Annotated in this window: 187 protein-coding genes, 8 tRNA genes and 10 pseudogenes (1 of these 205 cut by a window edge); 115 read left to right on the top strand and 90 right to left on the bottom strand. The window is 49.1% G+C overall.

Going from position 1 to position 196,224, the window contains the following annotated elements; all coding sequences use genetic code 11:
- On the top strand, positions 1-205 hold a 205-nt coding region (locus ACJHWR_RS02430), incomplete at its 5' end, for an IS3 family transposase (protein WP_016244222.1).
- A 392-nt stretch (positions 206-597) separates the two neighbouring features.
- Entirely contained in the window at positions 598-1,644 is a 1,047-nt protein-coding gene (gene ansB, locus ACJHWR_RS02425; protein WP_001012364.1) for an L-asparaginase 2, read from the top strand.
- 593 nt (positions 1,645-2,237) lie between these two features.
- Here ansB and dcuR read toward each other — a convergent pair.
- Both dcuR and ACJHWR_RS02415 read right to left on the bottom strand, forming a co-directional pair.
- Complete coding sequence (gene dcuR / locus ACJHWR_RS02420) at positions 2,238-2,963, bottom strand: two-component system response regulator DcuR (RefSeq protein WP_001067029.1); 726 nt, start codon at positions 2,961-2,963, stop codon at positions 2,238-2,240.
- A gap of 978 nt (positions 2,964-3,941) precedes the next feature.
- Positions 3,942-4,598, bottom strand: coding sequence for a FadR/GntR family transcriptional regulator (locus ACJHWR_RS02415; RefSeq protein ID WP_000361270.1), 657 nt, complete (start codon positions 4,596-4,598; stop codon positions 3,942-3,944).
- A gap of 154 nt (positions 4,599-4,752) precedes the next feature.
- Between ACJHWR_RS02415 and ACJHWR_RS02410 the strand changes: the two genes are divergently transcribed.
- Positions 4,753-6,069: an anaerobic C4-dicarboxylate transporter family protein gene (locus ACJHWR_RS02410; RefSeq protein WP_000979091.1), complete on the top strand. Its 1,317-nt coding sequence runs from the start codon at positions 4,753-4,755 to the stop codon at positions 6,067-6,069.
- Between the two features lie 115 nt (positions 6,070-6,184).
- Here ACJHWR_RS02410 and ACJHWR_RS02405 read toward each other — a convergent pair whose 3' ends face one another.
- Together ACJHWR_RS02405 and argH are read right to left on the bottom strand one after the other, a co-directional pair.
- Positions 6,185-7,501, bottom strand: coding sequence for an anaerobic C4-dicarboxylate transporter family protein (locus ACJHWR_RS02405; RefSeq protein ID WP_000339325.1), 1,317 nt, complete (start codon positions 7,499-7,501; stop codon positions 6,185-6,187).
- A 64-nt stretch (positions 7,502-7,565) separates the two neighbouring features.
- A complete protein-coding gene (gene argH, locus ACJHWR_RS02400; RefSeq protein ID WP_000105004.1) occupies positions 7,566-8,942 on the bottom strand; it encodes an argininosuccinate lyase in 1,377 nt (458 codons plus the stop codon).
- Positions 8,943-9,411: 469 nt separating this feature from the next.
- On the opposite strand from argH, the pseudogene ACJHWR_RS02395 reads away from it, so the two are divergent.
- The 6 genes and pseudogenes from ACJHWR_RS02395 to ACJHWR_RS02370 form a co-directional block, all read left to right on the top strand.
- Positions 9,412-9,669 (top strand): annotated as a pseudogene (locus tag ACJHWR_RS02395) (D-galactonate dehydratase); the annotation flags it as partial.
- Between the two features lie 111 nt (positions 9,670-9,780).
- Positions 9,781-10,030, top strand: a pseudogene (locus ACJHWR_RS02390) (hypothetical protein); the annotation flags it as partial.
- A 4-nt stretch (positions 10,031-10,034) separates the two neighbouring features.
- Positions 10,035-10,205, top strand: a pseudogene (locus ACJHWR_RS02385) (serine hydrolase); the annotation flags it as partial.
- 46 nt (positions 10,206-10,251) lie between these two features.
- Positions 10,252-10,374, top strand: a pseudogene (locus tag ACJHWR_RS02380) (thioesterase); the annotation flags it as partial.
- 1 nt (position 10,375) lies between these two features.
- The gene (locus ACJHWR_RS02375; RefSeq protein ID WP_001058035.1) at positions 10,376-11,608 is read left to right on the top strand and encodes a phosphoadenosine phosphosulfate reductase; all 1,233 of its coding nucleotides are present in this window, start codon (positions 10,376-10,378) and stop codon (positions 11,606-11,608) included.
- Positions 11,593-12,237 (top strand): annotated as a pseudogene (locus tag ACJHWR_RS02370) (IbrB-like domain-containing protein). The gene ACJHWR_RS02375 and the pseudogene ACJHWR_RS02370 overlap by 16 nt, the downstream one beginning before the upstream one ends.
- A gap of 370 nt (positions 12,238-12,607) precedes the next feature.
- Here the strand turns inward: ACJHWR_RS02370 and ACJHWR_RS02365 are convergent.
- A pseudogene (locus ACJHWR_RS02365) lies at positions 12,608-14,754 on the bottom strand (TonB-dependent receptor plug domain-containing protein).
- Between the two features lie 1,179 nt (positions 14,755-15,933).
- Between ACJHWR_RS02365 and ACJHWR_RS02360 the strand changes: the two are divergent.
- The 6 genes and pseudogenes from ACJHWR_RS02360 to ldtA form a co-directional block, all read left to right on the top strand.
- Positions 15,934-16,122: pseudogene (locus ACJHWR_RS02360) on the top strand (IS4 family transposase); the annotation flags it as partial.
- 8 nt (positions 16,123-16,130) lie between these two features.
- A pseudogene (locus ACJHWR_RS02355) lies at positions 16,131-16,274 on the top strand (cobalamin biosynthesis protein); the annotation flags it as partial.
- A 151-nt stretch (positions 16,275-16,425) separates the two neighbouring features.
- Positions 16,426-16,971, top strand: coding sequence for a bifunctional adenosylcobinamide kinase/adenosylcobinamide-phosphate guanylyltransferase (gene cobU, locus ACJHWR_RS02350; RefSeq protein ID WP_000973159.1), 546 nt, complete (start codon positions 16,426-16,428; stop codon positions 16,969-16,971).
- On the top strand, positions 16,968-17,711 hold the full coding sequence (gene cobS / locus ACJHWR_RS02345) for an adenosylcobinamide-GDP ribazoletransferase (RefSeq protein WP_001297350.1): 744 nt from the start codon (positions 16,968-16,970) through the stop codon (positions 17,709-17,711). The genes cobU and cobS overlap by 4 nt, the downstream gene beginning before the upstream one ends.
- 11 nt (positions 17,712-17,722) lie before the next feature.
- Positions 17,723-18,802 carry a nicotinate-nucleotide--dimethylbenzimidazole phosphoribosyltransferase gene (gene cobT, locus ACJHWR_RS02340; protein ID WP_001193797.1) on the top strand — a complete coding sequence of 360 codons (1,080 nt, stop codon included), beginning with the start codon at positions 17,723-17,725 and terminating at the stop codon, positions 18,800-18,802.
- 61 nt (positions 18,803-18,863) lie between these two features.
- On the top strand, positions 18,864-19,799 hold the full coding sequence (ldtA, locus tag ACJHWR_RS02335) for a L,D-transpeptidase (RefSeq protein ID WP_000986308.1): 936 nt from the start codon (positions 18,864-18,866) through the stop codon (positions 19,797-19,799).
- 55 nt (positions 19,800-19,854) lie between these two features.
- Here ldtA and ACJHWR_RS02330 read toward each other — a convergent pair.
- Positions 19,855-19,930: transfer RNA gene (locus ACJHWR_RS02330), tRNA-Asn, on the bottom strand.
- 326 nt (positions 19,931-20,256) lie between these two features.
- Here ACJHWR_RS02330 and nac point away from each other — a divergent pair.
- Both nac and cbl read left to right on the top strand, forming a co-directional pair.
- Entirely contained in the window at positions 20,257-21,174 is a 918-nt protein-coding gene (gene nac / locus ACJHWR_RS02325) for a nitrogen assimilation transcriptional regulator NAC (RefSeq protein WP_001011461.1), read from the top strand.
- A gap of 101 nt (positions 21,175-21,275) precedes the next feature.
- Complete coding sequence (gene cbl / locus ACJHWR_RS02320; RefSeq protein ID WP_001011036.1) at positions 21,276-22,226, top strand: HTH-type transcriptional regulator Cbl; 951 nt, start codon at positions 21,276-21,278, stop codon at positions 22,224-22,226.
- A gap of 37 nt (positions 22,227-22,263) precedes the next feature.
- Here the strand turns inward: cbl and ACJHWR_RS02315 are convergent.
- Positions 22,264-22,339: transfer RNA gene (locus tag ACJHWR_RS02315), tRNA-Asn, on the bottom strand.
- A gap of 160 nt (positions 22,340-22,499) precedes the next feature.
- Between ACJHWR_RS02315 and yeeO the strand changes: the two genes are divergently transcribed.
- Both yeeO and ACJHWR_RS02305 read left to right on the top strand, forming a co-directional pair.
- Positions 22,500-23,987 carry a toxic metabolite efflux MATE transporter YeeO gene (gene yeeO / locus ACJHWR_RS02310; RefSeq protein ID WP_023142104.1) on the top strand — a complete coding sequence of 496 codons (1,488 nt, stop codon included), beginning with the start codon at positions 22,500-22,502 and terminating at the stop codon, positions 23,985-23,987.
- Between the two features lie 100 nt (positions 23,988-24,087).
- Positions 24,088-24,163 (top strand) — tRNA-Asn (locus ACJHWR_RS02305).
- Positions 24,164-24,614: 451 nt separating this feature from the next.
- Here ACJHWR_RS02305 and ACJHWR_RS02300 read toward each other — a convergent pair.
- The 3 genes from ACJHWR_RS02300 to shiA form a co-directional block, all read right to left on the bottom strand.
- The gene (locus ACJHWR_RS02300) at positions 24,615-25,331 is read right to left on the bottom strand and encodes a YebC/PmpR family DNA-binding transcriptional regulator (protein ID WP_000532923.1); all 717 of its coding nucleotides are present in this window, start codon (positions 25,329-25,331) and stop codon (positions 24,615-24,617) included.
- Between the two features lie 342 nt (positions 25,332-25,673).
- Positions 25,674-27,128 (bottom strand): AMP nucleosidase, encoded by a 1,455-nt coding sequence (gene amn, locus ACJHWR_RS02295; protein WP_001060244.1) that lies wholly within the window; start codon positions 27,126-27,128, stop codon positions 25,674-25,676.
- Between the two features lie 101 nt (positions 27,129-27,229).
- A complete protein-coding gene (shiA, locus tag ACJHWR_RS02290; RefSeq protein ID WP_000378571.1) occupies positions 27,230-28,546 on the bottom strand; it encodes a shikimate transporter in 1,317 nt (438 codons plus the stop codon).
- A 314-nt stretch (positions 28,547-28,860) separates the two neighbouring features.
- On the opposite strand from shiA, the gene ACJHWR_RS02285 reads away from it, so the two are divergent.
- Entirely contained in the window at positions 28,861-29,913 is a 1,053-nt protein-coding gene (locus tag ACJHWR_RS02285; RefSeq protein ID WP_000477878.1) for a glycosyltransferase family 9 protein, read from the top strand.
- A 261-nt stretch (positions 29,914-30,174) separates the two neighbouring features.
- Here the strand turns inward: ACJHWR_RS02285 and yeeJ are convergent, their stop codons facing one another.
- From yeeJ to mtfA, 3 genes are all read right to left on the bottom strand, one after another.
- Positions 30,175-37,251 carry an inverse autotransporter adhesin YeeJ gene (gene yeeJ / locus ACJHWR_RS02280; RefSeq protein ID WP_012311680.1) on the bottom strand — a complete coding sequence of 2,359 codons (7,077 nt, stop codon included), beginning with the start codon at positions 37,249-37,251 and terminating at the stop codon, positions 30,175-30,177.
- Positions 37,252-37,564: 313 nt separating this feature from the next.
- Positions 37,565-37,640, bottom strand: a tRNA-Asn gene (locus ACJHWR_RS02275).
- A 100-nt stretch (positions 37,641-37,740) separates the two neighbouring features.
- Positions 37,741-38,538, bottom strand: a complete 798-nt coding sequence (gene mtfA, locus ACJHWR_RS02270; protein WP_012311782.1) for a DgsA anti-repressor MtfA — start codon at positions 38,536-38,538, stop codon at positions 37,741-37,743.
- A gap of 93 nt (positions 38,539-38,631) precedes the next feature.
- On the opposite strand from mtfA, the gene ACJHWR_RS02265 reads away from it, so the two are divergent.
- Positions 38,632-38,721, top strand: a tRNA-Ser gene (locus tag ACJHWR_RS02265).
- A gap of 569 nt (positions 38,722-39,290) precedes the next feature.
- On the opposite strand, the gene ACJHWR_RS02260 is transcribed toward ACJHWR_RS02265, so the two are convergent.
- The 5 genes from ACJHWR_RS02260 to hiuH form a co-directional block, all read right to left on the bottom strand.
- Positions 39,291-39,821 carry a cytochrome b gene (locus tag ACJHWR_RS02260; RefSeq protein WP_001079074.1) on the bottom strand — a complete coding sequence of 177 codons (531 nt, stop codon included), beginning with the start codon at positions 39,819-39,821 and terminating at the stop codon, positions 39,291-39,293.
- Between the two features lie 342 nt (positions 39,822-40,163).
- A complete protein-coding gene (zinT, locus tag ACJHWR_RS02255; RefSeq protein ID WP_001007763.1) occupies positions 40,164-40,814 on the bottom strand; it encodes a metal-binding protein ZinT in 651 nt (216 codons plus the stop codon).
- 256 nt (positions 40,815-41,070) lie between these two features.
- Positions 41,071-41,706: a protein-methionine-sulfoxide reductase heme-binding subunit MsrQ gene (gene msrQ, locus ACJHWR_RS02250; protein WP_001241112.1), complete on the bottom strand. Its 636-nt coding sequence runs from the start codon at positions 41,704-41,706 to the stop codon at positions 41,071-41,073.
- Entirely contained in the window at positions 41,707-42,711 is a 1,005-nt protein-coding gene (msrP, locus tag ACJHWR_RS02245; protein ID WP_000740100.1) for a protein-methionine-sulfoxide reductase catalytic subunit MsrP, read from the bottom strand.
- Positions 42,712-42,819: 108 nt separating this feature from the next.
- On the bottom strand, positions 42,820-43,233 hold the full coding sequence (gene hiuH, locus ACJHWR_RS02240; RefSeq protein ID WP_000920132.1) for a hydroxyisourate hydrolase: 414 nt from the start codon (positions 43,231-43,233) through the stop codon (positions 42,820-42,822).
- Between the two features lie 132 nt (positions 43,234-43,365).
- Between hiuH and hprR the strand changes: the two genes are divergently transcribed.
- Entirely contained in the window at positions 43,366-44,037 is a 672-nt protein-coding gene (gene hprR, locus ACJHWR_RS02235; RefSeq protein WP_001339045.1) for a response regulator transcription factor HprR, read from the top strand.
- Positions 44,037-45,395, top strand: a complete 1,359-nt coding sequence (hprS, locus tag ACJHWR_RS02230) for a two-component system sensor histidine kinase HprS (protein ID WP_000826742.1) — start codon at positions 44,037-44,039, stop codon at positions 45,393-45,395. The genes hprR and hprS overlap by 1 nt, the downstream gene beginning before the upstream one ends.
- A gap of 106 nt (positions 45,396-45,501) precedes the next feature.
- On the opposite strand, the gene hchA is transcribed toward hprS, so the two are convergent.
- Both hchA and ompC read right to left on the bottom strand, forming a co-directional pair.
- Positions 45,502-46,353 carry a glyoxalase III HchA gene (hchA, locus tag ACJHWR_RS02225; RefSeq protein ID WP_000218214.1) on the bottom strand — a complete coding sequence of 284 codons (852 nt, stop codon included), beginning with the start codon at positions 46,351-46,353 and terminating at the stop codon, positions 45,502-45,504.
- Between the two features lie 591 nt (positions 46,354-46,944).
- Positions 46,945-48,108 (bottom strand): porin OmpC, encoded by a 1,164-nt coding sequence (ompC, locus tag ACJHWR_RS02220; RefSeq protein ID WP_000824375.1) that lies wholly within the window; start codon positions 48,106-48,108, stop codon positions 46,945-46,947.
- 651 nt (positions 48,109-48,759) lie between these two features.
- Between ompC and drpB the strand changes: the two genes are divergently transcribed.
- The 4 genes from drpB to vsr all read left to right on the top strand — a co-directional run bounded on the left by drpB (position 48,760) and on the right by vsr (position 51,712).
- On the top strand, positions 48,760-49,041 hold the full coding sequence (gene drpB / locus ACJHWR_RS02215) for a cell division protein DrpB (RefSeq protein ID WP_001297704.1): 282 nt from the start codon (positions 48,760-48,762) through the stop codon (positions 49,039-49,041).
- A gap of 39 nt (positions 49,042-49,080) precedes the next feature.
- The gene (locus ACJHWR_RS02210; RefSeq protein WP_000365561.1) at positions 49,081-49,776 is read left to right on the top strand and encodes a phosphohydrolase; all 696 of its coding nucleotides are present in this window, start codon (positions 49,081-49,083) and stop codon (positions 49,774-49,776) included.
- A gap of 66 nt (positions 49,777-49,842) precedes the next feature.
- The gene (dcm, locus tag ACJHWR_RS02205; protein WP_001157241.1) at positions 49,843-51,261 is read left to right on the top strand and encodes a DNA-cytosine methyltransferase; all 1,419 of its coding nucleotides are present in this window, start codon (positions 49,843-49,845) and stop codon (positions 51,259-51,261) included.
- The gene (gene vsr, locus ACJHWR_RS02200; protein ID WP_000786004.1) at positions 51,242-51,712 is read left to right on the top strand and encodes a VSPR family DNA mismatch endonuclease; all 471 of its coding nucleotides are present in this window, start codon (positions 51,242-51,244) and stop codon (positions 51,710-51,712) included. The genes dcm and vsr overlap by 20 nt, the downstream gene beginning before the upstream one ends.
- Here vsr and yedA read toward each other — a convergent pair.
- Positions 51,701-52,621, bottom strand: coding sequence for a drug/metabolite exporter YedA (yedA, locus tag ACJHWR_RS02195; RefSeq protein ID WP_001212248.1), 921 nt, complete (start codon positions 52,619-52,621; stop codon positions 51,701-51,703). The genes vsr and yedA overlap by 12 nt on opposite strands.
- A 172-nt stretch (positions 52,622-52,793) precedes the next feature.
- Here yedA and ACJHWR_RS02190 point away from each other — a divergent pair, with 172 nt between their 5' ends.
- From ACJHWR_RS02190 to dgcQ, 3 genes are all read left to right on the top strand, one after another.
- Complete coding sequence (locus ACJHWR_RS02190; protein WP_000922682.1) at positions 52,794-53,711, top strand: DUF808 domain-containing protein; 918 nt, start codon at positions 52,794-52,796, stop codon at positions 53,709-53,711.
- 78 nt (positions 53,712-53,789) lie between these two features.
- Positions 53,790-53,972 (top strand): YodC family protein, encoded by a 183-nt coding sequence (locus ACJHWR_RS02185; RefSeq protein WP_000009307.1) that lies wholly within the window; start codon positions 53,790-53,792, stop codon positions 53,970-53,972.
- Positions 53,973-54,142: 170 nt separating this feature from the next.
- Positions 54,143-55,837, top strand: a complete 1,695-nt coding sequence (gene dgcQ, locus ACJHWR_RS02180; protein ID WP_077250923.1) for a cellulose biosynthesis regulator diguanylate cyclase DgcQ — start codon at positions 54,143-54,145, stop codon at positions 55,835-55,837.
- Here dgcQ and ACJHWR_RS02175 read toward each other — a convergent pair.
- Both ACJHWR_RS02175 and yodD read right to left on the bottom strand, forming a co-directional pair.
- Complete coding sequence (locus ACJHWR_RS02175) at positions 55,834-56,649, bottom strand: mannosyl-3-phosphoglycerate phosphatase-related protein (protein ID WP_000491515.1); 816 nt, start codon at positions 56,647-56,649, stop codon at positions 55,834-55,836. The genes dgcQ and ACJHWR_RS02175 overlap by 4 nt on opposite strands.
- Before the next feature lie 296 nt (positions 56,650-56,945).
- The gene (yodD, locus tag ACJHWR_RS02170; RefSeq protein ID WP_000844800.1) at positions 56,946-57,173 is read right to left on the bottom strand and encodes a peroxide/acid resistance protein YodD; all 228 of its coding nucleotides are present in this window, start codon (positions 57,171-57,173) and stop codon (positions 56,946-56,948) included.
- 162 nt (positions 57,174-57,335) lie between these two features.
- Between yodD and dsrB the strand changes: the two genes are divergently transcribed.
- On the top strand, positions 57,336-57,524 hold the full coding sequence (gene dsrB, locus ACJHWR_RS02165) for a protein DsrB (RefSeq protein ID WP_000867217.1): 189 nt from the start codon (positions 57,336-57,338) through the stop codon (positions 57,522-57,524).
- 43 nt (positions 57,525-57,567) lie between these two features.
- Here dsrB and rcsA read toward each other — a convergent pair whose 3' ends face one another.
- The 14 genes from rcsA to fliF all read right to left on the bottom strand — a co-directional run bounded on the left by rcsA (position 57,568) and on the right by fliF (position 68,931).
- Complete coding sequence (gene rcsA / locus ACJHWR_RS02160) at positions 57,568-58,191, bottom strand: transcriptional regulator RcsA (RefSeq protein WP_000103987.1); 624 nt, start codon at positions 58,189-58,191, stop codon at positions 57,568-57,570.
- A 289-nt stretch (positions 58,192-58,480) separates the two neighbouring features.
- On the bottom strand, positions 58,481-59,266 hold the full coding sequence (fliR, locus tag ACJHWR_RS02155; protein WP_000983977.1) for a flagellar biosynthetic protein FliR: 786 nt from the start codon (positions 59,264-59,266) through the stop codon (positions 58,481-58,483).
- Positions 59,267-59,274: 8 nt separating this feature from the next.
- Entirely contained in the window at positions 59,275-59,544 is a 270-nt protein-coding gene (gene fliQ, locus ACJHWR_RS02150) for a flagellar biosynthesis protein FliQ (protein ID WP_000187358.1), read from the bottom strand.
- Positions 59,545-59,553: 9 nt separating this feature from the next.
- On the bottom strand, positions 59,554-60,291 hold the full coding sequence (gene fliP / locus ACJHWR_RS02145; protein WP_001253441.1) for a flagellar type III secretion system pore protein FliP: 738 nt from the start codon (positions 60,289-60,291) through the stop codon (positions 59,554-59,556).
- Positions 60,291-60,656, bottom strand: a complete 366-nt coding sequence (gene fliO / locus ACJHWR_RS02140) for a flagellar biosynthetic protein FliO (protein ID WP_001537198.1) — start codon at positions 60,654-60,656, stop codon at positions 60,291-60,293. Before fliO ends, fliP begins: the two co-directional genes overlap by 1 nt.
- Before the next feature lie 2 nt (positions 60,657-60,658).
- Positions 60,659-61,072 (bottom strand): flagellar motor switch protein FliN, encoded by a 414-nt coding sequence (gene fliN, locus ACJHWR_RS02135; protein ID WP_001282085.1) that lies wholly within the window; start codon positions 61,070-61,072, stop codon positions 60,659-60,661.
- Positions 61,069-62,073 carry a flagellar motor switch protein FliM gene (gene fliM, locus ACJHWR_RS02130; protein WP_001295641.1) on the bottom strand — a complete coding sequence of 335 codons (1,005 nt, stop codon included), beginning with the start codon at positions 62,071-62,073 and terminating at the stop codon, positions 61,069-61,071. The genes fliN and fliM overlap by 4 nt, the downstream gene beginning before the upstream one ends.
- Before the next feature lie 4 nt (positions 62,074-62,077).
- Positions 62,078-62,542 carry a flagellar basal body-associated protein FliL gene (gene fliL, locus ACJHWR_RS02125; RefSeq protein WP_000133106.1) on the bottom strand — a complete coding sequence of 155 codons (465 nt, stop codon included), beginning with the start codon at positions 62,540-62,542 and terminating at the stop codon, positions 62,078-62,080.
- Between the two features lie 104 nt (positions 62,543-62,646).
- Positions 62,647-63,774 carry a flagellar hook-length control protein FliK gene (locus ACJHWR_RS02120; RefSeq protein ID WP_000620093.1) on the bottom strand — a complete coding sequence of 376 codons (1,128 nt, stop codon included), beginning with the start codon at positions 63,772-63,774 and terminating at the stop codon, positions 62,647-62,649.
- Positions 63,771-64,214 (bottom strand): flagellar export protein FliJ, encoded by a 444-nt coding sequence (gene fliJ, locus ACJHWR_RS02115; protein WP_000807584.1) that lies wholly within the window; start codon positions 64,212-64,214, stop codon positions 63,771-63,773. The genes ACJHWR_RS02120 and fliJ overlap by 4 nt, the downstream gene beginning before the upstream one ends.
- Positions 64,215-64,232: 18 nt before the next feature.
- Positions 64,233-65,606: a flagellar protein export ATPase FliI gene (fliI, locus tag ACJHWR_RS02110; RefSeq protein WP_000213288.1), complete on the bottom strand. Its 1,374-nt coding sequence runs from the start codon at positions 65,604-65,606 to the stop codon at positions 64,233-64,235.
- Positions 65,606-66,292: a flagellar assembly protein FliH gene (gene fliH, locus ACJHWR_RS02105; RefSeq protein WP_001282706.1), complete on the bottom strand. Its 687-nt coding sequence runs from the start codon at positions 66,290-66,292 to the stop codon at positions 65,606-65,608. The genes fliI and fliH overlap by 1 nt, the downstream gene beginning before the upstream one ends.
- Positions 66,285-67,280, bottom strand: coding sequence for a flagellar motor switch protein FliG (gene fliG, locus ACJHWR_RS02100; RefSeq protein WP_000067950.1), 996 nt, complete (start codon positions 67,278-67,280; stop codon positions 66,285-66,287). The genes fliH and fliG overlap by 8 nt, the downstream gene beginning before the upstream one ends.
- Positions 67,273-68,931, bottom strand: a complete 1,659-nt coding sequence (fliF, locus tag ACJHWR_RS02095; protein ID WP_000994427.1) for a flagellar basal-body MS-ring/collar protein FliF — start codon at positions 68,929-68,931, stop codon at positions 67,273-67,275. Before fliF ends, fliG begins: the two co-directional genes overlap by 8 nt.
- Positions 68,932-69,145: 214 nt before the next feature.
- Here fliF and fliE point away from each other — a divergent pair, with 214 nt between their 5' ends.
- Positions 69,146-69,460, top strand: a complete 315-nt coding sequence (fliE, locus tag ACJHWR_RS02090; RefSeq protein ID WP_001274299.1) for a flagellar hook-basal body complex protein FliE — start codon at positions 69,146-69,148, stop codon at positions 69,458-69,460.
- Positions 69,461-69,484: 24 nt separating this feature from the next.
- Here the strand turns inward: fliE and ACJHWR_RS02085 are convergent.
- Positions 69,485-69,625: pseudogene (locus ACJHWR_RS02085) on the bottom strand (integrase); the annotation flags it as partial.
- Positions 69,626-69,810: 185 nt separating this feature from the next.
- Here ACJHWR_RS02085 and espR3 point away from each other — a divergent pair.
- Complete coding sequence (espR3, locus tag ACJHWR_RS02080) at positions 69,811-70,950, top strand: T3SS effector leucine-rich repeat protein EspR3 (RefSeq protein ID WP_000484286.1); 1,140 nt, start codon at positions 69,811-69,813, stop codon at positions 70,948-70,950.
- Between the two features lie 137 nt (positions 70,951-71,087).
- Here espR3 and ACJHWR_RS02075 read toward each other — a convergent pair whose 3' ends face one another.
- From ACJHWR_RS02075 to yedE, 4 genes are all read right to left on the bottom strand, one after another.
- Positions 71,088-71,567, bottom strand: a complete 480-nt coding sequence (locus ACJHWR_RS02075) for a GNAT family N-acetyltransferase (RefSeq protein WP_000494168.1) — start codon at positions 71,565-71,567, stop codon at positions 71,088-71,090.
- 110 nt (positions 71,568-71,677) lie between these two features.
- Positions 71,678-72,346: an SOS response-associated peptidase gene (locus ACJHWR_RS02070; protein ID WP_000334619.1), complete on the bottom strand. Its 669-nt coding sequence runs from the start codon at positions 72,344-72,346 to the stop codon at positions 71,678-71,680.
- 108 nt (positions 72,347-72,454) lie between these two features.
- Positions 72,455-72,688 carry a sulfurtransferase-like selenium metabolism protein YedF gene (gene yedF, locus ACJHWR_RS02065; RefSeq protein WP_000790504.1) on the bottom strand — a complete coding sequence of 78 codons (234 nt, stop codon included), beginning with the start codon at positions 72,686-72,688 and terminating at the stop codon, positions 72,455-72,457.
- On the bottom strand, positions 72,685-73,890 hold the full coding sequence (gene yedE, locus ACJHWR_RS02060) for a selenium metabolism membrane protein YedE/FdhT (protein WP_000118897.1): 1,206 nt from the start codon (positions 73,888-73,890) through the stop codon (positions 72,685-72,687). Before yedE ends, yedF begins: the two co-directional genes overlap by 4 nt.
- Before the next feature lie 186 nt (positions 73,891-74,076).
- On the opposite strand from yedE, the gene yedD reads away from it, so the two are divergent.
- Positions 74,077-74,490: a lipoprotein YedD gene (gene yedD / locus ACJHWR_RS02055; protein WP_012311934.1), complete on the top strand. Its 414-nt coding sequence runs from the start codon at positions 74,077-74,079 to the stop codon at positions 74,488-74,490.
- Between the two features lie 33 nt (positions 74,491-74,523).
- Here the strand turns inward: yedD and amyA are convergent, their stop codons facing one another.
- From amyA to fliD, 4 genes are all read right to left on the bottom strand, one after another.
- Positions 74,524-76,011 (bottom strand): alpha-amylase, encoded by a 1,488-nt coding sequence (gene amyA / locus ACJHWR_RS02050; RefSeq protein ID WP_001245699.1) that lies wholly within the window; start codon positions 76,009-76,011, stop codon positions 74,524-74,526.
- A gap of 77 nt (positions 76,012-76,088) precedes the next feature.
- Positions 76,089-76,454 (bottom strand): flagella biosynthesis regulatory protein FliT, encoded by a 366-nt coding sequence (gene fliT, locus ACJHWR_RS02045; RefSeq protein WP_001015024.1) that lies wholly within the window; start codon positions 76,452-76,454, stop codon positions 76,089-76,091.
- Positions 76,454-76,864, bottom strand: coding sequence for a flagellar export chaperone FliS (gene fliS, locus ACJHWR_RS02040; RefSeq protein WP_000270665.1), 411 nt, complete (start codon positions 76,862-76,864; stop codon positions 76,454-76,456). The genes fliT and fliS overlap by 1 nt, the downstream gene beginning before the upstream one ends.
- 24 nt (positions 76,865-76,888) lie before the next feature.
- Positions 76,889-78,295, bottom strand: a complete 1,407-nt coding sequence (gene fliD / locus ACJHWR_RS02035; RefSeq protein WP_000146781.1) for a flagellar filament capping protein FliD — start codon at positions 78,293-78,295, stop codon at positions 76,889-76,891.
- Positions 78,296-78,560: 265 nt separating this feature from the next.
- Between fliD and ACJHWR_RS02030 the strand changes: the two genes are divergently transcribed.
- The 8 genes from ACJHWR_RS02030 to sdiA all read left to right on the top strand — a co-directional run bounded on the left by ACJHWR_RS02030 (position 78,561) and on the right by sdiA (position 86,197).
- The gene (locus tag ACJHWR_RS02030) at positions 78,561-80,198 is read left to right on the top strand and encodes a FliC/FljB family flagellin (RefSeq protein WP_000079711.1); all 1,638 of its coding nucleotides are present in this window, start codon (positions 78,561-78,563) and stop codon (positions 80,196-80,198) included.
- A gap of 319 nt (positions 80,199-80,517) precedes the next feature.
- Positions 80,518-81,237, top strand: a complete 720-nt coding sequence (gene fliA, locus ACJHWR_RS02025) for an RNA polymerase sigma factor FliA (protein WP_001087467.1) — start codon at positions 80,518-80,520, stop codon at positions 81,235-81,237.
- 45 nt (positions 81,238-81,282) lie between these two features.
- Positions 81,283-81,834: a flagella biosynthesis regulatory protein FliZ gene (fliZ, locus tag ACJHWR_RS02020; protein ID WP_001301374.1), complete on the top strand. Its 552-nt coding sequence runs from the start codon at positions 81,283-81,285 to the stop codon at positions 81,832-81,834.
- 87 nt (positions 81,835-81,921) lie between these two features.
- The gene (gene tcyJ, locus ACJHWR_RS02015) at positions 81,922-82,722 is read left to right on the top strand and encodes a cystine ABC transporter substrate-binding protein (RefSeq protein WP_012311600.1); all 801 of its coding nucleotides are present in this window, start codon (positions 81,922-81,924) and stop codon (positions 82,720-82,722) included.
- 104 nt (positions 82,723-82,826) lie between these two features.
- Positions 82,827-83,813, top strand: coding sequence for a D-cysteine desulfhydrase (gene dcyD, locus ACJHWR_RS02010; RefSeq protein WP_001128215.1), 987 nt, complete (start codon positions 82,827-82,829; stop codon positions 83,811-83,813).
- A 14-nt stretch (positions 83,814-83,827) separates the two neighbouring features.
- Positions 83,828-84,496: a cystine ABC transporter permease gene (gene tcyL, locus ACJHWR_RS02005; protein ID WP_001158220.1), complete on the top strand. Its 669-nt coding sequence runs from the start codon at positions 83,828-83,830 to the stop codon at positions 84,494-84,496.
- Entirely contained in the window at positions 84,493-85,245 is a 753-nt protein-coding gene (gene tcyN, locus ACJHWR_RS02000) for an L-cystine ABC transporter ATP-binding protein TcyN (protein ID WP_001273007.1), read from the top strand. Before tcyL ends, tcyN begins: the two co-directional genes overlap by 4 nt.
- Positions 85,246-85,474: 229 nt before the next feature.
- Positions 85,475-86,197 (top strand): transcriptional regulator SdiA, encoded by a 723-nt coding sequence (sdiA, locus tag ACJHWR_RS01995; protein ID WP_001154279.1) that lies wholly within the window; start codon positions 85,475-85,477, stop codon positions 86,195-86,197.
- 66 nt (positions 86,198-86,263) lie between these two features.
- On the opposite strand, the gene yecF is transcribed toward sdiA, so the two are convergent.
- The 3 genes and pseudogenes from yecF to ACJHWR_RS01980 form a co-directional block, all read right to left on the bottom strand.
- Complete coding sequence (gene yecF, locus ACJHWR_RS01990) at positions 86,264-86,488, bottom strand: DUF2594 family protein YecF (protein ID WP_000106474.1); 225 nt, start codon at positions 86,486-86,488, stop codon at positions 86,264-86,266.
- On the bottom strand, positions 86,475-86,651 hold the full coding sequence (gene yecU, locus ACJHWR_RS01985) for a protein YecU (RefSeq protein WP_000590347.1): 177 nt from the start codon (positions 86,649-86,651) through the stop codon (positions 86,475-86,477). The genes yecF and yecU overlap by 14 nt, the downstream gene beginning before the upstream one ends.
- An 82-nt stretch (positions 86,652-86,733) precedes the next feature.
- Positions 86,734-86,805: pseudogene (locus ACJHWR_RS01980) on the bottom strand (transcriptional regulator); the annotation flags it as partial.
- A 141-nt stretch (positions 86,806-86,946) separates the two neighbouring features.
- Here ACJHWR_RS01980 and uvrY point away from each other — a divergent pair.
- The 7 genes from uvrY (at position 86,947) to yecA (ending at position 91,352) form a co-directional block, all read left to right on the top strand.
- A complete protein-coding gene (gene uvrY, locus ACJHWR_RS01975; RefSeq protein ID WP_000611335.1) occupies positions 86,947-87,603 on the top strand; it encodes a UvrY/SirA/GacA family response regulator transcription factor in 657 nt (218 codons plus the stop codon).
- On the top strand, positions 87,600-89,432 hold the full coding sequence (uvrC, locus tag ACJHWR_RS01970) for an excinuclease ABC subunit UvrC (RefSeq protein WP_001283415.1): 1,833 nt from the start codon (positions 87,600-87,602) through the stop codon (positions 89,430-89,432). The genes uvrY and uvrC overlap by 4 nt, the downstream gene beginning before the upstream one ends.
- Before the next feature lie 56 nt (positions 89,433-89,488).
- Entirely contained in the window at positions 89,489-90,037 is a 549-nt protein-coding gene (pgsA, locus tag ACJHWR_RS01965) for a CDP-diacylglycerol--glycerol-3-phosphate 3-phosphatidyltransferase (RefSeq protein WP_001160187.1), read from the top strand.
- 151 nt (positions 90,038-90,188) lie between these two features.
- Positions 90,189-90,264, top strand: a tRNA-Gly gene (locus ACJHWR_RS01960).
- Positions 90,265-90,318: 54 nt separating this feature from the next.
- Positions 90,319-90,392: transfer RNA gene (locus ACJHWR_RS01955), tRNA-Cys, on the top strand.
- 12 nt (positions 90,393-90,404) lie between these two features.
- Positions 90,405-90,491: transfer RNA gene (locus tag ACJHWR_RS01950), tRNA-Leu, on the top strand.
- 195 nt (positions 90,492-90,686) lie between these two features.
- Positions 90,687-91,352 (top strand): UPF0149 family protein YecA, encoded by a 666-nt coding sequence (gene yecA / locus ACJHWR_RS01945; RefSeq protein WP_000847902.1) that lies wholly within the window; start codon positions 90,687-90,689, stop codon positions 91,350-91,352.
- Positions 91,353-91,413: 61 nt separating this feature from the next.
- Here the strand turns inward: yecA and tyrP are convergent, their stop codons facing one another.
- Positions 91,414-92,625 (bottom strand): tyrosine transporter TyrP, encoded by a 1,212-nt coding sequence (tyrP, locus tag ACJHWR_RS01940; protein WP_000797560.1) that lies wholly within the window; start codon positions 92,623-92,625, stop codon positions 91,414-91,416.
- Positions 92,626-92,815: 190 nt separating this feature from the next.
- Between tyrP and ACJHWR_RS01935 the strand changes: the two genes are divergently transcribed.
- Positions 92,816-93,055 carry a YecH family metal-binding protein gene (locus ACJHWR_RS01935; RefSeq protein WP_000377223.1) on the top strand — a complete coding sequence of 80 codons (240 nt, stop codon included), beginning with the start codon at positions 92,816-92,818 and terminating at the stop codon, positions 93,053-93,055.
- Positions 93,056-93,092: 37 nt separating this feature from the next.
- Here ACJHWR_RS01935 and ftnA read toward each other — a convergent pair whose 3' ends face one another.
- Complete coding sequence (ftnA, locus tag ACJHWR_RS01930) at positions 93,093-93,590, bottom strand: non-heme ferritin (protein WP_012311886.1); 498 nt, start codon at positions 93,588-93,590, stop codon at positions 93,093-93,095.
- A 171-nt stretch (positions 93,591-93,761) separates the two neighbouring features.
- On the bottom strand, positions 93,762-94,085 hold the full coding sequence (locus ACJHWR_RS01925) for a YecR-like lipofamily protein (protein WP_001237860.1): 324 nt from the start codon (positions 94,083-94,085) through the stop codon (positions 93,762-93,764).
- Between the two features lie 262 nt (positions 94,086-94,347).
- On the opposite strand from ACJHWR_RS01925, the gene azuC reads away from it, so the two are divergent.
- Positions 94,348-94,434: a stress response protein AzuC gene (azuC, locus tag ACJHWR_RS01920; protein WP_010723106.1), complete on the top strand. Its 87-nt coding sequence runs from the start codon at positions 94,348-94,350 to the stop codon at positions 94,432-94,434.
- 114 nt (positions 94,435-94,548) lie between these two features.
- A complete protein-coding gene (gene yecJ, locus ACJHWR_RS01915; protein ID WP_000082133.1) occupies positions 94,549-94,800 on the top strand; it encodes a DUF2766 family protein YecJ in 252 nt (83 codons plus the stop codon).
- A gap of 78 nt (positions 94,801-94,878) precedes the next feature.
- On the opposite strand, the gene ACJHWR_RS01910 is transcribed toward yecJ, so the two are convergent.
- Positions 94,879-95,382 carry a non-heme ferritin-like protein gene (locus ACJHWR_RS01910; protein ID WP_000179469.1) on the bottom strand — a complete coding sequence of 168 codons (504 nt, stop codon included), beginning with the start codon at positions 95,380-95,382 and terminating at the stop codon, positions 94,879-94,881.
- Positions 95,383-96,177: 795 nt separating this feature from the next.
- On the opposite strand from ACJHWR_RS01910, the gene araF reads away from it, so the two are divergent.
- From araF to otsA, 5 genes are all read left to right on the top strand, one after another.
- Positions 96,178-97,167, top strand: coding sequence for an arabinose ABC transporter substrate-binding protein AraF (gene araF / locus ACJHWR_RS01905; protein WP_000548675.1), 990 nt, complete (start codon positions 96,178-96,180; stop codon positions 97,165-97,167).
- Positions 97,168-97,236: 69 nt separating this feature from the next.
- Positions 97,237-98,751, top strand: coding sequence for an arabinose ABC transporter ATP-binding protein AraG (gene araG / locus ACJHWR_RS01900; RefSeq protein WP_001187810.1), 1,515 nt, complete (start codon positions 97,237-97,239; stop codon positions 98,749-98,751).
- Between the two features lie 14 nt (positions 98,752-98,765).
- On the top strand, positions 98,766-99,752 hold the full coding sequence (gene araH, locus ACJHWR_RS01895; protein ID WP_000100203.1) for an arabinose ABC transporter permease AraH: 987 nt from the start codon (positions 98,766-98,768) through the stop codon (positions 99,750-99,752).
- 166 nt (positions 99,753-99,918) lie between these two features.
- Positions 99,919-100,719 carry a trehalose-phosphatase gene (gene otsB / locus ACJHWR_RS01890; protein WP_001295645.1) on the top strand — a complete coding sequence of 267 codons (801 nt, stop codon included), beginning with the start codon at positions 99,919-99,921 and terminating at the stop codon, positions 100,717-100,719.
- Positions 100,694-102,118: an alpha,alpha-trehalose-phosphate synthase gene (gene otsA / locus ACJHWR_RS01885; RefSeq protein ID WP_001295646.1), complete on the top strand. Its 1,425-nt coding sequence runs from the start codon at positions 100,694-100,696 to the stop codon at positions 102,116-102,118. Before otsB ends, otsA begins: the two co-directional genes overlap by 26 nt.
- Before the next feature lie 6 nt (positions 102,119-102,124).
- Here the strand turns inward: otsA and uspC are convergent, their stop codons facing one another.
- Positions 102,125-102,553, bottom strand: coding sequence for a universal stress protein UspC (gene uspC / locus ACJHWR_RS01880; RefSeq protein WP_000122426.1), 429 nt, complete (start codon positions 102,551-102,553; stop codon positions 102,125-102,127).
- 779 nt (positions 102,554-103,332) lie between these two features.
- Between uspC and flhD the strand changes: the two genes are divergently transcribed.
- The 12 genes from flhD (at position 103,333) to cheZ (ending at position 115,137) form a co-directional block, all read left to right on the top strand.
- Complete coding sequence (gene flhD, locus ACJHWR_RS01875) at positions 103,333-103,683, top strand: flagellar transcriptional regulator FlhD (protein ID WP_001295647.1); 351 nt, start codon at positions 103,333-103,335, stop codon at positions 103,681-103,683.
- Between the two features lie 2 nt (positions 103,684-103,685).
- Entirely contained in the window at positions 103,686-104,264 is a 579-nt protein-coding gene (flhC, locus tag ACJHWR_RS01870; RefSeq protein ID WP_001291603.1) for a flagellar transcriptional regulator FlhC, read from the top strand.
- 126 nt (positions 104,265-104,390) lie between these two features.
- Positions 104,391-105,278, top strand: coding sequence for a flagellar motor stator protein MotA (gene motA, locus ACJHWR_RS01865; protein WP_000906336.1), 888 nt, complete (start codon positions 104,391-104,393; stop codon positions 105,276-105,278).
- A complete protein-coding gene (gene motB / locus ACJHWR_RS01860) occupies positions 105,275-106,201 on the top strand; it encodes a flagellar motor protein MotB (protein WP_000795630.1) in 927 nt (308 codons plus the stop codon). The genes motA and motB overlap by 4 nt, the downstream gene beginning before the upstream one ends.
- Before the next feature lie 4 nt (positions 106,202-106,205).
- A complete protein-coding gene (gene cheA, locus ACJHWR_RS01855; RefSeq protein ID WP_001300654.1) occupies positions 106,206-108,170 on the top strand; it encodes a chemotaxis protein CheA in 1,965 nt (654 codons plus the stop codon).
- Between the two features lie 20 nt (positions 108,171-108,190).
- Entirely contained in the window at positions 108,191-108,694 is a 504-nt protein-coding gene (gene cheW / locus ACJHWR_RS01850) for a chemotaxis protein CheW (protein WP_000147302.1), read from the top strand.
- 144 nt (positions 108,695-108,838) lie between these two features.
- Entirely contained in the window at positions 108,839-110,500 is a 1,662-nt protein-coding gene (gene tar / locus ACJHWR_RS01845) for a methyl-accepting chemotaxis protein II (RefSeq protein WP_012311651.1), read from the top strand.
- Between the two features lie 45 nt (positions 110,501-110,545).
- A complete protein-coding gene (tap, locus tag ACJHWR_RS01840) occupies positions 110,546-112,147 on the top strand; it encodes a methyl-accepting chemotaxis protein IV (protein WP_000483254.1) in 1,602 nt (533 codons plus the stop codon).
- An 18-nt stretch (positions 112,148-112,165) separates the two neighbouring features.
- The gene (gene cheR, locus ACJHWR_RS01835; protein ID WP_000204329.1) at positions 112,166-113,026 is read left to right on the top strand and encodes a protein-glutamate O-methyltransferase CheR; all 861 of its coding nucleotides are present in this window, start codon (positions 112,166-112,168) and stop codon (positions 113,024-113,026) included.
- A gap of 2 nt (positions 113,027-113,028) precedes the next feature.
- Positions 113,029-114,078: a protein-glutamate methylesterase/protein glutamine deamidase gene (gene cheB, locus ACJHWR_RS01830; protein ID WP_000036368.1), complete on the top strand. Its 1,050-nt coding sequence runs from the start codon at positions 113,029-113,031 to the stop codon at positions 114,076-114,078.
- 14 nt (positions 114,079-114,092) lie between these two features.
- Positions 114,093-114,482 carry a chemotaxis response regulator CheY gene (gene cheY, locus ACJHWR_RS01825; protein ID WP_000763860.1) on the top strand — a complete coding sequence of 130 codons (390 nt, stop codon included), beginning with the start codon at positions 114,093-114,095 and terminating at the stop codon, positions 114,480-114,482.
- 10 nt (positions 114,483-114,492) lie between these two features.
- On the top strand, positions 114,493-115,137 hold the full coding sequence (gene cheZ / locus ACJHWR_RS01820) for a protein phosphatase CheZ (RefSeq protein ID WP_000983609.1): 645 nt from the start codon (positions 114,493-114,495) through the stop codon (positions 115,135-115,137).
- A gap of 87 nt (positions 115,138-115,224) precedes the next feature.
- Here cheZ and ACJHWR_RS01815 read toward each other — a convergent pair whose 3' ends face one another.
- A complete protein-coding gene (locus tag ACJHWR_RS01815) occupies positions 115,225-115,977 on the bottom strand; it encodes a hypothetical protein (RefSeq protein WP_001103661.1) in 753 nt (250 codons plus the stop codon).
- Positions 115,946-117,454, bottom strand: coding sequence for a dGTP triphosphohydrolase (dgt, locus tag ACJHWR_RS01810; protein WP_012311981.1), 1,509 nt, complete (start codon positions 117,452-117,454; stop codon positions 115,946-115,948). The genes ACJHWR_RS01815 and dgt overlap by 32 nt, the downstream gene beginning before the upstream one ends.
- A gap of 236 nt (positions 117,455-117,690) precedes the next feature.
- On the opposite strand from dgt, the gene flhB reads away from it, so the two are divergent.
- The 3 genes from flhB to flhe are packed head-to-tail and all read left to right on the top strand — an operon-like array spanning position 117,691 to position 121,302.
- Complete coding sequence (gene flhB, locus ACJHWR_RS01805) at positions 117,691-118,839, top strand: flagellar biosynthesis protein FlhB (protein ID WP_001278918.1); 1,149 nt, start codon at positions 117,691-117,693, stop codon at positions 118,837-118,839.
- Complete coding sequence (flhA, locus tag ACJHWR_RS01800) at positions 118,832-120,910, top strand: flagellar biosynthesis protein FlhA (protein ID WP_000066983.1); 2,079 nt, start codon at positions 118,832-118,834, stop codon at positions 120,908-120,910. The genes flhB and flhA overlap by 8 nt, the downstream gene beginning before the upstream one ends.
- Positions 120,910-121,302 carry a flagellar protein FlhE gene (gene flhe, locus ACJHWR_RS01795; RefSeq protein ID WP_001259593.1) on the top strand — a complete coding sequence of 131 codons (393 nt, stop codon included), beginning with the start codon at positions 120,910-120,912 and terminating at the stop codon, positions 121,300-121,302. Before flhA ends, flhe begins: the two co-directional genes overlap by 1 nt.
- A 52-nt stretch (positions 121,303-121,354) precedes the next feature.
- On the opposite strand, the gene argS is transcribed toward flhe, so the two are convergent.
- A complete protein-coding gene (argS, locus tag ACJHWR_RS01790) occupies positions 121,355-123,088 on the bottom strand; it encodes an arginine--tRNA ligase (protein ID WP_001025308.1) in 1,734 nt (577 codons plus the stop codon).
- Between the two features lie 215 nt (positions 123,089-123,303).
- Here argS and ACJHWR_RS01785 point away from each other — a divergent pair, with 215 nt between their 5' ends.
- The 4 genes from ACJHWR_RS01785 (at position 123,304) to torZ (ending at position 128,572) form a co-directional block, all read left to right on the top strand.
- A complete protein-coding gene (locus ACJHWR_RS01785) occupies positions 123,304-123,870 on the top strand; it encodes a VOC family protein (protein WP_001307851.1) in 567 nt (188 codons plus the stop codon).
- Positions 123,871-123,883: 13 nt separating this feature from the next.
- Positions 123,884-124,630: a copper homeostasis protein CutC gene (gene cutC / locus ACJHWR_RS01780; RefSeq protein ID WP_001185729.1), complete on the top strand. Its 747-nt coding sequence runs from the start codon at positions 123,884-123,886 to the stop codon at positions 124,628-124,630.
- 387 nt (positions 124,631-125,017) lie between these two features.
- The gene (locus ACJHWR_RS01775) at positions 125,018-126,118 is read left to right on the top strand and encodes a NapC/NirT family cytochrome c (RefSeq protein WP_001214279.1); all 1,101 of its coding nucleotides are present in this window, start codon (positions 125,018-125,020) and stop codon (positions 126,116-126,118) included.
- 24 nt (positions 126,119-126,142) lie between these two features.
- The gene (gene torZ, locus ACJHWR_RS01770) at positions 126,143-128,572 is read left to right on the top strand and encodes a trimethylamine N-oxide reductase TorZ (protein WP_000176761.1); all 2,430 of its coding nucleotides are present in this window, start codon (positions 126,143-126,145) and stop codon (positions 128,570-128,572) included.
- 34 nt (positions 128,573-128,606) lie between these two features.
- On the opposite strand, the gene cmoB is transcribed toward torZ, so the two are convergent.
- The 5 genes from cmoB to ACJHWR_RS01745 are packed head-to-tail and all read right to left on the bottom strand — an operon-like array spanning position 128,607 to position 132,188.
- A complete protein-coding gene (gene cmoB / locus ACJHWR_RS01765) occupies positions 128,607-129,578 on the bottom strand; it encodes a tRNA 5-methoxyuridine(34)/uridine 5-oxyacetic acid(34) synthase CmoB (RefSeq protein ID WP_000564726.1) in 972 nt (323 codons plus the stop codon).
- Positions 129,575-130,318: a carboxy-S-adenosyl-L-methionine synthase CmoA gene (gene cmoA / locus ACJHWR_RS01760; RefSeq protein ID WP_000019588.1), complete on the bottom strand. Its 744-nt coding sequence runs from the start codon at positions 130,316-130,318 to the stop codon at positions 129,575-129,577. Before cmoA ends, cmoB begins: the two co-directional genes overlap by 4 nt.
- 40 nt (positions 130,319-130,358) lie before the next feature.
- Positions 130,359-130,754: an MAPEG family protein gene (locus ACJHWR_RS01755; protein ID WP_000252980.1), complete on the bottom strand. Its 396-nt coding sequence runs from the start codon at positions 130,752-130,754 to the stop codon at positions 130,359-130,361.
- 52 nt (positions 130,755-130,806) lie between these two features.
- On the bottom strand, positions 130,807-131,625 hold the full coding sequence (locus ACJHWR_RS01750) for a DUF72 domain-containing protein (RefSeq protein WP_000639286.1): 819 nt from the start codon (positions 131,623-131,625) through the stop codon (positions 130,807-130,809).
- On the bottom strand, positions 131,622-132,188 hold the full coding sequence (locus ACJHWR_RS01745; protein WP_000891624.1) for a hydrolase: 567 nt from the start codon (positions 132,186-132,188) through the stop codon (positions 131,622-131,624). Before ACJHWR_RS01745 ends, ACJHWR_RS01750 begins: the two co-directional genes overlap by 4 nt.
- A 309-nt stretch (positions 132,189-132,497) precedes the next feature.
- On the opposite strand from ACJHWR_RS01745, the gene aspS reads away from it, so the two are divergent.
- Genes aspS through ruvC form a run of 4 tightly spaced genes read left to right on the top strand, consistent with a single transcriptional unit; the run spans position 132,498 to position 136,040 of the window.
- Positions 132,498-134,270 (top strand): aspartate--tRNA ligase, encoded by a 1,773-nt coding sequence (aspS, locus tag ACJHWR_RS01740; RefSeq protein WP_001258662.1) that lies wholly within the window; start codon positions 132,498-132,500, stop codon positions 134,268-134,270.
- Positions 134,263-134,715 (top strand): dihydroneopterin triphosphate diphosphatase, encoded by a 453-nt coding sequence (nudB, locus tag ACJHWR_RS01735; RefSeq protein WP_077248299.1) that lies wholly within the window; start codon positions 134,263-134,265, stop codon positions 134,713-134,715. Before aspS ends, nudB begins: the two co-directional genes overlap by 8 nt.
- Positions 134,716-134,743: 28 nt before the next feature.
- Entirely contained in the window at positions 134,744-135,484 is a 741-nt protein-coding gene (locus ACJHWR_RS01730) for a YebC/PmpR family DNA-binding transcriptional regulator (RefSeq protein WP_000907234.1), read from the top strand.
- A gap of 34 nt (positions 135,485-135,518) precedes the next feature.
- Positions 135,519-136,040 carry a crossover junction endodeoxyribonuclease RuvC gene (gene ruvC, locus ACJHWR_RS01725; RefSeq protein ID WP_001295503.1) on the top strand — a complete coding sequence of 174 codons (522 nt, stop codon included), beginning with the start codon at positions 135,519-135,521 and terminating at the stop codon, positions 136,038-136,040.
- Position 136,041: 1 nt separating this feature from the next.
- On the opposite strand, the gene ACJHWR_RS01720 is transcribed toward ruvC, so the two are convergent.
- Complete coding sequence (locus ACJHWR_RS01720) at positions 136,042-136,644, bottom strand: YebB family permuted papain-like enzyme (RefSeq protein WP_001024944.1); 603 nt, start codon at positions 136,642-136,644, stop codon at positions 136,042-136,044.
- 70 nt (positions 136,645-136,714) lie between these two features.
- On the opposite strand from ACJHWR_RS01720, the gene yobI reads away from it, so the two are divergent.
- From yobI to ruvB, 3 genes are all read left to right on the top strand, one after another.
- The gene (gene yobI / locus ACJHWR_RS01715; protein ID WP_001386853.1) at positions 136,715-136,780 is read left to right on the top strand and encodes a stress response small protein YobI; all 66 of its coding nucleotides are present in this window, start codon (positions 136,715-136,717) and stop codon (positions 136,778-136,780) included.
- Positions 136,781-136,918: 138 nt separating this feature from the next.
- On the top strand, positions 136,919-137,530 hold the full coding sequence (gene ruvA, locus ACJHWR_RS01710; RefSeq protein ID WP_000580323.1) for a Holliday junction branch migration protein RuvA: 612 nt from the start codon (positions 136,919-136,921) through the stop codon (positions 137,528-137,530).
- An 8-nt stretch (positions 137,531-137,538) separates the two neighbouring features.
- Entirely contained in the window at positions 137,539-138,549 is a 1,011-nt protein-coding gene (gene ruvB / locus ACJHWR_RS01705; RefSeq protein ID WP_000568522.1) for a Holliday junction branch migration DNA helicase RuvB, read from the top strand.
- 146 nt (positions 138,550-138,695) lie between these two features.
- Here the strand turns inward: ruvB and znuB are convergent, their stop codons facing one another.
- Complete coding sequence (znuB, locus tag ACJHWR_RS01700; protein ID WP_000571478.1) at positions 138,696-139,481, bottom strand: zinc ABC transporter permease subunit ZnuB; 786 nt, start codon at positions 139,479-139,481, stop codon at positions 138,696-138,698.
- Positions 139,478-140,233 carry a zinc ABC transporter ATP-binding protein ZnuC gene (znuC, locus tag ACJHWR_RS01695; RefSeq protein WP_000202996.1) on the bottom strand — a complete coding sequence of 252 codons (756 nt, stop codon included), beginning with the start codon at positions 140,231-140,233 and terminating at the stop codon, positions 139,478-139,480. The genes znuB and znuC overlap by 4 nt, the downstream gene beginning before the upstream one ends.
- Before the next feature lie 78 nt (positions 140,234-140,311).
- Here znuC and znuA point away from each other — a divergent pair, with 78 nt between their 5' ends.
- The 3 genes from znuA (at position 140,312) to lpxM (ending at position 143,672) form a co-directional block, all read left to right on the top strand.
- Positions 140,312-141,244 (top strand): zinc ABC transporter substrate-binding protein ZnuA, encoded by a 933-nt coding sequence (znuA, locus tag ACJHWR_RS01690; RefSeq protein WP_024175798.1) that lies wholly within the window; start codon positions 140,312-140,314, stop codon positions 141,242-141,244.
- A 15-nt stretch (positions 141,245-141,259) separates the two neighbouring features.
- Entirely contained in the window at positions 141,260-142,582 is a 1,323-nt protein-coding gene (gene mepM, locus ACJHWR_RS01685) for a murein DD-endopeptidase MepM (protein ID WP_001184045.1), read from the top strand.
- Positions 142,583-142,700: 118 nt separating this feature from the next.
- Positions 142,701-143,672: a lauroyl-Kdo(2)-lipid IV(A) myristoyltransferase gene (gene lpxM, locus ACJHWR_RS01680; RefSeq protein ID WP_012311667.1), complete on the top strand. Its 972-nt coding sequence runs from the start codon at positions 142,701-142,703 to the stop codon at positions 143,670-143,672.
- A gap of 131 nt (positions 143,673-143,803) precedes the next feature.
- Here lpxM and pyk read toward each other — a convergent pair whose 3' ends face one another.
- Together pyk and hexR are read right to left on the bottom strand one after the other, a co-directional pair.
- The gene (pyk, locus tag ACJHWR_RS01675) at positions 143,804-145,246 is read right to left on the bottom strand and encodes a pyruvate kinase (protein WP_000091148.1); all 1,443 of its coding nucleotides are present in this window, start codon (positions 145,244-145,246) and stop codon (positions 143,804-143,806) included.
- A 127-nt stretch (positions 145,247-145,373) separates the two neighbouring features.
- The gene (gene hexR, locus ACJHWR_RS01670) at positions 145,374-146,243 is read right to left on the bottom strand and encodes a DNA-binding transcriptional regulator HexR (protein WP_001056694.1); all 870 of its coding nucleotides are present in this window, start codon (positions 146,241-146,243) and stop codon (positions 145,374-145,376) included.
- 337 nt (positions 146,244-146,580) lie between these two features.
- Between hexR and zwf the strand changes: the two genes are divergently transcribed.
- The 3 genes from zwf to kdgA all read left to right on the top strand — a co-directional run bounded on the left by zwf (position 146,581) and on the right by kdgA (position 150,780).
- Entirely contained in the window at positions 146,581-148,056 is a 1,476-nt protein-coding gene (gene zwf, locus ACJHWR_RS01665; protein WP_000301727.1) for a glucose-6-phosphate dehydrogenase, read from the top strand.
- A gap of 234 nt (positions 148,057-148,290) precedes the next feature.
- Positions 148,291-150,102, top strand: coding sequence for a phosphogluconate dehydratase (gene edd / locus ACJHWR_RS01660; protein WP_001069467.1), 1,812 nt, complete (start codon positions 148,291-148,293; stop codon positions 150,100-150,102).
- Positions 150,103-150,138: 36 nt separating this feature from the next.
- Positions 150,139-150,780: a bifunctional 4-hydroxy-2-oxoglutarate aldolase/2-dehydro-3-deoxy-phosphogluconate aldolase gene (gene kdgA / locus ACJHWR_RS01655; RefSeq protein ID WP_000800512.1), complete on the top strand. Its 642-nt coding sequence runs from the start codon at positions 150,139-150,141 to the stop codon at positions 150,778-150,780.
- Between the two features lie 55 nt (positions 150,781-150,835).
- Here kdgA and purT read toward each other — a convergent pair whose 3' ends face one another.
- Positions 150,836-152,014 (bottom strand): formate-dependent phosphoribosylglycinamide formyltransferase, encoded by a 1,179-nt coding sequence (gene purT, locus ACJHWR_RS01650; RefSeq protein WP_000173467.1) that lies wholly within the window; start codon positions 152,012-152,014, stop codon positions 150,836-150,838.
- A gap of 133 nt (positions 152,015-152,147) precedes the next feature.
- Here purT and yebG point away from each other — a divergent pair, with 133 nt between their 5' ends.
- From yebG to ptrB, 4 genes are all read left to right on the top strand, one after another.
- Positions 152,148-152,438 (top strand): DNA damage-inducible protein YebG, encoded by a 291-nt coding sequence (gene yebG, locus ACJHWR_RS01645; RefSeq protein WP_000257738.1) that lies wholly within the window; start codon positions 152,148-152,150, stop codon positions 152,436-152,438.
- Between the two features lie 66 nt (positions 152,439-152,504).
- Complete coding sequence (gene yebF / locus ACJHWR_RS01640; RefSeq protein ID WP_001295500.1) at positions 152,505-152,861, top strand: protein YebF; 357 nt, start codon at positions 152,505-152,507, stop codon at positions 152,859-152,861.
- Between the two features lie 316 nt (positions 152,862-153,177).
- Positions 153,178-153,837: a tellurite resistance TerB family protein gene (locus ACJHWR_RS01635; protein ID WP_000024729.1), complete on the top strand. Its 660-nt coding sequence runs from the start codon at positions 153,178-153,180 to the stop codon at positions 153,835-153,837.
- 206 nt (positions 153,838-154,043) lie between these two features.
- On the top strand, positions 154,044-156,104 hold the full coding sequence (ptrB, locus tag ACJHWR_RS01630; protein WP_000936982.1) for an oligopeptidase B: 2,061 nt from the start codon (positions 154,044-154,046) through the stop codon (positions 156,102-156,104).
- Here the strand turns inward: ptrB and exoX are convergent.
- From exoX to holE, 3 genes are all read right to left on the bottom strand, one after another.
- Positions 156,101-156,763: an exodeoxyribonuclease X gene (gene exoX, locus ACJHWR_RS01625; RefSeq protein ID WP_000944256.1), complete on the bottom strand. Its 663-nt coding sequence runs from the start codon at positions 156,761-156,763 to the stop codon at positions 156,101-156,103. The two genes, ptrB and exoX, sit on opposite strands and share 4 nt — an antisense overlap.
- 23 nt (positions 156,764-156,786) lie before the next feature.
- Entirely contained in the window at positions 156,787-157,443 is a 657-nt protein-coding gene (gene yobB, locus ACJHWR_RS01620) for a carbon-nitrogen hydrolase family protein YobB (protein ID WP_000011663.1), read from the bottom strand.
- A 101-nt stretch (positions 157,444-157,544) separates the two neighbouring features.
- A complete protein-coding gene (gene holE, locus ACJHWR_RS01615) occupies positions 157,545-157,775 on the bottom strand; it encodes a DNA polymerase III subunit theta (protein WP_000916763.1) in 231 nt (76 codons plus the stop codon).
- A 138-nt stretch (positions 157,776-157,913) separates the two neighbouring features.
- Between holE and yobA the strand changes: the two genes are divergently transcribed.
- The 4 genes from yobA (at position 157,914) to pphA (ending at position 160,570) form a co-directional block, all read left to right on the top strand.
- Positions 157,914-158,288, top strand: a complete 375-nt coding sequence (gene yobA, locus ACJHWR_RS01610) for a CopC domain-containing protein YobA (RefSeq protein ID WP_000168737.1) — start codon at positions 157,914-157,916, stop codon at positions 158,286-158,288.
- Positions 158,289-158,291: 3 nt separating this feature from the next.
- Positions 158,292-159,164, top strand: a complete 873-nt coding sequence (gene copD, locus ACJHWR_RS01605; protein ID WP_000879322.1) for a copper homeostasis membrane protein CopD — start codon at positions 158,292-158,294, stop codon at positions 159,162-159,164.
- Positions 159,165-159,176: 12 nt separating this feature from the next.
- Positions 159,177-159,518: a YebY family protein gene (locus tag ACJHWR_RS01600; RefSeq protein ID WP_000976474.1), complete on the top strand. Its 342-nt coding sequence runs from the start codon at positions 159,177-159,179 to the stop codon at positions 159,516-159,518.
- A gap of 395 nt (positions 159,519-159,913) precedes the next feature.
- Positions 159,914-160,570, top strand: coding sequence for a protein-serine/threonine phosphatase (gene pphA, locus ACJHWR_RS01595; protein WP_000812749.1), 657 nt, complete (start codon positions 159,914-159,916; stop codon positions 160,568-160,570).
- On the opposite strand, the gene ACJHWR_RS01590 is transcribed toward pphA, so the two are convergent.
- From ACJHWR_RS01590 to yebS, 5 genes are all read right to left on the bottom strand, one after another.
- A complete protein-coding gene (locus tag ACJHWR_RS01590) occupies positions 160,571-160,762 on the bottom strand; it encodes a YebW family protein (protein WP_001296140.1) in 192 nt (63 codons plus the stop codon). It abuts the gene before it with no gap.
- Positions 160,763-160,866: 104 nt separating this feature from the next.
- Entirely contained in the window at positions 160,867-161,103 is a 237-nt protein-coding gene (locus tag ACJHWR_RS01585) for a YebV family protein (protein WP_280069530.1), read from the bottom strand.
- A 117-nt stretch (positions 161,104-161,220) separates the two neighbouring features.
- On the bottom strand, positions 161,221-162,660 hold the full coding sequence (rsmF, locus tag ACJHWR_RS01580) for a 16S rRNA (cytosine(1407)-C(5))-methyltransferase RsmF (protein ID WP_024175799.1): 1,440 nt from the start codon (positions 162,658-162,660) through the stop codon (positions 161,221-161,223).
- 79 nt (positions 162,661-162,739) lie between these two features.
- The gene (gene yebT, locus ACJHWR_RS01575; RefSeq protein ID WP_023142114.1) at positions 162,740-165,373 is read right to left on the bottom strand and encodes a lipid-binding membrane homeostasis protein YebT; all 2,634 of its coding nucleotides are present in this window, start codon (positions 165,371-165,373) and stop codon (positions 162,740-162,742) included.
- The gene (yebS, locus tag ACJHWR_RS01570) at positions 165,342-166,625 is read right to left on the bottom strand and encodes a membrane integrity lipid transport subunit YebS (protein WP_023142115.1); all 1,284 of its coding nucleotides are present in this window, start codon (positions 166,623-166,625) and stop codon (positions 165,342-165,344) included. Before yebS ends, yebT begins: the two co-directional genes overlap by 32 nt.
- 129 nt (positions 166,626-166,754) lie before the next feature.
- Between yebS and msrC the strand changes: the two genes are divergently transcribed.
- From msrC to htpX, 4 genes are all read left to right on the top strand, one after another.
- Complete coding sequence (msrC, locus tag ACJHWR_RS01565) at positions 166,755-167,252, top strand: L-methionine (R)-S-oxide reductase (protein WP_001029105.1); 498 nt, start codon at positions 166,755-166,757, stop codon at positions 167,250-167,252.
- 96 nt (positions 167,253-167,348) lie between these two features.
- Positions 167,349-168,047, top strand: a complete 699-nt coding sequence (gene proQ / locus ACJHWR_RS01560) for an RNA chaperone ProQ (RefSeq protein WP_000431370.1) — start codon at positions 167,349-167,351, stop codon at positions 168,045-168,047.
- Positions 168,048-168,066: 19 nt separating this feature from the next.
- Positions 168,067-170,115 (top strand): carboxy terminal-processing peptidase, encoded by a 2,049-nt coding sequence (gene prc / locus ACJHWR_RS01555; protein ID WP_001055782.1) that lies wholly within the window; start codon positions 168,067-168,069, stop codon positions 170,113-170,115.
- A 191-nt stretch (positions 170,116-170,306) separates the two neighbouring features.
- Positions 170,307-171,188 carry a protease HtpX gene (gene htpX / locus ACJHWR_RS01550; protein ID WP_000984517.1) on the top strand — a complete coding sequence of 294 codons (882 nt, stop codon included), beginning with the start codon at positions 170,307-170,309 and terminating at the stop codon, positions 171,186-171,188.
- A 45-nt stretch (positions 171,189-171,233) separates the two neighbouring features.
- On the opposite strand, the gene ACJHWR_RS01545 is transcribed toward htpX, so the two are convergent.
- Entirely contained in the window at positions 171,234-172,607 is a 1,374-nt protein-coding gene (locus ACJHWR_RS01545) for an MFS transporter (protein ID WP_012311681.1), read from the bottom strand.
- Positions 172,608-172,783: 176 nt separating this feature from the next.
- Here ACJHWR_RS01545 and kdgR point away from each other — a divergent pair, with 176 nt between their 5' ends.
- Positions 172,784-173,575 carry a DNA-binding transcriptional regulator KdgR gene (kdgR, locus tag ACJHWR_RS01540; RefSeq protein ID WP_001262182.1) on the top strand — a complete coding sequence of 264 codons (792 nt, stop codon included), beginning with the start codon at positions 172,784-172,786 and terminating at the stop codon, positions 173,573-173,575.
- A gap of 143 nt (positions 173,576-173,718) precedes the next feature.
- On the opposite strand, the gene ACJHWR_RS01535 is transcribed toward kdgR, so the two are convergent.
- Positions 173,719-173,958, bottom strand: coding sequence for a YobH family protein (locus tag ACJHWR_RS01535; protein WP_001211011.1), 240 nt, complete (start codon positions 173,956-173,958; stop codon positions 173,719-173,721).
- A 158-nt stretch (positions 173,959-174,116) separates the two neighbouring features.
- On the opposite strand from ACJHWR_RS01535, the gene mgrB reads away from it, so the two are divergent.
- The 5 genes from mgrB (at position 174,117) to rlmA (ending at position 176,632) form a co-directional block, all read left to right on the top strand.
- Positions 174,117-174,260: a PhoP/PhoQ regulator MgrB gene (gene mgrB, locus ACJHWR_RS01530; protein ID WP_000714550.1), complete on the top strand. Its 144-nt coding sequence runs from the start codon at positions 174,117-174,119 to the stop codon at positions 174,258-174,260.
- 74 nt (positions 174,261-174,334) lie between these two features.
- A complete protein-coding gene (locus tag ACJHWR_RS01525; protein ID WP_001006855.1) occupies positions 174,335-174,622 on the top strand; it encodes a YebO family protein in 288 nt (95 codons plus the stop codon).
- Between the two features lie 669 nt (positions 174,623-175,291).
- Positions 175,292-175,435, top strand: a complete 144-nt coding sequence (locus tag ACJHWR_RS01520) for a DUF2627 domain-containing protein (RefSeq protein ID WP_001295496.1) — start codon at positions 175,292-175,294, stop codon at positions 175,433-175,435.
- A gap of 12 nt (positions 175,436-175,447) precedes the next feature.
- Complete coding sequence (gene cspE, locus ACJHWR_RS01515) at positions 175,448-175,657, top strand: transcription antiterminator/RNA stability regulator CspE (RefSeq protein WP_001062678.1); 210 nt, start codon at positions 175,448-175,450, stop codon at positions 175,655-175,657.
- Between the two features lie 165 nt (positions 175,658-175,822).
- Complete coding sequence (rlmA, locus tag ACJHWR_RS01510; RefSeq protein WP_000010123.1) at positions 175,823-176,632, top strand: 23S rRNA (guanine(745)-N(1))-methyltransferase; 810 nt, start codon at positions 175,823-175,825, stop codon at positions 176,630-176,632.
- Here the strand turns inward: rlmA and mntP are convergent.
- The 5 genes from mntP to manX form a co-directional block, all read right to left on the bottom strand.
- The gene (mntP, locus tag ACJHWR_RS01505) at positions 176,629-177,195 is read right to left on the bottom strand and encodes a manganese efflux pump MntP (protein ID WP_001296134.1); all 567 of its coding nucleotides are present in this window, start codon (positions 177,193-177,195) and stop codon (positions 176,629-176,631) included. The two genes, rlmA and mntP, sit on opposite strands and share 4 nt — an antisense overlap.
- 428 nt (positions 177,196-177,623) lie before the next feature.
- Complete coding sequence (locus tag ACJHWR_RS01500; RefSeq protein ID WP_000156255.1) at positions 177,624-178,082, bottom strand: DUF986 family protein; 459 nt, start codon at positions 178,080-178,082, stop codon at positions 177,624-177,626.
- 54 nt (positions 178,083-178,136) lie between these two features.
- Positions 178,137-178,988, bottom strand: coding sequence for a PTS mannose transporter subunit IID (gene manZ / locus ACJHWR_RS01495; protein ID WP_000228655.1), 852 nt, complete (start codon positions 178,986-178,988; stop codon positions 178,137-178,139).
- A gap of 12 nt (positions 178,989-179,000) precedes the next feature.
- Positions 179,001-179,801, bottom strand: coding sequence for a PTS mannose transporter subunit IIC (gene manY / locus ACJHWR_RS01490; protein WP_000406926.1), 801 nt, complete (start codon positions 179,799-179,801; stop codon positions 179,001-179,003).
- A gap of 62 nt (positions 179,802-179,863) precedes the next feature.
- The gene (gene manX, locus ACJHWR_RS01485; RefSeq protein ID WP_000150543.1) at positions 179,864-180,835 is read right to left on the bottom strand and encodes a PTS mannose transporter subunit IIAB; all 972 of its coding nucleotides are present in this window, start codon (positions 180,833-180,835) and stop codon (positions 179,864-179,866) included.
- 316 nt (positions 180,836-181,151) lie between these two features.
- Between manX and ACJHWR_RS01480 the strand changes: the two genes are divergently transcribed.
- Positions 181,152-181,310 carry a protein YoaL gene (locus tag ACJHWR_RS01480; RefSeq protein WP_001327808.1) on the top strand — a complete coding sequence of 53 codons (159 nt, stop codon included), beginning with the start codon at positions 181,152-181,154 and terminating at the stop codon, positions 181,308-181,310.
- The gene (yoaE, locus tag ACJHWR_RS01475) at positions 181,298-182,854 is read left to right on the top strand and encodes a CNNM family cation transport protein YoaE (protein WP_000394983.1); all 1,557 of its coding nucleotides are present in this window, start codon (positions 181,298-181,300) and stop codon (positions 182,852-182,854) included. Before ACJHWR_RS01480 ends, yoaE begins: the two co-directional genes overlap by 13 nt.
- A 3-nt stretch (positions 182,855-182,857) precedes the next feature.
- Here the strand turns inward: yoaE and ACJHWR_RS01470 are convergent, their stop codons facing one another.
- From ACJHWR_RS01470 to pabB, 4 genes are all read right to left on the bottom strand, one after another.
- The gene (locus tag ACJHWR_RS01470) at positions 182,858-184,456 is read right to left on the bottom strand and encodes an EAL domain-containing protein (RefSeq protein WP_012311746.1); all 1,599 of its coding nucleotides are present in this window, start codon (positions 184,454-184,456) and stop codon (positions 182,858-182,860) included.
- 130 nt (positions 184,457-184,586) lie between these two features.
- The gene (gene sdaA / locus ACJHWR_RS01465; protein WP_000624298.1) at positions 184,587-185,951 is read right to left on the bottom strand and encodes an L-serine ammonia-lyase; all 1,365 of its coding nucleotides are present in this window, start codon (positions 185,949-185,951) and stop codon (positions 184,587-184,589) included.
- A 183-nt stretch (positions 185,952-186,134) separates the two neighbouring features.
- Positions 186,135-186,713, bottom strand: coding sequence for a CoA pyrophosphatase (locus ACJHWR_RS01460; RefSeq protein WP_000456731.1), 579 nt, complete (start codon positions 186,711-186,713; stop codon positions 186,135-186,137).
- A gap of 3 nt (positions 186,714-186,716) precedes the next feature.
- A complete protein-coding gene (pabB, locus tag ACJHWR_RS01455) occupies positions 186,717-188,078 on the bottom strand; it encodes an aminodeoxychorismate synthase component 1 (RefSeq protein ID WP_000854992.1) in 1,362 nt (453 codons plus the stop codon).
- 73 nt (positions 188,079-188,151) lie between these two features.
- Here pabB and ACJHWR_RS01450 point away from each other — a divergent pair, with 73 nt between their 5' ends.
- Positions 188,152-188,331, top strand: coding sequence for a YoaH family protein (locus ACJHWR_RS01450; protein WP_000457330.1), 180 nt, complete (start codon positions 188,152-188,154; stop codon positions 188,329-188,331).
- A 119-nt stretch (positions 188,332-188,450) separates the two neighbouring features.
- Here the strand turns inward: ACJHWR_RS01450 and ACJHWR_RS01445 are convergent, their stop codons facing one another.
- A complete protein-coding gene (locus ACJHWR_RS01445; protein WP_001111989.1) occupies positions 188,451-188,750 on the bottom strand; it encodes a DUF1889 family protein in 300 nt (99 codons plus the stop codon).
- 421 nt (positions 188,751-189,171) lie between these two features.
- Positions 189,172-189,516, bottom strand: a complete 345-nt coding sequence (locus tag ACJHWR_RS01440; protein WP_001295493.1) for a RidA family protein — start codon at positions 189,514-189,516, stop codon at positions 189,172-189,174.
- Positions 189,517-189,647: 131 nt separating this feature from the next.
- Between ACJHWR_RS01440 and ACJHWR_RS01435 the strand changes: the two genes are divergently transcribed.
- The 5 genes from ACJHWR_RS01435 (at position 189,648) to rnd (ending at position 196,018) form a co-directional block, all read left to right on the top strand.
- Complete coding sequence (locus ACJHWR_RS01435; protein ID WP_000128832.1) at positions 189,648-191,558, top strand: ATP-dependent DNA helicase; 1,911 nt, start codon at positions 189,648-189,650, stop codon at positions 191,556-191,558.
- Between the two features lie 57 nt (positions 191,559-191,615).
- Complete coding sequence (gene tsaB / locus ACJHWR_RS01430) at positions 191,616-192,311, top strand: tRNA (adenosine(37)-N6)-threonylcarbamoyltransferase complex dimerization subunit type 1 TsaB (RefSeq protein WP_001220959.1); 696 nt, start codon at positions 191,616-191,618, stop codon at positions 192,309-192,311.
- Between the two features lie 38 nt (positions 192,312-192,349).
- On the top strand, positions 192,350-192,931 hold the full coding sequence (yeaY, locus tag ACJHWR_RS01425; RefSeq protein WP_000290555.1) for a Slp family lipoprotein YeaY: 582 nt from the start codon (positions 192,350-192,352) through the stop codon (positions 192,929-192,931).
- A 204-nt stretch (positions 192,932-193,135) separates the two neighbouring features.
- Positions 193,136-194,821 carry a long-chain-fatty-acid--CoA ligase FadD gene (fadD, locus tag ACJHWR_RS01420; RefSeq protein ID WP_000758422.1) on the top strand — a complete coding sequence of 562 codons (1,686 nt, stop codon included), beginning with the start codon at positions 193,136-193,138 and terminating at the stop codon, positions 194,819-194,821.
- 81 nt (positions 194,822-194,902) lie between these two features.
- A complete protein-coding gene (rnd, locus tag ACJHWR_RS01415) occupies positions 194,903-196,018 on the top strand; it encodes a ribonuclease D (protein WP_001306170.1) in 1,116 nt (371 codons plus the stop codon).
- Positions 196,019-196,064: 46 nt separating this feature from the next.
- Here rnd and yeaX read toward each other — a convergent pair whose 3' ends face one another.
- A protein-coding gene (gene yeaX, locus ACJHWR_RS01410; RefSeq protein ID WP_001286987.1) for a carnitine monooxygenase reductase subunit YeaX crosses the window boundary here: on the bottom strand, positions 196,065-196,224 show its 3' portion. 806 nt of this gene lie beyond the right edge of the window; only the last 160 of its 966 coding nucleotides appear in the window; the start codon falls outside the window, past its right edge — the gene reads right to left on this strand; its stop codon occupies positions 196,065-196,067.

The following is a 196,224-nucleotide window of genomic DNA, read 5'->3' as shown; positions in this document are numbered from 1 at the left end:
GAGCTTCGTGAAAACGATAAAGCGTGACTACATCAGTATCATGCCTAAACCAGACGGGTTAACGGCAGCAAAGAACCTTGCAGAGGCGTTCGAGCATTATAACGAATGGCATCCGCATAGTGCACTGGGTTATCGCTCGCCACGGGAATATCTGCGGCAGCAGGCCAGTAATGGGTTAAGTGATAACAGGTGTCTGGAAATATAGGGGCAAATCCAGTTATAAATATTTTAGTGCAACATTTATTATACGATTCTAATCAAAAAACATGATGGACGCTCATTGCTATTCTGAATGGGAGGTAATTAAACATTCTATTTACATTGATGTTTTCTACATCGATAAGAATATTTTTGATGAATGATGTTATCACGGAATGCGGTGTTTTTTTATCGATAGTTAATGTTGTTCGCCCACCTGTCAAGGAGGGATATTATATCCTGAAATATAACAGTTTATCATCTTATTCTGGATGAGTTAATGACAAGTTAAAGAGAATGAATTTATTAAAACATATCATTATTAAGCAAATTTATAAGGCATTAACTGTTCTATAGAAAAATACATGGTAAATATATTTCACAGTCCAGGAGGTAGATATGAATTTCTATAAAAGAACGGCACTTGCCGCACTGGTTATGGGTTTTAGTGGTGCAGCACTGGCATTACCCAATATCACCATTTTAGCAACCGGCGGGACCATTGCCGGTGGTGGTGACTCCGCAACCAAATCTAACTACACAGCGGGTAAAGTTGGCGTAGAAAATCTGGTTAATGCGGTGCCGCAACTGAAGGACATTGCGAACGTTAAAGGCGAGCAGGTAGTGAATATCGGCTCCCAGGACATGAACGATAATGTCTGGCTGACACTGGCGAAAAAAATTAACACCGACTGCGATAAAACCGACGGCTTCGTCATTACCCACGGTACCGACACGATGGAAGAAACCGCTTACTTCCTTGACCTGACGGTGAAATGTGACAAACCGGTGGTGATGGTCGGTGCAATGCGCCCGTCCACGTCCATGAGCGCAGACGGTCCCTTCAATCTGTATAACGCGGTAGTTACCGCAGCTGATAAAGCCTCCGCTAATCGTGGCGTACTGGTAGTAATGAACGACACTGTTCTGGATGGCCGTGACGTCACTAAAACCAACACCACCAACGTAGCGACCTTCAAGTCTGTTAACTACGGCCCTCTGGGTTACATTCACAACGGTAAGATTGACTACCAGCGCACCCCGGCACGTAAGCACACCAGTGATACGCCGTTCGATGTCTCTAAGCTGAATGAACTGCCGAAAGTCGGCATTGTTTATAACTACGCTAACGCATCCGATCTTCCGGCTAAAGCACTGGTAGATGCGGGCTATGATGGCATCGTTAGCGCTGGTGTGGGTAACGGTAACCTGTATAAATCCGTGTTTGACACCCTGGCGACCGCCGCGAAAAACGGCACTGCGGTAGTGCGTTCTTCCCGCGTACCGACGGGAGCAACCACTCAGGATGCCGAAGTGGATGATGCGAAATATGGCTTCGTCGCCTCTGGCACGTTGAACCCGCAAAAAGCACGTGTTCTGCTGCAACTGGCTCTGACGCAAACCAAAGATCCGCAGCAGATCCAGCAGATATTCAATCAGTACTAATAACCTCGCCCCGGTAACGTGCCGGGGCTTTTATAGTATTGGTTTTAGGCAGTTTAATGAATAAAGTGACAGACATGAATAATGGGGACCATTTCAATACATAATGGTTTTCTTGTACCCATGAAATGTGGTTAATTCCGGATTTATCGGGAGGGGCTTGTTAATGATATCCTGATGCTCATCGTGATGATGAGTAACATTCATAAAATGTGCTTATCAAAAACCGTGGAGTATTACTTGGCAGATAGATGAGCGAATTCACAGTTGAATCCAGAGAAATAATATCCTCTGTTCACTGGTAGACCAATGTTGTTCCAGGACAAATTCATTCACGATAAAATTGCGGAAAAAACGGGCAGGATTGGTAACGAAGCATCCGGGAGAATATACTCTTTCTGAACAATGGGGGAGTGCCATGCATCAGTGTAAATGTCAAAAAATCTGAAATCTTCCATATTTACCGCACATAACTATTCCCTGACCATACGTTTATCCTCTTAATATCCGGAACACACTCTCCAGAAATTATCGCACGATGAGTTTATTGTGATTAAGTAGATGTCATAATTATGGTAGATAAATGATTAAAAGGCTTACGGTTTTTCACTATATTTTTTAATATATGGGTAATATTGATGTCTTATCCAGTAACGATAAGCAGGGCGACCAGTGACACCACAGGAAAAATCAAATGCCAATATATGGCAACTTACCAGCCAGATGATATATTTTCTGCATGAGATTCTGGATATCTTAATACCACTGGCCAGTTCATTGAGTGTGAATTTTTTATGTTGATGCTCATCAATCCACCTACAAATAATTCGCAATGTATCTGTTGACAGTCCTTTGGGTAAATGTCTTATTTTTTCTGTGTTCGGAATTATTTTGTGAGTTAATAAATCCAGTTCTGATTGATTGAATATCTTCTGACTCTCAAGAAGAGTCTTTTTATGTTTCCATCGTGTAAGCGAATCAACCAAACGTGAGATATGAAATGGCTTTATCAGATAATCAGAAACACCATAATGTAATGAATCTTTAATTGTCGCAGAGTCATCAGCAGCAGAAATTACAATAACATCACTTTTGCAATGAATGCTATGAAGAAAAGGGAGTAAATCAAGTCCGTTATCTTTATTGATATAAAGATCAAGCAAAATCAAGTCAGCCAGTTTTTTATTTACAGATATAATTTCTTTCGCCTGACCAAGTGATAACGCTATGCCACAGCATTTAAATGCCGGGGTTTGTTCTACAATGCGACGAATCACATCAGCTACTAATATATCGTCATCAACAATTAATACATTGTTCATTTTTCCAACCTAGCTTGCCAACGTAATACCTAAATCTATATAAATATTCTATATAGTGATTTAAAAATCAACCCTATTGTTACTTATGGAATTTAATTAACTTTCCCTGGGTTAGATATACTATTTAATATTTCCCCGTTAAAATAAAATGTGAAATTATTTTTGTTAAAAATTTTAAGAGGGAAATGGATTAGTTTTTTTTATCATTGGTTCTGTGTCATTAACTTTGGAGTTAGTAACTCTACTTCTAAGAACGTTTTTTGAAAAAACATTGCTTATACTAAACATTATAGTAAAAAGAGTGACACCTGATCAACCTACAACAGTGATTACACCAGAGTGTATATCTCTGTATATTTTCTGTGACGAGTACAAAATATCAAGTTAACCCACTCAGATCGTACAGCAGAACCTTGTAATTTCCACGCAACTCACTGATTGGAGATACATCTAATTTTTATTTCCATGGCTGAGATTACTAAGAACGTGTTCTGTTGTATTGTTATCCGTTTTTGTCAAACCATTATCACAGTTCATTCGGATATCTCTGATACTGATCTCCTCAGACCTGCATAATTACAACTTCTGTTGGTTCCGCGTCACCAGGTAATCAACACCCAACTGTTGGTTCTGTCCTTGGACGGGAACACATGTTGGCAGGTAACTCCCATCCAGTGAAGATAAATTTCTCAAAAGGCAACTACTCAGGCAAGTTCTCCTTTATGTTTATGCCTGATAATATTTTCCAGATCGTATAAGGCGTCGATACGTACAGAAGACGTGGCACTCAGACTTACGCATCCCTGCTCTAACTTAACATAGTCTGCTATGATAGCGCTCTCTTTACCAATAAAGCTCGCTTATATATCAAAGATACCTTATTAGGATAAACACAGCTAATAACTTGACAGTGATATCACATAGCACTCACACCAGATAAGTTTTCCGGTTGAGTTTTAGTTTTTGAAAGATTTAATGCTATATTTTCTTTTCCAGTAAATGAACTCGCATTAACTCTGAAGCCATTTGGGCATCGCCTTTTTTGATATACGACAATATCTCTCTCTGTTTTGAAGCAGTATCAAGGAAGTATTGACAATCATTATCCGGTAACGACTCTCTTGTTTTCTCAAAATAAGCGATTAACACATCAGAGAAAACCTGCAGAACACGATTACCACTGGCCTGAAGCAAGAGCAGGTGAAAATCCCGATCATGTTGATCTGCTATTTGTGGATTGTCTGCATTTTCCTCAATCAATCTCAATTCATTTTCAAGTTTGGAGAGCATCGCTGGGAAAATTCGGCGTGTTGCCAGTGGAATGATCGCGCACTCAACTAAAATTCTGGCCTCTGTAAATTCCGAGATATCAAACCCAGATAGATCAAACTGCATCAACAATTGGTCGTTAATACTACTCTGGCCAACGTTTTTTAACAGACTTCCTCTGCGAGGGGCTCGTTCAAGCATTCCCATTTGGACGAGAGTACTAAGTGCCTGACGGACTTTATATCGGGAGGTGTTAAAACGAGTTGCAAGTTCCGTTTCTGTTTCTATACGGCCATCGGCTTTACGATTAGCTTCATCAAGCAAATAATCTTTAATAGATTCAAATAGTTCTTTTCTTTTATCCATAATATACTCTGATTACAGCTCCTATCTATTCATAACTATAAATAATATATTAAATTATATTTCTTTATATACTATCATAACAAATTTATTTATCATGTTTATTCGCACATTATGTGCATGATATTAAGCTATTTGTTGACGAAAGGGATTGGTTATGATGTTATTCGTAATTCAGTTTGCAATAGTACTTACATGCATTGGGATAGGTGGGCGCTTTGGTGGAATCGGCTTAGGGGCGGCGGGGGGATTAGGGCTCGCAATTCTGACTTTTGGTTTTGGAGTCCCGCCTGATTCCCCGCCTATCACTGTCATTTCCATTATTCTTGCTGTTATCACATGTATTGCTATCCTGCAGGCAGCGGGAGGTCTTGATCTTTTCGTGACAATAGCTGAAAAAATACTGCAAAAGAGGCCTGGTGCAATCACGTTTCTTGGGCCAGCAGTTGCTTATCTTTTTACGGCAATATGTGGAACTGGTTATGTCGCTTTTTCCATTTATCCTGTTATTGCTGAAATCGCAGCTGATGCAAGAGTGAGGCCAGAACGCGCCATGTCAATGTCAGTCATTGCCGCCAACTTTGGTCTTATAGCGAGCCCAGTAAGTGCGGTCGTTACAGGAACGATTGCGGTCTTTTCCGGATTACATGTTTCTGCTTTAGATATTTTATTGATTACTGTACCGGGAACTATTTTGGGGTGTCTTGTTGGTTGTTTGTTTGTTTATAAACGGGGCCATGATCTTGAAACGGACCCAGAGTTTCAACGCAGAGTTGCAGAAGGTGAATTTGAGTCAGTAAAAACTGGGGAACGTACAATCAGTATTATATCTAAAACAGCGAAGAAAGCCCTGATGATTTTTATTTCTGGGATCATTTTGGTTGTTGTTTTAGGCTCTGTTCCAGAATTACGTCCGGTATGGAATACCAGTGCCGGTGTAGAACGGATGAGTATTCCAACAGCATTGCAAATCATCATGTTGACTACAGCATGTATCATTATGATGGTATGTCGGATTTCTCCATCGAAACTTGACTCAGGATCCGTTTTTAAGGCCGGTCTGGTTGGAGTTGTTGCCATATTTGGTCTTTCATGGATGATGAGTTCTTTCTTTGAAGCATGGCAAGATTTATTTAATAACACTTTCAATGATTTTCATAACCCAGTTATATTCGGTGTGATTGTGTTTGTTCTTTCTGCTGTGATTTACAGTCCCGCAGCAACTGCTGTGGCATTATTTCCTGCTGGCGTATTAATGGGATATTCGACTGAGACGCTCATAGCTTTGCTTCCGGTAACGTGCGGATCATTCATTATTCCTGGTGGTGCACAAATTGCTTGCGTGGCGTTTGACAGAACAGGAACAACCAGAGTTGGCAAGTATGTAGTAAATCACAGTTATATGTTACCCGGTCTGATTACCGTTCTGGCTTCAACTATCTTCTGCTTCCTTTTTTCCACTATATTAGTGTAATCAGAGAAGTATTCTTACAGCTGTGTAATATTTTCTTAATCCCCCTTCCTCAAAAACGCTGAAGGGGGCTAATTCGTCATGCCACAGTGTTATCCTCTTCATTTATTCCTTAATGTTACAGAATAACCTGCGCAATTAAGTAGGCAAAAACAACCTGGGAAATGACCATGACGAACCCAGGACGTATATAGCTATGGTTGATAACAAAGCGCCCAATTCTGGTAGTACCAGTTCTGTCAAACGCCACACAACCAATCTGATTCGCTCCGGGTATAATAAAATCACCACAAGTACAGGCAAAAATTGCAATAAGATAAGGTGCAGGAATACCCAGGGTGACTCCTAATGGCATAATCGCAGCTACTGTCGCAGCCGGGCTCATGATCACCAGAGAAAACAAGAATACGATAAAGCCAAACAGCAAAGGCGCATCATTTACAAGATTGCCAAAAACATTGATCAGCTCTGCCTGATAAGCATCAAAAAATGTTGCAGTCATCCACGAAACACCAAGTATTGCCACAACCCCCATCAAACCAGCACGGAACACAGAGCCACTGTTAAATTTATTGCTTGGAACTTTCCCCACAATCATGATCAATAAAGCTGCAGTCAACATAATCATCTGGATGACCATTGGGGTTGATAATCTTTTTCCATCCCACGACGGAAGAAGCTCAGTAAAAGATCCGAGAATAAGGACCAGCACGACTCCTATGGCAAAAATAGCAACCCCTTTTCTTGCACCTGGTGCAGCGACATATTCTTTTTTCTGTTCGGTGTGCATGAACTCATACTCACCTGCTGCAACACGCCTTTGAAATTCAGGATCATCTTCCAGTTCTTTACCACGCTTGTAGACTGAAAAGCTGGTAACAATTGCAGCCATAAAAAACGAAGGAAGGGCAATAGATAATATTTGCCCTAACGTGATCCCTGCATACTCATGAAGTATAGCCAGCATCCCGGCAGTTGCTGCACTCATAGGGCTGGCAGCCACTGCCACACTGGCTGCAATGACCGTTGCAGATAATGCACGTTCTGGACGTACTTTTGCTTCAGCGGCGACTTCAGCAATAACAGGGTATAAGGAGAAAGCGACATAAGTCGTCCCACAAAATAGTGTAAATACTGAAGTTAATATTGGCGCTACAAAGGTTATCGCCTGTGGTTTCTTACGGAGTATCCGTTCTGCGACCCTGACTAAATAATCTAATCCTCCAACAGCTTGTAATATACTGACAGCACTAATAACACAAATAATAATTAACATAGCAGTAATGGAGGGAGAGGAGGGTTTCAGTCCAAAGCCCAAAACCAATATTGCAACCCCTAACCCACCTCCAGCACCAAGCCCCATTCCGCCGTATTTTCCGCCGATTCCAATACAGGCCAGAACAATAAATAGTTGTATAAAAAATAGAGCGTCCATTTTTCAACCTCAAAGATATTCCCGGATATAATATCCGGGGAATCTTAAACATTATAATTCTTAACTATTTTAAAAGTGATTTTGCAATCTCTATTTGTTTTTTGACAGCATCAGGTCCGGTTCCACCATAAGACATCCTGGCCTTAATGCAAGCCTCCAGAGAAATACTTTCATAAATATCTTTTTCTATTTTATTATCAAATGTGGAGAATTCTTCCATAGTAAGCTCTTCTAACATTTTTTTATGTTTAATACAGTAATTTACTGCACTACCAACAATATGGTGAGCTTCTCTGAAAGGAATACCTTTACGGACCAGATAATCGGCCATATCTGTTGCATTCGAGAATCCTCGAGCGGCTGCTGCACGCGTATTTTCGGCAAGGATAACCATTTTTTCGATCATAGGTGCCATTATTCTTAAGCTGGCCTGTAGAGTATCCATTGAGTCATAGACCTGCTCTTTATCCTCGCTCATGTCTGTATTATACGCTAGCGGTATGCCTTTCATAATAGTCAGCATGGCCATCAGATTTCCATACATTCTCCCACCTTTACCACGCATTTTTTCCGCCACATCAGGGTTCTTTTTCTGCGGCATGATGCTGGATCCTGTACAGAAGTCATCAGAAAGTTCAATAAATTTAAAGTCTTGGCTAGAGAATAAAATCAGTTCCTCTGAAAGGCGAGTTAGATGCATAAAACACATCGCTGCTGCCGCGGTGAATTCGACCATATGGTCGCGGTCACTGACAGAATCAATACTATTCTCAGTTGGCTTATCAAAACCAAGTTCACGAGCCGTAAAATTACGATCAATAGGGAATGTCGTACCGGCGAGAGCCGCTGCCCCCAAAGGGCATTCTCCCATCCGTTGATACAGATCTTCAAACCTATTCCAGTCACGACGCAACATCCAGTAATATGCCATAATCCAGTGAGATAAAAGAATGGGCTGACCTGTTTGCAAATGAGTATAGCCTGGCATGATGACATTAATATTGTTTTCTGCTTTGTTAATTATTATTTTTTGCAGGTTGGTAATATCCTCTTGAATTTCACGGATAATTGCTCGCATATGCATTTTAGAATCAACAGTGGTTTGATCATTACGACTTCGCCCCGTGTGGAGTTTACCACCAACAGGGCCAATAATTTCAGTCATCCGTCTTTCAATGGCCATATGAATATCTTCATCTACAGTATCGAAAATGAATTGGCCGTCTTCAATTTCTTTACTTACTTGTCTCAAACCTCTAATAATTGTATTGGCTTCATCCTGTGTGATTATTCCCTGACGTCCTAACATCGTGGCATGAACTATGCTTCCTTGAATATCAAAGGGGCATAGGCGCTGCTCCAGCGTGATAGTTGCATTATATTGTTCAACGAGTTTATTTGTTGGCATATCAAAACGTCCGCCCCATAATTTCGTAGACATCCTCATCCTCCTGCTTATTCATAAGTAATTAGAAAAAATGTACCGGCTGGATTTAATATCAGGTTATAAAATGATGTTGGCAATTGTCAACAAATGCGGCGATTAAATTGACTTATATTGCCATTAGTTTTAATCATTAAATCATAATGTTTGTTAATGTTTTAATGATAAGCATGGAGATATACCTCACGTTTAACATGTTATTTGACGAGAAATATATTTAATAAATTCAATTATGCAAAAACATGAAAACAAGAGTTCAAATGGGTCTTTGATAAAAGTCAAAAATTCTCTCTTTTCTTCTGCGTCAGATAACATCTAAGTTATCAACTCTTGTCTGGCGTCGGTTACTTTACGGTTATGAATTATCTTATCCTAGCGATATTGAATTGATTCAAATAACAGGAAATGGTCGTAGTACAAAGGACAGAAAATGATGTTGATAGAAGTGATGGACAGCACATAAAATTATCGTAGGGTTGGCGGCGATCGTCCGGCAAATGCTATCGACGGTATTAAAACCCTGCACGAAATCGGCTTCGATACCCTCAAACTGAATGGTTGTAAAGAACTGGGGCTATTCGTGAAGCTTTTGGCAATCAGATTGAGTCTGGTCTTGATTTCCACGATTGCACCAGCGTGCTGATAGTGGTTGATAGTGAAAGCACGGATTAAAGAACTGGAACCGTATCGCGCGCTGTTTATTGAAAAGCCGGTGCTGGCGGAGCATGATGATGTGATTAAGCAGTCTGAAGAGTCAGAAACTTACAGTTGTCTTTTAAGAGCACCTGCAGGATTGTTTCTCAGTTTCTGCCTGCTCTGGCATTACCCTATTTTTCCCATGTTGAATACGGATACGCCTGAGGACATTTTGTCTCTGTTGGGCACTCTTTGGCCTCGGGGAGTTACTGTTCGCTTACCGGATATGCCTGCCGTGCAGACCACAGGCTTACCTGGTTATTTGTTTGATCGCGTCCGGGGCCAGCGATGCGAAATAGTACGCTATGTTACCAGTGAGTTATTTGTCGGTGCGCGTCTTTGTAAATAAAGACTGGCGTTCATTGTTATGCATTGATCATTATGGCGAACAATTTACGTTTACGCGTACGTGACTATGTCATCACCCTGGCGGTACCCGTGTTCGTGACCGCCATGCTCTGTATGGCAGCGGTTATACTGTAGCGTTTTATCCTGATATGGGGTCCATCGAGTGTGTTGGCTATACCGATAGAAATTATCTTGTTAGCTTTCGTTCTGACATAACATCATCAAATTAAACGAATTCTATTACACAACAAGGAGTGGGAGGATGAGTAATATCAGTTTGTATTGTTTGCCATATTCAGGTGGTTCTGCCGCTATGTACTATAAATGGCGTAACGTGCTGTCGGACAATATTACTTTGAAGCCTTTAGAACCTGTGGGGAAGGGGAATGAACAATGATTTTTCCGCGAAAAAAATCCTGACGGGTGAGGATGTCCTGTGTGCGGCCGTTCACCGTATTGAGTGGTTGTTTGAGACATTTTCTTCTGTCTGTTTGTCTTTTTCCGGAGGAAAAGACTCTACTGTGCTGCTCCATCTTACGGCCGATGTGGCTCGCAGGAAGAAACGTCGTTTCTCTGTATTATTCATTGACTGGGAAGCTCAGTACCAGTGCACAATTGCACACATTCTGAAGATGAGGGAGATGTATCGGGATGTGACGGAGACTTTTTACTGGGTGGCACTCCCCCTGACTACGGTAAACGGTGTCTCTCAGTTTCAGCCGGAATGGATATGCTGGGAACCAGGTGTGGAGTGGGTTCGTCAGCCACCAGATGACGCTATTACAGATATGTCGTACTTCCCATTTTATCGGTATGCCATGACGTTTGAAGAATTTGTTCCGGCATTTTCTTCCTGGTTTGCCGGTAACCGGTGTGGAGTGGCAATACTGACTGGTGTTCGTGCTGATGAATCGCTCAATCGCTTTGTGGGACTGGTGTCTCAGCGCAAACTGAGATATGCAGATGATAAACCCTGGACCACAGCGTCACCTGAAGGGTTTTATTACACCTTGTATCCGTTGTATGACTGGAAAGCTCGTGATATATGGATATATAACGCCAGAACCCGAGCTATCTACAATCCCCTGTATGACCTGATGTACCGTGCCGGCGTGCCGTTACGCAACATGCGGGTCTGTGAGCCTTTTGGCCCGGAACAGCGTAAGGGACTGTGGCTTTACCATGTTCTGGAGCCGGAAACCTGGGCCAGGATGTGTGAGCGGGTGTCGGGTGCTGCCAGCGGGGCGCTTTATGCCAATGAGAGCGGTGCCTATTTTGCCCTGCGTAAGCGTATCACGAAGCCACCTCATCATACCTGGCGTAGCTATGCGATGTTCCTGCTGGATGTGATGCCGGAAAGAACGGCAGAACATTACCGTAATAAAATTGCTGTCTACCTGCGCTGGTATCAGACGCGGGGCTTCCCGGATGACATCCCGGATGAACAGGAGAATGACCTGGGGAGCCGGGATATCCCGTCCTGGCGACGTATCTGTAAGACACTCATAAAGAATGATTTCTGGTGTCGGACCCTCTCCTTCAGTCCGAACAAACCCCGGCACTATGAACGTTATCTGCAGCGTATGAAAGAAAGGAGGAAGGAATGGGGGATTCTGTGACACCTGAGGTGGAAGTATTGAGCAACATGATTCGACAGTACTTCAGTCAGGAACGATCTGAAGAAGAGACCATACGAGCCCTTAATCATCTGCGCAGGGTGTTGCATGAGGTCAGCCCTTTTGCACAGGAGCCTGTGGACTGTGTGTTGTGGGTGAAAGCGAATGAGGTGGTGGCCAACGATTACAATCCCAATGTCATGTCTTCCAGTGAAAAAAAACTGCTTAAACATTCACTGGAGCAGGATGGATTCACGCAGCCTGTGGTGGTTTCGGAAGAGAAGGAGCATTATCTGGTAGTGGATGGTTTTCATCGTCAGTTGCTGGGCAGGAAAGCGGATACGAGAAAACGTCTGAAGGGCTGGCTGCCAGTGGCCTGTATTAATCCAGAGAGAAAGGGATAGGCATCACGTATTGCCGCGACCATACGGCATAACCGTGCCAGGGGAAAACACCAGATAACGTCAATGTCTGACATTGTCAGGGACCTTTCGCGTCTGGGCTGGACAGATGAGCGTATTGGCACAGAGTTGGGCATGGATCAGGATGAAGTGCTGAGGCTCAAACAGATTAGCGGGCTGACAGAGCTGTTTCAGGAAGAGAATTTCAGCCCGGCATGGACGGTTCGTTGATATTGTAAAATATGATAGTTGGAGTAGGGGACAATAGAAGGAGAATATTTATTCCACCTTCTTCCGCGTCGGGATAAATCAAAAGGTATTATCCATTGATTCAGTATCTGGGGGAGAGTAAATAATCTAAAAATAGTATTGCGTTGTGAACTGATATCACTTTTGAATTACAAAGGTATAGGCTCAGTAGCCAGCTTTATAAGTCATTGTCGTAGCAATGAGTATAGAATCATGCTGGCGGGAAGAATAAATATTCATCTACAGATGGAAAACAACGACGAAAAACCTTCAACAAACACAATACGTTCGTTAGCCTGCCCGCAAAGCGGGCAGATCAGGACAAAGAATTCCATAACGATTGTTTTTGTCATCAGAAATTCCATACAAAACCTATAGCTGCATTAAAACCTGCTGCAGGAATAGTTTCATGTGCTGTACGGTAGCGTTTGTCTGTCAGGTTATTGAGTGCCAGGTTAATCCGGTACTGATCCTCGTTACCGAATTCTGTATTTACTGCAAAGTTGAGAGTGGCCCAGCCCGGAATATTTGTTTCGGTACCGTTACTGTCATCTTTTGCACTAGAGGCAGCACGAATAAAAACATCAGAGATTATGTTGGCCTGACCCATCACAAGAGTATGTTTCAGCCCTATACGTCCGTTTATCGCTGGTTCACCTGTATTAGTTGTTTTTAATGTTGAAGTTTCATATTGCCGACGAATTAAATTGCCACTGATATATGGCGAGAAAACCCAGCCATTATATTCTGCACTTATTTCCAGTCCCCATGTTTTTGCCCGATCAATATTGTCATAATAATAGTAGCTACTACGGGAGGAGTTGGTGTTACCATTGCAAACTATACTGCCATCACAGATCAGACTTGCAATATAATCTTTAGCTTCTGAGTAGTAAACTGCGCTGTCAATCAGCCACTGATTACCATTATATCGTGCACCTAATTCAAAGTTATTGGAGTGTTCAGCCTTAAGATCAGGATTTCCGTATGTGACACTGCCGCCCGCAGATGTCTGCATAAAAAGCTGGGAGAGTGTGGGAAATACGTAGCCTTGCGCGAACGCAGCGCGTAACTCCAGGTTATCGAAACCTGAATAGCGCAGGCTTGTAGATGTTACCATTTCGTGATCACTCGCAGACTCTCTGGCAAGAGAGGTATCGCTTATAATGCCTGCGGTATATGATACTCCGTCACCACGCGTCAACTTTGAAGAAAGCCAGTATTGGCGAACTCCCATTGTCCATGTCCAGTGATCGGCGAATTGCCAGTCATTTTGTGCGAATAGTGAGACTGTACTTTGCTCTGACTCATAATAGGAGCGAGTTCGTGTTTCCTTATTAATGAAGCCGGTCAGAGATTTGCTTGAGGTCATGCCACCGGACCTTTGGTTGACCCTGTCTTGTTTGTACTGTGCACCGGTAACAAGTTCATTATTAGCAGGCAGCGAAAAGTGACTCTGCAATGTGACCGCCTGAGTGTATTGCTTATCATGGGTGTCAGTCTTGTTATGAACGGTCAGAGCCTGAATCATCGGACTGGGAACAGGCTGTGTCGTTTTTACTTCGTTGGCAAATTGGCGCTGGATGGTCTGCTCATACGCGTCGAAATGAATTTTTTTAGATAGTCACCGTCCACGTCTGTGTCATAGAATACCCCAACTTTCTCTCGTTCAAGTTTAGGTATTTTGACACTAAATGCCTCATAACTTCCGTCTGGATCCTCATAGTAAGTTTGTGTCGCGAGTCTGTAGCGATCAAGCGAGAGGCCAAAACGATGGTTTCCGGAGTTATAACCCAACCATACACCCTGACTATTGTTACGATAGTTGGTATTCGGCAGACGTCCATCCGGCGTATCACGATTGCCCTGATCAGAATAACTACCGTTGATGCGATAATCAAATCCACCGATGCTCCCCTGGACCGCGATTGATTCTTCCCAGCCTGCTGTTGCGGAATTATAAACAGCTTTCACAACTCCAGATGCAAGTTTGTTACCTCCCTTTTTGGTGATGAAGTTAACAATACCGCCAATTGCCTGTGAACCGTACAGTACGGAATATGGACCTTTCACTATCTCAACACGCTCCAGCGCAGACTCATCTATCAACAGTCCCACACTATAATTATCTCCGGCGCGCTGATAAGTTACCTCCTGACCATCAATGAGAATTAAAACACGGGAGGATGCTTCGCCACGAATGCGGATTTGTTTACGGCCTGCCAAGGAGTTGTCTGTTATCTCTACTCCGGGGATGTCCTGCAAATTATCGGCTATGGAGGCATTGGTGGAGTTCTGCAATGTTTGTTGGTCAATAACCTGTATAGTCGCCGGGCTTTCCCAAAGGTTGCTTGCCGAACGATTCGTGGTCACGACGAGCGTCTCTTCGTTGCTGATTTTTGTTTCTGAAGAAGTTGCGGTTGCAGTAGAAACTATCCCAGAAATGCATAATGACAGAGTGGAAAGGATATAAATTCGACAAGGTATATTATATAACATTTCATCCCTCATTAATACAAAGTACAAATGATTGCTGTAATGATAATTATTTTCATTTATGTTCTCATATATCTATAATTATTGTCATCTTCATAAATTGTAAATATCAAACATTTTTGACCTTAATCATGTTTTTTGATAGATATTTTACGACTGAACATATCCGTCGTTTCCTCTGACTCGTGTCAGTCGGTCTCTGGTTGTATCCACGGACCGCACTCTTGACATAAGAGTGCGGTCCGTGGAAAACGGAGTTGAAAAAATGGTGTCTGAAAGAAGGTACCATCATTGTGATGACAAATACTTTGGCGTGGATAATGTAATTAATTGCTGAAATTGACCGTATATGCGGTAAGACTCATATCAGTATCAGGTCCGGTTAATTGCTGATACTAATATAAACTTTTTACAAAAGGATGAATGCAGAAGGTTACTCTAATGGCCAGAGTGATGACAATGATGGTCAGACGTTGACCTGCAGAAACTGCATTTTAATTGGTCTATAAAGTCTGCAAGAGGAATCAGGGTCAGATCAGTGAGTCTTATCGCGGCCCGAAGCTATGACTGAAAGAAGGCTGGATACAGAATTGCAACAATTTGGCAATGTCAGAACACAGAAGCTTTGCAAGCAGGTGAAAGGTTATGTCTAGCAAAAGGAGTATATCAGAATATATCTACTGATGTACAAAACACAACAATAGCTTCATGATATATAAATACGTGATGACGAGTGGTACTCCGCATGGTTATTTAACTTCTCAGCACCACTAATGATCCTGAGCAACTTCGTATTTGGGCCATTACCATGGAGTAGAAAGCTGTGTCTGAGAATGCAGAATTTGAGAAAAGAATTCGCTTTCTTGGAGAGCTTCTGAAAATGGCACGCTAACAACGTTTTGTTAAAAAATGTGAATCACTTGCCGGGGCTGCATTTTCTATTCGAGGAGAATGTTGACGTAGATATTACAGAAATCTCAGCGCATCAGGATAAACTGCTACCTTAGGTCAACCACCAAAAGAAAATACAATACGTCCAGTTTGTATGCCTTTAATAACACATCTTCTAAATGTTGAAGAATTATCCCGCCTGCTGAAGAACGTTGCTCTGAGTGTGATAAACCTTTTTATTCTTGATGATGTCAGCGAGAAGATGGAATATATCCCCGACTGGGTCGTGGTTACCCGGTTAAACATCTGGTGGCGCTAATAAATCTGGCAAGTCACATTCTGTTGAATGCTGTGACAGTGCCTTACCGAGAGAGCGAAATTGTGGTGTTCTAGTGCATAGTCGCCACCATTCCGGATAATTCTATTACGTTGTTTTACAAGTTCTTTTACAGCGCAGATCTGTCGCTGACGTTGAATCAATAGCCTGGATTTCAGAACACAATGCCCGTTTGCTGGTTGTTCCGGCAGTAGCATTAATTCATTATCTGAATGAAATGTGTCAATCCACAGAAACCGCTGTCAATGACGCATTTTGTCGGACGTTAACACAAGAAAGTCTGGCTATTCCGTAATGCCATCTTATTTCGTAATGGATTGAGAATGCTGGATTTTTAATTATATTACGCGCAGTATTAATCGCGTAAATGTTTTGCGGTCAGCAACGGTGGGGGATCCATTGTTCTGTTCAATGAATACCATCATACATTTGAATCAGGAGTCGGTATGATGATTTTGGTGACGGGGGGCGCACGGAGCGGGAAGAGTCGCCACGCAGAGGCGCTTATTGGGGACTCTTCACAGGTTCTGTATATCGCTACCTCGCAAATCCTTGATGATGAGATGGCTGCACGGATAGAACATCATCGGCAAGGCCGCCCGGCGCACTGGCGCACGGTGGAGCGTTGGCAACATCTTGATGAATTAATTCATGCAGACATTAACCCGCATGAGGCTGTGTTGCTGGAATGCGTTACCACCATGGTGACTAATCTGTTGTTTGATTATGGCGGCGATAAAGACCCTGATGAATGGGATTATCAGGCGATGGAACAGGCGATTAATGCTGAGATTCAGTCGTTGATTGCTGCCTGCCAACGTTGTCCCGCAAAGGTTGTATTAGTGACTAACGAAGTGGGAATGGGGATTGTGCCGGAGAGTCGTCTGGCACGACATTTTCGTGATATTGCCGGGCGGGTAAATCAGCAGCTGGCCGCTGCGGCAAATGAAGTATGGTTGGTGGTTTCGGGTATTGGAGTAAAAATCAAATGAGTAAATTATTTTGGGCGATGCTCTCTTTTATTACGCGTCTGCCTGTACCGCGTCGCTGGTCCCAGGGACTGGATTTCGAGCATTATTCTCGCGGTATTATTACTTTTCCTTTAATTGGATTATTGCTTGGCGCGATTAGCGGGCTGGTCTTCATGGTGCTGCAGGCATGGTGTGGCGTACCACTGGCGGCACTGTTTAGCGTGCTTGTGCTGGCGCTGATGACCGGGGGATTCCACCTGGACGGCCTCGCCGATACCTGTGATGGCGTATTTTCTGCACGTAGCCGCGATCGCATGTTGGAAATCATGCGTGATAGCCGTTTAGGCACCCACGGCGGTCTGGCATTGATTTTTGTGGTACTGGCAAAGATTCTGGTGTTAAGCGAGTTGGCTCTGCGTGGCGAACCGATCCTTGCATCGCTGGCGGCAGCATGTGCGGTCAGCCGCGGGACTGCCGCATTATTGATGTATCGTCATCGTTATGCCCGGGAAGAAGGGCTTGGCAATGTGTTCATTGGCAAAATTGATGGGCGACAAACCTGCGTCACACTCGGCTTAGCCGCTATTTTTGCTGCCGTATTATTGCCGGGTATGCATGGTGTGGCTGCTATGGTGGTGACGATGGTGGCGATTTTCATCCTCGGTCAGCTTCTCAAACGTACGCTGGGCGGGCAAACCGGCGATACGCTGGGAGCTGCTATAGAGCTTGGTGAACTGGTCTTCCTGCTGGCACTGCTATAAAGAGACGTGACATGCAAACACTTGCCGATTTACTGAATACGATCCCTGCCATCGATCCTGCCGCGATGTCGCGTGCACAACGGCATATTGACGGGTTACTCAAACCTGTTGGTAGCCTGGGAAGGCTGGAGGCGCTTGCCATACAACTGGCAGGAATGCCGGGGTTGAATGGCATACCGCATGTGGGCAAAAAAGCGGTACTGGTTATGTGTGCCGATCACGGCGTCTGGGAGGAAGGGGTCGCTATTTCCCCAAAAGAAGTGACAGCCATTCAGGCTGAAAATATGACCCGCGGAACAACCGGCGTGTGTGTGCTGGCAGCACAAGCGGGCGCTAACGTCTACGTAATTGATGTTGGTATTGATACTGCTGAGCCTATCCCCGGGCTTATCAACATGCGTGTTGCTCGAGGTAGTGGCAATATTGCTTCAGCTCCGGCAATGAGTCGCCATCAGGCAGAAAAGTTGCTTTTGGACGTCATATGTTATACGCGGGAGCTGGCAAAAAACGGTGTTACGCTGTTTGGTGTAGGTGAACTGGGGATGGCAAACACGACACCGGCAGCGGCAATAGTCAGCACAATCACTGGCCGGGCTCCTGAAGAAGTGGTTGGGATTGGCGCAAACCTGCCGACAGATAAACTGGCTAATAAAATTGATGTTGTGCGCCGGGCGATTACGTTGAATCAACCAAATCCGCAGGATGGCGTTGATGTCCTGGCAAAAGTGGGTGGATTTGATTTGGTCGGAATGGCTGGCGTGATGTTAGGCGCTGCTTCCTGCGGTTTACCCGTGTTGCTGGATGGATTTCTTTCTTATGCTGCCGCGCTCGCAGCCTGCCAGATGTCTCCTGCAATCAAACCGTATCTCATTCCTTCTCACCTGTCGGCAGAAAAAGGGGCGCGTATTGCGCTGTCGCATTTGGGGCTGGAGCCTTTTCTCAATATGGAGATGCGTTTAGGTGAGGGGAGTGGCGCAGCTCTGGCGATGCCCATCATCGAAGCTGCCTGTGCGATATATAACAACATGGGCGAACTTGCTGCCAGTAATATTGTTCTACCGGGGAATACGACTTCTGATTTGAACAGTTAAAAACGAAAAGTCTGATAAAAGCTATACTTAACGGATAGCTTTCGCGACTTAGGAAAGGGACATGATGCGTCGTGTAAATATTTTTTGCTCATTTGCTCTGCTTTTTGCCAGCCATACTAGCCTGGCGGTAACTTATCCATTACCTCCAGAGGGTAGCCGTTTAGTGGGGCAGTCGTTTACTGTAACTGTTCCTGATCACAATACCCAGCCGCTGGAGACTTTTGCCGCACAATACGGGCAAGGGTTAAGTAACATGCTGGAAGCGAACCCGGGCGCTGATGTTTTTTTGCCGAAGTCTGGCTCGCAACTCACCATTCCGCAGCAACTGATTTTGCCCGCCACTGTTCGTAAAGGGATTGTGGTTAACGTCGCTGAGATGCGTCTTTATTACTACCCACCAGACAGTAATACTGTGGAAGTCTTTCCTATTGGTATCGGCCAGGCTGGGCGAGAAACCCCGCGTAACTGGGTGACTACCGTTGAACGTAAACAAGAAGCTCCAACCTGGACGCCAACGCCGAACACTCGGCGCGAATATGCGAAACGAGGGGAGAGTTTGCCCGCATTTGTTCCTGCGGGCCCCGATAATCCCATGGGGCTGTACGCGATTTATATTGGCAGGTTGTATGCCATCCATGGTACCAATGCCAATTTTGGTATTGGGCTCCGGGTAAGTCAGGGCTGTATTCGTCTGCGCAATGACGATATCAAATATCTGTTTGATAATGTTCCTGTTGGGACGCGTGTGCAAATTATCGACCAGCCAGTAAAATACACCACTGAACCAGATGGCTCGAACTGGCTGGAAGTTCATGAGCCGTTGTCGCGCAATCGTGCAGAATATGAGTCTGACCGAAAAGTGCCATTGCCGGTAACCCCATCTTTGCGGGCGTTTATCAGCGGGCAAGAAGTTGATGTAAATCGCGCAAATGCTGCGTTGCAACGTCGATCGGGAATGCCTGTGCAAATTAGTTCTGGTTCAAGACAGATGTTTTAAGAGCGTTGGTAATTAGAAAGCAAAAAGCCTGCTAGAAAGCAGGCTTTTTTGAATTTGGCTCCTCTGACTGGACTCGAACCAGTGACATACGGATTAACAGTCCGCCGTTCTACCGACTGAACTACAGAGGAATCGTGTGAACGGGGCGCATATTAATGGCAGTGCATGGTGATGTCAAAGGGTGAAATGCATTTTTTTGTTTGTTTGCTGTCAATTTCAACAAAGTGGTGAGCTTTCAATCTTATTGGGTAATGAACCATCGTGGTGCATACCCTCCTTTTATAGGGCAGGGGAACGCGACAGCTGATTAAAGGAGCAAATGACGAATCTATCATAATCTCTTATTTGACAGTTGGTTAGCTTGTACATCAACGCCAAAATAAAACTGGCAAGCATCTTGCAATCTGGTTGTAAGTAATGGCGGCACTTGGGCCGATTCTTAAAAACCGGAGGCAACATGAACTTCAGACGCCTGAAATACTTCGTAAAAATTGTAGATATTGGTAGCCTGACCCAGGCTGCTGAAGTATTGCATATCGCACAACCAGCGCTCAGCCAGCAGGTTGCCACACTGGAAGGTGAGTTAAATCAACAACTTTTGATCCGTACAAAGCGGGGCGTTACGCCAACAGACGCCGGAAAAATTCTCTATACCCATGCGCGGGCCATTTTACGTCAGTGTGAACAGGCCCAACTGGCGGTGCATAACGTTGGTCAGGCATTATCGGGGCAAGTCTCGATTGGCTTTGCACCAGGAACCGCTGCGTCATCCATCACCATGCCCTTATTACAGGCGGTTCGCGCTGAATTTCCGGAGATCGTTATCTATCTTCATGAAAATAGTGGTGCAGTGCTTAACGAAAAATTGATAAATCACCAACTCGATATGGCGGTGATTTATGAGCATTCCCCTGTGGCTGGTGTATCCAGTCAGGCTTTGCTGAAAGAAGATCTTTTTCTGGTAGGTACTCAAGATTGCCCGGGGCAAAGCGTTGATGTGAATGCTATTGCGAAAATGAACCTCTTTCTCCCCAGTGATTACAGTGCTATTAGACTTCGTGTTGATGAGGCTTTTTCCCTACGGCGACTCACGGCAAAAGTTATTGGTGAAATTGAGTCTATTGCCACGCTTACCGCAGCGATTGCCAGCGGCATGGGCGTTGCAGTATTACCCGAATCGGCCGCGCGTTCGTTATGTGGCGCAGTAAATGGGTGGATGTCACGCATTACCACTCCTTCCATGAGTCTCTCTTTGTCATTAAATTTACCCGCCAGAGCGAACTTATCGCCACAGGCACAGGCAGTGAAAGAGTTGTTAATGTCAGTGATTAGTTCTCCAGTGATGGAAAAAAGGCAGTGGCAATTGGTGAGCTAAGTGTTATATCGGAATGGAATAAGATGCGGGTTTTTATTATTTGTTATGCCGGGCATTAGACTTTAACAATAACGGGAAATCTGAACTGCCCGGAGTTTACCGTGAATTTCCAACAACTAAAGATAATCCGCGAGGCTGCACGTCAGGATTACAACCTGACAGAGGTTGCGAATATGCTTTTTACCTCACAGTCAGGCGTCAGCCGTCATATTCGGGAACTGGAGGATGAACTTGGCATCGAAATATTTGTTCGACGAGGTAAGCGACTGCTGGGCATGACTGAACCGGGCAAAGCATTACTGGTCATTGCAGAACGTATTCTGAATGAAGCCAGTAATGTTCGTCGGCTTGCAGACCTGTTTACCAACGATACGTCTGGCGTTCTCACTATTGCAACGACGCATACTCAGGCACGTTATAGCTTGCCAGAGGTCATTAAAGCTTTTCGCGAACTTTTCCCGGAGGTTCGGCTCGGGCTAATCCAGGGGACGCCACAGGAAATTGCGACATTGTTGCAAAATGGCGAAGCTGATATTGGTATCGCCAGCGAGCGTTTGAGTAATGACCCGCAGCTCGTCGCCTTCCCGTGGTTTCGTTGGCACCATAGTTTGCTTGTTCCACACGATCATCCCTTGACGCAAATTTCACCATTGACGCTGGAATCAATAGCGAAGTGGCCGTTAATCACTTACCGACAGGGGATTACGGGGCGCTCACGTATTGATGACGCATTTGCCCGCAAAGGTTTGCTGGCAGATATTGTATTAAGTGCGCAGGATTCTGATGTCATTAAAACCTATGTTGCTCTTGGGCTTGGGATCGGATTAGTTGCCGAACAATCCAGCGGCGAACAAGAGGAAGAGAATTTAATCCGTCTGGATACGCGGCATCTTTTCGATGCTAATACTGTCTGGTTGGGACTGAAGCGAGGACAACTTCAGCGTAACTATGTCTGGCGCTTTCTGGAACTTTGTAATGCAGGACTGTCAGTTGAGGATATCAAGCGGCAGGTGATGGAAAACAGTGAAGAGGAAATTGATTATCAGATATAGCAAAAAGCCCGCTATAAAAGCGGGCTTTTCAGAAATTTGGCTCCTCTGACTGGACTCGAACCAGTGACATACGGATTAACAGTCCGCCGTTCTACCGACTGAACTACAGAGGAATCGCTGTTGAGGCACATCTTAACGGCGAAAAATCTTTTGTCAAACCCGATTTTTAAATTCCCCAACTGTTTGCCGTTTCTATCAACAGTTTGTTGCATTTGCAGACAATTTGTTGGCGAAAATCTTTGCAGCTTTGCTGATTCTCCCTCATTATTTGAAATGTGGTTTCACTTTCTGCAATTAAGGTCGGCTTTGAATATCTCCTCTGCTTTACGCCAGGTTGTTCACGGCACTCGCTGGCACGCTAAACGCAAGAGCTACAAAGTGTTGTTCTGGCGCGAGATAACCCCGCTTGCTGTTCCTATCTTCATGGAGAATGCCTGTGTCCTGTTGATGGGTGTCCTGAGCACTTTTCTGGTCAGCTGGCTGGGAAAAGATGCGATGGCCGGCGTGGGATTGGCGGACAGCTTCAATATGGTCATTATGGCTTTTTTTGCTGCTATCGATCTTGGTACTACTGTCGTTGTGGCATTTAGTCTCGGTAAGCGGGATCGACGACGAGCGAGGGTGGCGACGCGGCAGTCATTGGTGATCATGACGTTGTTTGCCGTACTGTTGGCAACGCTTATTCATCATTTTGGCGAACAAATTATTGATTTCGTCGCGGGTGATGCCACGACAGAAGTTAAAGCACTGGCGTTGACTTATCTGGAGCTGACGGCACTCAGTTATCCAGCAGCTGCCATCACTTTGATTGGTAGCGGGGCACTTCGTGGTGCAGGGAATACGAAAATACCGCTACTGATTAACGGTAGCCTGAATATTCTTAATATTATTATTAGCGGCATATTGATTTACGGCCTTTTCTCCTGGCCGGGACTGGGATTTGTCGGGGCTGGGTTGGGTTTAACCATTTCTCGTTATATTGGCGCAGTTGCAATTTTGTGGGTGCTGGCGATTGGTTTTAATCCTGCGCTAAGGATTTCGTTAAAGAGCTATTTTAAACCGCTGAATTTTAGCATTATCTGGGAAGTCATGGGGATTGGTATTCCAGCGAGTGTCGAATCAGTGTTATTTACCAGTGGTCGGTTATTAACCCAAATGTTCGTTGCCGGGATGGGGACCAGTGTTATTGCCGGAAATTTTATCGCGTTTTCAATTGCGGCTCTTATCAACTTACCCGGAAGTGCGCTCGGCTCTGCTTCTACGATCATTACAGGCCGAAGGTTGGGGGTAGGGCAGATAGCGCAAGCAGAGATTCAGTTGCGGCATGTGTTCTGGCTTTCCACTCTTGGATTAACGGCCATCGCCTGGCTAACGGCTCCCTTTGCCGGGGTTATGGCATCGTTTTACACCCAGGATCCACAGGTTAAACATGTCGTTGTGATTCTGATTTGGCTAAATGCTTTATTTATGCCTATTTGGTCCGCCTCATGGGTGCTACCCGCTGGATTTAAAGGTGCTCGCGATGCCCGTTACGCCATGTGGGTTTCTATGTTGAGCATGTGGGGTTGCCGGGTTGTCGTCGGTTATGTGCTGGGCATCATGCTTGGCTGGGGTGTGGTTGGTGTCTGGATGGGAATGTTTGCCGACTGGGCTGTGCGGGCCGTGCTGTTTTACTGGCGAATGGTTACTGGACGTTGGCTGTGGAAATACCCTCGATCCGAACCGCAAAAGTGTGAAAAAAAGCCAGCTGTGTCGGAATAAACGACAAAATGCAGATTATTTCAGCAAACGATTTCAAATTTAAAAAACAGGCTTTGACATTATGGGTGGGCATCGCTAATATTCGTCTCGTTCTCACGATTCCTCTGTAGTTCAGTCGGTAGAACGGCGGACTGTTAATCCGTATGTCACTGGTTCGAGTCCAGTCAGAGGAGCCAAATTTTAGTTTTGAGATATCTCTATGAGTCTCAAAACAGTTAAAAAATAAAAATTATTTTTACCCGGTTACCTTGTAAAAAAGTGACCGGGTTTTTTGATTTCTGTGTTTCGTGCGCTTAATCGAGTCTCACGCTTCAGTGAGCAAGTTGCCCCCAACAGACATCACGATTCGCAAGGTCAAAAACTCTGTTCCATGAAGTACCGTACAAAGATAAAGAGAAAAATGCCTTATGCGGGATGTCGCTATCGCGTCTTTATCGGGAAACTATGCGTTATTGCCACTTTGCCTTCTGTAATCAGAAAAAGAAGAACTGGAATTTTAATAAATATTATTTCTCTGGGAACGGGGATTTTTTATAATCAATATGACGAGTTGAACATTATATTTTTTATAAGGGTTATATGAGATTAAAGAAATCTGCCGTAAAGACAGATTTCTTTAAAAGATAATTAGAGATTTGCGACGTTATGATAAACTTTTTGTACATCGTCGTCATCTTCAAGGGCATCAACAAGCCCTTCAAAGATTTCTAAATCTTCTGGGGAAAGCTCAACTTCAGATTGAGCAATCATTTCTAATTCTGTTGTTGAGAACTCAGTGATTCCAGCTGCTTTTAGAGCCGCGATTCCTTTATGAAGGTCAGTAGGTTCAGTATAAATAACAATGTTACCTTCTTCTTCAGTCACATCACGAACATCAACTTCAGCTTCAAGTAAAATTTCAAAAATATGGTCAGGGTCTGTCCCCTTAAATACAATCACACCCGTATTGTCAAACATATAGCTGACAGAACCTGCCGCTCCGATATTGCCGCCTTTTTTATTGAAAATTGTGCGAACGTTAGCAATCGTACGGTTAACATTTGAAGTCAATGTCTCGGCGATAATCATTGAGCCATTAGGACCAAAGCCTTCATAACGTCCCTGCACGAACGTTTCATCTCCGCCGCCTTTGGCTTTATCAATTGCTTTATCAATAACGTGCTTTGGAACTTGTGCCTGCTTTGCACGTTCAATAACGAATTTTAAAGATGTGTTTAATTCTGGATCAGGTTCACCTTGTTTGGCAGCAGCATAGATTTCTACACCGAATTTTGCATAAATTTTAGACGTTGCACCGTCTTTAGCCGTTTTTTTAGCAACAATATTGGCCCATTTACGTCCCACTGGAATGATCTCCTCGAAAATTTATTTACATTACAGGTAAATCGTTAACATGTGTTAATTCGGCATATTATATCATAACAGGAAAAATCTCGTCTATTAGAAATAAAAATATTCTAAAGCCATAATCTTATATTTTGTTTTATAAATACTAATGTTGTTGGCGGGATTTTTTATAATTATGTTTTTAAAGCATACTTGCTTTTAATATGCGGAAATCATTAAGACGATAATGAAACTCGCATTTGCCCAAGGAAGCAAACAGCCCGCGTTTATTGCAGGCTATTTGCCAGATGTCTTACTTAATCCTTCACATCTATTTCTGATAAGAAGGTTCAGAACTTATTATCGGAACGGCGGCTCATTAAAGGTTCGTAATTTACGTGAATGCAGTCGGTCGCCTTCTGCGCGCAGCAAATCGATCGCCCGAATGCCAATTTGTAGGTGTTCGGAAATAGCGCCTTCATAAAAACGGTTAGCCTGACCGGGAAGTTTAATCTCGCCATGCAACGGTTTATCTGAAACACACAGTAGTGTCCCGTATGGCACGCGGAAACGATATCCTTGCGCGGCAATGGTTGCACTTTCCATATCAATTGCTACGGCCCGGCTTAAGTTAAAACGAAGTGCAGAAGCTGAGTAACGTAATTCCCAGTTCCTGTCATCTGTGGTTACCACAGTACCAGTACGTAGCCGCTGTTTGACTTCCTCACCGGGCCTGCCACTCACCAGCTTGGTGGCGTCATAAAGCGCACGTTGCACTTCAGCAATGCTCGGAATAGGAATATCGGGCGGCAGAACCGCATCAAGAACGTGGTCATCGCGTAAATAAGCGTGTGCAAGTACATAATCGCCAATGGCCTGACTTTCACGTAATCCGCCACAGTGACCAATCATCAACCAGACATCCGGGCGTAGCACTGCCAGATGATCGCAGATGGTTTTAGCATTTGACGGTCCCACGCCAATATTCACCAGAGTAATACCCTGACCATCGGCGGTAATTAAATGCCATGCTGGCATCTGATGTTTTTTCCATGCAAGGTCGGAAATGGCTTCTTCTGGCGCTTCGGTTTCGGCGGTGATCCAGTTCCCGCCAGCACAAGAAAGGGCAATGTAGGGACTATCAGGATCGAGGATCTGGCTGCATCCCCAACGAACGAATTCATCCACATAACGTGTGTAGTTGGTAAACAAGACGAACGGCTGAAAATGTTCAACTGGCGTACCGGTATAATGGCGCAACCGTGCGAGGGAAAAATCGACGCGGCGCGCATCAAAATGCGATAGGGGGGAGAATTCAGTTGGATGATAAATGCCGTCTGCAGTTTCATCGCCAATTTGCGCCAGTTCTGTTGTCGGGAAGTAGCGAGTTAACCCAGCGCTCATTGAGCGATCAAGTGTCAATTCAGAGCCATCGATGACATAAGGATAAGGGATTTCATGCTGCGAGGGTTGCACAGAGATATGCGCACCATAATCCTGATACAGCAACGTAAGTTGTTCATTAAGATACGAACGAAAGAGAGTAGGGCGAGTAATCGTGGTGGTGTAGCTGCCTGCGTGAGTAAAACGACCAAATGCGCGCGTTTTGGGGGGATTGGTTGTGCTACCGTCCCAGGTTACGGTCAGTGATGGATAGACAAAAAGACCTTGTTTGCGGGCGTTTTCATCAGGTAATTCGCCACTTGTAATATAGTTGCCAATGGCGTTGCGTAATGCGACTACAGATTGCTCATACAGCGCGTCGAGTTTATCCAGTGCCTGAGCTGGGGTCAGACCGGAGCCCTTATTATTCATGTGTGTCTCCTGTTCCATACAATTACCGCACATCCGATAGTATGTCACAGGAATGTGAAACAAAAGTGTAAGGCGAAGATCGGATGATCTTCGCCAGACTATCAAGCGCGTTGATTGTCTTTCATCAACAAAGCGGTCATTGCGGAAATCAGACATCCAGCCAGCAAATAAATGGCGACGCTATGCCAGTTCCCGGCAAAGTAAGTGATGAGTGCAGCGGCAATAAAAGGTGTAAATCCACCGCCAACCACACTGGCGACCTGATAACCGACTCCAGCACCACTATAGCGATAACTGGCACCAAACATTTCGGTAAACATCGGTTGTTGCACACACACCACCATGTCATGCGCAATGTTTGCCAGCATTATGGAGAAGAAAACTATCCAGAAAATAGATTGTGCTTCAAGCGCCATAAAGAAAGGAAATGCGCTCAACGTTCCGATTAACGCACCTGTGATATAAACCCTGCGGCGACCAAAACGATCGGCAAGCCAGGCAAAACAGGGAATTGTCAAGCAGCTTAATCCACCTACCAGCAAACCAATATTGAGGAAAAGTTCGCGCGGTAACCCCATATTCTGGGTTGAATAATTAAGTGCAAAGGCAGTAACGATGTACATCGTCAGCAATTCGCACAGTCGTAGCGCAATAATCTTCAGGAAAGCACCGGGATGTCGTAACAGCGCTTCGATAACCGGGATGCGTTTTTTCGCGGCAGCTTGATAATGTTGCTGTTGTTCAAATTCCGCGGACTCCTCCATGCCATTGCGCACCCACAATGCTCCCAGTACCAGTACGATGCTAAACAGGAAAGGAATGCGCCAGCCCCAGCTTAAAAACTGTTCGTCAGTCGTCATCATACTGATCAATGAAACCAGTCCGGTTGAAAGCAGTAAACCTACACCGTAGCCAACTTGTACACCGCTACTGTAAAAGGCTTTTTTATTTTTCGGTGCACTTTCAACGGAAAGCAACGCCGCGCCTCCCCATTCGCCGCCGACGGCAAATCCCTGAATGGCACGCAGTGTCACCAGCAAAATAGGTGCCCACCACCCAATGGTCGAGAATGAAGGAAGAATACCAATCAAGGCTGTCGCGATGCCCATCATCCAGACGGTCAGCATTAACATGCGCTTACGTCCCAGTCGGTCGCCAAAGTGACCGAAAATGACACCGCCGAGCGGACGGAAAAGGAATCCGACGCCAAAGGTGGCAAATGCGGCGAGCGTTCCCATCGCCGGGCTTACTTGCGGGAAAAACTCGCGATTAAACACCAGTGCGGCGGTGATGCCATAGAGTAAAAAATCATACCAGTCGACGACGGCACCAGCGAAGCTGCCTAACGCAGCTCGTCGGGCGCGACTTAACGAAAGCGTCCCTTCATCGGGACGAGTGGAGATGAGCGTGGAGTCCATAATGATCCTGTTTGTACTGTCTTTTTATAATTAGTATGGAAAAGGTAACTCACATTGCCGTCGATCTATAAACGAACCTTATGAGACTACCTCGACAGAGCGCATCTGCAAATGATTTTATGGCTGATTAGCGGCAACATGAAAAATTCGATGGAAGATGAAAGCGCAGGAGTTGCTGGTGTTGTTTAAGGATTAAGCAGAGGAGCCACAGGTTAGAGATATGAAACATAAAAGTCCGCATATGCACAAAATGGCACCCTGATGAGTCTGATAGACTGCATTGCATTATAACCAGTAGGGAGGCGAGGTTAGGTATGTTTTTAGCATCATTGTTGAGACGTATTGCATTTAGTTACTACGATTATAAAGCTTATAATTTCAATATTGAAAAAACAGACTTTGTTGTCATCCATATTCCCGACCAGATTGGCGATGCTATGGCCATCTTTCCTGTTATTCGGGCGCTTGAATTGCATAAAATTAAGCATCTTTTAATTGTTACGTCGACAATTAATTTAGAAGTGTTTAATGCACTTAAACTTGAAAAGACTAAATTAACATTAGTCACAATGACTATGCAGGATCACGCAACATTAAAAGAAATAAAAGATTTAGCAAAGAACATAACACAGAAATACGGTACGCCGGATCTTTGTATAGAGGCGATGCGTAAAAAGAACCTGAAAACGATGATATTTATCAGTCAGTTGAAAGCAAAAACGAATTTTCAGGTTGTTGGTTTAACCATGAAGTGCTACTCCCCTTTGTGCAAGAACGCGTCCCGGATGGATCAGAATCTCCGGGCTCCTGTACCCATGACATGGGCATTTATGATGCGTGAGGCGGGTTTTCCAGCAGTCAGGCCAATATATGAATTGCCACTAAGTGAGGATGTACTCGATGAGGTGCGCGAGGAAATGCGATCGTTAGGATCTTACATTGCGCTTAATTTAGAAGGTAGCTCGCAGGAACGTACATTTTCATTATCGATTGCAGAAAATCTAATAGCAAAAATTCAAAGTGAAACAGATATACCAATAGTGATCGTTCATGGACCAAAAGGGGAAGATAAAGCCAGGGTATTAGTGGATTGTTATAATAATGTCTACCGTTTATCCTTATCACCCTCGATTAAACGTTCAGCAGCAATCATAAAAGATGCTTATATCGCAATAACTCCTGACACCTCAATATTACATATGGCAAGTGCCTATAATACTCCCGTTGTTGCAATTTATGCTGATTACAAAACGCGATGGCCCGCAATGGCCGATGTTTCGGAGTCAGTCGTCGTTGGGCAAAAAATTGACAATATAAGTCTGGATGAATTCGCAAAGGCATTAAAAAGTGTTTTGGCGAGAATATGAGACAGTACTTATGCATAGTAATGCCGATCTGTTATGAACGGTGGTGTCATCAATACTCTGAGGCTGGTCAATCATCACAGAAAACCAGCCTTTGGATCAAAGCTGTACTCACCGGATACGATCATAGTCACATCGAACGCGATTCTTGCGGTGCAGCAGTTTTATTTATTCATTTTCTGTGAGAGAAGGGCAAGCTCTATAGAGGGAATGTAAAAAAGAGTGCTCCGAATGGAGCACTCTTTAAGAAATTATAACGGAAAATCACAGGTTTTTATAACATGTCGCATAAGCAAACCCAAGCTTTTCAAATACGCTTTGATCACCTGTTGCCAGGGAAACTACGTATTGTTCGCTTGAGTTTGCGGGACTAGATGACCAATACATATTTGATTGAAAACCAGCGTCAGTCGTGTAATGCCCCATATCTCCCCATTCACTGTACAGTGACCCGATGCCTCGGGAACTACTGTGGTTTAAATAGTTTGCTCTGGGGAGCGTGTAGCCATTGCTGCTGCAAAAATTTTCAGCAAGGCTGTATATCATGAAAGCCTCGCCGGCGTTCACCCACCAACTCTTCACACGGATTTCGTATACATAGCTAGGGCCTCCTGATTTTGGCGTCGCCGTAATCCTTTCCCAATTGCTGCCGACATTTTTAAATGTCACTTTACCGGTAGCATCAACATCGACCCAGGAGGCAGAGCTTGAAAACTCATAATCAGCCGCCGTTTTTCCTGGGGCAAAGTTGTCATTATTCAACTGATAATACGCCCCGGTGAACCCCTGCGAAGGGAATGTAGTTGTCGGTAGGTCAGTACCATTGACTGATACTGTACCGCTCATTATTTTGTCTTCTGCGCGAGTGAATTGTATTGTGGTACTCAGACCAGCTTGATGAACACCATTCAATACAGGGATCAGCGTTGCGATACCCTCTCCGCCGCTTGTAACAGTGGCTTTGTAATCACCGTTGATATTTAGACTGTAATCAATTGCGCTAATTTTTATATAGGGCACGTTAGTACCTGATTGCACAAATTCCATCCCTTCAGAAACTTTGATCGGATTGCCTGATATATCGTGCAGAACAAGACGTAATTCAGCACTATCGGTATAGTCCCCTTTCAGTGATGACCGATTGCTCTTAAGGACGGACTGCGAGGTGTCTGCCGGGCCAGCCACCAGCGTTATATCTACTGTTTGCATTCCACCAGCGGTCGTGACTGCGCTTACCGTGACGCTACCTGTCATCGCTCCTTTCACGCTTGTTGTCGCGATTCCGTTTTGATCGGTCACCGCTGTTAATGACGTTAATGTGGCAGAGCCGCTTTTTAAGGCGAAGTACACAGTGAGACCTTCGATCAGGTTACCACTGCCATCCTCAACCGTTGCCTTTAAGGTACTTAAATCACTGTTGGTGGCGGCGATAGTCGATGGATCAGCGATAAAGCTAGCAACATGTGCGGTGCTTGAGTTGCCAGTGACTTTCACGGTTGTCTGTGTCTGTATTGTTACGCCGTTATGGAACGATGCAGTCACCGTATATGTACCGACTTTATTGCTGGTCAGAACGACCGGAGCCTGACCTGAAGAGTTAGTTCTCACTTTTCCGCCACTTAACGTCGCCCCTTCTGGCGTTACGCTAAAGTTGATGACCTGACCCTCCACTGGAGTGCCATTTGCAGAGGTTAGCGTTGCCGTCAGAGTAGTGCCTGTAGGGGCATAGACACCGATAAGCGGACTGGACGCCGTGAGTGTCAGTTTTTCATCAATAGCCTCCAGTTGTTTCTCAAGTGAGGCTCCATTCGCCAGGGATGCTTTCACCATATACGAACCGTTTCTTTCGGGCGTCATGGAGACCTCGGCTATACCATGCGTATCAGTAGAGACAATATTTTGGCTGATGGTCATGTGCTCTGGTGGCTCTGCACTGAATGTTACAGATTCATTAAGAATCGGGTTGCCAAACTGGTCGTTGACGTGAGCTTTAACTGCTACGTCTTGTGCGACCATTAGCTGACCTTCAGGTATCTCCAGACTGGTAATCGTTGCAGAATTAATATCTGCTTTTGCATTCAGTAATCGCGATATGACTTCAGTAGGTTTATCTGCCAGAGAGGCTGAAACTGTTTTCAGTCCGACTTCGGTGCTTGTCACAAGAATTTCAGCGAAACCCTGATCATCCGTTTCAACGCTGGTGCTGCTTAGCGTGACGGAGGTTCCGCGGAAATTAACTTTTATGCCTTCTACCGGGTTGCCGTTAGCGTCAGTGACGCTTGCAGTCATGGTCGCGCCCTCGGTCGTGCTGACGACGAATGAGTATACAGAGGTTAAGGAGGCTAGTGTTGCGGTACCAGCATCGGCAATCAAAGTCACCTGTTTCGTATCACTGACACCATAATTGTTCACGCTAACTGTCACGGGGTAGGTGCCGGATTTTGTACCGCTCAGTGTAACTTCAGCCTTGCCGTTGATATCAGTAATGGCGGAACCGCCTTGTCCGAGAGTGAAGCTTGCGCTCACGTCTGCCGGTAGCGTGAATGTCACCGCCTCATTGGCTAACGGGTTGCCGTTTCCATCAGTCACTGTTGCCTGAAGTGTGGTCATCCCAACGTTATTGGCGATAAAGTTGTCCTCGGTAACGTTAAGATTAACCTGCGCACTGAGCGTATCCGCAATAAAGTTCACCACCAACTGCTCACTCTTACCGCCAGTCATCGATGCTGTAACAGTATGAGCGCCTGCTTTTGTACCTTTCAGCGTGACTTTCGCTTTGCCTTCAGCATCAGTAATCGCTTTACCGCCATCGCTCAGCGTGAAGTTCGCCTTCACATCTTCCGGCAGAGTAAATGTTACTTCAGTGTTGGCTATCGCATTGCCCTCTGTATCAGCGACTGTTGCTGTTAGTGTCGTGAGATCGTTATTGTCGGCAATCAACGGATCCTTCGAGGCTGCCAGCGTGATTTCGGCATTCGCGACGTTCGGCACATAGGTCACTGTTTGTTGCATCGAATCGCCATTTTCGAGGGTTGCCGTCACTTGATAAACCCCGGCTTTTGTAGCGGTAAAGCTTGCGTAAAAATTGCCGTCGTGGTTGGTAGTATATATAGCGTTATTACTGGGGGTCACGCCTTCACTTGGTGATACTCTGAGGGTTACCTCCTGCTGGGGTACACCGTTGCCGTAATTATCCTTCACCTCAATATACAGATTGGTAGTGTCGCCTGCGGAGACTGTATCAAAAAGTGCCTGTAGCAAGGTGAGATGTGCCGTAGACGCATCAGCGTTGACATTAATTGATGTGCTAAGCGTGGAGCTACCATTTTCCAGACTGGCCTCAACGGTATCCGGTCTCGCTCCTGATTCTATCGAGGAGCGGGTATTGGTATAAGTGACGGTAGCCTTACCCTGTTCGTTCGTTACGGCTTGGCCGCCATTCGTCATTTCGGCAGAGTTTGTTCTGCTGGTGAAGTTCACAGTCACACCTTTCACCGGAAAGCCATTATTATCAACGACTGTGGCGGTGATGACGCTGCCGGAGCTGTTCTGCGGGGTACCGGCGATTATGCTGTCTGGGACAGGCGTCAACTCGATAATTTTTGCCGCTGCTGTGTCGCCAATAAAATGCACAGTTTTGTTGTCGCTGGCACCATTATTAGCCAGTGATGCAGTGACCGTCTGCTCACCAAAGGCAACGCCTGCGAGAGTGGCCTGCGCGATGCCAGACTCATTGGTATTACTTACTCCCGGGGTCAGGGTGAGTCCTGAAGAGGCTGAGCTGAATGTTACCGGAAGATTATTCACCTCATTGTCGAACTGATCTTTAACCGTTGCAGTTAGCGTTGCGTTATCGACGCCATTACCTGTGATCTCATCTTTTGACATCTGCAGGACAACCTGAGCCGAGGTTTTGTCCGCCACAAATGTTACCGGCTGCGAATCACTGGTATTGTTATTACCCAGCGTTGCGGTAACCGTATGTGTACCCGCTTTTTTACCTTTGAGCGTGACATGCGCTTCCCCATTGGCTTGGGTGATGGCAATGCCGTTATTTTCGAGGGTAAAGTTTGCCGCCACGCCCTGTGGCATGGTGAAGTTCACCGTTATTCCCGCCACCGGATGATTCGACGGATCTTTCACTGTTGCTGTCAGAGTTGTCTCATCCACGCCATTCCCAATGATTTCCGCTTTCGATGTTTGCAGAACGACAACCGCTCTGTCTTTATCCGCCACAAACGTCATTGGCTGTGTATCGCTGACATTGCTGTTAGCCAGACGAGCCGTGATCATATGCGTGCCCGCTAACGTGCCGGTCAGGGAGGCGATTGCAGTCCCGTTGCTATCCGTCATGCCTTTTCCGCTGTTGCTAATCGAGAACCGACTTGCGACGTCGTTTGGCACAGAGAAGGTGATTTCTTTATCTTTTAATGGGTTGCCATTTTTATCCTGCAAGGTTGCAGTCATATGTAGCGGAGCTGTGTTGGTGACGGTGATATCACCTGAAGGCACACTGAGGGTCAGGGCAGCAGTACTTTGATCACCGATAAAAATCACCTGTTGATTAGCCTGAGAACCAGAGCTCACAGAGGCCGTAACCCTATAATCACCATTTTTCAAACTGGTCAGCGTAGCTGTGGCGATCCCGTCGTGGCTATTCACTTCTGTTTGGCTCAGTTTCGCCTCTGCTGAATTAACATTGAAAGTGACCTTGACGTCATTGAGCAGGTTGCCTTTTGCATCCCGGACTGTCGCGGTCATTGTGGCGCTATCATTGCCGTCAGCGACCACTTCATTTTTCGACTTCTGCAGCTCAACCTGCGCGGTACTCGAGTCGCCGACAAAACTGACGATTAACGTTTGTTTCACGCCATTTTCAAGGGTGACTTCAACCGTGTTGTCTTCCTGCTTACTACTTTTCAGATCAAAAGTCGCCAGACCATTAACATCCGTTTTTGCGGTGTTTTGATTGTTGAAGGAAGTTGCCGATCCGCTTAATACCGCAAACGTGACGGTATGATCATTGATTGGGTTGCTTCCTTCATCAGCGACATTGACCGAGACGGTGTTTGCTGCATTCTCATTGGCGAGCACACCATTATTGCTGGCAGATAATGTCGCAATTTTTGCTGACTGCGGGTTGGCGTCGATGATAAAACCAGCGGTATGCAAATCTTCATTCCAGTTTTGCATTAATAGCTTCGCAGTAAGCCCACTGCCTTTGGTATAGGCGGTATAGGTTGCCTTATAGACGCCATCTGCGGTTTCTTTCCAGTCTGTAGTGACACCAGGTTTCACGTTGTCGATGCTGACTGCGTTATTCAGTTGCTGTTTTTGCTCCTTAACAGGTTTGTCATTTTCATCTCTCAGTTCTACCGTCACCTCGATAGGATTGCCGGAGAGATAACGGTCTTTATCAATTTTAATTGACGAGTGAGTTCGGGATGACGAAATAGAAATGATATTCACCACGGCGGGGGCTTTAGCCGCATCCACACCATTCAGCTGTGGCATCAGCGTCAGCGTGCCAGACATCGCTCCTGTGGTCAGGATCTGGGTATAGCTTCCGTCACCATTATCTTTCCATTCAGAAAGGGTGATGTCCTGAACTCCTTCGTGACGCGTCGAAAGCACCAGCCCGATAACAGGATTACCTGCTGCATCATGAGCAATAAAAGTCAGTGTGGCGGTTGAATGGGAATCCGCGCTCAATGTTTGGGTACTTAACGATACCGAGGAATCTTTCTGGCTTAGCGTAGGTGCCTGAACGACCACCATGCTTTGTTCACGATTCGACAAATTGCCTTTGACATCTTCAGCGGTGACTTCAATCGGCCAGGTGTTATCGGTTTCTGGCGTACTGGTGAACCGGTAAGCCGGCAGGGTAACCAGAATATCTTTACCCGTTGTGACCACTTTGCCACCGGCAGCTTCCAGAGCGGTGGCTTCGACGTTATAGCCTTTCAGGGCATATTTGGTTTGTAGCGACGAAACCAATGATTTCACTTCTCCTGACTTCCCTGTCACGGGGTCTGTCAGGGTCAGGCGAACCAGTTCTTTTTTGCGGTATTCCAGAACGATGTTGTTGTTGCGATCCACCAGATCATAACGGCTGCCTGCAAGGCTACGCCGTGCAGCGACTTCGTTCGGGTCAAGCTGTTTCTGCATTGCGCTGCCAGGTTGCCAGGTAAAATCGACGGCAAAACGGGTGTCATTTTCGCCCTGTTTACCCTGGCGTTGCTCCGCGCTGAAGGTCATCAGCGGGAAGGGGGTATAGTTAAGTCCAGCGGTTATGGTATGAGGATTACTTTGCCGATCGTCTTTATCGAACAGGGCCACTTCATCGCCATAATACTGTTCATAGACCAGTTTACCGCCAAGGTGCGGCCAGGCGGGTAGCCAGCCTTCTGCGCGTACATCCCAGCCATTGGCCGGGCGGGCTTCATAATCGTTGTCCAGCTCAGGTGCGCTGCGCCAGTTGGTCAGTGGCAAATAGCCGTTACTGCTTAATTTTAGATAGTCGCGCCAGTACTCCGCGCCAATGCCGGCGCGGGAGTGGTAACGGCTAAGATCGTGGTCGAAAAAGAAGTTGATGCCCGACATCCATGTGGGAGTGAAATGACGCCAACCTAAGCCGTTGTTAATCTGCGTACGCTCGTCAGTACGATGGAGAGTATGCTGACTGAAAAAGAGATTATCAGGCGTTTCATACCACGGATGGAGAAAATCGAACTGGGAGTTCTTCAGGCTAAAATCTTCATCCACGCCCAGCGTGATTCTTGCGGTACCGAAGCGGCTTAACCAGTCTGTCATTGCGCCTGAAGCCTGAGAAGAGGCCCATCCACGCGCCATATTTGCCGCTTGCTCGCTGTTCATATCTTCGGCGAGCAGAGACCCGATTGGCTGTGAAGTACTGGCTATCTGTTGCTCAAGGTTGCCACTGCTATTACCCGGTGGCGGGGTTAAATTATTTTCACTAACTTGTGCCGGGACATCCAGTTCATCACCCTGGCGGACATTATCAAAACCTCGAGCAAACGTACGAAACTGGTTGAGTTTGCGTAACTCAGCCACCGAAATACCGAAACGTTCGGCAACGCTTTGGGCCGATTCCAGCGCTCCAAGGGTGTAGGGCACCGTATTGGCATTTGCAATGGCAATTTGTGCAGGAACTGGTTGTTGGGTTGCGGTGTTTACCACACCTTGTGCTGCCGCAGCCATAGGGAACGCAAGTTGAGTTATCAGGCAGATACCCGCAGTTAAGCGGCGTAGTTTAATTCCCATCCCGCATAAGATTTGTCGGTCATTTATTTCTTCTCCACTTCTCTTCTTCGTAGCCATGCTTACCTTCCCTGAACGAGCTAACATAAATGCGCCCTTTCTAGCACAGCGAAAAAATGTAAATCCTGATAGCAATATGATTGAAAATTAATAACTTTTCGTTAGGCAGTTTTGGGTGTGAGTTGCAAGAGGGGAGACTACTGAATAACTCAAGTTTTATAATCGAGGGGAAAATGGTGATGGCGTTCATAGCAAAACGCCCTCAACCATAAAGGTCGAGGGCGCTTAAGATGTTAAAAAACCGCTATCCGTTAAAAAGCAATGTTCAACTAAGGTCAGTGACATTGCGCTAAAAAAGCGAATTTTTAGAATTTGGCTCCTCTGACTGGACTCGAACCAGTGACATACGGATTAACAGTCCGCCGTTCTACCGACTGAACTACAGAGGAATCGTGTGAACGGGGCGCATATTACTTAGCGGTACCTTGTCTGTCAACACTAAATTTCATAAGTCATTTCAATTGGTTAATTAATCTGCAAAGTTGTTAATTAATGAACATTCGTCGCCGAAAACGAGTCTGTATCATTAGTGCGATGCAGTCTCTGCAAAGGATCTTGTTGATAAAATTGGCAGAAACGTTGCCACAATGAAGGGAAACGAGGAGCAAAAAGTTCTGGGGCGCTAAAGAAATATTCAGAAAGTACGGCAAAACATTCAGCAGGATCACTGGCAGCATAAGCATCAATGCTCGCCGCATTGTCGCCAACCAATTCGATTTCTTCCTGAATGTTGTTCATTGCAGCATGAAGATCGTGTTCCCAGCCAGCAACCTCACGCAACGGAATAAAGGGAACTCCGCTGGCGCGATCGCCGTTACGGGTGTCCAGCTTATGAGCGACTTCATGAATAATCAGGTTAAAACCAGAAGCATCAAAAGAATCTTGTATATCCAACCAGTTCAAAACGATAGGCCCTTGCTGCCAGCTCTGACCTGACTGAACAATACGTTGGTTATGCACCAGACCGATATCGTCTTCCCATTCATCATCGACCACAAATGGCGCAGGATAAATTAAGACTTCATGAAAACCATCCAGCCATTCCAGTCCTAACTCCAGAACGGGTAGGCAAAATAGAAGTGCTATCCGGCAGCTTCTTAATGAATCCAGTTCAAAGCCCTGTAAAGGAACAAGCCGCTTTTGCTGTAAAAAACGTTCGGCAAGAGTGACTAATTTGCTTTGTTCCTGTTCCGTCAGACACGTTAAAAGGGGGATCGATAGTGCTTCCTGCCAGGGAAGGGCAGTTTGATGTGCTGATTCTTGTACTTTCCAGGGCCACTTAATCATCGTTTTGCTCGCAAACTCGTCACTTGAACAAAATTGCACGGACAGGGACTGTTAAAATGCCAAATTTCCTGGCATCATGGCAACCATCTGAACGGAGAGATGCCGGAGCGGCTGAACGGACCGGTCTCGAAAACCGGAGTAGGGGCAACTCTACCGGGGGTTCAAATCCCCCTCTCTCCGCCACTTTATCAATGACTTATCTCCTGACTTCCCGCCTTGCTTTTCCTAAACAGAACAATCGTAGAATATTCTTGAAGGGTTAGATCGTCACTGTTTTCTGTTCGATACTGTGACATTCAGCACTTGATCCGCTATGGATCTGACAGGAAGCTTTCGAGCGAAAATGTGCAGTTATTCAGTCGTTTTCTTATCGGTCACCATTATTCTTTTAGACATTCATCCTATGAAACTGCCGCAAAGTTGGTGGTGGGAACTGAAGTTGCGTAGAGAAGGGGTCAATAATTGAGTCAAAAAAGGAACGCGGCCGTCAGATTAAAGCCGCGGGACAAAGTCCATAATTTCCAAGAGTTGTTGAATTTCCCAGCTTTTTTGAAAGCCTTTGTATCATACTAACAAGTAAAAAAGGTTTAAATACCAAAATTAACCTGTATTTTTGATAAGTCTTACCATTGTACGATTTACACAGTTTCTGCTCCTCCTTGTTGATAGTGGAAAGGGTGCATTGTGCACTTGCGTAAACATTTATGACGCGTTGATGTCCATGGTTCACATTTCCTTGTCAGGGGATCGACTTATTTGCGGCGAGGCATCATTCGTAACAGAGTATTATCTTTCTGAATGTAGTGATGAAAGAGTGCTGCGCCAGCGTGAGCTGCGATTAAAAAGTAACCTATATTCGCCCAGGTTTCGTGAATATTTTTTATCAGTGCTTTAATTTCGCTGTTTGGGGTAACAAAGGGAGACACATTGAAACCAAGGAAACTCCACGATTTTCCACTGTAAGCCATCAAAGCAATCCCCAGCAGAGGAAGTGCAAGGAAGGTTATATAAAGCATGATGTGCATTAGCGAAGCCGCTTTCATTTGCCAGGCAGGTGGCGGTGGTACAATAGAAGGATCACTATAACGGTGTTTTATAATCAGGCGTGAAAACATTAACACCCAAACGAATATACCCGCATTGTAATGTGTTTCTCGCATCAGCAGATAAGTACTACTACCTTTAGGAAACCAGCCACGGAGTTCCATCGCGGCATAGGTTATTGCAACGAAAAGCAGCGTTATCCAATGTAAATAAATTTGAGTTTTTGAGAATCGGTTCATTTTTGTAGCTCCTGTAATTTTTACAGTCAAGCTATCCCACGAACCTTAAAAATTCCTTATACAGATGTGGTTTTAAGAATTTGTTATTTAAAAAATTGATAGTGCACATTGTAACCAGCCAATATAAGCAATGGCGTGAGCACAGGTATCTTTCTCAGTTGGCCGTATTGTGTATGGAATCCGTTATTGGTTAACTCAATGCGGGTTAGCTTATTAATATACAGACACGTCATAGTGATGAGCATGTCTGTAGCTAGCTTGCGTTCAGTGGCGTTTGTGGATGGACCAGTGGCAGTTATGATGACTTACTAAAGCGGCATCGAGGCGTTATCATGAGAATACTCAATGAGACATCATTTCCTCGACCACTTCTTCGCTACTCAACTGATATGGATAATACGTTGGCCAGTTTTCCATTTCATTTAATAAAGATTGCTGTGAATCATTACCCATAAAAATGTGAAAATGAGATGATTTTCGTGGTGCAATTATATGATCGCTAAATTGTATATATTTAGGGGCTTTGCTTTCAGGATCTTTACATTCGAATAAGTAACGAACGCCTTTCTTGCCTGATTTATAGGTGAGTATTTTGTATCCATCGTACTCATATTTACAGGATGTTGTTTCATTATTTCTATGGAATTCAACAATGCCGTCCTCAATGCCAATCATCTCAATATCTGTTGCATAACCTTTGTGATAATAATCTTTAATTTCAGCAAATGTTTTAGTTTTATCTGCATCCGCTTTCTTCTGAAAGACGGGGTCAAGTTTGCCACTTTGCAGTAAAGGATAAACGGATTGCCAGACTCCATCCCAGTCACTGAGCGTTCGGTTTTGTACATTGGCATCATCAAAAACACCATTAGCAGCTTTTTGTTCGACCTCTGTTAAGGGTTTGCCGTGTGAGTGATGACCATGCGAAAAGGCAGGAGCGCTAACAATAAAGACACCTAAAGCAACAGCCAGTTTGTGAAGACGAATCGCCAAAACAGTTTCCTCCAGAGTCATTGTATATGATGTGTAATGTTATATTGTAACATGTGACAAAATGCAATAACTCTTAGGAGATGAGAGCATAGTTTTCTCAGGTATACTTATCTATCTTATTGAAATAAAATGAATTATGTTGATAATTTGAGGTTGATGACAAACGAAACATAACCTGATGTGATCTGCGTAGGCCGGATAGGGCGCTCGCGCCGCATCCGGCAGGGATAACGCGTACTTTGTCGGCAATATGAAGTTATACAGATAATTTGTTGTGAACCTGCTTGCGTAACCGGTTAAAAAGGGAACGCAACTTCTTATACCGTAAGGCTAAAAGCAGTACAGCCAGCCCAGCGTAGATGAGCGGCTGCGGTGAAATAATCTTCACTGACCACAGATAATGTATTGGGGCCAGGATCGCGACAAGATAGACGAAATTATGCAACTGTTGCCAGTGCTTGCCGAGTTTTCGCTGCATCGCCTGGGTTGAAGTAAACGCTAAAGCAAGCAAAATAACCCAGCTGATAATACCTAACGTTAAATAAGGCCGGGTAATTAACTCCTTACCTAATAACGCCAGATTATTCACGCCCAGCTCCAGCAATGCGTAACTGGTTAAATGCAGTGTCGCCCAGGCAAAGCACCATAAGCCTAACAGGCGGCGAGTGCGTATCAATAACGGCTGTTTTACGTAGCGTGCCAGAGGTGTGATTAACAAGGTCGCCAGCAAAAATTTCAGTGCAGTGCGACCGGTAAAATGCTGAATATCTTTCACCGGATCGGCACCCAGTCCACCGTGATTGATCGCCCAGACCAGCCAGAGAAACGGCAACAATCCGGCAAGATGCAGGCTAACTTTCAGCCATGTCACCTGTTTTGCTGTCAGACGCATTCAGAAATTCTCCCGCAAATCCAGGCCACGATACAGCGATGCCACCTGGTCGGCGTAACCATTAAACAGTAGCGTTGGCTGGCGCTGAACATCGAGGATGCCGCCTGAACCAATAAATCGTTCGGTAGCCTGTGACCAGCGCGGGTGATCAACATGCGGATTAACGTTGGCGTAAAAACCGTATTCGTCAGGCGCTGCCAGATTCCAGGTGGTTGGCGGACGCTCGCGGGTCAGCTTAATACTGACTATCGATTTAATCCCTTTAAAGCCATATTTCCACGGCACAATCAGTCGTACCGGCGCGCCATTTTGTGGCGGTAACGCCTTGCCATAAACACCCACGGTCATCAGTGTGAGCGGATGCATTGCTTCGTCGAGACGCAATCCTTCGACATAAGGATATTTCAGCCCGCCGCCGATAAAGCGGTCCTGCTGGCCAGGCATCTGTTCCGGTGCATAAATTGTTTCGAAAGCGACATACTTCGCATTGCTGGTGGGTTCGGCAAGCGCCAGCAATTTGTGCAGCGGAAAACCAATCCACGGCACCACCATCGACCACGCTTCCACGCAGCGCATACGATAAATACGCTCTTCCAGCGGGAAGCGACGGGTTAAATCATCGTGATCGAGGGTCAATGGTTTTGCCACTTCGCCGCTGATTTTCAGTGTCCATGGATCGGTTTTCAGGCTACCAGCATTAGCGGCGGGATCGGCTTTATCCAGCCCGAATTCATAGAAGTTGTTATAACCGGAGACTTTATCTACTGGCGTCAGTGGCAGGTTATTTTGCCAGGCGGCAGGCTTGCTGAACTCCAGCGGTTTTCCGGCGGGGGCGGGCGGGCGATCGTTCCCTTTAAACCAGCTAAGCAGATCGGCATGCGCAGCGTGAGGCAAAGAAAGTGCAGCTGCGCTGATGCCCAGTGCTTTTAACACCTGTCGACGCTTCATAAAGAATACCGACTCGGCCGTAACATCTGATTCTTTTAAAAATTGATTCTTTTTCATAAGCCATCACACTTTTTTGTCGTTAGCCAGCAAGAGCCGTTTACTGTTAATCTGTCAGGGAGTGTCCTCCCTAACAGTAGCAGAGATCTGCTTTTACATATTTATGCATTAACTGCCACGATAGGTTGAATACCCATATTGGCTAAGTAATAAAGGCACATGATAATGCTCGTTCACTTTATTAATATGAAATTCAACGGGGATCTCAGGGAAGAAACTTTCAAGATTTTGTTTCTTGAAATAGTCCCCGGTTTTAAATACGACACGGTAATCGCCAGTAGTCGCAGTTTGCTCGGGCCACAGTGCCTTAATTCGTCCATCCTTATCTGTTTTGGCGGTATTAAGTTGTAACCAGCCGTTATCCGCCTTCTTTTCAAGAGTGACTGTCACGTCAGCAGCGGGTTTTCCGGTTTGCTGGTTCAAAATGTGCACGCTAAGAATGTTTTGTTGTGCGGCATAAACCAAAGAAGGTAATGAAAATGCTGCCGTTACTACGGAGAGTACTAAATAACGCTTTAACATGTTTATATCCTTGTCATCTGAATGAGTTTTGAGGATAGCGAAAAAACGTCCAGGGTAACCTTACAGCAGCATTACAATTTTGTAATGAACCAGGCTGTTTCTATAACATATGATTTATGGCATATTATTTTCATGAAGATTTTACTTATTGAAGATAATCAAAGGACCCAGGAATGGGTAACACAGGGGCTTTCCGAAGCGGGTTATGTCATTGATGCCGTTTCTGATGGCAGAGATGGGCTTTATCTTGCGTTGAAGGATGATTATGCATTGATCATTCTGGATATTATGCTTCCGGGTATGGATGGCTGGCAGATCTTACAAACGTTAAGAACAGCAAAGCAAACCCCTGTTATTTGCCTTACTGCAAGGGATTCTGTCGATGACAGAGTCAGAGGGCTGGACAGTGGAGCAAATGATTATCTGGTAAAACCTTTTTCATTTTCTGAGTTGCTGGCAAGGGTTCGGGCACAATTAAGGCAACATCACGCTTTGAATTCAACATTAGAAATCAGTGGTTTAAGAATGGACTCTGTTAGTCAAAGTGTGAGCAGGGACAATATCAGTATTACACTGACGCGCAAGGAGTTTCAGTTACTTTGGCTACTGGCCTCCAGAGCTGGCGAAATTATACCCAGAACGGTTATTGCGAGTGAAATTTGGGGAATCAACTTTGATAGTGATACCAATACGGTGGATGTCGCCATTCGCAGGCTCCGCGCAAAAGTTGATGATCCTTTTCCTGAAAAGCTAATCGCCACAATCCGGGGGATGGGCTATTCATTCGTAGCGGTAAAAAAATAATGAAAAGATTATCTATAACCGTCCGTTTAACCTTGCTTTTTATATTGCTGCTGTCTGTTGCTGGCGCTGGAATTGTATGGACTCTCTATAATGGCCTGGCAAGTGAGTTGAAATGGCGCGATGATACAACACTCATTAACCGGACAGCGCAGATCAAGCAGTTGTTAATTGATGGGGTAAATCCAGATACGTTACCTGTGTACTTTAACCGGATGATGGATGTTAGTCAGGATATCTTGATCATTCATGGTGATGGCATCAATAAAATTGTTAACCGGACGAATGTCAGTGATGACATGTTAAATAACATACCTGCTAGTGAGACAATCAGCGCAGCTGGCATTTACAGAAGCATTATTAATGATACAGAGATAGATGCTTTACGAATTAATATTGATGAAGTTTCGCCATCATTAACGGTTACTGTGGCTAAATTGGCTTCAGCCAGACATAACATGCTTGAACAGTATAAAATTAATAGCATTATAATTTGCATTGTCGCCATTGTACTTTGCTCAGTATTAAGTCCGCTGTTAATCAGAACGGGATTACGAGAGATCAAAAAGTTGAGTGGTGTAACGGAAGCGCTGAATTATAACGATAGCCGGGAGCCTGTTGAGGTTAGCGCATTACCGAGAGAACTAAAACCTCTTGGGCAGGCGTTGAATAAAATGCATCAAGCCTTAGTCAAAGATTTTGAACGCCTAAGTCAATTTGCTGACGATCTCGCTCATGAACTTAGAACGCCCATTAATGCATTACTGGGTCAGAATCAGGTTACGCTCAGTCAAACCAGAAGTATCGCTGAATATCAAAAAACAATTGCCGGTAACATTGAAGAGCTGGAAAATATTTCGCGGTTAACAGAGAACATACTGTTTCTTGCCCGGGCAGATAAAAACAATGTTTTGGTGAAACTGGACTCGCTTTCTCTCAATAAGGAAGTCGAAAATTTGTTGGATTATCTTGAATACCTTTCAGACGAGAAAGAGATTTGCTTTAAGGTCGAGTGCAATCAGCAAATCTTTGCGGATAAAATTTTACTGCAACGAATGTTATCGAATCTTATTGTTAATGCCATTAGATATTCACCAGAAAAATCGCATATTCATATAACCAGTTTTCTTGATACCAACGGCTATCTTAATATTGATGTCGCCAGTCCTGGAACGAAAATTCATGAGCCTGAAAAACTCTTCCGTAGATTTTGGCGGGGAGATAATTCGCGTCATTCCGTAGGTCAGGGACTAGGCCTTTCTTTAGTCAAAGCGATTGCCGAATTACATGGGGGAAGTGCTACGTATCACTATCTCAATAAGCATAATGTGTTCCGGATTACGTTACCGCAAAGAAATTAACATAAGGCTTCAGTACGCCATGAATTAACCGTGAAAAAACGCAGCCACGTCGTGAGTACTAACGCGGCTGCGATTGATTAGCGCTTACATTCAAACGTAACAGGGATTAACCCGCGTAAGCTGCCAGCATTTCCTGCGCCGCCAGTTTACCCAACGCATTCGCTGCAAAAGGACTGTCGCCGGTGAGAACTTTACGGTCCTTATGTACTCGCCCGGTGATGTCGTCATTAATAATGTTCATGCCCATTTTCTTCAGCTCTTCGCCGAAGTACCAGGTGAGATGACCCGGCATATAGCCTATCTCTGGCGTTTGTTTGTCTGCGGCGTCTGGGAATGCGCAAATGGAATAACCATTCAGTGGGTTATCGCCGTGGCGAAGCGCCAGAAAAGCCGCCGGGCCGTGGCAAAGGGAGATAACAAAACGGTCATTTTTGATTGCCCACTGCAAAGCAGCAGCTACGTCCTGGCTTTCTGGTAAACCAATAAGTGCGCCATGACCACCAGGAACAAAGATTGCTGCATATTCGCTATCAGCGTTGAGGCTGGCGACAACATCCGCGAGTTTCTTCGGATTGCGGAACAACGATTTATGTTGCTCAAAGAATGGCATTACTTTTTCATCTTTGTGCGGCATAGCCCAGTATTCAAACTTGGTCATCAGACCGGAAATGGTCGCCACTTCGAATTCGAAACCTGCAGCATGGAGATGATACAACGGCAGCAACGTTTCAATCGGATGGTTACCGGTCGAGAACAGTTTTCCGTTATCGGTTGGCAAATAACGTTCGTCCGCGGCGATCACCAGAATTTTATGTTTACCGCGATACGGTTTTGGATAGTCCACGCCATCAAGATCAGAGACAGGACTGGTATATTGGCTAAGCGAATATTCTGAAGGGAAGAATGCATTATCTTCAGCAATATCGACCTGCGGATTTTTACTTGTTTGAACAGTCATAGTGTATTCCTTATTGTTGCTTAGTTAGGGTAGTCACTATATTTGCGACTGAGCTGGTCGCTATTTTTAACCAGGCTGGAAAATTGAGTCAATATATCGAAAGCGGTAGTCGGCGGGTGTAAGTATGTAATGATGATGCTGCACTGGTGTTGAATATTATTCACGCCAAATTTTCCTTATTGAGCAACGTCGTCGCAAGTGGCCTCAATGATTTTAGACCATTATCAGAGGTACGGGGCGGCGGGGAGAGATTTAGTGATGTGGAATATTGTGGTGCTGATGAATATTTATATCCCGGATTGGTAGAGAAAAAGCTTATTTCATGCACTATTTTTGCAAATATTTCTATATGGGAGGCGGTTTTGTTGCAGATTAATTCATAAAGAAATGCATTTGGGTGTTGGCTGGAAGAGTCGCTGGTAGATGTTATTGTGCCAGCAGGGGCAGGGTAAGGTGCTGTATCGATATGCTTTGGCAATTGCGCGTGCCGCAGAGGGAGATAAAATGCCAATAAAAAAGCCTGAGTTCGATGAGGGACGAACTCAGGCTAGTGTTAAGTTTTACAGTAACACGCCGCGGCGCGTTGGCTGATTAGAACTGGTAGACTAAGCCCACACCAACAACGTCATCTGTTGCGATGCCATTGTTGTCATAGAAATCGTCATCTTTATCCAACAAGTTTATTTTATAGTCAACATATGTTGAGAAGTTCTTATTGAAATAGTAGGTCGCTCCAATTTCAACATAGTTGACCAGATCCTGATCAACATACTCTTGATGACCATTGTTGTTATAGTCGTTACCGCCGAGGTCTTTGCCTTTTGAATAAACATATGCAAGAGATGGGCGCAGACCAAAATCGAACTGATACTGTGCTACAGCTTCAAAGTTCTGGGTTTTATTTGCGATACCCACATTACCATATGGTGTCATATTGCGGGTTTCAGCATACATCATTGCAAGATAAACATTGTTGGCGTCGTATTTTGCACCAAATGTCCATGCTTCAGCTGTATCACCACCAGCAAATTTGCTGTATTCATTGTAGTGATACCCGCCAAGAGCTACTTGAGAATTGGTACGGTCAGAGTTTGAGTAAGCGGCACCTAAGCTCAAACCGAAGTCAAAGTCATATGAAGTGGAAAGACCAAAACCATCACCGTTCTGGAAGCGAACGTCTTCGTGACCATTTTTAGTACCTTCTTGATCTTCTCCTGCATTGCTGCCTTCGTTGTTACCTTGATACTGCAATGCAAAGTTCAGACCTTCCACCAGACCGAAGAAATCACTATTGCGGTAAGTAGCTACCCCATTTGCACGGCCTGCCATGAAGTTATCAGTCCAGGTATAGGAGTCGCCGCCGAATACAGGAAGCATATCTGTCCAGGCTTCAACGTCGTAAATCACACCATAGTTACGACCATAGTCAAAGGAGCCCATCTCGCCGAACTTCAGACCTGCAAAAGCAAGTTTGACATAAGTATTATCAGAACCTTCAGTGTCGCTAGCCTTTGTTTTGGTCAGTGCTTGACCATAACCAGTTAACTGATCTGTAATTTGGGTCTCACCTTTGAAGCCTAACTCGATGATAGTTTCATCGCCGTCATCGCCAGGGTTATCGGAAAAAGTATGACGAGCATCAACTTTTCCGTACAGATCCAGTTTATTGCCATTTTTATTATAAATTTCAGCCGCATTTGCTGCGCCAGCAACTAATAACGCCGGGACCAGCATTGCCAGAACTTTTCTTTTCATTATGTATTCCCTTGTGATTATAATCTTCATGAATATATCAATAAGTGCCGTTATCCAAAAAAAAAGCACATTTGGATACTATTCTATGAAGTTCATTTTATTTTAAAGATTACATGTAACAAATGTATTTAAAAGATTTCAAAATGTTTCTAATCTATTTAATATAATTCAGGATTATGAATTCTAAATATAAATATTCATGAAAATTATAAATGTATATCAATATGTTATGAGTTGAGCGGAAGCATAGGGGGTATCAATGATTGTTGTGCCAAACGGCTGGTGTGATCACGCGCACATTAATGAAGGCATAAAAAAAAGCCGGCATCATGCCGGCCCAAAAAATATAAACAAGACGATAAAAGGCTAATAACGGAGGCATCATGACACAGAAAAATAAAAAGGTATAATTGTATTCAGTGCTAATATATTGATTAAATGAATTAATAAAGCCGATCTCAAAGATAAATAAAATCGCTCAAAACGATTTTTCCTGTATTCACTGCCGTTGCGCAAAAATTATCTATTTGTTCAAAAAATGAGTGAGTCTTGACTGGCTCATCCAATGTGGAAAAATGTGACTTTTATCACATAATAGTACTAAGTCTGAATTTTCCGGGTTATCTCAAAATGGAATACGGTTCGACAAAGATGGAAGAGAGACTCTCTCGCAGCCCTGGTGGCAAACTGGCTTTGTGGGCTTTCTATACATGGTGTGGCTATTTCGTCTGGGCAATGGCGCGTTACATCTGGGTGATGAGCCGGATCCCCGATGCCCCGGTGTCGGGATTTGAAAGCGATTTAGGCTCTACCGCGGGAAAGTGGTTAGGGGCACTGGTCGGATTTTTATTTATGGCTCTGGTCGGGGCATTGTTAGGCAGCATTGCCTGGTACACCCGACCTCGTCCCGCACGTAGCAGACGCTATGAATAAAAACTGCTAAGGTGGCGACTCTTTGGCAACGGAGCGCGTATGGACTTACAACACTGGCAGGCACAGTTCGAAAACTGGTTGAAAAACCATCATCAGCACCAGGACGCGGCCCATGACGTGTGTCATTTTCGCCGCGTCTGGGCTACGGCACAGAAGCTGGCGGCAGATGACGATGTCGATATGCTGGTGATTTTAACCGCCTGTTATTTTCACGATATTGTGAGCCTGGCGAAAAATCATCCGCAAAGGCAGCGTTCTTCAATCCTGGCGGCAGAAGAGACGCGTCGCCTGCTCCGTGAAGAGTTCGAGCAATTTCCGGCGGAGAAAATCGAGGCCGTTTGTCATGCCATTGCCGCTCACAGTTTCAGCGCGCAAATCGCCCCCTTAACAACGGAAGCTAAAATCGTCCAGGATGCGGATCGGCTGGAAGCCCTGGGGGCGATTGGCCTGGCGCGCGTGTTTGCCGTTTCAGGGGCATTGGGCGTGGCGCTGTTTGATGGTGAAGATCCGTTCGCACAGCATCGCCCGCTTGATGATAAACGCTACGCGCTGGATCATTTCCAGACTAAGTTGCTGAAGCTACCGCAAACCATGCAAACCGCAAGAGGCAAGCAGCTGGCGCAGCACAACGCGCATTTTTTAGTCGAGTTTATGGCGAAGCTCAGTGCCGAACTGGCGGGGGAGAATGAAGGTGTCGATCACAAGGTGATAGATGCGTTTTCACCCGCGGGATAAGCGCGTGGCCCTAAATGGCTGTAATTATGTTAACCTGTCGGCCATCTCAGATGGCCGGTTAAATCTATGCAGGAAAATATATCAGTAACCGATTCATACAGCACCGGGAATGCCGCACAGGCAATGCTGGAGAAACTGCTGCAAATTTATGATGTTAAAACGCTGGTGGCGCAGCTTAATGGTGTGGGTGAGAATCACTGGAGCGCGGCAATTTTAAAACGTGCGCTGGCGAATGACTCGGCATGGCACCGTTTAAGTGAGAAAGAGTTCGCCCATCTGCAAACGTTGTTACCCAAACCACCGGCACATCATCCGCATTATGCGTTTCGCTTTATCGATCTATTTGCCGGAATTGGCGGCATCCGTCGCGGTTTTGAATCGATTGGCGGACAATGCGTGTTTACCAGCGAATGGAACAAACATGCGGTACGCACTTATAAAGCCAACCATTATTGCGATCCGGCGACGCATCATTTTAATGAAGATATCCGCGATATCACCCTCAGCCATAAAGAAGGCGTGAGTGATGAGGCGGCGGCGGAACATATTCGTCAACACATTCCTGAACACGATGTTTTACTGGCCGGTTTCCCTTGTCAGCCATTTTCGCTGGCTGGCGTATCGAAAAAGAACTCGCTCGGGCGGGCGCACGGTTTTGCCTGCGATACCCAGGGCACGCTGTTTTTTGATGTGGTACGCATTATCGACGCGCGTCGTCCGGCGATGTTTGTGCTCGAAAACGTCAAAAACCTGAAAAGTCACGACCAGGGTAAAACGTTCCGCATCATCATGCAGACGCTGGACGAACTGGGCTATGACGTGGCTGATGCAGAAGATAACGGGCCAGACGATCCGAAAATCATCGACGGCAAACATTTTCTGCCGCAGCACCGTGAACGCATCGTGCTGGTGGGTTTTCGTCGCGATCTGAATCTGAAAGCCGATTTTACCCTGCGTGATATCAGCGAATGTTTCCCTGCGCAGCGAGTGACGCTGGCGCAGCTGCTGGACCCGATGGTCGAGGCGAAATATATCCTGACGCCGGTGCTGTGGAAGTACCTCTATCGATATGCGAAAAAACATCAGGCGCGCGGTAACGGCTTCGGTTATGGAATGGTTTATCCGAACAATCCGCAAAGCGTCACCCGTACGCTGTCTGCGCGTTATTACAAAGATGGCGCGGAAATTTTAATCGATCGTGGCTGGGATATGGCCACGGGTGAGAAAGACTTTGACGATCCGCAGAATCAGCAACATCGTCCACGTCGGTTAACGCCTCGTGAATGCGCGCGCTTAATGGGTTTTGAAGCGCCGGGAGAAGCGAAATTCCGCATTCCGGTTTCGGACACTCAGGCCTATCGCCAGTTCGGTAACTCGGTGGTCGTGCCGGTCTTTGCCGCGGTGGCAAAACTGCTTGAGCCAAAAATCAAACAGGCGGTGGCGTTGCGTCAGCAAGAGGCACAACATGGCCGACGTTCACGATAAGGCCACTCGCAGCAAAAATATGCGCGCGATTGCCACGCGTGATACGGCGATAGAGAAGCGCCTCGCCAGTCTGTTAACCGGGCAGGGCCTGGCGTTTCGCGTTCAGGACGCCAGTCTGCCCGGACGCCCGGATTTTGTCGTTGATGAATATCGCTGCGTGATATTTACCCACGGCTGCTTCTGGCATCATCATCACTGCTATCTGTTTAAAGTGCCTGCGACTCGAACCGAGTTCTGGCTGGAGAAGATAGGTAAAAATGTTGAGCGCGATCGCCGCGATATCAGTCGCTTGCAGGAACTCGGCTGGCGCGTATTGATTGTCTGGGAGTGCGCGTTACGTGGGCGCGAGAAGCTGACGGATGAAGCGCTTAGCGAGCGTCTGGAAGAGTGGATCTGCGGCGAAGGTGCCAGCGCGCAGATCGACACGCAGGGGATTCATTTACTCGCTTGATGCGTCCTGAATAACTGGCGCAACTACGGGTTTTGCCGGAAAGAGATATTTTCCCAACGTGACCAGCACCACCGCGAAGACAATTACGCCGAGCGCCAGCCATTCAATCTTCGACAGCGTCTCTCCGCCCAGTCCCGTACCCAGCAAGACCGCGACCACCGGGTTAACGTAGGCGTAGCTGGTGGCGAGAGCCGGACTGACATTACGGATTAAATACATATAAGCGTTGATGGCGATAATCGAACCAAACAGCGCCAGATAGCCGACCGCAAGGAAGCCTGAAAGGGAAGGGAGCGCCGTCAGTTTTTCACCTGCAATCATCGACGCGATCATTAACACCACGCCTGCCGCCAGCATCTCAATAGCACCCGCCATCATCCCTACAGGTAAGGTAATGCGCGAGCCATAAACCGAGCCAAACGCCCAGCTAATCGAGCCGATTAAAATCAGAATCGCGCCCCACGGATTGCCGCTTAAATTTCCACCGCTATTGAGCATGATGATTCCGGCAAGCCCAATGGCGATACCCACCCATTCCAGTTTGCGCGTTTTAATGCCAAACAGGCGGCTGAAGCACAGGGTAAAGAGGGGCACGGTTGCAACCACAACGGCGGCGATGCCGGAAGGAACATTTTGATGCTCGGCAACCGTCACCATGCCATTACCGACAGCCAGCAATAACAGGCCAATCAGCGCGGCATTGAGCAGCGGACGTAGCGGGGGGAGCTTGTGTCCGCGCAGTAGCAAAAATGCCATCAATAAAATACCGGCTGCCAGGAATCGAACGCCTGCCATCATTAACGGAGGCCAGCTTTCCACGCCAATCCGAATGACAAAATAGGTTGAGCCCCAAATGATATACAACGCAAACAGCGCGCCAAAAAGCGGTAACAACTGGCGGAAACGCATAATCCCTCACGGTGGAAATAAAAAGGTGGTTCATAGTAAACGTGAAAATCATTCTGCTGGCGAGAGATATAATTGCACTTAATTGTTAAAAAAATGTTGACCTGTGAAGCAAGTATCAGAGCTGCCGTTTTTGCTTCATACTTACACCCTTCAACAATAAAAATGAGAGGGAATGCTTTTGGCCGGGAGTAGTTTACTGACGTTGCTCGATGATATCGCCACACTACTGGACGATATCTCCGTGATGGGCAAACTGGCGGCGAAGAAAACCGCCGGTGTATTAGGGGATGACTTATCGCTCAATGCGCAACAAGTTTCAGGCGTGCGGGCCAACCGGGAACTTCCCGTGGTCTGGGGCGTGGCGAAAGGATCGCTGATTAATAAAGTGATTCTGGTGCCGCTGGCGCTGATCATCAGTGCGTTTATCCCGTGGGCGATTACGCCTCTGTTGATGATTGGTGGCGCGTTTCTCTGCTTTGAAGGAGTAGAGAAAGTGCTGCATATGCTGGAGGCGCGTAAACATAAAGAAGATCCGGCGCAGAGCCAGCAGCGTCTGGAGAAGCTGGCGGCGCAGGATCCGCTGAAGTTTGAAAAGGACAAAATAAAAGGGGCGATTCGTACCGATTTTATATTGTCTGCCGAAATCGTCGCCATCACGCTGGGGATTGTGGCCGAAGCGCCGTTGCTTAATCAGGTGCTGGTGCTTTCAGGCATCGCGCTGGTAGTGACCGTGGGCGTCTACGGTCTGGTAGGGGTTATCGTTAAGATTGATGACCTGGGGTATTGGCTGGCGGAAAAATCCAGCGCGCTGATGCAGGCATTAGGTAAAGGGTTATTGATCATTGCGCCCTGGTTGATGAAGGCGTTATCGATTGTCGGCACGCTGGCGATGTTCCTCGTCGGCGGTGGGATTGTGGTACATGGAATTGCGCCGCTGCATCACGCCATTGAACATTTCGCCGGGCAGCAAAGTGCAGTGGTGGCGATGATATTACCGACTGTTTTAAATCTGATTCTTGGATTTATCATCGGCGGCATCGTGGTGCTGGGAGTGAAAGCCGTAGCGAAAATACGCGGTCAGGCACATTAATACTCGCACAGGCTATTATGCAAAATTCGCCATCTTCAACTAAGGTGAACAAGTTTCACTCGAAAAAAGGAGGCGAGTATGAGCTTTATGGTTAGTGAGGAAGTTACGGTTAAAGAGGGCGGCCCGCGGATGATTGTCACCGGATACTCCAGCGGTATGGTTGAGTGTCGTTGGTATGACGGTTACGGGGTCAAGCGGGAAGCTTTTCATGAAACCGAGCTTGTTCCGGGGGAGGGGAGTCGTTCTGCGGAAGAAGTTTGAAAGGGTATCATTAACACCAGGCCGGATCACATCCGGCCTGGTGTGCCAATGCCTGCAATGAATGATAGTCGCGTCTTATCATGCCACCATTATAAAATTATCGCTGTTTTGCGGTACGCTATCGCCAGGTTATGCCAGAATCATAAAAAAGCAGGTTGGGAGTCGTCAGGGTGCAGCACGAGACAAAAATGGAAAACCAGAGCTGGTTGAAAAAACTCGCACGCCGCCTGGGGCCTGGTCATGTCGTTAATCTCTGCTTTATCGTGGTATTGCTTTTTTCCACCTTGCTCACCTGGCGTGAAGTAGTGGTGCTGGAAGATGCCTATATCTCCAGCCAGCGTAATCATCTGGAAAACGTAGCCAACGCGCTCGATAAGCATTTGCAGTATAACGTCGACAAACTGATCTTTTTGCGTAATGGCATGCGCGAAGCTCTCGTAGCGCTACTGGATTTCACTTCACTGCGTAATGCTGTAACCGAGTTCGAACAGCATCGCGACGAGCACGCCTGGCAAATTGAACTCAACCGACGGCGCACTCTGCCAGTTAATGGTGTGTCGGATGCATTAGTCAGCGAGGGGAATCTCCTGTCTCGCGAAAATGAAAGCCTCGACAATGAAATTACCGCTGCACTGGAAGTTGGTTACTTGCTGCGACTGGCGCACAACTCCTCGTCGATGGTTGAACAGGCGATGTATGTCTCGCGTGCCGGATTTTACGTTTCGACGCAGCCGACCTTGTTTACGCGCAATGTTCCAACGCGTTATTACGGCTATGTCACCCAACCCTGGTTTATCGGCCATTCGCAACGAGAAAATCGTCACCGCGCGGTACGCTGGTTTACTTCGCAACCGGAACACGCCAGCAATACTGAACCGCAGGTTACCGTCAGTGTTCCGGTAGACAGTAATAACTACTGGTATGGCGTGCTGGGGATGAGTATTCCTGTGCGTACTATGCAGCAATTTTTAAGAAACGCCATCGATAAAAACCTCGATGGTGAGTATCAGCTCTATGACAGTAAGCTGAGATTTTTGACCTCTTCCAATCCTGACCATCCAACAGGGAATATTTTTGATCCTCGTGAACTGGCCTTGCTGGCGCAGGCGATGGAACATGACACGCGGGGCGGCATTCGTATGGACAGTCGCTATGTTAGCTGGGAACGTCTGGACCATTTCGACGGTGTGCTGGTGCGCGTCCATACGCTAAGCGAAGGCGTGCGCGGCGATTTCGGTAGTATCAGCATTGCATTAACCCTGCTGTGGGCGCTCTTTACCACCATGTTACTCATCTCCTGGTATGTGATTCGCCGGATGGTTAGCAACATGTATGTTCTGCAAAGCTCGTTGCAGTGGCAGGCGTGGCACGACACCTTAACCCGTTTATATAATCGTGGCGCACTGTTTGAAAAAGCCCGTCCGCTCGCGAAATTGTGTCAGACGCACCAACATCCTTTTTCTGTCATTCAGGTCGATCTTGACCATTTTAAAGCGATTAATGACCGCTTTGGTCATCAGGCGGGCGACCGTGTTCTTTCTCATGCTGCCGGATTAATTAGCAGTTCCTTGCGTGCGCAGGACGTTGCCGGGCGGGTCGGTGGTGAGGAGTTTTGTGTGATTCTGCCAGGCGCGAGTCTGACGGAGGCTGCGGAAGTCGCAGAACGTATTCGCCTGAAGTTAAATGAAAAAGAGATGCTGATTGCTAAGAGTACGACGATACGCATCAGTGCCTCGTTGGGGGTTAGTAGCAGCGAGGAAACCGGTGATTATGATTTTGAACAACTCCAGTCACTGGCTGACCGTCGGCTTTATCTCGCTAAACAGGCCGGGCGTAATCGGGTATGCGCGAGCGATAACGCTTAACGAGCGGAGAAAAAATGGTCCAGCCCTTCACGCCAGCCTTCCGGTCCTTCACGCTGCGTTCGCCAGACGCGGGTCGGATCCTCATCATGCAGATGCACCCCTTCACGGTTTAGCCCTTTCACAATCACCGCGTAATCCATTACCTCCAGTAAGGGCGCATCGTTTGGCCCATCGCCCAGGCCAAGTGTGGTTGGGCGTTTGCCTGATAATTGTTGATAGGTCGCGATAATCCAGTTGGCGGCCTGATCTTTTCCGGCAGAGGCATCCAGGACGTGCCAGAAGCGCGCACCCTGCATAAACTGTAAGCCCAGTTCGTTCAGACGAGCGGTAAATTGTGCCATACGCTCGTCACTGTCGCGCCAGATTAGCGTTACCGACGCCTCATGCAGCTGCGTCAGCGCCGCCTGGCTACGGCTTAATCCCGTCCATTCGGCGATGGTTGCATCGTCGACATCATCGAAAGTCGTGAATTTAAAATGTTCTTTCTCGCGTAGCGTATTTAAAACCTGGCTGATTTCGCCATGGCTAATACCTGAGATGATGCGTGGAAAACCGTCTATATCCTGCCATTGTTCAGCAAGCTGGATCACTGCGCCATTTTCGGCAATCAGCGGTAACCCTTGTAGCCCCAACGTTTTTTGCAAGTACAGCATTTCCGCTGAAGTTTTACTGCTACAGAGAATGACGGGAACATTCCCTTCGCGTAAACGGCTGAGCCAGGGGGCAGCCGGTTGCCAGTCATAACTATGACTGTCCAGCAGGGTGCCATCAAGATCGCTAAAAACCAGTAGTGGTTGTTGAATTGAAAACATGGTCGCGCAGTTCTCCCCTTACCAGGATGATTCTCAAAACAGCACAAATAATCAAAGATGATTTTTTCGGGAGCGATCCCGTTGACGCCAGAGCCACCAAGGGGTGACGCACGTCACATTTCTATTCATAAGTAGCGTTAATCATTCATATCGCGAATATTTTCTTGTCAGCGAAAAAAATTGCGGATAAGGTGATGAACACATCAGATTTCCTGGTGTAACGAATTTTTTAAGTGCTTCTTGCTTAAGCAAGTTTCATCCCGACCCCTCAGGGTCGGGATTTTTTTATTGTGCATTCAACGATTCACTTCAGAGACGCTGAAGTCATGAATATCCAGTTCGAAGGCATCCGCCAATTCACGCCATGTATGATATTCACGTCCATCGACGCTAACGTGTTCAGAATCGTTCTGGCTGCGATGAACTTCGCTTTCGCTAATTTCATTGATCGCCGCCAGCAGGGCATCGACATCGACGCTGACCTCACGTTTTGCGGTATCGCTGTACTCTTTTGCGGTTTTCATCATCTTTCCTCGCAACCGTTACTCTGTTGTTGCCGCCAGTCGTTAAGTCCGCCTGGCATCTCTTAAGTATAGACCGTCGAGAAAATCAGCACTCGCGCGCGCCTGGCGCTGCCAGAAAAACGAAATTGTTCTACACTGGCACAAAGCCACAGGAGGAAAACGATGAAGGTGAATGATCGGGTAACAGTCAAAACGGATGGCGGTCCGCGTCGTCCTGGCGTGGTACTGGCAGTTGAGGAGTTTAGTGAAGGCACAATGTACCTGGTTTCGCTGGAAGACTACCCGCTCGGCATCTGGTTCTTTAATGAAGCAGGGCATCAGGACGGTATCTTTGTGGAGAAAGCAGAGTAATCTAATTCAGCCTGACTGGTGGGAAACCACCAGTCAGAATGTGTTAGCGCATGTTGACAAAAATACCATTAGTCACATTATCCGTCAGTCGGACGACATGGTAGATAACCTGTTTATTATGCGTTTTGATCTTACGTTTAATATTACCTTTATGCGATGAAACGGTCTTGGCTTTGATATTCATTTGGTCAGAGATTTGAATGGTTCCCTGACCTGCCATCCACATTCGCAACATACTCGATTCGGTTCGGCTCAATGATAACGTCGGCATATTTAAAAACGAGGTTATCGTTGTCTCTTTTTTCAGAATATCGCCAAGGATATCGTCGAGAGATTCCGGTTTAATCGATTTAGAACTTATCAATAAATTTTTTCTGACCAATAGATATTCATCAAAATGAACATTGGCAATTGCCATAAAAACGATAAATAACGTATTGGGATGTTGATTAATGATGTGCTTGATGTGCTGACTGTTAGAAGCATCATGGATGAAACAGTCCTCATTAATAAACACCACTGAAGGGCGCTGTGAATCACAAGCTATGGCAAGGTCATCAACGGTTTCAATGTCGTTGATTTCTCTTTTTTTAACCCCTCTACTCAACAGATACCCGGTTAAACCTAGTCGGGTGTAACTACATAAATCCATAATAATCGTTGACATGGCATACCCTCACTCAATGCGTAACGATAATTCCCCTTACCTGAATATTTCATCATGACTAAACGGAACAACATGGGTCACCTAATGCGCCACTCTCGCGATTTTTCAGGCGGACTTACTATCCCGTAAAGTGTTGTATAATTTGCCTGGAATTGTCTTAAAGTAAAGTAAATGTTGCGATATGTGAGTGAGCTTATAACAAATATTTCGCCGCAGGAGTATCCTAGAAGATGTTCGTAGGTATTATTTTTCGGATAATCCTTAGGATAACATGATAAACGTTACGGAATTATATTAATGGCAATTCACTAATAATATCAGCCAGCAAATTAAACATCTCACTGAATAAATGTTCGCAAAAAGGTGCAATTAACGGCATTAATGCCGCCATTAAAGAGATACCGACAGTCAGAGTTAATGGAAATCCAATAACAAAAATGGATAATTGCGGGGCCATACGATTAAGTAAACCTAATGCCAGATTCAGTGTCAGCAGCAGAGTAATGAGCGGTAACGCCAGCATTAGCCCGTTAAGGAAAATCAAACTCCCTGCTTTGGTGAGTGCCAGAAACGCATTGCTGTTCAACGGTTCGCCACCAATTGGCAGGGTGTGAAAGGTATCGACCAGCAGTGAAATCAACCATAAATGACCGTTAAATGTCAGGAACAGCAATAACGCCAGCATATCCATGATACGGGCTAGAACGGGCATATTGAGATGGCTGGCCGGATCGACAAACGTCGCAAATGACAGCCCCATTTGCAGACCGATAATTTCGCCAGCGGTTCGCACAGCGGCAAAGGCAAATTGCATGGTAAAACCAAGCGCAATGCCGATCAGGATCTGCTGCACGGCCAGCCACAGAGCAAAGAACGAAAAAACAGGAACATCGTTGGCAGGTAATGATGGGGCAATAGCGAACGTGATCATCATTGCCAGACCCAGTTTTACCCGTTTCGGCACGCTGCGTTCGCTCAGAATTGGCGCGGTAGAAATGAGCGCCAGCACGCGCAGTAACGGCCAGAAGTACAGACTTAGCCAGGAAAGCCATTGATCGCTTGTCACCTGCATCATTGTACGGGCTACCCGATGATATACGGCAGGTTAGTGAACAAGGTGCGGACGTAATCCAGCAACAGATTGAGCATCCACGGTCCAGCAATAATAATGGCAATAAATACGGCGATGATTTTTGGAATAAACGACAGCGTCATTTCGTTGATCTGGGTGGCGGCCTGCAAAATACTGATGATAAGGCCCGTGACCAGCGCCACCAGCAACAGCGGGGCAGCCAGTGCCAGCGCGACTTTCATCGCTTCAGTCCCCATCATCATGACCGATTCAGGTGTCATTTTGCCTCTCTAGCTGTAAAAGCTCTGCGCCAGCGAACCGACCAGCAATTGCCAGCCATCCACCAGTACAAACAGCATCAGTTTAAAGGGCAGAGCAATGGTGGCGGGGGGAACCATCATCATCCCTAATGCCATCAACACGCTGGCTATCACCAGGTCGATAATCAAAAAAGGGATGAAAATCGTGAAGCCTATCTGAAATGCGGTTTTCAACTCGCTGGTCACGTAGGCCGGGAGCAAAATGCGCATCGGCACGGCTTCAGGTCCCTGCAACGGGCCGGTATTCGCCAGTCTGGCAAACAACCCTAAATCCGCCTCACGGGTCTGACGCAGCATAAACTCACGCAGCGGCTGCGCCCCTTTTTCCAGCGCCTCCTGCATTGATATTTTCTCTTCGCTGAATGGCTGGTACGCATCGACATAAATTTTGTCGATCACCGGTGACATAATAAAAAAGGTCAAAAACAGTGCCAGCCCCAGCAATACCTGGTTAGGTGGCGCGGAGGGTGTTCCCAGCGCGTTACGCAATAAACCAAAAACAATGATGATGCGGGTGAAACTGGTCATCATCAGTAAAATTGCCGGAATAAACGTCAACGAGGTGATGAACACCAGCGTTTGCACCGGGAGCGACCAGCTTTGTCCACCGCCAGGCAGCGGCTGGCTGGTGATACCCGGTAGTTGCGCGAAGGCGAGGGGCGTAATCAGCCAGAGAAGGACAGGTGCGACAGACAATAAACGACGCATCAGGATCTCCCGCTACGCTTAAGCAAATTTTTCATGACCGACTGAAAATCGGTCTGCGGTATCTCTTCCGTTGGTGCAGAAGGGGGAAGTTTATGCAGCAGATTGATTTGCCCTGCGGTAACGCCGAGCACCAGCCGTGCATCATCCACATCGACCACCACAACCCGTTCACGCGCGCCCAGCGAAGCACTGGCGCTAATTTTCAGACCGTTAACGCCAGTGCGTTTAGGGGCAAATCCCAACCGTTTTACCAGCCAGGCAGCAGCGAGGATCAGGGCAATAATGGCGATGAGTGCGCCGCTCACCTGCAGCAGTGGCGCAGCAGAAACCGGCGCGGAAGATTGCACAGTAGCGTGGTTATTCATCACTAACGGCTCAGGCGACGCATTCGCTCAGACGGGGTAATAATATCGGTGATCCGCACGCCATATTTATCAGCGACTACGACAACTTCGCCCTGGGCGATTAAATAACCGTTGATCAGAATATCCAGTGGTTCGCCCGCCAGACCGTCCAGCGCCACGACGGACCCTTGCGTCAGACGCAACAGCTCTTTGATGGTCATCCGCGTACGGCCCAGCTCGACGGTCAGCTTGACCGGAATATCCATAATCAGGTCGATATCCTGCAACGTTCCGCTGACATCACCACCGCCAAATTGCTGGAACACCGCGTCGGCAGCGCTTTTGCTGTTGGTTGATTTTTGTTCGCTCAACGCTTCAGCCCACAGATCGTCCATTGCGCCGTTGTTGTCATCGGCCGGATTATTCATGTCACTCATTTGGGCTGTTCCTCGTTCAGAGAATTTAAAATCGGGTTAATCAAATGTTCTATCCGTAACGCATACTGACCGTTGAGGGTGCCGTACTGACTGGTCAGCACCGGGACGCCGTCAACATGGGCGATGATGCGATCGGGTTTTTCTATCGGCAGGACGTCGCCGGGTTTCAGTTTTAAAATCTGCGACAGGCGTAGCGAGATATCGGCAAAGTTGGCGACCAGCTCCAGCTGTGAATGCTGCACCTGGCGCACCAGGTTATCGCGCCAGTTCTGATCTTCATTACGCGAGTTTTCCAGCGGCGGGTTAACCAACAATTCCCGTAGCGGCTCGATCATGCTGAATGGCAGGCAGATATTAAATTCGCCGGTCAGGTTGCCAATCTCCACATGGAACGGCGTGTTAACCACAATGTCGTTCGGCGAGGTGGTGATATTGGTAAATTTCACCTGCATTTCCGAACGCACGTACTCAACTTCCAGCGGATTAATCGCCTTCCATGCGTCGCTATAGCCTTCTAGCGCCAGTTTCAACATGCGGTTGATGACGCGCTGTTCGGTATGGGTAAACTCGCGACCTTCCACTTTGGTCGGGAAGCGTCCATCGCCGCCAAACAGGTTATCCACGGCGATAAACACCAGACTCGGCGAGAACACCACCAGCCCTGTGCCGCGCAGCGGTTTCAGATGGATAAGGTTCAGGTTGGTCGGCACCGGCAGGTTGCGGGCAAATTCATGGTACGGCTGAATGCGGATGGCCCCCACGGTAATGTCCGGGCTACGGCGCAGCAAGTTGAACAGCCCCATACGAAAATGGCGGGCAAAGCGCTCATTAATGATTTCCAGCGCCTGCAAACGTTCGCGCACAACCCGTCGTTGGGTATTCGGATCGTACGGACGAATGTCACTTTCGCCGCTAACACTGGCTGTCGGTTCGTCTTTGACTTCGCTGTCGCCATTCAACAGCGCATCAATTTCAGCTTGAGAAAGAATACTATCGCCCATGTCGTTATCGCAGAATAAAAGCGGTATACAGCACGTCGGTGACATCCTGTTTCGGTTGCCCGGCAACAAGCGGGGTGGAAAGTGTGGTTTTAATCTCGGCAATCAGGTTTTTCTTGCCTTCTTCTGTCGCCAGTACGGCAGCATCCTGACGCGAAAACAGTAACAGCAAACGGCTACGGACTTCCGGCAAATACTCACTCAGCCGCGAGCGGGTAGCTTCATCTTTCAGGCGCAGGGTTATGCCGATATAAAGCACGCGATCCGCATCGCCCAAATTGACCGTGAAGGTATCCAGCGCGTAGAAGACAGGTGAGGGCACGACGCGTTGCTGCGCTTTGTCGTCAGCGGCAACCTGATGCGAATGCCAGTAGCTGTAACCTGCGCTGGCACAGGCCGCGAGGGTAATGAATACCAGAATCGGGATCCAAAGCGATCGCTTGCTTTTCTTGCTTATCGCGTAATCAGTCATGTGTTGCGGTCTTCCTGTGTCGCTACTGCTTATCGGCTAATTATCCTGCGTCTTGAGCGCAACAAAGCGGGGAAAAGACGCGGATTACGGTGCTACCTCTGACGTTAGGCGAAAATATCAACGCCGCTGTTGCCTGTTACGCGCCCTTGTAAAGAGACGGGAACCGGAAGCGTATCGTCGTCTTCCCCCGCCAGAGGTTCATGGTTTACTGTGCGTTGGCTTTGCTGTTGTTGGGAAGCGGCCTGCTGCTGACCACTAAAGCTTTCGCCACTGATGTTGCTTTGCCCTAACTGAATGCCACTTTCGGCCAGCTGCGTACGCAGTACCGGCAGCGCTGCTTCCAGGGCGGCGCGTACATGCTGATGCGGTGAAACCATCTGGATTTGAGCCTGGTTATCATCCACTTTGAGGGAGATTTGCACTTCACCTAAATCCTGTGGGTGCAGTCGCAACTCTGCACTTTGTTGCCCCTGGCGGGTGAACAGCGAAATATGCTGGCTTAATGATTGTTGCCATTCGTGAGAACCCAGCGGTGCACTCAAAACAGGTGCGGCGACGGTGGGCAGTGGCTGTGTCTGGTGTGGAGTGATTAGCGGGCTGGCGGCAGCGGTCACCGGTGAAGGTGTGCTGATGACTTCCGCTTTACTCTGGGCTTCTGCTACCAGCGGTGTTAATGGCTGAGCTGGTGTGCCGGGGGCGTCATCAGGCTGTGCTGTTGTGAGTTGCTCAGAAGTCAGTTTTGTGAAGAGCGTTGGTTTCTCTGTCGGTAACACGGTTGACGGCGCATCAGTCACTTTGGGCGTATTGTCAAAACCCGGCAACATCGCAAAAAGGGCGCTCAGGCTTGCGGTGACGTCTTCATTCAGATCATCCGCTTTTTCGTCTTTTGCCGTATTGTTGCCAGCCACCGCAGCCAACGTCATCGTTTGAGCGGTGGTTAATGGTGTTGATGTGGATTGTTCGTCGTTGATGACAGGCGGTGTTTCATCCACAGGGATCAGTAAATCCGCTTGTTGCGCATCGGCAAGAATCTCGCTGACCAGCGGCTCGCCTTTTGTCGTGGGCTTATCTGTTGCCACCAGCAACTGGGGGGCCGCTTTGTCGGTAGTTGTCTCGCCTGCTAATGCTTCGCTCAACAACGCGAGAAAATCTTGTGCAGCATCGCTGGCTTTGCCGCCAGGCAATGTGGTGGTGTCAACGTCGGCGGTAATTAAGGGCGCTAAGCGAATCATTCAGGTTTCCTCATGGCGGCGCGCTGGGCGAACTCATCCATCTTTTTCTGATCGAGGCGGTTTTCTGCAAGCAGTGCCGCCGTGGATTGCCGTTCCTGCAGTGTCTGCCAGGCCTGCAAACGTTGTTTCTTTTCTCGCCAGCTGTTCAGGGCAATGTCAACTTTCTGCGTCCACTGATTAAGTTGCTGGCGATGCTGAGTAATGGCTTTTTCCAGCGTCTGGATAAACTGCTGATAGTTGATCCAGCGGTTGCTGGTCATCCCGGCACTCATATCGCTGTTGAGGTTATTGCGATATTCATTCTGATAATCGATCAGCATTTTGAGCTGTTCTTCCGCCTGCTGACACCCGCGACGCATTTCACCCAGCAGGCGCGCGGCATCCTCTACCTCTTTTTCTGCCAGATCTTTCAGGGTCGCCAGCGCACCATGTTCTGCCATCTGCCGTTATCTCCTGGGTTATGACACTGTCGGGAAAATACGCTCCAGCCCCTGGAGAGACGCTTCCCAGTCCGCACGTTCAAAAATGCCTTGTTGTAAATAGCCCTCCAGTTGCGGCCACAGGGCGATGGCTTTATCGAGCATCGGATCACTGCCTTTGGCATACGCGCCGAAGCTAACCAGATCGCGGTTACGCTGAAAACTCGACAACAGCTGTTTGAAGGTGCGCACTCGCGCGTAATGTTGCTCACTGATCAACGCCGTCATTGCGCGGCTGATCGACGCTTCAATATCGATAGCCGGATAGTGCCCGGCTTCCGCCAGTCGGCGAGACAGCACAATGTGACCGTCGAGGATTGCCCGCGCGGAGTCGGCAATGGGGTCCTGCTGGTCATCGCCCTCGGTGAGCACGGTATAAAACGCGGTAATCGAGCCGCCGCCGCTAATGCCATTTCCGGCACGCTCGACCAGTGCCGGTAATTTGGCAAACACCGACGGGGGATAACCTTTAGTGGCGGGTGGTTCGCCAATCGCCAGCGCAATTTCACGCTGGGCCATCGCGTAGCGGGTGAGGGAGTCCATAATCAGCAACACATGCTGACCACGATCGCGAAAATCTTCGGCAATGCGCGTGGCATAGGCGGCACCCTGCATTCGCAGGAGAGGAGAAACATCCGCCGGAGCGGCAATCACTACTGAGCGTGCACGCCCTTCAGCACCGAGGATATTCTCAATAAAATCTTTTACTTCACGCCCACGTTCACCAATCAAACCCACGACAATGACATCGGCGCGGGTGTAACGGGCCATCATCCCCAGCAGCACACTTTTACCAACGCCAGATCCGGCAAACAGCCCCATACGCTGCCCGCGCCCAACGGTAAGCAGGGCATTGATTGGGCGCACGCCGGTGTCCAGCACATGTTCAATCGGTGTACGTTGCAACGGGTTAAATGGCGGGGTAATCAGCGCACCGGTTTCCGTCGTATCGGGGGAGGGGAGGCCATCGAGCGGTTTACCGCTGCCGTCCAGAACACGACCTAATAACGCCGGACCGAGCGGTAACTGCTTGCCGCTTTGCAGCCCTTCTGCCGAAATGTTTTTGGCATAAACACGCGCGCCGGGCAGGACACCTTCGACTTCCTCCAGCGGCATTAAAAACAGCCGTTGACCGTTAAAGCCAACGACTTCGCTTTCTACTTCGTGCGTTTCGCTGCCGTTCTGGCGCTCAATGACACAGGTTGCGCCGAGCGGCAATTGTAATCCGGTGGCTTCCAGCACCAGCCCGGTAGCGCGAGTTAATCGCCCATAGCGACGTACCGCAGGCAACTGCGCCATTTTGGCTTCAAAGTTATCCAGCGTGGTTAGCCAGCGAGTCAGGCGCGTGGTCATTACACCACTCCTGGTGCTGCCAGACGGCAGAGTTCTTGCCAGCGAGTGGCGACACTGGCGTCGAGATCGCCTTCATCGGCGGAGACTTTACAGCCGCCAGGATGGAGTGTGGGATCGCCCCGCAAGCGCCAGCCATGCAAACTTAAGGTTGCGCCGAGCATATCATCCACACGTTGCAGATCATCCGGGTGCACGCGCAGCTGTGGTTTACCGCTGAATAACGGTTCTTGCTGCAACAACTGTTGGATCTGTTTGATCAGTGCCGAGTTATCCACTGTTGGCGTCTGACCGATCACCTGACGTGCCGCCTCCAGCGCCATCTGCATCAGGCGCGAAGCAATCACACTATCAAGCGCATCAAGGGTAGTTTGAAATTCGCTGACCAGTTGCTGCATCCGGGCATGAATTGGCGCTTGTTGAGACTTCGCCTCTGCCAGACCTTGCTCCAGCCCCCGGGCCAGTCCTTCCTGATAGCCCTGCTCATGACCTTGCTGGCGACCTTCGGCAATCCCCGCCTGATAACCTTGCTCATGGGCCTGCATTTGCAGTTGCGCCAGTTGCTGCTCAAGGCTGGGTTCGGCCTCTTCAATGATGGTTTCTTCCGGCTCGACCATGGGCACAAACTCTGCCTGTGGTGGCGCGAGATCGTCCGGCGTCCAGGTTTTCCACGGCAGATTATCAGACATAGGTATCCTCGCCGCTGCCAATTACCATCTCGCCAGTTTCGGCAAGGCGGCGCACAATCAGCAGAATCGCTTTCTGTTCGTTTTCCACCTGCGACAGACGCACCGGACCACGGTTGGCGAGATCGTCGCGCAGAATATCGGCGGCACGCTGCGACATATTGCGCAGGAATTTCTCGCGCAGTGGCTGCTCGGCCCCTTTCAGCGCGATCAACAGCGATTCGGAATCCACTTCCTGCAACAGACGCTGAATGCTGCGATCGTCGACATCCACCAGATTTTCGAACAGGAACATCTCGTCGATAATTTTTTGCGCCAGCTCGCCGTCGAATTCGCGCACGGCGGTAATAACGGCTTCTTCCTGCTGAGTTTTCATCAGGTTGATAATTTCGGCTGCCGTTCTCACGCCGCCCATTTTGCTGCGCTTGAGATTCTGACCGTCGAGCAAGCCATTCAGTACTTCGGTCAGTTCCGCCAGCGCGGCTGGCTGCACGCCGCCAAAGGTGGCGATACGCAACATCACGTCGTGGCGCAGACGTTCATCGAACAACGCCAGAATATCGGCGGCCTGGGCGCGCTTCAGATGCACCAGAATGGTGGCGATAATTTGCGGATGCTCATCGCGAATCAGATCGGCGGCACTCTGCGGCTCCATAAAGTTGAGCGTTTCAATACCGCTGGCGGTATCGCGAGTTTCGAGAATATCTTCCAGCAGGCTGGCGGCACGTTCCTCACCCAGAGCTTTGACCAATACCGAACGCAGATAATCGTTGGCGTTGATATTCAGTGCGGCAAACTGTTCAGCTTCTTGCTCAAACTCCGCCAGCACATCGGTTAGCTGCTTGTTGGAGATCTGCGTGACGTTCGCCATTGCAGCGCTCAGGGTTTGCACTTCGCGCTGGGAGAGGTGCTTGAACACCTCTGCCGCCCGGTCTTCGCCAATGGTCATCAGCAGGATGACGCTTTTATCGGTGCCTGTCAGGTTACTCATGATCGTTATTTATCCACTGGCGAATGACCAGCGCCACCACGCGCGGATCGTTATCAGACATTTCACGGATACGCTGGCTCATGACTTCTGCCCCCAGACGTTGGTTAGCGCGTCGTTGTTGGAGTTGTTCGTCTTTGCTCAGGCGGACTTCCACCGCATCTTCCACTTCCTCACGGGCCTGCGCCTGTTGCTGTACAGCTTTCATCGCCTCGGCGCGACGTGTTAACTGCGGGCGTACCGCTTTCCGCCACAGCAGCCACGCCACCAGCAGTACCAGCAACCAGCGACCGGCAGCCAGCAACTGATCGATAAACGCTTGCTGTTGCCAGAACGGCAGTTCTCCGCCGCTTTCGTCACTGCTATTGAACGGCGAGTTAACGACATTGAGCGAGTCACCGCGTTTTTCAGAAAAGCCCATCGCCTCGCGGGTCAGATCTTCAATTTGCTTCATCTGTTCGTTGCTGAGAGGCAATGGTTTACCGTCTGGCAAGGTTTTGTAATTCACCACTACCGCGACTGACAGACGTTGCACATCGCCCACGTTCATTTTGGTATGACGAATGGTGCGATCGACTTCGTAGTTACTGGTTTCATTCCGCTGTGTGCTACGCGGCCCGCTATTGCTGGTGGTGCTCGCCTGCTGCTGGCGGTTATTTTGATTTGCCGGAGGCGTGCTGATTGGCGCGTTATTCGCAGGTGCCGGTTGATTCGACAACGCCCCCGGTACGCCGCCCGGATAACCGGAACCGCTTTGCTCGCTCTCATTAAGCTGGCGTGAACGAAGCGCCGCATGAGATTCATCACCGTTAGGGCGATACTGTTCTTCCGTTTGTTCTTTACTGGCGAAGTCCAGCTGCGCCGTGACCTGGGCGTGAATATTACCGTTACCAACAATAGGCGACAGGATTGCTTCAATACGCCGCTGAATACGGCCTTCGACATCGCTGGCATATTTCAACTGAGCATCATTAAGATCGCGCCCGCTGGTATTGGACTGGGTTAACAGATGTCCGCCCTGATCCACCAGCGTGACGTTTCCCGGCGGCAGACCAGCAACGGCGCTGGAAACCAGATGCACAATGGCGCTAATTTGCCCTTCATCGAGTGCGCGGCCGGGTAACAGATTTACCGTCACCGATGCAGAAGGGGATTTTTGTTCACGGACGAATAAAGACGGTTTCGGCATTGCCAGATGTACGCGCGCCCCTTTTACCGGGCCGATAGTTTCGATGGTACGAGAAAGCTCGCCTTCCAGCGCCCGCTGATAATTCACCTGTTCGCTGAACTGGCTGATACCAAACTTTTCCTGATCGAGTAGTTCGAAACCGACCGCGCCGCCTTTGGGCAAACCTTGTTGTGCCAGGCGCAGACGCAGTTCGTGAACTTTATCTGCCGGAACTTCAATAGCGCCGCTGGCTTCGCTGAAGCGGTAAGGAATATTCATTTGCGTCAGTTGGCTGACAATTGCGCCACCATCCTGATCGGAAAGATTGCTGAATAATGTGCGGTAGTCGGGGGCTTTCGCCCACAGGATCAGTGCGACCATGACCGCCACTGCCGCGGAACCGGCAACAATCAATGGAATTTTCGGATTCGCACGCAGGCGATTAAGCCACTCAAGAGATTTTGTCTGGGCTGCAGTCGCATTCATCGCGCACCTCGTGGCTGATTATGGACGGCGTTATTGGCAAAGTGGAACAAGACTCACTCCCGGGTCAGCAAACTCGAAAAATTGACGCTCCCATTATTTGTGCTTTCGTTTTTTTCTATCCGCCAATAAACCCGTTTTTTTGTTGCTATTTAGCGCCTTTGTCTTATTGACTTACTGGTAGGCTTTGCTACCAGAAATTATCCAGGAGATGAAAATGTCAGCGATACAGGGGATTGAAGGGGTTATCAGCCAGTTACAGGCTACGGCGATGAGTGCGCGTGCGCAGGAATCACTGCCGCAACCGACCATTAGTTTTGCCGGGCAGCTGCACGCCGCGCTCGATCGCATAAGCGATACACAAACAGCCGCCCGCACGCAGGCAGAAAAATTCACTCTCGGTGAACCCGGCGTGGCGTTAAACGATGTGATGACCGATATGCAAAAAGCCTCAGTTTCAATGCAAATGGGGATTCAGGTGCGTAATAAGCTGGTGGCGGCATATCAGGAAGTAATGAGCATGCAGGTATAGGTTGTGTAACCTGTTGTTAATGACATCCGATCTCACCGCGTGGGGCATGGATGGGGCAAACTTACTCATTATCTGGTTTGAAATGGATACCTGATCCTGAAAGTTTTCTGCCATCCACGATCCGTATACACGATAAACCCTCTGATCATCAGAATGTCTCATTTGACACACATCACCACGTCGGATGTTGTTACGACCACAGACGCAACAGTAACCTCTGGATAATTTAATCTTTGTTGATGTTTTTATTCATATTCCGGGCTATGGATATGAGCGATTTTTGATAGTGGTAATTTTATTGTGTTTTAGAATGCGCCCTGGGCAATATAATTTATTAAACAGGAGTGTAAATGTTTCCATTAAATGATCTTTCGTTAAAAACTCAGTCGGTTCAATTAAATAAAGTCACATCTAATACTGAATCTACGATAAAACAACACGAGTTAGTATCTGATGATGCAATCATAAATGAATTATCAAGTGAGTTAGTCAGTTGTCTTGGAAATGGTAAGCTTACACCAATTAGTGAAGACAGCAACTTACTGAATATGCTGTCTGAATTTAAGTTATTGAGAGAGCAATGTTTCAGGTGGGGTAATTATACTCTATTGTTTGAAAATTATGGGGCTTATGATAAGACGGGATCTATCACGATAGAAAAAAGTCAGGGGGAGGGGACTTTACCCATTCGGCATAAATTAGAGTTTATATCGACTAATATTGCAGAGTTGCTGGACAAGTTAACCAAAATTACAGATGCCAGACTTTGCAAAGGTTTCAGTGACTGGGCTAGTTCAGTCAAAGAAGGCGCATCGAATGACTTGAAAGAAAATGTGGATAGAGCATTGGTGAGAATGTTTAAATGTGTTAAGCTCCACAGTAATGAACTTAACTTATCATACCTTTTTTTGGGTTCTGTGCCGCCTCTTCCAGAGTGGATTGAAATGCTTAGCCTTATTCATAATAAACTTGATTCAATACAGGTGCCCGAATCATGCAAAGAATTAGAACTCGATTTCAATAACCTTACAGAATTTCCACAAGTACCTGATGGAATTACCCTGATCTCCGTAAATAATAACCTGATATCGCATATTGACTCATTTCCGCCAAAGGTTAAGAAAATTTTTATTGGTCACAATAAGCTATCGGAAATACCAGCAATACCAGACACCGCTAAGGTTTTTGATTGTAGTGAGAATAATATAAAAGAAATTAGGTGGTTCCCCAAAAATCTGAAAGAAGTGCATATTGAATATAATAAGATTGAGGTTATTCCTGCGATACCTGGCAATTTAAAATTACTTTTTATGGAATGTAATCCTATTAAAGAGGCATTTTTAATGCCATGGACTCTGACAGGGATTTGCTATGAAATATCGCAGCGGAAATATATTGTTACGAACCCCGATGATTATGATAAATATTCCGATATGGTTAAAAAGCATGTAATAGATGGTGAGGAATTCATAATTAAATATTATATGTAATTAATTAGGCGTAATTGTGTCACTGGAATAGAGGTTTCTTGTGACGCATGTGGAAGGGGCGTCTATGGACAAGGCGTTTCCTGCTGGTGATAAATAAAGACGCAGCACGTCGAATGCAAGAATGTGCTGCGTCTGGCTCAAAGCAACTCATTATCTTCGCATAGCGTCAATGACAAAAATCGACTGTGTGGATCAAGTTGATAATCGGCAAACGGTTCGCAATCAACGAAACCATGCTTCAAATAAAGTTGATGGCAGGCCGTAAATCCAGCCTGTGTACCCGTTTCTAAGCTCAGGCGATGAAGGCATCTGTCATGGGCGACCTGCAAAATGTGGCGTAAAATCAGACTGGCGACACCCCGACGTAAATAATTTGGCGCGGTACGCATTGATTTCAGTTCGCCATGTTTATCATCCAGCAACTTCAGCGCACCAATTCCTGCGAGTTGTTCGCCTTCCCATACTGACCAGAATGTCACTGTCGGGTTACGTAATTTTTGCACATCTAAAGCATGACTGCTTTCAGGGGGAGACTGCTGCAGCATGCCGGAAATATGGTAAGCCACTAATGCTTGCACTGCTGGATGGGTGAGATCATCTGTTTTAATCGTGAACATGACGATTCCGTATTGGTGTTATTTTTGCAATATGCCAACAGGTAATGAAATCTTTGTCTAATAGAGATTACTTATGACGCAGTATTGTTGATCAATAATCTCCAGGCTTATCAAACAGGTTGAATTAACTCCGCGCCCTGGTTTTTAACATTACCCACCGCGCGCGATACCGGGTGCCAGGTGAACTGGTTTGCTGGCACACAACCACTGGTAGCGATTTCTGAGGCTTCTTTACCGCCAATATCTTGCCGCATCCATTCCCGCGCAGCATCTGGCGAGAGTACCAGTGGGCGGCGGTCATGAATATCCACCAGACCTTGATCTGCCGCCGCAGTGACAATCAAAAATCCTTCGGCTTCGTCACCGCGCTCGAATGGTGTGCTGCCTATCGCGGCCATAAAAACAGGTTGTCCATCAGTACGATAGATAAAATAAGGCTGCTTTTTGTCGCCTTCTTTTTTCCACTCAAACCAGCCATCGGCAAAACAGATTGCCCGACCATGTTGCCAGAGCGGTTTAAACATACGACTGGTCGCCGCAGTTTCTACGCGGGCGTTAATCAGCGGCGGTTTATCCCACCATCCGGGAGCATATCCCCAGAAAACCGGATCCAGATGAAGGTGTTCATCACGTTCACTGAGCAGTAGGACTTTGGTTCCCGGCGCGACGTTGTATCTGCCAATGGGTTCGGGATCATAGGGAATATCGCGTTCAATATCTTCCGCGAGAAGCGCAAGGTAATCTTCACGCGTTTGGGATTGGGCAAAGCGTCCACACATAGAAACCTCCTGAGATCATACTGAAAAGAATAGGAGAGGGGGTGGGTAAAATCTATGTGATACAAAGGTAACGATGTTCCCGCTGTGGGTCACAGCGGGAATGAGGGATTACTTCTGAATTAAATAACGAATGGTCGGCCCGTCTTGCTGAATATCCAGCACCGTATAGCCGTGATTACGCGCATCCAGTGGAATATTATTGATCGACTGCGGACAGTCGCTCACCACTTCCAGGATTTCCCCTTTTTTTAACTGCGGCATCGCCTCAAGGGTTGCGACTGCCGGATAAGGGCAGGGTTCACCCACCATATCAAGGCGGTAATCAGGAACGATATTTTTCATGCGATCTCCTTAGCAGTCTGCGGTGCCGCACGGCGGAAGAAGCGTTTTTCCCAGCCGATAATCAACATCAGCGCAGCAAACAACAGCAAATATGTCACCAGCAGGCCCCCCATCGGACCAAAGGTTTTCAGCAGGTTGATTTTGTCCCAGTCGGTGGCCAGCGCCGGAGCGAAATCATCCCAGTAATACGCCAGAATCGTTGAGCCGATCACATTGCCCAGACCGACCCACCAGTAGTGCACCTGGCCTTCTACCGCGCGGTACATCCAGCCGGTTTCGCAGCCGCCAGCCAGCACGATGCCAAAACCAAACAGTAAACCACCAATTACCGCGTTTGGTCCCGCCCACATGATTTTGGGTTCAACGCCTAACTGTACGTAACTGAAGATCCCGATGGCACTCACCGCCATACCAATAATGATTGCTTTCGCCATATGGGTACGTCCGGTGATCCACATATCGCGGAACGCCGAAGTAAAGCAGATTTGCGCACGTTCAATCAGTAAACCAAAGCCGACGCCAAACAGCATTGCCAGCCCCAGTTTGGGTTGGTTCATCGCTGTGAGCAGCGCCCAGCCCAGCATGCCGAAAAAGACCAGCATCCCGAGACGAAAACGACGCCGCGCCTGATCCGGTTTTTGCGTCAGCGGTGAGGCGGCAGAAACTTTCTGCATTTTCACGGGAATACGGAAGATGGGCAGCAGGGTAAAGCGCGCGCCAAACCATGAACCAATGGCAGTGGCGATGGCAAAGAACCAGGCATGCAGCGAGAACTGAGGAATACCGGTAAAGAACGCCGCCAGGTTACAGCCCATTGCCAGACGCGCGCCAAAACCGGCGATAATGCCGCCAATGATGGCCTGCATAATGCGGATACGGCTGCGCGGCATTCGCAGTTTGACATTGTTGGCCCACAGCGCTGCGGCAAAGCAGCCGCCAAACATACCGAGGATCATCATCCCGTCGATGCGGGTTAATGGCGATCCTTCCAGATGGATAATTTTAAAGTAACCCCACTCTTCAGCATGGACGCCGAACAGTTGCAGGAGCTGGCCGCCCCAACGGGTAAATTCACCCGTGACAGCCCAAAAGGTGCCAGTAATGCCAAAATAGTAAGTGGAGAGAATACCCGCCGCGATGACCGCGGGGATGGGCGCCCAGAATTTAATCAACCAGGCGTGTTTGAATTGCTGCCATGACATGAATGTAGCCTCTGAACTCAGAAGGTTTGAAACAAGAGTCGCGAATCATACACCATGCAAATTTATTTTCGGGGTAATAATTCACAAAAATAATAGTTAGATCAAATTTCTCTCTGAACCTGGAAAGGCTGGCGACATCAGGGCTTTAATGCCACAATCCTCTTTTCTTCTCATGCAGGACGAATGATGAAAAAACTCGCAATTGCAGGCGCGCTCATGTTGCTGGCGGGCTGTGCCGAAGTCGAAAACTATAACAATGTCGTGAAAACCCCCGCGCCGGACTGGCTGGCGGGCTACTGGCAGACCAAAGGGCCGCAACGTGCGCTGGTCAGTCCGGAAGCGATAGGCAGCCTGATTGTCATTAAAGAGGGCGATACTCTGGATTGCCGTCAGTGGCAGCGGGTGATTGCTGTGCCGGGCAAGTTGACATTGATGTCTGATGATCTCACTAACGTTACCGTAAAACGTGAGCTGTACGAGGTTGAGCGTGACGGTAACACCATTGAGTACGATGGTATGACGATGGAGCGTGTGGATCGCCCGACGGCAGAGTGTGCCGCTGCGCTGGATAAAGCGCCGTTACCGACGCCATTGCCGTAATGAAATCTCCCCGGCTTGCCGCCGGGGATGAATTTAAATCACCTCTTCGATAACCCACACGCTAACGCTGCCGCCGTTGCAAAAGAAGGTCGCTTCGCCGTTTTCGTCGGTTACTACACTCTCTTGCCGGTTCCCAAGAAAATCACGCCAGGTTTTATTGCCGTAATTCTCTCCCAGGTGAATGGTTTTTTCGCCATCATCCCCGTTCGACATGACCACCACGCAGCCGGGATATTCGTCAGTGCCACTGCGGCTAAAGGCAATGCAGTTCGGATGGTCGAAAAATAACGTCTGTACACCGTGGGCGAAACGCTGACGGGCGAGAATTAACTCATCAAGCTGTTCGATTATTGGCATATCTATCGGATAGGTTTGCCCGTCACCACCGACATCTTCGTAATGCGCACCGTAGAGGTCCGGATAGAATACCGAAGGAACGCCATTTTCCCGCAACAAAATTAGAGCATACGCCAGCGGTTTAAACCACGGTTCGACTGGCGCTTCGAGGGCTTGCAACGGTTGGGTGTCATGGTTGGCAACGAGGGTTACGGCGTGAAAAGGATCGGCTTCCACCAGCGTCCCAGTGAAAATCTGCGTCATGTCGTAGTCGCGTCCCATGCGCGATGCTTCATGGAATTTCATCTGCAGCGGCGCATCGAACAGCATGGTTTTGCCTTCCACCTGATCAATATACGTTTGCAGCTTATCAACTTCATGCGACCAGTACTCCGCCACAATAAACAGCGGCTTTGGCGCAACTTCCTGTACGTGTTCGATCCACTCTTTATAAAACCACGCCGGAATATGTTTGACCGCATCAAGACGAAAACCGTCGCATTGCGTTTGTTCCATCACCCAGCGCGCCCAGTATTTAATCTCTTCCGTCACGGCATGATTGCGAAAATCGATATTCTCGCCCATCAGATAATCGAAATTACCTAATTCATCATCAACCTGATCGTTCCAGCCTTCGCCGGTGTAGTCGTTAACAATTTTAAATATGCCATCTTCATCAGGGTTTTCGATATGGTCGATACCGCTAAAACATTTGAAATCCCAGATAAACTGTGAGTATTGCCCGGCACGGGCGGGGAAGGTGTAACGCGTCCAGCCTTCGCACTCAATGATTTCTTCATCAATTTGCGTACGGTCGTCAGCATTTACACGCTGCACGCGAATAGCTTCTTTTTCATCCGCGCCCATTTTGTGGTTGACTACCACGTCCAACAGCACCGCAATGTCATTACGTTTCAGGGCGTCAATGGCGGCCAGCAGTTGTGCTTTATCGCCATATTTAGTAGGGATGCTGCCTTTCTGATCAAACTCGCCTAAATCAAATAAATCATAGGAGTCGTAGCCGACCGAATACCCGCCCGATGCGCCTTTATAGGCGGGCGGCAACCAGACCATATTGATACCAATATCATTAAAACCGTCGGCGCGCTCGGCCAGTTCAGGCCAGAGCTTACCGCCTTCCGGGTAATACCAGTGAAAACATTGTAACAGCGTGGGATTACGCATTCTTCGACTCCATTCAAGGGGAACATTTGAAGCGTAGCCGTAATCGGATTATTCGCGAGCCATTAGCTCGTTAAGATTCACGATAAGTTATCTTGCGGAGCCAGCACAAAGCCGCCCTGATCGCCATAGGCACTTAACACCGATTTTTGCACCGATGACTGACCGACCAGTTTCGCCAGTTCATCCATCCGAATCTGTAATAACTGCTTTACCTTGCTTTCGTTGTCGAGAATCAGGCGCAGCATCGGGCGGAGCTGCTCCTGCATCGTGGTGGACGGGTCAATCTCTTCAGTCAAATGTGCAATCTCCTGCACCGCATTAACATACGCCATTTCGCTGGCGATGAGTTCGTCCCATTGTTCTTCCGTTGCCAGGCGTAACATGAGCTGGCTTTTTTCGACGAGTTGTTGCCAGGCGAAATACAAATGCGGTGCATGGTTCATCAGACTGGGTCCTGAATCAAAGAAGGGGAGAGTAACGACTCTTTCCAGGCATCGGCAATATTGCGCATTAATGTTTCCACTTCTTCGACTGCGGAGACATCGTTGCGTAAATTGGCTTGCAGCAAACGCCTGACCATATAGCTATAAAGAGCAATCAAGTTTTGGGTTAATTCGTCTTTGCTCTCTTCATCAAGACTCACCCGCAGTCCGTTCTCAATGATGTTGATCGCTTTTGACAAAGAGACGCCTTTGCCTTGCTGATTGTTGTCCTGCATAAACAGGCGCGCTCTAACCAGTGCGCTTAGCACTCCATCAAATAGCATGGTGACCAGCTGCTGCTGGCTGGCGCTCATTACGGCGCTTTCGACGCCAATTTGTGCATAGGCCTGGGTGCCTTTTGCCGCGTACATGACCTGTCTCCCGATGAATATTGATTACTTGGAATTACTGTTGTTTTCGAACTGCTGCGTTAAGTAGCTGCTGGTGCTGTTTAACGAGGTCATTAAAACGTCCAGTTGGGTAAATTGTTCTTTATAGCGCGCGACCTGCGCATCAATGCGATCGCTGGCGGCGTTGTAGTCTTTAGTTAATTTATTCAGGGTCTTACTAACGCCATCGGTAGCGGCTTTAATAATGCCCGTTGTCGAAAGCCAACTGGTCAGGTTGCTGCCGATGGTGGTCGTGATGCCGGTTTTTTTACCATCGCCAACAATCAATGCACCTACGCCGCTGGCATCTTTTTTCAGTGCAGCGGTGAGTTTGTCGGCATCCAGTTCCAGTTTGCCATCGCTGGGATCGGTCGTGATACCAATCTGCGCCAGCGTTTTATAGTTGGAAGAACTGACGGTATTACTCAGCATCGACTTCAACTGCGTCTGAATCGTCCGCAACGTGGAGTCGCCGAGCAGTGCGCCATTGCTAGAACTCTGGCTATCAGCTCCCGCATCTACGGCGGTGTATTTGGTCAGGCTGCTGAAGGTATCTATTAGCGAGTTATAGGCATTCACCCAGTCTTTAATCGCTGTTTGCGCTTTGGAGGTGTCCTGAGTGATGGTTAGCGTCTGGTTGCCCGTGGTGACATCGTTCAGGTTCAGGGTGATGTTTTCCAGCGCGTCGCTGATGGTGTTGCTGCTGTTCTCAATGGCGACGTTGTTGACCGTCAGCTGCGCATTCTGGGCGGCGACCGAGACTTCCATACCGTTGCTGCTGGCACTGGCGTCATAGCCCATAAAACTTTGTAGCGCATCATCACCGCTGACCGAGAGTGTCATCGCATTATCAAGGCCGGTGTCATTTGATGTGACTGACAGACGATATTCACCGTTACCCACGTTAATGATGCTTGCGCTTACGCCTGCTTTTGCATTGTTGATGGCATCACGGATCCCGCTTAACGACGAGTTAGCCGCGCTGATATCAATGGTAATCGGATCTTTGTCGCCGCCTTGTTGAATGGTGAGTTTACTGTCGCTGGTGGCGATCGCCGTTTTCGTATCGTCTCTGGTGGTGCGCGTGGTCAGGGTTTGCGCCTGCGCCAGATGGGTGACACTGATGGTGTATTTCCCGGCGATGGCGTTACCCGCGGTGGTGGCACTGAACGCGGTGGTGCTGCTGGTAGTGCTGGTGGCGGAAAAAAGATCGGCTTTAGACAATGCAGTATTGGCGGTCTGGAAAGTCGTCAGCGCGCTTTTCAGCGTACCGTAGGCGCTAAGTTTAGCGGTAAACGACGATTGCTGATTTGAAATAGGGGTTAGCGTCGCTTTTTGCGCGGCGGTGAGGCTATCAAGGATTGAACTTAAATCCAGACCTGACCCGACTCCCAGCGATGAAATACTTGCCATGCGATTTCCTTTTATCTTTCGACACGTAAAACGAATACCGGGGTTATCGGCCTGAATTGCGCAAAGTTTACGTTTAATTGTTTTTTTTAATAGCGGGAATAAGGGGCAGAGAAAAGAGTATTTCGTCGACTAACAAAAAATGGCTGTTTGTGAAAAAAATTCTAAAGGTTGTTTTACGACAGACGATAACAGGGTTGACGGCGATTGAGCCGACGGGTGGAAACCCAAAACGTAATCAACGACTTGCAATATAGGATAACGAATCATGGCACAAGTCATTAATACCAACAGCCTCTCGCTGATCACTCAAAATAATATCAACAAGAACCAGTCTGCGCTGTCGAGTTCTATCGAGCGTCTGTCTTCTGGCTTGCGTATTAACAGCGCGAAGGATGACGCAGCGGGTCAGGCGATTGCTAACCGTTTTACTTCTAACATTAAAGGCCTGACTCAGGCGGCCCGTAACGCCAACGACGGTATCTCCGTTGCGCAGACCACTGAAGGCGCGCTGTCCGAAATCAACAACAACTTACAGCGTATCCGTGAACTGACGGTTCAGGCTTCTACCGGGACTAACTCCGATTCGGATCTGGACTCCATTCAGGACGAAATCAAATCCCGTCTGGACGAAATTGACCGCGTATCTGGCCAGACCCAGTTCAACGGCGTGAACGTACTGGCGAAAGACGGTTCAATGAAAATTCAGGTTGGTGCGAATGACGGCCAGACTATCACTATTGATCTGAAGAAAATTGACTCTGATACGCTGGGGCTGAGTGGGTTTAATGTGAATGGTAGCGCAGATAAGGCAAGTGTCGCGGCGACAGCTGACGGAATGGTTAAAGACGGATATATCAAAGGGTTAACTTCATCTGACGGCAGCACTGCATATACTAAAACTACAGCAAATACTGCAGCAAAAGGATCTGATATTCTTGCGGCGCTTAAGACTGGCGATAAAATTACCGCAACAGGTGCAAATAGCCTTGCTGATAATGCGACATCGACAACTTATACTTATAATGCAACCAGCAATACCTTCTCCTATACGGCTGACGGTGTAAACCAAACGAATGCTGCAGCAAATCTCATACCTGCAGCAGGGAAAACGACAGCTGCATCAGTTACTATTGGTGGGACAGCACAGAATGTAAATATTGATGATTCGGGCAATATTACTTCAAGTGATGGCGATCAACTTTATCTGGATTCAACAGGTAACCTGACTAAAAACCAGGCCGGCAACCCGAACAAAGCAACCGTTTCTGGGCTTCTCGGAAATACGGATGCGAAAGGTACTGCTGTTAAAACAACCATCAAGACAGAGGCTGGTGTAACAGTTACAGCTGAAGGTAATACAGGTACTGTAAAAATTGAAGGTGCTACTGTTTCAGCATCTGCATTTACGGGCATTGCATATTCCGCCAACACCGGTGGGAATACTTATGCTGTTGCCGCAAATAATACTACAAATGGTTTCCTGGCGGGGGATGCCTTAACCCAGGATGCTCAAACTGTTTCAACCTACTACTCGCAAGCCGATGGCACGGTCACGAATAGCGCAGGCAAAGAAATCTATAAAGACGCTGATGGTGTCTACAGCACAGAGAATAAAACATCGAAGACGTCCGATCCATTGGCTGCGCTTGACGACGCAATCAGCTCCATCGACAAATTCCGTTCATCCCTGGGTGCTATCCAGAACCGTCTGGATTCCGCGGTCACCAACCTGAACAACACCACTACCAACCTGTCCGAAGCGCAGTCCCGTATTCAGGACGCCGACTATGCGACCGAAGTGTCCAACATGTCGAAAGCGCAGATCATCCAGCAGGCCGGTAACTCCGTGCTGGCAAAAGCTAACCAGGTACCACAGCAGGTTCTGTCTCTGCTGCAGGGTTAATCGTCGTAACCTGATTAACTGAGACTGACGGCAACGCCAAATTGCCTGATGCGCTGCGCTTATCAGGCCTACAAGGGGAATTGCAATTTATTGAATTTGCACATTTTTGTAGGCCGGATAAGGCGTTTACGCCGCATCCGGCAACATGAAGCGTAATTTGTCAGCAACGTACATCCCCGCCACCGGCGGGGTTTTTTCTGCCTGGAATTTACCGGTAAACCTCAAATAACCCCTCATTTCACCCACTAATCGTCCGATTAAAAACCCTGCAGAAACGGATAATCATGCCGATAACTCATATAACGCAGGGCTGTTTATCGTGAATTCACTCTATACCGCTGAAGGTGTAATGGATAAACACTCGCTGTGGCAGCGTTATGTCCCGCTGGTGCGTCACGAAGCATTGCGCCTGCAGGTTCGACTGCCCGCGAGCGTGGAACTTGACGATCTGCTACAGGCGGGCGGCATTGGGTTACTTAATGCCGTCGAACGCTATGACGCCCTACAAGGAACGGCATTTACAACTTACGCAGTGCAGCGTATCCGTGGCGCTATGCTGGATGAACTTCGCAGCCGTGACTGGGTGCCGCGCAGCGTGCGACGCAACGCGCGTGAAGTGGCACAGGCAATAGGGCAACTGGAGCAGGAACTTGGCCGCAACGCCACGGAAACTGAGGTAGCGGAACGTTTAGGGATCGATATTGCCGATTATCGCCAAATGTTGCTCGACACCAATAACAGCCAGCTCTTCTCCTACGATGAGTGGCGCGAAGAGCACGGCGATAGCATCGAACTGGTTACTGATGATCATCAGCGAGAAAACCCGCTACAACAACTGCTGGACAGTAATCTGCGCCAGCGGGTGATGGAAGCCATCGAAACGTTGCCGGAGCGCGAAAAACTGGTATTAACCCTCTATTACCAGGAAGAGCTGAATCTCAAAGAGATTGGTGCAGTGCTGGAGGTCGGGGAATCGCGGGTCAGTCAGTTACACAGCCAGGCTATTAAACGGTTACGCACTAAACTGGGGAAGTTATAACGTCAGTAAATGCCGCACTTTAACTTTGACTACCAGGAGTTCTTAATGATGGTGCAGCACCTGAAAAGACGGCCATTAAGCCGCTATCTTAAAGACTTTAAACACAGCCAGACCCATTGCGCGCATTGCCGTAAATTACTCGATCGCATTACCTTAGTTCGCGACGGCAAAATAGTGAATAAAATCGAGATTTCCCGCCTGGACACGCTGCTTGATGAAAATGGCTGGCAAGTGGAACAACAATCATGGGCGGCATTGTGCCGATTTTGCGGTGATTTACACTGCAAAACGCAGAGTGATTTTTTCGATATTATCGGCTTTAAGCAATTTCTTTTTGAGCAAACTGAAATGAGCCCAGGTACGGTGCGTGAATATGTCGTTCGTTTGCGCCGTTTGGGGAATCATCTACATGAGCAAAATATTTCCCTCGATCAGCTGCAGGACGGTTTCCTTGATGAAATCCTCGCTCCGTGGCTGCCCACCACCAGCACCAACAATTACCGCATCGCATTACGGAAGTATCAACACTATCAGCGTCAAACGTGTACCGGACTTGTGCAGAAATCCTCCAGCCTGCCTGCTTCTGATATATATTAAATAAGAATAAGATGTAGCGGAGTTGTTTTTGTGTTTACAAACAATGGCTCTACACTGCAAACAGACATAACAACATTCGGGGTGAATATGAAATTAGCACATCTGGGACGTCAGGCATTGATGGGTGTGATGGCCGTGGCGCTGGGTGCGGGCATGAGCGTTAAAAGTTTTGCAGATGAAGGTCTGCTTAATAAAGTCAAAGAGCGCGGTACGCTACTGGTAGGGCTGGAAGGAACTTATCCGCCGTTCAGTTTTCAGGGGGATGACGGCAAATTAACCGGTTTTGAAGTGGAATTTGCCCAACAGCTGGCAAAACATCTTGGCGTTGAGGCGTCACTAAAACCGACCAAATGGGACGGTATGCTGGCGTCGCTGGACTCTAAACGCATTGATGTGGTGATTAATCAGGTCACCATTTCTGATGAGCGCAAGAAAAAATACGATTTCTCTACCCCTTACACCATTTCCGGTATTCAGGCGCTGGTGAAAAAAGGTAACGAAGGCACCCTTAAAACGGCTGCTGATCTGAAAGGCAAAAAAGTGGGTGTCGGTCTGGGCACCAACTATGAAGAGTGGCTGCGGCAGAATGTTCAGGGTGTCGATGTGCGTACCTATGATGATGACCCGACCAAATATCAGGATCTGCGCGTAGGGCGTATCGATGCGATCCTCGTTGATCGTCTGGCGGCGCTGGATCTGGTGAAGAAAACCAACGATACGCTGGCAGTAACCGGTGAAGCATTCTCCCGTCAGGAGTCTGGCGTGGCGCTGCGTAAAGGAAATGAAGACCTGCTGAAAGCAGTGAATGATGCAATTGCGGAAATGCAAAAAGACGGCACTTTGCAAGCCCTTTCCGAAAAATGGTTTGGTGCTGATGTGACCAAATAATCAGCATAATGACAAAAAAGGGCGCTTTCACTAGCGCCTTTTTTATTTACGCGTTTTCAGCGTGCATAATAAGAAAATCACAACAACACACATCGGAGGCTGTTATGCCACTGCATAATTTAACCCGTTTTCCACGGTTGGAGTTTATCGGCGCGCCAACACCGCTCGAATATCTGCCGCGCTTTTCTGATTATCTTGGACGGGAAATTTTCATCAAACGGGATGACGTCACCCCCATGGCAATGGGCGGCAATAAATTACGTAAGCTGGAATTTCTCGCAGCAGATGCTCTGCGCGAAGGTGCCGATACGCTGATTACTGCCGGCGCGATCCAGTCTAACCATGTGCGCCAGACTGCCGCAGTTGCGGCGAAACTCGGTCTGCACTGCGTGGCGCTGCTGGAAAATCCTATTGGCACAACCGCAGAAAACTATTTAACCAACGGCAATCGTTTGTTGCTGGATCTGTTCAATACCCAGATTGAAATGTGTGACGCACTGACCGATCCCAATGCCCAACTGGAAGAGCTGGCGACGCGAGTCGAAGCACAAGGCTTTCGCCCGTATGTCATTCCGGTTGGCGGTTCTAATGCTCTGGGCGCGCTGGGTTATGTGGAGAGTGCGCTGGAAATCGCGCAACAGTGTGAAGGGGCGGTTAATATTTCGTCGGTGGTAGTCGCATCGGGCAGTGCCGGAACTCACGCCGGACTGGCTGTTGGGCTGGAACACCTTATGCCTGAAAGCGAACTGATTGGCGTTACCGTGTCGCGTTCCGTTGCCGATCAATTGCCGAAAGTGGTTAACCTACAACAGGCGATTGCGAAAGAACTGGAGCTGACCGCATCAGCGGAAATTTTACTCTGGGATGACTATTTTGCACCTGGCTACGGCGTGCCGAACGATGAAGGCATGGAAGCAGTGAAATTGCTGGCGCGGCTGGAAGGCATTCTGCTTGATCCTGTGTATACCGGAAAAGCGATGGCGGGGCTGATTGACGGTATCAGTCAGAAACGCTTCAAAGATGAAGGGCCGATTCTGTTTATTCATACCGGCGGCGCGCCTGCGCTGTTCGCCTATCATCCCCACGTTTAGCTCCGGAAACGCTCATGCAAGAAAGTATACAACTGGTTATTGATTCCTTGCCGTTCCTGCTGAAAGGGGCTGGGTATACGCTGCAACTCAGTATCGGCGGCATGTTTTTTGGCTTACTGCTCGGGTTTATTCTCGCGCTGATGCGCCTGTCGCCGATCTGGCCCGTGCGCTGGCTGGCGCGTTTTTATATCTCTATTTTTCGTGGTACGCCGCTCATCGCACAACTGTTTATGATCTATTACGGCCTGCCGCAGTTTGGTATCGAATTAGATCCCATTCCGTCAGCAATGATTGGTCTGTCGCTGAACACTGCCGCCTATGCCGCCGAAACGCTTCGCGCCGCCATTTCTTCTATTGATAAAGGTCAGTGGGAAGCAGCTGCCAGTATTGGTATGACGCCATGGCAGACTATGCGTCGCGCGATTTTGCCACAGGCGGCGCGGGTGGCGTTGCCGCCGCTGTCGAACAGCTTTATCAGTCTGGTAAAAGATACGTCGCTGGCCGCGACAATCCAGGTGCCGGAGCTGTTCCGTCAGGCGCAGTTGATTACCTCGCGCACGCTGGAGGTGTTCACCATGTACCTGGCGGCTTCGCTCATCTACTGGATCATGGCGACAGTATTATCGACGTTGCAGAACCATTTTGAGAATCAACTTAATCGCCAGGAGAGAGAACCAAAATGAGTGCCATTGAAGTTAAGAACCTGGTGAAAAAATTTCACGGTCAGACGGTGCTGCACGGTATCGACCTTGAGGTAAAGCCTGGCGAAGTTGTGGCAATTATCGGTCCGAGTGGTTCCGGCAAAACCACGTTGCTACGCAGCATAAATCTGCTGGAACAACCGGAAGCGGGAACTATCACCGTTGGCGATATCACTATTGATACTGCACGTTCATTAAGTCAGCAAAAATCGCTGATTCGCCAGTTGCGTCAGCACGTCGGGTTTGTCTTCCAGAACTTTAATTTGTTTCCGCATCGTACGGTACTGGAAAACATTATTGAAGGGCCGGTGATCGTCAAAGGCGAACCGAAAGAAGAGGCCACGGAGCGCGCTCGCGAGCTACTGGCGAAAGTTGGGCTGGCCGGTAAAGAAACCAGCTATCCACGTCGTTTGTCTGGCGGTCAACAGCAGCGTGTTGCGATTGCGCGTGCACTGGCAATGCGTCCTGAGGTGATTTTGTTTGACGAGCCAACGTCGGCGCTGGATCCAGAGCTGGTGGGCGAAGTCCTGAACACCATCCGTCAGCTGGCACAGGAAAAGCGCACGATGGTGATTGTGACGCACGAAATGAGCTTTGCCCGGGATGTTGCGGACCGGGCGATTTTTATGGACCAGGGGCGGATAGTCGAGCAGGGGGCCGCAAAAGCGTTATTTGCCGATCCCAAGCAGCCTCGCACCCGCCAGTTCCTCGAGAAGTTTCTGCTGCAATAATAAGAAAAAATCAGCCCCGACGATTCACCTGTCGGGGCGGGACGCCATTTCAAGCCTGATAAAACTGCTTAACAAATCAGCATAACTCATTAATAACATAAGAGAATGCGATGGCTTGCAAAAGTAATTCATTGCCTGAATAATATAAATTATATATAAATCTTATTTATGTGATAGTTTGAATTATCATTATAAATGATACTCACTCTCAGGGGCGTTGCGGTTTACTATGCAGGATACGGATTTTTTCAGCTGGCGTCGCACGATGCTGTTGCGTTTTCAGAGGATGGAGGCCGCAGAAGAGGTCTACCATGAAATAGAGCTTCAGGCTCAGCAGCTGGAGTACGATTACTATTCGTTATGTGTTCGCCACCCGGTACCATTCACGCGACCTAAAGTGGCTTTCTACACCAATTACCCTGAGTCGTGGGTTAGTTATTATCAGGCAAAAAATTTTCTCGCAATTGATCCGGTGCTGAACCCTGAAAACTTTAGTCAGGGCCATTTAATGTGGAATGATGACTTATTCAGCGAAGCACAGCCGTTATGGGAAGCCGCGCGCGCACATGGTTTACGCCGCGGTGTCACTCAGTATTTAATGCTGCCAAATCGGGCGTTGGGCTTTTTGTCCTTTTCCCGTTGCAGCGCTCGCGAAATACCCATTCTTAGTGATGAACTGCAATTAAAAATGCAGTTACTGGTGCGCGAAAGTCTGATGGCTCTGATGCGTTTAAATGATGAAATAGTGATGACGCCAGAGATGAATTTCAGCAAGCGCGAAAAAGAAATTCTGAAATGGACGGCGGAAGGGAAGACATCAGCAGAGATAGCGATGATTTTGTCAATCTCTGAGAATACGGTCAATTTCCATCAGAAAAACATGCAGAAAAAAATCAATGCACCAAATAAGACCCAGGTGGCCTGTTACGCGGCCGCTACTGGCTTAATTTGATCGCTTTTCTTTCTGCGTGCCAGATGCAAAAACCGGCTGAAAGGCACGCTCTCAGCCGGTTTTATATTACTGACGGTAGGCTTGTTTAATTTGCTTAACCGTTTTGGAAAATACTGCAGCCTGGGTTTCGTCTTCGATCAGCGCAAGCTGTTTTTCCATCTTTAACATCACGCGGCCCGCGTCAGCTTGTCCCATCGCCTGCAGCATCAGCGTCAGCATCGCTTTCAGGCAGGAGACTTCATTTGCCAGTTCTTGATTATTCTCGGCAGTAGAAAAATCAGGCGTACTCATTTATTTTCCTCGTCATGTTGCAATGAAAATTTGCGGTGAAAAATGTTAAGGCGGCGGAGTATACCATAAGCTTTGCTAAAAATAGCAGTGGTTGTTTTTTGAGCGTGATATCGGCAGTGCTATAAAATACGTTAATATAATGACCAATAAATATTTTTATCATGAATGTTTTTTGCCCGTATTGTTCGGGTTAATTAATGTTACATATTCAGCGGGCTGATTTTCATTTTTGCTGAATAAAGTCAATTTTTGTCACATTTCATCGTAGGGCTTACTGTGAAACGATCCGGTAAGCCGTTGGTGACGGGCGTGACCATAACTGTGGACAATCGAATTGACAAAAACGAGAGAAAAATCGAATACCCACCATTTTTAACGTTTCAAAGTTGCAATAAAAACCGCTAATATACGAATGACTAACTATCAGTAGCGTTATCCCTATTTCTGGAGATATTCCTTTGATCAACGTTCTACTTGTTGATGACCACGAACTGGTGCGCGCAGGGATACGACGCATTCTGGAAGATATAAAGGGTATAAAAGTCGTCGGTGAGGCATCGTGCGGTGAAGACGCCGTTAAGTGGTGCCGGACAAATGCCGTTGACGTGGTGCTAATGGACATGAGTATGCCGGGCATTGGCGGTCTTGAGGCGACGCGTAAAATCGCGCGTTCCACAGCTGATGTCAAAATCATCATGCTTACCGTCCATACAGAAAACCCTTTACCAGCGAAAGTCATGCAGGCCGGTGCTGCGGGCTACCTCAGCAAAGGCGCGGCTCCGCAGGAAGTCGTGAGTGCGATTCGTTCTGTCTATTCAGGGCAGCGTTACATTGCTTCTGACATCGCTCAACAAATGGCGTTAAGCCAGATCGAACCAGAAAAAACAGAAAGCCCATTTGCCAGTTTGTCTGAACGTGAATTGCAGATTATGCTGATGATCACCAAGGGCCAGAAGGTCAATGAGATCTCAGAACAGCTCAATCTCAGTCCGAAAACGGTGAACAGCTACCGCTATCGTATGTTCAGTAAACTAAACATTCATGGCGATGTTGAGCTGACTCACCTGGCAATTCGCCATGGTCTGTGTAATGCGGAGACATTATCAAGTCAGTGAGTGATCAGTTTGACGCAAAAGCGTTTTTAAAAACCGTAACCAGCCAGCCAGGCGTTTATCGCATGTACGATGCTGGTGGTACGGTTATCTATGTCGGCAAAGCGAAAGACCTGAAAAAACGGCTTTCCAGCTATTTCCGTAGCAACCTCGCTTCGCGCAAAACCGAAGCGCTGGTCGCCCAGATCCAGCAAATTGATGTAACGGTTACTCATACAGAAACCGAAGCGCTGTTGCTGGAACACAACTACATCAAACTCTATCAGCCGCGTTACAACGTTTTGCTACGCGATGATAAATCATATCCTTTTATCTTCCTGAGTGGCGATACCCACCCGCGTCTGGCGATGCATCGTGGTGCAAAGCATGCCAAAGGTGAATATTTCGGCCCGTTCCCGAATGGCTATGCCGTACGTGAAACACTGGCGCTACTGCAAAAGATTTTCCCCATTCGCCAGTGCGAAAACAGTGTTTATCGCAATCGCTCGCGTCCGTGTCTGCAATATCAGATAGGACGTTGTCTGGGGCCGTGCGTTGAAGGACTGGTGAGTGAAGAAGAATACGCTCAGCAGGTCGAGTATGTGCGCCTGTTTTTGTCTGGCAAAGATGATCAGGTGCTTACGCAACTGATTAGCCGTATGGAAACTGCCAGCCAGAATCTGGAGTTTGAAGAAGCGGCACGTATTCGCGACCAAATTCAGGCGGTGCGACGCGTCACCGAAAAACAGTTTGTGTCCAATACCGGCGACGACCTCGACGTTATTGGTGTGGCGTTCGATGCGGGCATGGCTTGTGTCCACGTATTGTTCATTCGTCAGGGCAAAGTGCTTGGCAGCCGCAGCTATTTCCCGAAAGTGCCTGGCGGTACGGAACTGAGCGAGGTGGTGGAAACCTTCGTAGGACAGTTCTATTTACAAGGCAGCCAGATGCGCACCTTACCGGGTGAGATCCTGCTCGATTTTAATCTTAGCGATAAAACGCTGCTCGCCGATTCCCTTTCAGAACTGGCGGGACGCAAGATTAATGTTCAAACCAAACCTCGCGGCGATAGGGCGCGTTATCTGAAACTCGCGCGCACCAATGCGGCGACGGCCTTAACCAGCAAACTTTCGCAGCAATCTACCGTTCACCAGCGACTGACCGCGCTTGCCAGCGTGTTGAAATTGCCGGAAGTGAAGCGGATGGAGTGCTTTGACATCAGCCATACCATGGGTGAACAAACCGTCGCTTCCTGTGTGGTGTTTGATGCTAACGGCCCGCTGCGTGCGGAGTATCGGCGCTATAACATTACAGGCATCAGGCCGGGCGATGATTATGCGGCGATGAATCAGGTGCTGCGTCGGCGTTATGGTAAAGCCATTGACGACAGTAAGATCCCTGATGTGATCCTTATCGACGGCGGCAAAGGCCAGCTTGCGCAGGCGAAAAATGTCTTCGCCGAACTGGATGTCTCATGGGATAAAAATCATCCGCTGCTACTTGGCGTTGCCAAAGGAGCAGATCGTAAGGCTGGGCTGGAAACGCTGTTCTTTGAGCCGGAAGGTGAGGGATTTAGTTTGCCGCCAGATTCTCCCGCGCTGCATGTTATCCAGCATATTCGCGATGAATCACATGATCACGCGATTGGCGGGCACCGTAAAAAACGGGCGAAGGTCAAAAATACCAGTTCCCTGGAAACCATTGAAGGCGTCGGGCCAAAACGTCGGCAAATGTTGTTGAAATATATGGGCGGTTTGCAAGGTTTACGTAACGCCAGCGTCGAGGAAATTGCAAAAGTGCCGGGTATTTCGCAAGGTCTGGCAGAAAAGATCTTCTGGTCGTTGAAACATTGATGTCTCTGTAGCAACATAGGGGTAATCTTACTGACAACAGATAGTTACCCGTCATTATGCAATTTAATATCCCTACGTTGCTTACACTGTTCCGTGTCATCCTTATCCCATTCTTTGTATTGGTCTTTTATCTGCCTGTCACCTGGTCGCCGTTTGCCGCCGCGCTCATTTTCTGCGTCGCGGCGGTGACTGACTGGTTCGATGGTTTTCTGGCACGCCGCTGGAACCAGAGTACCCGGTTTGGTGCTTTCCTTGACCCTGTGGCAGATAAAGTTCTCGTGGCTATCGCCATGGTGCTGGTAACCGAGCATTATCACAGCTGGTGGGTGACATTACCGGCGGCAACGATGATCGCCCGTGAAATTATTATTTCTGCGCTACGCGAATGGATGGCGGAGTTGGGTAAACGCAGTAGCGTGGCCGTCTCCTGGATTGGGAAAGTGAAAACTACGGCCCAGATGGTGGCGTTGGCATGGCTGCTGTGGCGTCCGAACATTTGGGTTGAGTACGCCGGTATTGCACTTTTCTTTGTGGCTGCGGTACTGACTCTGTGGTCAATGTTGCAATATTTGAGCGCTGCGCGTGCAGATTTGCTTGATCAGTGATCGTTTCGGCGTAATTTTCAGCAAACGATCAAAAGTGGTGAAAAATATCGTTGACTCATCGCGCCAGGTAAGTAGAATGCAACGCATCGAACGGCGGCACTGATTGCCAGACGATAATAAAATCAAGTGATTAAGTGATTGCTTGATGAATGCGGGAATAGCTCAGTTGGTAGAGCACGACCTTGCCAAGGTCGGGGTCGCGAGTTCGAGTCTCGTTTCCCGCTCCAGTTTAAAAGACATCGGCGTCAAGCGGATGTCTGGCTGAAAGGCCTGAAGAATTTGGCGCGTTAACAAAGCGGTTATGTAGCGGATTGCAAATCCGTCTAGTCCGGTTCGACTCCGGAACGCGCCTCCACTTTCTTCCCGAGCCCGGATGGTGGAATCGGTAGACACAAGGGATTTAAAATCCCTCGGCGTTCGCGCTGTGCGGGTTCAAGTCCCGCTCCGGGTACCATGGGAAAGATAAGAATAAAATCAAAGCAATAAGCAGTGTCGTGAAACCACCTTCGGGTGGTTTTTTTGTGCCTGCAACTTGTCGTTACACCCTCCTTAATTTTTAATCACCAGCAAAGCCACTCAAAAAGTATCTCTGATACGGACCGGCATGTAAGATAGGTGCTGGCGAGTTGAGATCCACAAGGAAAAGCGTATGAAAACGGGACCGTTAAACGAAAGTGAGTTGGAATGGCTGGACGATATTCTGACCAAATACAACACTGACCACGCCATCCTTGATGTGGCGGAGCTGGACGGTTTATTGACGGCGGTGTTGAGTTCTCCGCAAGAGATTGAACCGGAACAGTGGCTGGTTGCCGTGTGGGGTGGGGCTGACTATGTGCCGCGCTGGGCGTCAGAGAAAGAGATGACGCGCTTTATGAATCTGGCTTTTCAACATATGGCCGATACCGCAGAGCGTCTGAACGAATTCCCGGAGCAGTTTGAGCCGTTATTCGGCTTGCGAGAAGTTGATGGCAGCGAGCTGACGATTGTTGAGGAGTGGTGCTTTGGTTATATGCGGGGCGTGGCACTTTCTGACTGGTCAACGTTGCCCGATTCGTTAAAACCAGCGCTGGAGGCGATTGCGCTGCACGGTACTGAGGAAAACTTCGAGCGGGTAGAAAAGATGTCGCCAGAAGCGTTTGAAGAGAGCGTAGATGCCATTCGACTGGCGGCGCTTGATCTACATGCGTACTGGATGGCGCATCCGCAGGAAAAAGCTGTTCAGCAACCGATCAAAGCAGAAGAGAAACCGGGGCGTAACGATCCTTGCCCGTGCGGTAGTGGTAAGAAATTTAAGCAGTGCTGCCTGCATTAAGAGGCCAAATTGGGTGTCAGCGTTAATTCTGGCACCCAATAAGGAATTTGAGGCTATCTGATCACCCCACTTCTGGTAACAACCCTGCCGCAATCAAAAATTGCACGCCAATCACAGCAATACCACAGAGAAACACCACCACCAGCGCCGGACGACCACCTTTGACCCGGTAACCCGCCTGAGGATTGTGCTTTCTGCTTTGCCAGGTCAACAGCGAAGGGATAATCAATGCCAGTACCGCCAGCGCCACACCGGCGTAACCCAGCGCCATCACAAATCCTCGTGGATAAAACAGTGCAAACGCCAACGGCGGCAGAAACGTAATTGCACCAGTTTGCAACCGTCCACCAACGGTATTTGAACGCTGAAATAAATCAGCCAGATAATCAAATAAGCCTAACGCAACGCCGAGAAATGACGTGGCGAGGGCTAAATCAGCAAATAAATGCACTGCCAGCTCAACATGCGGAGAGGCCACCATTTCGCGTAACGCCTGTAACAGCCCGTTTAATCCAGCATGATTAGCCAGCAATCCCATAAAGGTTGTTGAATCAATGCTGCCAAGCGTCGCCACCTGCCAGAAAATATATGCCACCAGGGGGATCGCACTACCGATTATAAACACCCAGCGTAGCTTACGAATGTTGCCATCCATATAGCTGACAATACTCGGCACGCTACCGTGAAAACCAAACGACGTAAAAATCACCGGGATTGCAGACAGAGCCAGCCCCTGTTGCAACGGCAGGGTTAAAAGATTCACTTTGTGAATATGCGGCAGCAGTAGTACCAGCATTACCACCAGAAAAATAATCTTGGCGCTGAACAGAAAACGGTTAAATAAATCGACCAGTGAAGTTCCGACACAAACCACGCCACCGGCAACAAAAGTGAACAACAGCACGCCAGCGGTTGCCGACATAGAAATACCTGTCCAGTCGCTGATGCTGGAGGCCAACAATTCACCGGCACCGCTGATGTATGCCGCAGTCAGAGCATACATTAAGAACATCATACTGAAGCCCGTCAGCCATTGACCGTAGCGTCCCAGATAGCGTTTTGCCAGCGTGCCAAGACCGGTATCTGCCGGAACATGCTGGTACACCTCCAGCAGTAATAGCGCCGTGTAGCACATCAACGCCCAAAGCCCAATCAACAAGATTAACGTGACGCTAAAACCAACACCTGCCGCAGCCAGCGGCATTGCCAGCATGCCTGCGCCAATTGTGGTTCCCGCCACGATAAAAACACTTCCCAGGGTTCTGTTTTTCACGCTTTCTTCTGTCCTGACGATCTTTATGAGTGATATCTGCGGCGCAGGTTAAGGCATAACGGCTGCTTCGTCAAACCGACGTTACATATGGTGTAAATATAAATGTACAATAAAAGCATTCAGTCCTGCGCTGGCGCAAAGTCTTCATAAGCGGTAATCGCTACGCTAGGCTTTTTTTTGAGGAGGAACGATGGACTCTATTCACGGTCATGAAGTGTTAAATATGATGATTGAATCAGGCGAGCAATATACGCATGCCAGTCTGGAAGCTGCGATTAAAGCGCGTTTTGGTGAACAGGCACGTTTTCACACCTGCTCGGCAGAAGGGATGACTGCGGGAGAGCTGGTAGCGTTTCTGGCAGCAAAAGGCAAATTTATACCTTCGGAAGACGGTTTTTCGACCGATCAGAGTAAGATTTGCCGTCACTGATTTGAAACGGCGGCAGTAAACCTGCCGCCGGAGAGCATTAGTTTTGTGTGTCGAGGGTAGAGAGTTCTTTGTCGATAAAATACAGACCTTCGCCGCTTTTGCCTGCCAGGCTTAATTTATCAATAATCGATTTGAACAGTTTCTCTTCTTCATGCTGCTCAGAAACATACCATTGCAGGAAATTAAATGTTGGGTAGTCCTGATTGGTCATTGCAGCATGAGCCAGTTCGTTAATTTTCTGCGTGATTAATTGTTCGTGTTTATAGGTTTCCTGGAATAATTCATCAAGTGAGGAATATTCAGCAAACGGAGATTCAACGGTATTAATACGCGGTAAGTTGCCGGTATCAGTCAGATAATCAAACAGACGCTGCATATGCGTCATCTCTTCCTGGGCGTGGCGGCGCAGGAACGTGGCAGCACCTTCGAAGGTATGATAGCTGCACCAGGCGCTCATTTGCTGATAAAGCAGTGAAGAGTACAGTTCCAGGTTCATCTGCTCATTAAGTTTTTCAATCATTTCTGGTTTCAGCATGATAGTGCTCCACAAAGGTTATATTTGTTGCTGTGGCGTCACTATAATTTGTTATTTTATTATTTGCAAAAGGTAAAATATAAACATCATTTATTAAAAATACGAATGGGAATAAAACGCATTACCGCTATTTATTTAATCAGCGAAGATCCCCCTCGCTGATTAAAACGTTTAGAGAAAGACAGGGAAGGCGGAATGATGGCACTGATATGACAAAGTGAATTCCGTATTCAAACATAAGGAACCCGCAAAGAGGCTACAGTTGCCTACTGGCTGACCAAAGGGGATCGCGTGGGTATAGCCTTCCTGCTGGCATGCGCGATCGGCGATCCCGCGACTGACATAACGATCGGTATGGGCATGCTGCAAAAAAGCCTGATCATAAACCAACCGAACAATACCTGTTGCCGTGTCAACTTCGCCCACATGAGCCTGGCGAGTAACTGTGCACCCCGCCAGCGTTATTAATGAAAGAGTCAGAATCAGAAGTCTCATGGTCCAGCCAGAAGAGTAAAAGAAAGCACTATTTTACGCGTTACAGCGCTGCGACAATGGCCGGAAAAGACGCCTGGCAGGCGCTATTTCTTGCCATCTGTAGGTGTCAGAAATGGGGGTGCTGCTTTTTGATTATCATTTTTATAACATTAAAAGGGTATTTATGTGATTTGTATCACATAAAGATTGATTTTTGTGATGGTTGTCATATTATAAGTGCAAAGACAATAACACCTGCATAACAAATAGTCGGAGTGCCGCGATGAAACTGCGCAAGATCCTGAAAAGTATGTTCAATAACTATTGCAAGACGTTCAAAGACGTACCACCAGGCAATATGTTCCGATAACAAAAAACCTGCTCCGGCAGGTTTTTTTGTGTCCTGGTGACGGTGGATGTGACTATCGCTGAAGATGTGAAGCCGCTACTATAACGGCTTTCAAAATGCTATCAGGAGTTTACGATGTCCCAGCCGCTGAATGCCGATCAGGAACTGGTTTCTGATGTGGTTGCTTGCCAGTTGGTTATCAAACAAATTCAGGATGTTCTCGATGTAATCGCGCCCGTTGAAGTTCGCGAAAAAATGTCCAGCCAGCTGAAGAATATCGACTTTACTCACCATCCCGCCGCCGCAGACCCGGTCACCATGCGGGCAATCCAAAAAGCCATCGCGCTGATTGAACTCAAGTTTACCCCACAGGGCGAATCCCATTAAAAAACCGCTGCTTCAAAAAGATGAGGCAGCGGTTTCTCAAAAACTTCATCGGCGCAATTGCATTAGCGCCGATGACGATCAATGCAGCTGATGCGACACGACATTCAGAACATGTTGGTCAGTCTGCACAGGGCACATACCAGCAAGTTTCGCACTGCGCACTTCATCAAGAATGGTTTGCAGCAACAGGCCATCATGCTGCTGTTCTTTTTCCAGATCGCGCAGGAAATTGACGGTTGAATCATCATTCAGTTCTTTAGCTTCATCGGCTAACTGTGCCAGCGTGCTTGAACGTTGCTCGTATTCTTCCATCGTTTTTTGGAAAAGTTCTTCCAGTGAGTTCAGTTTTTCACCGGGAACATCAATGGCTTTAACGATGGGAGTAGCGCCGACACTCTTCATAAAGTTAAACATGCGCATCATTTGGGTCACGTTACTCTGTGCCTGGGCGCGAAGGAAAGTGGCGGTGCCGTTCAGACTCTGTTCAGAACACCAGTTACTCAGGTGAAGGTAGAGATTGGATGCGTAAAACTCGCGGTTCATTTGAGAGTTGAGTTTGAGAAGCATTCCAGCGGTTGCCATACCTAATATCCTTATATCCAGAAGTGGAGAGGTGCAAGATAAATCAAAACACCATAATTACTGTTTGCAGAATAATTCCTTTCTGCCGGTCCGAAATGTGATCGTGGAGTCAATTCTGACGATGATCTGAAATAAGAATAACGTCTGAATGGGTATAAGAAAATGCTTAAATCATCAAGTTTATATATTTTTACATTTCATTGATGAAATCAATGTAACTGCAATGAATTTTAATGATAGTGCTTTTTGTATCTTGTTGATATTAATCGGTGAATTTGAATTCATGATGAAGCAATGATTTTTTAAAACGTTTTTTCATTTTTGCGATATGGCTCTCAGTATACGTGTTCTGTTAATTAATGAACACGGTGATAATTAATGGCGAAATGAATGACGCGCTTTTTCCACATCTTTGAGTTGCGGTTATTACACCATTGCAAAAACTCAACGCCAGGTAATGTGGCCTATTGACTGGTTAAAAAAAAGACATCCCGCTGGGTACCAAAGACAACAAGGATTTCCAGGCTAATCTTATGGATTAATCTGCTGTGCACTAGACAATTTGTCAGACAAATTGGCTTTTCCTTATGTCTTTTCCCGCTAAATTTATGCACGTTCTCACTGTAATTCTGCGATGTGATATTGCTCTCCTATGGAGAATTAATTTCTCGCTAAAACTATGTCAACACGGTCACTTATCTTTTAGTTAAAAGGTAATGCTTTGTTTTCCGATTAATTTAACGAATGTCATTCGTTTTTGCCCTACACAAAACGACACTAAAGCTGGAGAGAACCATGCACAAATTTACTAAAGCCCTGGCAGCCATTGGTCTGGCAGCCGTTATGTCACAATCCGCTATGGCGGAGAACCTGAAGCTCGGTTTTCTGGTGAAGCAACCGGAAGAGCCGTGGTTCCAGACCGAATGGAAGTTTGCCGATAAAGCCGGGAAGGATTTAGGGTTTGAGGTTATTAAGATTGCCGTGCCGGATGGCGAAAAAACATTGAACGCGATCGACAGCCTGGCTGCCAGTGGCGCAAAAGGTTTCGTTATTTGTACTCCGGACCCCAAACTCGGCTCTGCCATCGTCGCGAAAGCGCGTGGCTACGATATGAAAGTCATTGCCGTGGATGACCAGTTTGTTAACGCCAAAGGTAAGCCAATGGATACCGTTCCGCTGGTGATGATGGCGGCGACTAAAATTGGCGAACGTCAGGGCCAGGAACTGTATAAAGAGATGCAGAAACGTGGCTGGGATGTCAAAGAAAGCGCGGTGATGGCGATTACCGCCAACGAACTGGATACCGCCCGCCGCCGTACTACGGGATCTATGGATGCGCTGAAAGCGGCCGGATTCCCGGAAAAACAAATTTATCAGGTACCTACCAAATCTAACGACATCCCGGGGGCATTTGACGCTGCCAACTCAATGCTGGTTCAACATCCGGAAGTTAAACATTGGCTGATCGTCGGTATGAACGACAGCACCGTGCTGGGCGGCGTACGCGCGACGGAAGGTCAGGGCTTTAAAGCGGCCGATATCATCGGCATTGGCATTAACGGTGTGGATGCGGTGAGCGAACTGTCTAAAGCACAGGCAACCGGCTTCTACGGTTCCCTGCTGCCAAGCCCGGACGTACATGGCTATAAATCCAGCGAAATGCTTTACAACTGGGTAGCAAAAGACGTTGAACCGCCAAAATTTACCGAAGTTACCGACGTGGTACTGATCACGCGTGACAACTTTAAAGAAGAACTGGAGAAAAAAGGTTTAGGCGGTAAGTAATTTGCCGGAAAAATTCCCCTCTGCATGATGCAGAGGGGGTGTGAACGACCAGTGATTCACGGAGACGTTATGCAACAGTCTACCCCGTATCTCTCATTTCGCGGCATCGGTAAAACATTTCCCGGCGTTAAGGCGCTGACGGATATTAGTTTTGATTGCTATGCCGGTCAGGTTCATGCGTTGATGGGTGAAAATGGCGCAGGAAAATCAACTCTCTTAAAAATCCTCAGCGGCAACTATGCGCCAACCACGGGTTCTGTAGTGATTAATGGGCAGGAAATGTCCTTTTCCGACACGACCGCAGCACTTAATGCGGGTGTGGCGATTATTTACCAGGAACTGCATCTCGTGCCGGAAATGACCGTCGCGGAAAACATCTATCTCGGCCAGCTGCCGCATAAAGGCGGCATTGTGAATCGCTCATTGCTGAATTATGAGGCGGGTTTACAACTTAAACATCTTGGTATGGATATTGACCCGGACACGCCGCTGAAATATCTCTCCATTGGTCAGTGGCAGATGGTTGAAATCGCCAAGGCGCTGGCGCGTAACGCCAAAATTATCGCCTTTGATGAGCCAACCAGCTCCCTTTCTGCCCGCGAAATCGACAATCTTTTCCGCGTTATTCGTGAACTGCGAAAAGAGGGGCGGGTGATCTTATACGTTTCTCACCGTATGGAAGAAATATTTGCCCTCAGCGATGCCATCACCGTCTTTAAAGATGGACGTTATGTCAAAACCTTTACCGATATGCAGCAGGTTGACCACGACGCGCTGGTGCAGGCGATGGTCGGGCGCGACATTGGCGATATCTACGGCTGGCAACCTCGTAGTTATGGCGAGGAGCGCCTGCGTCTTGATGCTGTGAAAGCACCAGGCGTGCGTACGCCAATAAGTCTGGCGGTTCGCAGTGGTGAAATTGTCGGTCTGTTTGGTCTGGTAGGAGCGGGGCGTAGCGAATTAATGAAAGGCTTGTTTGGCGGGACGCAAATCACCGCCGGTCAGGTTTATATCGACCAACAGCCGATCGATATTCGTAAACCGAGCCACGCCATTGCCGCAGGCATGATGCTCTGCCCGGAAGATCGCAAAGCGGAAGGCATTATTCCCGTGCACTCCGTTCGCGACAATATCAACATCAGTGCCAGACGTAAACATGTGCTCGGCGGTTGTGTAATCAACAACGGTTGGGAAGAAAACAATGCCGATCACCACATTCGTTCGCTCAACATCAAAACGCCGGGCGCTGAGCAACTGATCATGAATCTCTCAGGCGGAAATCAGCAAAAAGCCATTCTGGGCCGCTGGTTATCGGAAGAGATGAAGGTCATTTTGCTGGATGAACCTACGCGCGGCATTGATGTTGGTGCTAAGCATGAAATTTACAACGTGATTTATGCGCTGGCGGCGCAGGGTGTGGCGGTGCTGTTTGCCTCCAGCGACTTACCTGAAGTCCTCGGCGTTGCCGACCGGATTGTGGTGATGCGGGAAGGTGAAATCGCCGGTGAATTGTTACACGAGCAGGCAGATGAGCGTCAGGCACTGAGCCTTGCGATGCCTAAAGTCAGCCAGGCAGTTGCCTGAGTAAGGAGAGTATGATGTCTTCTGTTTCTACATCGGGGTCTGGCGCACCTAAGTCGTCATTCAGCTTCGGGCGTATCTGGGATCAGTACGGCATGCTGGTGGTGTTTGCGGTGCTCTTTATCGCCTGTGCCATTTTTGTCCCAAATTTTGCCACCTTCATTAATATGAAAGGGTTGGGCCTGGCAATTTCCATGTCGGGGATGGTGGCGTGTGGCATGTTGTTCTGCCTTGCTTCCGGTGACTTTGACCTTTCTGTCGCCTCCGTAATTGCCTGTGCGGGTGTCACCACGGCGGTGGTTATCAACCTGACTGAAAGCCTGTGGATTGGCGTGGCAGCGGGGTTGCTGCTTGGCATTCTCTGTGGCCTGGTCAATGGCTTTGTTATCGCCAAACTGAAAATAAATGCTCTGATCACAACACTGGCAACGATGCAGATTGTTCGAGGTCTGGCGTACATCATTTCAGACGGTAAAGCGGTCGGTATCGAAGATGAAAGCTTCTTTGCCCTTGGTTACGCTAACTGGTTCGGTCTGCCTGCGCCAATCTGGCTCACCGTCGCGTGTCTGATTATCTTTGGTTTGTTGCTGAATAAAACCACCTTTGGTCGTAACACCCTGGCGATTGGCGGGAACGAAGAGGCTGCGCGTCTGGCGGGTGTACCGGTTGTTCGCACCAAAATTATTATCTTTGTTCTCTCTGGCCTGGTATCTGCGATAGCCGGAATTATTCTGGCTTCACGTATGACCAGTGGGCAGCCAATGACGTCGATTGGTTATGAGCTTATTGTTATCTCCGCCTGCGTTTTAGGTGGCGTTTCTCTGAAAGGTGGCATCGGAAAAATCTCATATGTGGTGGCGGGTATCTTAATTTTAGGCACCGTGGAAAACGCCATGAACCTGCTTAATATTTCTCCTTTCGCGCAGTACGTGGTTCGCGGCTTAATCCTGCTGGCAGCGGTGATCTTCGACCGTTACAAGCAAAAAGCGAAACGCACTGTCTGATGCTTTTTTCCACAACAATTTAACGTTTTTTCCCACCACAGCCAGCCGCCACAACGGTTGGCTGTTCTTCATTGCAAATGGCGACCCCCGTCACACTGTCTATACTTACATGTCTGTAAAGCGCGTTCTGCGCAAAACAATAAGAAAAGAGAAGGAGGAGAGCCGGGTGACAGAACCGTTAACCGAAACCCCTGAACTATCCGCGAAATATGCCTGGTTTTTTGATCTTGATGGAACGCTGGCGGAAATCAAACCGCATCCCGATCAGGTCGTCGTGCCTGACAATATTCTGCAAGGACTACAGCTACTGGCAACCGCAAGTGATGGTGCATTGGCATTGATATCAGGGCGCTCAATGGTGGAGCTTGACGCACTGGCAAAACCTTATCGCTTCCCGTTAGCGGGCGTGCATGGGGCGGAGCGCCGTGACATCAATGGTAAAACACATATCGTTCATCTGCCGGATGCGATTGCGCGTGATATTAGCGTGCAACTGCATACAGTCATCGCTCAGTATCCCGGCGCGGAGCTGGAGGCGAAAGGGATGGCTTTTGCGCTGCATTATCGTCAGGCTCCGCAGCATGAAGACGCATTAATGACATTAGCGCAACGTATTACTCAGATCTGGCCACAAATGGCGTTACAGCAGGGAAAGTGTGTTGTCGAGATCAAACCGAGAGGTACCAGTAAAGGTGAGGCAATTGCAGCTTTTATGCAGGAAGCTCCCTTTATCGGGCGAACGCCCGTATTTCTGGGCGATGATTTAACCGATGAATCTGGCTTCGCAGTCGTTAACCGACTGGGCGGAATGTCAGTAAAAATTGGCACAGGTGCAACTCAGGCATCATGGCGACTGGCGGGTGTGCCGGATGTCTGGAGCTGGCTTGAAATGATAACCACCGCATTACAACAAAAAAGAGAAAATAACAGGAGTGATGACTATGAGTCGTTTAGTCGTAGTATCTAACCGGATTGCACCACCAGACGAGCACGCCGCCAGTGCCGGTGGCCTTGCCGTTGGCATACTGGGGGCACTGAAAGCCGCAGGCGGACTGTGGTTTGGCTGGAGTGGTGAAACAGGGAATGAGGATCAGCCGCTAAAAAAGGTGAAAAAAGGTAACATTACGTGGGCCTCTTTTAACCTCAGCGAACAGGACCTTGACGAATACTACAACCAATTCTCCAATGCCGTTCTCTGGCCCGCTTTTCATTATCGGCTCGATCTGGTGCAATTTCAGCGTCCTGCCTGGGACGGCTATCTACGCGTAAATGCGTTGCTGGCAGATAAATTACTGCCGCTGTTGCAAGACGATGACATTATCTGGATCCACGATTATCACCTGTTGCCATTTGCGCATGAATTACGCAAACGGGGAGTGAATAATCGCATTGGTTTCTTTCTGCATATTCCTTTCCCGACACCGGAAATCTTCAACGCGCTGCCGACATATGACACCTTGCTTGAACAGCTTTGTGATTATGATTTGCTGGGTTTCCAGACAGAAAACGATCGTCTGGCGTTCCTGGATTGTCTTTCTAACCTGACCCGCGTCACGACACGTAGCGCAAAAAGCCATACAGCCTGGGGCAAAGCATTTCGAACAGAAGTCTACCCGATCGGCATTGAACCGAAAGAAATAGCCAAACAGGCTGCCGGGCCACTGCCGCCAAAACTGGCGCAACTTAAAGCGGAACTGAAAAACGTACAAAATATCTTTTCTGTCGAACGGCTGGATTATTCCAAAGGTTTGCCAGAGCGTTTTCTCGCCTATGAAGCGTTGCTGGAAAAATATCCGCAGCATCATGGTAAAATTCGTTATACCCAGATTGCACCAACGTCGCGTGGTGATGTGCAAGCCTATCAGGATATTCGTCATCAGCTCGAAAATGAAGCTGGACGAATTAATGGTAAATACGGGCAATTAGGCTGGACGCCGCTTTATTATTTGAATCAGCATTTTGACCGTAAATTACTGATGAAAATATTCCGCTACTCTGACGTGGGCTTAGTGACGCCACTGCGTGACGGGATGAACCTGGTAGCAAAAGAGTATGTTGCTGCTCAGGACCCAGCCAACCCGGGCGTTCTTGTTCTTTCGCAATTTGCGGGAGCGGCAAACGAGTTAACGTCGGCGTTAATTGTTAACCCCTACGATCGTGACGAAGTTGCAGCTGCGCTGGATCGTGCATTGACTATGTCGCTGGCGGAACGTATTTCCCGTCATGCAGAAATGCTGGACGTTATCGTGAAAAACGATATTAACCACTGGCAGGAGTGCTTCATTAGCGACCTAAAGCAGATAGTTCCGCGAAGCGCGGAAAGCCAGCAGCGCGATAAAGTTGCTACCTTTCCAAAGCTTGCGTAGGAGCGGTTAATCACCCGTAAGTGGAACTAACAGCACATCGACCTCACTTGAGGCAATCACTCTTTTCGCCGAGCAGGATGCTCGCGAAAAGAAACTGTGATTGTGATTACCGCAAATCACCAAATCGAAATGATGTTTGTGACATACTTCCAGAATATGTTCGCTTAACTCACCGTAGGCAATAAACGTCTTGTCAACGGGATACCCCGCATCCTGAATTAACTTATCAAGAAAGCTTTGCGTTTCTTCCTGCATCACGCTGCGTAAATCTTCAAGCATCGGCGCGGCTAATTGATTGTACATTTCCGGGTCGGAAGCGAGAGTAATTAAACTGATGTGTCCCTTTACTGGCCTGGCGATAGATACCGCTTTTGCCAGCAGTTGCTGACTTTCCGGTGTAACCGCAACAGCGACAAGAATATTGCTATAGCTCATAACCTGTTCCTTATTCTGTGAACTTCAGGTGACATTAAAGCTTTACTCCTAATGGAGAAACGACGCAATCCCAACTCGGTCAAACAGGTAAATATTAGTCTGATTATTAGTAAAGACAATTAATCAATCACTCCCGGTGATCATATAATTTCAAATGTAATTATAAGAAAATAGTGTACTGATTCTCCGCATTAAACAAGTGGTTAATATATGTAAAACATTTCATTAACATTAAGTTGATTGTTGCCTTTCTTTGTATTTAATTAGTTTGTTGTGCGGTAAGTGTCTGTTTAAAAATAGCTTATCTGGTATTGCATGAAAGTGATTATTTATAGCAGATGATTATTTACGGTGAGTTATTTTAACTGTGCGCAACATCCCATTTCGATTATTCCTGTTTCATTTTTGCTTGCTAGCGTAGCGAAAAACTTTTTAACAGATTGAAATACACCCAAAACAAAAGTATGACTTATACATTTATGTTAAGTAATTGAGTGTTTTGTGTGATCTGCATCACACATTATTGAAAATCGCAGCCCCCCTCCGTTGTATGTGCGTGTAGTGACGAGTACAGTTGCGTCGATTTAGGAAAAATCTTAGATAAGTGTAAAGACCCATTTCTATTTGTAAGGACATATTAAACCAAAAAGGTGGTTCTGCTTATTGCAGCTTATCGCAACTATTCTAATGCTAATTATTTTTTACCGGGGCTTCCCGGCGACATCACGGGGTGCGGTGAAACCGCATAAAAATAAAGTTGGTTATTCTGGGTGGGAATAATGCATACCTCCGAGTTGCTGAAACACATTTATGACATCAACTTGTCATATTTACTACTTGCACAGCGTTTGATTGTTCAGGACAAAGCGTCCGCTATGTTTCGTCTCGGCATAAATGAAGAAATGGCGACAACGTTAGCGGCACTGACTCTTCCGCAAATGGTTAAGCTGGCAGAAACCAATCAACTGGTTTGTCACTTCCGTTTTGACAGCCACCAGACGATTACTCAGTTGACGCAAGATTCCCGCGTTGACGATCTCCAGCAAATTCATACCGGCATCATGCTCTCAACACGCTTGCTGAATGATGTTAATCAGCCTGAAGAAGCGCTGCGCAAGAAAAGGGCCTGATCATGAGTGAAAAAAGCATTGTTCAGGAAGCGCGGGATATTCAGCTGGCAATGGAATTGATCACCCTGGGCGCTCGTTTGCAGATGCTGGAAAGCGAAACACAGTTAAGTCGCGGACGCCTGATAAAACTTTATAAAGAACTGCGCGGAAGCCCACCGCCGAAAGGCATGCTGCCATTCTCAACCGACTGGTTTATGACCTGGGAACAAAACGTTCATGCTTCGATGTTCTGTAATGCATGGCAGTTTTTACTGAAAACCGGTTTGTGTAATGGCGTCGATGCGGTGATCAAAGCCTACCGTTTATACCTTGAACAGTGCCCACAAGCAGAAGAAGGACCACTGCTGGCATTAACCCGTGCCTGGACATTGGTGCGGTTTGTTGAAAGTGGATTACTGCAACTTTCCAGCTGCAACTGCTGCGGCGGCAATTTTATTACCCACGCTCACCAGCCTGTTGGCAGCTTTGCCTGCAGCTTATGTCAACCGCCATCCCGGGCAGTAAAAAGACGTAAACTTTCCCAGAATCCTGCCGATATTATCCCACAACTGCTGGATGAACAGAGAGTACAGGCTGTTTAACTGATACGGTGAGGCGCAACATTCCAGCAGCGGTAACGACGTACCGCTGCTTTTTTTTGCCCCAATCGCGCGTTAACGCCTGACGACTGAACATCCTGTCATGGTCAACAGTGGAAGGATGATGTCGTGCTTATCTTATTAGGTTACCTGGTTGTTCTCGGTACAGTTTTCGGCGGTTATTTGATGACCGGTGGAAGCCTTGGAGCACTCTATCAACCCGCTGAACTGGTGATTATTGCCGGTGCAGGGATTGGGTCGTTTATCGTCGGCAATAATGGCAAAGCGATTAAAGGCACGCTGAAGGCGCTGCCGTTGCTGTTTCGTCGCTCCAAATACACCAAAGCAATGTATATGGATCTGCTGGCTCTGCTTTATCGGTTGATGGCGAAATCGCGGCAGATGGGGATGTTTTCGCTGGAACGTGATATTGAAAATCCCCGTGAGAGCGAGATCTTCGCCAGCTACCCACGCATCCTCGCGGATAGCGTCATGCTTGATTTTATCGTCGATTATCTGCGTCTGATTATCAGCGGTCATATGAACACCTTCGAAATCGAAGCCCTGATGGATGAAGAGATTGAGACGCACGAAAGCGAGGCAGAAGTCCCGGCGAACAGTCTGGCGCTGGTCGGGGACTCACTTCCGGCGTTTGGTATTGTCGCGGCTGTAATGGGGGTCGTTCACGCGTTAGGTTCAGCCGATCGTCCTGCCGCCGAGCTGGGTGCGCTTATCGCACATGCGATGGTGGGGACTTTCCTCGGCATTTTATTGGCTTACGGATTTATTTCCCCATTAGCGAGTGTTTTACGTCAGAAAAGCGCCGAAACCAGCAAAATGATGCAGTGCGTCAAAGTCACTCTGCTTTCTAATCTGAACGGTTACGCACCGCCTATCGCCGTTGAGTTTGGTCGCAAAACGCTCTATTCCAGCGAACGTCCGTCGTTTATTGAACTGGAAGAGCATGTGCGTGCGGTGAAAAATCCGCAACAACAGACGACAACCGAGGAAGCATGAAGAATCAAGCGCATCCGATTATTGTCGTCAAACGACGCAAAGCCAAAAGCCACGGGGCAGCACATGGATCGTGGAAGATTGCTTATGCCGACTTTATGACTGCGATGATGGCCTTTTTTCTGGTGATGTGGCTGATCTCCATCTCCAGCCCAAAAGAGCTGATTCAGATTGCGGAGTACTTCCGGACTCCACTGGCGACTGCGGTTACGGGCGGCGATCGCATTTCTAATAGTGAAAGCCCAATTCCCGGCGGTGGTGATGATTACACCCAAAGCCAGGGGGAAGTGAATAAGCAGCCGAACATCGAAGAGCTGAAAAAACGCATGGAGCAAAGTCGATTGCGGAAATTGCGGGGTGATCTCGACCAGTTGATAGAGTCCGATCCGAAACTGCGGGCGTTGCGTCCACATCTCAAAATCGATCTGGTCCAGGAAGGTCTACGTATTCAGATCATCGATAGCCAGAATCGCCCGATGTTTAGAACCGGCAGTGCCGATGTCGAACCCTATATGCGCGACATTCTGCGCGCCATCGCGCCTGTACTGAACGGTATTCCCAACCGTATTAGCCTTTCAGGTCATACCGATGATTTTCCCTACGCCAGCGGTGAGAAAGGTTACAGCAACTGGGAGCTTTCTGCCGATCGGGCCAATGCATCCCGCCGCGAACTGATGGTCGGCGGGTTGGATAGCGGCAAAGTGTTACGTGTTGTCGGCATGGCGGCAACGATGCGCTTAAGCGATCGCGGACCTGATGATGCCGTCAACCGTCGCATCAGCCTGCTGGTACTGAACAAACAAGCCGAACAGGCCATTTTGCATGAAAACGCCGAAAGCCAGAATGAGCCAGTAAGCGCCCTGGAAAAACCTGAGGTTGCACCACAGGTCAGTGTTCCCACAATGCCATCAGCCGAACCGAGGTGACAGCGTGAGCATGGATATAAGCGATTTTTATCAGACATTTTTTGATGAAGCGGACGAACTGTTGGCTGACATGGAGCAGCATCTGCTGGTTTTGCAGCCGGAAGCGCCAGATGCCGAACAATTGAATGCCATCTTTCGGGCTGCCCACTCGATCAAAGGAGGGGCAGGAACTTTTGGCTTCAGCGTTTTGCAGGAAACCACGCATCTGATGGAAAACCTGCTCGATGAAGCCAGACGAGGTGAGATGCAACTCAACACCGACATTATCAATCTGTTTTTGGAAACGAAGGACATCATGCAAGAACAGCTCGACGCTTATAAACAGTCGCAAGAGCCGGATGCCGCCAGCTTCGATTATATCTGCCAGGCCTTGCGTCAACTGGCATTAGAAGCGAAAGGCGAAACGCCATCCGCAGTGACCCGATTAAGTGTGGTTGCCAAAAGTGAACCGCAAGATGAGCAGAGTCGCAGTCAGTCGCCGCGACGAATTATCCTTTCGCGCCTGAAGGCCGGGGAAGTCGACCTGCTGGAAGAAGAACTGGGACATCTGACAACGTTAACTGACGTGGTGAAAGGGGCGGATTCGCTCTCGGCAATATTACCGGGCGACATTGCCGAAGATGACATCACAGCGGTACTCTGTTTTGTGATTGAAGCCGATCAGATTACTTTTGAAACAGTAGAAGTCTCGCCAAAAATATCCACCCCACCAGTGCTTAAACTGGCAGCCGAACAAGCGCCAACCGGCCGCGTGGAGCGGGAAAAAACGACGCGCAGCAATGAATCCACCAGCATCCGTGTAGCGGTAGAAAAGGTTGATCAATTAATTAACCTCGTCGGCGAGCTGGTCATCACCCAGTCCATGCTTGCCCAGCGCTCCAGTGAACTGGACCCGGTTAATCATGGTGATTTGATTACCAGCATGGGGCAGTTACAACGTAACGCTCGTGATTTGCAAGAATCAGTGATGTCGATTCGTATGATGCCGATGGAATATGTCTTTAGTCGCTATCCCCGGCTGGTGCGTGATCTGGCGGGAAAACTCGGCAAGCAGGTAGAACTGACGCTGGTGGGCAGTTCTACTGAACTCGACAAGAGCCTGATAGAACGCATTATCGACCCGCTGACCCACCTGGTACGCAATAGCCTCGATCACGGTATTGAACTGCCAGAAAAACGGCTCGCCGCAGGTAAAAACAGCGTCGGAAATTTAATTCTTTCTGCCGAACATCAGGGCGGCAACATTTGCATTGAAGTGACCGACGATGGTGCAGGGCTAAACCGTGAGCGAATTCTGGCAAAAGCGGCCTCGCAAGGTTTGACTGTAAGCGAAAACATGAGCGACGACGAAGTCGCGATGCTGATATTTGCACCTGGCTTCTCCACGGCAGAGCAGGTCACCGACGTCTCCGGGCGCGGCGTCGGCATGGACGTCGTTAAACGTAATATCCAGGAGATGGGCGGTCATGTCGAAATCCAGTCGAAGCAGGGTACTGGCACGACGATCCGCATTTTACTGCCGCTGACGCTGGCCATCCTCGACGGCATGTCCGTACGCGTTGCGGATGAAGTTTTCATTCTGCCGCTGAATGCTGTCATGGAATCACTGCAACCCCGTGAAGCCGATCTGCATCCACTGGCAGGCGGCGAGCGGGTGCTGGAAGTGCGGGGTGAATATCTGCCCATCGTCGAACTGTGGAAAGTGTTCAACGTCGCGGGCGCGAAAACCGAAGCTACCCAGGGAATTGTGGTGATCTTACAAAGTGGCGGTCGCCGCTACGCCTTGCTGGTGGATCAATTAATTGGTCAACACCAGGTTGTGGTTAAAAACCTGGAAAGTAACTATCGCAAAGTCCCCGGCATTTCTGCTGCGACCATTCTTGGCGACGGCAGCGTGGCACTGATTGTTGATGTCTCCGCCTTGCAGGCGATAAACCGCGAACAACGTATGGCGAACACCGCCGCCTGAATGAGTAAAAAGGTAACAATATGACCGGTATGACGAATGTAACAAAGCTGGCCAGCGAGCCGTCAGGCCAGGAATTTCTGGTATTTACCCTTGGTGATGAAGAGTACGGTATTGATATTCTGAAAGTGCAGGAGATCCGTGGCTACGATCAGGTGACACGGATTGCGAACACGCCAGCGTTTATCAAAGGCGTCACGAATCTGCGCGGCGTTATTGTGCCGATTGTTGACTTACGAATTAAGTTCAGCCAGGTGGATGTGGACTATAACGACAACACGGTAGTTATCGTCCTGAATCTCGGACAGCGGGTGGTCGGCATCGTGGTTGACGGCGTCTCAGACGTGCTTTCATTGACGGCGGAGCAAATTCGTCCGGCACCGGAATTTGCCGTGACGCTTTCAACCGAATATCTCACAGGACTGGGCGCACTGGGCGACCGGATGTTGATTCTGGTGAACATCGAAAAACTGCTGAACAGCGAAGAGATGGCGCTGTTAGATAGCGCGGCGTCAGAAGTGGCGTAATTCTCCCGATTTCCTCAATTGAAATGAACCCGATGATCTGCGCATCGGGTTTTTTATTTCAATTTCGCGGCGGGTGGCATCAGCAATAAAGTTTCCCCCTTCCTTGCCGATAACGAGATCAACTTGTTTTCAGGAAGGTGCCTTATGATTAACCGTATCCGCGTAGTCACGCTGTTGGTAATGGTGCTGGGGGTATTTGCACTGTTACAGCTTATTTCCGGCAGTCTGTTTTTTTCTTCCCTTCACCATAGCCAGAAGAGCTTTGTGGTTTCCAATCAATTACGGGAACAGCAGGGCGAGCTGACGTCAACCTGGGATTTAATGCTGCAAACGCGCATTAACCTGAGTCGTTCAGCGGTGCGGATGATGATGGATTCATCCAATCAGCAAAGTAATGCCAAAGTTGAATTGCTCGATAGCGCCAGGAAAACATTGGCCCAGGCCGCGACGCATTATAAAAAATTCAAAAGCATGGCACCGTTACCTGAAATGGTCGCTACCAGTCGTAATATTGATGAAAAATATAAAAACTATCACACAGCGTTAACTGAACTGATTGATTATCTTGATTATGGCAATACTGGAGCTTATTTCGCTCAGCCAACCCAGGGAATGCAAAATGCAATGGGCGAAGCGTTTGCTCAGTACGCCCTCAGCAGTGAAAAACTGTATCGCGATATCGTCACTGACAACGCAGATGATTACCGATTTGCCCAGTGGCAACTGGCGGTTATCGCGCTGGTGGTGATATTGATTCTGCTGGTGGCGTGGTACGGCATTCGCCGTATGTTGCTTACACCGCTGGCAAAAATTATTGCTCACATTCGCGAAATCGCCGGTGGTAACCTGGCGAATACCCTGACCATTGACGGGCGCAGTGAAATGGGCGACCTGGCGCAGAGCGTTTCACATATGCAACGCTCTTTGACTGACACCGTCACTCATGTGCGTGAAGGTTCAGATGCCATCTATGCCGGTACCCGTGAAATTGCGGCGGGCAACACCGATCTTTCCTCCCGTACGGAACAGCAGGCATCCGCGCTGGAAGAAACTGCCGCCAGCATGGAGCAGCTCACCGCGACAGTGAAGCAAAACGCCGATAACGCCCGCCAGGCCTCGCAACTGGCGCAAAGTGCCTCCGACACCGCCCAGCACGGCGGCAAAGTGGTGGATGGCGTAGTGAAAACGATGCATGAGATCGCCGATAGTTCGAAGAAAATTGCCGACATTATCAGCGTTATCGACGGTATTGCCTTCCAGACTAATATACTCGCGCTGAATGCCGCTGTTGAAGCCGCGCGAGCGGGTGAACAGGGCCGTGGTTTTGCCGTGGTGGCGGGCGAAGTGCGTAATCTTGCCAGTCGCAGCGCCCAGGCGGCAAAAGAGATCAAAGCCCTCATTGAAGACTCCGTCTCGCGCGTTGATACCGGTTCGGTGCTGGTCGAAAGCGCCGGGGAAACAATGAACAATATCGTCAATGCTGTCACTCGCGTGACTGACATTATGGGCGAGATTGCATCGGCATCGGATGAACAGAGCCGTGGCATCGATCAAGTCGCATTGGCGGTTTCGGAAATGGATCGCGTCACGCAACAGAACGCATCGCTGGTGCAGGAATCAGCTGCCGCCGCAGCTGCGCTGGAAGAACAGGCGAGTCGTTTAACGCAAGCGGTTTCCGCGTTCCGTCTGGCAGCCAGCCCACTCACCAATAAACCGCAAACACCATCCCGTCCTGCCAGTGAGCAACCACCGGCACAGCCACGACTGCGAATTACTGAACAAGATCCAAACTGGGAAACATTTTGACGAGTATTTACTAACGCGGTCATTGCCGCCTGATGGGGAGCGTTGATGTTTAATCGTATTCGAATTTCGACCACGCTGTTTTTAATTTTGATTCTCTGCGGGATCTTGCAGATTGGCAGTAACGGCATGTCTTTTTGGGCATTTCGCGACGATGTGCAACGACTGAATCAGGTCGAGCAGAGCAATCAGCAACGTGCGGCTTTAGCGCAAACTCGGGCGGTAATGTTACAGGCCAGTACCGCGCTGAACAAAGCGGGCACTCTGACGGCGCTTAGCTATCCGGCGGATGACATTAAAACGTTGATGACGACGGCGCGCGCCAGTCTGACGCAATCCACCACGCTGTTTAAAAGTTTTATGGCGATGACTGCGGGCAACGAGCACGTCAGGGCGTTGCAAAAAGAGACGGAGAAAAGTTTTGCCCGCTGGCACAACGATCTCGAACATCAGGCGACCTGGCTTGAAAGTAATCAACTTTCGGATTTCCTCTCAGCGCCGGTGCAGGAATCACAAAATGCGTTTGACGTTAACTTTGAGGTCTGGCAGCAGGAGATCAACCATGTGCTGGAAGGTGCCAGTGCGCAAAGCCAGCGTAACTATCACATTTCGGCGCTGGTGTTTATCAGCATGATTATTGTTGCAGCGCTCTACATCAGCAGTGCGCTGTGGTGGACGCGCAAGATGATTGTTCAACCACTGGCCATCATCGGTAGCCATTTTGACAGCATTGCTGCGGGTAATCTGGCGCGTCCGATTGCGGTATATGGTCGCAATGAGATCACCGCCATTTTTGCCAGTCTGAAGACCATGCAGCAGGCTTTGCGTGGGACGGTAAGTGATGTGCGTAAGGGAAGCCAGGAGATGCACATTGGTATCGCGGAGATTGTCGCAGGCAATAACGATCTCTCAAGTCGCACCGAACAGCAGGCGGCATCGCTGGCACAAACGGCCGCCAGTATGGAGCAATTAACCGCCACGGTAGGGCAAAACGCCGATAACGCACGACAGGCGTCGGAACTGGCAAAAAATGCCGCGACAACGGCGCAGGCGGGCGGTGTTCAGGTCAGTACCATGACTCACACCATGCAGGAGATCGCCACCAGTTCGCAAAAAATTGGCGACATTATCAGCGTTATCGACGGCATTGCTTTCCAGACCAATATTCTGGCCCTGAATGCGGCAGTGGAAGCGGCTCGCGCCGGAGAGCAGGGGCGTGGTTTTGCGGTCGTGGCAGGTGAAGTGCGCAATCTTGCCAGCCGTAGCGCCCAGGCAGCAAAAGAGATCAAAGGGCTGATCGAAGAGTCAGTCAATCGTGTCCAGCAGGGTTCGAAACTGGTGAATAACGCCGCCGGGACCATGACCGATATTGTCAGTTCGGTGACCCGCGTGAACGACATTATGGGAGAAATTGCTTCGGCCTCGGAAGAACAACGGCGGGGGATTGAGCAGGTTGCACAGGCTGTCAGCCAGATGGATCAGGTGACACAGCAGAACGCCTCCCTGGTAGAAGAAGCGGCGGTGGCAACGGAACAACTGGCGAATCAGGCCGACCATCTTTCGTCGCGCGTGGCGGTATTTACCCTTGAAGAGCATGAAGTAGCACGACATGAGTCGGCGCAGTTACAAATTGCGCCAGTGGTATCCTGAAGTGATTGAGAAGGCGCTATGACTTCATCTCTGCCCTGTGGGCAAACGTCTTTATTGTTACAGATGACCGAGCGCCTGGCGCTTTCCGACGCGCATTTTCGGCGGATAAGTCAATTGATCTATCAACGAGCCGGGATCGTCCTGGCCGACCATAAACGCGACATGGTTTACAACCGACTGGTTCGTCGTTTGCGTTCGCTGGGACTGACGGATTTCGGCCATTACCTGAACTTGCTGGAATCTAATCAGCACAGCGGTGAGTGGCAGGCGTTTATCAATTCGCTGACCACGAATCTGACGGCATTTTTCCGTGAGGCACACCATTTCCCTCTGCTCGCGGATCACGCACGTCGCCGTTTTGGCGAGTATCGCGTATGGAGCGCGGCGGCTTCGACCGGCGAAGAGCCGTACAGCATTGCGATGACGCTGGCTGAAACATTGGGCACCGTGCCCGGACGCTGGAAAGTGTTTGCCAGCGATATCGACACCGAAGTGCTGGAAAAAGCCAGAAGCGGTATTTATCGCCATGAAGAGTTGAAAAACCTGACGCCGCAGCAACTGCAACGGTATTTCATGCGAGGGACGGGACCGCATGAAGGGCTGGTACGCGTGCGTCAGGAGCTGGCGAACTATGTTGATTTTGCCCCGCTGAATTTACTGGCGAAACAGTACACCGTGCCGGGGCCGTTTGATGCGATCTTCTGTCGTAACGTCATGATCTACTTCGATCAAACTACCCAGCAGGAGATTTTGCGCCGCTTTGTTCCGCTCCTTAAACCCGACGGATTGCTGTTTGCGGGTCACTCTGAAAACTTTAGCCACCTTGAGCGCCGCTTCACGCTGCGTGGTCAGACGGTGTATGCGCTAAGTAAGGATTAACGATGAGCAAAATCAGGGTGTTATCTGTCGATGATTCGGCACTGATGCGCCAGATCATGACAGAAATCATCAACAGCCATAGCGACATGGAAATGGTGGCGACCGCCCCTGATCCGCTGGTTGCGCGTGATTTGATTAAAAAATTCAATCCCGATGTATTGACGCTGGATGTTGAAATGCCGCGGATGGACGGACTGGATTTTCTCGAAAAATTAATGCGTTTGCGTCCAATGCCCGTTGTGATGGTTTCTTCCCTGACCGGCAAAGGGTCAGAAGTCACGCTGCGCGCGCTGGAGCTGGGGGCGATAGATTTTGTCACCAAACCGCAACTGGGTATTCGCGAAGGAATGCTGGCGTATAGCGAAATGATTGCTGAAAAGGTGCGTACAGCAGCAAAGGCGAGCCTTGCAGCACATAAGCCATTGTCGGCACCGACAACGCTGAAGGCAGGGCCGTTGTTGAGTTCTGAAAAACTGATTGCGATTGGTGCTTCAACGGGGGGAACTGAGGCAATTCGTCACGTGCTGCAACCGTTGCCGCTTTCCAGCCCGGCACTGTTAATTACCCAGCATATGCCGCCCGGTTTCACCCGCTCTTTTGCCGACAGACTTAATAAGCTTTGCCAGATCGGGGTTAAAGAAGCCGAAGACGGAGAACGTGTCTTACCGGGGCATGCCTATATTGCGCCGGGCGATCGGCATATGGAGCTGGCGCGTAGTGGCGCAAATTACCAAATCAAAATTCACGATGGCCCGGCGGTTAACCGTCATCGGCCTTCGGTAGATGTGTTGTTCCATTCTGTCGCCAAACAGGCGGGGCGTAATGCGGTTGGGGTGATCCTGACCGGTATGGGCAACGACGGTGCGGCGGGAATGTTGGCGATGCGTCAGGCGGGGGCATGGACCCTTGCGCAAAACGAAGCAAGTTGCGTGGTGTTCGGCATGCCGCGCGAGGCCATCAATATGGGTGGTGTCTGCGAAGTGATCGATCTTAGCCAGGTAAGCCAGCAAATGTTGGCAAAAATTAGTGCCGGACAGGCGATACGTATTTAAATCAGGAGTGTGAAATGGCGGATAAAGAACTTAAATTTTTGGTTGTGGATGACTTTTCCACCATGCGACGCATAGTGCGTAACCTGCTGAAAGAGCTGGGATTCAATAATGTTGAGGAAGCGGAAGATGGCCTCGACGCGCTCAATAAGTTGCAGGCAGGCGGTTATGGATTTGTTATCTCCGACTGGAACATGCCCAATATGGATGGCCTGGAATTGCTGAAAACGATTCGTGCGGATGGCGCGATGTCGGCATTGCCAGTGTTAATGGTGACTGCAGAAGCGAAGAAAGAGAACATCATTGCTGCGGCGCAAGCGGGGGCCAGTGGCTATGTGGTGAAGCCATTTACCGCCGCGACGCTGGAGGAAAAACTCAACAAAATCTTTGAGAAACTGGGCATGTGAGGATGCGACTATGATGCAACCATCAATCAAACCTGCTGACGAGCATTCAGCTGGCGATATCATTGCGCGCATCGGCAGCCTGACGCGTATGCTGCGCGACAGTTTGCGGGAGCTGGGGCTGGATCAGGCCATTGCCGAAGCGGCGGAAGCCATCCCCGATGCGCGCGATCGTTTGTACTATGTTGTGCAGATGACCGCCCAGGCTGCGGAGCGGGCGCTGAACAGTGTTGAGGCGTCACAACCGCATCAGGATCAAATGGAGAAATCAGCAAAAGCGTTAACCCAACGTTGGGATGACTGGTTTGCCGATCCGATTGACCTTGCCGACGCCCGTGAACTGGTAACAGATACGCGGCAATTTCTGGCAGATGTCCCCGCGCATACCAGCTTTACTAACGCGCAACTGCTGGAAATCATGATGGCGCAGGATTTTCAGGATCTCACCGGGCAGGTCATTAAGCGGATGATGGATGTCATTCAGGAGATCGAACGTCAGTTGCTGATGGTGCTGTTGGAAAACATCCCGGAACAGGAGTCGCGTCCAAAACGTGAAAACCAGAGTTTGCTTAATGGACCTCAGGTCGATACCAGCAAAGCCGGTGTGGTAGCCAGTCAGGATCAGGTGGACGATTTGTTGGATAGTCTTGGATTTTGATTTGTATTGCCTTAACTTCGGCCTGCGCGATGATGCCAGGCCGATAGCAGGGGGGCGGGTATCGTTCAGGAAGTATGTGGAGGATGGTTATTTGTAATTTGATAATTTTAGATCAGCGAAGCGTGATTGTTGCGCCAGTAAATTTATCAACGCATTAAATTGTGAACGAGAAAATGACGATGACTGGTAGTGCAGTACATCGTAATGATGCCAAACTTCATAACGTTTTTTCGTCAGTTCATGGTGCAAGAAATGACAGAGTTCCGGACCTAAACTCTTTACCTGCTTAGTAAAAATAGTGCGTAAAATTTTCGTTACCGAACCGCTTGGATTGGGGTTAGTATGAAGAACAAGTTCAAGATGTCTGCGATTTAAGTCGGTCAAATAATTATCTTTACTGATAATTTTTTCACTACGTAGATCATAGAGCACGGCATCCCAACTCATCAGCGTAGTGTTTAACAGACTTGATTCATCCTCACAAAATATAAGTTTTTCCCGAAATGCCCATGTCTCATTGAGGTTCCAGATATCAAATTCGAAGTCGTGATAACGAAAACGGATCCCACCGAACTTATTAAAACGCAGTTGTTTGACGGGCAGTTCAGCCAATGTCCGGAAGAGTTCCTCACGGGAGCGACCGATGACGATATCAAGGTCTGAAGAGAATCCCTCGACGCCAAACAAGCCTAAGTCACGCACCATCCCGCCAAAAATCCAGGCCGGACAGGAACAGGCCAGAGTATCAAGTAATACTCTGGCTTTCTTATGCTCATCACTAAGCGTAAAAAAATCGGCGATACGCTGTTCAAGCTGTTGGGTGTTTGAGACCACATTCATACAGTGATTTTAGCTCATCGTGAAGGCGCATTAAATAACTATCCGTCATGCCTGAGATTGCGTCGGTAAGCAACTGCGCTTCTTTATAAAGAGCAGGGAGTGTATTGGCGGGATCTTCAAACACACGGCGATAATTTTCAGAGATTGTCCCGTAAGCATAGCGACCAAAGGGAGTATCCGACAGGTATTCTTCACGAGAAACAAAAAGGTTATCTGCAGACGCGGACTCGCGTTCTCCGTCTCGTTGTTTCTTTGTTTTGTGTCCATGGATGCCAATCCAGAGCATATCCATCAAGTTAGTAATGTAATTAGATCCCCTAAGTTCCAGTTGCAAGACTGAACGATGAAGGTAGCCTCGTGTTCGGTCGAACATTTTCAGGGCAGTGCAGAGAGCGTGACCTTTGCTTTGCGAGATTAAATCTTTGAACGGGCAGTCACGCTGCATCAGCGTGGGTAATTGTTCGCGAAAGGCTTCTACTACGGCATTAATCAATGCACTGGTGGCATAAACTCTGAACATTTGCATACTGAGTTCATTAATTTCCGCCGGTGAAAGTGCATTTCTTTGCTCTTTCCAGGCGTCATTTTTGGCCTCTACAGCTTCAATAACATGTTGAATTACATCGTTCGGCTCGGATTGTGACATCAAAAAATCACGCAAATCCTGGTATGAGGCAAATCCTTTCTTGATGGTATCTTCTGCGTCAAGCACAGAGTAGGCAATATCGTCGCAAGCTTCCATTATCCAGGTAAATGGGTGGCGGCAACCGGCATCATTACCTGGTACGCCAAGGCCCGTTTGCTGCCAGACATCCATGACAACCTCATGCTCAGAATAGAAAAAACCGTGCTTTTTCCAATGTTTGTCCGATGAATATGAAGCTCGGGGATATTTGATCAGTGCAGCCAGCGTGGCATAGGTCAGATTCAGACCAAAGTTATCGTTAATAATTTGTAATTTGGTAACCAGGCGTAGGGTTTGTGAGTTTCCATCAAATTGCAGAAAGTCGTTATATATTTCGCTGTTTACTTCTTTATCAAGAAGGCCTGGAAGATTTTTATTAAACCATGCGCGCATCGCTGCTTCACCTTGATGCCCAAATGGTGGATTACCGAGATCGTGTGCCAGTCCGATCGCTGCTAACAGAGCAGGAACGTCGCGTTCAACGACAATCCCCGTGGGTATTTCGCCAAAGATGTGTTCCTTCATCTCGAAAGCGAGTCTCATTCCTATTCCGCGAGCAAAGTTTGCTACTTCGTGAGAATGAGTCAGCCTCGTCCGTATACTGTCATTTTGATCTAACGGGAAAACTTGTGTTTTATCCGCAAGCCGACGAGTTGGCGCAGCAAAAAGTAATCGGTCGTAATCCCGCTCGATCTCTTGTCTTCCGCTAGCAAGGGGATGTAAAAATTCTATGCTGGTTTTTTTTAGATTATCTTTCCGACGGTTGCAGTTAAGCAATTGTTGCCATTCCATTTGATCGCCTTTGTAATAATTTAATTATTAGCAAACTAACAGAGAGGCGGTGGGCGATTCTATAGGCTAAATGGCTAAATATCAGAACTGGAAAATGGTTCGCAAAACGTTCTGCAACTGAACCTGTTTTTTGCATAAACGCCCTAAATCCCGCCTGTTTTGCCCCTTACTCAAACCATTGAACGCTTTGCGATCTGGCATCATTTACGCTTAATACTCTTTCCAGGATTGGCGACGTGTCTGACGAGAGCGACGACAAAACAGAAGCCCCCACACCTCACCGACTAGAAAAAGCGCGGGAAGAGGGGCAAATCCCGCGTTCCCGTGAACTGACCTCGCTGCTGATTTTGTTAGTGGGCGTGTGTGTTATCTGGTTTGGCGGTGTGTCGCTGGCCCGTCGATTGTCGGGCATGCTCTCCGCTGGGCTGCATTTTGATCACAGTATTATCAATGACCCGAATTTGATCCTCGGGCAGATTATTCTGCTGATCAGAGAAGCCATGCTGGCGCTGCTACCGCTGATTAGCGGCGTGGTGCTGGTGGCGATTATTTCTCCGGTTATGCTGGGGGGGCTGGTATTTAGCGGCAAATCCTTGCAGCCGAAGTTTTCCAAACTCAACCCGCTACCGGGCATTAAACGGATGTTCTCGGCACAGACTGGCGCGGAGTTGCTTAAGGCAATTTTGAAAACCATCCTGGTTGGCAGCGTGACGGGGTTTTTTCTCTGGCATCACTGGCCGCAGATGATGCGCTTAATGGCCGAGTCTCCGATTACCGCCATGGGTAATGCGATGGATCTGGTAGGGCTATGCGCACTGCTGGTGGTGCTTGGTGTTATTCCGATGGTGGGATTTGACGTCTTTTTCCAAATCTTCAGCCACCTGAAAAAGCTGCGAATGTCGCGGCAGGATATTCGTGATGAGTTCAAACAAAGCGAAGGCGACCCCCATGTTAAAGGGCGGATACGTCAGATGCAGCGAGCTGCCGCGCGGCGTCGGATGATGGCCGATGTGCCGAAAGCGGATGTCATTGTCAATAACCCAACCCACTATTCGGTAGCGTTGCAGTATGACGAAAACAAAATGAGCGCACCGAAAGTGGTCGCTAAAGGTGCAGGACTGGTCGCGCTGCGCATTCGTGAAATTGGTGCTGAAAATAACGTCCCTACGCTTGAAGCGCCGCCGCTGGCGCGAGCGCTGTATCGACATGCGGAGATCGGTCAACAAATCCCGGGTCAACTGTACGCCGCGGTAGCGGAAGTGCTGGCCTGGGTCTGGCAACTGAAACGCTGGCGTCTGGCTGGAGGACAGCGCCCTGTACAACCTACTCATCTTCCGGTGCCGGAAGCCCTGGATTTTATTAACGAGAAACCGTCCCATGAGTAATCTGGCCGCGATGCTGCGCCTGCCCGCAAACCTGAAATCGACACAATGGCAGATCCTTGCCGGACCGATTTTGATCCTGTTGATCTTGTCGATGATGGTACTGCCACTGCCCGCATTCATACTCGACCTGCTGTTTACCTTCAATATTGCCTTGTCGATCATGGTGTTGCTGGTGGCGATGTTTACCCAGCGCACGCTTGAGTTTGCTGCGTTTCCGACCATCCTGTTGTTTACCACGCTGTTGCGTCTGGCACTTAACGTGGCTTCAACCCGTATCATTTTGATGGAAGGGCATACCGGCGCGGCGGCGGCTGGAAAGGTGGTCGAAGCGTTCGGTCACTTCCTCGTTGGTGGCAATTTCGCTATCGGTATCGTGGTGTTTGTCATTCTCGTGATCATCAACTTTATGGTCATTACCAAAGGTGCCGGGCGTATCGCAGAAGTGGGTGCGCGCTTTGTTCTCGATGGCATGCCGGGTAAGCAGATGGCGATTGACGCCGACCTTAACGCTGGATTGATTGGTGAAGATGAGGCGAAAAAACGCCGCTCCGAAGTGACTCAGGAAGCCGATTTTTACGGCTCAATGGATGGGGCAAGTAAGTTTGTTCGCGGCGATGCCATCGCCGGGATCCTCATCATGGTCATTAACGTTGTCGGCGGGTTGCTGGTCGGCGTGCTGCAACATGGCATGAGCATGGGACACGCGGCGGAAAGTTATACGCTATTGACCATTGGCGACGGTCTGGTGGCACAAATTCCGGCGTTGGTGATTTCTACCGCCGCGGGGGTCATCGTTACGCGTGTCAGCACCGATCAGGATGTTGGCGAGCAGATGGTGAATCAGCTTTTCAGTAACCCAAGCGTTATGTTGTTAAGCGCCGCCGTGCTCGGTTTACTCGGCCTGGTGCCTGGAATGCCAAACCTGGTATTTTTGCTGTTCACTGCCGGATTGCTGGGGCTGGCCTGGTGGATCCGTGGACGTGAACAAAAAGCGCCTGCCGAACCAAAACCGGTAAAAATGGCAGAGAATAATACCGTTGTCGAAGCGACGTGGAACGATGTACAACTGGAAGATTCTCTGGGAATGGAAGTGGGTTATCGCCTGATCCCGATGGTCGATTTCCAGCAGGATGGTGAGTTGCTGGGCCGTATACGCAGTATTCGCAAGAAATTTGCCCAGGAGATGGGGTTTCTGCCGCCGGTGGTGCACATTCGCGACAATATGGATCTGCAACCTGCCCGCTATCGCATTTTGATGAAAGGCGTGGAGATAGGCAGTGGTGATGCTTATCCGGGGCGTTGGTTGGCGATTAACCCTGGTACCGCTGCCGGGACGTTACCTGGTGAGGCGACCGTCGATCCGGCATTTGGCCTGAATGCTATCTGGATTGAAAGTGCGCTTAAAGAACAGGCGCAGATTCAGGGATACACCGTGGTTGAGGCCAGCACGGTGGTGGCAACGCATCTTAACCACCTCATTAGCCAGCATGCCGCAGAGCTGTTTGGTCGTCAGGAGGCGCAACAGCTGCTGGATCGCGTCGCCCAGGAGATGCCAAAGCTGACGGAAGATCTCGTTCCTGGCGTCGTCACGCTCACCACACTGCATAAAGTGCTGCAAAATCTGCTCGATGAAAAAGTACCGATTCGCGATATGCGCACTATTCTCGAAACGCTGGCGGAACATGCGCCCATCCAAAGCGATCCACATGAATTAACCGCCGTCGTGCGCGTGGCGTTGGGACGGGCGATTACCCAGCAGTGGTTTCCTGGCAAAGATGAAGTCCATGTTATTGGCCTCGATACACCGCTGGAACGTTTGTTACTACAGGCGCTGCAGGGCGGGGGCGGACTGGAGCCAGGGCTGGCGGATCGTTTACTGGCGCAAACTCAGGAAGCGCTATCCCGTCAGGAGATGTTGGGTGCGCCGCCAGTTTTATTGGTGAACCACGCGCTGCGACCTTTATTGTCTCGCTTCCTGCGCCGCAGTCTGCCGCAGTTAGTGGTGCTGTCGAATCTGGAACTGTCTGATAACCGACATATCCGCATGACGGCGACAATTGGCGGTAAATGATGAGAACCTTATTAGCAATATTATTGTTTCCGCTGCTGGTGCAAGCCGCCGGAGAGGGGATGTGGCAGGCGAGTAGTGTGGGCGTTACGCTGAATCACCGTGGTGAGTCGATGTCGTCAGCGCCTCTTTCTACTCGACAACCTGCTTCAGGATTGATGACGCTGGTGGCGTGGCGTTATCAGCTTATCGGCCCAACTCCCGTAGGGCTGCGGGTTCGCTTGTGTTCACAATCTCGTTGTGTCGAATTAGAGGGGCAGAGCGGAACCACCGTGGCCTTTTCCGGTATACCGGCGGCAGAACCGTTGCGCTTTATCTGGGAAGTGCCTGGCGGTGGGCGGTTAATTCCGCCGCTAAAGGTACAACGGAATGAAGTGATTGTGAATTATCGTTAATGATAAAAAAGCCGATGTCTGCCATGACATCGGCTTTTGCCGTATAACGCGATTACATACGCTCTACTGTCTCAATACCCAGCGTATCCAGACCCAGTTTCAGCGTCTTCGCCGTCAGTTGTGCCAGTTTCAGACGGCTGTTACGCACTTCTTCGTTTTCTGCGCTGAGGATCGGGCAGTGCTCGTAGAAGCCAGAGAACAGACCGGCCAGATCGTACAGGTAAGCACACATCACATGCGGCGTGCCTTCACGGGCAACCACAGTGAGGGTTTCTTCAAACTGCAGCAGGCGAGCTGCCAGTTGTGCTTCACGATCTTCACGGATGATTACCGGAGCTGCAGCCAGTTGCTCTTCGTCAATTTCTGCTTTACGGAACACGGACAATACACGCGTGTAAGCATACTGCATGTATGGCGCGGTATTACCCTCAAACGCCAGCATGTTGTCCCAGTCGAAGATGTAGTCAGTGGTACGGTTTTTGGAGAGATCTGCGTATTTAACCGCACCAATACCAACCGCATTAGCCAGTTTTTCCAGCTCATCGGCTGGCATATCCGGGTTCTTCTCTGCCACCAGACGGCGTGCGCGTTCCAGGGCTTCATCCAGCAGGTCTGCCAGTTTCACTGTACCACCCGCGCGGGTTTTGAACGGTTTGCCGTCTTTACCCAGCATCATGCCGAACATGTGGTGTTCCAGCGGTACGGATTCCGGTACATAGCCTGCTTTGCGGACGATAGCCCACGCCTGCATCAGGTGTTGATGCTGACGGGAGTCGATGTAATACAGCACGCGATCGGCATGCAGTGTTTCATAACGATATTTCGCACAGGCGATATCAGTGGTGGTGTAGAGATAGCCACCATCTTTCTTCTGAATGATCACGCCCATCGGTTCGCCTTCCTTGTTTTTGAACTCATCAAGGAATACGACGGTCGCGCCTTCACTTTCTACTGCCAGACCTTTGGCTTTCAGGTCCGCTACGATACCCGGCAGCATTGGGTTGTAGAGGCTTTCACCCATCACGTCATCACGGGTCAGCGTCACGTTGAGACGATCGTAGGTGATCTGGTTCTGCGTCATGGTGATGTCGACCAGTTTGCGCCACATCTCGCGGAAATATTCGTCACCGCTTTGCAGTTTTACCACGTAGTTACGTGCACGCTCGGCAAACTCTTCATCTTCGTCGTAATGCTTTTTCGCATCGCGGTAGAAACCTTCAAGGTCAGCCAGCTCCATTTCACCGGCGTTTTCCTGCTGCTGCTTTTCCAGCCACGCAATCAGCATACCGAACTGAGTGCCCCAGTCGCCGACGTGGTTTGCGCGAATCACTTTGTGACCGAGGAACTCCAGAGTACGAACTGCTGCGTCACCAATAATGGTAGAGCGCAGGTGACCGACATGCATCTCTTTCGCCACGTTTGGCGCAGAGTAGTCAACCACAATGGTCTGTTTTTCTGGCGTAGCAACACCGAGACGATCGGACGCCAGCGCCTGCTGAACATGATCAGCCAGGAATGCCGGATCAAGGAAAATGTTGATAAAGCCAGGACCCGCGATCTCAACTTTGCTGGCGATACCGTTAAGATCCAGATGAGTCAGCACCTGCTCTGCTAATTGTCGCGGTGCCATACCCAGTTTTTTAGCAACTGCCATCATGCCGTTAGCCTGATAGTCGCCGAACTGAACTTTTGCTGACTGACGAACCTGCGGTTCGCAATCCGCAGGCGCGCCTGCCGCAATCATGGCCTGACGGACTTTTTCTGAGAGAAGAGCCTGAATATTCACCGGAATACCTTACATTGATGAAGCGAGCAAAATTTGCCCGCACCAGTTAAAGAAATTAGGGCGGGAGTATACTGCAAATGGCTGTTTTCGTCAGCAACGTGTGCGTGGCGTATTGTCGTTTTCACTATTGCATCAGAAGCGGCGTGAAATCAGCGGTTGGTTGGCGCAGGGCAACAGGGTAAATTAACGCTTTTACTGGAAGACGAAGAGTGATTATGGCGAACTGGCAATCTATCGACGAGCTGCAGGATATTGCATCGGATTTACCGCGATTTACCCACGCATTAGATGAACTTTCCCGCCGTCTGGGGTTGGATATCACTCCGCTGACTGCCGATCACATTTCCTTGCGTTGCCATCAAAACGCCACCGCTGAGCGCTGGCGTCGCGGGTTTGAACAGTGCGGCGAGCTTTTGTCAGAAAATATGATCAATGGCAGACCGATTTGTCTGTTTAAATTGCATGAACCGGTACAGGTTGCTCACTGGCAGTTTTCCATTGTGGAGCTACCGTGGCCTGGGGAAAAACGTTACCCGCACGAAGGTTGGGAACATATTGAAATCGTTCTGCCGGGTGATCCAGAAACGCTGAATGCCCGTGCGCTGGCATTGCTTTCTGATGAAGGACTCAGCCTGCCGGGGATCTCAGTTAAAACCAGTTCGCCAAAAGGTGAGCATGAACGATTACCGAATCCGACGCTGGCGGTCACCGATGGTAAAACAACCATTAAGTTTCATCCGTGGTCCATTGAAGAGATCGTTGCCAGCGAGCAGTCGGCGTAACTAAGGAGCAAAAATGGCATTACTGGAAATTTGCTGTTACAGCATGGAATGCGCGCTAACGGCGCAGCAAAACGGCGCTGACAGAGTTGAATTATGCGCAGCTCCAAAAGAGGGGGGCTTAACGCCGTCGTTGGGGGTACTGAAATCCGTGCGCCAGCGGGTGACGATCCCTGTGCATCCGATTATCCGCCCACGGGGTGGTGATTTTTGCTACAGCGACGGTGAATTTGCCGCCATTCTTGAGGATGTGCGCACAGTCCGCGAATTAGGTTTTCCTGGACTGGTGACGGGCGTTCTCGATGTTGACGGGAATGTCGATATGCCACGAATGGAAAAAATAATGGCTGCTGCCGGTCCGCTGGCAGTGACTTTTCATCGCGCCTTCGATATGTGCGCTAACCCTTTAAATACACTCAATAATCTTGCGGAATTGGGCATTACCCGGGTACTGACATCAGGGCAAAAATCAGACGCACTGCAAGGTTTATCAAAAATTATGGAACTTATTGCCCATGGTGATGCTCCAATCATTATGGCCGGAGCAGGAATCCGTGCGGAAAACCTGCACCACTTCCTCGATGCCGGAGTGCTGGAAGTCCATAGCTCCGCGGGAGCGTGGCAAGCCTCACCGATGCGTTATCGTAATCAAGGATTGTCCATGTCATCAGATGCACACGCGGACGAGTATTCGCGTTATGTCGTAGACGGGGCGGCGGTTGCTGAAATGAAAGGAATCATTGAACGCCATCAGGCCAAATGATTTTTACCGTTGCATCATGTCGCCCAATATGATGCTTGCTCGTACCAGGCCCCTGCAATTTCAACAGGGGCCTTTTTTTATCCCTGAGCAGTATAAAAAACGAACGATTGCCGTGATCTGTTGAGCGGGTGACAGTGCGCATAGCGTTGTGCTAAAAATATTTTATATATTCACATTCATTATGTGATTTAAATTGCCAAAACTGACAAATATATATTCTAAATAACAACTGGGTTATTCCTTAGCAATTAATGATTACATTGTAATAAATCATATTCTTTATCGATTATTTCAGGCAGTGTTGTGCCGAATTAAGCAAGTAGTCAATTCGTTGTATATTTATTTATACAATGGTGTCGGTGTCCTGGAATTTAATTAGAGGAATCTATGCGAGGGAAAAAACGCATTGGGTTATTGTTTTTGCTGATAGCGGTTGTGGTTGGTGGCGGCGGGTTATTGCTGGCGCAAAAAGCCTTACATAAAACGTCGGATACCGCATTTTGTCTTTCCTGCCACTCGATGAGTAAACCTTTTGAGGAATATCAGGGAACTGCCCACTTTTCGAACCAGAAAGGTATACGTGCGGAATGTGCCGATTGCCATATTCCAAAGTCAGGGATGGATTATTTATTTGCTAAATTAAAAGCATCTAAAGATATTTATCATGAATTTGTTAGCGGCAAAATAGACAGTGACGATAAGTTCGAAGCTCATCGCCAGGAAATGGCCGAAACAGTATGGAAAGAATTAAAAGCAACTGACTCTGCAACCTGCCGTAGTTGCCATTCTTTTGATGCCATGGATATTGCTTCGCAAAGTGAATCTGCGCAGAAAATGCATAATAAAGCGCAAAAGGACGGCGAAACTTGTATCGATTGCCATAAAGGCATTGCCCATTTCCCGCCAGAAATAAAAATGGATGACAACGCGGCGCATGAGCTGGAAAGTCAGGCCGCTACTTCAGTGACTAATGGCGCACATATTTATCCTTTCAAAACTTCTCGCATAGGCGAACTGGCTACCGTGACTCCTGGTACCGATCTCACCGTCGTTGATGCCAGTGGCAAACAGCCAATTGTTCGGTTGCAGGGTTATCAAATGCAGGGCAGTGAAAACACGCTCTACCGGGCGGCAGGTCAACGGCTGGCGCTAGCCACATTAAGTGAAGAAGGTATCAAGGCGCTAGCGGTAAACGGGGAATGGCAGGCTGACGAATACGGCAATCAATGGCGTCAGGCGTCTTTACAGGGTGCGCTTACCGATCCCGCATTAGCGGACCGTAAACCGCTATGGCAATACGCTGAAAAACTTGACGATACCTATTGCGCTGGCTGCCATGCCCCTATTGCCGCCGACCATTACACCGTCAATACATGGCCGTCCATTGCCAAAGGAATGGGTGCGCGAACCAGCATGAGCGAAAACGAACTGGACATTTTGACGCGGTACTTCCAGTACAACGCCAAAGATATTACCGAGAAACAGTGATCCTCGTTGATCAGGGAGGAAGTTATGACATTAACAAGACGTGAATTTATTAAACATAGCGGTATTGCGGCAGGGGCGCTGGTGGTGACATCGGCTGCACCGTTACCTGCATGGGCAGAAGAGAAGGGCGGCAAAATTCTCACCGCGGGCCGTTGGGGAGCGATGAACGTAGAAGTGAAGGACGGCAAGATTGTTTCTTCGACAGGCGCGCTGGCGAAAACCATACCGAACTCCTTACAGTCTACGGCGGCGGATCAGGTACACACCACGGCGCGTATTCAGCATCCGATGGTGAGAAAAAGCTATCTCGATAATCCACTGCAACCGGCGAAAGGTCGTGGCGAAGATATCTATGTACAGGTGAGCTGGGAGCAAGCATTAAAACTGATTCATGAGCAACACGATCGTATTCGTAAAGCTAACGGACCATCGGCCATTTTTGCCGGATCTTACGGCTGGCGCTCTTCTGGCGTGTTGCATAAAGCGCAAACCTTACTGCAACGTTATATGAACCTGGCGGGCGGTTATTCCGGGCATAGCGGCGATTATTCAACCGGGGCAGCACAGGTGATCATGCCGCATGTGGTCGGTTCTGTAGAGGTGTATGAACAGCAGACCTCCTGGCCGCTGATTCTGGAAAACAGCCAGGTTGTGGTGCTGTGGGGGATGAACCCGCTGAATACCTTAAAAATTGCCTGGAGCAGTACCGATGAACAAGGGCTGGAATACTTCCATCAGCTGAAAAAATCGGGCAAACCTGTGATTGCCATCGACCCTATCCGTTCCGAAACAATCGAGTTCTTTGGCGATAACGCCACCTGGATCGCCCCAAATATGGGTACCGACGTGGCGTTGATGTTAGGGATTGCGCACACCTTGATGGTACAAGGTAAGCACGATAAGGCCTTCCTGGAAAAATACACCACCGGCTACCCGCAGTTTGAAGAGTATCTGATAGGTAAGAGCGATAATACGCCGAAGAGCGCGGCCTGGGCGGCGGAAATTACTGGCGTACCGGAAGCGCAGATAGTCAAACTCGCTGAACTGATGGCGGCGAATCGCACAATGCTGATGGCAGGCTGGGGAATTCAGCGCCAGCAATATGGTGAACAGAAACACTGGATGCTGGTGACGCTGGCGGCGATGTTAGGGCAGATTGGTACACCGGGCGGCGGTTTTGGTTTCTCTTATCATTACTCCAATGGTGGCAACCCGACGCGTGTTGGCGGCGTGCTGCCGGAAATGTCTGCGGCGATTGCCGGACAGGCCAGCGAGGCCGCTGATGATGGCGGAATGACGGCGATTCCTGTTGCCCGTATCGTCGATGCGCTGGAAAATCCTGGCGGCAAATATCAGCATAACGGTAAAGAACAAACGTATCCGAATATCAAAATGATCTGGTGGGCGGGTGGCGGTAACTTTACCCATCACCAGGATACTAATCGTCTGATTAAAGCATGGCAGAAACCGGAGATGATCGTCGTTTCTGAATGCTACTGGACCGCAGCTGCTAAACATGCAGATATCGTATTACCGATCACCACATCGTTTGAGCGAAATGACTTAACGATGACCGGTGATTACAGCAACCAGCATATTGTGCCGATGAAGCAGGCTGTGGCTCCGCAATTTGAAGCGCGTAACGATTTTGATGTGTTTGCCGATCTTGCTGAATTACTCAAACCTGGCGGAAAAGAGATCTATACCGAAGGTAAAGATGAAATGGCGTGGCTGAAATTTTTCTATGATGCCGCTCAGAAAGGTGCGCGTGCGCAACGCGTGACTATGCCGATGTTTAATGCTTTCTGGCAGCAAAATAAACTGATCGAAATGCGCCGCAGCGAGAAGAACGAACAGTACGTTCGTTATGGTGATTTCCGCGCCGATCCGGTGAAAAATGCGCTGGGTACGCCAAGCGGCAAAATTGAGATTTACTCCAAAACGCTGGAAAAATTTGGCTATAAAGATTGCCCGGCACACCCAACCTGGCTTGCGCCTGATGAGTGGAAAGGTACCGCCGATGAGAAGCAGTTGCAGCTTTTGACCGCGCATCCGGCACACCGTTTACACAGTCAGCTTAACTATGCGGAACTGCGTAAAAAATATGCGGTTGCCGATCGTGAACCGATCACTATTCACACCGAAGATGCTGCTCGCTTTGGTATTGCGAATGGCGATCTGGTGCGTGTCTGGAACAAACGTGGTCAGATTCTGACAGGCGCGGTGGTGACTGACGGGATCAAAAAAGGCGTGGTATGCGTGCATGAAGGTGCATGGCCAGATCTGGAAAGTGGCTTGTGTAAAAACGGCAGTGCGAACGTGTTAACGGCGGATATCCCCAGCTCTCAGCTGGCAAATGCCTGTGCCGGTAACTCTGCGCTGGTGTATATCGAAAAATATACGGGCAATGCACCGAAGTTAACGGCGTTTGATCAGCCAGCTGTTCAGGCATAAGACGTGAAAAGCGCCCGGAAACGGGCGCTAATCTTTACGGCTTGCGCGCAATCAGCACCGCGCGTTTAGGTGCCGGATAACCTTCAACTGTCTTACTCGGATCATGCGGGTCGAGGAAATCGGCCAGCGATTCAGTAACCATCCATTCGGTGCGTCGCTGTTCTTCTGTGGTGGTAACGCTCACATCCGCAATGCGAATATCAACAAAACCACACTTCTTCAGCCAGTTTTTCAGCGCCAGCGCAGAAGGGATGAAATAGACATTACGCATTTGCGCGTAACGATCGCCCGGCACCAGCACCGTGTTCTCATCACCATCAATAACCAGCGTTTCAAGCACCAGTTCACCTTCATTCACCAGTTGATCTTTCAACTGCCAGAGATGCTCCAGCGGTGAACGACGATGATAAAGCACGCCCATCGAAAAGACGGTATCAAAGGCTTTCAGTGCCGGAAGCTGTTCAATACCTAACGGTAACAAATGTGCGCGCTGATCGTTACCCAGTAGTTTACGCACCGCTTCAAACTGGCACAGAAACAGTTGCGTAGGGTCGATTCCCACCGCGAGGTGCGCGCCTGCGCCAATCATGCGCCACATGTGATAACCGCTGCCGCAGCCGACATCAAGAATGGTGCGCCCGGTTAAATCAGAAAGATGGGGCAGAACGCGATCCCATTTCCAGTCGGAACGCCATTCGGTATCGATGTTGACGCCATACAGTGAGAACGGCCCTTTGCGCCACGGCATCAGGTTGCGCATCAGCGTTTCAATGCGTTTAATTTGCCCGGCGCTCAGTGGCTCTTCGCTTTCGGCGGTTACGCTATGCAATAAATCCAGACGATACGGTTTAATTTCAGGCAGAAATTCCACCGCGTTGGACCACTGTTTAAACAGACCGTGCTGCTGTTCGCGCTGCCAGTTAGCAATCTGCGCGGGCAGCGTTTCCAGCCAGTGTGAAAGATGATTTTTGGCAATCAGAGAATAAAAGTTACCAAAGTCGATCATGCAGCGTCCTCTGCTTTTAATGCCACCAGTGAACCAAAGTTAAAGCACTGGAACCACAGCTCGCTATGCTCAAAACCGGCTTTATGCAGGCGTGCTTTATGGGTTTCCACGGAATCGGTCAGCATCACGTTTTCCAGCATGCTGCGTTTCTGGCTGATCTCCAGTTCGCTGTAACCGTTGGCACGTTTAAAGTCGTGGTGCATGTTGAACAGCAGTTCACCAACTTTGGCATCTTCGAAACTGAATTTTTCCGAAAGCACCAGAGCGCCGCCCGGGTTCAGTCCTTGATAAATTTTATCCAGTAACGCCTGGCGCTCGGAAGGTTCCAGGAATTGCAGGGTAAAATTCAGCACCACCATCGATGCATTTTCAATGGCGATATCGCGAATATCACCTTCAATAACGTCTACTGGCGTAGGAGCTTTATAGGCGTCAATATGACGACGGCAGCGTTCAATCATCGCCGGGGAGTTATCGATGGCAATAATTTTGCAATTATCATGATGAATGTTGCGACGCACCGAGAGCGTCGCCGCGCCCAGAGAACAACCCAGATCGTAAACCTGCGTACCAGGTTGAACGAAGCGCTCGGCTAACATACCAATCATGGAAATAATATTGGAATAGCCGGGAACGGAACGCTGGATCATATCCGGGAAGACTTCAGCTACCCGTTCATCAAAGGTCCAGTCGCCCAGTCTGGCGATAGGGGCAGAAAATAGCGTGTCGCGGTGAGACATAACGTAAAAATCCGGGAAAAAGAAAGTGGCGTATTGTGCGCTAACGCAGGGAGAAAACCAACTCCCAGGGCATATACCAAAGATTCGCCAGCACCATCAGCAACAGCGCACACCAGGTGGCGCTCATGCCAGAACGTCGCCAGCGGAACAGACGGTGATGAAAACCGTAATAATGCATCAGACGACCAGCAAGCAAAACGATGCCGCAAATATGCACCATCCAGGTTTCTGCGCCATTCATTTCCATAAACAGCATCAACACAATCGCGATGGGAATATATTCCACCGCGTTACCATGAATGCGAATAGCGCTTTGCAGTTCGCTAAAACCGCCGTCGCCATAGGCAACGCGGTACTGCATTCGCAGGCGAACGACATCAAAAGAGAACTTCATTAATAACAACGCACTTAAAACGGCATACAGCGCGCTTACCATACAAACTCCCTTTAAAATGGCCGATGGCACCTGTCTATGATAGGTGGCAAATTCAGAAAAGAGAAGATTGCTGTGGAATAGCCGGAACTGCTCCGATCTCTGGAAGCGTTTTACGTAAGTCTTCCCACAGGGTATGTACCAGTTCCGGGGCCTGGGCAATATCTGGCGTATGTAAAAAAAGATAAGGCGTAGTGGTCTGATGCCACTGCGCTAATTTTTGTAACCAGACCTGAAATAATTCCCGGTTTTGCGTCATATCATCACTACCGATAAAACGGATCAGCGGATTTGTCGCCGTCAGTACAGCATGTACCGGAACTTTAGGTTTTTTTCGTTGAGCGTCGCGAATAGCTTCACTGTGTGGACGTGCGGCATGAACCGGGCGGCTGTCTAAAATCACCCGATTAACGCCGCGCTGATGTAAACCGCGATTAAGCGTTTGTTCCTCTTCCCCTTTGGCGAAAAACTGTGGATGGCGGACTTCCACACCATAATTAAATTCGCCGGGAAGAGAGTCGAGAAAATGCCAAAGCGCAGGCAGCTCCCGTGGGCCGAATGTGGCAGGCAGTTGCAGCCAGTATTGTCCAATGCGCGGAGCCAACGGTGACATGCGGGTCAAAAATTCAGTCACTAAATCATCGCAATGCCGTAATGTTGCCTGATGCGAAATGGTCGCCGGAAACTTAAAACAGAAGCGGAAGTCATCTGTGGTCTGCTCACGCCAGCGCAGGACAACCTCGGGTTTCGGCAGGGCATAAAGCGTGGTGTTACCCTCCACACAGTTAAAGTGGCGGGCATACTCTTCAAGGCTGGTGATCCCCAACCGCACCCATTTAGGATGTGACCATTGCGGCAGACCGATGTAAATCATAATGCGTTGAGGATCTCTTCAACGCAGCGCACACGGGCAATGCGCGGGTAGATATGGTTGATACTGTTATTGTGCTGCTCGGCGCTAGCGGCACTACAGGCATCTTCGGCAATCACCAGATTAAAGCCAAGTTCCCAGGCATTGCGGGCGGTGGATTCAACACCGATATTGGTCGAGATCCCACATAAAACAATGGTATCGATACCCCGGCGGCGTAATTGCAACTCCAGATCCGTACCGTAAAACGCACCCCATTGACGTTTGATGATTTCGATATCGCTGTCGGTTGCACCTAATGCTACAGGATGTTGCCACCAATTTTCGGGCAACACTTTAGCGGGGGAAGGGGCATCAACCGGCTGTTTTAATGCTTCGGCGTAATCGGCAGACCAGCCAACACGCACCAGAAACACGGGCTGACCGCTGGCGCGAAATTTCGCCGCCAGCTTCCCGGCGCGATTAACCACCTCATCGGCAGTATGTGGACCACCGGCAAAAGGTAAGATGCCTTCTTGTAAATCAATCACCACCAGCGCGGTGGTTTTAGCATTAAGTTCAAGCATGATGACTCCTGACAAAACAAAATCGTGCCTCTCACCTTAATGCGATTAGCCGATGGCGGAACGACAAATTTTGTTAATTTTTATGAGTTCGGGCAACACCTTTATAGCAAACTGGCGTAGAGTCTGATTTCAGGCCCGATATAAAGTGGTAACGAGGCGTTCCAGCGCGGGCCAGGCTCTTACGGTGCGGCAGAATTTCCAGTATAATAGCCGCCTTTTTTCATTCAGTTGTGACATACAGCTAACGCTGCGACTTGGTCACCTGCGCAGCAGGGGGCATCCGCCGGCAGCTAAGTTAAGGGATATCTCATGCGTACAGAATATTGTGGACAGCTCCGTTTGTCCCACGTGGGGCAGCAGGTGACTCTGTGTGGTTGGGTCAACCGTCGTCGTGATCTTGGTAGCCTGATCTTCATCGATATGCGCGACCGCGAAGGTATCGTGCAGGTATTTTTCGATCCGGATCGTGCGGACGCGTTAAAGCTGGCCTCTGAACTGCGTAATGAGTTCTGCATTCAGGTCACGGGCACCGTACGTGCGCGTGACGAAAAAAATATTAACCGCGATATGGCGACCGGCGAAATCGAAGTGCTGGCGTCCTCGCTGACTATTATCAACCGCGCAGATGTTCTGCCGCTTGACTCTAACCACGTCAACACCGAAGAAGCGCGTCTGAAATACCGCTACCTCGACCTGCGTCGCCCGGAAATGGCTCAGCGCCTGAAAACCCGCGCTAAAATCACCAGTCTGGTGCGTCGTTTTATGGACGACCACGGGTTCCTTGACATCGAAACTCCGATGCTGACCAAAGCCACGCCGGAAGGCGCGCGTGACTACCTGGTGCCTTCTCGTGTGCACAAAGGTAAATTCTACGCGCTGCCGCAATCCCCGCAGCTGTTCAAACAGTTGCTGATGATGTCCGGTTTTGACCGTTACTATCAGATCGTTAAATGCTTCCGTGACGAAGACCTGCGCGCTGATCGTCAGCCTGAATTTACCCAGATCGATGTGGAAACCTCTTTCATGACCGCGCCGCAAGTGCGTGAAGTGATGGAAGCGCTGGTGCGTCATCTGTGGCTGGAAGTGAAGGGCGTGGATCTGGGCGATTTCCCGGTAATGACCTTTGCAGAAGCAGAACGGCGTTATGGTTCTGATAAACCGGATCTGCGTAACCCGATGGAACTGACCGACGTTGCCGATCTGCTGAAATCCGTTGAATTTGCAGTATTTGCAGGTCCGGCGAACGATCCGAAAGGTCGCGTAGCGGCTCTGCGCGTTCCGGGCGGCGCATCGCTGACCCGTAAACAGATCGACGAATACGGTAACTTCGTTAAAATCTACGGCGCGAAAGGTCTGGCGTACATCAAAGTTAACGAACGCGCGAAAGGTCTGGAAGGTATCAACAGCCCGGTAGCGAAGTTCCTTAATGCAGAAATCATCGAAGCCATCCTGGATCGTACTGCCGCGCAAGATGGCGATATGATTTTCTTCGGTGCCGACAACAAGAAAATTGTTGCCGACGCGATGGGTGCACTGCGCCTGAAAGTGGGTAAAGACCTTGGTCTGACCGACGAAAGCAAATGGGCACCGCTGTGGGTTATCGACTTCCCGATGTTTGAAGACGACGGTGAAGGCGGCCTGACGGCAATGCACCATCCGTTCACCTCACCGAAAGACATGACTGCGGCAGAGCTGAAAGCTGCACCGGAAAATGCGGTGGCGAACGCTTACGATATGGTCATCAATGGTTACGAAGTGGGCGGTGGTTCTGTGCGTATCCATAATGGTGATATGCAGCAGACGGTGTTTGGTATTCTGGGTATCAACGAAGAGGAACAGCGCGAGAAATTCGGCTTCCTGCTCGACGCCCTGAAATACGGTACTCCGCCGCACGCAGGTCTGGCATTTGGTCTTGACCGTTTGACCATGCTGCTGACCGGCACCGACAATATCCGTGACGTTATCGCCTTCCCGAAAACCACGGCGGCAGCGTGTCTGATGACTGAAGCACCGAGCTTTGCTAACCCGACTGCACTGGCTGAGCTGAGCATTCAGGTTGTGAAGAAGGCTGAGAATAACTGATATGGCTTATAAGCGTCCCGTTTCGATCTTAGTGGTCATCTATGCACAAGATACGAAACGGGTGCTGATGTTGCAGCGGCGTGACGATCCCGATTTCTGGCAGTCGGTAACCGGCAGCGTGGAAGAGGGTGAAACCGCGCCGCAAGCTGCCATGCGCGAAGTAAAGGAAGAGGTCACCATCGATGTTGTCGCTGAACAACTGACCTTAATTGACTGTCAGCGCACGGTAGAATTTGAAATTTTTTCACATTTACGTCATCGCTATGCGCCGGGCGTGACGCGTAATACGGAATCATGGTTCTGTCTTGCGCTTCCGCACGAACGCCAGGTCGTCTTCACTGAACATCTGGCCTACAAGTGGCTTGATGCGCATGCTGCGGCGGCGCTCACTAAGTCCTGGAGCAACCGGCAGGCGATTGAACAGTTTGTAATTAACGCTGCCTGAACAGGCAGGGCTATCTGGAGATATTTTTATGGCAGGTCATAGTAAATGGGCCAACACCAGACATCGTAAAGCTGCGCAGGATGCTAAGCGCGGTAAAATCTTCACTAAAATCATTCGTGAGCTGGTAACCGCGGCTAAGCTGGGCGGTGGTGATCCGGACGCTAACCCGCGTTTGCGTGCAGCAATTGATAAAGCACTGTCTAACAACATGACCCGTGACACTCTGAACCGCGCAATTGCACGAGGTGTGGGTGGTGATGATGATGCAAACATGGAAACCATCATCTACGAAGGTTACGGTCCTGGCGGCACGGCAATCATGATTGAATGTCTGTCTGACAACCGCAACCGTACCGTTGCTGAAGTGCGTCATGCATTCAGCAAATGTGGCGGTAACCTCGGTACTGATGGTTCCGTAGCTTATCTGTTCAGCAAAAAAGGCGTGATCTCCTTCGAGAAAGGCGATGAAGACACCATCATGGAAGCAGCCCTGGAAGCCGGTGCTGAAGACGTTGTGACCTATGATGACGGCGCGATTGATGTCTACACTGCATGGGAAGAAATGGGCAAAGTACGCGACGCTCTGGAAGCGGCAGGTCTGAAAGCAGACAGCGCGGAAGTTTCCATGATCCCGTCCACCAAAGCTGATATGGATGCAGAAACCGCACCGAAACTGATGCGTCTGATCGATATGCTGGAAGATTGCGACGACGTGCAGGAAGTTTACCATAACGGTGAAATCTCTGATGAGGTTGCAGCGACTCTCTGATGAGGCCTGCTAAACAGCAAAACGGAGACGCGTGATGGCTATTATTCTCGGCATTGACCCGGGTTCGCGCGTGACCGGCTATGGCGTCATCCGCCAGGTAGGCAGGCAACTGTCCTACCTGGGTAGCGGATGCATACGCACCAAAGTGGATGATTTACCGTCTCGTCTGAAGCTCATCTATGCGGGCGTGACGGAAATCATCACCCAGTTCCAGCCTGATTATTTCGCCATTGAACAGGTCTTTATGGCGAAGAACGCTGACTCAGCCCTGAAACTGGGGCAGGCGCGCGGCGTGGCGATTGTGGCGGCGGTGAATCAGGAATTGCCGGTATTTGAATATGCGGCACGTCAGGTAAAGCAAACGGTGGTAGGTATTGGTAGTGCCGAAAAAAGCCAGGTGCAGCATATGGTCCGCACCTTGCTGAAACTGCCTGCTAATCCACAGGCGGATGCCGCCGATGCGCTGGCGATTGCCATCACCCACTGCCACGTTAGTCAGAATGCGATGCAAATGAGCGAATCGCGGCTGAACCTGGCGAGAGGGCGACTGCGTTAAGTTATACCGCCTCGGTCAGTTCAGGCTGAGGCGTTTCCACTCCCTCCGCATGAATCAACACTAAACCCGGATGATGCCACAAACTGGCTGGCGTGACGGTTTTACGCTCCCACGGAATAGAACCCAGGAACCAGAATTTCCAGAAAGTGAGTTTTGCATTCGGATTGCTGTTTAACAGTTCTCCAAACGTCTCTATTTCACCCACCGGAATACATAGCGCCTCTTTATAAATATCAAAAACAAATTTTGAACAGAACTGGCGCGAAGATTCGTATTTAAAACCGGTGTGGTAAAGTTTGCGTAGCCGGGAGGGAACCTGTTCAACAATTCGTTGTTTTTGTTGTTCTGTCAGCCCGGCGTCTAATCGCTTTATAGCATAGCGTTGATTAGAAGAACGTTTAATAAAACGAGATAGCGTGGTGATAGTTGAAAGGGGAACCCGGCTTTCTGCAACCAGGAAGTCTTCACCGTTATGACCGATAATGATACCGACGTGATTACTCCAGCAATTTGATGCAGCTGATATTTGGCCAAATAAGGCAGTACCTATACATGTAAAGACGATATCACCAATTTCATATTCAGCAGGGTAATTAATATTCATGTTGTCATTCCATTGAAATAGATATGAATATACGTAATAGCATAAAAAATTTATTTTTTCAGGAGGCGCAATGTATATTTTTATTACGCATTTCTTCACTGAATATGTAATATTTAAATATTTGCTTCCAATATAACCTGTAGAAAAAATTATACTGCGTCATTTTTCAGAACATCGGGACGCCTCGCAAGTTTTCTTCATCCTTCGCTGGATATCTATCCAGCATTTTTTTATCATACAGCATTATCTTTGATTCATTACGCAGGAGCGTCATGTGATAGGCAGACTCAGAGGCATCATCATTGAAAAACAACCCCCGCTGGTGTTAATTGAAGTGGGCGGCGTAGGCTATGAAGTGCATATGCCGATGACCTGTTTTTATGAACTCCCTGAAGCGGGTCAGGAAGCGATCGTTTTCACCCACTTTGTGGTGCGTGAAGACGCGCAACTGCTGTACGGTTTTAACAATAAACAAGAGCGCACGTTGTTCAAAGAGTTGATCAAAACCAACGGCGTCGGCCCGAAGTTGGCGCTGGCGATCCTCTCTGGAATGTCAGCGCAGCAGTTCGTTAATGCCGTTGAGCGTGAAGAAGTGGGGGCGCTGGTGAAACTGCCGGGTATTGGCAAAAAAACCGCCGAACGCTTGATTGTTGAAATGAAAGACCGATTTAAAGGTTTGCATGGCGATCTCTTTACGCCAGCTGCCGACCTGGTACTCACGTCACCTGCCAGCCCGGCGACCGACGATGCTGAACAGGAAGCTGTTGCCGCGCTGGTGGCGCTGGGCTATAAACCACAAGAAGCAAGCCGCATGGTGAGCAAAATCGCTCGCCCTGACGCCAGCAGTGAAACATTAATTCGCGAAGCCCTACGCGCCGCGTTATGAGGTAAAGGATGATTGAAGCAGACCGTCTGATTTCTGCCGGTACCACTTTGCCGGAAGATGTGGCAGATCGCGCCATTCGCCCTAAATTACTGGAAGAGTATGTTGGTCAACCGCAGGTTCGTTCACAGATGGAGATTTTCATCAAAGCAGCGAAACTGCGTGGCGATGCCCTCGATCATCTGTTGATTTTTGGTCCTCCGGGGTTGGGTAAAACTACGCTTGCTAACATTGTCGCCAATGAAATGGGCGTTAATTTACGCACGACTTCTGGTCCGGTGCTGGAAAAGGCGGGGGATCTGGCAGCGATGCTCACTAACCTTGAACCGCATGACGTGCTGTTTATTGATGAGATCCACCGTCTATCGCCAGTTGTTGAAGAAGTGCTGTACCCGGCAATGGAAGACTACCAACTGGATATTATGATTGGTGAAGGTCCGGCGGCACGCTCCATTAAAATTGATTTGCCGCCGTTTACCCTGATTGGTGCAACCACGCGCGCAGGTTCGCTGACATCACCGTTGCGCGATCGTTTTGGTATTGTGCAGCGTCTGGAGTTTTATCAGGTGCCGGATCTGCAATATATCGTCAGTCGCAGCGCACGCTTTATGGGGCTTGAGATGAGTGATGACGGCGCGCTGGAAGTTGCTCGTCGCGCTCGCGGTACGCCGCGCATTGCTAACCGTCTGCTGCGTCGAGTGCGTGATTTCGCCGAAGTGAAGCACGATGGCACCATCTCGGCTGATATCGCTGCTCAGGCGCTGGATATGCTGAATGTCGATGCCGAAGGTTTCGATTATATGGACCGCAAATTGTTGCTGGCGGTAATCGATAAGTTCTTTGGTGGGCCGGTAGGTCTGGATAACCTGGCGGCTGCCATTGGTGAAGAACGTGAAACCATTGAGGATGTGCTGGAACCTTATTTGATTCAGCAAGGCTTTTTGCAGCGTACACCGCGCGGGCGTATGGCGACAGTGCGGGCGTGGAACCACTTCGGCATCACGCCACCAGAAATGCCGTAAGTCGGATTGGCCGCTCGAGCAGCATCCGACACTGGCAGTGTGCCTGATGCGACGCTGTTCGCGTCTTATCAGGCCTACCAGAGATAGCGAACCGTAGGTGGGATAAGGCGCTCGCGCCGCATCCGACAAATGTGTTCAGCGACAGATTAGCTGGCCTGCTTTTTCATCATACTGATAATAAATAACAGTGCCGCACATAGCACTACCGACGGACCCGCCGGCGTATCGTAAAATGCGGAAAAGGTTAAACCGCCAGTTACTGCCACCATTCCCACCAAAACAGCGACACCGGCCATCTGTTCCGGCGTGCGGGCAAAGCGACGCGCTGTAGCAGCAGGAATAATCAGCAACGAAGTAATAATCAACGCGCCGACAAATTTCATCGCTACACCAATCGTCAATGCCGTCACCAGCATCAACAACAATTTCACGCGCTGTAATTTCACACCATCAACAAACGCCAGATCCGGGCTAATCGTCATTGACAGCAAATTGCGCCATTGCCAGAACAGAATCGCCACCACGATGACCACGCCAATCGCAATAGAGATGAGATCTTCTGGCGTCACTGCCAGCAAATCACCGAACAGGTAAGCCATCAAATCAACACGAATGTTAGACATCAGACTAACGACCACCAGGCCCAGCGACAGGGCACTGTGCGCCATAATCCCTAATAACGTGTCGATCGCCAGCTGTGGACGCTTCTCCAGCCATACCAGACCGCCCGCCAGCAGCAGCGTAACGGCAATCACCGCATAGAATGGATTCACGTCCAGCAACAAACCAAACGCGACGCCAAGTAATGAGGCATGAGCCAGCGTATCACCGAAATAAGACATACGACGCCAGACTACAAACGAACCCAGCGGACCCGCGGCACAGGCGAGCATGATCCCGGCTAACCAACCAGGAAATAATAATTCAATCATGAGCGATCATTTCCCCGACGCAAGACAATTCGTCCCTGTAAATCGTGACGATGATTATGATGATGGCGATAGATACCCAGTTGTTCAGCACCACGAGGACCAAACATAGAAATAAACTCCGGATGCAGGGAAACAACTTCCGGTGTGCCGGAACAACAAATGTGGTGATTCAGGCAAAGCACTTCATCGGTTTTTGCCATTACCAGATGCAGATCGTGAGATACCATTAAAACGCCACAATCCAGTTCGCGACGCAGTTGGTCAATAAGGTCATATAACGCCACCTGACCATTCACATCCACGCCCTGAGTGGGTTCATCCAGCACTAATAATTGCGGTCGATTTAACAATGCTCGCGCTAACAGTACACGCTGCGTTTCGCCACCCGAGAGCTTTTGCATCGGTGCGTTAATCAGGTGTCCGGCCTGGACACGTTTCAGTGCAGGCAAAATATCTTCTTTATGTGTGCCAGGTCGTAAGCGTAAAAAACGGTTTACGGTCAGTGGCAACGTGGTGTCGAGATACAGCTTCTGCGGTACATAGCCGATGCGTAGTTTTCCGTTGCGCTTGATAACCCCTTCATCGGGTGTTACCAGCCCGAGCACTACCCGTACCAGTGTCGACTTACCTGCGCCATTTGGCCCAAGTAAAGTCAAAATTTTTCCAGGTTTAAGTTCCAGCGACACATCAGAGAGGACGCGGCGTTGGCCAAAAGAAACCGAGACATTTTCCAGGGAAACCAGACTTGTCATGTTAATTTTAGTCTTGCAGTAGTCATGAAATGTTATAATATCACACTTCTCATATTCATTACGATGATTGGTCGCATTATGTTACATAAAAAAACGCTTCTTTTCGCAGCATTATCCGCCGCTCTCTGGGGAGGTGCAACACAGGCCGCAGATGCCGCCGTTGTCGCTTCGCTTAAACCCGTTGGGTTCATCGCTTCTGCCATTGCTGATGGGGTAACAGAAACGGAGGTTTTACTACCTGACGGCGCTTCAGAGCATGATTATTCACTGCGTCCATCAGATGTAAAACGCTTACAGAACGCGGACTTAGTCGTTTGGGTTGGCCCGGAGATGGAAGCGTTCATGCAAAAACCGGTAAGTAAATTACCTGAAGCCAAACAGGTAACGATTGCGCAGCTAGAGAATGTGAAACCGCTGCTGATGAAAAGTATTCACGGCGATGATGATGATCACGACCACGCGGAAAAAAGTGACGAAGATCACCATCACGGCGATTTCAACATGCATCTTTGGCTTTCCCCAGAGATAGCGCGGGCTACAGCGGTTGCAATCCATGAAAAATTAGTGGAACTTATGCCGCAAAGTCGAGCCAAACTTGACGCCAACCTGAAGGATTTTGAGGCACAATTAGCCTCAACCGAAACGCAGGTTGGTCACGAGCTCGCGCCGCTCAAGGGGAAAGGTTATTTCGTTTTTCACGATGCTTACGGCTACTTCGAAAAACAGTTCGGACTAACACCGCTTGGTCATTTTACCGTTAACCCTGAGATTCAACCTGGCGCGCAGCGTTTACATGAAATAAGAACACAGTTGGTTGAGCAAAAAGCAACCTGCGTTTTTGCTGAGCCACAGTTCAGGCCAGCGGTCGTTGAGAGCGTCGCTCGAGGGACATCCGTTCGTATGGGAACGTTGGATCCCCTGGGGACGAATATCAAACTGGGTAAAACAAGCTATTCAGAATTCCTGAATCAATTAGCCAACCAGTATGCGAGCTGCCTGAAAGGAGATTAATGAGGAAGTGATTACGTGCAACAGATAGCCCGCTCTGTCGCCCTGGCGTTTAATAATTTACCGCGACCACACCGCGTTATGTTGGGGTCGCTCACCGTTCTTACTCTGGCCGTCGCTGTCTGGCGGCCCTATGTTTATCACCGCGACGCCACGCCAATTGTCAAAACCATTGAGCTGGAACAGAACGAAATTCGTTCGCTCTTACCTGAAGCCAGTGAGCCGATTGATCAAGCTGCACAAGAAGATGAAGCCATTCCCCAGGATGAACTGGATGACAAAATCGCCGGTGAAGCGGGCGTGCATGAATATGTTGTTTCCACTGGCGATACGCTAAGCAGCATTCTCAATCAGTATGGTATTGATATGGGTGATATCACCCAACTGGCTGCTGCCGACAAAGAATTGCGTAACCTGAAAATCGGTCAACAACTCTCCTGGACATTAACCGCGGACGGCGAACTGCAACGCCTCACCTGGGAAGTGTCTCGTCGTGAAACCCGAACCTATGACCGTACTGCCGCTAACGGTTTTAAAATGACCAGCGAAATGCAGCAAGGAGAGTGGGTCAACAATCTGCTGAAAGGTACCGTCGGGGGAAGCTTTGTTGCCAGCGCCAGAAACGCCGGTTTAACCAGCGCCGAAGTGAGCGCAGTGATTAAAGCCATGCAGTGGCAAATGGATTTCCGCAAACTGAAAAAAGGCGATGAATTTGCGGTGTTAATGTCACGAGAAATGCTTGATGGTAAACGTGAGCAAAGCCAGCTGCTGGGCGTACGTTTGCGTTCAGAAGGTAAAGATTATTACGCAATCCGCGCTGAAGATGGCAAATTCTACGATCGTAACGGTACTGGTCTGGCGAAAGGATTCTTGCGATTCCCGACGGCGAAACAGTTCCGTATCTCATCTAACTTTAACCCGCGTCGTACTAATCCGGTGACCGGTCGCGTTGCGCCACACAGAGGTGTTGATTTTGCCATGCCACAAGGTACGCCAGTGCTTTCAGTGGGTGACGGTGAAGTGGTGGTTGCCAAACGCAGTGGCGCAGCAGGTTATTATGTGGCTATTCGTCATGGTCGCAGCTACACCACGCGTTATATGCACTTGCGCAAGATCCTGGTGAAACCGGGACAGAAGGTGAAACGTGGCGACCGTATCGCGCTTTCCGGTAATACCGGACGTTCAACCGGGCCGCATCTGCACTATGAAGTATGGATAAACCAGCAGGCCGTAAACCCGCTGACGGCAAAACTGCCGCGTACCGAAGGGCTGACCGGCTCCGATCGTCGCGAATTCCTGGCACAGGCCAAAGAGATTGTGCCGCAGCTACGGTTTGATTAATTAACATCCATTCGCAGCCGGTACGCAGTCAGTACCGGCTTTTTTATTTGGTGCGGGGCAAGTTGCGCCGCTACACTATCACCAGATTGATTTTTGCCTTATCCGAAACTGGAAAAGCATGGAAACGAAAAAAAATAATAGCGAATACATTCCTGAGTTTGATAAATCCTTTCGCCACCCGCGCTACTGGGGAGCATGGCTGGGCGTAGCAGCGATGGCGGGTATTGCTTTAACGCCGCCAAAGCTCCGTGATCCCATTCTGGCACGGCTGGGACGTTTTGCCGGACGACTGGGAAAAAGCTCACGCCGTCGTGCGTTAATCAATCTGTCGCTCTGCTTTCCAGAACGTAGTGAAGCTGAACGCGAAGCGATTGTTGATGAGATGTTTGCCACTGCGCCGCAAGCGATGGCAATGATGGCTGAGTTGGCAATACGCGGGCCGGAGAAAATTCAGCCGCGCGTTGAATGGCAAGGGCTGGAGATCATCGAAGAGATGCGGCGTAATAACGAGAAAGTGATTTTTCTGGTGCCGCACGGTTGGGCCGTCGATATTCCTGCCATGCTGATGGCCTCGCAAGGGCAGAAAATGGCAGCGATGTTCCATAATCAGGGCAACCCGGTTTTTGATTATGTCTGGAACACGGTGCGTCGTCGCTTTGGTGGTCGTCTGCATGCGAGAAATGATGGTATTAAACCATTCATCCAGTCGGTACGTCAGGGGTACTGGGGATATTATTTACCCGATCAGGATCATGGCCCAGAGCACAGCGAATTTGTTGATTTCTTTGCCACCTATAAAGCGACGTTGCCCGCGATTGGTCGTTTGATGAAAGTGTGCCGTGCGCGCGTTGTACCGCTGTTTCCGATTTATGATGGCAAGACGCATCGCCTGACGATTCAGGTGCGCCCACCGATGGATGATCTGTTAGAGGCGGATGACCATACGATTGCGCGGCGGATGAATGAAGAAGTCGAGATTTTTGTTGGTCCGCGACCAGAACAATACACCTGGATATTAAAATTGCTGAAAACTCGCAAACCGGGCGAAATCCAACCGTATAAGCGCAAAGATCTTTATCCCATCAAATAAAAAAAGCCTCTCGCGAGGATAGGCTTCCGCCGTGTGATAAGTTCAAGTTTGCTTCAGAAGATTCGAAATCTGTTGAACTATCATTGAACTGTAGGCCGGATGAGGCGTTTTCGCCGCATCCGGCAACGTACTTACTCTACCGTTAAAATACGCGTGGTATTAGTAGAACCCACGGTACTCATCACGTCGCCCTGGGTGACAATCACCAGGTCACCAGACATCAAGTAACCTTTATCGCGCAGCAGATTAACCGCTTCGCTGGCAGCTGCTACGCCGTCATTAGCGCTATCAAAGTGCACCGGCGTAACGCCGCGATAGAGAGCAGTCAGGTTCAGCGTACGTTCATGGCGTGACATGGCGAAAATTGGCAGACCAGAGCTGATACGGGAGGTCATCAGCGCCGTACGACCCGATTCGGTCATGGTGATGATCGCCGTAACGCCTTTCAGGTGGTTAGCCGCGTACATTGCTGACATGGCGATAGCTTCTTCCACATTGTCGAACTGAACGTCCAGACGGTGTTTAGAAACGTTGATGCTCGGGATTTTTTCCGCACCCAGGCAAACGCGCGCCATGGCTGCAACAGTTTCTGAAGGATACTGACCAGCAGCAGTTTCTGCAGAAAGCATCACAGCGTCAGTACCATCCAGAACGGCGTTTGCTACGTCCATGACTTCTGCACGCGTCGGCATCGGGTTAGTAATCATTGACTCCATCATCTGGGTCGCAGTGATTACTGCGCGGTTAAGCTGACGTGCACGACGGATCAACGCCTTCTGAATGCCGACCAGTTCCGGATCGCCAATTTCCACACCGAGGTCGCCGCGAGCAACCATTACCACGTCAGAGGCGAGGATGATGTCATCCATTGCATCCTGGCTGCATACGGCTTCCGCACGTTCAACCTTGGCAACAATTTTCGCATCACATCCTGCATCGCGTGCCAGGCGACGGGCATAGTTCAGATCTTCGCCGCAGCGTGGGAAGGAGACAGCCAGGTAATCTACGCCAATTAACGCCGCAGTCTTAATGTCTGCTTTGTCTTTTTCGGTCAGCGCTTCAGCCGACAAACCGCCGCCAAGTTTGTTGATACCTTTATTGTTGGAGAGGGGACCACCGACGGTCACTTCGGTGAACACTTTCATGCCCTGGACTTCCAGTACTTTTAACTGGACGCGACCATCGTCCAGCAGCAGGATGTCACCAGGCACAACGTCAGCAGGCAGGCCTTTGTAGTCGATACCGACTTTTTCTTTGTCGCCTTCACCTTTACCCAGGTTGGCGTCGAGCAGGAATTTATCCCCAATATTGAGGAAAACTTTGCCTTCTTTAAAGGTGGATACACGGATTTTGGGCCCCTGGAGGTCACCCAGAATAGCCACATGACGCCCCAGTTTTGCGGCAATCTCACGAACTTTATCCGCGCGCATTTTGTGATCTTCAGGCGAGCCGTGAGAAAAATTCATACGTACAACGTTGGCACCCGCCGCGATAACTTTTTCAAGGTTATTATCGCGATCTGTTGCCGGGCCTAACGTGGTAACGATTTTAGTTCTGCGAAGCCTTCTGGACATGTAATACTCCGTTGACTGAAACAACCAGGTGTTGCTTGAACATGAAATCCGAATGAAATAACGCCGCGATGGCGATAAATTAATCTCATTCGGATGTCGTATAAGATTAGGACAGTGACAGTCGTTTTTAGCGATCGTCACTTAAATTAAGTAACTGCTTATCAAAACGCGATTCCTTCAGCGCTTCCTTGACCCGCTTCAAGTTATCTCTGAATTTTGCACCGCGCCGCAAAGTAAATCCTGTCGCCAGCACATCTATCACGGTCAGCTGTGCAAGTCGAGAAACCATGGGCATATAAATGTCAGTATCTTCCGGTACGTCGAGGGTAATAGCCAGCGTTGCTTCCCGGGCGAGCGGGGTACCCGCAGAGGTGAGGGCAATCACCATGGCGTCGTTTTCGCGTGCCAGCTGCGCCAGCTCGACCAGATTTTTTGTTCTTCCCGTGTGAGAAATCAGCACCACCACGTCTCCGTCGCTACAATTCATACAACTCATGCGTTGCAGCACAATATCATCGGAGTACACCACCGGAACATTAAAACGAAAGAACTTATTCATCGCATCGTGGGCAACGGCGGCTGAAGAGCCTAATCCGAAAAAGGCGATTTTTTTTGCCTGAGTGAGCAAGTCGACGGCGCGGTTGATGGCAGATTTATCCAGTGAATGACGGACATGATCGAGCGTTGCCATTGCGGACTCAAATATTTTCCCCGTGTATGATTCAACGCTGTCATCTTCATTGACGTTGCGATTAACATAGGGAGTGCCATTCGCCAGACTTTGTGCCAGATGAAGTTTAAAATCAGGAAAACCGCGCGTGTCCATGCTGCGACAGAAACGATTCACCGTCGGTTCGCTAACATTGGCTTCCAGCGCCAGAGCAGCAATACTCGAATGGATCGCGTTATCGGGCGAAGCCAGAATGACCTCGGCAACTTTGCGCTCTGATTTGCTCAAATGTTCCAGCTGAGACTGGATTTTTTCCAGCATATTCATGATGTAAAGAGACTCACGGGTAATGACGATTTCCGCACTGAAAGAAATCGAAATGCAGTTTTGCCAGATATTACGCCTGTGTGCTGTGTTAATGACAAAAGCAGATAAAAAAGTTGTTATTTTTTTTCATAACATGATCAGTGTCAGATTTTTACCCAATGGAAAACGATGATTTTTTTATCAGTTTTGCCGCACTTTGCGCGCTTTTACCGTAATCGCACGGGTGGATAAGCGTTTACAGTTTTCGCAAGCTCGTAAAAGCAGTACAGTGCACCGTAAGAAAATTACAAGTATACCCTGGCTTAAGTACCGGGTTAGTTAACTTAAGGAGAATGACATGGCGGTAACGCAAACAGCCCAGGCCTGTGACCTGGTCATTTTCGGCGCGAAAGGCGACCTTGCGCGTCGTAAATTGCTGCCTTCCCTGTATCAACTGGAAAAAGCCGGTCAGCTCAACCCGGACACCCGGATTATCGGCGTAGGGCGTGCTGACTGGGATAAAGCGGCTTATACCAAAGTTGTCCGCGAGGCGCTCGAAACTTTCATGAAAGAAACGATTGATGAAGGTTTATGGGACACCCTGAGTGCACGTCTGGATTTTTGTAATCTTGATGTCAATGACACTGCTGCATTCAGCCGTCTCGGCGCGATGCTGGATCAAAAAAATCGTATCACCATTAACTACTTTGCCATGCCGCCCAGCACTTTTGGCGCAATTTGCAAAGGGCTTGGTGAGGCAAAACTGAATGCTAAACCGGCACGCGTAGTCATGGAGAAACCGCTGGGGACGTCGCTGGCGACCTCGCAGGAAATCAACGATCAGGTTGGCGAATACTTCGAGGAGTGCCAGGTTTACCGTATCGACCACTATCTTGGTAAAGAAACAGTGCTGAACCTGTTGGCGCTGCGTTTTGCTAACTCCCTGTTTGTGAATAACTGGGACAATCGCACCATTGATCATGTTGAGATTACCGTGGCAGAAGAAGTGGGGATCGAAGGGCGCTGGGGCTATTTTGATAAAGCCGGTCAGATGCGCGATATGATCCAAAACCACCTGCTGCAAATTCTTTGCATGATTGCGATGTCTCCGCCGTCTGACCTGAGTGCAGACAGCATCCGCGATGAAAAAGTCAAAGTACTGAAGTCTCTGCGCCGCATTGACCGCTCCAACGTGCGCGAAAAAACCGTACGCGGGCAATATACTGCGGGCTTCGCCCAGGGCAAAAAAGTGCCGGGATATCTGGAAGAAGAGGGCGCGAACAAGAGCAGCAATACAGAAACCTTCGTGGCGATCCGCGTCGACATTGATAACTGGCGCTGGGCCGGTGTGCCATTCTACCTGCGTACTGGTAAACGTCTGCCGACCAAATGTTCTGAAGTCGTGGTCTATTTCAAAACACCTGAACTGAATCTGTTTAAAGAGTCGTGGCAGGATCTGCCGCAGAATAAACTGACTATCCGTCTGCAACCTGATGAAGGCGTGGATATCCAGGTACTAAATAAAGTTCCTGGCCTTGACCATAAACATAACCTGCAAATCACCAAGCTGGATCTGAGCTATTCAGAAACCTTTAATCAAACGCATCTGGCAGATGCCTATGAACGTCTGCTGCTGGAAACCATGCGTGGTATTCAGGCACTGTTTGTACGTCGTGATGAAGTGGAAGAAGCCTGGAAATGGGTAGACTCCATTACTGAGGCGTGGGCGATGGACAATGATGCGCCGAAACCGTATCAGGCCGGAACCTGGGGACCCGTTGCCTCAGTGGCGATGATTACCCGGGATGGTCGTTCCTGGAATGAGTTTGAGTAATATCTGCGCTCATCCTTTATGGTTATTTTACCGGTAACATGATCTTGCACAGATTGTAGAACAATTTTTACACTTTCAGGCCTCGTGCGGATTCACCCACGAGGCTTTTTTTATTACACTGACTGAAACGTTTTTGCCCTATGAGCTCCGGTTACAGGCGTTTCAGTCATAAATCCTCTGAATGAAACGCGTTGTGAATCATCCTGCTCTGACAACTCAATTTCAGGAGCCTTTATGAACCCACAATTGTTACGCGTAACAAATCGAATCATTGAACGTTCGCGCGAGACTCGCTCTGCTTATCTCGCCCGGATAGAACAAGCGAAAACTTCGACCGTTCATCGTTCGCAGTTGGCATGCGGTAACCTGGCACACGGTTTCGCTGCCTGCCAGCCAGAAGACAAAGCCTCTTTGAAAAGCATGTTGCGTAACAATATCGCCATCATCACCTCCTATAACGACATGCTCTCCGCGCACCAGCCTTATGAACACTATCCAGAAATCATTCGTAAAGCCCTGCATGAAGCAAATGCGGTTGGTCAGGTTGCGGGCGGTGTTCCGGCGATGTGTGATGGTGTCACCCAGGGGCAGGATGGAATGGAATTGTCGCTGTTAAGCCGCGAAGTGATTGCGATGTCTGCGGCGGTGGGGCTGTCCCATAACATGTTTGATGGTGCGCTGTTCCTCGGTGTGTGCGACAAGATTGTTCCGGGTCTGACTATGGCAGCCCTGTCGTTTGGGCATTTGCCCGCGGTGTTTGTGCCGTCTGGACCGATGGCAAGCGGTTTGCCAAATAAAGAAAAAGTGCGTATTCGTCAGCTTTATGCCGAAGGTAAAGTGGACCGCATGGCACTACTGGAGTCAGAAGCCGCATCTTATCATGCGCCGGGAACATGTACTTTCTACGGTACTGCCAACACCAACCAGATGGTGGTGGAGTTTATGGGGATGCAGTTGCCAGGCTCTTCATTTGTTCATCCGGATTCTCCGCTGCGCGATGCTTTGACCGCAGCCGCTGCGCGCCAGGTTACACGCATGACCGGTAATGGTAATGAATGGATGCCGATCGGTAAGATGATAGATGAGAAAGTGGTGGTGAACGGTATCGTTGCACTGCTGGCGACCGGTGGTTCCACTAACCACACCATGCACCTGGTGGCGATGGCACGCGCGGCCGGTATTCAGATTAACTGGGATGACTTCTCTGACCTTTCTGATGTTGTACCGCTGATGGCACGTCTCTACCCGAACGGTCCGGCTGATATTAACCACTTCCAGGCGGCAGGTGGCGTACCGGTTCTGGTGCGTGAACTGCTCAAAGCAGGCCTGCTGCATGAAGATGTCAATACGGTGGCAGGCTTTGGTCTGTCTCGTTATACCCTTGAACCATGGCTGAATAATGGTGAACTGGACTGGCGGGAAGGGGCGGAAAAATCACTCGACAGCAATGTGATCGCTTCCTTCGAACAACCTTTCTCTCATCATGGTGGGACAAAAGTGTTAAGCGGTAACCTGGGCCGTGCGGTTATGAAAACCTCTGCCGTGCCGGTAGAGAACCAGGTGATTGAAGCGCCAGCGGTTGTTTTTGAAAGCCAGCATGACGTTATGCCGGCCTTTGAAGCGGGTTTGCTGGACCGCGATTGTGTCGTTGTTGTCCGTCATCAGGGGCCAAAAGCGAACGGAATGCCAGAATTACATAAACTCATGCCGCCACTTGGTGTATTATTGGACCGGTGTTTCAAAATTGCGTTAGTTACCGATGGACGACTCTCCGGCGCTTCAGGTAAAGTGCCGTCAGCTATCCACGTAACACCAGAGGCCTACGATGGCGGGCTGCTGGCAAAAGTGCGCGACGGGGACATCATTCGTGTGAATGGACAGACAGGCGAACTGACGCTGCTGGTAGACGAAGCGGAACTGGCTGCTCGCGAACCGCACATTCCTGACCTGAGCGCGTCACGCGTGGGAACAGGACGTGAATTATTCAGCGCCTTGCGTGAAAAACTGTCCGGTGCCGAACAGGGCGCAACCTGTATCACTTTTTAAGACGACAAATTTGTAATCAGGCGAGAGAAAACTCTGATGAAAAACTGGAAAACAAGTGCAGAATCAATCCTGACCACCGGCCCGGTTGTACCGGTTATCGTGGTAAAAAAACTGGAACACGCGGTGCCGATGGCAAAAGCGTTGGTTGCTGGTGGGGTGCGCGTTCTGGAAGTGACTCTGCGTACCGAGTGCGCAGTTGACGCTATCCGAGCTATCGCCAAAGAAGTGCCTGAAGCGATTGTGGGTGCCGGTACGGTGCTGAATCCACAGCAGCTGGCAGAAGTCACAGAAGCGGGTGCACAGTTTGCAATTAGCCCGGGTCTGACCGAGCCGCTGCTGAAAGCTGCTACCGAAGGGACTATTCCTCTGATTCCGGGGATCAGCACTGTTTCCGAACTGATGCTGGGTATGGACTACGGTTTGAAAGAGTTCAAATTCTTCCCGGCTGAAGCTAACGGCGGTGTGAAAGCCCTGCAGGCGATCGCGGGTCCGTTCTCCCAGGTCCGTTTCTGCCCGACAGGTGGTATTTCTCCGGCTAACTACCGTGACTACCTGGCGCTGAAAAGCGTGCTGTGCATCGGTGGTTCCTGGCTGGTTCCGGCAGATGCGCTGGAAGCGGGCGATTACGACCGCATTACTAAGCTGGCGCGTGAAGCTGTAGAAGGCGCTAAGCTGTAAAAGTCAAAATGCCCGATCAAGGATCGGGCATTTTTGTAGCGGTTTTTTGCCGGGTTTAACCCTGTACTTTTACCTGTCCGGCGGCGTGCTTCGCGCGTTCAATGGCGTCAACAACACTCTCTGCAGTAGCCAGTGCTACCCCCAGACGACGGCTGCCATCAATTTCCGGCTTACCAAATAAACGAATCTGTAAATCTGCGCCTACGGCATTCTGCACATTATCAAACGTGACATTCTGACTGGTCAGTTGCGGCAGGATAACGGCAGAAGCAGCAGGACCATACTGGCGGATCCCGCCAACCGGAAGTCCGAGGAAGGCACGTACATGCAGGGCAAACTCCGAGAGATCCTGAGAAATTAGCGTCACCATCCCGGTGTCATGCGGGCGAGGGGAGACTTCACTGAAAATCACCTCATCACCACAGACAAACAGCTCGACACCAAACAGCCCATAACCGCCCAGTGCCAGCACCACTTTACGGGCAATCTCCTGCGCACGTTCAAGGGCAAGCGGGCTCATTTGTTGTGGTTGCCAGGATTCACGATAGTCGCCATCTTCCTGGCGATGACCTACCGGTGCACAGAAATGGACGCCATCCACCGCGCTGACGGTTAGCAGGGTAATTTCGAAATCAAACTTAACGACGCCTTCAACAATTACACGGCCCGCTCCGGCGCGACCGCCTTGCTGAGCGTACTCCCATGCCTGAGCAAGTTGCTCTGCAGAACGAATAAACGTCTGCCCCTTGCCGGAGGAACTCATCACCGGTTTAACAATGCAGGGATAGCCGATGTCAGCAACCGCCTCGCGGAAAAGGTTTTCGCTATCGGCAAAACGATAAGTGGAAGTGGGCAGCTGCAGCTCTTCTGCCGCCAGGCGACGGATACCCTCGCGATTCATCGTTAATTTCGTTGCGCGCGCGCAGGGGACAACATTCAGTCCTTCCTCTTCAAGTTGGATCAGCATATCGGTGGCAATAGCTTCGATCTCCGGCACGATATAATGTGGTTTTTCCAGTTCAACCACACGGCGTAATGCATCACCATCAAGCATATTAATGACATGGGAGCGATGCGCGACATGCATAGCTGGCGCGTCGGCATAGCGATCGACGGCAATCACCTCTACGCCGAGACGCTGACACTCGATTGCCACTTCTTTACCCAGTTCACCGGAGCCTAATAACATCACGCGAGTTGCTGCCGGACGCAGCGCAGTGCCTAATAACGTCATAACGAATATCCCCTGATTAATTCCGCGCGCAGTATAAACGAAAACGTTTGCGCGTGTCTTTATTGTTGATGTTGATTTCCCAACCGAGAAGAAATATACTGTATAAAATCACAGTTATTATGAGAGGCTGCAAATGGCGGTTGAAGTTAAATACGTAGTCATTCGTGAGGGCGAAGAGAAAATGTCGTTTACCAGCAAAAAGGAAGCCGATGCTTATGACAAAATGCTTGATACGGCGGATCTGCTTGACACCTGGCTGACAAATTCTCCAGTGCAAATGGAAGACGAGCAACGTGAAGCCCTTTCGCTATGGCTGGCAGAACAAAAAGATGTGCTGAGCACCATTCTGAAAACCGGCAAATTACCGTCCCCACAGGTCGTCGGTGCTGAATCCGAAGAGGAAGATGCCTCACACGCGGCCTGAAGCAACTTGCGCTCCTGACAATTTGTACCATGCTTTCTCCTGAATCATTGTGCTATGGAGAAAAACATGAAAAAAAGAGGGGCGTTTTTAGGGCTGTTGTTGGTTTCTGCCTGCGCATCAGTTTTCGCTGCCAATAATGAAACCAGCAAGTCGGTCACTTTCCCAAAGTGTGAAGGTCTGGATGCTGCCGGAATTGCCGCGAGCGTAAAACGTGATTACCAACAAAATCGCGTGGCGCGCTGGGCTGATGATCAAAAAATTGTCGGTCAGGCCGACCCCGTGGCATGGGTCAGTTTGCAGGACATTCAGGGGAAAGATGATAAATGGTCAGTACCGCTAACCGTGCGTGGTAAAAGTGCCGATATTCATTACCAGGTCAGCGTGGACTGCAAAGCGGGAATGGCGGAATATCAGCGGCGTTAATGGCTTCTGATAATTCGATTGACCGTTGGCGGATGCGGCGCGAATGCCTTGTCCGCCCCACAATCGTAGGCCTGAGAAGACGCAACAGCGTCGCATCGGGCAATCAGCATCAAACAGTGCTACTCAAAACGTCAAACTACTTTCACCTAAAATACCCTTATCACCTGATATACAGTGAACACCTTACCTGGCGCGAATTTCTTTGAATAACGGCCTACCGACTCGCTTATTTGCGCATCTTTTGTCTCGATATACATTTTCTGACATCCTCATCCGCTATGCTACAGGCACTAAAAATGGTTATTGAGGAGCAAATATGGCTAACTGGTTAAATCAACTGCAATCCCTGCTTGGGCAAAGCCGTTCTTCTACCTCCTCGTCTGCGGATCAGGGATTGGGCAAACTTTTAGTGCCAGGCGCATTAGGCGGACTGGCTGGGCTGCTGGTCGCAAATAAATCAGCACGGAAACTTCTTACGAAATATGGCACCAACGCGTTACTGGTTGGCGGCGGAGCGGTCGCGGGTACGGTGCTGTGGAATAAATACAAAGATAAAATTCGCGCGGCGCATCAGGACGAACCGCAGTTTGGCGCGCAAAGTACGCCGCTGGATGAGCGTACGGAACGTTTGATCCTTGCGCTGGTCTTTGCCGCTAAAAGTGATGGTCATATTGATGCCAGAGAACGTGCGGCAATCGACCAGCAATTGCGTGAAGCCGGCGTGGAAGAGCAGGGGCGTGTACTCATTGAGCAGGCAATCGAACAACCGCTGGATCCACAACGCCTGGCTACCGGGGTCCGCAATGAAGAAGAGGCGCTGGAAATCTATTTCCTGAGCTGCGCGGCTATTGATATTGACCATTTTATGGAACGCAGTTACCTGAATGCACTGGGTGACGCGCTGAAAATTCCCCAGGACGTTCGTGAAGGCATTGAACGCGATCTCGAACAACAAAAACGCACTTTGGCGGAATAATTCCGCTCTGGATAGCCTGAAGTTGACGATTTCGGGCTATCCAGAACCGCACGGCCATTTGAGCAGGCTGATTTTCTCTGTCTGCATAACATTCGATATCCGCGCCATTACCTGTCATCATCTAAGCAATGACTACCCTGTTTCGCTTGCATCCCCGGTGAGTTTTGCCACCCTTATAAGATGTTTCAACCAGAAAGAACAATAACATGCTACCAAAAGCCGCCCGCATTCCCCACGCCATGACGCTTCATGGCGATACGCGCATCGATAATTACTACTGGCTGCGGGACGATACGCGTTCTCAGCCGAAAGTCCTGGACTACCTGCAGCAAGAAAATAGTTACGGTCATCGGGTGATGGCCTCGCAACAAGCCTTGCAGGATCGCATCTTAAAGGAAATCATCGACCGCATTCCGCAAAGAGAAGTTTCTGCGCCCTACATAAAAAATGGCTACCGCTATCGGCAGATTTATGAACCAGGCTGTGAATATGCTATCTACCAGCGTCAATCGGCATTCAGTGAAGAGTGGGATGAGTGGGAAACATTGCTCGATGCCAATAAGCGCGCGGCGCACAGTGAGTTTTATTCGATGGGCGGAATGGCGATTACGCCCGATAACACCATTATGGCGCTGGCAGAAGATTTTCTTTCCCGACGCCAGTACGGCATTCGTTTTCGTAATCTGGAAACTGGTAACTGGTACCCGGAACTGCTGGATAACGTTGAACCCAGCTTTGTCTGGGCAAATGACTCCTGGACTTTCTACTATGTACGCAAGCATCCAGTTACGCTGCTGCCTTATCAGGTCTGGCGTCACGCCATCGGTACGCCAGCATCGCAAGATACACTGATCTACGAAGAAAAAGACGATACCTATTACGTCAGCCTGCATAAAACGACCTCGAAGCACTATGTAGTCATTCATCTGGCCAGCGCCACCACCAGTGAAGTTCGCCTGCTGGACGCGGAATTGGCCGATGCCGAGCCGTTTGTTTTTCTGCCGCGCCGCAAAGATCACGAATACAGCCTTGATCACTACCAGCATCGTTTTTATCTGCGTTCCAACCGCCACGGCAAAAACTTTGGCTTATACCGTACCCGTATGCGTGATGAGCAACAGTGGGAAGAGTTAATTCCGCCACGTGATAACATTATGCTGGAAGGGTTTACGCTGTTTACCGACTGGCTGGTGGTTGAAGAGCGTCAGCGCGGGTTAACCAGTTTGCGGCAAATTAACCGCAAGACCCGGGAAGTCATTGGCATTGCCTTTGATGATCCGGCCTATGTGACCTGGATTGCCTACAATCCAGAACCTGAAACCGCGCGATTGCGTTATGGTTATTCTTCCATGACCACACCAGACACTCTGTTTGAACTGGATATGGATACCGGTGAGCGTCGTGTATTAAAACAAACGGAAGTTCCTGGTTTTGATGCGGCGAATTACCGCAGTGAACACCTGTGGATAGTCGCCCGGGATGGCGTCGAAGTTCCGGTTTCGTTGGTCTACCATCGCAAACATTTTCGCAAAGGACACAACCCGCTGCTGGTGTATGGCTACGGTTCTTACGGCGCAAGTATTGATGCCGATTTCAGTTTTAGCCGCTTGAGTTTGTTAGATCGTGGCTTTGTCTACGCCATTGTCCATGTTCGCGGCGGTGGTGAGCTGGGTCAACAATGGTACGAAGACGGAAAATTCCTGAAGAAGAAAAATACGTTTAATGATTATCTTGATGCCTGCGATGCATTGTTAAAACTGGGCTATGGATCACCTTCGCTCTGTTATGCGATGGGCGGGAGTGCCGGGGGCATGTTGATGGGCGTTGCAATTAATCAACGCCCGGAATTATTCCACGGCGTTATCGCCCAGGTACCGTTTGTTGATGTTGTAACAACGATGCTTGATGAATCAATTCCTCTTACCACTGGTGAGTTTGAAGAGTGGGGGAATCCGCAGGATCCGCAATATTACGAGTACATGAAAAGCTACAGCCCGTATGACAACGTCACCGCACAGGCTTATCCGCATTTACTGGTAACGACCGGTTTACACGATTCTCAGGTGCAATATTGGGAACCGGCAAAATGGGTGGCTAAATTGCGCGAGCTGAAAACCGATAACCATCTTTTATTGCTCTGTACCGACATGGACTCAGGCCATGGCGGTAAATCTGGCCGCTTTAAATCGTACGAAGGCGTAGCGATGGAATATGCTTTTCTGGTCGCGCTGGCGCAGGGAACATTACCCGCTACGCCTGAGGATTAAGTATTTTCCAGATAATGTTTCAGTGTTAAACGCAGCTCCGGGCTCATGCTGTCCAGGTTATTAAACAACCAGCGCAGATAGCCCGGATCGCGTTCGGCAACGTCGGAAACCGCTTTGCCACGGTATTTGCCAAAGGTGAAGGTCGTCATCAACGACGGACGTCCGGTGATATCGGCCATCTGTTCTGCCGTCCAGCCGGAGGTGTTCATAATATCGATAAGCAACGCAGCGGTGATATAACAGTCATACAACGCGCGGTGATGATGCAGGCCCGGCGGCGTCTGTACATTGAGCTTCCGTGTTTTATATAACGCCATATTGCTATACTTGATCCCTGGCCACAAACGACGGGCCAGTTTCATAGTGCAAATCCACTCACCGGGCATCTCAGGCAGTACGCGGCGGTCAAAGCTGGCGTTGTGCGCGACATACCATTCACTACCGTAATAGTGCGGGATCACATCTTCAATCCACGGTTTATCGGCGACCATGGCTTCGGTGATGCGATGAATCGCCATCGCTTGTGGACTAATAGGACGATCGGGGCGCACCAGGTGGCTCATGGGGTTGACGATTTTTCCGTCAATGACATCAACAGAGGCAATCTCAACGATCCCTCCCTGCAAACCGCAGGTTTCTGTATCGATAATGCGCAACATGGCATGCTCCAGGCCGAAAAAGCCTAGCGTAATGGAATGATATCGCCTTGCCAACCCTGTGATGAACGCTGACCGACTAACAATAATGAACCACGATCGGCGCGAACGATGAGACGACCATGTTCATCCCATAGTGCACTGTTACCACGGGCATTTGCCATCAGCACAGCAATCGAGTACTGATGTGAAAAAAATTGTAAGCGACGGGCCGACGCCAGCAGGTCGGGTTCTCCCAGACATTGCCCTGTCGTAAACAGTGAACAGGTCGGGTCCATATCCATACCTTCCGGTTGTTCATCGACCACCGTGATGGTTCTGGAACGACGGCCCAGACATGCACCATAACTCTGATGGTAGATCCCTGGCGTTTTTCGCCACGGTGCGAACACCGCAATTCCACGAATAAAGCGATCGTTATATTCAACGGGAAGGCCGGCAATGATAGTCATTCGCCAGGTCGTTGCAGCATAACAAAGCGGGTCTAATAGCGAGAGATCGGGGGGGGCAGGAAGGGCACGTCGCGAATAATCACACCCCAGTAAAGAAAGCGATGGAAAAACTAACAGCTGACATTGTTGCCTGGCGGCGGCCCTCACAAACTCCAGATGATGAGCTACCTGTTCGGTGAGTGAGGTTTTACGAGGCTCATATTGCGCTGCTGCAACTTTCCAGAACGACATAATGACTTCCTTTTCAAAATGACTGCAAATTATGGGTGCGGTTTAGAAAATACTCATAATTTAGCAGGCGTTATGTAAGAAAGTGTAACTATGTATAAGTTTTATTTAAGTTTGGGCTCGTAAGGTAAACGTGACAGATTGACCGAAGCCAAACGGTGGGCGATAAGCCGCTCGCGAAACCAGCTGCGCAAATGTTCAGGCTGTTCACGTTCAACCGCTTCAGCGATCACCGGCATATTGTAGCGTTCTTTAAATGCAACCCCTGCCGCCGCCAAATCGACATTCACTTTATCCATTTCTGTTTGATCCAGTTTAGCCAGATTCTTCAGCATTCTTAATCTCCTCATCATTCGCGGGCAAAAGTTACTAAGAGTGAGCCTGGATGGCAAGCCGGAATTGATGATCCTCGACTCAGACATTAGACAAGGTTATGCTCTGTAAAAAAGTTATTACAAAAAGGAATAGATAATATGGCTTCAACTGCACGCTCCCTTCGCTACGCGCTGGCAATCCTGACCACTTCGTTGGTGACACCTTCCGTCTGGGCACATGCGCATTTAATGCATCAGTATCCTGCAGCAAATGCGCAACTGACAGCTGCCCCGCAGGCAATCACTTTAAACTTCTCGGAAGGCGTTGAAACAGGATTCAGTGGTGCAAAAATCACGGGGCCAAAAAACGAAAATATTAAAACATTACCGGCGAAGCGAAATGAGCAGGACCCAAAGCAACTGATTGTTCCACTGGCCGATTCGCTGAAACCCGGAACCTACACCGTTAACTGGCATGTTGTTTCGGTGGACGGGCATAAAACGAAAGGACACTACACCTTTAGCGTGAAATAAATCATGCTGGCGTTTACCTGGATCGCGCTGCGATTTATCCATTTCACCTCGCTGATGTTGGTTTTTGGCTTCGCAATGTACGGTGCCTGGCTGGCCCCCTTAACGATTCGTCGCTTGCTGACGAAGCGTTTTCTGCGTTTACAACAGCACGCTGCCGTCTGGAGTTTGATCAGTGCCACTGCAATGCTCGCCGTTCAGGGCGGGTTGATGGGAACGGGATGGTCAGATGTATTTTCGCCAAACATTTGGCAGGCTGTTTTGCAAGCGCAGTTTGGTGGCGTCTGGTTATGGCAAATTGTTCTCGCCCTCGTAACGTTGATCGTCGCCCTTATGCAACCGCGGAATATGCCACGTTTGCTGTTTATGCTCACTACCGCGCAATTTTTTCTGCTGGCGGGAGTCGGGCATGCGACGCTGAATGAAGGGGTAACGGCGAAAATCCATCAGACTAATCACGCGATTCACCTGATTTGTGCGGCGGCGTGGTTTGGGGGATTACTGCCGGTGCTCTGGTGTATGCAACTCATCAAAGGCCGTTGGCGACACCAGGCTATTCAGGCGCTGATGCGTTTTTCCTGGTGCGGGCATTTTGCGGTGATCGGCGTACTGGCAAGCGGCGTGCTTAATGCATTGTTGATTACCGGATTTCCCCCCACGCTTACGACTTACTGGGGCCAACTCTTATTGCTCAAAGCCATCCTGGTGATGATTATGGTGGTCATTGCGCTGGCTAATCGTTATGTTCTTGTACCGCGCATGAGGCAGGATGAAGATCGTGCGGCACCCTGGTTTGTGTGGATGACTAAACTCGAATGGGCGATAGGTGCGGTAGTGCTGGTGATCATCAGCCTGCTTGCGACTCTCGAACCTTTTTGATGGATTACGAAAATGATGAAAAAAAGTATTCTGGCGTTTCTGTTACTCACCAGTTCTGCAGCGGCGCTGGCTGCACCGCAGGTGATTACCGTCAGCCGTTTTGAAGTGGGTAAAGACAAATGGGCGTTTAATCGCGAAGAGGTGATGCTGACTTGCCGACCGGGTAATGCTTTGTATGTCATCAACCCAAGTACCCTCGTGCAGTATCCTTTAAACGATATCGCACAAAAGGAAGTTGCCAGTGGGAAGACTAAAGCCCAACCCATTTCGGTGATTCAGATTAATGATCCTAACAATCCCGGCGAAAAAATGAGTCTGGCACCGTTTATAGAACGAGCTGAAAAACTCTGTTAATTACCTAAAATAGCCTTTTGATTTCCAATAAAAAAACCGCCTCAGTTCTTTCACCAGAACGGGCGGTTTTTAACATTTAAGCTGATGACCACCGCGCTTTTTATTGACCATTTTGCACGCAAACTGGAAAATCTGGCGTCGTCATCTATTCTTAAAGAGCAAGGCAACTAAGCCTGCATTAATGCCAACTTTTAGCGCACGGCTCTCTCCCAAGAGCCATTTCCCTGGACCGAATACAGGAATCGTGTTCGGTCTCTTTTTATCTGTTAAAAGCCAGAAGCATTCCCTTCGCTGACTTTATAGTCAACCATAACACACACTCTACTGTCTGAGTCCAGCGTTTTTTAACATTCTTGTTAAGATTATGTGATCTTTAGCGCGGGAGGAAAATATTGATGAAACAGCCTGCGCCCGTTTATCAGAGAATTGCGGGTCATCAATGGCGACATATCTGGCTTTCAGGCGATATACACGGTTGTCTTGAGCAGTTGCGCCGCAAATTATGGCATTGTCGTTTTGATCCGTGGCGAGATTTACTTATCTCAGTGGGAGACGTTATCGATCGTGGGCAGCAAAGTTTACGTTGTCTGCAGTTACTGGAACAACATTGGGTTCGTGCGGTAAGAGGCAATCATGAACAGATGGCGATGGATGCGCTGGCATCCCAGCAGATGTCTTTGTGGTTGATGAATGGCGGCAACTGGTTTATTGCGCTGGCAGATTATCAACAGAAACAAGCGAAAACGGCGCTGGAAAAATGTCAGTATTTGCCCTTTATTCTTGAAGTACACAGTCGCACCGGCAAACATGTTATTGCCCATGCCGATTATCCGGATGATGTTTATGAATGGCAAAAGGACGTCGATTTGCATCAGGTCTTGTGGAGCCGCTCGCGGTTAGGTGAACGCCAAAAAGGGCAGGGAATTACAGGTGCTGATCATTTCTGGTTTGGTCATACACCGTTGCGCCATCGCGTGGATATTGGCAACCTGCATTATATTGATACAGGTGCTGTCTTTGGGGGCGAACTGACTCTTGTGCAATTGCAATAATTAAAAATCACCGTATTCCTGTGCAGGTCGCCAGAAACCATCTATAAAATCCTCAATCGGAAAACAACCGCCATGGCGGATCCGTTGATCGCTCATAGAATAAAGACACTGCTGTTCCGTGTTGTAGACATCCACAACAATATCTTCACAACCGCCATCCAGGTAGCAAACAAAAAGTACCAGCGCGAACATTTCATCCCCGAAGTGTGGTGCCGTACCGTTAAGTTTAGGTGAGATTTTACAACGGGGGAATAACCAGGACAAATAACCCGCCATGCCGACGGGTTCTTTTTGGATCAGGCAAGACGCATAATCCAGGCATCAGATTGTTGATCGTAACGGGTACGGTAAAGGACAGAGTGTTCGCCATTTAGCAGGGCAGGGATACTGGTTTCAGCATCCCAGGCATCCAGTTGCATACATAAATCGGGGTCTGATTTACAAGGAATGGTTAACGTTCGATCACCCGGCGATTGGCCGTGTAATTCGCCGTCGTCGATTTCAAAAGCGCCTATGCGCACACTGGTTTTCATCTTCGTGCTCTCCATTTAGCTGCCGATTGTGGTACGACCAGTCCGATCGCACCATTTTTCAGCCTAGTTGAGGCAGCCGAATGTGCCAGTCAAAAAGTGCGCTTTTTTTGTGCGCTGTCAGGCGTTACCGGTAAAAAGTTTCCCGTCTCGCACCAGTTCACGCGGGTAGCTGTTTTTCAGTCGCGAACCAATTCGTTTGGCTAAACCAATCGGCTGATGCTGGAAAGTAACCAATACATCATCCGCTACTGGCGCGGCTTGCGGGTAAACATCGCGCCCGCGATACCACTCTTCCGCTTCCTGCGGTGTCAGTTCAAAAGCGTTCACATTGTCGGGGGAGGCAAGGGCAATAACCGCTTCATGCTGCCAGCGATAACCTTTGTTATGCGTTTCGGCAAGTTTAATCCCCAACCGAGAAAATCGGACTTTACCGATCAGGGCTTCAATGCCTACCGGGAACAACCACAGTTCTTTGTCGCGTTGCCAGAGTCGCAGGTTTCCATCCCAGTTTAAGCCAACACCTGCAGCCGCCTGACGAATTTGACCGGCTTCGCGATCTTTCACCGGGCTAAACGGGAAATTGCCCACTTTGTATTTTGGGGCGGGTAAGACGGGGATCGCCTGAGTTTTACGCAGACGAGCAACGAAGAAGCCTTCGCAGTCGTAAATTTGTGGGAAAACATGCAAAAAGCCTTCTTCGGTCAGCGCCTTATTTGCACCAGGGAAGAGATCGCCAAGCGGTAAAAACTCTACTGCGTCGGGGTAAGTCTCTTTCAGCCACAGGCAAACGGCTTCGTTTTCTTCCCTGTTTAAGGTACAGGTCGAGTAAACCAGCGTACCGCCAGGGCGTAATGCATGAAAGGCGCTGTCGATCAGTTCCCGTTGGGTCGCTGCGATTTCCTGATTGCTTTCTGGTGACCAGTTTTTTAGCGCATCGGGATCTTTACGCACCACGCCTTCGCCGGAGCAGGGAGCGTCCAGCAAAATGGCATCGAACATTTCTGGCACTGCCGCACCAAACACGCGGCCATCAAAATGTGTGAGCGCAACATTACTGATGCCACAGCGGCTGATATTGGCATGTAACACTTTTACCCGACTGGCGGAAAACTCATTGGCAAGGATCGCCCCTTCGTTATTCATCCGCGCGGCAATTTGCGTCGTTTTGGAGCCGGGCGCGGCAGCGACATCCATCACCCGCTGTGGTGCATTACCGTCAGCAAACAAGGCGGCAACGGGCAACATTGAACTGGCTTCCTGAATATAAAACAGGCCGCTTAAATGCTCGGCGGTACTACCCAATGGCAATGCATCTTCATCGTCGCGTTCAATCCAGAAACCTTCTTCACACCACGGAATTGGCGTAAGCGTCCAGCCATAAGGAGCGGTTAATTGCAGGAAATCAGCAACGGAGATTTTCAGCGTATTAACGCGAATGCTGCGGCGCAACGGGCGCTGACAGGCGGCAAGAAAATCATCAAAAGAGAGCGTCGAAGGCATAGCTTCGCGCATTTGTGTCAGAAAGGCGTCCGGGAAATAAACGGTGTGTTGGGCCACGAGCATATACCACTGGCAAAAAAACAGGCGCGCAGTTTAGCATAAACGCTCCGGCGCAGACACGCCGGAGCAGTGGGCATTATTTGGGAAGCGCAGTTCCCCATTCACGCCACTCTTTCGGTTCACTTTCCTGCAACAGGAAGTGCTTGCCTTCCTGGGCTTTCGGTGCCAGTGGCGTACCCGGAGGCGTGGCGAAGGCGATGCCGCCACGGATAAATTGGTTAAAGGTGCCGGTTTTCACTACTCCGCCCGTCAGACCAAAGTCCAGACTGTAACCTGATGCCAACCAGAAGACGGAATTGTTGCGCACCAGGTGTTGATAGCGTTTACTGATGCGCATCGCAATCATCACGCGATCAGACAATGTCCCCAGCGTCATTCCGGTAACCGTACCGACTTCCAGACCACGGAACAGCACAGGCGTACCAATACCTAACGAACCGGCTTCCGGCGCTTCAACAATAATGCTTAAGCCATCCAGGTAACGCGAATCAGTAATGGTGGCTTCTTGCAACTCAAAGTCGCGGCGAGGATTACCCCGACCTGGTTCGACGTTGATATACGGCTGGAGGATGGTATCAAGATGCTCAACGCCCGCGGCTGAAATTTGCGGTGTGACCACCGAGAAGCGCGTACCGCCGCGGGCGAAGGTCTGGACATACTCCGGATAGAGCACCGCTTTTGCCTGCACTTCATTGCGCGCGGTAATCAGATACAGCGTCTGGATTTGCCCGATATCAATACCGAGATAGCGAATTGGCATCCCGACCGCCAGTTTTCCGGCATCGAAAGCGTGAAGCGTAATCTGCCCGCCAACCGCACGGGCCGCTGTTTCGGAAGCATACAGAATACGTTTGTCGCCTTTACGCTGACTGGCGCTGGCACCGCTGAGGTTATCGAAGCTAATGGCTCCCTTTAATGCTCTGGAGAGCGGGGATGCCTGTACGGTCAGGCCACTACCATTCAGCTGAACTTTCGCCCCGCCTTCTGCCCAGAACACGCTATTGCTGGTCAGAAGGTTGCGATACTCCGGCTTAATATGCAGATCGATATCAAACGCGTTAGCTCGCGGACGCACGGTAATAACTTCACCAACTTCAAATTTACGGTACAGCACTACCGATCCTGCCTGCACATCCGGCAGCGTCTCTGCACTCAAACTTAGGGTTGTGGTGGGTAAATCGCTAAGGCTGTTCTCCAGCGCTTTTTCCAGATTGGCATACAGTGGATAGCTGGCTTTCATCTCGCCTTTATCGCCCGGCAGAATACGTATCCCGCCGTTAATCCATTCTGAGGCGCTGGCTCCGAGAAACTCAACGCCATCCAGCCCCACCTTCACGTCGACACGGCTGTTGACGACAAATTTGCTATCGCCTTTTACCAGTTCTCGATGCTGAGGCTCGATGGCGACGGTAAAGGTGACGCCTTTGCTGGTGAGTTTACGATCAATAACCTGGCCTACCTGCACGCCGTGAAGAATGAGCGGCTGACCAGCATCAATACCGTAACTTTCCGGTGCTGTCAGGGTCAGTGTCAGAACATCAGGTTCATGCAGCAGTGCTTTTTCGCCTGGCACAACAACGAACTCTTTGCGTGGCTCGCCATCGCCGGGCACCAACTCAAAGGTTTTTCCGGTCAGCAGGGCGCTGAGATTGGCATCGCTAAGGGATAATTTCGGGTTGCGTAATTCGATGCGGGTATTTTCACGAAGCAGGGTGACGACGCTGGGATCAACGGTCATTTCCCCAGTGACTTTACCACCAGGATTTAAATCCAGTTTAGTCAGCTGTCCGACTTCCAGCCCCTGATACATTAACGGCGTCGAGTCGGCGGTTAATCCGGCCCCACTCGGCAGTTCCAGTTTTATTATTACGCCACGCTGGCTGTGGGCGAGATCTTCATACAGACCAAAGGTATCTTCCGCCTCGGCAGGTTTCGACTCTTCAGGTGAATCGAAGGCAATCGCACCGTTAACCAGTGCCGCCAGACTTTCCAGTTTCACCTTCGCGCCACTGATACTGACGTTGGCATCAACGCCGGAAACGTTCCAGAAACGGCTACCTTTTTTCACCAGATCGGTAAAACGCCGCTCGATCAGGACATCAATCACCACGCCTTGCTTATTGGGATTGATGGCATAGTCGTAGACTTTACCCACCGGGATCTTGCGGAAATAGACCAATGAACCACTGCTCAGTGAACCGAGATCGGGGGCTTGCAGGTGGATCATCAGATCGCCATTGTCCAGCCGATATTTCGGTTGGGTGTCGAGTGCGACAAAGTGATCCTGCTCTTTACCTTTGCCCGGCATCATGCCGATATAATTACCACCGACGAGGGCGTCCAGCCCGGAGACACCTGCCAACGAGGCCTTTGGCGTCACCAACCAGAACTGTGTCTCTTCGCGCAGCGCATCTTTCATATCGGACTTGATGCTGACCTTGACTTCAATCTTACGAAGATCGTCGCTGAGGCTGATATCCTGCACAGTTCCGACTTCAACGCCCTGATAACGAACAGGCGTACGGCCTGGAACAATACCATCCGCCGACATAAAGTCGATGGTGACAGTATTACCCCGGTCCTGATAACTGTCCCAAATCAGCCAACCAGCAATCATTAGCGCGATGAACGGCAGCAGCCAGAAAGGTGAGATACGGCGTTTATTTTTAATCTGCGCTTCAGTCGTCGAAGCGGGCGTTTCCTGACTCATGTGCATCCCAAAGTAAGCGGCTGTCCAGCCATTCCACAGCAAGAATAGTCAAAATTACCGCTGCGCCGAAATAAAACGCAGCCGGTCCCATAGTAAAAGCGAGGATCTGATCGCGATTAATCAGCGACATGGTTAAAGATATGACAAACAGGTCGAGCATCGACCAGCGACCAATCCAGGTCACCATCCGCAGTAACAGAATGCGTGTGCGTAAACCTTGCTGGCATTTAAAATGAATACTCAACAGTAAAGTGAACATGACGATCACTTTAGTAAACGGTACCAGAATACTGGCGATAAACACGATTCCCGCAACCGCAATGTTGCTACTTGCCAGCGACATAATTCCGGAAAGAATCGTATCTTCCTGCCGACCACCATTCAGATAAATGATAGAGATAGGCAACAGGTTGGCAGGTAACAACAAAACGATTGACGCTAACAGCGCCGCCCAGCATTTTTGCAGACTATGACGGCGACGCAGGCGTAGCGGGATATGGCAACGCGGGCAGCGACCACGCTGATCAGGATAGCCGGTAAAATGACACCCAAGACAGACACGGAGTTTCTCGTCCCTTCGCGTAGCGGGGCACTGCGGATAAAATCGCTCCCACAGTTCTTCGACATTAAGATGTGACAACGTCACCGTCGTTAAAATCACCAACGCCACAAAAGAGAACAAGCCGACACCCGCCTGGATATGGGCATAATCCTGTACCTTTATAGAAGCAACGCCAATGCCGACCAGGTAGATATCGAGCATTACCCACTCTTTCAGTCGCTCAAGCATCAGCAGTACCGGACGTAAATTCATTCCCAGTCGGTTACCAAACCATAAATAAGCTATGGAGGTCACCAGAATAAGGGGGGCACCAATAACGCAAAAAAAGACCATCGACCCCGTTATCGCATCGCCCTGTTTGGTCATTTGCCAGATGCCTTGCATAACGTTGGCGTCAATACGGATGCCTAACAGCCAGATATGCAACAGCGGTTCGCCCCAGGCAAACGGCATCAACAACAGCATAGCGAACGCCATTGCCGCCAGGCGCGTTAGCGACCAGTCGCGCCCGTCACGAATTTTTGCCTGACAGCGCGGACAATAGGCACTTTGATGAGAATTTATCTCGGGCAGGCTAAACAGCATGTCACATTGCGGGCAACGTTGGTAATCACCACGCGGCAGTTCCTCGCCGATAGCCCTCACTGTTATCTTCTTTGTCGGCGTAATTTGTGGTGTGTTAAGAGCCATGACGTGCCAAATGTAATAAGAATTAACATTAATCTTAACCCATGATGGGAATGATCTTGAGCATTAACGCATTTAATGCTTATTTTAATAGGCTGGCAGTTCCAGGTAAGACAACCAAGTGATTATATAATGAACAAAGCAGAATTTTACGCGGATTTTAATCGCGACTTTAACGCGCTGATGGCGGGAGAAACCAGTTTTCTGGCAACGCTTGCGAACACCAGTGCGTTGTTATATGAGCGTCTCACTGACGTAAACTGGGCAGGTTTTTATTTGCTTGACGACGATACACTGGTGCTCGGACCATTTCAGGGCAAAATTGCCTGTGTCCGGATACCCGTTGGGCGCGGCGTATGCGGCACTGCGGTTGCCCGCAATCAAGTGCAGCGTATCGAGGATGTTCACGCGTTTGACGGGCATATTGCCTGTGATGCGGCGAGTAATTCTGAAATTGTTCTGCCACTGGTGGTGAAAAATCAGATTATTGGTGTTCTCGACATCGACAGTACCGTCTTCGGTCGCTTTACAGACGAGGACGAGCAAGGCTTACGTCAGCTTGTGGCACAGCTTGAAAAGGTGCTTGCAACGACGGATTACAAAAAATTCTTTGCGAGCGTCGCAGGATAATCAACGGATAACGTAGCATTTACTGATAGCGTCATTATAATGACGCCTGTTCATGCCTGCGCTTGTTGGCTACGTCCGTTGTAATCAGGAAATTTCATGGAAAATCAACCTAAGTTGAATAGCAGTAAAGAAGTAATCGCGTTTCTGGCCGAACGTTTTCCCCACTGTTTCAGTGCGGAAGGTGAAGCGCGTCCGCTGAAAATCGGTATTTTTCAGGATTTGGTCGATCGTGTTGCCGGGGAAATGAACCTGAGCAAAACGCAATTGCGATCCGCTTTACGTCTCTACACTTCGAGCTGGCGTTACCTTTACGGTGTTAAACCCGGCGCAACGCGTGTCGATCTTGACGGCAACCCATGCGGTGAGCTGGACGAGCAACATGTCGAGCATGCTCGCAAGCAGCTTGAAGAAGCGAAAGCGCGTGTTCAGGCACAGCGTGCTGAACAGCAAGCGAAAAAACGCGAAGCTGCCGCAGCTGCTGGTGAGAAAGAAGACGCACCGCGCCGCGAACGCAAGCCACGTCCGACCACGCCACGCCGCAAAGAAGGCGCTGAACGTAAACCTCGTGCGCAAAAGCCGGTAGAGAAAGCGCCAAAAACAGTAAAAGCACCTCGCGAAGAACAGCACACCCCGGTTTCTGACATTTCAGCTCTGACTGTCGGACAAGCCCTGAAGGTGAAAGCGGGTCAAAACGCGATGGATGCCACCGTATTAGAAATCACCAAAGACGGCGTCCGCGTCCAGCTGAATTCGGGTATGTCTTTGATTGTGCGCGCAGAACACCTGGTGTTCTGAAACGGAGGCCGGGCCAGGCATGAACATGTTTTTTAGGCTTACCGCGTTAGCTGGCCTGCTTGCAATAGCAGGCCAGACCTTCGCTGTAGAAGATATCACGCGTGCTGATCAAATTCCGGTATTAAAGGAAGAGACGCAGCATGCGACGGTAAGTGAGCGCGTAACGTCGCGCTTCACCCGTTCTCATTATCGCCAGTTCGACCTCGATCAGGCATTTTCGGCCAAAATCTTTGACCGCTACCTGAATCTGCTCGATTACAGCCACAACGTGCTGTTGGCAAGCGATGTTGAACAGTTCGCGAAAAAGAAAACCGAGTTAGGCGATGAACTGCGTTCAGGCAAACTCGACGTTTTCTACGATCTCTACAATCTGGCGCAAAAGCGTCGTTTTGAACGTTACCAGTACGCTTTGTCGGTACTGGAAAAGCCGATGGATTTCACCGGCAACGACACTTATAACCTTGACCGCAGCAAAGCGCCCTGGCCGAAAAACGAGGCTGAGTTGAACGCGCTGTGGGACAGTAAAGTCAAATTCGACGAGTTAAGCCTGAAGCTGGCAGGAAAAACGGATAAAGAAATTCGTGAAACCCTGACTCGCCGCTACAAATTTGCCATTCGTCGTCTGGCGCAAACCAACAGCGAAGATGTTTTCTCGCTGGCAATGACGGCGTTTGCGCGTGAAATCGACCCGCATACCAACTATCTTTCCCCGCGAAATACCGAACAGTTCAACACTGAAATGAGTTTGTCGCTGGAAGGTATTGGCGCAGTGCTGCAAATGGATGATGACTACACCGTTATCAATTCGATGGTGGCAGGTGGCCCGGCAGCGAAGAGTAAAGCTATCAGCGTTGGTGACAAAATTGTCGGTGTTGGTCAAACAGGCAAGCCGATGGTTGACGTGATTGGTTGGCGTCTTGATGATGTGGTTGCCTTAATTAAAGGGCCGAAGGGCAGTAAAGTTCGTCTGGAAATTTTACCTGCTGGTAAAGGGACCAAGACCCGTACTGTAACGTTGACCCGTGAACGTATTCGTCTCGAAGACCGCGCGGTTAAAATGTCGGTGAAGACCGTCGGTAAAGAGAAAGTCGGCGTGCTGGATATTCCGGGCTTCTATGTGGGTTTGACAGATGATGTCAAAGTACAGCTGCAGAAACTGGAAAAACAGAATGTCAGCAGCGTCATCATCGACCTGCGTAGCAATGGTGGTGGGGCGCTGACCGAAGCGGTATCGCTCTCCGGTCTGTTTATTCCATCCGGCCCGATTGTTCAGGTCCGTGATAACAACGGTAAAGTTCGTGAAGACAGCGATACCGACGGACAGGTCTTCTATAAAGGCCCGCTGGTGGTACTGGTTGACCGTTTCAGTGCTTCGGCTTCAGAAATCTTTGCCGCGGCAATGCAGGATTACGGTCGTGCGCTGGTTGTGGGTGAACCGACGTTTGGTAAAGGCACCGTTCAGCAATACCGTTCATTGAACCGTATCTACGATCAGATGTTACGTCCTGAATGGCCAGCGCTGGGATCTGTGCAGTACACGATCCAGAAATTCTATCGCGTTAACGGCGGCAGTACGCAACGTAAAGGCGTAACGCCAGACATCATCATGCCGACGGGTAATGAAGAAACGGAAACGGGTGAGAAATTCGAAGATAACGCGCTGCCGTGGGATAGCATTGATGCCGCGACTTATGTGAAATCAGGAGATTTAACGGCCTTTGAACCGGAGCTGCTGAAGGAACATAATGCGCGTATCGCGAAAGATCCTGAGTTCCAGAACATCATGAAGGATATCGCACGCTTCAACGCTATGAAGGACAAGCGCAATATCGTTTCTCTGAATTACGCTGTGCGTGAGAAAGAGAATAATGAAGATGATGCGACGCGTCTGGCGCGTTTGAACGAACGCTTTAAACGCGAAGGTAAACCGGAGTTGAAGAAACTGGATGATCTACCGAAAGATTACCAGGAGCCAGATCCTTATCTGGATGAGACGGTGAATATCGCACTCGATCTGGCGAAGCTTGAAAAAGCCAGACCCGCGGAACAACCCGCTCCCGTCAAGTAACATCAATCAGGCACAAGAAATTGTGCCTGATTTTTTAACAGCGGCAAGATGCCGTAAATCAGATGCTACAAAATGTAAAGTTGTGTCTTTCTGGTGACTTACGCACTATCCAGACTTGAAAATAGTCGCGTAACCCATACGATGTGGGTATCGCATATTGCGTTTTGTTAAACTGAGGTAAAAAGAAAATTATGATGCGAATCGCGCTCTTCCTGCTAACGAACCTGGCCGTAATGGTCGTTTTCGGGCTGGTACTGAGCCTGACAGGGATACAGTCGAGCAGCGTTCAGGGGCTGATGATCATGGCCTTGCTGTTCGGTTTTGGTGGTTCCTTCGTTTCGCTTCTGATGTCCAAATGGATGGCATTACGATCTGTTGGCGGGGAAGTGATCGAGCAACCGCGTAACGAAAGGGAACGTTGGCTGGTTAATACTGTAGCAACCCAGGCTCGTCAGGCGGGGATCGCTATGCCGCAAGTGGCTATCTACCATGCGCCGGACATCAATGCTTTTGCAACCGGTGCGCGCCGTGATGCTTCTCTGGTTGCTGTCAGCACTGGTTTGCTGCAGAACATGAGCCCGGATGAAGCCGAGGCGGTAATTGCTCACGAAATCAGCCACATCGCCAATGGTGATATGGTCACCATGACGCTGATTCAGGGCGTGGTGAACACCTTCGTTATCTTTATTTCCCGTATTCTGGCGCAACTTGCCGCGGGTTTTATGGGCGGAAATCGTGATGAAGGTGAAGAGAGCAACGGCAACCCGCTGATCTACTTTGCGGTTGCAACGGTTCTGGAACTGGTGTTTGGTATTCTGGCGAGCATTATCACCATGTGGTTCTCGCGTCATCGTGAATTCCACGCCGATGCGGGTTCAGCAAAACTGGTTGGTCGCGAGAAAATGATTGCTGCATTGCAACGCCTGAAAACCAGCTATGAACCGCAAGAAGCAACCAGCATGATGGCTTTCTGCATTAACGGGAAGTCGAAATCGCTCAGTGAGTTGTTCATGACTCACCCGCCACTGGATAAACGTATTGAAGCTCTGCGTACGGGTGAATACCTGAAGTAATATGAAGTAAATACTAAAAAGCGCGTCCTGATCGACGCGCTTTTTTTATGCCATGGATCGTGGCTGAGTGATACGTAAACCACTGACACAGGCTGCAATCACCGCCAGAATAGCCGCAGCCATCAGCGAGACGTGCGTACCATTATCACCAAACTGATTTAGCATCAGCGCTACCAGAGCCGCGCCGCTACTCTGACCCAGAAGACGAGCCGTCCCTAACATGCCACTGGCTCCACCGCTACGTTCGCGAGGAGCGGAGGTAATAATGGTGTGGTTATTGGGTGACTGGAACAAGCCAAATCCAGCACCACATAAGATCATCGGCCAGATAATATTGATATCCGCAGGTGACGCTGGCAGCAGAACCAGGGAAAAAAGCCCCGCAGCCATGATGAATAACCCTAAAGCACCCAGCAATCCTGCATGTACGCGTTCAATCAAATAGCCTGCCAGTGGAGCCATCACCATTGTTGCTAACGGCCACGGTGTCAGAAGTAAACCTGTTTCGACTTCACTACGCCCGAGCACGGTTTGCAGGTAAAAGGGAAGGGAAACCATTGCCAGCATTTGTGCGCAGAAAGAGCAAACAGATGTGCAAATAGAAAGTGAAAACAGCGGGATACGCAGTAAATCCACCGGTAGCAGCGGTACGGGAAGAGAAAGCTGGCGGCGAATAAAGAAAATACCAACGACAACCATTACCACCAGTTCCGCACCAATCAATGTCAGCGATTGCCTCTGAGCGAAACCACTCAATGCAGTAATAAGCAGGCCGAAGGTTAACGCGTTCATCACGGCGCTGGGCAGGTCGAAACGGGGTTTACTGGCGCGAGAACCATTGGGTGGCAGAAAACGCATCGCCAGAAGCAGGGCGATAATACCCAACGGTACGTTGATTAAAAATAACCATTTCCAGGATGCGATGGAGAGGATTGCTGCAGCAATTGTCGGCCCGGCAGCAGAAGAGACGGCAACAATAAACGAGTTTATGCCCATCCCTCTACCCAGAAAACGTTGTGGATAGATCAGGCGGATAAGTGCGGTATTAACGCTCATCAACGCTGCACCGCCGAAACCTTGTATGACACGCGCAAGGGTGAGCATTTGCAGCGAATCAGAAAGGGCGCAGAACAGTGAAGACAACAGAAAAACGACCAGACCGCATTTATAAATACGTCGATAGCCAAACATATCGCCCAGAAACGAAAATGAGAGCAGGGAGATGACAATGGCGATTTGATAGGCGTTCACTACCCAGATGGAACTGGCTGGCGTGGCATGAAGGTCCGTGGCGATTGTTGGCAGGGCGACGTTGGCGATTGCGCCGTCAAGGACAGCCATCGAAATACCAATCACAATGGTTAATATCGCACCGTATCGCTGGGGCAATGGCAGGCCGTCGGCCTGAACTTTTGGCATAGGAATTTTATATCTTTGGTGAATAATCAACAGGGGTATGATTCTAGCACTGATATTCACGGTGGATGTCGCAGAATTGTAACTAACCGGCAAAAGATGGATTGCGACCACCCAGGTGCGAAATTATAATAAAAAACAGTTCTGATTTTTATAAAACACTCGCAATGAGGTGATAAATGGCTAACGCAGATCTGGATAAACAGCCTGATTCTGTATCTTCTGTGCTGAAAGTTTTTGGCATTTTGCAGGCGCTGGGTGAAGAGCGCGAAATAGGGATAACCGAGCTGTCGCAGCGCGTCATGATGTCAAAAAGCACCGTTTATCGCTTTTTACAGACCATGAAAACCCTGGGTTATGTGGCGCAGGAAGGGGAGTCGGAGAAATATTCGCTGACCCTGAAATTGTTTGAACTGGGCGCTCGCGCGTTGCAAAACGTCGATTTAATTCGTAGCGCAGATATCCAGATGCGTGAGATTTCCCGCCTGACGAAAGAAACTATCCACCTCGGCGCACTGGACGAAGACAGTATTGTTTACATCCACAAAATTGACTCTATGTACAATTTGCGCATGTATTCACGGATTGGGCGTCGTAATCCGCTGTACAGCACCGCGATTGGTAAGGTACTGCTGGCATGGCGCGATCGCGATGAAGTGAAGCAAATTCTTGAGGGCGTGGAGTATAAACGCAGTACCGAGCGGACCATCACCAGTACAGAAGCGTTATTACCCGTTCTGGACCAGGTGCGCGAGCAGGGGTATGGCGAAGATAATGAAGAGCAGGAAGAAGGGCTGCGATGCATTGCGGTTCCGGTATTTGATCGCTTTGGCGTGGTCATTGCCGGTTTGAGCATCTCCTTCCCGACGTTACGTTTCTCTGAAGAGCGTTTACAGGAATATGTCGCAATGTTGCATACCGCGGCGCGCAAAATTTCTGCCCAAATGGGTTATCACGACTATCCGTTCTGATGAGAGTAAGAACCTGTCTGAATATCAAACAGACAGGTTCTTTATTTAGCATGAGAAAAATAAAGTTGAAGGTGGCGTTATATTAAACGCACTTGCGATAAGAATATTTTACTCATGAGTGAGAATCTGGTTATTTATTACCCTTAACCATTATCGACCACAATATTGCTTTTACGTAACAACGGGCAATCTGTTATCCCCAGAAAACCACTTTTAGTGTGCAGGTATTGTACCGTGCTGGTGCCTCTGGCGGTCAGATAGGTACATTGCAAACCTAATCCCGCGGCATTCTCTTTGCTTCCAATCAAAACGCCATATCCGCTGAGTAATAATCCTATCCATACCAGTGCTATCAGCATAACTGTGCGAATGATGAATCGCATTACAACCTCTTCTCTTTTTATGTTCGCTTAATCGTAGCGGCAATATGCGCTGAAGCAAGCGACTCATTCTGAAAAAGCACGAATATCGACATAGTTAGGCGCTGTTTAACTAACGCATGCTAGTTTAATGACATAAGGTAGGTGAAACGGAGATTGGAGTGAAAAAGTTTCGATGGGTCGTTCTGGTTGTCGTGGTGTTGGCTTGCTTGCTGCTTTGGGCGCAGGTATTCAACATGATGTGCGATCAGGATGTACAATTTTTCAGCGGAATTTGTGCCATTAACCAGTTTATCCCGTGGTGATATCATTTTTTCAGCACTAGATTTTCTTCCTCTCCAGCAGTGGTAGAATAGCGCCTCTACTCAGAGGTGGTGAAATGAACGAAGTTGTAAATTCAGGCGTGATGAACATTGCGTCTTTGGTTGTATCGGTGGTGGTTCTTTTTATCGGGCTTATCTTGTGGTTTTTTATCAATCGTGCCAGTTCACGGACTAACGAACAGATTGAACTGCTTGAGGCGTTGCTGGATCAGCAAAAACGTCAAAATGCTCTGTTACGTCGTTTGTGCGAAGCAAACGAACCTGAGAAAGCAGATAAAAAGACCGTTGAGAGTCAAAAATCGGTTGAAGACGAAGATATTATTCGTCTGGTCGCCGAACGATAATCCTTCCTCAATCTTGAGTAACCCCGTCGTTGAAGGGTTACTCAATTCATCCTGATTATACGCACTGTCATGGTGCAACTGCTTCAAATTAAAACTCTGGTCTGACTTCAAATAATTATCATATTATTTATTTGCGTAACGGGATATCAGAAAAAGATATTTAGCCCATTAATTTATTAGGATGTTTACATCGGATTTGTGATTAAGCGTGGTATTATTTATTAGCGAAACGTTTCTCTCTTGATTTTTTTGCGCATTCATCAATTTTTCTTATTTTAAATTTACAATACCTTTGGCGATTGACTTCTCTTTGGGGTGATTGATGGCCGTTAACTGACTGTTTTATGAGAAAAAGTGATATAACTTTTTATTCATTGCATAGCAGAAAATGTGATATTGCACGCACTATGTAATAACTTCTCCCATTGGCATGGAACAACTGAACTTATTGAACTATGTTAGAAAATACGTCAGTTTAAGTATCTGCCTGAACTGGCAAGGTTAAGCACAATGATATATCGGCGCGTATTCCGTTGCATAAGTGTGCAAAAAAAGTGGAAGACGTATCGAGATTTGTGCGTCTGATCGAGACATGTTTAAAAATGGCTTGCCATAATTAACGTTGTATGTGATAACAGATTTCGGGTTAAACGAGGTACAGTTCTGTTTATGTGTGGCATTTTCAGTAAAGAAGTCCTGAGTAAACACGTTGACGTTGAATACCGCTTCTCTGCCGAGCCTTATATTGGTGCCTCATGCAGTAATGTGTCAGTTTTATCTATGTTATGCCTGCGGGCGAAGAAAACAATCTAAGGAATTTTTCAAATGGCAAAGATTAAAGGTCAGGTTAAGTGGTTCAACGAGTCTAAAGGTTTTGGCTTCATTACTCCGGCTGATGGCAGCAAAGACGTGTTCGTACACTTCTCCGCTATCCAGGGTAATGGCTTCAAAACTCTGGCTGAAGGTCAGAACGTTGAGTTCGAAATTCAGGACGGCCAGAAAGGTCCGGCAGCTGTTAACGTAACAGCTATCTGATCGAATCCACTGATCTGAAGTGTGAATACGCTTCAATCTCGCTATAAAGCCTCGCCGAATGCGAGGCTTTTTACTTTGCTTTATCTTCGCTCCTGGCGTTCGGATATTTGCCCGCCGCGTGATTCGCGTTACACTTGCGGCCTTTAGTATCCTGCCGGAGTTGTCATGTCGTTTTCCTGTCCACTTTGCCATCAGCCTCTTTCGCGTGAAAAAAACAGCTATATCTGTCCCCAGCGACATCAGTTTGATATGGCGAAAGAAGGGTATGTCAATCTGCTGCCCGTTCAGCATAAACGGTCTCGTGATCCGGGCGACAGCGCGGAAATGATGCAAGCACGCCGCGCATTCTTAGATGCCGGACATTATCAGCCGCTGCGTGATGCAATTGTCGCCCAACTGCGGGAACGGCTTGATGAAAAGGCCACGGCGGTGCTGGATATTGGCTGTGGTGAAGGGTATTACACACACGCATTTGCCGATGCGCTGCCCGAAATCACCACGTTTGGTCTGGATGTCTCGAAGGTAGCGATAAAAGCGGCGGCGAAACGCTATCCGCAGGTCACTTTTTGTGTTGCTTCCAGCCACCGTTTGCCGTTTTCCGATACCAGTATGGACGCCATAATACGTATTTACGCGCCGTGTAAAGCAGAAGAATTAGCGCGAGTAGTGAAGCCTGGCGGTTGGGTCATTACTGCCACGCCGGGACCGCGACATTTGATGGAGCTGAAGGGGCTGATTTACAATGAAGTACATCTTCATGCACCACATGCAGAACAACTGGAAGGTTTTACATTACAGCAGAGTGATGAGTTGTGTTATCCGATGCGTCTTCGCGGTGACGAAGCCGTCGCATTATTGCAGATGACGCCGTTTGCCTGGCGTGCGAAGTCAGAAGTCTGGCAAACACTGGCCGCAAAAGAAGTGTTCGACTGCCAGACGGACTTTAATATTCACCTCTGGCAGCGTTCTTATTAACCGTGGAAGTGCGTCCAGAGGATCTGGACGCCAATACCGATCAGCACCAGCCCGCCGAGAATTTCCGCTTTTTTCCCAATAATTGAGCCGATAAAGCGACCAACCATCATCCCTAATGTCGACATAATCAAGGTTGCACAACCAATGGCCAATGCGGTCGCGATAATGTTAACCTGCAGGAAAGCAAGACCAACACCCACAGCCATGGCATCCAGGCTGGTGGCAATCGCGGTGGTTACCAGTAGCCAGAAACCGTGTCGACGGCGCGGTTCTTCATCTTCATCATCTGCGCCACGAAAACCCTCAATAATCATTCGCCCGCCGAGGAATATCAGCAGCACAAACGCAATCCAGTGGTTCCATTCAAGGACAAACCGGCTGGCTAACATGCCCATTCCCCAGCCGATCAGCGGCGTCAGGGTTTCGACGGCACCAAAAATAAGGCCGGTTCGCAACGCTTCAGAAAATTTCGGTTTATGGAGGGTGGCACCTTTACCGATTGATGCAGCAAATGCATCCATCGACATACCAAACGCAAGAAGAACAGTAGCAGTGATATTCATGACAACGTCCTGACCGGGGTATCCATAAAACACATCATCGCCCCCAGCAAACATGCATACATGAACAACAAACCGCGATGGTTTTCGCGTTCATGCAGGCATAGCGATTGATGTGCATATGGTCTCGCCTGACTGAAAGTGTTCAGTCCGTACGTGCCACGTTTTGCAACGAGTATGTTGACACGTACATTTCCGGAATCTGGAAATCGGCTACTCCCCAAATGAGGGCGCAACCTTAACATATTTTGAGAATATAAAACAACTGTTGGAATATATTATTTCATCACTTTATTGATAACGATTTTCATTTAGATTTATATATCAATGAAACGTTAAAATAAATAACAAATAAGGGAAGAGGTAATATAGCCTAAGCTATGTCTGATTATTAAAAATACACTAAACATAGCTTTGGCTAAATTCATAACCTATTGAGTTGAAACGAGAAGCTTATAAATTTTTTCCAGATCGTCGATATTTCGAACGCGGATTAACAGCCGACGTTGTTCTAATTGCATCACCAACACGCCATCTTCCGACAAGTTCATCGCTTTGATTCGGCTATATTCAATCCAGACATTGGCGAAGAAAAAACCTTTTTGTTTAAAGATGATCTTCGGAACGCGGATCCAGAATATATAAAAACCCATCAGAGCCAGTGCACTTAATAACCATGTTGTTATTAGCGCGCCATGATTCGTGACGTTGTTATAGATAAGAATGACAATCAATCCGACGAATATAACGCTATCGATGCGACCACGCCGGAGCAAAGGAATTGCCAGCAGAGTGGGGCCGTTACGGCGGGGCATGATGAACTGATCGTAGATCGCGAAGGCCAGGAGTGCGGCGATGAAAAGAATCAGTACCAGGTCCGTGATTGTCATTAATCCTCCAGATAAAAAAACGGGGCCAAAAGGCCCCGGTAGTGTACAACAGTCTTACAGTCCCAGCAGGCCGCAAGCGTAACCAGCGATACCGATAACGAAGAAGCCAACGATGATCCACAGCGGGTTAACTTTTTTGCGCAGTAGCCACATACAAGCAAAGGTCAGCAGCAGTGGTACCAGGCCTGGCATTAACTGGTCCAGAATAGTCTGGACAGTGGTAACGTGTTCTTTGCCCGTCTGGTCAGTAATGCGAGAGACAACCAGCGGGATGTTGACATGCGTCCACTTGTTAACTAATGCCCCCATGACAAACAGGCCGAGGATAGACGCCCCTTCCGTCAGTTTTTGCAGGAAGCCACCACCCATATCTTTAACGATATCGATACCTTTGGAGTAACCATACGCTACGCCGTAGTAACGGGTTGCCAGGCGCACCAGGTTAAACAAGATGAAGAACAGCAGCGGACCTAACAGGCTGCCGCTCATTGCGATACCGGCACCCAGCGCTGCAAATACCGGACGTACGGTTCCCCAGAAGATCGGGTCGCCTACACCAGCCAGCGGCCCCATCAAACCGACTTTGATACCGTTGATAGCACCGTCATCGATCTCTGCGCCATTAGCACGCTGTTCTTCCAGCGCCAGGGTTACGCCGAGAATCGGCGCAGCCACGAACGGCTGGGTGTTGAAGAACTCCAGGTGACGGCGAATAGCTTGTTTACGAGCTTCGTTGTTCTCAGGGTAGAGTCGACGAATTGCCGGTACCATAGAGAAGCAGAAACCCAGTGCCTGCATACGTTCGAAGTTCCATGAACCCTGGAAGAGGTTAGAACGCAGGAAGACGCCACGAATATCACTTTGAGTGAGTTTTTTCTCGGTGGTAGTTTGAGTTGTATCAACCATTTCGCTCACCTGTTAGTCCAGTTCGTTATCGAGATCGTTGTTACCAGCTGCCTGAGCAGGCGCACCGGCTACGCGGTTGTATTTCGGGCTAAGTTGGATGTAGAGCACTGCCATAACAGTACCAATCACACCCAGAGCAACCAGGTTAAAGTTGGTGAATGCTGCGGTTACGAAGCCGAGGTAGAAGAACGGCATCAGGTAGCCAGCACGCATCATGTTGATAACCATCGCATAACCAACCACTACGATCATGCCACCTGCGATATTCAGACCATTGGTCACCACTTCCGGAATCGCATTCAGCATGTTCTGGACTTCGCTGGTACCAACAGACAGCGCAACGATGACGGCCGGAATAGCCACACGCATTGCTTGCAGGAACAGAGAAGAAACGTGGATCCAGGAAATCGCTGTCAGGTTGCCGTTATCAGCAGCCTTATCCGCAGCGTGCTGGAAAGCAACGGTGATAGTACGAACGATGATGGTCAGTACCTGGCCCGCAGCGGCCAGAGGGATTGCCAGTGCGATACCTGCACCAATGCTCTGATGACCTGCGATAACCAGAATAGTAGAAATGATGGAAGCCAGAGCGGCGTCAGGCGCAACTGCAGCACCGATGTTCATCCAGCCCAGCGCGATCATTTCCAGCGTACCACCGATAATAATACCGGTTTTCATATCCCCAAGAACGATACCCACCAGGGTACACGCGATTAGCGGACGGTGAAACTGAAATTCATCGAGGATTGATCCCATACCTGCGATACAGGCTACGATAAATACCAGCACAATTTGAAGAGTGGTAATCTCCATTGTACTTCTCCTGTTTACGTAAGACTTAAGTGTGAAAACTGAGTGATAATCAACACAATACGTTACTTATCGATTTTGCTGATCAGATCCATCATTTTCAGTTTCGGATCGGTGGAAACCTTACGGACTTCCAGCTCAATACCGCGCGCATTCAGTTTCTTGAACGCCTCGATATCTTTTTCATCAACCGAAACCGCGTTATTCACCTGGGTTTTACCCTGACGGAATGCCATACCACCGACGTTAACAGAGGTGATTTTCACGCCGCCTTCAACGAGACGCTCTACATCTGTTGGGTTGGTAAATAACAGCATTACGCGTTCGCCAGCATATTTCGGGTTGTTGTAGACGCGAATCATTTTGGCAACATCAACTACGTGTGCTGTTACGCCCGGAGGTGCAACCTGGGTGAGCAGTGTCTTACGAACGGTATCCGCAGCCACTTCATCACTAACAACAATAATACGGGAGACATTGGTTTCTTTGGTCCAGCGGGTGGCGACCTGACCGTGAATCAGACGGTCGTCGATACGCGCAAGGCCAATAACCATGTAGTCGTTTGGTCCCATTGGTTTTGCCGGAGTTGGAGCCGCTTTTGGTGCTGCGGCAGCGGGTGCTGGCGCGGCTTTTTCAACCGGTTTGGCTTTCAGAGCTTTCACGCCTTCACGGCCTGTTTCTACTGCCAGCGCAACCAGTTCATCAAAGCTTGGGTCATCATCACGGGCCATTAACGTTTCCACGAGCATTGGAATGTTAACGCCTGCAATGACTTCATAATGCTCTTTGTCGACGACAATGCGGCTGGCAGCATTGAATGGGCTGCCTCCCCATGTATCAACGAGAAACAGCACGCCTTTAGTGGTGTCGAGTTTTGCCAACTGAGCGTTGTACTTTTCAATCAGCGTTTCGGCATTTTCACCTGGAACGAAATCGATCCAGCCGACGTTTTCCTGCTCGCCTAACAGCATTTCTGCGGTTTTAAGCAACTGCTCTGCAGCCCAACCATGTGTGCCTATAACAATAGCAATGGTCACTTGCTACCTCCTTTATTATCGTTAACACCTCAACGTGCCAGATGTATTTTTGAATCGTCGTCCACAATCGAATCGATTCAGATAAGGGCTACAACCAAAAACCCCTGCGTTTCGCGATTTATTTTAGATATCGAAAAAATTATTTTATGTGATGAAGATCCGTAATTTAACTTTCGATTAGCAGAAATTTCGAAAGGTAAAATATCCTTGTCACATTCGTTTGCAAAGGAAGGTAAATCTTTGCCAAATCAGATGTGTCTCTGATATGTTTAACTCCTGTTTAACAACCATGGAGTATAGGGCAGTAGCCCGCAGTATGGATCGTCACCGACGTCATTTCAGCATCAGGCCTTTTAACGCCTGCCTTTCTGGCACTTTATGCCGCACCTTTCGTTTGCATTTTGTCGTTACGCCTGCATTATTTCTGGCGTCGAATAGCTATTCCTTAAGCAGGAGCTTGTCATGGAATTCTTAATGGACCCCTCGATTTGGGCGGGGCTACTCACGCTTGTTGTTCTCGAAATTGTGCTGGGTATCGATAACCTGGTCTTCATCGCCATTCTTGCTGACAAACTGCCGCCAAAACAACGCGATAAAGCGCGTTTGCTGGGATTATCACTGGCGCTGATTATGCGTCTGGGGCTGCTGTCGCTGATTTCATGGATGGTCACGCTGACCAAACCGCTATTTACCGTCATGGATTTCTCCTTCTCCGGACGCGACCTGATTATGTTGTTCGGGGGGATATTCTTGCTGTTCAAAGCAACAACCGAACTGCATGAACGGCTGGAAAACCGCGATCATGATTCCGGCCACGGTAAAGGCTACGCCAGTTTCTGGGTGGTCGTCACACAGATCGTCATCCTTGACGCCGTCTTCTCGTTGGATGCGGTAATTACGGCAGTAGGGATGGTTAACCATCTGCCAGTGATGATGGCGGCGGTAGTGATTGCGATGGCGGTTATGCTGCTGGCATCGAAACCGCTGACGCGATTTGTTAACCAGCATCCAACGGTGGTGGTGCTCTGTCTGAGCTTCCTGTTAATGATAGGTCTGAGTCTGGTGGCAGAAGGTTTCGGTTTCCACATTCCGAAAGGTTACCTGTATGCCGCGATTGGCTTCTCGATCATCATCGAAGTGTTTAACCAAATTGCGCGTCGCAACTTTATTCGTCACCAGTCGACTTTGCCGCTGCGAGCGCGTACTGCCGATGCCATCCTGCGTTTGATGGGCGGGAAACGTCAGGCCAATGTCCAGCACGATGCCGATAACCCGATGCCGATGCCGATCCCGGAAGGTGCATTTGCCGAAGAAGAACGTTACATGATTAACGGCGTACTGACGCTGGCGTCGCGTTCTCTGCGCGGGATCATGACGCCGCGCGGTGAAATAAGCTGGGTTGACGCTAATCTCGGGGTCGATGAAATCCGCGAGCAACTGCTCTCTTCACCGCACAGTCTGTTCCCGGTATGTCGCGGTGAACTGGATGAAATCATCGGTATCGTACGTGCTAAAGAACTGCTGGTGGCGCTGGAAGAGGGCGTTGATGTGGCGGCGATTGCTTCGGCGTCTCCGGCGATTATCGTCCCGGAAACCCTCGATCCGATCAACCTGCTGGGCGTACTGCGTCGTGCTCGCGGGAGCTTTGTTATCGTGACCAACGAGTTTGGTGTGGTACAAGGTCTGGTCACGCCGCTGGATGTGCTGGAAGCCATTGCGGGTGAATTCCCGGACGCTGACGAAACGCCGGAAATCATTACCGACGGTGACGGCTGGCTGGTAAAAGGCGGTACAGATTTGCATGCCTTGCAGCAGGCGCTTGATGTTGAGCACCTTGCCGATGACGATGATATCGCGACGGTCGCGGGCCTCGTGATCTCGGCAAATGGTCACATTCCCCGTGTGGGCGATGTGATTGATGTAGGGCCACTGCATATCACCATCATTGAAGCCAATGATTATCGTGTTGATCTGGTTCGCATTGTTAAAGAGCAACCGGCGCACGATGAAGATGAGTAAGTGTTAACGTAACGGCATAACGGGCGTGATATGTCCATTATGCCGGGCGGGCGGCGGTTGGCTGCCCGCCAGCCATTTGGGAAAATCACGTAGCGGCATCGGCTGTGCGTACAAATACCCTTGCAAAATATGCACCCCATGACGGCGCAAATACTTCGCCTGTTCTTGTGTTTCCACACCCTCCGCCACCAGTTCAATATTCAGTCTTTGCCCCAGAGCGATGATGATATCGGTCACCGTCGAGTTAACCGCGTCAGAACCTATAGCTGCGGTAAATGACTTATCAATTTTCAGCACGTCAGGACGTAATGTTTCAAGCCAGGAAAATGAACTGTTGCCGGTGCCGAAGTCATCAATCGCCAGTTTGACGTTTTTACGATGTAGCTCGCGGGCAATCCGATAATCAACATCCAGTAAGGCATCGCGTTCGGTGATTTCGAGGATCAGTTGCTGAATCGGGTGAGCGCTAAACCAGTACTGATTGAGATCTTTTATCAGCACACCACGGCGAAAATGGCTGGGTGCGACGTTAATGCCAACATGAAACTGACTACTCATCGGGAAAACATGGCGCTGACGAATGGTTTCTGCCATCACATAGCGGGTCAGTGGCACAATTAAATGATGTTCTTCCGCGATAGGAATAAACACATCCGGTGAAATCCAGCCCTGACGCGGATTGTTCCAGCGAAGCAAAATCTCTACACCAATACATTGCTGGCTGCGCGCATTAAGCAAAGGCTGACAGAACAATTCGAACTCATGTTGCGCCAGGCCCAGATTGATTTCGCGGGAAAAGCTCATCCGGTAAGCGGTCGCCAGCCAGGCGATGTAGCCCACCAGTAAACTTAGCAGCACCGCCAGCGGTAATTGTGTTGGAAGATAGTGCCATGCCAGCGCCGTAGCCCCCGGACCATTAACGTTAATGGTAAAAGGAAAGCGTTGCGAAGAAACCTGGTAGTTTTCATTGTTTTCAGGTTGCGGAAGGGAATCTACCAGCCCATTACCATAGAGCAAATGCCGATCGTCCACCGTCAGGCTGGCGCTACTGATTTGCGGCAGTTGTGGCTCAAGCAGCATTGCCGCCAGTAAGTCGATGTTAATCATCTCCATGACCCCAGCTTTGCTACTGCCCGCTGCTGGCGTCCACTGAATCAAAACCGGACTGCCTTTAATCAGGGCACGGTCGATCGTCAGGCGTAAAAGTGGTTGCGGTGCAGGAAGTTCAGCCAGAATGTCCACGACGGGCACATTGCGATAACCAAAAATGCTGGAGCAATAAAGTGTGCCGTCTTGCACCAGGCCAATGGATCGCACAGTTTGGAGTTTTGCCGCCTGTTTACGTAATGGCAAATGGGCGACAGAGCAGGGCAGACCAATCAGCGGAAGCAAGACTTCGCTACCTGCCTGTAGGGGAAGCAGTACTTTATCTAATTCCTCTACAGCGTGATTGGCGAATTGTACTACCCGTTGTTGATTTAAGTTACGCTGTGAAATAAATCGCACGCTCAGGGTCGAAGCGAGCGTAACGAGGGCGCAAATCGTACAAACAATCATTCGATTACGGCGATAGGTTTTAATGATCCGTTGTGCTTTTTGCATGCGGGCCACCCTGTAAGCGTATGGCGACAAACGCCTGACGCAACAGTGGAAGTGTAGTGGGGAATATTACAGCAGACGAGAAAGCGGGGATAAATTCGCCCATCCGTTGCAGATGGGCGAGTAAGAAGTATTAGTCACACTGGACTTTGATTGCCAGACCACCGCGTGAGGTTTCGCGGTATTTGGCGTTCATGTCCTTACCGGTTTCGTACATCGTTTCGATGACCTTATCCAGCGAGACGCGCGGTGCGCTGGTGCGGCGCAGAGCCATCCGTGCGGCGTTAATCGCCTTCACAGAGGCAATAGCATTACGCTCAATGCACGGCACCTGAACCTGCCCTGCAACCGGGTCGCAGGTCAGACCGAGGTTGTGCTCCATGCCAATTTCCGCCGCCACACAAACCTGTTCCGGGCTACCGCCCAACAGCTCGGCAAGGCCCGCAGCAGCCATTGAACAGGCAACACCCACTTCGCCCTGGCAACCGACTTCCGCACCGGAAATAGAGGCGTTCATTTTATACAGTGCACCAATCGCACCCGCTGCCATAAAGTAGCGGGTATAGATGTCCGGGCTGACGGACTCAATAAAGTGGTCATAGTAAGCCAGCACTGCCGGAACAATGCCACAAGCACCGTTGGTTGGCGCAGTTACCACGCGACCACCGGCGGCGTTCTCTTCGTTAACTGCCAGCGCAAACATGTTTACCCAGTCAATGACATTCATCGGATCGTTAGACAGTTTATCGCTGGAAACCAGCATCCGGCGCAGGGCAGACGCACGACGCGGCACGCGCAGCGGGCCTGGCAGTACGCCTTCGGTGTTCATCCCGCGATCGATACATGCCTGCATGGTTTGCCAGACATGCGCGAAATACTCGTCGATCTCTTTCTTGCTGTGCAGCGCCAGTTCATTCTGCATAGCGAGACCAGACAGCGAATAGCCGGTTTCATTGCAGTACGCGAGCAGTTCGGTGGCAGATTTGAACGGATACGGCACGCTCACTTCGTTGGCGGCATCCTGACCAAAGTGTTCTTCATCGACGATAAAACCGCCGCCGATGGAATAATAAGTTTTGCTGTAGACGACTTCATCGCCGTTATAGGCGTGGATTTGCATACCGTTTTCATGCAGCGGCAGGTTACCGTTATGAAAACGCATCCCGTTGTCGCGCGGGAAATCCACTTCATGCCGTCCCTGTGCCAGCAGCAGACGTTCGCGCTCTTCTACGTCGCGAATAAAACCGGGAATACTGTCGATATCCACGGTGGCAGGTTCGTTACCTGCAAGACCCATAATAATGGCGATATCGGTGTGGTGGCCTTTACCCGTCAGCGACAGTGAACCATAAACGTCCACGGCAACGCGAGTAACGCTATCCAGTAAGCCTTTTTCGACCAGGTCATCGACGAACTGTTTACCCGCCTTCATAGGCCCTACGGTATGGGAAGATGAGGGACCAATCCCCACCTTAAACATGTCGAATAGACTAATCACGATAATACTCCTGACAAGGTGACTGGACTTCCAGTAACGAACTAATAACAGCGCATAGTGTAAGAGGGAACGCGGCGACTGGCTTAACTATTCACATGAATTAAACTAATCAAAAACCGCGATTTAACTAATATTGCGATGATTGTCTCAAGTAGTGTTTTGTAGATGTAAAGATAAGTATAGTCAGGGTTTCACACCAATTTGCAGCGCCAGTTCACGAATTATGCCTGCGGTCATTCCCCATACAAAATACTGTTCGTACCAGGACAGCCATACCCGATGTGAATCGCCACGGCGGTAGATATCTAAAGGATGATAACGACCCAGATGTAATGCCTGGGCGAGCGGCATTTCAAACACCGCCGAGACTTCATCTTCACTGGCGCGATACGGCAGATCGGGCGGGATAATGCCGACCACTGGGGTTACCTGGTAGCCAGTGACGCTATCGACGGGCGGCAGCACGCCGATAACTTCAACGGTGGAAGGCGGTATAGCGACCTCTTCTTCAGCTTCGCGCAGCGCAGCGGCGATAACGGATGCGTCCGTGTCATCGACTGCGCCTCCAGGGAATGCCACTTGTCCAGCGTGTTTGCGCAGATGAATCGAACGCTGAGTCAGCAACAACCCCGGTTGCGGTCGACGGACGATGGGGATTAACACGGCAGCCTGACGATGATTTAGGGTTTCCCGGTTAATTTGCGGGCGCAAAAGTTGAAAGCGCGATAAAAAATCATCAAGCGTCAGGCTACGGTATTCCACGTCTTACTTCTCCAGTTGGCGTAATATCTTATTAACTTTATCAAAAGTTTCCTGATATTCCGCTTCTTCCTGGCTATCGGCGACAATTCCACCCCCCGCAGAGCAGTAAATTTGTCCGTTAATGGCAGTCAGCGTGCGGATAGTAATGCTGGTGTCCATGTTGCCGCAAAAGCTCAAATAGCCAATGCTGCCGCACCAGGCATTGCGTCGCTGCGGTTCCAGTTCGTCGATAATTTCCATAGCCCGTACTTTCGGAGCCCCAGTTATTGAGCCACCAGGAAAAGCCGCGCGCAGCAGATCGCTGGCGTGTAACTGTTCTGGTAGTTGCGCCGTTATGGTGCTGACCAGATGATGCACGGCAGGGAAGGGTTCCACCACGAACAGCTCTGGTACTTTTACCGAACCTGCTACGGCAACACGACCGATATCATTACGCATTAAATCGACAATCATCAGATTTTCGGCACGATCTTTCGCTGAGTTCGCCAGTTTCTCTGCTTGTTTGCTATCTTCCTGAGGATCGGGCAGGCGTGGTAGCGTGCCTTTAATCGGGCGGGTCTGGATTTCACTGTTATCACAAAGGATAAACCGCTCTGGCGAAAGGCTTAAAATCGTGCCTTGTTCAAGGCGTAAAAAAGCGCTAAACGGCGCGCGGTTGGCCTGATTAAGCTGAAGGAATGCCTGCCATTCATCGCCAGAATAGGTCGCATGAAAACGCTGGGCGAGATTCACCTGATAGCAATCACCGCTGTGCAGATATTCCTGTACCTGGCGAAATTTTTCGCCGTACAGTTCGCGGGTCATATTGGATTGCCAGTCGGAAGTGAGCGTGAAATCTTCCTGCGGCGAGAATTGCTGGCTTTCCAGCCAGGCCCGACGAGCATTGACATCATTATGACTCAGCAAAGAAACTGTTTGACGCTGGTGGTCAACAACCAGCGCCCAGTCGTAGATACCCACTGCCATATCCGGCAGAACGATATCTTGCTGCGCAATTTCTGGCAGTGACTCAAAACGGCGGCCCAGATCGTAGCCAAACAACCCCAGCGCGCCGCCCTGAAATGGCAAATCTTCGTTATGCGTTGGGTGAATGTCTGCGCGATCCAGCACCTGCTGGAGCACCTGTAGCGGGTCATCAGTGGTCGTTGTACGTTTATCGCTTTCACTAATAACGGTTTCTTTACCGAAAGTAGTTAAAGTGCAAATTGGCTCGGCGACCACAATATCAAAGCGGCTATACGGATGATCGGCATAGCCGGAGTGTAAAAGCATCGCCCACGGCAGGTGGCTTAAGCGTGAGAAATAAAATTCAGCGGCGTCCTGACGCCAGGGTAAAGTAATCACAGCGGGAGATAACGTCTTCATCAGTCCTGACTCTACTGGCTATGTGCCGGGTAGCATGAAATAATTAGCGCCAACAATTTAGCAGGAGTTAACAATGTTTGCAGGTTTACCTTCACTCACCCATGAACAGCAGCAAAAAGCTGTCGAGCGGATCCAGGAACTGATGGCTCAAGGGATGAGCAGCGGCCAGGCAATCGCGTTGATGGCAGAAGAGCTGCGTGCCAACCATTCCGGCGAGCGAATCGTGGCGCGTTTTGAGGATGAAGACGAGTAACACACTAACCCGTATCGCTTTCGTTATAGAAGCCGATGATTATTTGATTGTGAGAAAAAGGACGCTTTTCATATGTGATTAAAAGCGTCCTGACCCATTTATGCTGATGTAAATTTAACTTAGACCAGTGCTTTTAGTTCTTCCTGCATATATGTTGAAAAGTATTCAGGATTTTTAATCACAATGCGTTCACCAGACTCCATTTTTTTTGCCCATCCAACCATTTTTTCCGTGAACCCCGGGTTCCAGCCTTCCTGGTCAGCTCGCGCCGTAATATCAGCGGCACTCGCGGGTACTCCCAGTTCTTTCAAATATTTAAAGATTCCCTTCGCCGTGCTTTCATTCATCGAACTTGGTGTTGGTGCTGATACATCCATGGCACCAATGAAATCCAGGGCTTTATCTATTACAGCAGGCATATTCTTATCCTTAAAATTAACCATGTTATCGATAAGGCTATATATGACCTTAATTTGCATCTAATATCAAAGGGATTATAACGATATGGCACGAGTTAACCTGTTGACATTCAGGTGTTTTAAAGGTAGCAGCTCATGGTGTGTTATCCAGTAAGAGGGAGAAAATTAACGGTCAGTTCTCACGCTATAACCAGATTGTTCAGCTAAGAAAGAAAACCAGAGTTGCTAATCAGAGGGCGAACACAACGGCATGGTTATGTTTATTTATATAGCCAGTTTTATAGATGAAATTGAAATTATAAAAATAAATAATGAATTAGCAGGAGCATCAACAGTAATAACTTAATCTCTGGTCGATTTATGCAAAACCGACCAGTATTATCGATAAATTATCGTCTGACTTATTATGCTTCGATAAAGCTTACACTGCAGCCACAATCTTAATTTCAACTTTATACTTCGGGTTCATCAAACCCGCTTGTACCGTGCAGCGCACCGGCGCATGACCAGCGACAACCCAGGCATCCCACGCTTTATTCATCGCCGCGAAGTCGTTTTTATCAGCCAGGAAAATGGTGGCATCCAGAATGCTCGATTTATTGCTGCCCTGTTTTTCCAGCACGGCGTCAATCTGCGCCAGCGTGTTGGCGGTTTGCTCAAAAGCATCGGCGTCGAGGTTTTCCGGTACACCAGTGTAGTATAGCGTGTTGTTGTGGATCACCACATCAGACCAGCGGGCTTCAGCATCGATACGAACGATAGTCATCATTTTGTCCTCATTATCCTTCCATTTTCGTGCTGCAAAGACTGCCACAATGTGAGGTCGCCGTCACCACTTCAACTGGCGAAAGCGCCCTCATCCTGACATAATCCCTGTTCAAATCAACAGGGGGTAGTGTGACGGACGATTTTGCACCAGACGGTCAGCTGGCGAAAGCGATACCAGGCTTTAAGCCGCGAGAACCACAGCGACAGATGGCGGTAGCCGTCACCCAGGCGATAGAAAAAGGCCAGCCGCTGGTGGTGGAAGCCGGAACCGGTACGGGCAAAACCTACGCTTACCTGGCCCCTGCGCTGCGGGCGAAAAAGAAAGTCATTATCTCGACCGGTTCAAAAGCGTTGCAGGATCAGCTCTACAGCCGCGATTTGCCAACGGTCTCAAAGGCATTGAAATACACGGGCAACCTGGCGTTGCTGAAAGGGCGCTCAAACTACCTCTGCCTCGAACGTCTCGAACAGCAGGCGCTGGCGGGGGGCGATCTGCCGGTACAAATCTTAAGCGATGTGATCCTGCTGCGCTCCTGGTCTAATCAAACAGTCGATGGTGATATCAGCACCTGCGTCAGCGTGGCGGAAGATTCACAGGCGTGGCCGCTGGTCACCAGCACCAACGATAACTGCCTTGGCAGCGACTGCCCGATGTATAAAGATTGCTTTGTGGTCAAAGCACGCAAAAAAGCGATGGACGCCGATGTGGTGGTGGTAAACCATCATCTCTTTCTGGCGGATATGGTGGTGAAAGAGAGTGGATTTGGCGAACTGATCCCGGAAGCTGACGTCATGATCTTCGACGAAGCCCACCAACTGCCCGACATTGCCAGCCAGTATTTTGGTCAGTCACTCTCCAGTCGACAACTGCTCGACCTGGCAAAAGACATCACCATCGCCTACCGCACCGAATTAAAAGACACCCAGCAGTTACAAAAGTGCGCCGACCGCCTTGCCCAGAGCGCGCAGGATTTTCGTCTGCAACTCGGTGAGCCTGGTTATCGTGGCAACCTGCGCGAACTGTTAGCTAATCCGCAAATTCAACGGGCGTTTTTACTGCTCGATGACACCCTGGAACTTTGTTATGACGTGGCGAAACTGTCGCTGGGGCGTTCCGCTTTGCTGGATGCGGCATTTGAGCGCGCCACGTTGTATCGCACGCGGCTGAAACGGCTAAAAGAGATCAATCAGCCGGGCTACAGCTACTGGTACGAATGCACTTCGCGCCATTTTACTCTGGCACTCACGCCGCTCAGCGTGGCGGATAAATTCAAAGAGTTAATGGCGCAAAAACCCGGTAGCTGGATCTTTACCTCAGCAACGCTGTCGGTGAACGACGATCTGCATCATTTCACCTCGCGGCTTGGCATCGAACAGGCGGAGTCGTTGCTGTTACCCAGCCCGTTTGATTACAGCCGCCAGGCGTTACTCTGTGTGCCGCGCAACCTGCCGCAAACCAATCAACCGGGCTCCGCACGGCAACTGGCGGCAATGTTGCGACCGATCATCGAAGCTAACAACGGTCGTTGTTTTATGCTTTGTACCTCGCACGCCATGATGCGCGATCTGGCTGAGCAGTTCCGCGCTACCATGACGCTTCCCGTTTTGTTGCAGGGGGAAACCAGCAAAGGGCAACTGTTGCAGCAATTTGTCAGCGCCGGTAACGCGCTTCTTGTGGCAACCAGCAGCTTCTGGGAAGGGGTGGATGTGCGTGGCGATACATTGTCATTGGTGATTATCGACAAGTTGCCGTTTACCTCACCGGATGATCCACTATTAAAAGCGCGCATGGAAGATTGCCGTTTGCGTGGTGGTGACCCGTTCGATGAAGTACAACTACCGGATGCGGTGATTACTCTCAAGCAGGGAGTAGGGCGACTGATTCGCGACGCCGACGATCGCGGGGTTTTGGTGATTTGTGACAATCGGCTGGTGATGCGCCCTTACGGCGCGACGTTTCTCGCCAGTCTGCCGCCCGCGCCGCGCACCCGTGACATTGCCCGTGCGGTTCGCTTCCTTGCGATACCATCCTCCAGGTAATTTGTTACGGAGTATGGTATGATGCGCGCCTTTTTATTGATCTAAGCACGAAGACCCATGCGAATTCTGGCTATCGATACCGCGACAGAGGCCTGCTCTGTCGCCCTGTGGAACGACGGTACTGTCAACGCTCATTTTGAGCTTTGCCCTCGTGAACATACTCAACGAATTTTACCGATGGTGCAGGATATCCTGACCACCAGCGGAACTTCCCTGACTGACATAAATGCTCTGGCATACGGGCGCGGCCCCGGTAGCTTTACCGGCGTGCGCATTGGTATTGGTATTGCGCAGGGGCTGGCGCTTGGCGCGGATCTGCCCATGATTGGCGTTTCCACGCTCATGACCATGGCGCAAGGGGCGTGGCGCAAAAACGGCGCAACCCGCGTGCTGGCAGCCATTGACGCGCGAATGGGGGAAGTTTACTGGGCCGAATATCAGCGCGATGAAAACGGCGTCTGGCACGGCGAAGAAACAGAAGCCGTACTGAAACCAGGACTCGTTCATGAACGGTTGCAACAGCTTTCCGGCGAATGGGTAACCGTGGGTACGGGCTGGCAAGCCTGGCCGGATCTCGGTAAAGAGAGCGGGTTGGCCCTGCGCGATGGCGATGTGTTACTGCCTGCCGCCGAAGATATGCTGCCGATTGCGTGTCAGATGTTTGCCGAGGGTAAAACGGTGGCGGTGGAACATGCCGAACCGGTTTATTTACGTAACAACGTCGCATGGAAGAAACTTCCGGGCAAAGAATGAATCTTAAGAGTATGCCCTGAGAAAAAAGGAGTCGCATCATGGCGGTTCAAAAGAAAGTTATCAAAGGCATACTGGCAGGTACGTTTGCGCTAATGCTCAGCGGTTGTGTTACTGTGCCGGACGCCATTAAAGGCAGCAGTCCCACGCCGCAACAAGATTTAGTTCGGGTGATGAGTGCGCCGCAGCTGTACGTTGGTCAGGAGGCACGCTTTGGTGGCAAAGTGGTTGCGGTACAAAACCAGCAAGGGAAAACCCGCCTGGAAATTGCCACCGTACCACTGGACAGCGGAGCCAGACCGACGCTGGGAGAACCTTCTCGCGGTCGCATTTATGCCGATGTGAATGGTTTTCTTGATCCGGTCGATTTCCGTGGGCAGCTGGTGACAGTTGTCGGGCCAATCACCGGTACGGTTGACGGAAAAATCGGCAACACGCCCTATAAATTTATGGTGATGCAGGCAACAGGTTACAAACGTTGGCATTTAACCCAGCAGGTGATTATGCCGCCTCAGCCGATTGATCCATGGTTTTATGGCGGTCGTGGCTGGCCCTATGGCTACGGTGGATGGGGCTGGTATAATCCCGGCCCCGCGAGAGTACAAACTGTTGTAACTGAATAATTGCTTGTTTTTAAAGAAAAAGAAACAGCGGCTGGTCCGCTGTTTCTGCATTCTTACGGTAAAGATAAAAATAAATAGTGACGCGCTTCGCAACCTTTTCGTTGGGTAATTATCAAGCTGGTATGATGAGTTAATATTATGTTAACGGCATGTATATCATTTGGGGTTGCGATGACGACGAACACGCATTTTAGAGGTGAAGAATTGAAGAAGGTTTGGCTTAACCGTTATCCCGCGGACGTTCCGACGGAGATCAACCCTGACCGTTATCAATCTCTGGTAGATATGTTTGAGCAGTCGGTCGCGCGCTACGCCGATCAACCCGCGTTTGTGAATATGGGGGAGGTGATGACCTTCCGCAAACTGGAAGAACGCAGTCGCGCGTTTGCCGCTTATTTGCAACAAGGGTTGGGACTGAAGAAAGGCGATCGCGTTGCGTTGATGATGCCTAATTTATTGCAATATCCGGTGGCGCTGTTTGGCATTTTGCGTGCCGGGATGATTGTCGTAAACGTTAACCCGTTGTATACCCCGCGTGAACTTGAGCATCAGCTTAACGATAGCGGCGCATCGGCGATTGTTATCGTGTCTAACTTTGCCCACACTCTGGAAAAAGTGGTTGATAAAACCGCCGTTCAGCACGTAATTCTGACCCGTATGGGCGATCAGCTATCTACGGCAAAAGGCACGGTAGTCAATTTCGTTGTTAAATACATCAAGCGTCTGGTGCCGAAATACCATCTGCCAGATGCCATTTCATTTCGTAGCGCCCTGCACAACGGCTACCGGATGCAGTACGTCAAACCCGAACTGGTGCCGGAAGATTTAGCTTTCCTGCAATACACCGGCGGTACCACTGGTGTGGCGAAAGGCGCGATGCTGACTCACCGCAATATGCTGGCGAACCTGGAACAGGTTAACGCGACCTATGGTCCGCTGTTGCATCCGGGCAAAGAGCTGGTGGTGACGGCGCTGCCGCTGTATCACATTTTTGCACTGACCATTAACTGCCTGCTGTTTATCGAACTGGGGGGGCAGAACCTGCTTATCACTAACCCGCGCGATATTCCAGGGTTGGTAAAAGAGTTAGCGAAATATCCGTTTACCGCTATCACTGGCGTTAACACCTTGTTCAATGCGTTGCTGAACAATAAAGAGTTCCAGCAGCTGGATTTCTCCAGTCTGCATCTTTCCGCAGGCGGAGGGATGCCTGTTCAGCAAGTGGTGGCAGAACGTTGGGTGAAACTGACTGGACAGTATCTGCTGGAAGGTTATGGCCTGACCGAGTGTGCGCCGCTGGTGAGCGTTAACCCGTATGATATTGATTATCATAGTGGTAGCATCGGTTTGCCGGTGCCGTCGACGGAAGCCAAACTGGTGGATGATGATGATAATGAAGTACCACCTGGTCAACCAGGTGAGCTTTGTGTCAAAGGACCGCAGGTGATGCTGGGTTACTGGCAGCGTCCGGATGCTACCGATGAAATCATCAAAAATGGCTGGTTACACACCGGCGACATCGCGGTGATGGATGAAGAAGGATTCCTGCGCATTGTCGATCGTAAAAAAGACATGATTCTGGTTTCCGGTTTTAACGTCTATCCCAACGAGATTGAAGATGTCGTCATGCAGCATCCTGGCGTACAGGAAGTCGCGGCTGTTGGCGTACCTTCCGGCTCTAGTGGTGAAGCGGTGAAAATCTTCGTTGTGAAAAAAGATCCATCGCTTACCGAAGAGTCACTGGTGACTTTTTGCCGCCGTCAGCTCACGGGCTACAAAGTACCGAAGCTGGTGGAGTTTCGTGATGAGTTACCGAAATCTAACGTCGGAAAAATTTTGCGACGAGAATTACGTGACGAAGCGCGCGGCAAAGTGGACAATAAAGCCTGAGCGTTAAGTCAGTCGTCAGACGCCGGTTAATCCGGCGTTTTTTTTGACGCCCACTAAAGAGAATACAATTTGAATTACCAAATGATTACCACGGACGATGCGCTGGCTTCTTTGTGTGAAGCCGTCCGTGCCTTTCCGGCGATAGCCCTGGATACTGAATTTGTTCGTACGCGCACCTATTACCCGCAGCTAGGTCTAATTCAACTTTTTGATGGTGAGCATCTGGCGCTAATTGATCCTCTCGGGATCTCCGACTGGTCACCACTGAAAGCGATCCTGCGCGATCCGTCCATCACAAAATTTCTCCATGCGGGCAGTGAAGATCTGGAAGTGTTCCTCAATGTCTTTGGCGAATTACCACAACCCCTGATTGACACGCAAATCCTTGCTGCCTTCTGCGGACGCCCGATGTCATGGGGTTTTGCTTCCATGGTGGAAGAGTATTCCGGCGTTACGCTGGACAAGAGTGAATCGCGCACCGACTGGCTGGCCAGACCGCTGACCGAACGTCAGTGTGAATACGCAGCGGCGGATGTCTGGTATTTGTTACCGATCACCGCCAAGCTTATGGTAGAAACGGAGGCCTCCGGCTGGCTACCTGCGGCGCTGGATGAATGCCGCCTGATGCAAATGCGTCGTCAGGAAGTCGTTGCGCCGGAAGATGCCTGGCGTGATATCACCAATGCCTGGCAGTTACGCACACGCCAACTGGCCTGTCTGCAACTGTTAGCCGATTGGCGACTGCGCAAGGCGCGGGAGCGCGATCTGGCAGTGAACTTTGTCGTGCGTGAAGAGCATTTGTGGTCTGTAGCGCGTTATATGCCGGGAAGTTTAGGCGAACTGGACAGCCTGGGTTTATCCGGTAGCGAAATCCGCTTTCACGGTAAAACGCTGCTGGCGCTGGTGGAAAAAGCGCAGACATTGCCGGAAGAGGCCTTACCGCAGCCGATGCTTAACCTGATGGACATGCCGGGTTATCGTAAAGCGTTTAAAGCGATTAAGTCGCTGATTACTGACGTGAGCGAAACGCACAAGATCAGCGCCGAATTGCTGGCATCGCGTCGGCAAATCAACCAACTGCTGAACTGGCACTGGAAACTGAAACCGCAGAACAATTTGCCGGAGCTGATTTCCGGCTGGCGTGGTGAGCTGATGGCGGAAGCATTACACAATTTATTGCAGGAATATCCGCAGTAAAATCTTCCGAAGCCGGACTGAGCGCGCTCAGTCCGGCTTCGGCAAACTACAAATCCAACACCAGGCGTTTACCCTTCGCGCGCGAACAACAGATCAACATACTTTGCTGGCTGGCACGCTCTTCATCGCTAAAATACTGATCCCGATGGTCAGCTTCACCTTCCAGTATTGCCGTTTCGCAGGTTCCGCATACCCCTTCACGACAT

It is taken from the genome of Escherichia sp. WS568, assembly GCF_046486085.1.
Lineage (GTDB): Bacteria > Pseudomonadota > Gammaproteobacteria > Enterobacterales > Enterobacteriaceae > Escherichia > Escherichia coli.
Note: the sequence above shows the minus strand (reverse complement) of the source record. Positions and strands in the feature narration are given on the sequence as shown.

Bases quoted from the DNA above. Each gene is read 5' to 3' on its own strand.
- ansB (WP_001012364.1), top strand. From the start codon at position 598: ATGAATTTCTATAAAAGAACGGCACTTGCCGCACTGGTTATGGGTTTT.
- dcuR (WP_001067029.1), bottom strand. From the start codon at position 2,963: ATGAACAATGTATTAATTGTTGATGACGATATATTAGTAGCTGATGTG.
- ACJHWR_RS02415 (WP_000361270.1), bottom strand. From the start codon at position 4,598: ATGGATAAAAGAAAAGAACTATTTGAATCTATTAAAGATTATTTGCTT.
- ACJHWR_RS02410 (WP_000979091.1), top strand. From the start codon at position 4,753: ATGATGTTATTCGTAATTCAGTTTGCAATAGTACTTACATGCATTGGG.
- ACJHWR_RS02405 (WP_000339325.1), bottom strand. From the start codon at position 7,501: ATGGACGCTCTATTTTTTATACAACTATTTATTGTTCTGGCCTGTATT.
- argH (WP_000105004.1), bottom strand. From the start codon at position 8,942: ATGTCTACGAAATTATGGGGCGGACGTTTTGATATGCCAACAAATAAA.
- ACJHWR_RS02375 (WP_001058035.1), top strand. From the start codon at position 10,376: ATGAACAATGATTTTTCCGCGAAAAAAATCCTGACGGGTGAGGATGTC.
- cobU (WP_000973159.1), top strand. From the start codon at position 16,426: ATGATGATTTTGGTGACGGGGGGCGCACGGAGCGGGAAGAGTCGCCAC.
- cobS (WP_001297350.1), top strand. From the start codon at position 16,968: ATGAGTAAATTATTTTGGGCGATGCTCTCTTTTATTACGCGTCTGCCT.
- cobT (WP_001193797.1), top strand. From the start codon at position 17,723: ATGCAAACACTTGCCGATTTACTGAATACGATCCCTGCCATCGATCCT.
- ldtA (WP_000986308.1), top strand. From the start codon at position 18,864: ATGATGCGTCGTGTAAATATTTTTTGCTCATTTGCTCTGCTTTTTGCC.
- nac (WP_001011461.1), top strand. From the start codon at position 20,257: ATGAACTTCAGACGCCTGAAATACTTCGTAAAAATTGTAGATATTGGT.
- yeeO (WP_023142104.1), top strand. From the start codon at position 22,500: ATGTGGTTTCACTTTCTGCAATTAAGGTCGGCTTTGAATATCTCCTCT.
- amn (WP_001060244.1), bottom strand. From the start codon at position 27,128: ATGAATAATAAGGGCTCCGGTCTGACCCCAGCTCAGGCACTGGATAAA.
- shiA (WP_000378571.1), bottom strand. From the start codon at position 28,546: ATGGACTCCACGCTCATCTCCACTCGTCCCGATGAAGGGACGCTTTCG.
- ACJHWR_RS02285 (WP_000477878.1), top strand. From the start codon at position 28,861: ATGTTTTTAGCATCATTGTTGAGACGTATTGCATTTAGTTACTACGAT.
- yeeJ (WP_012311680.1), bottom strand. From the start codon at position 37,251: ATGGCTACGAAGAAGAGAAGTGGAGAAGAAATAAATGACCGACAAATC.
- mtfA (WP_012311782.1), bottom strand. From the start codon at position 38,538: ATGATTAAGTGGCCCTGGAAAGTACAAGAATCAGCACATCAAACTGCC.
- ACJHWR_RS02260 (WP_001079074.1), bottom strand. From the start codon at position 39,821: ATGAACCGATTCTCAAAAACTCAAATTTATTTACATTGGATAACGCTG.
- msrQ (WP_001241112.1), bottom strand. From the start codon at position 41,706: ATGCGTCTGACAGCAAAACAGGTGACATGGCTGAAAGTTAGCCTGCAT.
- msrP (WP_000740100.1), bottom strand. From the start codon at position 42,711: ATGAAAAAGAATCAATTTTTAAAAGAATCAGATGTTACGGCCGAGTCG.
- hiuH (WP_000920132.1), bottom strand. From the start codon at position 43,233: ATGTTAAAGCGTTATTTAGTACTCTCCGTAGTAACGGCAGCATTTTCA.
- hprR (WP_001339045.1), top strand. From the start codon at position 43,366: ATGAAGATTTTACTTATTGAAGATAATCAAAGGACCCAGGAATGGGTA.
- hprS (WP_000826742.1), top strand. From the start codon at position 44,037: ATGAAAAGATTATCTATAACCGTCCGTTTAACCTTGCTTTTTATATTG.
- hchA (WP_000218214.1), bottom strand. From the start codon at position 46,353: ATGACTGTTCAAACAAGTAAAAATCCGCAGGTCGATATTGCTGAAGAT.
- ompC (WP_000824375.1), bottom strand. From the start codon at position 48,108: ATGAAAAGAAAAGTTCTGGCAATGCTGGTCCCGGCGTTATTAGTTGCT.
- drpB (WP_001297704.1), top strand. From the start codon at position 48,760: ATGGAAGAGAGACTCTCTCGCAGCCCTGGTGGCAAACTGGCTTTGTGG.
- ACJHWR_RS02210 (WP_000365561.1), top strand. From the start codon at position 49,081: ATGGACTTACAACACTGGCAGGCACAGTTCGAAAACTGGTTGAAAAAC.
- dcm (WP_001157241.1), top strand. From the start codon at position 49,843: ATGCAGGAAAATATATCAGTAACCGATTCATACAGCACCGGGAATGCC.
- vsr (WP_000786004.1), top strand. From the start codon at position 51,242: ATGGCCGACGTTCACGATAAGGCCACTCGCAGCAAAAATATGCGCGCG.
- yedA (WP_001212248.1), bottom strand. From the start codon at position 52,621: ATGCGTTTCCGCCAGTTGTTACCGCTTTTTGGCGCGCTGTTTGCGTTG.
- ACJHWR_RS02190 (WP_000922682.1), top strand. From the start codon at position 52,794: ATGCTTTTGGCCGGGAGTAGTTTACTGACGTTGCTCGATGATATCGCC.
- ACJHWR_RS02185 (WP_000009307.1), top strand. From the start codon at position 53,790: ATGAGCTTTATGGTTAGTGAGGAAGTTACGGTTAAAGAGGGCGGCCCG.
- ACJHWR_RS02175 (WP_000491515.1), bottom strand. From the start codon at position 56,649: ATGTTTTCAATTCAACAACCACTACTGGTTTTTAGCGATCTTGATGGC.
- yodD (WP_000844800.1), bottom strand. From the start codon at position 57,173: ATGAAAACCGCAAAAGAGTACAGCGATACCGCAAAACGTGAGGTCAGC.
- dsrB (WP_000867217.1), top strand. From the start codon at position 57,336: ATGAAGGTGAATGATCGGGTAACAGTCAAAACGGATGGCGGTCCGCGT.
- rcsA (WP_000103987.1), bottom strand. From the start codon at position 58,191: ATGTCAACGATTATTATGGATTTATGTAGTTACACCCGACTAGGTTTA.
- fliR (WP_000983977.1), bottom strand. From the start codon at position 59,266: ATGATGCAGGTGACAAGCGATCAATGGCTTTCCTGGCTAAGTCTGTAC.
- fliQ (WP_000187358.1), bottom strand. From the start codon at position 59,544: ATGACACCTGAATCGGTCATGATGATGGGGACTGAAGCGATGAAAGTC.
- fliP (WP_001253441.1), bottom strand. From the start codon at position 60,291: ATGCGTCGTTTATTGTCTGTCGCACCTGTCCTTCTCTGGCTGATTACG.
- fliO (WP_001537198.1), bottom strand. From the start codon at position 60,656: ATGAATAACCACGCTACTGTGCAATCTTCCGCGCCGGTTTCTGCTGCG.
- fliN (WP_001282085.1), bottom strand. From the start codon at position 61,072: ATGAGTGACATGAATAATCCGGCCGATGACAACAACGGCGCAATGGAC.
- fliM (WP_001295641.1), bottom strand. From the start codon at position 62,073: ATGGGCGATAGTATTCTTTCTCAAGCTGAAATTGATGCGCTGTTGAAT.
- fliL (WP_000133106.1), bottom strand. From the start codon at position 62,542: ATGACTGATTACGCGATAAGCAAGAAAAGCAAGCGATCGCTTTGGATC.
- ACJHWR_RS02120 (WP_000620093.1), bottom strand. From the start codon at position 63,774: ATGATTCGCTTAGCGCCCTTAATTACCGCCGACGTTGACACCACCACA.
- fliJ (WP_000807584.1), bottom strand. From the start codon at position 64,214: ATGGCAGAACATGGTGCGCTGGCGACCCTGAAAGATCTGGCAGAAAAA.
- fliI (WP_000213288.1), bottom strand. From the start codon at position 65,606: ATGACCACGCGCCTGACTCGCTGGCTAACCACGCTGGATAACTTTGAA.
- fliH (WP_001282706.1), bottom strand. From the start codon at position 66,292: ATGTCTGATAATCTGCCGTGGAAAACCTGGACGCCGGACGATCTCGCG.
- fliG (WP_000067950.1), bottom strand. From the start codon at position 67,280: ATGAGTAACCTGACAGGCACCGATAAAAGCGTCATCCTGCTGATGACC.
- fliF (WP_000994427.1), bottom strand. From the start codon at position 68,931: ATGAATGCGACTGCAGCCCAGACAAAATCTCTTGAGTGGCTTAATCGC.
- fliE (WP_001274299.1), top strand. From the start codon at position 69,146: ATGTCAGCGATACAGGGGATTGAAGGGGTTATCAGCCAGTTACAGGCT.
- espR3 (WP_000484286.1), top strand. From the start codon at position 69,811: ATGTTTCCATTAAATGATCTTTCGTTAAAAACTCAGTCGGTTCAATTA.
- ACJHWR_RS02075 (WP_000494168.1), bottom strand. From the start codon at position 71,567: ATGTTCACGATTAAAACAGATGATCTCACCCATCCAGCAGTGCAAGCA.
- ACJHWR_RS02070 (WP_000334619.1), bottom strand. From the start codon at position 72,346: ATGTGTGGACGCTTTGCCCAATCCCAAACGCGTGAAGATTACCTTGCG.
- yedF (WP_000790504.1), bottom strand. From the start codon at position 72,688: ATGAAAAATATCGTTCCTGATTACCGCCTTGATATGGTGGGTGAACCC.
- yedE (WP_000118897.1), bottom strand. From the start codon at position 73,890: ATGTCATGGCAGCAATTCAAACACGCCTGGTTGATTAAATTCTGGGCG.
- yedD (WP_012311934.1), top strand. From the start codon at position 74,077: ATGAAAAAACTCGCAATTGCAGGCGCGCTCATGTTGCTGGCGGGCTGT.
- amyA (WP_001245699.1), bottom strand. From the start codon at position 76,011: ATGCGTAATCCCACGCTGTTACAATGTTTTCACTGGTATTACCCGGAA.
- fliT (WP_001015024.1), bottom strand. From the start codon at position 76,454: ATGAACCATGCACCGCATTTGTATTTCGCCTGGCAACAACTCGTCGAA.
- fliS (WP_000270665.1), bottom strand. From the start codon at position 76,864: ATGTACGCGGCAAAAGGCACCCAGGCCTATGCACAAATTGGCGTCGAA.
- fliD (WP_000146781.1), bottom strand. From the start codon at position 78,295: ATGGCAAGTATTTCATCGCTGGGAGTCGGGTCAGGTCTGGATTTAAGT.
- ACJHWR_RS02030 (WP_000079711.1), top strand. From the start codon at position 78,561: ATGGCACAAGTCATTAATACCAACAGCCTCTCGCTGATCACTCAAAAT.
- fliZ (WP_001301374.1), top strand. From the start codon at position 81,283: ATGATGGTGCAGCACCTGAAAAGACGGCCATTAAGCCGCTATCTTAAA.
- tcyJ (WP_012311600.1), top strand. From the start codon at position 81,922: ATGAAATTAGCACATCTGGGACGTCAGGCATTGATGGGTGTGATGGCC.
- dcyD (WP_001128215.1), top strand. From the start codon at position 82,827: ATGCCACTGCATAATTTAACCCGTTTTCCACGGTTGGAGTTTATCGGC.
- tcyL (WP_001158220.1), top strand. From the start codon at position 83,828: ATGCAAGAAAGTATACAACTGGTTATTGATTCCTTGCCGTTCCTGCTG.
- tcyN (WP_001273007.1), top strand. From the start codon at position 84,493: ATGAGTGCCATTGAAGTTAAGAACCTGGTGAAAAAATTTCACGGTCAG.
- sdiA (WP_001154279.1), top strand. From the start codon at position 85,475: ATGCAGGATACGGATTTTTTCAGCTGGCGTCGCACGATGCTGTTGCGT.
- yecF (WP_000106474.1), bottom strand. From the start codon at position 86,488: ATGAGTACGCCTGATTTTTCTACTGCCGAGAATAATCAAGAACTGGCA.
- yecU (WP_000590347.1), bottom strand. From the start codon at position 86,651: ATGATAAAAATATTTATTGGTCATTATATTAACGTATTTTATAGCACT.
- pgsA (WP_001160187.1), top strand. From the start codon at position 89,489: ATGCAATTTAATATCCCTACGTTGCTTACACTGTTCCGTGTCATCCTT.
- yecA (WP_000847902.1), top strand. From the start codon at position 90,687: ATGAAAACGGGACCGTTAAACGAAAGTGAGTTGGAATGGCTGGACGAT.
- ACJHWR_RS01935 (WP_000377223.1), top strand. From the start codon at position 92,816: ATGGACTCTATTCACGGTCATGAAGTGTTAAATATGATGATTGAATCA.
- ftnA (WP_012311886.1), bottom strand. From the start codon at position 93,590: ATGCTGAAACCAGAAATGATTGAAAAACTTAATGAGCAGATGAACCTG.
- ACJHWR_RS01925 (WP_001237860.1), bottom strand. From the start codon at position 94,085: ATGAGACTTCTGATTCTGACTCTTTCATTAATAACGCTGGCGGGGTGC.
- azuC (WP_010723106.1), top strand. From the start codon at position 94,348: ATGAAACTGCGCAAGATCCTGAAAAGTATGTTCAATAACTATTGCAAG.
- yecJ (WP_000082133.1), top strand. From the start codon at position 94,549: ATGTCCCAGCCGCTGAATGCCGATCAGGAACTGGTTTCTGATGTGGTT.
- ACJHWR_RS01910 (WP_000179469.1), bottom strand. From the start codon at position 95,382: ATGGCAACCGCTGGAATGCTTCTCAAACTCAACTCTCAAATGAACCGC.
- araF (WP_000548675.1), top strand. From the start codon at position 96,178: ATGCACAAATTTACTAAAGCCCTGGCAGCCATTGGTCTGGCAGCCGTT.
- araG (WP_001187810.1), top strand. From the start codon at position 97,237: ATGCAACAGTCTACCCCGTATCTCTCATTTCGCGGCATCGGTAAAACA.
- araH (WP_000100203.1), top strand. From the start codon at position 98,766: ATGTCTTCTGTTTCTACATCGGGGTCTGGCGCACCTAAGTCGTCATTC.
- otsA (WP_001295646.1), top strand. From the start codon at position 100,694: ATGAGTCGTTTAGTCGTAGTATCTAACCGGATTGCACCACCAGACGAG.
- uspC (WP_000122426.1), bottom strand. From the start codon at position 102,553: ATGAGCTATAGCAATATTCTTGTCGCTGTTGCGGTTACACCGGAAAGT.
- flhD (WP_001295647.1), top strand. From the start codon at position 103,333: ATGCATACCTCCGAGTTGCTGAAACACATTTATGACATCAACTTGTCA.
- flhC (WP_001291603.1), top strand. From the start codon at position 103,686: ATGAGTGAAAAAAGCATTGTTCAGGAAGCGCGGGATATTCAGCTGGCA.
- motB (WP_000795630.1), top strand. From the start codon at position 105,275: ATGAAGAATCAAGCGCATCCGATTATTGTCGTCAAACGACGCAAAGCC.
- cheW (WP_000147302.1), top strand. From the start codon at position 108,191: ATGACCGGTATGACGAATGTAACAAAGCTGGCCAGCGAGCCGTCAGGC.
- tar (WP_012311651.1), top strand. From the start codon at position 108,839: ATGATTAACCGTATCCGCGTAGTCACGCTGTTGGTAATGGTGCTGGGG.
- tap (WP_000483254.1), top strand. From the start codon at position 110,546: ATGTTTAATCGTATTCGAATTTCGACCACGCTGTTTTTAATTTTGATT.
- cheR (WP_000204329.1), top strand. From the start codon at position 112,166: ATGACTTCATCTCTGCCCTGTGGGCAAACGTCTTTATTGTTACAGATG.
- cheB (WP_000036368.1), top strand. From the start codon at position 113,029: ATGAGCAAAATCAGGGTGTTATCTGTCGATGATTCGGCACTGATGCGC.
- cheY (WP_000763860.1), top strand. From the start codon at position 114,093: ATGGCGGATAAAGAACTTAAATTTTTGGTTGTGGATGACTTTTCCACC.
- cheZ (WP_000983609.1), top strand. From the start codon at position 114,493: ATGATGCAACCATCAATCAAACCTGCTGACGAGCATTCAGCTGGCGAT.
- ACJHWR_RS01815 (WP_001103661.1), bottom strand. From the start codon at position 115,977: ATGAATGTGGTCTCAAACACCCAACAGCTTGAACAGCGTATCGCCGAT.
- dgt (WP_012311981.1), bottom strand. From the start codon at position 117,454: ATGGAATGGCAACAATTGCTTAACTGCAACCGTCGGAAAGATAATCTA.
- flhA (WP_000066983.1), top strand. From the start codon at position 118,832: ATGAGTAATCTGGCCGCGATGCTGCGCCTGCCCGCAAACCTGAAATCG.
- flhe (WP_001259593.1), top strand. From the start codon at position 120,910: ATGAGAACCTTATTAGCAATATTATTGTTTCCGCTGCTGGTGCAAGCC.
- ACJHWR_RS01785 (WP_001307851.1), top strand. From the start codon at position 123,304: ATGGCGAACTGGCAATCTATCGACGAGCTGCAGGATATTGCATCGGAT.
- cutC (WP_001185729.1), top strand. From the start codon at position 123,884: ATGGCATTACTGGAAATTTGCTGTTACAGCATGGAATGCGCGCTAACG.
- ACJHWR_RS01775 (WP_001214279.1), top strand. From the start codon at position 125,018: ATGCGAGGGAAAAAACGCATTGGGTTATTGTTTTTGCTGATAGCGGTT.
- torZ (WP_000176761.1), top strand. From the start codon at position 126,143: ATGACATTAACAAGACGTGAATTTATTAAACATAGCGGTATTGCGGCA.
- cmoB (WP_000564726.1), bottom strand. From the start codon at position 129,578: ATGATCGACTTTGGTAACTTTTATTCTCTGATTGCCAAAAATCATCTT.
- cmoA (WP_000019588.1), bottom strand. From the start codon at position 130,318: ATGTCTCACCGCGACACGCTATTTTCTGCCCCTATCGCCAGACTGGGC.
- ACJHWR_RS01755 (WP_000252980.1), bottom strand. From the start codon at position 130,754: ATGGTAAGCGCGCTGTATGCCGTTTTAAGTGCGTTGTTATTAATGAAG.
- ACJHWR_RS01750 (WP_000639286.1), bottom strand. From the start codon at position 131,625: ATGATTTACATCGGTCTGCCGCAATGGTCACATCCTAAATGGGTGCGG.
- ACJHWR_RS01745 (WP_000891624.1), bottom strand. From the start codon at position 132,188: ATGCTTGAACTTAATGCTAAAACCACCGCGCTGGTGGTGATTGATTTA.
- aspS (WP_001258662.1), top strand. From the start codon at position 132,498: ATGCGTACAGAATATTGTGGACAGCTCCGTTTGTCCCACGTGGGGCAG.
- ACJHWR_RS01730 (WP_000907234.1), top strand. From the start codon at position 134,744: ATGGCAGGTCATAGTAAATGGGCCAACACCAGACATCGTAAAGCTGCG.
- ruvC (WP_001295503.1), top strand. From the start codon at position 135,519: ATGGCTATTATTCTCGGCATTGACCCGGGTTCGCGCGTGACCGGCTAT.
- ACJHWR_RS01720 (WP_001024944.1), bottom strand. From the start codon at position 136,644: ATGAATATTAATTACCCTGCTGAATATGAAATTGGTGATATCGTCTTT.
- ruvB (WP_000568522.1), top strand. From the start codon at position 137,539: ATGATTGAAGCAGACCGTCTGATTTCTGCCGGTACCACTTTGCCGGAA.
- znuB (WP_000571478.1), bottom strand. From the start codon at position 139,481: ATGATTGAATTATTATTTCCTGGTTGGTTAGCCGGGATCATGCTCGCC.
- znuC (WP_000202996.1), bottom strand. From the start codon at position 140,233: ATGACAAGTCTGGTTTCCCTGGAAAATGTCTCGGTTTCTTTTGGCCAA.
- znuA (WP_024175798.1), top strand. From the start codon at position 140,312: ATGTTACATAAAAAAACGCTTCTTTTCGCAGCATTATCCGCCGCTCTC.
- lpxM (WP_012311667.1), top strand. From the start codon at position 142,701: ATGGAAACGAAAAAAAATAATAGCGAATACATTCCTGAGTTTGATAAA.
- pyk (WP_000091148.1), bottom strand. From the start codon at position 145,246: ATGTCCAGAAGGCTTCGCAGAACTAAAATCGTTACCACGTTAGGCCCG.
- hexR (WP_001056694.1), bottom strand. From the start codon at position 146,243: ATGAATATGCTGGAAAAAATCCAGTCTCAGCTGGAACATTTGAGCAAA.
- zwf (WP_000301727.1), top strand. From the start codon at position 146,581: ATGGCGGTAACGCAAACAGCCCAGGCCTGTGACCTGGTCATTTTCGGC.
- edd (WP_001069467.1), top strand. From the start codon at position 148,291: ATGAACCCACAATTGTTACGCGTAACAAATCGAATCATTGAACGTTCG.
- kdgA (WP_000800512.1), top strand. From the start codon at position 150,139: ATGAAAAACTGGAAAACAAGTGCAGAATCAATCCTGACCACCGGCCCG.
- purT (WP_000173467.1), bottom strand. From the start codon at position 152,014: ATGACGTTATTAGGCACTGCGCTGCGTCCGGCAGCAACTCGCGTGATG.
- yebG (WP_000257738.1), top strand. From the start codon at position 152,148: ATGGCGGTTGAAGTTAAATACGTAGTCATTCGTGAGGGCGAAGAGAAA.
- yebF (WP_001295500.1), top strand. From the start codon at position 152,505: ATGAAAAAAAGAGGGGCGTTTTTAGGGCTGTTGTTGGTTTCTGCCTGC.
- ACJHWR_RS01635 (WP_000024729.1), top strand. From the start codon at position 153,178: ATGGCTAACTGGTTAAATCAACTGCAATCCCTGCTTGGGCAAAGCCGT.
- ptrB (WP_000936982.1), top strand. From the start codon at position 154,044: ATGCTACCAAAAGCCGCCCGCATTCCCCACGCCATGACGCTTCATGGC.
- exoX (WP_000944256.1), bottom strand. From the start codon at position 156,763: ATGTTGCGCATTATCGATACAGAAACCTGCGGTTTGCAGGGAGGGATC.
- yobB (WP_000011663.1), bottom strand. From the start codon at position 157,443: ATGTCGTTCTGGAAAGTTGCAGCAGCGCAATATGAGCCTCGTAAAACC.
- holE (WP_000916763.1), bottom strand. From the start codon at position 157,775: ATGCTGAAGAATCTGGCTAAACTGGATCAAACAGAAATGGATAAAGTG.
- yobA (WP_000168737.1), top strand. From the start codon at position 157,914: ATGGCTTCAACTGCACGCTCCCTTCGCTACGCGCTGGCAATCCTGACC.
- copD (WP_000879322.1), top strand. From the start codon at position 158,292: ATGCTGGCGTTTACCTGGATCGCGCTGCGATTTATCCATTTCACCTCG.
- ACJHWR_RS01600 (WP_000976474.1), top strand. From the start codon at position 159,177: ATGATGAAAAAAAGTATTCTGGCGTTTCTGTTACTCACCAGTTCTGCA.
- pphA (WP_000812749.1), top strand. From the start codon at position 159,914: ATGAAACAGCCTGCGCCCGTTTATCAGAGAATTGCGGGTCATCAATGG.
- ACJHWR_RS01590 (WP_001296140.1), bottom strand. From the start codon at position 160,762: ATGTTCGCGCTGGTACTTTTTGTTTGCTACCTGGATGGCGGTTGTGAA.
- ACJHWR_RS01585 (WP_280069530.1), bottom strand. From the start codon at position 161,103: ATGAAAACCAGTGTGCGCATAGGCGCTTTTGAAATCGACGACGGCGAA.
- yebT (WP_023142114.1), bottom strand. From the start codon at position 165,373: ATGAGTCAGGAAACGCCCGCTTCGACGACTGAAGCGCAGATTAAAAAT.
- yebS (WP_023142115.1), bottom strand. From the start codon at position 166,625: ATGGCTCTTAACACACCACAAATTACGCCGACAAAGAAGATAACAGTG.
- msrC (WP_001029105.1), top strand. From the start codon at position 166,755: ATGAACAAAGCAGAATTTTACGCGGATTTTAATCGCGACTTTAACGCG.
- proQ (WP_000431370.1), top strand. From the start codon at position 167,349: ATGGAAAATCAACCTAAGTTGAATAGCAGTAAAGAAGTAATCGCGTTT.
- prc (WP_001055782.1), top strand. From the start codon at position 168,067: ATGAACATGTTTTTTAGGCTTACCGCGTTAGCTGGCCTGCTTGCAATA.
- htpX (WP_000984517.1), top strand. From the start codon at position 170,307: ATGATGCGAATCGCGCTCTTCCTGCTAACGAACCTGGCCGTAATGGTC.
- ACJHWR_RS01545 (WP_012311681.1), bottom strand. From the start codon at position 172,607: ATGCCAAAAGTTCAGGCCGACGGCCTGCCATTGCCCCAGCGATACGGT.
- kdgR (WP_001262182.1), top strand. From the start codon at position 172,784: ATGGCTAACGCAGATCTGGATAAACAGCCTGATTCTGTATCTTCTGTG.
- ACJHWR_RS01535 (WP_001211011.1), bottom strand. From the start codon at position 173,958: ATGCGATTCATCATTCGCACAGTTATGCTGATAGCACTGGTATGGATA.
- ACJHWR_RS01525 (WP_001006855.1), top strand. From the start codon at position 174,335: ATGAACGAAGTTGTAAATTCAGGCGTGATGAACATTGCGTCTTTGGTT.
- ACJHWR_RS01520 (WP_001295496.1), top strand. From the start codon at position 175,292: ATGTGTGGCATTTTCAGTAAAGAAGTCCTGAGTAAACACGTTGACGTT.
- cspE (WP_001062678.1), top strand. From the start codon at position 175,448: ATGGCAAAGATTAAAGGTCAGGTTAAGTGGTTCAACGAGTCTAAAGGT.
- rlmA (WP_000010123.1), top strand. From the start codon at position 175,823: ATGTCGTTTTCCTGTCCACTTTGCCATCAGCCTCTTTCGCGTGAAAAA.
- mntP (WP_001296134.1), bottom strand. From the start codon at position 177,195: ATGAATATCACTGCTACTGTTCTTCTTGCGTTTGGTATGTCGATGGAT.
- ACJHWR_RS01500 (WP_000156255.1), bottom strand. From the start codon at position 178,082: ATGACAATCACGGACCTGGTACTGATTCTTTTCATCGCCGCACTCCTG.
- manZ (WP_000228655.1), bottom strand. From the start codon at position 178,988: ATGGTTGATACAACTCAAACTACCACCGAGAAAAAACTCACTCAAAGT.
- manY (WP_000406926.1), bottom strand. From the start codon at position 179,801: ATGGAGATTACCACTCTTCAAATTGTGCTGGTATTTATCGTAGCCTGT.
- ACJHWR_RS01480 (WP_001327808.1), top strand. From the start codon at position 181,152: ATGGATCGTCACCGACGTCATTTCAGCATCAGGCCTTTTAACGCCTGC.
- yoaE (WP_000394983.1), top strand. From the start codon at position 181,298: ATGGAATTCTTAATGGACCCCTCGATTTGGGCGGGGCTACTCACGCTT.
- ACJHWR_RS01470 (WP_012311746.1), bottom strand. From the start codon at position 184,456: ATGCAAAAAGCACAACGGATCATTAAAACCTATCGCCGTAATCGAATG.
- pabB (WP_000854992.1), bottom strand. From the start codon at position 188,078: ATGAAGACGTTATCTCCCGCTGTGATTACTTTACCCTGGCGTCAGGAC.
- ACJHWR_RS01450 (WP_000457330.1), top strand. From the start codon at position 188,152: ATGTTTGCAGGTTTACCTTCACTCACCCATGAACAGCAGCAAAAAGCT.
- ACJHWR_RS01445 (WP_001111989.1), bottom strand. From the start codon at position 188,750: ATGCCTGCTGTAATAGATAAAGCCCTGGATTTCATTGGTGCCATGGAT.
- ACJHWR_RS01440 (WP_001295493.1), bottom strand. From the start codon at position 189,516: ATGACTATCGTTCGTATCGATGCTGAAGCCCGCTGGTCTGATGTGGTG.
- tsaB (WP_001220959.1), top strand. From the start codon at position 191,616: ATGCGAATTCTGGCTATCGATACCGCGACAGAGGCCTGCTCTGTCGCC.
- yeaY (WP_000290555.1), top strand. From the start codon at position 192,350: ATGGCGGTTCAAAAGAAAGTTATCAAAGGCATACTGGCAGGTACGTTT.
- rnd (WP_001306170.1), top strand. From the start codon at position 194,903: ATGATTACCACGGACGATGCGCTGGCTTCTTTGTGTGAAGCCGTCCGT.